The organism is Micromonospora sp. NPDC047187, assembly GCF_040643355.1.
GTDB lineage: Bacteria > Actinomycetota > Actinomycetes > Mycobacteriales > Micromonosporaceae > Micromonospora > Micromonospora salmantinae.
In genome coordinates, this window is the sequence record NZ_JBEYUF010000007.1 from 1 (window position 1) to 163023 (window position 163023).

Here is a 163023-nt window from a genome sequence, read left to right on the forward strand (position 1 = left end):
TCATAGAGTTACGGCGGTCATGGCGGAGGGGAAACGCCCGGTTACATTCCGAACCCGGAAGCTAAGCCCTCCAGCGCCGATGGTACTGCACTCGTGAGGGTGTGGGAGAGTAGGACGCCGCCGGACAATCTTCCAGATTAGGCCACCCCCACCGGGGGTGGCCTAATCTGCGTTTCCCCCTGGGGTCTGCCCCGCGCTCCATCTCACCCCCGCGATCTTGCAGTTTCTGCGGCGACAAACCGGCTCAGAGTTCGCGTTACGACGACCGAAAGTGCAAGATCGCGGCGGTTCAGGGCTCGGTCTGGCGCTCGGGGCTAGGCTCGGCCTCGGGAGACGCGCACGGTCCCGATGCCACCGCAGGGCGGCAAGCGCAATGGACACGGCGGCAACACCGGTGACCTGACGCCGGACCTGAGCTGACCCCAGACCCTGAGCTGGACCCGGAGCAGGGCGGCCTCAGGGAAGGATCGACCCGGAACGGTTGGATCCTCAGGGCGTCTTCGGCCCGCAGACGTAGCGGGGCTCCGCGTCGTAGCGCCAGGAGAACTTCTCCCGCTTGACCACCACGCCGCCCTTCTTGATGACCCGGAAGGCGTCCTGGGTGAAGCCGTTGATGCCGTTGGTCTCGATGCAGGAGGGGCCGGGAGCCAGATGGATCTGCTTCGGCGTCGTGATGTTGCGGCGCGGCCCGTACTCGGTCTTCACGCTGTCGTAGATCTTCGTGCTCCAGATCGACACGGTGATCGTGCTGGAGGTGTACGACGTGTCGATGAGCACGCCGTACTCGGTGTTGTTGCGGAACTTGAAGTCCAGGTTCGGCCAGAAGATCGTCGACTCGATGACCGCCGGGTACCTGTCGAACCAGTACGAGTGCGGCTTGTGCTCGACGTCTTCCAAGCCGGCGTAGTAGGTCGCGTTGAACAGCGTGGTGGTGAACTGCGAGGTGCCGCCGCCGACGCCCGGCACCAGTTTGCCATCGAGGATGACAGGTGCGTCCCGGTAGCCCTGGGCGTAGCCGCGCTCGCCGGTGTGCCCGTTGAGCGAGAACGTCTTCCCAGGTAGTACGACGGTGCCGTCCACCTTCCTCGCGATGGTCGCGATGTTCTGACTGCGCGACGAGGCCATGCCGCCGGTGAACCGGGTGGTGAAGGTCGACACCCGCTCCTTGATGCCCAGGCCGGCGAGCTTCTCCGCGGTCAGCTGCGGCGGCGTCGGCTTCAACTCGCCGGTCACCTCGCGGCCGTCCGCCTTCGGTAGCACGGCCAGCAGGTCTCGACCGAGGGCTGCCGTGTCCAGCTGCTGCCCGGATCGCCCCTCCTTGGCGGTGGGCCGGCCACCGGAAATCGTCATGGTGGCGTCCTTCGGCGGCACCTCGATGGCGGCCAGTTTGTCGCCGAGCGCCGCTCGCAGCCGCTTGACGTCCACCGAGGGAGTGAGCTTGCCGGTCTTGTCGGCGCCGAACCGGAGGCTCTTCGCGATGGCGGCGGGCGGGATCGACACCTGACCCTTGCTGGTGCGCAGGGTGACCGGCGCGGCGACCGCCGGCTTCGCCAGCTCGCTGACCATCCGGTCCAACTCCTCCGGAGTGGTGGCCGGGTGGGTCTCCACCAGGGGCACGGTGACCGGGGCGCCGGCCAGCCAGCCGGCGCGGACCACCTCGGCGGAACGCTCCGGGTTCAGAGCCAGCCCAGGTTTGGGCTGTACGACCTTCGGCGTGGTGCCCTGATAGGTGATCGCCGGCATCGTCATGCCCTGGGCCTGGTTGCCGAGCACCTTACGGAGCGCGTCGTCCAATCGGCCCACGTCGACGGTCACCACCGGCTCGACGGTGCGGGAGCCGACCAGCCGGCTGACCGGGTGGGCGTCGGCCTCAGCGGCTGCCGCGACGGTCGCCGGGACGTCGACGGTCAGCCCCACGTCGGCGGGGTTGATCTCGGCGGTGCGTCCGTCGACGGTGACCTTCAGCGGCGTGGCGAGGGTTGCCGCCCGGCGGTCCAGTTCCGCCCGCAACTCCCGGTCGGCGTCCGCGCGGCTCCGGCCGCCCAGTTCGGTGCCGAGCACGGTGGTGCCACGGGGAACGTCACCGGCGTACGCCCAGGCGCCGGCACCCGCCACGGCGGCGAGGACGCCACCGGTGATGCCGGCGGCGAGCAGCATGCGCACCCGACGCGTCCGGCGCGGGCCGCCGTCCGGCTCGCCGGGAGCGGCTGTGGTGACCGGCTCAGCTCCGTCGTCCGGCCAGGTGACCGCGGTGACCTGCACCGTGGGCCGGTCGTCGGCGGGTGGACTGTTTTCGCCGTACAGCGTCACTGCAACCTCGATCGCCAGGGTGCCGCAGGAGGTCCTCCCTCCCGGAGGCACCTACGGTAACGAATGCCCGGCCGTCCTCGTCGGCTACGCCCACCAGGCGCTGCTACCGCGTGTCGTTCGGCGTGTCGCACCGGTCCGGGGGCGGTGCCGACGACCCACCGCCGACGTGGCACGGTGACCGGGTGGACACTGCGGAGCGGGTGTTGGCGTACGGGGGCGGATCGCTGGACCGGGCGGGACCGTTGCGCACCGATCCGACGCGGTTGGGCGTGCTGCTCACCGAGGCGACCAGCGTGCTGCTGCCGATGTGGCGGGACCGTTGTCTCGTGGACGGGCACGGGCCGGTTCGGCTCAGCGCGGAGCGCGCGGCGCTGGTCCGGTCCGCCGCCGGCGAGACCGTCTTCCTGGGGCTCGATGGGGAGGCCGCCGTGTTCACCGCGGACCTCTCCGCGCTCCCCGAGCGGTCCGCCGTCGAGATGGCCGGTGCGGTGCGGTCCGTCGACGTGCGGGCACTGGTCGGGCGGCTCGAACCCGGCGACGCGTCCGTCCTGGCGTACGCCAGGGGTTTGTTGCACTGGCACCGGCAGCAGCGATTCTGCGGGACGTGCGGCGCGCCGGCCGTCGCCGGCGGCGGCGGGCACCTGCGGACCTGCACCGGCATGGAGTGCGGACGTCTGCTGTTCCCCCGGATCGAGCCGGCCGTCATCGTGTTGGTCGAGGCGCCCGCCCGGTCGGGGCGCTGTCTGCTGGCCCGGCACGCGGGCGCGGCCGAGGACGCGTACTCGACGCTGGCCGGCTTCGTCGAGATCGGCGAGAGCCTGGAGGACGCGGTCCGCCGGGAGATGGGCGAGGAGGCGGGCGTGACAGTCACCGACGTGACCTACCAGGGGTCACAGGCGTGGCCGTTCCCCGCCGGCCTGATGGTGGGCTTCCGGGCCACCGCGACCTCCGACGAGGTACGCGTGGACGGCGAGGAGTTGTTGGAGGCGCGCTGGTTCACCCGGGCGGAGCTGCGGGGCCGGGTGGCCTCGGGTCGTCCGCTCGGTCGGGTGGACTCGATCGACCACCGACTGCTGACGGACTGGCTCGCGGAGGGCTAGTCGGCTGGGCCGCCGGAACCGGCGCGGGCCGACGGGCCGTCACCGCCATCAGCGCGGTGGTGACGATGGCAGTGCCCACCGCCGCGAGGAGGAGACCGGGGACGGTGTGTGGCCGGAGGGTCGCGGTGACGGCCACCAGGCCGGCCACACCCACCCACAGCGGTGCCGCTGCCCAGCGTGCGCCGGCCGCGAGGCGGTCGTTGAGCAGCACGAACGTCACCGCGTAGAGCGCACCGACCGCCGCGAAGACTGGCGCGTACCGGCCCAGGTGGTCGTAGTCGGGCCCACCGGCGAGGCGGAACGCGAGCCCTCCGGCGAGCGTCGAGGCGAGGACCAGCACCACGCCACACCCGCCTGTCACCGCGAGCGCAACCGTTCGGCTGCGCCGGTCACCGCGGGCCAGCCTAGGTAGGGCGAGGACGGCGGCGACCTGCGGTGCCCAGAGCGCACCCTTGCTCAGGACGGTGCCGACTGAGTACGCCCCGGAATCCGACGGGGACAGCAGTTGCCGGGACAGCAGCAGGTCGGCGTAGGAGACGACGAGCATCGCCAGCGTCGCACCGCAGCCGGCAACGACCTGAGCGACGGTCAGCCGTGGGGCGGTGGACGACCGTTGGGGCTCGCGGGCGAGTCGGGCCAGCACCGCAGGGGTGAGGACAGCGGTCAACGCGCCGACCGCCAGCGCGCCGGTCGGTCCCGCGCCGAGCAGCAATCCGGCGAGCACGCCGCCGTAGCGGCCGGCGGCGAGCACGGCCATCCCGACGGCGAGTCGTACGAAGCGTTGGCCACCCTGCAACTCTCCGAGGGACCGGGAGGAGAGCACGATCGCCGCGGCGGTGACCGCCAGCAGCGCGGGCATCTCTACCGGGAGATCCAGGGCGGTGACCAGCAGTGGTGTCGCCGCGACGAGGGTCCCCGCGCACACTGCCGCGGTGACAGCGGTGAGCCGCCGAGTGTCGGAGGCGCCGTGCCGGGCGCGGTGCACGGCGACGGCCAGTTGCAGGCCGAGCCCGGGCACACCGACGATGGCCACCAGACCGAGGGCGGTGGCGAGCGCGCTGAGGTCGGCCGGGTCGAGCCGCCGGGCGGCCAGCACCGGCACCAGGTACGCCAGGCCGTTGACCAGGACCCCGGCCACTGTGACGCTGACCCCGGCAGCGCCGAGGCCCGTACTCCATCCGCGTGTCAGCTCCGTCTGGGCCGTCCTCTCCCGACGGGCGGGTCGTCGGAAGCTCACGTGATCTCGGAGAAGGTCGGGAGCTGCCCGTCGGCTGGTCCAGCCGACTGGCCGGGCCCCGCCGGCTCGGTGGCGTCCGGCTCGGCCGGGTACGGCTTCGGTCCCTCCGCGAGCAGCGCAGCCGCCGCAACCGCTGGGGTCGCGGCGGTCGGCCTGGCCCGGCGTACGGGCCGTCGTCGGGCGGCGGTGGAGAGCCAGAGGGCACCCAGGGCGACGACGATGGTGAGTTGCACGAGCGCGTCGGTGTTCCGTCGTGTCGAGTCGAGGTAGAGCAACCCGGCGAGCAGGACGAGCGCGCCGGGGAGCCAGGTCTCGACGGCCCGGCTGATCGTCCTGGCCCGGCGTGGGTCGGCCGGCCAGGGCAGGCGGCGTGGGCCGGGTACCGCCAGCATGAATCCGGCCGCGACCAGCAGGCCGCCGATGAGGCCGCTCCACAGCACCAGCGCGGCGGCCCCGACGGCAAGCAGCGGCAGCGAGCGGGTGACCCGACGTCGGCCGCGCGGTGGGACGGTCGCCGAGGTTCGCCCGGTGGGCTGTCGGGCGGGCACCACAGCGAGCAGGACCACCACGGCGAGCAGAACGCCGCCGAGGAGAAGCCCCACCCGGTACGGCGTGTCCGGTGCGAAACGCAACAGCACCTCTCCGGACGCGCCGGCGGGAAGGATCCAGCCCTGCTGCCATCCGTCCACCACCAGTGGTTTCAGCGTCCGTCCGCCGATGGTTGCCTGCCAGCCGGTGTTGGTGTTCTCCCGTACGGCGAGCACCCGGTCGACGGGGTGACCGGCCACCCGCACCCGTCGCTCGGTGGCCGCCCAGGATTCGATCTCGGTGCCGCTGGCGGTCGCCGAGGTCGGGGTGGTCGTCTTCGGTACCAGGGCGACCCTGGTGGGCGAGGCCAGCTGGCTCGGGGTGGCGACGATCCGGTGCTCCCCGCGGCCCAGGTCAAGCTGCCGGGGCGTGGCCCGGCCGCACGGCGTCACCGGCATCTCGCGCATTTCCAGCAGGTCGCGGAGCGTGCCGCGCAGCGTGGTGGTGACCCGCGCCGCGCCGATCTGGAGCGTCGGCCCCGATCCGCAGGCCAGCGCCAGTGGTGCGTCGGAACGCGGTCCGACGGTGGGCGCTCCGGGTAACACTGTCACCTCGCCGACCGCGATCGGCAACCGCTCCGGCAACCGCAGCTTGTACGGGTCGGTGCTGGTGGCGGACGGTTTGTCGAGGAACTGGATGGTGATCTCGTCGGTCCGCATCGGCGGGTCCAGGCGGAGCAGCCCGTCGTCGCCGAGCAGGCTGCTGCGGAAGCCGTCGTCGCCGACCACCCGCACACTGCCGAGACGGGTGGCGGGTGTCTTGTCGTCGACGGAGAAGCGGAGCCCGGTGATGGTCTGCGGCTTGAGCCACTTGAGTCGCAGGATCGGTGCCTCGTCGTCGATCGCCGGTGACCAACTGGTGGCCGGGTTTCCGTCGAGTGCCGCCCCGGCCCGGCCGGTCGGGTCGGGCACTGCCGTCGAGGAGGCGCTGATCTGCGCCGCGAGCCGCAGCGGTTGCGCGTCGGTCACCAACTTGTCGAGGGCGTTGTCCAGGTCGGGGCCGGCCGTGGGCCGCGCCCACAGCTTGGCGTCGTACGCGCCGGCCGCCGGCAGGGTCAGGGTCCGGTCGATGGTGGACCCGTCCTCGGAACCACGGATGGCGTCGGTGGAGCAGCGCGGGTACCCGTCGACGGAGAAGCAGGCCGGCGTGGTGGGTGCCGCGGACACGACGACGGTCGCCGGTCGGTCGGTGACCGGTGCGGCGGGCAGGACCAGGGTGCGGCTGGTCTGGATGCCCGGAATCTTGATCTCGGCGATGCCGACCGAGCCGTTTCCGAACGGGCGCAGGTCGTACGCGCTGTCGACCGAGACCCGGACCTCGCGGGTGGCGTGGACACCGGGCAGTTCGAACACCATGTGGTCGCTGAACTGTTCGACGGTGCTGCTCTCGTACCCGGCGCTGACGGTCACTGTCGTGGGCAGGGCATCGGCCTTCAGGTCGAACCACACCTCGACCCGGGTGACAGTCGTCGGGTTGGCGAGGCCCACCTCGATCCACTGTTGGTCGCTGGGCGAGTACGGCGCGGACTGCCAGGAGGTCGCCGGGTTGCCGTCCATCGCCGCGTACGGCTGGTGCTCGGGGCGGGCACCGCCGGGGGAGCCCACCTGGGAACGGGCGGTGGAGGTGCGGATCGCGTTGATGCCCTCGAAACGGGCGACGGTGGAGTGCTCTGCGCCCCACTCGGGCAGGTAGTCGTGGGCGGGCGCGGTGACCTCGAAGGTGTCGTCGGCGGTCAACGTCTGGGAGGTGTTGTCCCGCAGTCCGCCGAACGACACGTCCCGCCTGCGCAGACCATCGGTCATCGCCACCGGTCCGGCGACGTCGGCGGTCGACGCGTCGCCGGCCAGGACGGTGGGCGCCGGGCCGAGCTGCCCCGCCGCGGCGAGGTCGAGCAGTGATTCGGGGCCGCCGACAACAGTGGTCACGTCGGTTCTGTCGTAGGCGACCACCGGCTCGACGGGCCGGTCGACCCGGTAGACCTCCAGCGCCCGGACGGGCACGTCGAGCCCGTGGTCGCGGAACTCGTCGGGGGACGAGGGCCCGCCGCGCAGGGGGCCGAAGGACGTGACGCGGGTCAACCCGGGTGAGCGCTCCAGCGCCTGCCGGACCACCGCTGGGCGGGCCGTGTCGGAGCGGCCGTGGTCGAGGTCGGCGCGGAACAGGACGTGGCTGATTCCGGATCGGGCCAGCAGGTCCGCCAGGCCGGTCGATCCGGCGCCGGTGGCGAGCGTCGCCTCGATCACGTCCAGCAGTCGGATCGTGGTCGGTGGGGTGAAGGGGATGGCGTTGCGTACCGCCCACCGACTGTTGAGCAGCGGCTGGGTGATCTCGTCGGTGGTGTTGCCCCAGTCGTACGACGGAAAACGCGCCCCGGGTACGACGAGCACCCGCCCGAGCCCCGTGTTCGCGTCGAGCCAGTCGGTGGCGTCGTGCCAGTAGCCGGGCACCTCCTTCACGCTGCCCGGGGTGGCGAGACCGCCCGCGAGGGCGGGTGTGGCGACCGCCGTGACGGCGACGATGGCGGTGCCGGCGGTCAGCCAGGCGCGTGCGACGGTTCGCCGACGGTGCCGCGCGGGCGCGGTGCGCGCCGCCCGGACGGCCAACCCGATCAGGTGCGCCATGCCCAGGCACAGGGGTAGGCGGAGCAGGACGTCGAACTTGTGCACGTTGCGCAGGGGTGCGCCGACGCCGTCGAGGAACTCCCGCTGTGGCCCGGCGAGGATGTTCGGCAGGTCGCCGACATGCCCGAGGCCGACGAGCGCGACGCCGAGCACCAGACCGGTGATGAGGAACCGGCGGTGCGGCATCCCCCGTCGGGACAGCCCGAGCACACCGAGGGCGGCGACCGCCAGGGTGGCGGCGACCAGCACCGCCTCGTTGGCGAGTCGCGCACCGGACGGGATGGTCGGTCCGAACGGGGAGGCCAGGTAGGCGACCCAGTAGGAGGCGCCGCGCAGGGTTGTCACCCCGTCGGTGACGCTCGTGGTGTTTCGGGCGGTCTCGATGTAGTCCAGGAAGGGTGGGCTGTACCGCCCGAGGACCAGCAGCGGAACCAACCACCACGCGGTGGCCAGGGCCACCGCGCCACACCAGGCGGCGATGGCGGTGACCCGGCGGCGTACGGGCTGGACGGTGGCGAGCCAGAGCAGGGCCAGTGGCACCACAGCGAACACGGCAGTGGCGTTGACGCCACCGGCGCAGGCGACGGCGATGGCTGACGCGGCGACGGCGCGTCGCAGTCGCGTGCCGGCGGCGAGACCGACGAGTGGAATGAGCACCCAGGGGGCGACGGCGCTGGGCCAGGCTTCCACCGAGGACCAGCCGAGCTGGGTGAGGATGCGCGGTGACAGCGCGAAGGCGACGCCGGCGATCATGCGCCCGGCGGGCGTTCCGATGTTGAGCCGGCCCGCCAGGCGCACGGCCCCCAGGTAGGCGACACAGAAGAGCAGTGCCCACCACAGCCGCTGCACCACCCACGGCGCGAGGCCGGACTCCGACCCGAGCAGGAAGAACGGGCCCATCGGCCAGAGATAGCCGTACGCCTGGTTCTGTAGTTGGCCGAACGTGCCGGTGGGGTCCCACAGGTGCAGCGAGCGGAGCAGCCACCCGGCCGGGTTGACGAACAGGTCGACCTTGGTGTCCGGGACGACCTGGCCCGGGGCCTGCTGGAAGGCGAGGGCGGTGAGAGCGATGCAGATGACCAGGTGCCGGAACCGTCGGGCCGTGTGCCGGCTCCGGCTGGACCCCGGAGCGGCGCCACTGGCCACCTCTGCACGCATTTCGGCTCCTGTCTTCACCGGCCGGACGCGCACCTGCAGCCGACGACTGTCGCGCGACGTTATCCGGACCGGGCACGGACGGGCGACCAGGGGCGCTGCGGTGGCGTTATCGGGAGAACGGCCGTCCCCACGGCGTGTAAGCGTGTGGCAGGCTGCCGACCATGTCAATGCCAGAAGCTGAGGCCGAGACGCATCCGGAACGCGTCTCGTCCGACGGCGACGGGCCCGGGCCGATCGGCCGATGGCTCCGCGCCGACCCTGTCCGCGCCGTGGCGATCGCCCTCATCGCGGTGTCCGTCGCCTGGCGCGCCGGCCTCGCCACCCGTGGTTGGTTCTCGCAGGACGAGTTCGTCATCGCCGCCCAGGTCCTCGACACCGGGCTGGACGCGGACTATCTCCTGCGTACGTTCAACAACCACCTCATGCCCGGCGGCCTGTTTGTGGCGTGGGCGATGGTGCGGGCGGCGGGCTTCGCCACCTGGCCGTGGGTGTTGCTGCTGGCGGTTGGCCAGGCGGCGACCGGGATCGCTGTGTACCGGCTGCTGCGCGATCTGCTCCGGCCAAGCTGGGGCCTGCTCATTCCGTTGTGCCTGTTCGTGTTCTGCCCACTGACGCTCGAGGTCTCCTCGCTGTGGTTGGTCGGGCTGCTCGTGCTGCCGATGCAGTTGGCCCTGGTCATGGCGGTGGCAGCCCAGGTCCGGTACGTGCGGACAGGTCGCCTGCGGCACCTCGTGGCGGTCGCGCTGTGGCTGGTGTTCGGCCTGCTCTTCGACACCAAGTCCCTGCTGATCGTGCCGTTGCTGTTCCTGCTGACCGTCTTCCTCTTCACCTCCGGTGGAGTGTGGCGCAGTCTCGCCACGGCGGTCCGCCGGCACTGGCCGGCCTGGCTGATGCTCAGCGCGCTGTCGGGGGGATACCTGGCGTTCTACCTGACCCGTCCCGCCGCCCGCCAACTGGACGAACCCGCGTCCGTCGGTCCGGTCTTCAACTTCCTCGGTGACCTGGTCGGCGAGACAGTGGTGCCGGGTCTGCTCGGAGGTCCCTGGCGTTGGACCTACGCCGGTGACGGCCCCCCGCTCGTCGACCCGTACGACATCGCCAAGTGGTTGTCGTGGGCGGTGCTGGCGACGCTCGTCGTGGTCACCGTCCGGCGGCGTCCGTCGGCCGGCCGGGCCTGGCTGCTGCTCACCTCCTATCTCGGCCTGGTCGCCGCGCTCTTCGCCGTCACCCGGCTGGGCGGGCCGCTCGGCCCACTGGTCGGCGTCGTCCCCCGGTACGTCGCCGACGTGGTGCTGGTCGCCGCGATCTGTGTGGGCGCGGCCCTGCTGGGGATCAAGGACACCGACGAGGACGAGGTGTCGGCGTGGCCGGTGCCGACGGTCCTGCGGGAGCCGGGCGCGTTCGCTGTCGGCCTGGTCTCGATGATCGTCGTCCTGGCGACCATCGGCGTGGGCACCCTGTGGAGCACTGCCCGTTTCGGGGACAACTGGAGTACGAAGTACGGGCGGGACTATCTCGCGACGACGCAGGCCGAGCTCGCCGCAGCGCCGCCGGGCACGGTCTTCTTCGACACCGCCGTCCCGGACCGGGTGATCGCCGGCTACTTCTGGCCGGACAATCTCCAGTCGCACTTCTTCCGCCCGGCCGAGCGTCGACCCACCTTCGTGACGGAGGCCGCGCGACCGTCGACGTTCGACGATCTCGGCCGGATCCGTCCGGTAGTGGTCCAGGGACGGAAGATCGTGCCCGGCCCGGTGGACGGTTGCGGGCACCTGGCCCAGGGCGGCCGACCCACTCGGATCCCGTTGGACGGGTACCTGGTGGAGTGGCCGTACGCGGTGCATTTCGGCTACCTCAGCTCGGGTGACTCGACAGCGCTGTTCCGGCTCGGCGACGCCACCCGCGAGATCACCCTGCGACGCGGGCTGAACGACCTGTTCTTCCTGTTGGAGGGTGCGGGGGACGCCGTCGAGGTCACCGTCCAGACGCCAGGGGTCGGGGTGTGCACCGAGCTGATCACCGTCGGCCGGGCGGTGCCGGCATCGTGAATGGTTGAGCCGACCGACGGCGTCGAGGCCGCACCGGTTCGGCGGGCGCGGGACACGCTGTCGCTGTACGCGGTCGCGGCGGCCGTCACTGTGGTGGTGCTGGCCCCGCTGGCGACGCCCGGCTACGCGTTGCTGTACGACATGGTGTTCGTACCCCGGCAGCCGTTGACCTGGGATCTCGTGGCCCCGGCGCAGAGTCTGCCCCGGGCGGTGCCGATGGACGCGCTGGTCTCGCTGGTCACCCAGCTCGTGCCGGGCTGGTTGGTGCAGCGGCTGGCGCTCGCCGGGGCGGTATTCCTCGCGGCGGTCGGCGCCGGCCGGTTGGTGCCGACCGAACGGCGCGCGGTCCGGCTGTTCGCCGCGTTGGCGTACGCGTGGTCGCCGTACCTCGCCGAGCGGTTGCTGATCGGGCAGTGGGGGCTGCTGCTCGCGTACGCCGCGCTGCCCTGGCTGGTGCGGGCGGTGCTGGACCTGCGGGCCGGGCGCGACGGCGCGCTCGCCCGGGTGGTGCTCGCCGCCGCTCCCGCCGCCATCACGCCGACCGGCGGTCTGATCGCGCTGGGCACGGTGCTGGTGCTGACGTCGGACCGGATGCGCGCGCCCCGGTCGCTGCTGGTGTCGCAGCGAATGCATCCGCACCGGTCCCGGCAGGCGTTGGCCGCGGTCGGAGTGCTCAACGCCCCCTGGGTGGTCGCGGCCCTGGTCACCGGTGCCGGGGGTTCCTCGGACCCGGCGGGGGTGGCGGCGTTCGCGGCACGTTCGGAGAACTGGGCCGGTCCGCTGGTGGCGCTGGCCGGCACCGGTGGCATCTGGAGCGCACAGGCCACCCCCGCCAGTCGCGCGGTGCCACTGGTGCCGGTGGCGACCCTCGTGCTGCTGATCCTGGCCGGTGTCGGTGCGGGCCTGCTGCGGCGCCGGCTACCCCCGGGTGGGGTGGCGCGCCTGGCGGTGCTCGCCGGGACCGGTTTCCTGCTCGCCGCCTTCGGGCTGCTCCCCGGCGGGGATGCCGCGCTTCGGTGGGCGGTGGTGCACCTGCCCGGCGCGGGGCTGCTGCGAGATGGGCAGAAGTTCCTGGCGCCGTACGCCCTGCTGCTGGTGGTGTGCGCGGCGTTGGGGGCCGAGCGGCTGGTGGCCCGGATCGACCGGGAGGTGGCCGGGGTGGTCCTGGTCGGGCTGCTGTTCCTGCCGGTGGCGGTCCTGCCGGACCTGGCGTTCGGCGGTGTCGGTCGGCTTCGTCCGGTGAGCTATCCGGCGGAGTGGCAGCGGGTGGCCGAGCACATCGAGGAGGAGCCGGGGGAGATCCTCGCGTTGCCGCTGAGCGCCTACCGGGCGTACCCGTGGAACCCTGGTCGGGTCGTGCTGGACCCGGCGCCCCGCTACCTGCCGGGGACGGTCCTGACCGACGACACGCTCCGGGTCGGCGACGTCGCCGTGGCCGGCGAGAACCCGCGCGTCCGTGAGATGCGCCGGGCGCTGGCCGAGGGCCGGCAGGTCTGGACCACTGGGGTGCGCTGGGTCCTGGTGCAGCACGAGGTCTCCGGCGAGGTCGACTCTCAGGTGCTCGGCGGCCTGGAGCGCGTCCACGACGGACCGTTCCTGACGCTGTACCGCAACCCGGCGACGGTGCGGGAATCGGGCGGGTCGGGGCCGGCCCGACTGGCGGTGGTGGCGGCCCTCAGCGCTGCCCTTCTGGTGGTCATCGCTGCCGCCGTTTCGGCCCTACACCGGCGAGCTACCGCGTGGTAACGTCCGCTCGCACGTCTCGCCATTGGAGGATTGGCATGCGTAGAGCTCTGACCCTGGTCGTGTCTGGCCTGGTGGCGGCGTTGCTGGGGATCCTGGCTCTCGGCGGGATCTCGGCCGCCGCGACCGCCACCGACGAGGAGGCCGCGAGTGAGGCCAAGCTCGTCTCGGAGGCCGCCAAGCGGGCCGGTAAGAAGGACCCGTACGCCCCAGCGGTTTACGGCGACAGGTAGGACGGTTCGCCCCGCTGCTGCATTGGGCGGGGCGACTCCACACCCTTCAGGATCGCCTCGAAGCGCCCACCCGCGGCCTGCCAGGTGAAGCTGGCCGCGTGCTCCCGGGCCTGAGCGCCCATCTCCCGCCGCAGTTCATCCTGGTGCAGGAGCGTGCGCACCTTCATCAGGTAGTCGTCGATGTCGTCGGCCAGCAGGCCGGTACGCCCGTCGACTACCGCTTCGGTGACTCCGCCCGCTCCTCGGAACGCCACAGTCGGGGTGCCCGCCGAACCCGCCTCCACGATCGTGAGCCCCCAGCCCTCCTTGAGGGACGGGGTCAGGGCCACCCAGGCCGAGGCGAGCAGGGCGGCTTTCTCCTCCTCGGTCACGAAGCCCCGGAAGTCCACCCGTTCGGTGATGTCCAGCTCAGCGGCGAGTTCACGCAGGTGCGACTCCCACCAGCCCTGGCCGGCGACGACCAGGCGTAGTTGGGGCAGCTCGTCGGCGAGGGCCGCGACGGCCCGCAGTGCCACCTCCACCCGCTTGTGGGGCACCAGCCGGTTCAGCGTCACGAGCAGCGGGAACGTCGCCCGTTCGGCGTCGGTGTGGGGCAGCGTCGGGGTGCCGTTGTGCACCACGGAGACCTGCTCCGGCGGCACGCCGAGCACTGCCAACTCTCGGCGGGTCGCCTCGGAGACGGTGACGTACCGGCACCGCTGGTAGACGCGTACGGCGAGCGACGATTCGATCCACCAGCCGAACCGGGCAGCCCACTGTGGAAGCACCACTGGCCACTGCTCGCGGTGCACGTGGTGGATCAGCTTGACCACCGGGCGTCGTGCCCACAGCGGGGCGAGGAACGGCAACCCGTTGCAGACGTCGACAAGGACGTCGGGCCGCCCGCCGCGGCGGGCCGCCAGCGGGCCGATGCCCAGCGCGCCCGCGACGTAACAGAGTGCCGCCCAGAGGTAGACGCTGTGTCTGCCACCGCGCCGCACCAGCCGTACGCCCGCCTCGTTGACCTCGTCGGCGGGAGCCTGGCTGTGGGCGGCGCAGAAGAGAGTGGCGCGGAATCCGCGCGCCACCAGTTCGGCGGCGATCCGTTCGACGTACACCTCGGAACCGCCGCCCTCGGGGTTGCGGGTGTCTCGCCAGTTGAGGAACAACACGTTTCCGGGCATGCCGAAGCGACGCTCCACGCGAACCCTACTCTCAAGTAATTTAGCGACCCGCGTCACATTAGGGGCTGGTGTGCCGGCCGGCAATGCCCCGATGGGCCAGCGCTGGGCGCTACCCGCCGACAGTGGGCACCGGAGTGCCAGCCGCGACGGTCGGCGGCGTGGTGGCCGGTGCGGCCACGTCGGTGGCGGAGGTCCCGGACGTCCGCCCACGCCCGGTGGATCGGCGCCGACCCTGCGACCCGAGCAGTTGCAGGGGCCGCTCGACGCCGTAGTAGCTGACCGCTGCGTACACCAGACCGAAGGCCATGGTGAGGGCGAAGGTGTTGAGCAGCCCGCCGGTGAACAGCTGTCGATCGTCGACCAGGTAGATGAGTTCGATGACCATGGGGTGCCACAGGAACAGCCCGTACGAGACCGCGCCGAGCCACCGGGCGGACGAGCTGCCGAAGATCTCCTTGGCCCGGCTCGGCCCGCCGAAGGCCACCGGGATCAGGATCAGTGCCGCGATCACGAGGTAGAGGGCCAGCTTGACGCCGAACTCGGCGGCCGTCGGCTCGGTGAGGTCGCGGGGGCCGGCGACGGGCGTCGTCGCGATCGCCATCAGGCCGACGGCGGCGGCCCAGCAGGTGACCGGTGCCGAGGCCAGGTCGTCCAGGACCCGGAAGGCCGCGGGCGCGGTCCCGGTGCGCAGGGCGACGTGCGCCGCCGCCAGTGCCATGCCGGTGCCGAACCAGGCGGCGTACGAGGGGAACCACATGGTGTGCAGGGCGGCGTCGAGCCAGCCGAGCCCCATCAGGGTGAGCCATCCAGCGGTCAGCAGCGCACTTCCGCTGACGATCACGATGGTCCGGACCGGACGCCAGGACCGGCCGACGGCGAGCACGGCGACCAGCGGCAGGATCAGGTAGAACACGACCTCGGTGGCGAGACTCCAGGTCTGGCTGAGCCCGGCGCGCAACTGCCCGGCCTGGTAGATCTGGGTGAAGGTGAGGTGGCGGATCCAGTCGCCGACGGACGCCTGCCCGTTCTGCGGCAGGACGATCAGGCAGACCACGATCGCCAACCAGTAGGCGGGCAGAATGCGCAGGGCTCGCCGCCACAGGTAGCGCTTGGCGCGGGGTCGGGCCCGTCCCGTCGCGGCGTTGAGCGCCCACGGCCGAAACAGCAGAAACCCGGACAGTACGAAGAAGATGGCGACGCCGACGTCCAGTCGAGCCAGCCAGCCGCCCCAGGGGGTGTTCATGGTGACGGCGGTCTGGAACCCGACGTGGTGACCGACGACCGCCACCGCGCCGATTGCTCGCAGCGCGTCGAGGGCGGGAAGTCGGCCGGTTACCGAAGGCTCCGAAACTGTTGGCGCGGCGGCTGTGGACATCTGGACATCCAGGGGGTCGCTTTGAAGGTGACCGGGGAGTAACCTCCCGCCATGTTAAGGATCGGGTGCCCCGGACAACAGGTCGTAGGGCGGCAGGTTACAGGAGGATGAGTGAAGCTTCGCGTGGGCGCCGCGCTCTTCGGGCTTGGCGTCTTATTGCTGGTCTTCGCGGCCGGGCTGCCGTTTTATGTGGCCCCCGCCGTGACCAAGCTCCCCTACGATCTTGAGCCAACGACGTCCGTCGCCGAGGCGAAGAACGCCAGGTTCCTGAAGATCACGGCCACCGGCAGCTCGGTGAGCATCGAGGTTCCGCAGGGCGACCTGGTGTCCAACGTGGAGGTCATTCCACAGCCCGACGACACCAAGGATCGGCTGCCCGAGGACCTCAAGGGCGACGCGGTGATCTGGGACGTCTACCAGACGGTCCGGCGCACCGACAACCAGGACGTGGTCAGCCAGTACAGCACCGAACTCGCTCTCTACCGGATCTCCGGTGCGGCCGCCTCGTGGAAGGACCAGTGGCTCAACGAGACCGGGGCGGACGGGACTCCGGTCGGCAACGTGAAGTACACCGGCCAGATCTACAAGTTCCCGTTCGGCACCGCCAAGCGCGACTACCAGGTCTTCGACCGTGACCTGAAGCGGGCTGTCCCGGCCAAGTTCGTCGGCACCGAGAAGATCAAGGGCATCGAGGCGTACCGCTTCGAGCAGCGGATCGAGAACGAGGTGCTGGCCACCCCGGAGAGCAGCATCCAGACGCTGGTCGGCAAGTTCGCGCCCGGCGCCACCAGCGGCCAGGTCGTCTACAGCAACATCCGTACGCTCTGGGTGGACCCGGTCACCGGCTCCTACGTGAACGTGCGGGAGCAGCAGCACAAGGAGTTGCGCCCCAACACCGGCACCCCCACGGTGTTGTTGGACGCGGACTTCAACTACACCGACGACACTGTCAGCCGCAGTGTCGAGACGGTCAAGGACAACCGCTTCAAGATCGGCCTGATCAGTTTCTGGGGCCCGATCGTCGCTGGTGTCCTCGGTCTGATCGCTGTCGTCTTCGGTGTGTGGCTGGTGATCCGACCCGAGGGTGGGACGGCCCGGCACCGCGCCGAGCCGGCGGTCGACGATCCGACGCCGACCCGGGTGGACCAGGAACCGGTACGCGACACGGACACCGTCGAGCAGCCCAGGCCGCAGCCGGTCGGCGGGCCACTGAGCGACGAGATCCCGCCGGCTACGACCAACTGGAAGTCGGAGGACCCGACTGTGCCGACCCAGCGACCGGCTCCGGGCGAGGTGGAGCAGCGCTGACGCGCGTACGACCGGACGTACGACCGAGGGGTGGGCCGCGACGCGGTCCGCCCCTCGGCCATGTGGCAACCCGTACGACCTGCGTGCTTTACATTTGTTATTCGATTGTAATTAGTCAATGTAGTGTCACGTTGCGCTGATCCCGCCACCACCCTGCGCCCGTCTTGTGGTCATACAAGAGGGTTGCGAGGCCGAATTCGTTCACTTTCGGTGATGCCCCACCTCCTCCTGGTCGCCTCACTGTTACCGCCCGGTAATCAGGGGGTTGTGACCTGCGCCGCAACGGGTGCACCATCAAGCCCGATGGTTACCAGCCGGTAACAGAACGCGGGCTCCCAGTGCGGGCCGCCCGCTCGGGACCGGCCACTCGCGCGCATCGACCCGAGGAGGAACCCCGTGCAGGATCGGTTGGACAGTCAGGGTCGTACCCGATGGTGGCGTTTCGCCGCCATGATGGTGCCCGCCACGGCGGCTGCCGGTGCCATCCTCTTCGGAATGTCGACCGGCGCGATCGCGTCCGACATCACGGTCTCCGGGCAGACATTCAAGATCGGCGCCGACCGCCTGGAGGGCGACGGCTTCAAGCAGTACGGCGGCATCGTCCGCGAGAAGGGCAAGGACGGGAAGTCCGGGCAGGTCCACCCGATCGCGCTCTCCGAGATCAGCAGCGCCGAGTTGTACAGCCTCTGCCAGTCCGTCCGCGCCGACCTGCCGGGCCTGCCGGTGGTGCTCACCATCAACGCCGGCGAGGGCAAGGAACCCGCCCGCGCCAAGGACCTGCTGATAGCGATGGACTCGTTGAACGGCAACGCGACCTTCACCAACATCAGGATTGGTCGGGACGCCACCGACCTGAACCCGACGGCGCAGGCCGGCTCGTTCGGCCAGAACTCCGACCACGTCACCATCACCAACCTGCAACAGGTGTCCCGCTACACCACGGCGGCCACCTTCAACCTGGTCGGACTCCGACTCAAGGTCAACGTGGGTGACGACGCGAAGGGCAAGGAGTGCTTCTGAGCTGAGCCGAGGCCCGCGGTGGTCGACACCCCGGGCCCATGCCCCCGTCCCCGCTCGGTCCCGTCCCCGCTCGGCCAGGAGGAGTACGTGACAACCGCGAACCCGTCCCACGCCCGGCCCGGTGGTCCGGCTCAGGTGTGGCGGCTCTTCCGCCGCTGGCAGCGCAGCCGGCCGTTCTGGGGCGGGTTGCTCATCGCCCTGGCCGGGCTGGAGATGTTCGCCTCCACCCGGATGACCCTCAACGGTCTCAGCTTCCACAGCGGCGCGACCGGCCTGCTCTCGCTGCTGATCCCGATCATCCTGGTGACCTGTGGCCTGCTGCTCTGGTTCACCCCGGCACAGCGGCTGTTCTACTCGGTCGTCGCGGCGGTCACCGCTGTGTACTCGCTGATCGGGCTCAACCTGGGCGGCTTCTTCGTCGGTCTGCTGCTCGGCATCGTCGGCAGCGCGCTCGCCTTCGCCTGGACCCCGATCCACCCCGCACCACCCACCCCGCAGCCGGCCGGGATCGAGCAGAACGGCGACGACCTGGGCGTGGCCGGCGTCGGTCTGGCCGGCGTCGGCCTGGCTGGTGTTGACAGCGACAGATCCGACAGCGGCGGCGCCGAGCAGGACGGTGTCGTGCCTGTCGATCATTCGGGGGACGGAGCGTCCGACGAGGGTGCGCCGCCCGAACGGCCGGGACGTTCCGCTGATCCGCGAGCCTTCGCCGTCGCTCTCGTGGTGCTCGGCCTGGCGGCCGTCGGCCTGGCCAGCCAGCCCCGAGCGGTCCAGGCCGCACCGAACCGACCGGCCTCGACCGGCTGTCCCACCCCGCCCCGGGCCGTCACCCCGTCGCCCAGTCGCAGCGCGGCCACGCCGACGCCCACCCCGAGCCCGGCGCGGGGCGGCAACGTGATCACCGACATCCTGGACGGGATCGGCGATCTGCTCGGCATTGGGGGCCAAGAGGACCCGGCGCCCCCGGTGCCTCCCACCGCCACGCCGACACCCCGACCGACCAGCACGGCGACGCCCCGCCCGGGCCCCACCGACTGCCCGTCGCAGCCCCCGGGCAAGCCGACCCCGGGCAAACCCGCAACGCCGGCACCCGGCAGGCCGGAAACGGTGCAGCCGGGCAAGCTCCTGCCACGGATCGCCGCCGATCCGGGCCAGCCGACGGTGGCCCAGACGCCGTCGAAGCTCACCGGGTCGTCGGTGCGGATGACCGGGCTGCGGTTCGACGGGGTCACGGACCTGCACACGGTGAAGGGCGACCTCAAGGTGCTGAAGTTCAGCATGCGGGAGGCGGTGACCACCGACTTCCTGCTGCGGGCCGACGGCCCCGCAGGGCGCAACCAGCGGTACGCGACCAACCAGTTGACAGTGCGGGGAGACGTGGCCTTCTACGCGACCCGGTTCGTCGGCCGGCTGCTCGGCATCAAGATCACGCTGACTCCGGATCTGCCGCTACCGGACGGCCTTCCGATCACCTCGCCGATCCCGATCACGTTCACCGACCCCGCCATCGACCTGGCGTACGTCACCAGCGACACGCTGACCGCCCGCCCGGCGTTGGCACTCACCCTCGGCTGAGCGCACCGCCACAGAGCGGCCTCGGGGTGGAGCAGTCGGCCGCGCGAGCGGCCTCGGCTCGGGCGTGGCCGCGCGCGGCGACGGACTCGTCGTACCGTCGGCGCGCGCAGCCACCGCCCGGTCAGAGCCGGGCCAGCGCCCGGCGCAGCGGGTCGAGACCCAGCGCACCCAGGTCCAACGCCTGCCGGTGGAACTCCCGCAGGTCGAAATCGGCGCCCTTGCGGGCCTTGGCGTCCTCGCGGGCCTGGAGCCAGATCCGCTCACCCACCTTGTACGACGGCGCCTGCCCCGGCCAACCCAGGTAGCGGTTCAGCTCGAAGCGCAGGTTCTCGTCCGGAACCCGGCAGTGCGCGCGCATGAACTCCCAGCCCAGCTCGGGCGTCCATCGTTCGCCCGGGTGGAAACCGAACGGATTGTCCTTCGGGATCTCCAGCTCCAGGTGCATGCCGATGTCCACGATCACCCGTGCCGCGCGCATCGCCTGGCCGTCGAGCATGCCCAGCTTGTCGCCCGGATCCTCCAGGTAGCCCAGCTCGTCCATCAGCCGCTCCGAGTAGAGCGCCCAGCCCTCACCGTGCCCGGAGACCCAGCAGAGCAGCCGCTGCCAACGGTTGAGCAGGTCGGCCCGGACGGCGGTCTGCGCCACCTGGAGATGGTGACCCGGCACGCCCTCGTGGTAGACCGTTGTCACCTCCCGCCAGGTGGAGAAGTCGCTGATGCCCTGCGGCACCGCCCACCACATCCGACCGGGGCGGGAGAAGTCCTCACTCGGGCCGGTGTAGTAGATGGCGCCGTCGCTGGTCGGTGCGAGGCAGCACTCGATGCGGCGGACCTGCTCCGGGATGTCGAAGTGGGTGCCGTGCAGCTCGGTGATCGCCTTGTCGGCCAGCGCCTGCATCCAGTCCCGGAATGCCTCCTTGCCCTGGATGGTCCGGGCCGGGTCGGCGTCCAACGTGGTGACGGCCTCGTCGACTGTGGCACCGGAGCCGGCGATGCGCCCCGCCACGACCCGCATCTCCGCCTCCAGGCGGGCCAGCTCCGCGAAGCCCCAGGCGTACGTCTCGTCCAGGTCGACCTTGGCGCCGAGGAAGTACTGCGAGGCGAGTTCGTAGCGCTCCCGGCCGGCGGCCTGCTTGTCCCGCCCGTGCGGGGCCAGCTCGGTACGCAGGAACTGGCCGAACTCGGCTGTCGCCGCGGTCGCCGCCGCCGCACCTCGACGCAGTTCCGAGCCGAGCGTGCCCTCCGCCCCGAGCCGCTCGACCAGCCCGTGGAAGAAGTTGTCACCGGTCGGGTCGACCCAGATGTCGCACTGCTTGGCCACCTCGACCAGCTGCACCTTCGAGCTGACCTCACCGGCGGCGAGAGCCTCACGCAGCGTGGTCTTGTAGCCCTCCAGTGCGGCGCCGAAGCCGTTGAGCCGGGCGGCGATGTTGGCCTGGTCGTCGCTGGTCGCGGTGGGCATCAGGTCGAACACCATGCGGATCTCGTGCAGCCCGCTGGTGATCACGCTGACCTCGCTGGTCACCTCGCCGGCGTCGTACCGGGCGAGGTCCAGGCCGAGCCGTTCCTGCATGGCCTCCTTGGCGGTCCGTTCCGATTCGGTCTCCGGCTCGGTCACCTCCAGCTCGGCGAGGGTCCGGCGGGTGAGGTCCGCGCGCGCGCCGTAGCCGTCGGGCGAGAGGTCGTCGAGCTGGTCGTCATGGCCGGCGATGCCGACGAAGGTGGCGCCGGTGGGGCTCAACGGCGCCCACTCGGCCACGTAGCGGTTGGCGAGTTCATCAATTCGTCCCACGCTGCGACCCTACGTGACCACCCCACCCCCATGTCGCCGGCGTTTGTCGTGTTCGAGCTGCGGGTTCAGGTGCGGCGTGACGGCCGAAAGGCGCGCGACTTTGTCGCACGGTTGCGGCAGAGTGTCAGGGGTGACCACCGATACCACTCCTGACAAAGCGCCGGTCCGCGCCTGGCTGCCCGGCTTTGTCGCCCTCGCCGCGATCTGGGGTTCCAGCTTTCTCTTCATCAAGGTCGGGGTGGCCGAGCTGCACCCTGTGCAACTCACCCTCTACCGGGTCGTCGCCGGCGCGTTGACACTGCTGGTGGTCCTCGCCGTGCTGCGCGACCGGCTGCCCCGCGAGCCCCGGGTCTGGGCACACCTGACAGTCGTCGCCGCCTTCGGCGTGGCAGTGCCGTTCACCCTCTTCGGCTACGGCGAGCAGCGGGTCGAGTCGATGTTGGCCGGCATCTGGAACGCCACCACGCCGTTGATCGTGCTGCCGATGGCGGTGCTGGTCTTCCGCACCGAGCGGCTCACAGTGCGCCGTGCGGTCGGGCTCGGGCTGGGCTTCGTCGGGGTGCTGGTGGTCCTCGGGGTCTGGGAGGGCATCGGCGGGGCGCACTTCACCGGGCAGCTCATGTGCTTCGGTGCGGCGGCCTGCTACGGCGTGTCCATCCCGTACCAGAAGCGGTTCGTCGCCGGCAGCGCGTACTCGGGTCTGTCGCTCTCCACCGCTCAACTGCTGCTCGCGGCCGCGCAGCTGGCCATCGTCACCCCCTTCGTCGCCGGCCTGCCGCCGCTGCCCACCGAACTGTCGGCGGGGGTGGTGGCAAGCGTGCTGACCCTCGGCGCGCTCGGCACCGGGCTCGCGTTCGTGATCAACATGCGCAACATCCGGGTGGCCGGTGCGAGCACCGCGTCCACAGTCACGTACCTGATTCCGATCTTCGCGGTGTTGATCGGTGCTCTGGCGCTCGACGAACGCCTCAACTGGCACCAACCGGTCGGCGCGCTGATCGTGCTGCTCGGGGTCGCGGTCTCGCAGGGAATGTTCGGTCGCCGCCGGAGCAGCCCGGTCGTCGGCGTCGGCGCTCCCGCCACACCCGCCGCCGAACCCGCCCGCCGCTGACACACCACCGCCCGACCAGCGCCGGACTGGTCAGGTGCGGTCGTGCGTCCAGGCCACCAGTTGCTCCGCCGACCAGGTGTTGATCACCCGGTCGGCGGGGACGCCGCAGAGGGCGGCGCGTTCACAACCGAATCGTTGCCAGTCGAGTTGGCCGGGCGCGTGCGCGTCGGTGTTGATGGCGAACCGGCAGCCGGCCTCCAGGGCGCGGCGGATCAGGCGTTTCGGCGGGTCCTGCCGCTCCGGCCGAGAGTTGATCTCGACGGCGGTGTCGTGCTCGGCGCAGGCGGCGAAGACGGCGTCCGCGTCGAAGTCGCTCTCCGCCCGGGTACGCGCGCGGTGCCCCCGATCGCCCGGACCGGTCACCCCGGCCGGGCGGGACGACACCATCCGGCCGGTGACATGACCGAGGATGTCCAGGTGCGGGTTGGCGACCGCCTTCAGCATGCGCCGGGTCATCTTCGACCGCTCGTCCTTCAGGCCGCTGTGCACCGACCCGACCACCACGTCGAGCCGCGCCAGCAGGTCGTCGTCCTGGTCCAGGGAGCCGTCGGCGAGGATGTCCACCTCGATCCCGGTGAGGATCCGGAAACCCTCGGGCAGCGCAGCGTTGACCTGCGCCACGTGGTCGAGCTGCCGGCGCAGCCGCTCCGCGGTCAGCCCCCGGGCCACCGTCAGCCGGGGCGAGTGGTCGGTCAGCACCAGGTACTCGTGGCCCAACTCCACAGCGGCCAGCGCCATCTCCTCGATCGGTGAGCCGCCGTCGGACCAGTCCGAGTGGGTGTGACAGTCGCCGCGCAGGGCGGCGCGCAGCGCCGTGGCCTCGGCGTCCAGGTCGCTGCCCTCGGTCGCCACCAGCCGGCGGAGGTAGACCGGTTCCTCACCGGCGAGGGACTCCGCCACGCAGCGGGCCGTGACGTCACCGACACCGGCCAGTTCGGTGAGCGTGCCGTTGCCGGCCCGTTCGGTCAGCTCGGCCGCAGGCAGCCCGGCCAGCGCCTTCGCCGCCGACCGGAACGCGCGTACCCGGTAGGTGGCCTCGTTCGCCCGTTCCAACAGGAACGCGATCCGGCGCAGGTCGGCGATGGGATCTCTCGCGCGAGCCATGTCAGGGCGCCTTCGGGCAGCCGTGCCTGCGTTGCCACGCGGTGACCTCGGCGGCCGGCTCGCGGTTGCCGCCGCGCCGCCACGAGTCCAGGTAACGCGCCGGCCAGATCACCCCGCGCCGGATCCACCAGCCGTCCTTGCCGGCGCACGCCGGCGAGATGCCGAAGTGCACATGACACACGTTGTTCGCGTTGCCGGTGCGGCCCACCTTGCCGAGCTGCTGCCCGGCGCGGACCCGCACCCCGGCCTCGACTCCGCTGGTCACGACACTCAGGTGCGAGCCGTAGTAGCGCACCCCGTCGTCGCCGAGCAGGGCGACCGACAGGCCGCCGTTGTTCGGGCCCTGTGGCCCACGCTTGCGGTACCGGTCCACGCGGCTCACCTCCAGCACCGTCCCGTCGGTCACCGCCACGAACGGTTCGCCGCAGTCGGCGAAGAGATCCGTCCCCGGGTACGCCCCGTGCGTCGGGTGGTAGTCGACGTTGTCGGCGCGTACCGGAAAGACGTGCTTGAGCCCGGTGCGGGGTGCAGTCGTCGACGGCCTGGCCGACGACGGCGCCGGGGAGCTCGGGTCGGTCGCCGCCGGCGTGGGCGGCTGCGACGCCGGCTGGTCGGCGGTCGCCCAGACCGAAGGTGGCGTCGGCGCGGCACCGTCGGGCACCCCCGGCCGGGTGGTCGCACAGCCGGCGGCCAGCACCGGGGCGAGCAGCAGCAGGATCGGGTACGCCGGACGAGCGCGGCGGCTGATCGTCGGCGAGGACATCCGGTCATCCTGGCAGAGCCGGTACGGTGGGCACGAGCGGCACGCGTGAGGGAGGGCAGCGACGGTGACCATTGCCCGACCCGAGCCTGGCCCGGATTTCGGTGCCGTCCGCCCGGTGCCGCGTACCCCGTCGGGTCTCTTCCCCTCCGGCCCACCGATGCGGCCCACCTACCGCGAGCCGCACCCGGTCACCGGCGGTGGTGTCGCAGCCGGTGGCGGTGCGGCGGCCGGTTGGCTGCTGCTGTTCGGCCTGCTCGGCACCGACGTGGCCAGCTACGGGTGGTGGACTGTGTTCGCCGGCCTGCTGGCCTGGGTCACCGCCCTGGTGCTGGTCCGATACGGCGACCGAGGGGTGGCCACCGGGGTCGCCATCGTCACGGCGGGTGGTTGGAGCATCGCCGCCGCCGTGGTGGCGGTCCGCTGGGCAACCAGTGGTGACTGGCCGCTGTGGTGACCGGCACGGACGGGCCCCGAAACGGCGCTCGGTGACTGCACCGTGTGCCCGGTTGGCTGCGTAGCGAACGCCGTCTTGACGTGGCCGCCGAGACTCGGCACGCTCGGGACCATGGCCTGGACCACTCCCCGGCAGGATCCCGATCGCAACCGCCGTCGACTGCAGTTGCTGGCCGAGTTGGCGGGCGCCCGGGCGGTCCGCCAGCGCAGCCGACCGCAGCGGCAGCGCACCGAGCGTCTGCGCCAGCTCATCGCCACCCGCCGTCGAGTCGTCGGCTGATCCGACTTTGTCAGGAATGACCCGCCCTTCGGGGCGTTGACGGGTCGCCTGCCGACCCGACCGGCTAACGTGCACGCGTAACGAGTCGACGCTGTGTCGAGGGCTATTGGGGGGACCGTGTCGTACTTCGCTGCGGCCGTGGTGCGCGACGACAGTGGCTGGACCGCCGCCGAGGTCAGCCTGCGTGGCGCCACCGACATCGACGAGGTTGCCGACCGGCTGCGTGACGTCGACCAGGAGGCCGACGTGTCGCTGCTCTTCGTCGAGGCCGACGACGCGTATCTGGTGATCCTGCGCCTCGACGAGGGCGAGGACCTGCGGGTGTTCGGTTCGGACTCCGCGTACGCCGAGGAGTCGCAGCTCGGGTCGCTGCTGGTCGGTGACCTGAAGACGTCGGTCACCGGGCTCGACGGTGACGACGAGCCACGCCCGGTGAGCACCGGTGACGAGGAGAGCGAACAGCCCGTCGTCGACCCGGAGGCCGACCCGGTCGGTGACGCCGACCTGCTGGCCAACCTGGGCATCTCCGCGCAGAAGCTGCTGACCCTCTGCACCCACGAGGGGATGATGCCGGCGGACGTCACCGCCGAGATCTGCCAGGTGCTCGGCTGCGCCGACGAGGTCGAGGAGCTGCGTGAGGTCTGAGCCGGCCGACGCCACCGATCCGTCGCTGGAGTCGATCCGACCGGGCCAGCCGACCCCCGGCGCTGTGGGCCGTGCCGGGCCCGGCGCCCACGAGGGCCTGGCCGACCTGGGCGAGGTCGGCCGACGACAGCGGCACGAGCTGTGGATGCGCCGCGCCCTGGAGATCGCCGTCGCCGGTCCACCCGTCGACGACACGGTCACCGACGTCGACGACGTACCGGTGGGGGCGGTCCTCTACGGGCCGGACGGCACCGAGTTGGCCACCGGACGCAACGAGCGCGAGCTGACCGGCGACCCCACCGCCCACGCCGAGGTGCTGGCCCTGCGCCGGGGCGCCGAGCGCACCGGCCGGTGGCGGCTGGACGGCTGCACCCTGGTGGTCACCCTCGAACCGTGCACCATGTGCGCCGGGGCGCTGGTGCTGGCCCGGGTCTCCACAGTCGTGTTCGGCGCGTGGGAGCCCAAGACCGGCGCGGCCGGATCGCTCTGGGACGTGCTGCGGGACCGTCGGCTCAACCACCGCCCCGAGGTCTACGGCGGGGTGCTGGAGGCCGAGACCGCCACCGTCCTGCGCGCGTTCTTCCGCTGAAGCGGGCCGCCGGTCAGGCCGGCGGCAGGGTGACAGTGACGATCAGACCGCCGTCCGGGCGGGGCTGCGCCTCGGCGGTGCCGCCGTGGGCCCGGGCCACCGCGCGGACGATGGACAGCCCCAGCCCGAAGCCCCGCGCGCCCACGACCCGCTCCCGCGACAGCCGTCGGAAGGGCTGGAACATCGTCTCGACGTCGTAGCCGGGGATGACCGGGCCGGTGTTTGTCACAGTGAGGGTGGGCCGGCCGTCGACCAGCCCGGTGCGCACCTCCACCCAACCGTCGGCGGGCAGGTTGTGGCGCAACGCGTTCTCCACCAGGTTGAACGTGAGCCGCTCCAACAGCACCGGGTCGCCGCTGGTCAGCGCCGGAGCCAGGGCCCGCCGAACCCGCACGTCGGGCGCCTGCTTCCCGGCCTGGTCGGTCGTGTGCGCGCAGACCTCGGCCAAGTCGACCGGCGTACGCTCGGTCAGTTCGTTCTCCGAGTCGGCCAGGGTCAGCAGACCGTCGATCAGCCGCTCGTGGCGTTCGTTGACCGCCAGTAGCGACTCGCCCAGTCGCCGGGTCTCCGCCGAGGCGTCCGGGCGGGTGACAGCCAACTCCACCAGGGCGCGGTTGAGCGCCAGCGGCGTACGCAGCTCGTGCGAGGCGTTCGCCACGAACCGGCGCTGCCCGTCGAAGGAACGGTCCAGCCGTTCCAGCATCTCGTCGAAGGTGTCGGCGAGTTCGCGTACCTCGTCGGGAGGGCCGGTGAGCGCGATCCGCTCGTGCAGACCACGGCCGGCGGTGTCCGCGCCGGCGATCCGGCGGGCGGTGCCGGTGATCTGGAGCAGGGGCTGCAACGCCCGACCGGCGAGCAACCAGCCGAACGCGATCGCCACCGTCGACACCACGATCAACGCGATACCGCCCTGGGTCAGCAGCGACTCCAGGGCGTTGCGCTTCGCCTCGTCCTGCAACTCCTGCAACAGGGTGCGCAGGTTGTCGACGTTCTGCCCGCTGGGCGTCGTGGGGGCGGTCTTCGGCAGGTCGCTCAGCTTCACCCCGAACGGCTGCGGCATCCGCTGATCCACCAGCACGTACGTGACGGCGAGCAGAACCACGCCGGCCAACAGGAAGAGCCCGCCGTAGATGAGGGTGAGCCGGGCGCGGATCGTGAGGCGTTTCATCGGATCTGGTACCCCGCCCCGGGGACCGTCTCGATCACCGGTGGGTCGCCGAGTTTGCGGCGCAGCTTCATGACCGTCACCCGGACCACGTTGGTGAACGGGTCGATGTGCTCGTCCCAGGCGCGTTCCAGCAGGTCCTCGGCGGAGACCACAGCGCCGTCGGCGCGCAGCAGCTCGGCCAGCACCGCGAACTCCTTGCGGGACAGCGCCACGTGCCGGTCGTCCCGGCGTACCTCGTGTCGGGCCGGGTCGAGCTGGATGCCGGCGCGACGCAGCGTCGGCGGCGCCGCCGGGCGGGACCGGCGGGTCAGCGCGTGCACCCGGGCCGACAGCTCGACCAGGGCGAACGGCTTGGTCAGGTAGTCGTCGGCACCGAGCGCCAACCCCGCCACCCGTTCCCGGACCGCCGCCGACGCGGTCAACATCAGCACCCGGGTCTCCCCGCCCGCGTCCACGATCGCCCGGCACACGTCGTCGCCGTGCACCACCGGCAGGTCCCGGTCCAGGACCACCACTGCGTACTCGTTGACGCCGAGCCGTTCCAACGCGGCGTCCCCGTCGTACGCCACGTCGACAGCGAACGACTCCCGACGCAGCCACTCGGCGATGGCGTCCGCCAGCACGTTCTCGTCCTCGACCACCAGCACTCTCACCCCTCCATGGTGCTCGGGGTGCGGTAACGCCGGCGTAACCGCCGACGGTAACGCCGGGGATACGCCCACTGCCGTGCACTGGTGTCACGTTCGGCGAACCGCGCCGGACCTGAGCGGAAGCGGACACCATGCGACGACAGATGCTTGCGATCCCCGTCCTGCTCGCCCTGGCGCTGTCCGGGTGCGGCGCGGGAGGCGACGACGGCGGCGGGGTCGCGACCGCCGGTGGCGCGAAGGCCGAGGCCACGGTGAGCGGCACGCCGGTCAGTGACTCGGAGCGGCAACTCGCCTTCGCCCGGTGCATGCGGGAGAACGGGGTGGACATGCCCGACCCGGAGCCGGGTGGCCGTCCCGGCTTCCGGTTCGGCGCGGACGTGGATCAGCAGAAGGTCCAGGCGGCCATGGAGAAGTGCCAGGACAAGCTGCCCAACGGCGGGCAGGGACCGCAGCTCAACCCCGAGCAGGCCGAGCAGATGCGCACGCTGGCCAAGTGCATGCGGGAGAACGGGGTGCCGGACTTCCCGGACCCGGACGCCGACGGGCGGGTCCGCATCGGGACGGGGGGCAACGCGATCAACATCGGCGACCCGGCCATGAAGGCCGCGCTGGAGAAGTGCCGGCAGCACGCGCCGCAGTTCGGGGCCGGCCGGTGACGGGCGCCATCCGACGCTCGCGGCTGCGCGCCGCCGTCACCGGCGGCGTCATCCTGCTGGTCGCCGCCGTGGGCGTGGTCGCCGCGGTGGGCTTCGGCGGCGGCTCCGACGGGGGCCGCGCCCAGGCCGGCAGCGCGCCACCCGCCACCGCCACTGTCACCCGGCAGACCCTCGCCGACTCGGAGACCGCTGACGGTGAGCTGGGGTACGGCGTGACGCGTACCGCCACGGCGAAGCTCAACGGCACCGTCACCGCGCTGGCGGCCACCGGGTCGACGGTACGGCGGGGCAAGGCGCTCTACCTGGTCGACAACGAGGAGGTGGTGCTGCTCTACGGCGGGTTGCCCGCGTACCGGACCCTCGCCCCCGGGGTGGAGGGGCCCGACGTCGCGCAGTTCGAGCGGAACCTCGAAGCGCTGGGCTACACCGGCTTCACTGTCGACGACGAGTACACCGGCGCCACCGCGGACGCCGTCCGGGACTGGCAGGAGGACCTGGGCCTGACCGAGACCGGTCGGGTCGAGCCGGGACGGGTCGTGTACGCCGACCGGGAGGTCCGGGTGGAGGGCCACCAGGTCGACGTCGGCGATCTCACCCAGCCCGGCCAGGCGGTGCTGACGTACACCGGCACCAGCCGGGTCGTCACCGTCGAGTTGGACGTGGACGACCAGCGGTTGGCCAAGCGCGACGCGAAGGTCACCGTGCGGTTGCCGGACGGCCGGTCGGTGGCGGGCACGATCAGCACTGTCGAGACGGTCGTCCAGGCCGGCGCGGCCGGTGCCAACGGGCAGGCCGCCGACGCCGAGACGAAGATCGAGGTGACAGTCGCGGTGACCGACCCGAAGGCCCTCACCGGCTTCGACCAGGCCAGCGCGGACGTCACGTTCACCGTCTCGGAGCGCCGCGACGTGCTCACCGTGCCGGTGGCGGCGCTGTTGGCGCTGGCCGAGGGCGGCTACGGCGTCCAGGTCGCCGAGGGCGACGCGAGCCGGGTCCTCGCGGTGACCACCGGGTTGTTCGCCGACGGCCGGGTGGAGGTCACCGGTACGGGCCTCACCGAGGGTACGACGGTGGTGGTGCCGACGTGAGCGGCGAGGTGATCGTGCTCGACCGGGTCAGCAAGCGGTACGCCGGCGGCGTCGTCGCGTTGGACGACGTGTCGCTGCGAATCGGTCACGGCGAGTTGGTAGCGATCGTCGGTCCGTCCGGATCGGGTAAGTCGACAATGCTGCACCTGATCGGCACCCTGGACCGGCCGTCGTCGGGCAGCGTGCTCATCGACGGGTACGACGCGGCGAAGCTGACCGACCGGGAGTTGTCCGCGCTGCGGGCCACCCGGATCGGCTTCGTCTTCCAGCAGTTCCACCTCGCCCCCGGCGTCCCGGTCGTGGACAACGTGGCCGACGGGTTGCTCTACTCCGGCGTACCGCTGCGGCGGCGGCGCGAACGGGCGGAGGCCGCGTTGGTCCGGGTCGGCCTGGGCCACCGGTTGGGGCACCGGCCGCACGAGCTGTCCGGCGGGGAACGGCAGCGGGTGGCAGTGGCCCGCGCGGTGGTCGGCGAGCCGGCGGTGCTGCTCGCCGACGAGCCGACCGGCAACCTGGACTCCCAGTCCGGTGCCGGGGTGTTGGAGTTGCTGCACGATCTGCACCGGGCCGGAACCACAGTCGTGGTGATCACGCATGACCGGGAGATCGCGGGAAGCCTGCCCCGACAGGTGCGGATGCGTGACGGCGCGGTGCGGCACGACTCGGCCCTCGCGTCGGGCGGTGTCGGCTGATGGCGACGCTGACCCCGGCCCGACTGCGGCCGGCGGACGTCGTGCGCGTCGGTGGGGTGGGGCTGCGGACCCGTCCGCTGCGGGCGTTCCTCTCCGCGTTGGGCATCGCGATCGGCATCGCCGCGATGATCGCGGTGGTCGGTATCTCCTCGTCGTCCCGAGCCGAGCTGGACCGGGCGCTCGACGCGCTCGGCACCAACCTGCTCACCGTCGAGCCGGGCAGCACCCTGTTCGGCGCGGACGCGCAACTGCCCGAGGAGTCGATCGCGATGATCGGGCGGATCGGTCCGGTGACCGAGGTGTCCGCGACCGGGCAGGTGCCCGACGCGAAGGTGTACCGCTCGGATCGGATCCCGGCGGCGGAGACCGGTGGCATCGCCACCCGGGCGGCCCGACTGGACCTGCTCGGCACCGTGGGAGCCGAGGTGACCACCGGCACCTGGCTCAACGAGGCGACCGCCCGCTACCCCGCGGTCGTGCTCGGCGCCACCGCCGCGCAGCGGCTCGGGATCACCTCGGCGGACCCGCAGGTGCAGGTGTGGCTGGGTGGACGGCCGTTCACAGTGGTCGGCACCCTCGCCGCCGCACCGCTCGCCCCGGAGTTGGACACGTCGGCGTTGGTCGGCTGGGCGGCGGCGGCCGAGTACCTGGGCTTCGACGGTCACCCGACGACCGTCTACACCCGGGCGCAGGAGTCGCAGGTCGAGGCGGTCCGGTCGGTGCTCGGCGCGACCACCAACCCGGAGGCCCCGAACGAGGTCGAGGTGTCCCGGCCCTCGGACGCACTGGCCGCCGCCGAGGCGACCGACGACGCGTTCACCGGCCTGTTGCTGGGCCTGGGCGCGGTCGCCCTGCTGGTCGGTGGGGTCGGCGTGGCGAACACCATGGTGATCTCGGTGCTGGAACGACGAGCCGAGATCGGCCTGCGCCGGTCACTGGGCGCCACCCGCGGTCAGGTACGGGCCCAGTTCCTCACCGAGTCGCTGCTGCTCTCCGCGCTCGGCGGAATCGGTGGGGTGGTGCTGGGCATCCTGGTCACAGCGGGCTACGCGCTGTCGCAGGACTGGCCGACAGTGGTGCCGGCCTGGGCGATGCTCGGCGGGGTGGGCGCGACAGTGGTCATCGGCGGTCTCGCCGGCCTCTACCCGGCGGTGCGCGCCGCCCGCCTTGCGCCGACGGAGGCGCTGGCCGCCGTGTGACCGGCGTGGCTCGGTTGGGCCGCGTGATGCGACAGAGCGTGATGACTGTGCGGCATATTTATGCCTCACAGTCATCACGCTCGTCGCGGTGACGCCGCCCGGACGGGTCAGGCGATGATCGTGTCGAGGGCGATCTCGACCATCTGGCTGAAGGTCTGCTCGCGCTCCTCCGAGGTGGTCTTCTCGCCGGTCTTGATGTGGTCGCTGACGGTCAACACGGTCAGTGCGCGGGCCTTGAACCGGGCCGCGATCGTGTAGAGCGCCGCCGACTCCATCTCCACCGCCAGCACGCCGTAGTCGGCGAGGGTGTCGTACAGGTCCGGGCGGTCGGTGTAGAAGGCGTCCGCCGCCAGGATCGGCCCCACGTGCATGGTGATGCCGCGTCGCTCGGCCACCTCGACCGACGTACGCAGCAGCCCGAAGTCGGCCACCGGGGCGTAGTCGATCAGCCCGTCGAAGCGCATCCGGTTCATGTTCGAGTCGGTGGACGACCCGATCGCGGCCACCACGTCCCGCAGTTGCAGGTCGGTGCTGAGGGCGCCACAGGAGCCGACCCGGATCAGCGTCTTCACGCCGTACTCGTTGATCAATTCGTGGGCGTAGATGGAGGCCGACGGCATGCCCATGCCGGAGCCCTGGACGGAAACCTCGACGCCGTTCCAGCGGCCGGTGAAGCCCAGCATGCCCCGAACCGTCGAGTAGCAGGTGGCGCCCTCGAGGTAGGTCTCCGCGATCCACTTGGCCCGCAGGGGGTCACCCGGCATCAGGACCCGCTCGGCGATCTCGCCCGGCTTCGCGCCGATGTGCGTACTCATGGCAAAGATCCTGCCAGGCCGGCTCGGGCGATACCGGTTCGGCGTCGGAACCGGCGGTCCTGTACCCTCGTCGGCGGTGGCGTGTCCGAGCGGCCTAAGGAGCACGCCTCGAAAGCGTGTGAGGGTTAACGCCCTCCGAGGGTTCAAATCCCTCCGCCACCGCTCTGTAGTGCAGAAACGCCCGGTCGATCCGCGAGGGTCGACCGGGCGTTTTCGCGTCAGAGCTGCTGCTCGCCGCCGTCGACGAACAGCTCGCCGCCGGTCATGAAGCTGCTCTGGTCGGAGGCGAGGAAGAGCGCCGCGTTGGCGATCTCGTCCGGGTGTGCCATGCGCTGCATGGGCACGCCCGAGGCGATGGTCTTCAGCAACCCGGGTGCCTCGGCGGGGCTGGGCGCGAGACCGGCGAGACCGGGGGTCTCGGTCGAGCCGGGCACCAGGGTGTTGACCCGGATCTTCCGGCCGATCAGCTCGGCGGCCCAGGTGCGGCCGAACGAGCGGATGGCCGCCTTGGACGCCGCGTAGACGCTGAACGCCGGGGTGCCGTTGCTGGCGGCAGTCGAGCCGGTGAGCACGATCGACGCGCCCTCGTTGAGCAGGGGCAGGGCCTTCTGCACTGTGAAGATGGTGCCGTAGATGTTGGTGTCGAAGGTGTTGGCCACGTGCTCGACCGTGATCGAGTCGAGCGAACGGAACTCCCCACCGCCGGCGTTGGCGAACACCACGTCCAGCCCAGCGCCCCGCTCCTCGATCGCCCGCATCACCCGGTCCAGGTCGTCGAGCTTGCTGACGTCGCTGGCGATGCCTGTGACGTTCGCGCCGATGCTGGCGACGGCCTCGTCCACTGGGCCCTTGCGGCGGCCGGTGACGAAGACGTACGCGCCTTCGGCGGCGAAGCGGCGGGCGGCGGCCAGGCCGATGCCCGTGGTGCCCCCGGTGACGAGGGCTGTCTTGCCGTCGAGCTGTCCCACGATGGATCTCCTCTGTCGGGGTGGTCGTGTCCGGCCGGCCGGGCCACAAGCGAATTCTGTACCGGTCGGTACGTATCCGAACGTGGCGGTAGGAGGAGTTGTTCCGCAAGGCCGTGGCCCGCTACGCCGAAGGGGACACGGGGTACGCGCGGGACGCCTTCGCCCAGCCGACCGCGTACGGAGGTGGGTGGTCACCCTGCTCCGCGAGAACGTGATCTCCGTGATCCGGCCGGACCGACCGCTCGGTCCGTGCCTGGAGCGACTTCGCCCGGACCGGTCGGGCCGACCCGTCCGGTCAGCCCGTAGGTTGTCGGCTCAGCACGGGCCCGCACCCTCGTTGAAGAGGCGGCGGGCCCAGTCCGCGTACCCGGCGATGGTTTTTCGGACAGTGCGCCCGTCGTGCAGGAACAGGTACGCGCGGTCGCCGCTGCGAGCGAGTAAACCGTCGAGCCGATGTGTCCCCTGTGGAGCCCGCAGCCGGCTGACCTGCGGGTAGCGGTCCCAGACCTCGTCGACGGGCGAGCCTGCCGTAATGCCCTCCGGTGTCCGCATCGGGTCGCCGACCCAGAGCAGCACGAGTTTGTCCTCCACGAAGACCGGGCTGACCGTGTCGTGGCCGGCGAGCATCGGCCCGCAGGCTTCCAGGCTGGTCCGCAGGATGCCGCGTCGGGTCAGCTCGTCCTCGGTGGCACCGAACTCGATGTTGCGCAGGCCGTTCAGGTCGATGATCCCCACGTTGCCGGCGGGCCGGCCGTTAGGAATCGACCCGGTTGGCGGTACGCCGCTGCCCGCGATCGAGGCAGCCGTCATCAGCGTGGCGATAAACGCAAATTGTCGCAATTTCATGGAATCCCCCAGTCCCCAACGGAACGGGAGCGTTCAGGTTGCTGCCGAACGCTGGATTCCTGGTTTTCCCACTGCTCGACCAGCTCGTCCCAGTAGTCGGCGCTGAGTCGACGCCGCCCGTGCGCCAGCCAACCCTCGGTGCTCCGCTCCAGGTGCAACCCCACTTCGGCGAACCTGTCGATCCAGGTGCCGGGCTCCACGCCGAGCTGACTGAGCGCACAGTTGATCGGCCACTGCTCGCGCGGCGCGCTCAACTCGTCGTCGAAGCGCGGGCCCCAGGACAGCCCTCCGCCCAACCACACCGCTGCCGACTGGTAGCCGACGCCGCCACCGAACTCCGCCTCCACATAGGCCACCGGAGCCGACTGTGACCAGCGGGTCAGCACCTCGACCAGCGCCGTCGACAACACCAGGCCGAACGGGCCCGCGGCGCTGCGCTCGTCAGTGGCGAAATCCGGCAACGACCCGGTCAGCTCGATCACCAACTGCGGGGTGACCGGCAGCAGCGCGAAGTCCTGGCGCAGCTCGCCGAGGACCGCGTGATCCAGCTCGGCGGTCTGCTCGCGGAGCAGTTCGACGTCCGCGACCACCGCGCTGAGCTGGTAAGCCACGGAACCTCCGGTCGTCCACAGCCTGTGGATAGAACATGTGTACGACGGTCTCCCCGTCGTCGCTGCCTGGCACGGTACCGGCCAGAGAGTGGACGTGCCGGGCCCTGCTCGACGAGTGGGCGTCGGCGAGCAGGCGACGGTTGTACGGTCCTGGCCATGGCCAATCAACTGAGCGTTCCCGGTGTGCCGTTCCCGCTCGTGCCCTCGTCCGCCGAGCTGTGGCGGGTCGACGAGGCGGCCGGCACCGTGGCGGTCGAGGCGCAGCCGCACACTGACATCTTCATCGACCCCAGCACCGGCTCCGCCGAGACCACCACTGTCAGTGCCGAGTCGACGCTCAACGCGGCGACACTGCTCGGGGACCTGCCGACCGGGGACTTCCAGTTCAGCGCCCGGGTCACAGTGGGCTTCGCCGCCACCTTCGACGCCGGGGTGCTGCTGCTGTGGCTAGACGAGCGGCGCTGGGCGAAGCTGTGCTTCGAGTTCTCCCCAGCAGGCGATCCCATGATCGTGTCGGTCATCTGCCGGGGCGTCGCCGACGACGCGAACGCCTTCGTCGTACCCGACCGGTCGGTGTGGCTGCGGGTCTCCCGGGTCGACGGGGTCTACGCGTACCACGCCTCGGTCGACGGTGAGACCTGGCAGCTGATCCGCGTCTTCCTCCTCGACCCCGACACGTCTCGCGACCGGATCGGCTTCGCGGGCCAGTCCCCGACCGGTGAGGGGTGCGGCGTGACCTTCGACGAGATCACGTTCCGGGCGGAACGTCTGGGCGATCTCCGCGACGGCTCCTGACCTGCCTGTGTGACCGGGCGCCGGTCAGGCGCGTCGGGTGAGCTGGGTGACGAACGCACGCCAGGCCGTGGGCGCGAAGGCGAGCGCCGGGCCGGTCGGGTCCTTTGAATCCCGTACGCCGACGACGCCGGGCAGGTTGTCGGCGACCTCGACGCAGGCGCCGCCGTTGCCGCTGCTGCGGCTGCTCTTGCGCCACCGGGCGCCGTTCAGCTCCATGACTCCGCCACTTCCTGGATGATTTCGACAGACTGCCAGTGGGACAACGCCTCGCCGCGCACGTTCTCCCATGCCGCCATCATGGCCGCGATGTCCTCGGGGTCGCTAGCGACTTGTCCCTGAAGTTGGTTGTCGAGGTAGCCGGCGACCCGGTGGTCGTGGCTGTGCGCGATCACGAAAGGTCCGTTGAGGCCGGCATAGGCGCCGACCGCGCTGGGCACGACGTGCACCCGGATGTGCGGCTCGACGCACGCCGCCGCCACGGCCAGCAGTTGCTCGCGCATCGTCGACCGGCCGCCCACCGGACGGCGGATGACCGCCTCGTCCACGACCGCCGTGAACTGCGGCGGGTCGTCCCGCCTGAGGATGCCCTGCCGGCCGAGTCGGACCGTGAGATGCCGCTCGATCTCCCCCCGGGGGATCAGGCCCGCGTCGCCCAACACCGCGCGGGCGTACGCCTCGGTCTGGAGCAACCCCGGCAGGACGGTCGACTCGAACCAGCGAAGCGACACCGCCTCGCGCTCGATCTCCTGCCACGGACGAAACCAAATGGGGTCACGACGTCTTGAAGTGTCCGGCCAGATGTCCGACACGTCCTTGTGCAGCGCCTCCGCTGCCGCCAGTCGGTGGCGTGGATGCGGGATGCGGTCCTCGGTCAACCAGCGCCCCACGGTCTTCGGGTCGACGCCGACGGTCTCGGCGAGGGATTCGGTGGTGTGCCCGGTGTCGCTGAGCGCCACCCGAAGCGCGTCGTTCACGGCTCCTCCATCGGATGTCCTAGATATCTGGAAACCATATAGCTACGCGGTGTATCTGTCTCGTAACTCTCCCGAGGGTGGTCCACAGAAGACGGCGTGGCCGGTGGAGGCGCAGGAGCCCGGCGGTCTGCGTCAGTCCGGGGTCGCCCCGACGGGGAGGCGGGGCGGCCCCCGTCCACTGCGAAGGAGATCCGGCCATGCCCCGCCGCCGCTACCGGAACCACCTGCCGACCCGACCGACCTGGCGCTGTGCCGCGTGCGGCATCGCCTGGCCCTGCTCGGCGGCGAAGCTGCGGCTGCTCGGCGAATACCGGCACGACCGGCTCGCGTTGACCGTCTACCTGGCGACGCTGCAGACAGAGGCCGGCGAACACCTCACCGACGTCGACCCGGCCCGCCTGACCGACCGCTTCCTCTCCTGGGCCCGCGCCCGCGCCTGACCTCGTCAGCGCACGTCAAGTTCCGGATCGGGGCCGAGGTCGAAGTGGGACGGCAAGGTGGTGGGGTGACGCCACCGCACAGACGACTCAGGGCCGGTCCCCGTGGGGCCGGCCCTGTCGTTCGTGCTGCTCAGGCGAGCGGAGGATACGAGATTCGAACTCGTGAGGGTGTAAACCCAACACGCTTTCCAAGCGTGCGCCCTAGGCCTCTAGGCGAATCCTCCGCGAGCCAGGATACAGGCCCCTGTCGGCCGGGTCACCCCACCACCCCCTGAAGATCGACGGGCGGTCGGGTAGGCTGGGCGGCACCTCCCGTGCGGCGGTATCTCGTGAACCTCCCCAGGGCCGGAAGGCAGCAAGGATAAGCGAGCTCTGCCGGGTGCACGGGAGGCCTTTTTGTCTGTGGGCCGGTTGATCCACTCGGCGTCCGTGATGTCGCGGTGTCCCGGCCACGCGGACACCGCGGTTTCCAGGAAGCCGAGTCGATCAAGCCCTGGTGGCCCGGTCGATCAAGCCCGAAGGCCCAGGCGCCCGGGGTGGTGGGTGGTCACCCGCGCCCGACCGGCGCAGAATGGCTCGGTCGAGAGGAGGCGGGACGAGTGACGCTGGCGCTCTACCGCAAGTACCGGCCGCGTACCTTCGCTGAGGTCATCGGCCAGGAGCACGTGACCGAGCCGCTGTCGCAGGCGCTGCGCAGCGGACGGCTCAACCACGCCTACCTCTTCTCCGGCCCTCGTGGCTGCGGCAAGACCACCAGCGCCCGGATCATGGCCCGCTCGCTCAACTGTGAGCAGGGCCCCACTCCCGAGCCGTGCGGCAAGTGTGACTCCTGCCGCTCGCTGGCCGCCGACGGTGCCGGCTCGATCGACGTGATCGAGATCGACGCGGCCAGCCACGGCGGTGTCGACGACGCCCGCGAACTGCGCGAGCGCGCCTTCTTCGCGCCGGCCAGCAGCCGCTTCAAGATCTACATCATCGACGAGGCGCACATGGTCTCGACCCAGGGCTTCAACGCCCTGCTCAAGCTGGTCGAGGAGCCCCCGGAGTACGTCAAGTTCATCTTCGCCACCACCGAGCCGGAGAAGGTCCTCGGCACGATCCGGTCGAGGACCCACCACTACCCGTTCCGGCTGTTCCCGCCGAAGGTGGTCCGCCCGTACCTGGAGCAGCTCACCCAGGCCGAGGGCGTCGCCGTCGAGCCGGCGGTCTTTCCGCTGGTGGTCCGCGCCGGTGGCGGCAGCATGCGGGACAGCCTCTCGGTGCTCGACCAGCTCATCGCCGGCGCCGGCGCGGAGGGGGTCAGCTACGCACGGGCCGTCGCGCTGCTCGGGGTCACCGACTCGGCGCTGATCGACGAGATGTGCGACGCGCTGGCCGCCGGTGACGGCGCCGCCGCGTACGCCACCGTCGACCGGGTCGCCGAGGCCGGGCACGACATGCGTCGGTTCGCCTCCGACCTGCTGGAACGGCTGCGCGACCTGATCGTGATCCAGCAGGTGCCGGACGCCGCAGCGAAGGGTCTGATCGACGGCCCGGCCGACCAGATAGAGCGGATGGCAGCCCAGGCTTCGCAGCTCGGCTCGGCCACGCTGTCCCGCTGCGCCGACATCGTGCACAACGGGCTGGTCGAGATGCGCGGCACTACCGCGCCCCGCCTGCTGCTGGAGCTGATCTGCGCCCGGATGCTGCTGCCCGGCGCGGACGACTCCACCGGCGGCCTGCTCCAGCGCCTGGAGCGAATGGAACGCCGGCTCACAGTGGGCGGCACCGACGCGCCGTCGGCCGCCGCCGGCTCCGCGCCAACCAACCACCCAGGGGTACGCCCACAGCAAGCAACCCCCGTCCCGGCTGCCGCCACCCCGACACCAGTGAACGCCCCGACCTCCGCACCGCCGTGGGCTGTCGACCCGGCGGCGTCCCCGGCCCAGGGCGCTCCCGCCCCGGCTGCTTCGGTCACCGGGGCACCCGCTCCGACCTCCGGTGCGCCGGCCTCGTACGCCTCGGCGGCCGACTCGCCGATCCCGGCCTCCCCGGGCGCGTCGACCGGGTCGGCAACCGCTGACCAGGCCGTACCCGTCTCGCCCGCCGGGCCGGCCCCGCGTCGCGTGGTGCCACCGTCGGCGGTGCTTCCCGACCCGGCGACGCCCGCGCCGCCTCGACCCGGAGCACCGGCCGCCGCGCTGGACGCGGTAGCGGTTCGCCGCGTCTGGCCCGACGTGGTCGGCAAGGTCAACCGGACCAACAAGCGGATCGCCGCCCTGATGCGGGACGCGGTCGTCCGCGAACTCGACGGCGACATGCTGGTGCTGACGGTGAAGTCCACAGTGCTGGCCAAGATGATGGCCGACCACGCGGCGGTGCTCACCGACGCGCTGTACGAGGAGTTGGGCGGGCGCTGGCAGATCCGGTGCGAGGTGGCCGGCGAGCGCGGTGGCGTGTCGCTGTCCGGTTCACCGCGCGCGCAGCAGACCGCACCGGCCCGACCCGCCGCGCCGCCAGCCACGCCCGCCGCCGCGACGAACGCCGCGACCCCGACTGCCGCCGGCCCGACGAGCGCGCCGCCGGCCGGGCCAAGCACGAATCCCACGCCTGGCTCGAACCCCACGCCTGGCTCGAGCGCGGCGCCTGGCTCGAACCCCACGCCTGGCTCGAACGGCGGGCCTGGCTCGAACGGCGGGCCTGGCTCGAGCGCGGCGCCGAGTGCGAGCGCGGCGCCTGGCTTCAGCGCTGCGGCTGGCTCGAATGCCGGGCCAAGCACGAACCCCGCGCCGGGTTCGAACGCGCCTGGCTCGAACGCGGCGCCACGTGCGAACGCCGCCGGGCCGGGGACAGTGGGCCCCAACGCCCCGACCGCCGCCGGTCCGACGAACGCCTCGCCGACCGCCGCGAACCCGAGCGGCGCTGCCGGCTCGGCTTCGCGCGGCGGTGTCGGTGCGGGTTCCGCTGGGCACGGTGCTGGCGGGCAGGGCACAGCGCCCTCCACCCCGGCGGCGGACGACGACGGCGACTGGCCGGCGGCGGCCCGCCCCGGCGGCGGCGCCCTCGCCGCCGAGGCTACGGATGACGAGGACTGGCCGGAGGCCGCCCGACCCGGCGGCGCGTCGGCCGGAAACGAGTCGAGCCCCTACTCTGCACCGGCGTCGACCGGCGCGAACGGCAGCACCGGGAACGGGAACGGCAGCACCGGGAACGGTACCAACGGCAGCGGCACCAACGGCGGTGGCGGGAACGGCACCGGGCCGGGCGGTTCGGGCGGTTCCGGGTCAGCGGCCGGTGGCGGTAAACCGGGCGGGCGGGGTAACCCGACACCGGCGGCCCGGCAGCCGGCGGCAGCCGGTGGTGCGCCGGTGAGCAGCGCCATCGCCGCGGCTCGCGCGGCGGCGGCGGGGCGCGGTGCGCGTACCGGAGCGGCAGCCCGGCCCGTCGCGGACGCGGAATGGGCGGGCGAGCCGCCCTACGACCCGGACTTCGACGGCCCGGCGCGGGCCGGTCGACCCGGCGGCGCGGCACCGGCCGCGGCCCCGGCCCTTGAGGGGTTCGACCCGGGCGACGAGCCGTTGGACGAGATCATCGACGAGAAGACCGCACGGGAGTCCAGCGAGGAGCAGGCGGTACGGCTGCTCCGGGAGACCTTCGGCGCCGAGAAGATCAACGAGATCGACGCCCGCTAGCGGCCCCACCCACCCCGGCTCGGCGATCTTGCAGTTTCGGTTGTCGTCTTGCGCCGAATGCCCCTTTATGTCGCAGCAGGAAGTGCAAGATCGCGTAGGGGAGGGGTTTCGGCCAGTAGGACAGCTAGGGCGCAGGCCCACAAGGGGAACGGTAGGACGGCTACTCGTTCCATGCCGCCTACCCCGATGGCCAGGCCCTGTTGGGCGGCGAACAGTGTTGTTCCGGCCAGCGCGATCAGCCCGGCGGTGAGGGTGAGTCGTCGCCATCGGCCGAGCGTCGTGTTTCGTGGTGCGAAGCCGGCCAGGAGCAGGCCGATGTTGCCCATCCCCATGATCAGGACTGCGCCGAGGACGTGCAGGTTCTCGTCGATGTCGGCCGGGTAGAGGGCCGCGAGGGCGTAACCGCCGGTGGCCAGCAGCAGGAGTGTCTGGACCGTGCGCACCACCGGGCCGCGGCCGAGGATTCGCCAGGTCAACAGGAGCCCGGCGGCGAGCAGTACGGCGGTGGCCAGTGTCGCGGTGTTCATCAGTGGGTGCCATGGTGAGCAGACGTAGCGGGGGCGGGTGGTGTCCCAGACGCCGCAGTGGGCGTTGCCGAGGTCGCTGATGTTGTGGGTGGCCCAGCTGTAGGCCGGCTCGCGCCACCGCAGCCCGGTGATCAGGCTGGCGACGAGGAAGATGGGCGCGGCCGCGAGCCAGCACAGTGTGCCGACCCGGCCGGTGCGGTTGAGGTTCATGCCACGAGCAGACCAGTGCGGCGGCTGCGGGCGCACTACCAGCAGATGGCCGGTTCGGGGTAGGGGTAGCCGTACCCGGAGGCTCGGCGTGGGCGGACGCACCGGGCGGGGCGAGGTCGGTCCCAGCGGATAGGCTGAGCGGCGGTCGAGCAGACGAGTGCGAGAAGGAGCCATCCCGTGCGCCCAGGTGGACAGCCGAACATGCAGCAGATGCTGAAGCAGGCGCAGAAGATGCAGCAGCAGATCGCCGCCGCCCAGGCCGAGCTGGCCGAGGCCGAGCTGACCGGCACCGCCGGCGGCGGGTTGGTCACCGCGACCGTCTCCGGCTCCGGTGAACTCAAGGCCATCAAGATCGACCCGAAGGCCGTCGACCCGGACGACGTGGAGACGCTGGAGGATCTGGTCGTCGCGGCAGTGCACAACGCCGCCGAGGCGGCCCGGGAGCTGACCGAGCGCAAGATGGGCCCGGTCGCCGGCGGCATGGGCGGCCTCGGCCTGCCCGGTTTCTGAGCCGGCAGATGTACGAAGGTGCCATCCAGGATCTGATCGACGAGCTGGGTCGGCTGCCGGGCGTGGGTCCGAAGAGCGCTCAGCGGATCGCGTTCCACGTCCTCTCGGCGGATCCGGCCGACGTCAACCGGCTGGCCGGCGCGCTGCGCAAGGTCAAGGAGCTGGTGCGGTTCTGCACCACCTGCTACAACGTGGCCGAGTCCGAGCAGTGCCGGATCTGCCGCGACCAGCGTCGCACCGAAGAGGTGCTGTGCGTGGTGGAGGAGCCCAAGGACGTGGTGGCCATCGAGCGGACCGGTGAGTTCCGCGGTCGCTACCACGTGCTGGGTGGCGCGATCAATCCGCTGGAGGGGATCGGCCCGGACAATCTCCGCATCCGGGAGTTGATGATCCGGCTCGGCGGTGGCGGGGTGCGGGAGTTGATCCTGGCCACGGATCCGAACACCGAGGGCGAGGCGACCGCCACCTATCTGGCGTTGATGGTGAAGCCGATGGGCATCTCGGTGACCCGGCTGGCCAGCGGGCTGCCGGTCGGCGGCGATCTGGAGTACGCCGACGAGATCACCCTTGGTCGGGCCTTCGAGGGGCGCCGCGCGGTCTGACCTCCCTGACGTACGGCCGGTGGCCGGCACCCGTGTGGGTGCCGGCCACCGCTGTGTCTCTGCCCGGAAATGATCTGACACCTGTGCCCTCATCGGGGCTGTTCGACGTAACAGTTTGGCATCGCGGGTGCTGATTGATCGGTTTTTGCCGCTGTTTACCTAAGAATCGAATGTCAAGCGGCGGTTGAGGCACGATCCGATACCAACCGTCCACTCAGCGGTTTCCGGGTGGACGCATCGGGAGCTATGGTCACCGCCATCGGTGACCCCTGTCACCACGTTGTCCGTACCCCCAAGGACGAGGTGAAGCACACATGCGTGCACCCAGGCCGAAGGCCGCGATCGCGGCCATCGCGGTCGCGGCCCTCGCGGTAGCAGGCTGCGCCGAGAGCAACCGCGACGACAATTCCGGCGGTAGCAAGAAGGACACCCTCGTCTTCGGCGTCGCCGGAGACCCGAAGGTGCTCGACCCGAGCTTCGCCAGCGACGGTGAGTCGCTGCGCGTGGCGCGTCAGGTCTTCGAGACCCTGGTCCGACCGGAGGAGGGTGGCACGAAGGTCACCCCCGGCCTGGCCGAGTCCTGGACCCCGGACGCCACCGGCACCACCTGGACCTTCAAGCTCCGCTCGGGCGTGAAGTTCCACGACGGCACCGACTTCAACGCCGAGGCCGTCTGCGTCAACTTCAACCGCTGGTACAACGCCAAGGGCCTCATGCAGAGCCCGGACGTGACCGCGTACTGGCAGGACGTCATGGGCGGCTTCGCCAAGAACGAGAACGCGGATCTCCCGCCGAGTCTCTTCAAGTCCTGCGCCGCCAAGGACGCCACCACTGTGGATCTGGCCTTCACCCGGGTCTCCAGCAAGATCCCGGCCGCGCTGATGCTCCCCTCGTTCTCCATCCACAGCCCGAAGGCGCTGCAGGAGTTCGACGCGAGCAACGTCGCGGGCACCGCCGAGGACATCAAGTACCCGTCGTACGCGACGGAGCACCCGACCGGCACCGGACCGTTCAAGTTCAAGACCTGGGACGTCGCGAACAAGACGCTGACCCTGGAGCGCAACGAGGACTACTCGGGCGCCAAGGCCAAGCTGAAGACCCTCATCTTCAAGACGATCTCGGATGAGAACGCCCGCAAGCAGGCGCTGCGCTCCGGTGACATCCAGGGCTACGACCTGGTTGGCCCGGCCGACGTCGAGCCGCTGAAGAGCGAGGGCTTCAACATGCTCACGCGCCCGGCGTTCAACGTGCTCTACCTGGCGATGAACCAGAAGGGCAACCCGAAGCTCGCCGACATCCGCGTCCGGCAGGCCATCGCGTACGCCCTGAACCGTCAGCAGCTGGTCACCTCCAAGCTGCCGCCGGGTGCCAAGGTCGCCGACAACTTCATGCCGGACACCGTCGAGGGCTGGAACGGTGACGTCACGAAGTACACCTACGACCCGGCCAAGGCGAAGGCGCTGCTGGCCGAGGCCGGCGCGTCGAACCTGACGCTGAAGTTCCACTACCCGACCGAGGTCACCCGGCCGTACATGCCGAACCCGAAGGACATCTTCGAGTTGCTCTCGGCGGACCTGAAGGCCGTTGGCATCACCGTCGAGGCGATCCCGCTGAAGTGGAGCCCGGACTACCTGAACGCCACCACCTCGGGTAGCAAGCACGACATCCACTTCCTGGGCTGGACCGGTGACTACGGCGATGCCTACAACTTCATCGGCACCTTCTTCGACCGGCCGAAGGACGAGTGGGGCTTCAACAACAAGGCCCTGTTCGACCAGTTCAAGGACGCGGACGGCACCGCCGACATCGCGGCCCGGACCGAGAAGTACAAGGCCCTGAACAAGTCCGTGATGGACTTCCTGCCCGGTGTGCCGATCTCGCACTCGCCGCCGGCGATCGTGTTCGGCAAGGACGTGACCGGCGTCAAGGCGAGCCCGCTCACCGACGAGCGGTACGCGACCGCCGAGTTCAAGTAAGTCCTGATCTGACGCAGCAAGGAACGCGGGCGGGCGCTGTCGCACAGCGCCCGCCCGCAACCCTCCGCACCCCTTCGAGGCCGCCGTGTTCCGGTTCATCGTCAGGCGCCTGCTTCAGCTGATACCCACGCTGTTCGGGCTCTCCCTCCTGCTCTTCATCTGGCTCCGCCGACTTCCCGGCGGCCCCGAGACCGCCATCCTCGGCGAGCGCGGCACCCCCGAGATGCGGGCCGCGATCCGTCGCAACATGGGGCTCGACGAGCCCATCCTGGTGCAGTACGGCCGTTTCGTACGGCGGATGATCAAGCTCGATCTGGGCACCTCGACCTCCACCAAGCGGGCGGTCACCACGGAGTTCATCGAGCGCTTCCCCGGCACCGTCGAGCTGACCATCACCGCGATGATCATCGCGATCGGCGTCGGCATCCCGCTGGGCTACCTGGCAGCCCGGCGTCGCGGCCGTTTCCTTGACCACGCGTCAGTGGGCGGCTCGCTGATCGGCATCTGCATCCCGGTCTTCTTCCTGGGCTATGTGCTCAAAGCGATCTTCTCGGAGAACCTGCACTGGTTCCCGTCCAGCGGCCGGCAGGACCCGACGCTCGGGGCGACCCGGGTCACCAACTTCTTCGTCCTCGACGGGTTGATGACCCGTGAGTGGGACGCCGCCGCCGACGCCCTCTGGCATCTGGTGTTGCCCAGCATCGCGCTGGCCAGCATCCCGCTGGCGATCATCGTCCGGATCACCCGGGCGAGCGTGCTGGAGGTGCTGAACGAGGACTTCGTACGGACCGCCGAGGCGAAGGGCCTGACCGAGCAGACGGTTCGTCGCCGGCACGTCCTGCGCAACGCCATGCTGCCGGTCGCCACCTCGATCGGTCTGCTCGCTGGCGGCCTGCTGTCCGGCGCGGTGCTGACCGAGACCGTCTTCGCCTTCAGCGGCATCGGAGCGTTCGTCGCCGAGGCCATCGGCCAACGCGACTATCCGGTGCTGATGGGCTTCATCCTGATCATCGCGGTGGTGTACGTGCTGGTGAACCTCCTGGTCGATCTCTCCTACAGCTTCATCGACCCGAGGGTGAGGGTGCGATGACACTCAGCCCAGGCAAGAAGCGCGAAAAGATCGACAGGCTCGCCGAGCTGGCAGCCCGTGACGACGAGCGGGGCGTCAGCCTCTGGCAGGAGGCGTTCCGCCGGCTGCGCGGTAACCCGGCCGCGATCGTCGGTGCGGTCATCCTGGCGCTCTTCGTGCTGGTCGCTGTGGTCGGCCCGTTCCTCGTGCCGTACGCGGCGACTGACACGATCGGCATCCGGGAAGGGCTGATCAAGCCGGGTGTCATTCCCGGCCCGACCGGCGATCACTGGTTCGGTTACGACCACCAGGGCCGGGACGAGTTCAGCCGGATGATCGTGGGGGCCCGTCAGACCCTGCTGGTCGGCGTGGTCTCCACCCTGATCGGTCTGGCGGTGGGCGCGCTGATCGGTGGCGTCTCCGGTGCCGCCGCCGGCCTCGGTGGCCGGTGGGGGCGGTGGATCGACACCACCCTGATGCGCTTCATCGACATGCTGCTGGCGATGCCGAGCCTGCTGCTGGCGGTGAGCATCGCCGCTCTGCTCGGGGCCAGCCTGACCACCGTGATGATCGCTGTCGGTGTGGTCTCGGTGCCGGTGTTCGCCCGGCTGCTGCGCGGCTCGATGATCTCCCAGGCCAACAGCGACTACGTGCTGGCGGCGACCTCGCTCGGCGTCAAGAAGTCGAAGATCGCGCTGACCCACGTGGTGCCGAACTCGCTCGCCCCGGTGATCGTGCAGGCCACGCTGACCCTGGCCACCGCGATCATCGAGGCTGCGGCGCTCTCCTTCCTCGGCCTCGGCAACCCGGACACCGCCGTACCGGAGTGGGGGGTCATGCTCGCCGACGCGCAGCAGTACCTCGGCATCCGGCCGTCACTGGCGATCTACCCGGCCGTCGCGATCATCATCACCGCGCTCGGCTTCACCCTGCTGGGTGAGGCGATGCGTGAGGCCCTCGACCCGAAGCTGCGGAAGTAGGCCCGGCATGTGTGAAGCGCGAGGAGTGAGCTTGCGAGCCCCGCAGTCGCGAACGGAGGGCCAGTAATGGCACTGCTCGAAGTTGAAGATCTCTCCGTCACGTTCGCCCGCCGTGGTCAACGGGCCGTGCACGCGGTCGACGGGGTGTCCTTCTCGGTCGACGCCGGTGAGGTGGTCGGCCTGGTCGGCGAGTCCGGCTGCGGCAAGAGCGTCACCTCGCTCGCGATCATGGGCCTGTTGCCCAAGCAGCCCGGCCTGCGGGTCGGCGGCAAGGCCGTCTTCGACGGCACCGACCTGCTCCAGCTCGACGACCGGTCGCGGCGGGACATCCGGGGCCGGGACATCGCGATGATCTTCCAGGACCCGCTCTCCTCGCTGAACCCGGTGATCCCGATCGGGTTGCAGGTGACCGAGGTGCTCACCCGGCACCGGGGGATGAAGGGCGAGGCCGCGGCGAAGGAGGCGGCGGCGCTGCTGGACCGGGTCGGCATCCCGGACCCGAAGCGGCGGCTCAAGGAGTACCCGCACCAGCTCTCCGGTGGGATGCGCCAGCGTGCGCTCATCGCGATGGCGGTGGCCTGCCAGCCTCGGTTGCTGATCGCCGACGAGCCGACCACCGCGCTGGACGTCACCATCCAGGCCCAGATCCTGGAGCTGCTCAAGGAGCTGGTCCGGGACTCCGGCACAGCACTGTTGATGATCACGCACGATCTGGGTGTGGTGGCCGGCATGTGCGACACCGTCAACGTGCTCTACGGCGGCCGGGTGGTGGAGACGGCCCGCCGTCGTCCGCTGTTCCGTCAGCCGCGTCACCCGTACACGGTGGGTCTGCTCGGCTCGGTGCCGCGCCTGGACGCCGGGCGGGGCGAGAAGCTCAACCCGATTCCCGGTTCGGTCCGGGACCTGCTGCCCTGGCCGGAAGGATGCGCCTTCGCCCCGCGCTGCGCCCGCCGGATCGACGAGTGTGTGGGTGAGCCGCCGGAGCTGGTGCACGCGCACGACGGACGGAGCTACCGGTGCGTCAATCCGGAGCCGCTGCCGGGCATGGTGCCCGCCCCGCGCGAGGAGGAATCAGCGTGAGTGACAACGACATCCTCGTCGAGGTGCGTGACCTGAAGGTGCACTTCCCGATCAAACGGGGGGTGCTCTTCGACCGGGTGGTCGGCCAGGTGAAGGCCGTCGACGGTGTCGACCTGAGCATCGTGAGGGGCAAGACGTACGGACTGGTGGGTGAGTCCGGCTGCGGCAAGTCCACGTTGGGTCGGGCGCTGCTGCAGCTCACCCCGCCGACCGCCGGTGAGGTCAGCTTCGACGGCGTCGAGCTGACGACGCTGCCGTCCGGCAAGCTGCGCAGCATGCGTCGCCGGATGCAGATGATCTTCCAGGACCCGATGTCCAGCCTCGACCCCCGGCAGAACGTCGAGTCGATCCTGACCGAGGGCCTGCAGACCCACGGGATCGGCACCGACCGCACCGACCGTCGACGGATCATCGGCGAGACCCTGGACGCGGTCGGGCTGCCGCGCTGGGCGCTGTCCCGCTACCCGCACGAGTTCTCCGGCGGGCAGCGGCAGCGCATCGGCATCGCCCGCGCGCTGGTGCTCGGGCCGGAGCTGATCGTCGCCGACGAGCCGGTCTCGGCGCTCGACGTGTCGATCCAGGCCCAGGTGGTCAACCTGCTGGACGAACTCCAGGACAGCCTGGGGCTGACCTACCTGGTGATCGCGCACGACCTCGCTGTGGTCCGGCACATCTCCGACACTGTCGGTGTCATGTACCTGGGCGCGCTGGTCGAGGAGGCGCCGAGCGACCGGCTCTACACCGAGCCGCTGCACCCGTACACCCGGGCGCTGATGTCGGCGGTGCCGGTGCCGGATCCGGACGTGGAGGACCGCCGGGAGCGGATCCTGCTCGCCGGTGACCTGCCGTCGCCGGCCAACCCGCCGTCCGGCTGCCGTTTCCACACCCGCTGCCCGTGGGCGCAGCCCACCCGCTGTGCCGACGAGCGACCGGTGCTGCGGGACATCGGCGCCAGCCGGGTGGCCTGCCACTGGGCCGAGCAGATCGCCAGCGGCGAACTGCGCCCGCACGGGGTCAGCGCGCAGATCGTCCGACCCGAGGGCGAGGGGGACGCGCCGGGCGTGGTCTCCGCGCCCACCGAGCCGGGCTCGTACGTCTGAGACTGGACGCGGTGCCGGCGCTCGTCAGCCTTCGGGGCGGTTGAGCAGCCCCACCGCGACGCCGTGCACCGCGTCCAGCCCAGCCGGGTCGGCCAGCGTGACCGACGTGCCGGTCACCGTGTACCACTCGTCCGCGTCCTTGTACTGCACCCGCACCGTGACGGTGCCGTCCGCGTACTCGGTGCGCAGCGTCAGGTCACCGGTGACGACGCCGACCTCGTCGGTCATCACGCCGCCGGGGCCGGGCACGATGTCGGTGGTGCGGGCCTGCGGGGCGGCCGCCCCGCCCGAGTCCGCGACCATGCCGGCACCCGGCACGGCGGCGGGGGTCTCGGCGGTGCCGTCCGCTGTCATGCCGGCGGCGGCCGGGCCGCTCTCCCCGGCGGCGGTCACGAATCGCTCCCCACTGAACAGCCCTCCAACATGTCGGTCAGGGCGGCCTTCTCGGCGCTGGTCACCGTCAGCTTCCAGTAGTGCTTGACCGTCACCCAGTCCTGAGCGTATTTGCACCAGTAGGACCGGCTTGCCGGTTTCCACTGGGACGGGTCCTGGTCACCCTTTGCCCGGTTCGACGAGGCGGAAACCGCGAAAAGCTGCGGACGGGTGGTGTCGTTGGCGAAATCGCCGCGCTTCGCGTTGTCCCACTCGTCGGCACCCGAGCGCCACGCGTTGGCCAACGGCACCATGTGGTCGATGTCCACGTCGGAGGGATCCGAGAAGCTGCGACCGTCGTACACGCTCTCCCAGCGCCCACCGACCACGTTGCAGCCGGAGAGCTTCACGTCCTTGCCGTCGCGCTGGAGGATGCTGTCCCGGACATCGCAGTTCTTGCCGGTGTCCCGCCAGTGCGGGAAACGCTCCCGGCTGTAGCCCTTCATCGAGCCGGCGGTAGCGACGGTGAGCTGGCTCAGTTGCTCCGCGGCGTTGCCGCCGTCGCTCGACGGCGGTGTGGTCGGCTCATCCTGCGGGACGCAACCGGCCACGCCGAGCGCCAGCGCCGCGGCAAGCGCGGCCACCGCCGCTCGCGGTCCTGATCTGGTACGCACAGACGACACCTCTCCAGCTTGGGGGCTCCCGGCGATTGCGCACAGTACCCGGGCACGGTTTCGGCGTTTCGTGGCGTCTCCCACATGATGCAAGGCACATTGGTGGGATGACCGCACCCGTACCGGCGACCGCCCTCCGGATGGGCACCACCGCCGGCCGGGGCACGCTGCTCGCCGCCGTACTCGCCTCTGGAATGGTCTTCCTCGACAGCACCGTCGTCAACGTGGCGCTGCCGAAACTCGGGCAGGACCTCGGCGCGAACGTGGCCGATCTCCAGTGGACCATCAACGGCTATCTGCTGATGCTGGCGGCGTTCGTGCTGCTCGGTGGCGCGCTCGGGGACCGCTTCGGCCGGCGACGCATCTTCCTCATCGGCGTGCTCTGGTTCACCGCCGCCTCAGTGCTCTGCGGGCTGGCCCAGGACACCGGCATGCTGATCGCGGCCCGGTTCCTCCAGGGCGCCGGTGGCGCGCTGCTCACCCCCGGGTCGCTGTCGGTGCTCCAGGCGAGCTTCCATCCCGACGACCGGGGCCGGGCGATCGGTGCCTGGGCCGGGCTGTCCGGGGTGTCCACCGCGCTGGGCCCGTTCATCGGGGGCTGGCTGATCGACGCGCTCTCCTGGCGCTGGATCTTCTTCCTCAACCTGCCGATCGCCGTGCTGGTGCTGCTGGCCGCCCTGCGCTGGGTGCCGGAGAGCCGCGACGAGAGCGCCTCCCGCACCGAACGGCGGGGCCGGACCCGACGGCGGTTCGACGTCGCCGGAGCCCTGCTCGGAGCGCTCGCGCTCGCCGGCGTCACCTACGCCCTGATCGACGCGCCGGCCCGCGGGTTCGACTCCGCCGAGGTGCTGATCGCAGCCCTCGTCGGGGTGCTCTCCGCGGTGGCCTTCGTCCTGCTGGAACGGCGGCGCGGCGACGCCGCGATGCTGCCCACCGGGCTGTTCAGCAGCCGACTCTTCTCGGTGCTGAACATCTTCACCGTTGTCGTCTACGCGGCGCTCGGCGGCTTCACCTTCTTCTTCGCCGTCTATCTCCAGAACGTGGTCGGGTGGTCGGCCTTCCGCACCGGCATCGCGTTGCTGCCGATGACAGTGCTGCTGTTGGTCGGCTCCGCGCGCGCCGGTGCACTGTCCGCGCGGATCGGCCCACGGCTGCCGCTGGCCATCGGACCGGTGGTCGCCGCGGTCGGCCTGCTGCTGCTGCGCGGCGTCGGACCGGGCGCGTCGTACTGGCGGGACGTGCTGCCCGGGGTGCTGCTCTTCGGCATCGGGCTGACCCTGGTGGTGGCACCGCTGACCGCGTCGGTGCTGGCCGCCGTGCAGGACCGGTTCTCCGGGGTGGCCAGCGGGTTCAACAACGCCGCGTCCCGCGCCGGCGGCCTGCTCGCGGTGGCGGCGCTGCCGCTGCTCGTCGGGCTCTCCGGCGGCGGGTACGAGCAGAAGGCCGAGCTGACCGACGCGTTCCGGGCCGCGATGGAGTGGTGTGCGGGGCTGCTCGTGGCCGGCGCGCTGCTGGCCCTCGTGCTGGTCCACCGACCGCCCCGGGAAGCCCCGCCGTCCCAGCCCTGCCATTCGCTGCCCGCCGCGACACCCCCGAAGTAGCAAGCCACTCCGGGGGTGTCGCGCTCAGATCAGCGGCGGGCGCGGTTGACGGCGCTGGTGACCGCCTTGATCGACGCGGTCACGATGTTGGCGTCGGTGCCGACACCCCACACCGTCCTGCCGTCCACCTCACACTCCACGTACGCGGCGGCCTGCGCGTCACCACCGGAGGAGAGCGCGTGCTCGTGGTAGTCGAGCACCCGTACGCCCACCCCGACCGACTGGAGCGCGTTGACGTACGCGTCGATCGGGCCGTTGCCGACCGCGGCGAGGGACCGCTGCTCGCCGCCCACACCGACCTGGGCCTCGATCTCGACCTTGCCGTCCACAGTGCCGATCGTGTAGCCGGCCAGCCGAACCGTCGGGTCGGGCTGGTGATCGAGCAGGTAGTGCGTCGCGAAGATCTCCCACATGGCGGCCGGGTCGACCTCGCCGCCGTCGTGATCGGTGACCTGTTGCACCACACCGGAGAACTCGATCTGGAGCCGACGCGGCAGGTCCAGTTGGTGCTCGCTCTTCATGATGTACGCCACGCCGCCCTTGCCGGACTGCGAGTTGACCCGGATGACCGCCTCGTAGGTGCGGCCCAGGTCCTTCGGGTCGATCGGCAGGTACGGCACCGCCCAGGTGTGCTCGTCCACCGGTACGCCGGCCGCCTTCGCGTCGGCGGCGAGAGCGTCGAAGCCCTTCTTGATCGCGTCCTGGTGGGAGCCGGAGAAGGCGGTGTAGACCAGGTCGCCCGCGTACGGGTGGCGCTCGTGCACAGGCAGCTGGTTGCAGTACTCGACGGCTCGCCGGATCTCGTCGATGTTCGAGAAGTCGATCATCGGGTCGATGCCCTGGGAGAAGATGTTGAGCCCCAGGGTCACCAGGTCGACGTTGCCGGTGCGCTCACCGTTGCCGAACAGGCAGCCCTCGATGCGGTCCGCGCCGGCCAGCAGGCCCAGCTCGGCGGCGGCCACGCCGGTGCCCCGGTCGTTGTGCGGGTGCAGGCTCAGCACCACGCTGTCCCGGCGCGGCAGGTGCCTGTGCATCCACTCGATCGAGTCGGCGTACACGTTGGGGGTGGCCATCTCGACGGTGGCCGGCAGGTTGATGATCAGCGGCCGGTCCGGGGTCGGGTCGATCACGTCGATCACCCGGGAGCAGACCTCCAGCGCGTACTCCAGCTCGGTGCCCGTGTACGACTCCGGCGAGTACTCGTAGAAGATCTCCGTGTCCGGGGTGTGGATCTCCGCGTACTTCTGGCAGAGCCGCGCCCCGGTGGTGGCGATGTCGGCGATGCCGTCCCGGTCCAGGCCGAAGACCACCCGCCGCTGGAGGGTGGAGGTCGAGTTGTAGAAGTGCACGATGGCCCGCTTCGCGCCGCGCAGCGACTCGAACGTCCGGTCGATCAGGTGCTCCCGGCACTGCGTGAGCACCTGGATGGTGACGTCGTCCGGGATCATGTCGTCTTCGATGAGCTGCCGGACGAAGTCGAAGTCGGTCTGGCTGGCCGACGGGAAGCCGACCTCGATCTCCTTGTAGCCCATCTGGACCAGCAGCTGGAACATCCGGCGCTTGCGCTCGGGCGACATCGGGTCGATCAGGGCCTGGTTGCCGTCGCGGAGATCCACGGCGCACCAGCGGGGGGCGGCCTCGACGGTGCGGGTGGGCCAGGTGCGGTCCGGCAGTTCGACCCGGAACTGCTCCCGGTACGGCTGGTAGCGGTGGTACGGCATCCGGCTCGGCCGTTGCCGGGCGATCGGATCGGTTTCGGCGTCGGTGACAGGTTGAGCCATCTCAGAGTGCTCCCTGGAACATGTGGCGTCAGCAGATCGGAAGGTGTCGGCGAGATGCCGGGCGACGGTGCGCGGCGGTGCCGAGAAGAAACTCGGATGTGCTGGACGGCGCGATGCGACTCCGCGACGAGGTGCCGGCCGGTCAGGCCTCGTCGCGGCGGCTAAGGAGGAGCAGCGCCTGCCACATGACCAGGTCACCCTACGTGATGGAACGGGGGGTGGAAAGACAGGTCCGGACTATGGGACCGGGGTCATGGCCGGCTCTGCGGCCTCGGCACCCAGCCTCGGCGTCCGTTGCGCCCAGGCCACCGCGGGCACGATCGCCACCGCCACCAGCACGAAGATCGCTGCCGTCGGTAACCAACCCCACCCGCCGGTGGTCACCCCGAGCGCGGTCAGCCCCGCCGGCGCGATCAGGTACTGGACCTGCACGCCGAGTCCGAGCGCCCCCACGTACGCACCGCGCTGGTCGGCCGGCGGCAGGGTGGCGGTGAGCCCCCAGGCGCCCGCCGACTCGATCAGCTCGGCCAGGATCAGCAGCAACGCGGCGGCTACCAGCACCACGACTGTGAGCGTGCCCCGAGTGACGCCGGAAATCGGCAGGACCAGGCAGAACAGGGCGATCAGCAGTCCACCCCGACGGGAGGCCCGAGCCGCGCCCGCAGCGGTGTCCGCGCCCCGGCTGACGCGCACCTGGAGCAGCACGATCAGGATCGTGTTGAGCAGCACCAGCCCGGCGATCACCGTCTTCGGGGCGTCGGTGTGGGTGAGGATCCACAGCGGCAGGACCGTCAGGTAGAGCACCCCGTGCGCGGTGAGCAGCCCGGACACCACTGACACCGCCATGAACGGCCGGTCCCGGAGCACGGCGAGCCGACTCATCGGCTCCGCCGGTCGGGTCACCTGCGGCAGCCGGGGCAGTCGCCGCACGAAGAGGGCCGTCACGAGGAAGACCGTCGAGATGAACCAGACCATCCCCCGGTACGCCGTGATCGTGTCCACCGCCAGCACCAGGCCGCTGATCACCGCGCCGAGCCCGAAGCCGACGTTCAGCGACGAGCGCTGGTACGCCATCGCCGTGACCCGTTCGGCCGGCGGGAGCGCGTTGATCGAGTAGACCTGCCGGGCCACGCCGACAGCGGCGTCCACCGCGGCCAGCGCCACCACCACGGCGAGGAACCCCACGAAGCCGCCCACGAACGGGTAGGTCGCGAACAGCACCGCGTTCAGCACCAGCCCCACCACCCACACCCGCTGCGGCCCGTACCGGTCGGTGAGCCCACCCAGCGGCACGGTGCCCAACAGCGAGACCCCCGCCGCGATGGACAGCCCCAACCCGACCTGGGCGGCGCTGAGCCCGAGCGCCCGGGTGAAGAAGACGGCGCTACCGGCGTGGAACAGGCCGCTGCCGACGGCGTAGACCATGGCCTGCACGGCCAGGGCGCGGGTCAGCCCGGCCGGCGGTACGACGTCTCGAACGGCGGTGCGGATGGTTTCTCTGGTCCCCATGTCCGGGGAGTGAATCGGGTCCCCATGACCTCGGTCGAATCTTTTAGGCTGGACCGAATCCTGCTCCTGGGGGGCGTGTGTCCGAGTTGCGGTTCAGCCTGGCCGACGTTGCGGGAGTGCGGCTCGCCGTGTCGCCCGCCAACGAGACGGTCATGAGCATGTGGGCGCTGGCCAACCCGGTCCGCTACGCGGTGCACCTGCCCTGGATCGACCGGGCCCGGGTGACGTTGCGTCGTCCCGAGGTGGCCGACCGGGTCCGACCTCTGGTGGGGTTGGTAGTGCCGGGTCGCTGGCTGCCCGACTTCCTCACCCCGGCGGCCCGACCGAACGTGGAGATGGCCGAGCAGCTCGACCAGATCGCCGCGACACCGCCGGCCGTGGTGGTCCAGGACCTGCTGGCGACCACCTGGCAAAAACCGCTGAGCCCGTTCGGGCGGGCGCTGCTCGCCGACCCCGGCGGGCTGCTGCCGCAGGTCGTCGACGCGGTGCGGGTCTGGTACGACGAGGCGATCGCCCCGGACTGGCAGCGGATGCGGGCCCTGCTCGACGCCGACGTGGCGTACCGGGCCGCCCAGCTCGCCGAAAGCGGCGCCGGGCAGTTCTTCGAGCAGCTCCACCCGAGCCTGCGTTGGCACGGCGACCGGGTGATCAGCGACGACACGTTCGAGCGGGACTTCGACCTCCGCGGTCGTGGGCTGGCGCTGAACCCGACGGTGTTCACCGAGCAGCACGTGCTGTGGAACCTGCTGGAGGATTCGCTGCCGGTCGGCGCGTACCCGGTCCGTGCCGTCGGGACGCTCTGGGAGACGACCGCGCCGCCGCCCGGCGACCCACTGGCACGGGTGATCGGGCCGGGCCGCGCCGCGCTGCTGCACCTGCTCGAGACGGCGCTGACCACCACCGACCTGGCCCGACTCACCGGGATGTCCGCCGGAAACGTCTCCCAGCACCTGGCCGCGCTGCACGGCGCCGGCCTGGTGTCCCGGTCCCGCGAGGGCCGGCACGTGCGCTATCGCAACACCGATGCCGCGGCGGTCCTCCTCCGGGCCAGCCGGGGCGGGTGACCCGCGCTCGATCAGCGCAGCAGAAGCTCGGCGACCGGGCGGCGGTGCCGCAGGCCGGTCTCGCGGGCGTGCAGGTCGGCCGGGAGGGCGAACGGGTCCCCGAGCCGGCCGACGGCGGCGACCACCAACGGGCGGACGCCGCCGGGCAGGTCGAGTTCGGTGGAGAGGCCGACCCGGTCGAACCGGGTGAGCTGGTGCACGTGCAGGCCGAGCGCTGTGGCCTGCACTGTCAGGTGGGCTATCGCCTGCCCCAGGTCGTAGGCGGCCCGCTCGGCGTCGAGGCCGGTGTGGGCGCCGACCACCAGGGTCGCGGCGTGCCGGATCCAGATCTGGTCGTCGACCGGAAGGCTGATCAGGATCCGTTTCCAGGTCTCGTCGTCGCGGTGGCCGAGGGCGAACCGCCAGGGCTGCCCGTTCTCGGCCGACGGGGCCCAGCGCGCGGCCTCAAGCAGCGAGGCGGACTCCTCCGGGGTCAGCTCGGCGTTCGGGTCGAAGGCTCGTGGACTCCAGCGGTAGGCGAGCAGCGGGGTGAGGTCGGCCATACACCGGATCGTCCTGTATGGGTGATTCGCCCCTCAGGATGGGGTGGCTGAATGTGGGCAAGAGCACCCGTAACGGGACGAAGATCAGGGCGTTCCCGCGCCCGGGCTCTCCGACGGGTCCGGGGTCGGCGGCGCCGCGGTGTCGAGCGGCTCCCGGTCGATCACCACCGGGCCGGCCAGCTGCACGGTGGCCGGTGCCGGGCCGGGTGCAGCGGCCAGCCGCAGCGTTCCGGCCCCGGTCCGGACGCCGGTCGGCGTGCCGTCCTGGTCGTAGCAGTAGATGCCCACATCCAGCGGGGCGTTGAGCGACGCCGAGGTGGAATCCACCGAGTAGCAGGTGCCGGTGAGTCCCTCGGGCGCGTCGGCCGGGGCGACCGCCAACGGCGCGCGTCGGTCGGTGAGCACGTCCAGCCAGTCGGTGAGCAGGTGCTGGACCCGGGGGTCCGACCGGCGTGGGATCGCGTCGTCGCGATCACCCAGGCGTACGCAACTCGCCGACTCGGTGTGACCGGCCGACGGCAGGGCGCACTGGAACAGCCCGTCGGCAGTGCTGGCCATCGAGACGTCGGCTGCGCCACCCAGGGCGCCCCCCGGCACGTCCACCCGCCAGGTGCCGTCGTTCGCGCTGGTGAACACGATGGTGCGGTCCGGTTGACCCGCCTGGCTGTAGACGTACTGGGCCACCAGGTGACGGTCCTGAGCCGCCGCGGCAAGCGCGGCCAGCTCATCCCGTGCGGCCTCCACCTCGACCGGCCCCGGATCCACGGGCGGCGGAGTCGGAGGCTGCGCACTGGTGCAGGCGACCAGGAGGGCCGGCAGGGCGAGGGCGAGCGGCCCGAGCACACGGCCGGCCGAGCGGATGAGGACGGGCACCGGCCCATTCTGGTGGGTGCGGGCGGTCGGCGGGTGCCGGCCGCGTACCGGGCTCGTCCCGGCGTGTCGGGCGAGGCGTTCCGGCGTACCCGTCCGACCTGGTGGGACCGGTCTCGCCGGTCCCGGCCGGGCCGGATGGTGGGATCACCTGACCCGGCTTCGTTATCCGCCGGATACCCTCATGGGGTCTGACACGCGCCGCCGGCCCCGGTTCCGGCGGCGTCGGCACGCTCAGGGTCGCTGGGAGGGAGTGCACCGTCGTGGCACTCGTGGTGCAGAAGTACGGCGGGTCCTCCGTCGCCAACGCCGAGCGGATCAAGCGGGTGGCAGAGCGCATCGTCGCCGCCCGCAAGGCCGGCGACGACGTGGTGGTGGTGGTCTCCGCGATGGGCGACACCACCGACGAACTGCTCGACCTGGCCAACCAGGTCAGCCCGCTGCCGCCGGGCCGCGAGCTGGACATGCTGCTCACCGCCGGGGAGCGGATCTCCATGGCCCTGCTGGCCATGGCCATTCACAACCTGGGGTACGAAGCCCGCTCGTTCACCGGTTCGCAGGCCGGCGTGATCACCACCTCGGTGCACGGCCGCGCCCGGATCATCGACGTCACCCCCGGGCGGCTCAAGGGCGCGCTCGACGAGGGTTCCGTGGTCATCGTGGCCGGCTTCCAGGGTGTCTCGCAGGACACCAAGGACGTCACCACGCTGGGCCGCGGTGGTTCGGACACCACCGCCGTGGCGCTCGCCGCCGCCCTGCACGCCGACGTCTGCGAGATCTACACCGACGTCGACGGCATCTTCACCGCCGACCCGCGGATCGTGCCCAACGCCCGACACATCCAGCACATCACCTACGAGGAGATGTTGGAGCTTGCCGCGTGCGGCGCGAAGGTGCTGCACCTGCGTAGCGTGGAGTACGCCCGGCGGGCGGGGTTGCCGATCCACGTCCGTTCGTCATACTCGACCAACACCGGCACGATGGTCACCGGATCGATGGAGGACCTTTCCGTGGAGCAGGCACTGATCACCGGGGTCGCGCACGACCGCAGCGAGGCCAAGATCACGATCGTCGGGGTGCCCGACGAGCCGGGTGCCGCCGCGCGGATCTTCGACACCGTCGCCGGCGCCGAGATCAACATCGACATGATCGTGCAGAACGTCTCCACCGAGGGCACCGGCCGGACGGACATCTCGTTCACCCTGCCCAAGGCCGACGGCCCCACCGCGATGGCAGCGCTCAGCAAGATCCAGGAGCCGGTCAAGTTCAAGGGCCTGCTCTACGACGACCACGTCGGCAAGGTCTCACTGATCGGCGCCGGCATGCGCTCGCACCCGGGGGTGGCGGCCGGCTTCTTCGCCGCGCTCGGCGCGGCCGGGGTCAACATCGAGATGATCTCCACCTCCGAGATCCGGGTCTCCGTGGTCTGCCGGGACACCGACCTCGACGCCGCCGTCCGCGCCATTCACGACGCGTTCGAGTTGGGCGGCGACACCGAAGCCGTGGTCTACGCGGGGACGGGTAGGTAGCGCCGATGACGGCGCTGCCCACCCTCGCCGTGGTCGGAGCGACAGGTGCCGTCGGCACCGTGATGTGTGAGCTACTCACCGGGCGACGCAACGTCTGGGGTGAGATCCGGCTGCTCGCCTCCGAGCGCTCCGTCGGGCGCCGGGTGCGCTGCCGGGGCGAGGAGCTCGTCGTCCAGGCGCTGACCCCCGAGGCGTTCGACGGGGTCCAGGTGGCCATGTTCGACGTGCCCGACGAGGTCTCCGCCGAGTGGGCGCCGATCGCCGTCGCCCGCGGCGCGATCGCTGTCGACAACTCCGGCGCGTTCCGGATGGACCGCGACGTCCCGCTGGTCGTTCCGGAGATCAACCCCGAGCAGGTCCGCAACCGCCCCCGGGGCATCATCGCCAACGCCAACTGCACCACCCTCGCGATGATCGTCGCCGTCGCGCCGCTGCACAGCGAGTACGGCCTACGAGAGCTGGTGCTCGCCTCCTACCAGGCGGTCTCCGGAGCCGGTCAGTCCGGCGTCGACATCCTGCACGACCAGCTCACCAAGGTCGCCGGCGATCGGGCGCTCGGCTCGCGCACCGGCGACGTACGCCAGGCTGTCGGCGACGACCTGGGCCCGTTCCCGGCACCCATGGCGCTCAACGTGGTCCCCTGGGCCGGCTCCCCGGCGGACAGCGGCTGGTCATCGGAAGAGATGAAGATCCGCAACGAGTCGCGGAAGATCCTCGGCCTCCCCGACCTCAAGGTCTCCGCCACCTGCGTCCGCGTGCCGGTGGTCACCGCCCACTCGGTCGCCGTGCACGCGGTCTTCGCCACCGAGGTCGACGCCGAGGGCGCCCGTGAGGCGCTGCGCAACGCACCCGGGGTGATCCTGGTCGACGACCCCGCGGCCGGGGAGTTCCCGATGCCGATCGACGCCGTCGGCACCGACCCCTCCTGGGTCGGCCGGATCCGCCGCGCCCTGGACGACCCCCGCGCCCTCGACTTCTTCGTCACCGGCGACAACCTCCGCAAGGGCGCGGCCCTCAACACCGCCCAGATCGCCGAACTCCTGGCCAAAGAACTCCGCACCCCCTGACCCCGCACCGCGCTGCCCCCGTACCCCCCGCTGCGGCGATCTTGCAGTTTCTGTGCCGGCATAAGGGGCTAGGACGACAAAACGACAACCGAAAGTGCAAGATCGGCGGGACGTGGGGACGTGGGGCGGGCGCGGTTACGCGGCGGAGAGTAGGACGCCGTCTCGGCCTTGGCGTTTTACCGCGTAGAGGGCCTGGTCGGCTCTCTTCAGGGTGCGGTCGGGGGTTTCGCCGGGGCGGGGTAGTGCGACGCCAACGCTGATCGTGCGGCCGATGCGCCGGGCCGCCTCGGTGAGCCGTTCGGCGATCCGGACCGCCTCCTCCGGGCGGCTCACCTCGATCACCGCGACGAACTCGTCGCCGCCGATCCGGTACAACTCGTCGCCGTGCCGAAGCGCCCCCTCCAGCGCCCGGGCCAACCCGACCAGCACCCGGTCGCCGGCCTGGTGGCCGTACGTGTCGTTCACGGTCTTGAAGCCGTCCACGTCGATCGCCAGCAGGGCCGTACGCCCGGGGGTGGCCGCAGCGATCCGTTGCCCGAACGGGCCGGTGTGCCGCAACCCGGTCAGCGGGTCGGAGCTGGCCTGCTCCCGCAGTCGGGCCAGCGTGCGCAGCCGGTCCACGCTCGTCCAGGCCTGCCCGGCGAGCAACTCCATCAGGCTGACAGTGGTCGGGTCCGGGCGCAGCGCGCGTTCGTCGGCGACCAGCAGCACCCCGGCGGCGTCCGTCGGCCCGACCGGCACGGCGACCAGCGTGCGGACCCCCGCCCGGGTCAACGGACGGTAGTCCTCGGTCGGGGGATGCCCGGCCTCGCCCAGCGTGTACCCGGCGCCGTACCGGTGCGCCCGCTCGACCATCCGGTCCAGGGCGGCCGGACCCGCCGCGGCCAGCTCGCCGCGGATCCGGGTCTCCAGGTCGCTCGGCGTCGCCGGGGACGGGCCGAGCTGGCCGCCGATCAGCAGTAGTGCGGTGGAGAGGGTGGAGACCTCCCGGGCGGCGCGGGCGGCCGCCCCCATCACCTCTCCCTCGGTCGGCGCGGAAGAGAGCGCGGCCGCGTGCCGGAGCAGCTTCTCGCTGCGGCTCTCCGCCGGTGGGCCACCGAGGGCGGCGATCCGCGCACCGAGCCCGTCGGCCAGCCGCTGCGCGGTCTCCCGCCACGGCTCCAGGTCGGTCGGCTCAATCCACTGCAGGTCGAGTACGCCGATCGCCCGGCCCGTCGGGTCCAGCACCGGTACGCACAGCTCGGCTGTCACATCCGGGCGCACCGGCAGGTAGTCCGGGTCGACGGTGACGTCCGGGACGACGGCGGGAGCGCCGGTCGCGTACACCCGGCCGACGATGCCTGTCCGCGCCGGCACGGTGGCGAAGACCTGCCAGGCCCCGGTCGCGGCGACGCAGCGCAGGCGGTCGTGGACCGCGAGCAGCACGGAGATGGTCGCCGGGGTGTGGCGGGACAGCGCGGTGACCGTCCACCGACACGCCTCCGGCGTGCTGGACGCCATCGGCAGGCGGACGGTGACGTCACGGATGACTCGCTGATGATCCACTCGCACGTCGTTCCAGGTAGGGGAGGGGCCCGGCCGACGCCGAACCGCTCGATCAAGCGTACTCACGGTGGCGGGGACCGGTCGGGCTTCGTACACACGTGCTATCCACAGGCTGTGGACGCAGCCTGTGGACGCATGCCCCCGGGACGCCGCGCCTGCCGATAGCGTGAAGCCTCCCGGCGCCGAGGAGGCGAGCCCATGCTCATCGCCCAGCTCAGTGACCCGCACCTGACCACCGGCCTGCTCGCCGCCGAACCGGCCGCCGGGTTGCACCGTGCGCTTGGCCGGGTGCTGGCGTTGCGACCCCGACCGGACTGCGTGGTGATCAGCGGCGACCTGACCGACCACGGCCAGCCCGACGAGTACGCGGCGCTGCGCGAGGTGATCGGCCGCTTCCCGCTGCCGGTGCACCTGACCACCGGCAACCATGACGACCGGGAGTCCCTGCTCGACGCGTTCGGCGGCACACCGTGGCTCGGCGGCGGCTTCTCGGCCTACTACCACGTCGACCACGAGGCGGCGTCCGTCGTGGTGCTCGACTCGCTCGTCCCCGGCAGCGACGGCGGCCAACTCGGCGAGGAACAGCTCGGCTGGCTCGACGGGGTGCTGGCCGGGCGGCCCGAGGTGCCCGCCGTGATCTTCCTGCACCATCCGCCGGTCGCGGTCGGCATCCCCGTCGCGGACTCCATCCGGCTGGCCGACGGTGACGCGCTCGCCGAGGTGATCGGCCGGCACCGGCACGTGGTGCGGGTCGGCGCCGGCCACCTGCACCGCCCGGTCACCTCGGCGTACGCGGGCACTGTCCTCACCGTGGCGCCCAGCACGTGGAAGCAGAGCACGCTCACCATGAGCGCCGACGAGCAGATCGGTTGGGTCAACGAGCCCACCGCCTTCCTGCTGCACTCGGTCGAGGCCGGCGGCTGTGTGACCCACACCGTGCAGGTGAGCCACTCCGCCGGGCAGACCTGCGGCTTCTGAGGGTCGTCGTGCTGGCCTGGTACGTCTCGTACGGATCGAACATGCACGCCGCCCGGCTGGGCTGGTACATCGCTGGCGGCTGCCCACCCGGCGGGAAGCGGACATACCCGGGCTGCCGCGACCGGCGTCCACCCAGCCGATCGATGCCCGTGTCGCTGCCCGGCGGCATCTACTTCGCCGGCGAGTCCGGTGCCTGGACCGGCGGCATGGCCTTCTACGACCCGCACCTGCCGGGCGAGGCCGCGGCCCGCGCCTACCTGGTCACCCTGGAGCAGTTCACCGACATCGCGGCGCAGGAGATGTACCGCCCGCCGGCCGACACGACCGAGCTGATCCCGGCGACCGGCGCGGCCATCGACGCCGCCGTCGCCGACGGACGGGCCACGCTCGGCCCGGGGCGGTACGAGACGCTGATCTGCCCGGGCAGCCGCGACGGTGTTCCGATGCTCACCTTCACCGCCCCGGAGGGGGCGTCAGCCGTGCCGTGCCGACCTCCCGCGCCGGTCTACCTCGGCATGATCGCCCGAGGGCTGCGCGAGTCGCACGGCTGGCCCGCCGAGCGGATCGCCACCTACCTGGCGGCCCGGCCCGGCGTGGCGGGCGCCTGGCCACCGGACGCCGTCGCTGCCCTGGTCGACAAGGCGCTGGCCGCCGGCTGACCCGTTGGCTCGCACCCCGTCGGCCGCTGGTGCGGTCAACCGAGCAGGAACTCGCGCAGCGCGGGGGCCAGCGTCGTCGGCGGCACGTCGTGGTAACCGCCGTCGAGGCTCACGGACCGTCCGCCCGGCACGGCCTCGGCCGCCGCCCGACTCGCGTCCCGCAACCACTGTGGACTGCCGGTGCTGTCCACCGCGAGCGTGGGCGCGGTGATGGCCGCCAGCCGCTCGACGGGGAGGCGCCCTCCGGCGGTGACGATCGCGTCGTACACCAGGGTGTGCGCGACCGCCGTCAGCCCACCCCACATCGGTTGCGACCGCATCCCGGTGATCTGCTCGGCCGGCAGCCCCACCGAGGCGCTGAGGAAGGTCTCCACCGCGCCGTCCCGGTCGTCGGCGGCGATCAGCTCGATGAGCTGCGGGGTGATGTCCTTGCGGACGCCCACGTGCGGGCCGACCTGGAACGGTGGCTCGAACATGACCAACTTGGTGACCGGCAGACCCTGTGCGGTGGCGAGGGCGGACAGGACAGCCCCGGAGGAGATGCCGTAGACGGCGGCGGAACCACCCGCCGCCGCGATCAGGGCGGCCAGGTCGTCAATCTCGCGGCCGATCTCGTACGGCGCGGTGTCGCCGCTGTAGCCCCGACCGCGACGGTCATAGCTGAAGGTGGTGAAATCCGGCGCCAGTGCCGCACCCAGGTCGCGGGTCGCGTTGCGATCGCTGAACGCGCCGCCGACGAGGACGACCGCCGGCCCGGCACCGGACCGCTCGAACGCGATGGGTGTGCCGTCGACCGACCGCACCTGCTCCGCCACGGGTGTCGTTCCGCTCACGATGCCGCCCCCATTCCTCGTAGGCTGTCCCGTCCTTTCTAGACCCTGGGTCCGACGTTGTCCGGCAGACCGCGTTAAACGATGATCGATAGCGGCCTCGGCGTACGCGCTGCTCCGATGCGCTGCCCGGGTCGACCGGTGGGCGTCCGGATGAGAGGCTGTCGGGGCGGGGGCCATGCTCAACCACCGTCATCCGCGACCCCTTCGACGGCGTCCGTCGGCGGCCCCGGTCGACCCAGAGGCCGGGCACCGTACGCGCCGATTCTCACAAGGAGATCCATGTTCATACCCGGGATGCGTCGGGCCGCTGTTGCCCTGACCGCGCTCGCGGTGGCCGCTTTCGGCGCGGTCGCCACCAGCCCTGAGCAAGCCGACGCGCGGCCGAAGCCGGTCGACGTCACCCTGCTCGCCCTCAACGACTTCCACGGCAACCTCGAACCGCCGAGCGGGTCCAGCGGCACCATCGCCGGGCAGACCGCGGGTGGCGTCGAGTTCCTGGCCACCCACCTTGCCGAGCTGCGCGCCGCAGCCAAGAAGAAGAACACCATCACCGTCGCCGCCGGTGACCTGATCGGTGCGTCCCCGCTGCTCTCGGCCGCGTTCCACGACGAGCCGACCATCGAGGCGCTGAGCATGGCCGGGCTGGACTACGCCAGCGTCGGCAACCACGAGTTCGACGAAGGCGCCGCCGAGCTGCTGCGAATCCAGAACGGCGGCTGCCACCCGGTGGACGGCTGCATCGACGGCACCCCGTACCGGGGGGCCGGCTTCCAGTACCTGTCCGCGAACGCGTTCAAGACCGCGACCGGCAAGCCGCTGATGGCGCCGTACGCGATCCACAAGGTGGAGGGCGTCAAGGTCGGCTTCATCGGCATGACCCTGGAAGGCACCCCCCAGATCGTCAGCCAGCAGGGCGTCGCCGGCCTCAGCTTCGCCGACGAGGCGGACACCGCCAACCGGTACGCGCGCGAGCTGCGCCGCAAGGGCGTACAGGCGATCGTCGTCCTGCTGCACGAGGGTGGCACCCAGGCCGCGACCGGCGGGATCAACGACTGCGTCGGCATGAACGGCCCCATCGTGGACATCACCAACCGGATGGACCCGTCGATCGACGTGGTGGTCAGCGGGCACACCCACCAGGCGTACAACTGCGACATCAACGGCAAGCTGGTCACCAGCGCCAGCTCGTTCGGTCGCCTGGTCACCGACATCGACCTGAAGATCGATCGCCGGAGCGGGGACGTGATCTCCGCCGCCGCGAACAATGTCGTGGTCACCCGCGACGTCGCCAAGGACCCGAGGCAGACCGCGCTGATCAACCGGTACAAGACCGTGCTCGGCCCGGTCGCCGGACGCCAGGTCGGCGTGACCAACGAGGCGATCACCCGGAGCCAGGAAACCCTATTCGGTACGAGCCTGGGCGAATCGCCACTGGGCAACCTGATCGCCGACGCGCAGCTCGCCGCCACCGACGACGAACAGAACGCCGTCGCCGCCCTCATGAACCCGGGCGGGGTCCGGGCCGACCTCGACGCCGGCCCGGTCACCTACGAGGAGGCGTTCACGGTCCAGCCGTTCGCCAACAACCTGGTGACACTGGACCTCACCGGCGCGCAGCTCTACTGCGTCCTGGAGCAGCAGTTCGTCACCGGCCGGACGCTCTACCCGTCGGCCTCAGTGGGCTACGTCGTCGACCCGAACGGCACCACCGGTACGGTCGCCGACCCGTGCGCCGGCACCCGCGTGGTCAGGGGCAGCCTCAGCCTCGGCGGCACCACCGTCGACACCGCCGCCACCTACCGGGTGACGGTGAACAACTTCCTGGCCGGCGGAGGCGACGGCTTCAGCGCCCTCACCGGCGGCACGAACCTGGTCACCGGCCAGATCGACCTGGACGCCTTCGTCGACTACCTGACCGCCCAGTCGCCGGTCTCCGCACCGACGCTGGACCGGATCCGCACCACCGCCGAGGTCCCCGCCGCCTGACGGCCGACCCCCGCGACATCGGGCCCCGGAGCACCAGCTCCGGGGCCCGACCCGTCCCAGACCCCGCCTGCCCGCGCCGTGCCTGCCCGCTCGCGCCCCTCCGGGCAAGATCAATGGCGAGGCCAATGAGGAAGATCCGCGCAACTTCCCCGATGTTGCTGGCTCCCGCGTGCCCGAGGCACCAACTTCCGGGAAGTTGCGCGGGGTGCGGGGTGCGGGGTGGCGTGCTTGGTGAGGCGCCGGATGCGTGCAAGTCGCGGGCGGTGCGGCGGGGTCTTCGAGGTCAGGCGGGGGCGGGCGTGGGGGTGGGAGATGCCGGGGTGGTCGTCGCGAGGCCGTCCTGCTCCGTGGTGAGCAGCCGGCGCAGGGACAGCGCGACCAGCGAGGCGACCAGGCAGCCGCCGACCACCGTCGCCACCCAGACCATGCCGTTGGCGGCGCCGATGAGTGGGCCGGCGGTCACTGGGCCGATCACACCGCTGATTCCGAAGATCATCGAACTCATCGCGTTGTACCGGCCGCGCAGTTCGTCGGTGGCCAGCGCGTTGGTCAGTGCGGGCATCACCGGGGACAGCATCGTCTCGCCGAAACCGAAGATCGCCGAGCAGAGCACCACGCACAGGGCGGCCAGCACGGCGCTCTCAGCCTTGACCAGGCCGGCCGCGCCGAGGACCAGCCAGGCGGCGGCAAACACCGCTCCCACCACCGCCAACGCCCGGGTGCGGCTGCGCCCCTCGATCCGGCGGATCACCAGCAGTTGCGCGAGCACGATCATCACGGTGTTGGCAGCTAGTGCCCAGGCCACGACCCGGGGGTTCACCTCGGCCACCCGCACCGCGTACGCGGCGAAGCCCACCTCCACCTGCGCGTAGCCGCAGGTGGTGAGGATCAGCCCGAAGATCACCAGCCGCCGGAACGGGCGGTCGCGGAGCACCGTCAGGTAGCCACCGGGCGACGGCTCGTCGACGCCTCGACGTTTGCCGAGTCGGTGGCCCACGCCGGGCAGGGTGAGCAGGATCAGCGCCGGCATCAGGTAGGTCACCGCGTCCAGCAGGTAGATCGCCTGGAAGGTGCCGGGCCGGGCGGTGTCGACGATCGCGCCGGAGGTCATGCCACCGATGCCGATGCCGAGGTTGAGCAGGGCGAAGTTCAACCCGAAGACGCGTTGCCGCTCATCGTCGTCGGTCAGCGACGCGAGGATGGTGTTCTGCCCGGACCAGATCGCCGAGCTGCCGATGGCGACCACCGTCATCACCAGCAGGGCCGAGCCCGTCGAGTGGACCAGCGCCAACGAGCCGGTGCCGATCGCCTCGATCAGCAGGCAGGGCACCACCACCCGGCGGGCGCCGATCCGGTCGATCAGCGTCCCGCCCAGCGGCGACAGGGCCAGGGTGACCACGCCGTACCAGCCGATGACGAGCCCGGCGCGGGTGTCGGTGAGCCCGCGTACGTCGGTCAGGTAGATGAACAGGAACGGCAGGGTCAGACCCCGCCCGATCGCCGACAGCAGTGTGCCGAGGAGGATCCGGCGAGCTTCCGAACGGCGGGGCAGGGCACGACGCAGCATGCCGGCATTGTGTTCGGTGGGTCTGACGCAGCGCGAACCGTTTTGGCCACGCCTCACGGTCACCGGGACCGACTGGTGACCAATCCCACGTTGATCCACTCGCTCTGATCGCGGTCGGTCGGTGTCCGCCGGGTCTGCGATGCTGGCGCGATGACCGGCACCTGGCGACATCTGCCCGCTACCGCCCGCGCCATCGCGTTGACCGCAACGACGGCCGTCGCCGCTGCCCAGGCACGCGACGGTCAGGCGTACGACGAGGCGGTCGGCGGTCTCGCCGCGGACGAGCGTTCCGGCCTGGTGCTCGGCGCGGTGGTCCGGTTGCTGCTGGAGGAGAGCCATCCGGACGGGTTGACCGGCGACGACATCCGCCAGGTGTTGACCCACTGCGTGCAGGAGTCGACTCGGTGGCGAACGGATGTCGACCCGCACGTGGTGCTCGTCCTGCTGGCCGGCGCGTTGGGTGTGTACGACCCCGACGGCGACGAGTCACCGCCGGACGCGTCGGTGCTGGCCCGACACGCTCCGCTGCTGGTGGCCGACCTGTTGGCGGCGACCGGCGTGCCGTTGGACGACTACCTTGCCGCCGCGTTCGCGGAGATCGAGCGCACCGAGCGGCAGGACTGAGGTCGCGCGCACCGAGCGGCAGGACTGACCGGCCCGCGCCACCTCGAACGGGGTGGCGCGGACGGGCGTCAGGCCGGGTCGGGGGTCCGCCGCGCCACGACCTCCAGGTACTCCGCCGGGATGCGGACCGTGGCGTCGGTGGCACGGTTGTGGGTGCGGGCCAGCTCCACCAGATCGGCGTGCAGGGCCGGGCGTCGCTCCTCGGGCAGCGCCTCGAACGCCTTCAACGTCGGCCCGTAGTTGACCCGGAAGAAGTCGGCGAACTCCTCCGGTGTGCCGAAGCGGAAGACGAACTCCCGGCGTACCGCCCGCAGTTCACCCACGGCCGCGCCGAGCAGTTCGCGGACCCGGTCCTCGTCGCCCCACTCGACCGGCGGGCGTAACCCCGCCGGTGGTGGCACATGCCGCCCCACAGTGCGGAACAGGTCGCCGATGAAGCCCTGCGGCGTCCACGACGCCAGCGCCACAGTGCCGCCGGGCCGGCAGACCCGGACCAGCTCGGCCGCCGCCCGCTCCTGGTCCGGCGCGAACATCACCCCGACGACGGAGAGGACCGCGTCGAAGGACCCGTCGGCGTACGCCAGCCGTTCCGCGTCGCCGGTCACGAACGTGACCGGGAGTCGTTCCGCGGCGGCGCGGGCCTGGCCGCGTTCCAACAGTTCGGGTACGTAGTCGACGCCGGTCACGACGCACCCGCAGCGGGCTGCGGCGATGGCGGCGTTGCCGGACCCGGTCGCCACGTCGAGTACGCGGGCGCCGGCCGACAGGTCGGCGGCGGTCACCAGAAGCTCGGAGATCGGGTGGATGAGCGCGGCGACCGCGCCGTAGTCACCGCTGGCCCACGTCACCTGCTGGCGTGCCTTCACGGCGATGAGATCGGGTGCGATGGTCATCGGTGGTCTCCCTCGGACAGTGTGGTGTGCCACTGACGCTAGGGGCGGCAGCCACTCGAGGGATCGGTAGAAACACCTATACCAGCAGGTGAAGGCTGTCAGGGCGGTGTCCGAAAGGCGTCACGTGCCGGCGGCCGTCGCGGGGCAGTCACTCCTCGTTCCAGGTGTCGGTCTCGGTTGTCCGTTGTGCACCCTGCTTGGACACCTGACCGCTGGCAATCGTCCCGCCGGATGCGTCGAGCGCCTCCACGACAAGGCCCGCGGTGGGGCGGGGCACCTGCATGGCCGTCCCGGAGCCGCTGACGGCGCTCCTCGCCACCTGCTGCCCGTCGCGCAGGACGCGCACGGTGGTGGCGGCTGCCGGCGTCACCACGAGCAGGATCTGCTGGCCCTCGCTGCCGCCGGTGTCATCGTCGATGGACACGGCCAGCACGCCACCGGGATCGGTCGGGTCGGCGGTAGCGGTGAAGGAGGTGCCAGTGCTGAGCACGCCGTCGGACCGTGGCTGATCGGGGGCGATCGACACCTCGCCGACCCAATCGCCGCCCACAGCGGGAGCAGCCAGGACCGTCACCTGGGCGTCCTCCACCGACGGCTCTGTCGCGCTGGGCGACCCGTCGGCCGGGCTGATAGGGAGGCCAGCGAGGTGCCCGCCCCACACCACGCTCGGAAGGGCGGTCAGGCGGTAACCTTCCGACTGTGCCCACTGGTACACCAAATCCCGGGCACGTTGCTGCTCGACACTGCCGCGTACGCGGGACATCGCCGTCGCGAGTTGAGCGTCGGTGATCGGCGTGGAGGCCAGCGAACCTGGACCGGGCGTTATCTTGCGAGTCACCCCGCCGCAGTCGACCCGCCACCACTCGGGCCGCTGGGCCCGCGCGGTACGGACCAGGTAGGACCCGGTCGGCTCCGGGGCCCACCTGAAGGTGTCGCCGTCGGGCAGCGGTGAGCTGAGGAAAACGCAGCCGGCCGGGGCGATCGCCACGTGTGCCGCCTTCGGACCGTCCACGGACAGGCTCTCGTAGGGTTCCAGAGCGTCGCTTACCCCCCTGACGGAGGCGGTGCTGGCCAGTTCCTGGGCACTGGCACCCTCGTCGGCGACCAGCCACACCGCGGCGCTCGGCCAGCCGGTGACCGGATCGGGCTGGTTACGGACGAAGGCGGCGAGGGCGATACGGTGGCCGTCCACGTCGTCGGCGAAGAGGACTTTCACCCCGCTCACCGGCACCGTCAGGCGGGAGAACTCTCCTCGGCGTTGGGCGGCCAACAACTGTTCAGAGAGCTGACGCACGTAGCTGTCGTCCCCGGCGACGGCACCGCGCGGCGGCGACTGGAGGAGTCGGTCCGACCACGCCAGCACGGGTGCGATGGACTCGGACGGGTCGGCCGGTAGCTGCGTGGTCCGGCCCGGGCTGGCGATGGCGAAGGCCGTGCTCCCAACGGAGACTGCGAGGACCAGAACCAGGCCGCCGAGGCGTCGCTGCCGGCTCCGTCGGTATCGCGCCGTCGCTCGGCCGTACGGGTCTGGCTGCGGGGTCAGTGTCCGGCTCAACTCGGCCAGGGCCCGGCTCAGCTCATCGTCGACCGTCATTGTGCTACCCCCGTCATCTTCGTCGTCCCGGTCGGTGCTGGATCAGCTGCCAGCGCCAGACGCAGGCGAGCCAATCCTCGTGATGCGCGGCTCTTGACCGACCCGACCGAGCAGCCGAGAGTGGCCGCTACCTCCGCCTCCGGCAGATCGACCACGTACCGGAGCACGATCACCGCACGGGTACGAGGTGTCAGCTCCTGCATCGCCTCGTAGAGAGCGCGCCGTTCGGCAACCGTCTCGGTCATGTCCCGGGTGGGCCGCTCGGGAAAGAAGAACGTCAGCACCTCGTGCATCCGGTGGCGACGCCAGACGCTGATGTGGTGGTTGATCATGACTCGTCGCAGGTAGGCCATCGGATCGTCGACCCGCCGCCACCGACGCATCACCTTCACCAGCGCGGCCTGCACCAGATCCTCTGCATCCTGGGTCGAGCCGGTGAGGTGGTACGCCACGCGCAAGAGATCCACGTAGCGCGTCTCGACGAACTTTCGAAAATGCTCGTCGTCAACTGCCATGAGCCCCCGCCTTGATTGGTTACCTCTCACGACTCTGGCGAGGGTCAGAAGGTTGAAGGCGAGAGCCGGTTGCTACGAATCGGTACTCGCGGTCGTTGACACCCAGATCAGGAACACGATCGTCGCGACGACTCCGGTGACCGCGACCAGACCGGCCGCCAGGGCCGCACGAGGCGAGTTGCGCCCGCGCAACTCGAAAGCAGCGGTGATGGTGAACAGCAACGCGAACACTTCACCTGCGGCGAGACCCAGCAGTCCGATAAAGCTCAGCAGACCCTCGACCATGTCCCGGCCAAGGAAGATCAGCCGGGCGCTGTACGCCGCTCCCGCCCAACACACCGTCGCCAGGCCCGCCAACACGTACACGGCCAGAAAGGAGACGGGGGTGGCGCGGCTGGCCTGCGGGGTCGCAAGGGGCGCCCCTGCCGGGCCGTCGGGCGGGATCCACGGCGCAGGCGTCTGAGGGTGGGTCATACAGGCGGACGCTAGCCACGCAGCCGTCGCACGGGAATCGGTCGACAGGGCTTGCCGGGGCAAACAAAAAGGCCAGGTGAGAGAAGATCTCACCTGGCCTTTTACCTCTGGTCGGGGTGGCCGGATTCGAACCGACGACCTCTTCGTCCCGAACGAAGCGCGCTACCAAGCTGCGCCACACCCCGAGGCGTGCCGACAAATAGTAGCCCACCCGCTCCGATGGTCAAACTCGGTACCCCCGCCGCCCCGGCCCCGCCCAGGGTGGCCAAGATCCGCACAACTTCCGGGATGTTGCTGCCTCACGACACGCCGAGGCAGCAACATCCCTGATGGTGCGCGAATCGTGAAGCGGCCGGCCGGGCAGCGGGACGGTCAGCGGGGGATGAGGGTCAGGATGCTGGCCTCCGGGGGGCAGGCGAAGCGGATCGGGGCGGTCGGGTGGGTGCCGAGGCCGGCGGAGACGTGCAGCCAGGAGTCCGAGCCCGGCCACCGGTGCAGGCCGCGCGCCATCGAGCGGGGCAGGCCGCAGTTGGTCACCAGCGCCCCGAAGCCCGGTACGCAGACCTGACCACCGTGGGTGTGCCCGGCCAGCAGCAGCCCGAAGCCGTCCGCCGCCATCTGGTCGAGCACCCGTGGCTCGGGTGAGTGCGTCAGCGCGATGGAGAGGTCCGCCGAGGACGACACCGCGCCGGCGACGGAGGGGTAGTCGTCCCGGTCGATGTGCGGGTCGTCGACGCCGACCAGGTCGAGTTGTCGCCCGCCAGCCTTCAGCGTGGTCCGGGCGTTGTTGAGGTCTGCCCAGCCGGAGCCGGTGAAGACCTGACGCAACTCCTCGTAGGGCAGCTCGACGCCCTCGGTGTACTCCCGGTCGGGCAGGAAGTAGGTGAAGGGGTTCTTCAGCACCGGCCCGGTGTAGTCGTTCGAGCCGAACACGAACGCGCCCGGGTAGTCCAGCAGTGGTTGCAGGGCCCGCAGCACCCCGGGCACCGCGCCCGGGTGCGCCATGTTGTCGCCGGTGACCACCACCAGGTCGGGGTCGAGGGCGGCCAGCGATGCCACCCAACGCTGCTTGCGCGCCTGGTCGGGCATCATGTGCAGGTCCGACAGGTGCAGCACGCGCAGCGGCTCCGCGTCGGCCGGAAGCACCGGCACGTCGTACCGCCGGAGGGTGAACATGTTGCGCTCGACGAGCGACGCGTACGCGAGGGTGGCCGCGCCGATCGTGGCGGTTCCGGCGGCGAGCCGGAATAGTGTGCGCTTTCGCATGGCGTTCAGGGTAGTTTGACCGTCCATGAGCACGCTGAAGGACCGCCTCACTGCCGACATGCGTACCGCGCTCAAGGCGCGTGACGAGCTGACCACCTCCACGCTGCGGATGGCCCTGGCCGCCGTCGGCACCGCCGAGGTCGCCGGCAAGGCCAAGCGCGAGCTCACCGATGACGAGGTGCTCGCGGTGCTGACCAAGGAAGCCAAGAAGCGTCGGGAGGCGGCCACCGCCTTCGCCGACGCCGGGCGCGCCGAACAGGCAGCGAAGGAGAGCGCCGAGGGTGAGGTGTTGGACCGCTACCTGCCCAAGCAGCTCTCGGACGCCGACCTGACCGAGCTGGTGTCGGGGGCGCTCGCCGCCGGCGGCTTCACCGGCAAGGCCCAGATGGGCCCGGCGATGAAGGCGGCCCAGGCCGCGGTGGCGGGCCAGGCCGAGGGTGGCCGGGTGGCCGCCGAGGTACGCCGACAGCTCGGTCTCTGACCCGGCGGGGTCAGCGGGGCGGCATGACGTTGTCGTAGCCGCTCCTGGTCCGGACAGAAGAAACGGGCGGGCACCCGAGGAGGGTGCCCGCCCGTTTCGTCCTACTGGTCGGCTCAGCCGTTCGGACGGCCGTTGCCGGGTCGTCCGGGTTGGTTGCCGGGTTGGCCGCCCGGAGTGCCGTCGGTGTTGCCCGGCGTACCGCCGCCCCCACTGCTGACCTGGATGGTGACCACACCACCCTTGATCGTGCGTCCGTCCGGGCTGGTGCCGGCCGCGTCGCCCGCCTTGCAGGAGGACGGCACCTTCGCGCTGGAGACGACCGGCTCGAAGCCGGCGCCCTTGAGCCGGGACTTTGCCTGATCCACCGAAACGCACTTCACGTCGGGGATGCTGCGCTGGTCACCCTCGGAGATCTTCTGGCCCGGCGGCTCGAACTTGATCCGCGGTTTGCCCTTCATGGCATCCCGCAGCGTCTCGTACACCGGCGGGTTGATGCCGTCCTTCTGGGCGTGCTTCATCTTGACATTGGTCTGCGGCCAGTCCGGGTCGGCCATGATGCCGGCCACCGAGTACTGCTTGGTCATGGCGACCAGGGCGGCCGTCTTCTCCGAGTCGGTGGTGCCGGACTTACCGGCCACCGGCGCGTCGACGATGCTCTTCACGACGCCGGCCGTGCGGCTGCCACCGCACTTGCTGGTGCTGGAGTTGTCGCCGACCGGGCAGCGGGCGGCATCCACGGCGGCGCGGGCCACCTCGGTGCTGAACCGCTTCTCGCAGCGCGGGTTGGCGATGTCCAGCTTGTTGCCCTCCGGGTCCCGGATTTCCTGCACCGGGATCGGCTCGCAGTACTTGCCGTCCGCCGCGAGAGTCGCGTACGCGTTGGCCAGGTCGAGCGGGGTGGTGGAGGACACACCCAGGGTGAAGGCGCCCCACTGGTGGGCGGCTTCCTTGGTGGCGGCGAACTTGGCGTCGTTGCTCGCCCGGAACTGGATGCCGGCCCGCCGGGCGGCGTCGACCACGTTCTCCGCGCCGACCTGCTGTTGCAGCGGGACGAAGTAGGTGTTGATCGACGCGCTGAAGGCGCTCCACATGTTCTGTACACCGCCGGCCTTGAGGCCGGAGTTGGTCGGGCAGTAGAAGTGGGTGCCCTTGCAGGCCGCCGGGCTGCTGCTGTCGATGATGTATTCCGACTTGAACTGCTGCGGCGCGTTCATCGTGTAGCCGAGCGGGATGCCCTTCTCCAGCGCGGCGACGATGCTGAAGATCTTGAAGGTCGAGCCGGCCTGGTAGCCGGTGATGCCGTTGCCGCCGGTGAGCAGCGGGTTGACCGTCGCCGGGTAGTTGCCCCGGATCTTCTTCTTGCTCTTCGCGGGGTCGCTGGAGAGCTTGTTCTTCGGGTTCTTCGGGTCGTCGAGCTTGAACTGCCGGTTGACCGCGAGCGCCCGAACCCGGCCGGTGCCCGGCTCGACGACCGCGACCATTGCCGCTTCCTTGCTGTTCACGCTCTTGGCCTTACGGACCGCCTTGTCCGCGCCCCGCTGCGCCTGAACGTCGATCGAGGTCACGACGGTGTAACCGCCGCTCTTCAGTCGGCGCTCCCGGTCGTACGTGGTCGAGCCGAACGTCTCCTGATCCATCCACCAGCGGTAGAAGTAGTCGCAGAAGAAGCCCCACTCGTTGACGTTGGCGGCGACGCAGCCGTTCGGAGTGCGCTTGTCCTTCACGACCAGCTTGGTCGCCTTGGCGGCGTCGGCCTCCTGCTGGGTGATGGCCTTGATGTCGACCATGTTCTGGATGACGTAGTTGCGTCGATCCAGCGCGAGCGGGTAACCGGCCTCGGTGGTCGGGTCGTTCGTCGTCGGCGCCTTGACCATGCCGGCCAGCAACGCCGCTTCCTCGATCTTCAGCTTGCTCGGCGGCTTACCGAAGTAGACCTGGCTGGCGGCGTAGATGCCGTACGCGCCGTTGCCGAACGAGGCGAGGTTGAGGTAGCGGGTGAGGATCTCGTCCTTGGAGAATTCCTTGTCGACCTGGAGGGCCAGCCGCATCTCGCGCAGCTTGCGGGCGCTGGTGTCCTCGGTCGCCGCGACGACGTCCGCCGGGTGGGTGGCCGAGTAGGCGATGGCCAGTCGGACGTACTGCATGGTCAGCGTCGACGCGCCCTGCCGACCCGAGCCTTCGCTCTGGTTGTTGACGAACGCGCGGGCGACACCGTTGATGTCGACGCCGTTGTGCTTGTAGAACTCATGGTCCTCGGCCGCGATGATGGCCTTCTGCATGGCCGGCGAGATGTCGGGGAGCTTGACGTCCCGTCGGTTCTCGTCGTACATCGTCGCCAGCGGTGTCTTGCCGTCCGATGCCAGCAGGTAGCTGATCTGTGGCGCGCGGGCCACCGTCAGCTCCGTGGGCAGGGCACCGAATGTCTCGGCGCCGGCCTTCGCGGCCAAGCCGGACATCGCTACCGCGGGGAAGGCCGCCGCAGCGACCACCACGCCGGCCAGCAGGCCACACACGGCTAGCGATGCGGCGTTGGTCAGCACATTGTGGTCACGTTTCCGCATCCAGGTCACCTCGACAGGGTACGCGAGTAGGGAACGAGGGGCGCTGGGGCGTTCTTTCCCCATTTCCTGCGCGCGCTGCCCTCGTTGTGCTAAACGCACGACCCCCGGTGCTTGGTTGCGTGTGACCTGGCGTGAGTCTCCTCCGATTCAGTGAGGTGGCGCAGCGTTATCGCTGACCTCGGCGGGGTAACCGGCGGTAGAAGGCCCGGGAAGCCGGGAGTGTCCGGAATGATGGATTTCGTCGACAACGTTGCGTAATCAGTCGACTACAGAGCATGATGGGGGCGGCGACAGCGCCACATGTCGTCCGCGCCGCCTTGGGGAAGGCAGGCCGGGCGATCGGGGGGAATTGCCGGCTGACGTGCATCGACGAGGTCGGTAGGTACTGCAAGGGGGGACGTGTACACATGGGCATGATCACTGACTGGCCGTCGCTGGCGGCATGTCAGAACGGGGACCCGGACGCGTTGTTCGTACAGGGCGCCGAACAGAACGTGGCGAAGCGGATCTGCCGGAGCTGCCCAGTTCGGTACGAGTGCCTGGCCGACGCGCTGGACAACCGGATCGAGTTCGGTGTGTGGGGCGGCATGACCGAACGCGAACGGCGCGCGCTACTGCGTCGTCACCCCCAGGTGACGAGCTGGCGCAAGATGTTCGAGGCCGCGATGAAGAAGAACAGCAAGGACAAGACCGGCAAGGACAAGATTCTCGTCAGCGCGGCCAACTGACGCCGGTCACGGCCGGCTGATCGCCGCGCCGATCGTCCGTAGCCCGTCGACGTCGTGCACGTCGGCGGGCTGCGCCGTGACCGAAACTGCCGGCACGGCCGGGAACGCCTCGGTGAAGCGCGCGGCGACCTGCTGCTCGCGTACCGCCTGACGAGCCAACGCCGCGTGCGCCCGCAGCACGTCGGCGGTGGCCTCATGCCCACCCAGCTGGGTCAGCCGCTCGGCGGCGACCCGGCTCTGCTCGGCGTCCAGCTCCGGGACCGTCGGGCGGTGCACCCGGTTGAGCACCAGGCCGGCCAGCGGCATCCGCTCGTCCCGCAACCGGCCCGCGAAGTAGGCGGCCTCCCGGACCGCGTCCGGCTCCGGCGTCGCGACCAGCAGAAAGGCCGTCTCCCGCGCCTGCAGGATGCGGTACGTCTGCTCGGCGCGCTGCCGGAAACCACCGAACATCGAATCCAGTGCCGCCACGAAGCCGGACAGGTCGGTGAGCAGTTGCGCGCCGAGCACCTTCTGCACCACCTTCGAGAACATCCCGAACGAGGCCGTGACCAGGCTGAACATGCTCCGCCCGCCGCTGCGCGCCGGGGCCAGCAGCAGTCGCAGCATCCGGCCGTCGAGGAAACGGGAGAGCCGAGCCGGCGCATCCAGGAAGTCCAGTGCCGAGCGGGACGGTGGAGTGTCCACCACGATCAGGTCCCACTCGCCCCGGGCGTGCAACTGACCCAGCTTCTCCATCGCCATGTATTCCTGTGTGCCGGCGAAGGTCGAGCTCATCGCCTGGTAGAACGGGTTCGCGAAGATCTCCGCGGCCTTCGTCGGGTCGGTGTGCTGCAACACCACGTCGTCGAAGGTGCGCTTCATGTCCAGCATCATGGCGTGCAACTCGCCGCCGCTGCTCTCGACGTCGATCCCCTTGACCTGGCGAGGGGTGTTGTCCAGCTCGGTCAGGCCCAGCGACTGGGCCAACCGGCGAGCCGGGTCGATGGTGAGCACCACAGTGCGTCGGCCGTGATGCTCGGCCGCCCGCAGCGCCAGCGCCGCGGCCGTGGTCGTCTTTCCCACTCCGCCGGCACCGCAGCACACGACGATCCGCACGCCTGGGTCGGCGAGGATCTGGTCGACGTCCAGCTGCGGCGCCGCGTCTTCGGAAGGCACCAATCGAGCGTATCGGGCCGGTGGGTCCGCGCGCCCGTGCTGCGCTCAGGTGTGAGTCATTCGGCGCGGACGAGGGCCTGGGCCAGCGTCGCGAGCCCCGCCCGATCAACCCCGTCGGGCAGCAACGGCAGCTCGATCATCGGCAGCCCCAACTCCACCAGGTCGGCGCGGAGCGAATCTTCCAGTTCGCGCCGGATGAGCTGGTCACGCGCCTCATCGTGCAACCCGGCCACGATGTCCCGATCGGCCGGCAGCCCGGCGGCGACCAGCCCGCGCTTCAACTCCGCGGCGGTGACCGCCGCTCCGGCGGGCACCGGCGGTCGGACTCCGTTGACGAGCACCTTCCCGACGCCGAAGCCGAGGGCGGTCAGATCGGCGATCGCGTCGACAGTCTCCTGGATCGGCATCTCCTCCAGCAGCGTGACCACGTGCACCGCCGTCATCGGGGACCGCAGCAACGCGGCGACCCCCTCGCTCTGGGTCTTGATCGGGCCCACCTTGGCCAGCCGGGCGGTCTCCGCCGTCACGTTGAGGAACCGGCCGATCCGCCCGGTCGGCGGGGCGTCCAGCACCACCGCGTCGTACGCGCGCCGCTGCCCGGTGGTGCGGGTGGTGGCCTCCTTCACCTTGCCGGTGAGCAGGACGTCCCGCAGGCCGGGCGCGATGGTGGTGGCGAAGTCGATGGCGCCGAGCTTGCGTAGTGCCCGGCCCGCCGCGCCCAGTTTGTAGAACATGTCGAGGTACTCGAGCAGCGCCTCCTCGGCGTCCACCGCGAGTGCGCGCACCTCACCGCCGTCCGGCGCGTCGGCGAGGTGCCGCTCCTCGTAGGGCAGCGGCTCGATGCCGAACAGTTGGGCGATGCCCTGCCGCCCCTCGACCTCGACCAGCAGGGTGCGCCGGCCGCCGGCGGCCAGCGCGAGGGCCAGCGCCGCCGCCACGCTGGTCTTACCGGTGCCGCCCTTGCCGGTCACCACGTGGAGACGGGCGGGCCATCCGGTACCGGCCGGGTCGATCGGACGCTCAGCTGCACACACCCGTCGAGCCTATCCAGGCTGGGCGGTCAGGCGACCTCGCAGACCCACCAACCCGTCTTCTGCACCACAGTGAAGCGCAACTCCTGGTCGGCCACCTTCTCGTCGGCGGTGGTCATGGTGAGCCGGGTGGAGACGGTGGCCCGTTCCCCGGTCTGGTTGTCAACCTTCGGGGTGGTCCAGCGGAAGCGCGGGTTCTGGTAGGTGGCGGCGTACTTCTCCACCTCGGCAACCTTCGCGGCGATCTTGTCGTCGTCGCGGGAAGCGGCGCAGACGTGACCGGCCGCCTTCGTCGCGTCGCGATCCTTGTAGACAGCGGTGAGGAACTCGTCGACGGCGACCGCCGGCTCCTTGGCACCCTCGCCGGTCTCGACGTCGCGCAGGGTCAGGAAGGCCACCACGCCACCCCCCACGCAGAGCACCATGATCACGACCAGGGCGATGGCCGCGATCAGCAGACCGCGCTTCTTCTTCGGCCCGGCCGTGCCGTGGTAGGGCGGATAGGCGGGCGGGGCCGGGGGGATCGATGAGGAGTTCGGGGCACCCGGCTGCGTGGGTGCGGCGGCCGAGGTGGGGCCGCCAGGCCCTGTCGGCTGGCTGGGGCCGCCAGGCTGCCCCGGGAAGGCCGGCTGGCCGGGGCCGCTGTGCTGCCCCGGGAAGGCCGGTGAGGTGGGGCCGGCGGAGAGTGCCGGCTGGGCGGGGGCGGCGGGGAGAGCGAGCTGCCCGGGCGGCGTAGCGGGGGTCGACTGGCTGGGTATGGTCGGCGCGCCGGGCTGACCGGCGGGATCCGGGTGGTGGACCGGCGGGTGAGCGGGTGTGCCGGCCTGGTCGCCGCTGGGCGGGTGGGTCATGTCGTTCCCCCAGGGGTGCGGCGCCCGCCGCCACCCCTGGCGCCGAGCGTGATCGAGCGGGCGGCCGGGCGCAGCGCGACCGTCCGACCGGAAGGGTAGCGGTCGATGAGCGGATCGGTGTCGCCCCTGCCTGCCGAGCGGGCCAGCGATCCGGTGAGCGGTACCCGCGTCGGTTTCGGTGTCGGGCCCCCGACCTGCGGTGTGTCGCATATGTGACTGTTGGTGACCTCTTGTGCGCGTCCTGTTGGCGGGACCGTTGCCACAGACCTACCTTCGTCCCGGTGCGGGGGCCGGAACGGACGAATGGGTCCGGACCGGAAGCATGGTCCGAGAGGTACGACCGGAGGCAGTACATGCGCGACGCGGACAACATCCCTCGCACCCAGTTCCCGACGAACGACCGGCCTCGCCGGCCCGGGTCCGTGGTCGAGGCCGGCGGGCAGGTCACCAACCAGCCGATCAACGAACGGTCGTACCGCCGGATGCCGGAGCAGGCGGAGACGGCCCGGGTGCCGAGCCAGCCCGCCGAGCGGACCCGCGAGGACGACGAGCCGGGCTTCGTCATCCACCTGCCGATCCGGGTGCCGAACCTGGCGGCGGCGACCGTGCTGGCCGGCCGGGTCGCGGTGTCCCTGGGTTTCCTGCCCGAGTTGGACGCCGGCGAGACGACCGTCTCCAACGCCGACGATCAGAACAACCGGCACCGGGTCTTCTGTGACCTGTTGCTGCCCGACCGGTCCCGCTGCCCTCAGGGGTACGAGCACGAAGGGCGCTGCGGGGAGCTGCCGGCCGCGCCGGAGCAGCGTCCCGTACCTCGTCCGGCCAGCGGACCGTAGGCTGTCCCTCGAACAATTCCGCACCGAGAGGGAGCCCTTCAGCGATGCAGAAGTGGGAATACTCCACGGTCCCGCTGCTGGTCCACGCGACCAAGCAGATCCTCGACAACTGGGGCGAGGACGGGTGGGAGCTCGTCGCCGTGGTCCCCGGCCCGAATCCGGACCAGCTGGTCGCCTACCTGAAGCGGCCCAAGGCGTGAGCAACGGTCCGCACGCGAAGCTCGCCGAGCTGGGTCTCGACCTGCCCGAGGTCGTGCCGCCGGTGGCCAGTTACGTCCCGGCCGTGCAGTCCGGGCAGCACGTGTACGTTTCCGGCCAGTTGCCGATGGCCGAGGGCAAGTTGCTGGCGACCGGCAAGGTCGGCGCCGGGATCTCCGCCGAGCAGGCGAAGGATCTGGCCCAGCGGTGCGCGCTCAACGCGCTGGCCGCTGTCGATTCGCTGGTCGGCCTGGAGAACGTGGTCAAGGTGGTCAAGGTGACCGGTTTCGTGGCCTCCGCGCCCGGCTTCACCGGTCAGCCCGCCGTGATCAACGGTGCCTCGGATCTCTTCGGCACCGTCTTCGGGGAGGCCGGCCGGCACGCGCGCAGCGCGGTGGGTGTGGCCGAGTTGCCACTGGACGCCCCGGTGGAGATCGAGCTGATCGTCGAGGTCGCCTGACACGTCCCCATCGCCCCCCGATCTTGCACTTCCTGCTCGGACGAAAGCCCTGAACCGGGATGAATCAGGGGCCGCAAGTGCAAGATCGTGGGGTGTGGCGGGCGGGGTCGTACGATCGCAGCCATGAGCGGGCACGTGACGGGGGCGGTGGCGGCGCTTGCCGACGAGTTGCCCCGCTGGGTTTCACTGCTGCGTGCGCCGAACCCGGGGCCGATGACCCTCGACGGCACCAACACCTGGGTGCTGCGCGCCCCGGCGGCCGAGTCCGGCATCGTGGTCGACCCGGGGCCGGCGGACGAGGGGCACCTGACCCGGATCGCCGAACACGGTCCGGTCGGGCTGATCCTGATCACCCACGGCCACCCCGACCACACCGAGGGCGCGGCCCGGCTGAGTGAGCTGCTCGGCGGCGTGCACGTGCTCGCCGTCGACCCGGCGCACACCATCGGCGGCGAGCCGCTGACCGAGCCGGGCGAGCACTTCGGCGGCTTCGGTCTGCAGATCAGTCTGTTGGAGACGCCAGGGCACACCGCCGACTCGGTCTGCTTCCTGGTCGAGCACGGCGACGAGCGGGTGGTGCTCACCGGTGACACCATCCTCGGCCGGGGCACCACCGTGGTCGCCCATCCCGACGGTCACCTCGGTGACTATCTGAGCAGCCTGGAGCTGCTTTCGGCGTACCGGGGGATCCCGGCGCTGCCTGGACACGGCCCGGCACTGGCCGACTGCGCCGCCGCGGCCGACTTCTACCTCGCCCACCGCCGGGCCCGGCTCGACCAGGTCCGGGCGGCGGTCGCCGCTGGCGCCCACACCCCCGCCGACGTGGTGGCGACCGTCTACGCGGACGTGGACCGCTCACTCTGGTGGGCAGCCGAATGGTCGGTCCGGGCGCAGCTGGAGTACCTGGGCGTCGACACCGGGGAATCCGCGCCCGGGGTCAGTGGGTTGGAGCACATGTGACCTGCCCCGTGTGTGGAACCGTTGCCGTTCCCGGCGCGCGGTTCTGCCACAACTGTGGCGCCGCGCTGCCGGCCGCCGCCACGTTGCCGGCGGCCGAGCGCCGGGTGGTGACAGTGCTCTTCGGCGACCTCTCCGAGTTCACCTCCTGGTCGGAGGATCTCGACCCGGAACGCGTCGGCGCGGTCACCGACCGGGTGCTCGCCGCCCTCGCCGGTGCGGTGAAGACGTTCGGCGGGCACGTCGACAAGCTGACCGGTGACGGCATCATGGCGGTCTTCGGCGCCCCGGTGGCGCACGAGGACGACGCCGAACGTGCCGTCCGGGCCGCACTGTCCATGCAACGGGCCGTCCGCCGGGTGCTCGACGACGAGCGGGGCGGCGGCGCGCCGCTCGGGCTGCGAGTCGGGCTGAACACCGGCGACGTCATCGCGGGCATCCAGGCCGCCATTGAATACACGGTCATCGGCGACACGGTGAACACCGCGGCCCGGCTCGCCGACGCCGCCGCCGTCGGGGCCGTCTACGCAGGTGGTCGTACCGCCGCGGCCACCAGACACGTCTCCTCCTGGCGGGCGCTGCGCCCGCTGCGGCTCAAGGGAAAGCGTGAGCCGGTCGAGGCGTACGAGCTGCTGGGTCTGCTGGACGCGCCGGGCACCCGCTCGGGGCTGGGCGACGAGGCGCCGTACGTCGGCCGGGAGACGGAGATCGGTCGGGTCGCCGGCCGGCTCGCCGAGGTGATCGACCAGGGCGACCCGCGGGTGCTGCTGATGACCGCCGAGGCGGGCATCGGCAAGTCCCGGTTCGCCGCCGAGGTGGAGCGCCTCGCCGCCGGGTACGACGTCGGTGCTGGCCGGTACGCGGCGCACACCGGGGCCCGGGTGCTCTCGGTGCGCTGTGCCGCGTTCGGTGAGCGGCGACGGCTCGCGCCCCTGGCCGATCTGGTGCGGGCCGCCGTCGGTCTGCCCAGCGACGCGTCCACAGCGCTGACCCGCCCGGCGGTCGAGGAGCGGCTGCGCCGGCTCGGGCAGCGGCTCGCCCGCTCCGGTGCGGAGACACCGCCGATCTCCACGGAGCAACTGCTGGCCCTGCTCGGCTACGCCGAACTCCCGGCGCACGGTGGCAGCGACAGCGGTGAGTGGGGTGGATCGGGCACCCCGGCCGCGGACGCCGAGGTGGTGCCGAACGCTGTCGCCGACCTGCTCAGTGGGCTCGCCTCGGAGGCGCCGCTGGTGATCGTGGTGGACGACCTGCACGATGCCACCGCCGAGACGATCAAGGCCCTCGGGTTGACCCTGTCCAGGCTCACCGGCCCGGTGCTGGTGCTGCTGCTCGGCCGGCCCGAGTTGGTGCGTACCGCTGGCGCGCTGACCCGGGTCGCGGACGCCGAGGTGCACTCGCTGCCGCCGCTGCGCGGTGCCGACGCGGCCCGGCTGCTCACGACTTACCTCGGCGGCGGCAAGCTGCCGCAGGCCGACACCGACAGGTTGCTCGCCACCGCGCAGGGCAATCCGTTCTACCTGGCTGAGCTGGTCACGCTGCTTATCGAACGGGGCGCGCTCACCACGGAATCAGTGCGCGGCGCCGCCTCGACGCGGGGTGCCACGGTGGATCGGTCCGGCTCCGGCGAGCGGGAGCAGAGCGGGTCGACCGGCTGGCGGCTGGTACCGGGCTCGCTGGGCAGTCGACTGCTCTCCCGGGACCTCGCCGCCGTGCTCGCGGCCCGGATCGACGCGTTGCCGCCGGACGCCCGGTCGGTGCTGCGCGACGCCGCGGTCACCGGTGACACGGTGCCGACCGGCGCGCTGGAGGCGATGCGGGAGCAGCGTGGCGGTCGCGACGGCCGGCCGTCGGCAGTGGTCGCGGTCGAGCTCGACCGGGCGGTCGAGGAGTTGCTGCAACGCCGCATGCTGCACCGCTCGCGGGCCGGCTACTCGTTCGCCACACCGCTCATGCGCGAGGCCGCGTACGCCGGGGTGAGCAAGGCCGAGTTGGCCGAGCGACACGCGGCGCTGGCCCGCTGGGCGGCTCCGGCGGACGAGACCACTGCCAGCACTGTGGGCGGGTTCACCGACGAGGCCCGGGACGACTTCGTGGCGACGCACGTCGAGCGGGCCGCCACGCTCGCCGACGCCGTGAAGCTACGTCCGGACGCGCCGGCCCGGGCGGTGGTTCCGCTCGGCGTGGCCGCGCTCGGCCGGGCCGCCCGCCGGTCGCTCTCCGCCGGTGAGCCGGCAATGGCCGTCGAGTACGCCGAGCGCGCCACCGAACTGGCCCGCGACGGGGTGCCGGCAGCCGATCGGGTGGTGCACGCCCGAGCGTTGCTCCAGGTCGGCCGGGTCACCGATGCGTTGGCGTACGCCGAGAAGATCGCCGCGAACGCGGGGGACGAGGTCACCCGGGTCAGTGCGCTGCTGTTGGCGGGGCAGGCCCAGGAGACCCTCGGCGATCAGGGCCGGGCGGTGACCGCCTGGCAGGAGGCGTTGCAGGTGGCCACCGAGGGGCGGCTGCCCACGCAGCGGGCCACAGCGATGCGCCGGCTCGGCATGGCCGACTTCGTGGCGGGGCGGCTGAGTCAGGCGAGCAGCCGGTTGGCGGCCGCGTACCAGGTCAGCCTCGGTGCGCAGGACCGACGTGGGCAGGCGTGGTCCCTGCAGAACCTGGCCTGGGTGACCACCACCCGGGGTGACTTCGCCGGGACCGACGCGGTGCTCGGCCGGGCCGCCCGGCTCTTCGCCGAGCTGAAGGACCCGTACGGGCGGGCCTGGCTGCGTGGCACCACGGCGTTCGCCCGGCTGCTCGCCGGTCGACTGCGCGAGGCGTGTCGGATGGCGCAGGTGTTCCTGCCGTTCGGCGAGCGGGTCGGTGAGGCGTGGGCGGTGGGCACGTTGCGGGCGGTGGCGGCGTTCGCCACGGCCGAGCTGGGTGACCTGGCCGAGGCGGACCGGGAGGCCCGGCGGGCGTACCGGGAGTTCGCCGCCGCGTCCGACGACTGGGGGCGTGGGTTCGCCCTGGTGGTCCGGGCGGTGGTGGCGCGTGGCCTGGGCGAGCCGGAGCACGCTGCGGACCTGCTCACCGACGCCCTGGCGTACGCGGAGCGCACCTCGCATCCGCTGCTCACCGGGATGGCCGGCACACTGCGCGGCTTCGTCGCGTTGGACATGGGCGACTGCGAGACGGCCGAGCGGGTGGCCCGCGCGGTGCTGACCGCAGTGGAGCCGCACAACCCGCAGGCGCCGGCGCAGGTGGCGCCCCGGGTGTTGCTGGCGACGGCCCGTCTCGCGGCCGGCGACTCGGCGACAGCGGTCGGGCTGCTGGCCCCGGTGGCCACGGCCGCCGCGAACGCCCCGTCGCTGCTCTTCTCCCGCCGTCAGACGATGGCCCAGTACGCTGCGGCGCTGCTCGCTCACGGTCAGCGGGAGCAGGCGTTGGACTGGGCGCGCCGGGCGGTCACCGCGCCGGCCGAGGACGTGCGCAGCCAGGTGATCGCGGCGAGTGTGCTGGCCGAGGCGTTGGCCGCCTGCGGTCGCCCGGCGGAGGCGCTGTCGTGTGCGCAGGAGGCGGTCCGCCTGGCGTACGCCACCGAGCAGCGCAGCGAACGAGCCGCAGCCGACGCCCTCCACACCCGCCTAACAACCGCCCAGCTCTAACCCCCTAACCCCCTGCCCCCTCACCCTCCGCTGTTGATCAAGAGGTTTGGGTCAGAATTCGGGCCGCCGATGACCGAAAGCTCTTGATCAACGCGACCCTGGGGGTGGGGGTGCAGGGTTTTGCCGGTTCCGGGGATGTGGTGGTCGGGGGGAGCGGCTAGCGTGTCACCACCGCGTACGGGTCCACAGTGGTGACCGTCGCCGTGCCTGGGGAGGCCCTTCATGAAGCTGCCGCGATCCATCGCGGGCTGGACCATCGCGGTCTTCGGCGTGTTGGCGCTGGTGATGGGCGCGGTTGGGCTGCTCTGGCCGGAGGCGCAGCTGCGCATGCTCGGGTTCGAGGTGCCGGCGACGCGGGCCGTCGGTGATCACACCGGGACGTTCCTGCTGGCGTCCTCGATGGCGGCCTTCAACATGGGCGTCTACTACCTGCTCGCCACGGTGACCGAGTGGCGGGCGTTCTACCGGTTCACAGTGGTCTTCCGGCTGGTCACGTTCACCGTGTTCACCATCGCGGTGCTGGCCGACATCGCTCCCGAGCGGTTCTTCGGGGTGGCGGCGTGGGAAGGGCTGGGCGCCGTGGCCACCGCCATCGGTCTGCGTCTGGACGCCCGGCGGGGCATCCCGGCCGGCGGGGTCGGATCGTCCGAGGGTGCCGGGACGACTGCGGTCGCCGAGGAGGGTACCGGTCCCACCGGTGCGGCTCCGGCGGACGCGGTGCGCTGAGCCATCGGTCGGGTTGGGTATTTTCGAGCGGTGACCGACACCCCGACCGGCGGCCTGCCAGTGCCGATCGTGCCCGGCCTGACCGATTTGCGGGTCTTTGCCCGGGGCGGGTACGCGACCGTCTACCAGGCCACCCAGATCTCGGTGGGTCGCGAGGTCGCCGTCAAGGTGGAGAACCGGACGCTGGACAGCGAGCGCGATCAGGCCCGCTTCCTGCGCGAGGCGCGGGCGGCCGGCCGGATGTCGTCACACCCGCACGTGGTGGACCTCTTCGACGTGGGGGTCACAGTCGATCAGCACCCCTACCTGATCATGGAGCTCTGCGACGGCTCGTACGCCGAACGGATGCGCACCTCGCCGCTCGGCCCGGTGGAGGCCCGTGACCTCGGCATCAAGATCGCGGACGCGCTGGCCCACTCGCACGCCGCCGGGGTGCTGCACCGCGACGTGAAACCAGCGAACATCCTCTACTCGCACTTCAACTCGGCGGTGCTCGCCGACTTCGGGCTCGCCGTCCTCGCCGAGCACCGGGACGCCTCGGTCACCCTGGAGGTGCTCACCCCGGCGTACGCGCCGCCGGAGATGTTCAGCCACAGCCCGCCGTCGCCGGCCGTCGACGTGTACGCCCTCTGCGCCACCCTCTACGCGGTGATGCACGGCCGGCCACCGCGCTGGCAGTCCGAGCGCAACCCGAGCCTGGTCACCGTGCTGGAGATGTTCAACCAGCCGCTCCCCGCCCTGCCCGGGGTCCCGGACGAGCTGATCGACGTGCTGCGCGTCGGCATGGCCAACGACCCGGGCGAGCGTCCCTCCGCCCTGGAGTTGCACGACCTGCTCAGCAACCTGCCACTCGGCTCACCAGCGGCACCGGTCAGCGGCGCTCCGGTCGGCGGCGCCGTCACGCTCTCCGGCCCGTACGCGGCCAGCCAGCCGGTGCCCCGACCGCCCATCGAGGACACTCAGCGAAGCGACCCCGCCGGTCGACGGTGGCGGCGCTGGCTCTTCGGCGGCGCCGGGGTGCTCGCGCTCGCCGCCTCCGCGACCGCCGGGGCCTGGGTCGCCGACCGGGCGCCACCAACCCCCCCATACCCGTCGGCCACGCAGATCGCCGCACCGGCGACCGGGCCGTTGCCCGGCTGCGCGACCGGCACCGGTGCGCCCACCGCCCTGCCCGAGGGTGCCCGGTGCCTGCCCGAGTTGGAGTGCTTCGGCCCGATGCGGATACGCGGCAGCCGCGCCGAGGCGGCTCGGCTGTCCTGCGCCGGCCGGCACACCTGGGAGACGTACGCCGAGGGCATCCTGCCGGTGTCGCTGGTCGGCGCCGACTACGACGAGGTGGCCGCCGCTGAGCCGGTGCGGCAGGTGTGCAGCGCCAGGACGTTCCGGTTGACCACCGGGATCGCCGAGGCGACCGGCTGGCACCTGGAGGTCCTACCGCCGGTCGACGGCAGCATCGACCGGACCTACCGGTGTCTGGCGGGGCGCGGCGTGGACGCGCTCTCCGCGCCCACGCTCACCGGCCGCTGAGCCCGTTCGACCCGCGTCGGCGGTCACGCACCGCACGCAACGCGTCCCTGGGGTCCAGAGCGTCGAGGGTGTCCGCGTCGATTCCGTACGGCATCAGCTCGGGCGGCCCGACGACTGCCGACCGGTCCGCCGGCTCCGGATCGTCGACCTGACGGGCGGCGGAGACCGCGACCCCGGCGACCATGGTCATTAGCACGCAGAGCAGCGCGAGAACCACGCCGAGGAGGTCCTGTCGGCGCCACACGACCAGCATGACCAGCGGCGCTAGGGCCCCAAGCGCCGCGAGCACCGCCACCGTGCGCGCATCGGGTCTGGACAATCGGCTCACCCGTCCAGCATGTCGCGACTGGGCCGGCTGTCAACCGCAGAGCCCGACCGCCGCGCCGATCGACGTCGATCCGAGCCACCCGCTCGACAGGGTCCACCGCGCCCACACGGATTGGACAAGAACGGCTACTCTCGGTGTTCCGCAGGCCCTTCCGGTAGCGAGGTCGCCCATGAACTCAGGCAGTTCGCAGTCCCGGCTCCGCTCGATCGCGTCGACGCTGGCGGTCGCTCTCACTCTCGTGCTCGCCGCCGCGGCCGGTTGCGACAGCCGGAAGGAACCGGACCTGCCCTCCGTGCAGGAAAAGATGCGCGAGACGCACATCTACGGTCAGTCGAAGCTCCGGATCGGTGTCGCCACCAACGAGCCGCTGATGGGTGAGTTGCGGAACGGCCAGCACGTCGGGTTCGACGTCGAGATCGCCCGGTACGTCGCGGCCTCCCTCGGCTACGAGGGGGAACAGCGGCTGGAGTTCGTGTCGGTCGCCACCGAGGACCGCATCCCGTCGCTGCAGGGTGGCACCGTCGACCTGGTGGTCTCCAGCTTCTCCATGACGGAAGACCGCAAGCAGTTGGTCAGCTTCGCCGGGCCGTACTTCGTCACCACGCAGGAGGTGATGGTGCCGGTTCGACTCAAGGACAAGATCCGCACCATTGAGGATCTGCGCGACCCGGCGTACAAGGTCTGTACCAGCGGCGGCTCCACCACCGAGGCCGAGTTGGAGAAGCACCAGGTCAAGACGTTCGTGGTCAAGGACGTCGGCGACTGCGTCGATGGCATCCGCAAGGGCCGGTACGACGCGGTCAGCTCCGACGAGTCGATCCTCGCCGGTTTCCTGGCCAGCTTCCCCAAGGAGTTCGAGATCGTGGACATGCCGTTCGGCACCAGCGAGTTGCTGGGCGTCGGCGTGCCGATCGGTGATCCCGCGCTGCGCGACCTGGTCGCGTTCTTCCTGCAGAAGAGCTACGTGCAGGGCCGCGACGGAGATGCCAGCCCGTGGCAGACCGCGTACAACCGGACCCTGGGCCCCTGGCTGAAGGCCGAGAAGCGCCAGCCGCAGCCGCTGGAGGTGCCGAAGCTTGTCGACTTCGACGACAAGGCGCCCGCGAAGTGAGCGCGGCACCGACCGCCACCAGCGGCGACGGCCCGGTCCCGCCGCCCCGCACGTCAGTGCCCCACGGCGACGAGGCGCCGGCGATCGACGGTACGGCCGCAGCACCGCCAGCCGTCGATCGGCCAGCGACCGGCGCGGAAGGTGACATTGCCTGGCCGGCCGGAGTGCCGGTCGCCGAACCGGCCGACCCGATCGTCGCCGACGTCGAGCCGGGACGGGTCCGCTGGGATCCGGCGGAGCGGCGCGCCCGCGCCAGCCAGTCGTTCTGGACGGCCGTGGTGGGCGTACCAGCGATCTTCTCGGTGCTCCGCCTCGGCGTGGAGGCCGGCGGTGAGCTGCAGACCACGCTGCTGCTCGTGGCCAACGTCGGGCCGGTCAACCTGCTCGCCGGTTTCCTGACCACCGCGGCCCGGCTGCTCTCCACCGGGCTGGTCGCGGTCTTCGCGCTCGGCGCGGTGCTGGCCGTCAGCGCGGATCGACTTCCGCCGGGCACCCGCCGCCGCCCGCTCTTCGCTCGCTGGGCCGACATCACGCCGGCCTGGGTGGTGCTGGCCAGCTTCCTGCTCGCCCTGATCACCTGGCCGTTGCTCTATCTGCCGTTGCTGTTGCCGGCGTTCGTGGCCGCGTTCCAACTGCGTCCGGCGCGGCTGCACGAACGGGTAGTGCCTCGGGTGCTGCTGATGGGCGCGCTGCTCGCCGGGTACGGCTGGCTGATGCTGCCCACGATGCGCGACGCGATGCGGCAGGGCGACGAGTGGCTGGTGCTGGCGCTCATCGTGGTGCCCCCGCTGCTGGCGCTGTTCGTCGCGGGGCCGTTGCCGGGCATGGTGATCCGACCGCTGGCGTCGGTGACCGAGGTGGCGGTGCTGGCCACCCTGATCTGGGCCGCCGTGCCGGTGATCACCACACCGGTGTTGCCGCTGACCGTCACCACGGTGGGCCCGGAGAGCGGGCCCACCGAGGACGTACGCGGGCACGTGGTCACCACCGACGACGTCAACATGGTGATTCTTCAGGAACGGGGCGGCGTCCGGTACGTCCCGGTCGGTCTGGTCCGCGCCCAGGTGCTCTGCCCGAGCGAGGAGGAGTTGCCCCGCCACCAACTGCGCATTCACGACTTCCACGTCGAGGATTCACTGTTGGAGGGCATGGGCCGTCGGGTTCGCCCGGTCCACCGCATCGACGCCGCCTGCCGTACCCCGGCCTGACGGCCCCACCGGCGTCGGCCCGTGGCTGATCGACTCGGTTCTCAGGAAGTCGGGGCATCGCTGGTCCTCGGACACCGCGAGTTCAAGAAAACCGAGTCGATCACGCAACGCCGGGCGCGGGGCGGGCAGCCGGGGCGGGCGTCAGTACGACTTGTCCTGGCCGAGGACGTGTTGGGCCACGAAGTTGAGGATCATCTCGCGGCTGACCGGGGCGATCCGGCCGGCCCGGACGGCGCCGAGCAGGGTCGCCACCCCGTACTCGGTGGTCATGCCGGCCCCGCCGAGCACCTGCACGGCGGTGTCCACGGCGAGCGCGGCGGCCTCCCCGGAGGCGTACTTGGCCATGTTGCCGGCCACCCCGGCCTCCAGATCGCGACCGGCGTCGTACAGGGTGGCCGCCTTCTGGATCATGAGGCGGGCCAGTTCCACCTGCACCGCCGCGTGTGCCAGCGGATGCGACACCCCCTGGTGGGAGCCGATGCTCCGACCACCCCAGACCTTGCGGGTGGCGGTGTACTCACTGGCCCGCTCGATGGCGTACCGGCCGGTGCCGGCGCCCATCGCGGCCACAGTGATCCGCTCCGGGTTGAGCCCGGCGAAGAGCGCCGGCAGCCCGGCGTCCAGCGATTCACCGAGCAGCGCGTCGGCGGGCACCCGCACGTCGTCCAGGTAGAGCAGGAACTGGTTCTCCGGGGACACGATCTCCATGTCCAGCTTGGACCGGGTCAGCCCGGCCGCGTCGGTCGGCACCAGGAACAGCGCCGGCTTGAGCTTCTGCGGAGACGCATCCGCTGAACCGGCTGGGCCGTCATCGACGGCGACACGGGCCACCACCAGCACGTGACCGGCCTCGTCGACTCCGGAGATGTAGCACTTGCGGCCGTTCAGCAGCCAGCCGTCGCCGTCGCGGCGAGCCACAGTGCCGAGTCGATGGAAATTGGAACCGGCCTCCGGCTCGGTGATCGCGAAAACGATCTTCTGGGAGCCGTCGGCGAGGCCCGGCAGGTGTCGCTTGCGCTGCTCCTCGGTGCCGTGCCGACTGAGCACTGTCGCCGCGATGGCGGGGGAGACCACCAGCAGCAGCAGCGGGCAGCCCGCCGCCGCCAACTCCTCGCAGACGATGGCCAGCTCGGTTATGCCGCCGCCCCCGCCGCCGTACTCGGTGGGGATGTTGACCCCCAGGTAGCCGAGCCGTCCGGCCTCCGCCCACAGTTCGGTGGTGTGTTCGCCGGCCCTCGCCTTCTCGACGAAGTAGGAGTGACCGTACCGGCGGCCGAGCGCCCGTACGGCGTCGCGCAGTTGGTCCTGCTCGGGGGTGAGGTCGAAGGTCATCGGGGGTCCTTTTCGTCGACAACGGCCAACACGGCGCCCGTCTGCACCTGACCGCCGGTCGGCACCGGCAGCTCGGCGACCACGCCGTCGATCGGGGCGAGCACTGGATGTTCCAGCTTCATCGCTTCCAGCGTGAGCAGCGGATCGCCGGCCGCGACCCGTTGGCCGACCTGGACGTGCACCCGGGTCACCACGCCGGGCAGCGGCGCGAGCAGCGACCCGGCCGCCACCGCCGCGGTGGGCAGCGGGAGACGCGGCAGCTCGGCCAGGCTCGCCGCCCCGTCCGGCCCGTCCACGAAGACAGCCGACCCCACCCGGTGTACGCGGTACGCGCGCCGAACCCCGTCGACGTCGAGCACCACCCGGTCCGGGGTGGCCTCGACCAGCGCCACTGTGGGTGCCGTCGGCCGCTCGGCGGACTCCTCGGGCGCCGACGTGCGGGACCAGTCGGCGAGCCGGCCGGTCCGGTCCAACCGGTAGCGGATCTCGATCTCGTCGCCGTCCGGCCCGACGAAGCCTGTGGTCTGGGGAACGGCGGGCACGTTGCGCCAACCGGAGGGGAGCCCGCCCAGCACCGGTGCGGTCGCCCTGCGGTGCGCGGCACCCGCCAGCGTGGCGGCGAGAGCGGTGATCGGCAGCCGGTCGGCGGGGAGCAGCGGGGCGAAGACCTCCAGGTGCCGGTCCAGGAAACCCGTGTCGATCTCCACGGCGGCGAACGCGGGGCTGCGCAGCACCTGGACCAGCAGGTCCCGGTTGGTGGTCACCCCGTGCAGCTCGGCCCGGGCCAGCGCGCCGGCCAACAACCGGGTCGCCTCCGCGCGGGTACGACCCCAGGCGATCAGCTTCGCGAGCATCGAGTCGTAGTGCACCCCGACCACCGAGCCGGCCACCACACCCGAGTCGAGCCGCAGACCCGGCCCGGCCAGCCCACCGAACTCGGCCGCCACCGCGCCAACGCTGAACCGGTGCAGGGTCCCGGTGGCCGGCCGCCAACCCGCCGCCGCGTCCTCGGCGCAGAGTCGTACCTCGACCGCGTGCCCGGTGCTCGCCGGCAGGACCGCCGGTAGCGGCTCACCCTCGGCGACGAGCAGTTGCAACCCCACCAGGTCCAGCCCGGTGCACAGCTCGGTGACCGGATGCTCGACCTGAAGTCGGGTGTTCATCTCCAGGAAGAAGACCTCACCGCCCGGGGCGAGCAGGAACTCCACAGTGCCCGCGCCCAGGTAGTCGACAGCACGTCCGGCGGCCACCGCGGCCTCGTGCAACGCCGCCCGCACCCGCTCCGGAACGACCGCCGGTGCCTCCTCGACGATCTTCTGGTGCCGGCGCTGGATCGAGCACTCCCGGTCACCGAGGGCCACCACTCGACCGTGGGCGTCACCGAAGATCTGCACCTCGACGTGCCGGCCGCGTTCGACGTACCGCTCGATGAAGACAGTGCCGTCGCCGAACGCGGCGGCCGCCTCGCGGCGTGCGGAGGCGACGGCCTCGGCCAGTTCGTCGGCGGTCCGGACGATCCGCATGCCCCGGCCACCACCGCCGGCGGACGCCTTCACCAGCACGGGGAAGTCCGCGATCTCGTCGGTGTCGGTCCAACTCGGCAGCATCGGCACGCCCGCCTCGGCGAGCAGCGCCTTCGCCGCCAGCTTGTCGCCCATCGCGGCGATCACCTTGGCCGGCGGGCCGACCCAGGTCAGACCGGCGTCGGTCACCGCCGCCGCGAACTCGGCGTTCTCCGCGAGGAACCCGTAGCCGGGGTGGACGGCGTCCGCGCCGCTGCGCCGGGCCGCGTCCAGGATCAGGTCGACCCGCAGGTACGTCTCGGCCGGCGAACTTCCCGGTAGGCGTACGGCCTGGTCGGCCTCGGTCACGAACGGCGCGTCGGCGTCCGCGTCCGAGTGCACGGCGACCGTCTCCACGCCCATCGCGCGGCAGGTGGCGAAGACCCGACGGGCGATCTCGCCCCGGTTGGCCACGAGCAGTCTGTTGATCATGAGTGGCCCCTCTACATCCGAAAGACGCCGAAGCCGTCGGCGCCCTTCACCGGTCCGTTGTGGATCGCCGAGAGGCAGAGCCCGAGGACGGTCCGGGTGTCCCGGGGGTCGATCACCCCGTCGTCGTAGAGCCGGCCGGAGAGGAAGAGCGCGCCGGACTGCGACTCGATCTGCTGCTCGACCATCAGACGCATCGCCGCGTCGGAGTCCTCGTCGTAGTCGCGCCCCCGTGCGGCAGCCGCCTGTCGGGCCACGATCGACAGCACCCCGGCGAGCTGAGCCGGGCCCATCACCGCCGACTTGGCGTTCGGCCAGGTGAACAGGAACCTCGGCTCGTACGCCCGGCCGCACATGCCGTAGTTGCCCGCCCCGTAGGAGGCGCCCAGGTTCACAGTCAGGTGCGGCACCGTCGAGTTCGACACCGCGTTGATCATCAGGGCGCCGTGCTTGATGATGCCGCGCTGCTCGTACTCGGTGCCCACCATGTAGCCGGTGGTGTTCTGCAAGAAGATCAACGGGGTGTCCGAGGCGTTCGCGAGCTGGATGAACTGGGCCGCCTTCTGCGCCTCCGCGCTGAACAGCACCCCTCGGGCGTTCGCCAGCACCCCCACCGGGTACCCGTGCAACTCGCCCCAACCGGTGACCAGCGCGTCCCCGTACGCCGGCTTGAACTCGTCGAAGTCGCTACCGTCCAGGATCCGGGCCAGCACCTCCCGTGGGTCGAACGGCACCTTCAGGTCGGCGCTGGTGATGCCGAGCAACTCCTCCGGGTCGTACTTCGGTGGCTGCGGCACCGCCGTCCGCGGCGACGGGCCCTGCTTGCGCCAGTTCAACCGGCGGACGCACTGCCGGGCCAGCCGGATGCCGTCCCGCTCGTCGGCGGCCAGATAGTCGGCCAGCCCGGACGTGCCGGCGTGCATCGCCGCGCCACCCAGCGACTCGTCGTCGGTGACCTCGCCGGTCGCCATCTTCACCAGCGGCGGACCGGCCAGGTAGACCTGTGACCGGTCCCGAATCATGATCACGTGGTCGGACATCCCCGGCACGTACGCGCCACCGGCCGTGGCGTTGCCGAAGACCACGCTGACAGTGGGGATGCCGGCCGCCGAGAGCCGGGTGAGATCACGGAACACCCGACCACCGGGGATGAAGATCTCCGCCTGGGTGGGCAGGTCCGCCCCGGCGGACTCCACCAGATTGACCATGGGCAGCCGGTTGGCCAGGGCGGTCTCGCCGGCCCGCCGGGTCTTGGCGAGCGACCACGGGTTGACAGCGCCGCCGCGTACCGTCGGGTCGTTGGCGACGATCAGGCACTCCACGCCCTCGACCACACCGATGCCGGTGACCACGCTGGCCCCGACCGGGAAGTCCGAGCCGTACGCGGCGACCGGCGACAACTCCAGAAACGGGCTGTCGGCGTCCACCAGCAGTTCGATCCGCTCCCGGGGGAGCAGCTTGCCGCGCGCGTGGTGCCGGGTCACGTACTTCTCGCCACCACCCGCCCGCGCCTGGTCCAGCGCGGCGTCCAACTCGGTCAACCGCTCCAGCAACGCCGCCCGGTTCGCCAGGTACGAGGGTGCGGCCGGGTCGACCGTGCTGTCCAGTGTGGTCATAGGCCCATGCCCTTCGCGATGATCTCGTTCATGATCTCGGTGGTGCCGCCGCCGATGCCGAGGATCCGCGCGTCGCGGTAGTGCCGCTCCACCTCGGCGTCGCGCAGGTAGCCGAACCCGCCGTGCAGCTGCAACGCCTGGTCGACGACGTGGTCGCAGGCGGCCACCGCCACGTTCTTCGCCATCGCCACCTCGGTCACCACCGGCTCGCCGGCGACCACCCGACCCGCGACCCCGTGCACGTACGACCGGGCCGCCTCGGCCCGGGTGTGCATCTCGGCCAACCGGTGTCGGACGAGCTGCCGGCTGGCCAGCGGACGCCCGAACGTCTCCCGGTTCCGGCACCAGCGCACCGCCAACTCGACGCAGCGCTGCGCGGTCGCGTACGCCTGGGTCGCCAGGGACAGTCGTTCCGCCGCGAAGTGCTGCATGATCGCCAGGAAGCCGGTGTTCTCCGCGCCGATCCGGTTGGCGACCGGCACCCGCACGTCCGCGAAGGACAGCTCGGCGGTGTCCGAGCAGTGCCAGCCCAGCTTCTCCAACCGGCGTCCGACTGTGAACCCGGGCGACCCCTTGTCGATGACCAGCAGGGTGAGTTCACCGCTGCCGGGGAAGTCGGTACACACCGCAGTGGTCACGAAGTCGGCCCGGTGCCCGCTGGTGATGTACGTCTTCGACCCGTTCACCACGTAGTGGTCGCCGTCGCGGCGGGCGGTCGTACGGATGCCGGCCACGTCCGAACCGCCGTCCGGCTCGGTGATGGCCAGCGCGCCGATCATCGTGCCGGACAGCGTGGGCCGCACGTACCGCTCGATCAGACTGTCGTCGCCCGGGGACGAGACGCCACCGAGCCGACCGCCCAACGAGCCACCGGTACGGGCGCCGGCCGCCGCGACCATGTGCGGCAACGCGATTCCATGCGTGAACAGGGCCGCCACCAGCCCGGACGAGCCGCCGGAGCGGATCAGCTCCTCGGTCACGATGATCGAGTCGAGCAGGTCACCGCCGCTGCCACCGACCGACTCCGGGAAGCCGATGCCGAGCAGGCCGAGCTTCGCGGCGGTCGCGTGCAGCGCCCGGGGCACCTCGCCGGCCCGCTCCCAGTCGTCCAGGTGCGGCAACACCTCCCGGGTCACGAACGCCCGGGTCAGCTCGCGTAGTTGCCGGCGCTCCGGGGTGTCCACGATGCTCACCGCGCCACTCCTGCCGGCAGGTCGACGATCCGGGCGCGCAGCAGCTCGCCGAGCGCCTTGGCCTGCGGGTCGAACCGGGTGGAAGCGGCCACCCCGGCGCCGAGCAGGCCCTCGATCACGAAGTTGACAGCACGCAGGTTCGACAACTCGTAGCGCCGCACCGGCAGCGGCGCGGTTTCCGGCACCAGCTCGGCCAGCCGCTCGACTGTCAACCAGGTCCGCAGCCACGCGTACCCGGCGTCGGAACGCGCCCAGACACCGAGGTTGGCGTCCCCGCCCTTGTCCCCGGAGCGTGCGCCGACCACCTCGCCGAGCGCCCCGCGCCGGGTCGGGCCGTCGATCGCCGCGTCGCCACCCGGGGCCGACTCGTCCTGCGAGGTGGGGGCGGTGCGGATCGGCGGGGCGATCGGCACCCGCTCGCCACCGGGTAGCACCGCGACGTGCGCCACCGCGTCCTGCGGCACCGCGTCGGCGGTGAAGACGCCGTACGGTGTCGCGTCACCGGGCAGTGTGGTCAGCGTGCAGCCCGGGTACGAGGCCAGGGCCAACTCCACAGCGGCGGCCGAGAACGCCCGCCCGGCCCGCGCCTTGTCGCCGTCGCGCAGGTGTACGTGCAGCAGGGCGCTGGCCGTCTCGGTGTCGACGGCGTCCAGATGGTCGGTCCGGGCCAGCGTGAACTCCAGCCCGTCCTTGCCCACCGCCTCCTCGACCTGCCCCCGGACCAGTGCCGCCTTCGCCTCGATGTCCAGCCCGCACAGGACGAACGTCATCGAGTTGCGGAAGCCGCCGAGGTTGTTGACGCCCACCTTCAGCGTGGACGGTGGCGGCGTGCCCCGCACACCGGAGACCCGGACCCGGTCCGCCCCGTCGGGGCGCAGAGTCACCGTGTCCAGTCGGGTGACCACGTCCGGCCCGAGGTACGCGGGCCCGCCGATCTCGTAGAGCAGTTGGGCGGTGACCGTCTCCACCGTGACAGCGCCGCCGGTGCCCTGATGCTTGGTGACCACCGAGGAACCGTCGGGGTGCACCTCGACGATCGGGAACCCGGGCCGATGACCGCCGTCGGGCAGCTCGGTGAAGAAGCTGAAGTTGCCGCCGGTGACCTGCGCGCCGCACTCGACGAGGTGCCCCGCGACGGTGGCCCCGGCCAGCTCGTCGAGGTCGTCGCGGCCCCACCCGTACCGGCAGATGGCCGGACCGACCACCAGCGACGCGTCGGTGACCCGCCCGGTGACCACCACCTGCGCGCCGGCGTCGAGGCAGGCGGCGATCCCGAACGCGCCGAGGTAGGCGTTCGCGCTCAACGCGTCCGGTCGCTGGACCGTGTCGCCCTCGACATACCCGACCTGGGTCGGCAGGCCGAGCCGGTTGGCGAGCTTCTCGATGGCGGCGGCCAGGCCGGCCGGGTTCAACCCGCCGGCGTTCGTCACGATCCGCACCCCTCGGTCGAGGGCGGTGCCGAGGCAGGTCTCCAGTTGCCGCAGGAACGTCTTCGCGTAGCCCAGGTCGGGGTCGCGCATACGGTCCCGGGCAAGGATCAGCATGGTCAACTCGGCGAGGTAGTCGCCGGTCAGCACGTCCAGCTCACCACCGTCGAGCATCTCCCGCCAGGCGGTGAACCGGTCGCCGTAGAAGCCGGAGGCGTTGCCGATGCGGATCATGCCCGTACCCCGATCCGGCCGGCCGGCTGCCGGCCGTCACCCGGCGGCCCGGCGAAGGCCTGCGCCACGTCGAGCCACTCGTCGGCGACTGACCCGGTGGCGACCAGGGCGAGGTCCGCGCGGTGTCGGCGCTGGGTGACCAGCAGGCAGAAGTCCCGAGCCGGGCCGGTGACCCGGTCGGCGGCGTCCGCCGGACCCCAGCTCCAGGCACCCCCGCCCGGCCCGACCAGCTCGACCCGCACCGGCGCCGTCGGTGCCTCCCGGCCGTGCGCGGTGAAACCGTGCCCGAGGGTACGCACGCCCAGGTGCGCCACGTGCCGGAGTCGGTCGCTGTCGGGGCGGACCACGTCGAGGGCGTCGGCCACGTCCGCGCCGTGCGCCCAGGTCTCCATGATCCGGGCGGTGGCCATCGAGGTGGCCGACATCCGGGTGCCGTACCAGGGCAGTTTGCCGCCGGCCGGAACGGCGGCCAGCGCGTCGACGAGCGCGGTGCGCCCGGACCGCCAGCGGGCGAGCAGCTCGGCCGGCGGGGCGAGGAACTCCTCGGCGCCGACGTCGACGAGTCGGGTCACGTCCGGCGCGGCGGTGACAGTCGCGTAGAACGCCTCGGGGTCGGTCGCGGCCAACAGCGCGACGTGGTCGGTCCAGGCGAGGTGGGCGATCTGATGCCCGACGCTCCAGCCCGGCGCGGGGGTCGGGCTCGCCCAGTCGGCCACGGGCAGGGGCGCCACCAGGGCGTCCAATTGGGCGGACTCGTCGGCCAGGTCCGTGAGCAGGTCGCTGAGGTCGACCATGGTGCCTCCGGTCGGTGGTGGCCGGTGCGGCCGGCGGTCAGGGCGTGAGCAGGGTGGCGAGCTGGCGCTTCCAGGTGGTCAACAGGGCGGCCCGACGGGCGGAGTCGTCGCTGAGCAGGTTGGCCACCCCGAGTCCACGGAGCAGATCGAGCGTGGCCTGCACCGCTTCGCGGACACCGGGTCGACGCTCGTCGACACCGAGCAGGGCGACGGTGAGCCGGTGCATCTCCCGCCCGACAGTCGCCTCCAGCGGCACCAGGGCGTCCCGCAGCTCCCGATCGGTGCGGGCGGCGACCCAGAGCTCCAGCGCGGCCACGAACAGCGGCCCGGTGAACGCCACGGCGAGCAGGTCGACGACCCGGTCCAACCGCTGCGGGCCGGCCGGCAGCGCCTCGGCCTCGGTGCGCAACTCGTCGGCCCGGCGCTCGGCCAGATGGGCCACGGCGGCCGTCACCAGCGCCGCCTTCGTCGGGTAGTGGTGCAGCTGTGCCCCCCGCGAAACACCGGCCCGCGCCGCGACGACTGTTGTCGTGGTGCCGGACCAGCCGTGCTCGATCAGACAGTCGACGGTCGCCTCCAGCAGCCGGGCCTGGGTGGCGCGGCTGCGTTCCTGCTGAGGGACACGCGTCGATGAGGTGGGCACGGAGACAGCCTGCTGCCTACGAAACAAACAGTCAAGACTGACTTTTTCCGAGCCCGCGACGCTCGGGTGGACACGGGTGGGCTTACGACTGCTCGCTCAGCGCCCGTCGCGGGGGCCGAAGGCGGTCAGCGCGTCGACGTCGCTGTGCTGGGAGCGCAGGTACTCGTCGGCCCAGGCGGCGGCGTCGGGGAAGGCCGACTCGGCCGCCACCCGGGCGCAGGCCGCGTCCACGTCGAAGGCGGTGCGGCGCAGTTGGACGCCCGGCCCGAGCAGCGCCCACCATGCGCCCGCGCCCCCGTACGGCATGCCGATGCTGCCCGGGTTGACCACCAGACGCCGGTCGACCAGCCGGGTGAAGGGCATGTGCGTGTGGCCGCAGACCACCGTGGTGACCTCGGTGGGCAGACCGTCGAACACCTCCGCCCAGCGCGCCATCCGGGAGTCGACGAGCACCACCTCCTCGTCATCGCGGGGCGTGGCGTGACAGAACACCGTCGGCCCGAGGCCGTCGATCTCCAGCGTCGCCGTCGCCGGCAACGCGGCGAGCCGGGCCACCTGGTCGCCGCGCAGCTGCCCGGCGGCCCAGTTCGACACCTCGATCGACGCCGGGCGGCCGGCCCGCGCCTCGACCAGCTCGCGGTCGGCATTGCCGCCTACCCAGCACACCCGGTCGCCCAGGCCGGCGAGCACGTCCAGCACCTCGACCGGCTGCGGGCCCGCGGCGATGTCACCGGTGAGCACGATCAGATCGGCGGCGGCGACGTCCGGCTCGGCCAGTACGGCCTCCAGCGCCGGCAGGACACCGTGGATGTCGGAGAGCACCGCCACTCGGTTCACCATGGGCCCCACCCTCACCGCTGGCACCACCTCCAGGCCAGCGATTCTGCGTCAGGCAGACGGCAAACGTCCCCGCCCACCGTCGGTGACGGCGGGCGGGGACGTTCGGGTGCTGCTCAGACGCGGGCGCGACGGGCCAGGCGCTCCGGGTCCAGGATGATGATGCTCTTGCCGTCCAACCGCAACCAGCCGCGCGAGGCGAAGTCGGCCAGCGCCTTGTTGACGGTCTCCCGGGAGGCACCGACGAGCTGGGCGATCTCCTCCTGGGTGAGGTCGTGGGTCACCCGCAGAACGCCGCCGTCGCGGGTGCCGAAGCGGCCCGCCATCTGGAGCAGGTTCTTGGCGACCCGGCCCGGCACGTCCGTGAAGATCAGGTCGGCGAGCGAGTCGTTGGTCCGGCGCAGCCGCCGGGCGAGCACCCGCAGCAACTGCTCGGCGATCTCCGGGCGGTTGTTGAGCCACGGCCGCAGCGCCTGCTTACGCAGCCGCACCAGCCGGGTGTCGGTCACCGCGGTGGCTGTCGCCGTACGCGGACCCGGGTCGAAGAGCGACAGCTCACCGACCATGTCCGACGGCCCCATCACCGCGATCAGGTTCTGTCGGCCGTCCGCTGCGCGGCGACCAACCTTGATCTTCCCGGACAGCAGGATGTAGAGGCTGTCACCGGGCTCGCCCTCATTGAAAACGATCTCGCCCTTGCGGACCTCGATCGTCTCCATCTCCTTGGCGAGCGCCTCGGCAGCTTCCGGGTCAACACCCTGGAAGATCCCGCTGCGGGCCAGTACCTCGTCCATTGCGCACCTCCGGTTGCGCGTGCCGTCCGTCGGCCGGGGCCGCCGTCCGCTGATCCCCTCGCGCGCCGCCAAGTCTAGGCGCACGTGAGCATGAATCAGAGGTCGCCCCTGGAATCTTGATCGGTGGGCGTAACCTGCCCGACGTGCTAAGCGAGCCGACTCTGACCAGCCGCGCCGAGGACGGGCGGCACGTCCCGCTGCTCGTCTGGCGCGCGGACGTGCCTCTGCGGGCGGTCAGCAGTGCCCCGCTGGGCGGTGGCATCGGGGTCCGGCGGTGGGTGTTGAACGCGACAGTGCCGATGTCGTACGACCGGGAGGACCCCGCGGCCCACCTGGCCTCGCTCGCCGCCGAGCTGGCCCTCGACGGGCCCGGAATTGGTCTGCTGACCGGCGTCGATGTGGCCGAGGTGGTGGCGCGAACCGACGCCGGGGTGCGGGCCTGGGCGACGGTCGGGCTCGGCACGCCGGTGCCCGCGGCCGCTCCGACGCCGGCCGCGCTCACCCCACGCGTCGGCACCGTCAACATCGTTGTTTACGTGCCGGCCCGGCTCGCCGACTCGGCGCTGGTCAACGCTGTGGCCACCGCGACCGAGGCGAAGACCCAGGCGATCACCGAGCTGGGAATGCCGGGGACCGGCACACCCACCGACGCGGTCACAGTGCTCTGCCCGGTGGACGGACCCGAGGCCGCGTACGGCGGGCCGCGTTCCACCTGGGGTGCCCCCCTCGCCCGAGCGGTGCACGCGGCGGTGCTCGCCGGTGGTTCCCGGCCGGTCGTGCCGTGGTCCGACCAGCTCAGCGGCGCAAAGTCCAACCGATCGGCTGTCGTCGGCGCGTTTAACGACCGGTAGGGTCGCGGGCGATGTACGCTCCCGCCCCCCTCGCGTCCCGCCCGCGCCGCCGCGTCGCCCTCGGCCTCGCCGCGCTGCTGGCCGCCCTCCTCGTGGCCGGCTGCGCCGACCCCGGTGGTGAGGCACCCGTCTGGCAGCCCGGCGCGGGAGGTGGTGGCACCGGCGCGCCGGTCTCCACGGCCGGCCCGAAGGCCACCGGGCCCGCATCGTCCGGTCAGGGTGACGCGATCTCGCTCTCCGCCACCGGCGACATCATCATGGGCAACGCGCCCAGTCGGCTGCCCACAGCCGGCGGGAAGGGCTTCTTCAACTCGGTCACCGAGGCGCTCAAGGCCGACCTGGTGATGGGCAACCTGGAGGAGCCGCTGACCGTCGACACCGGCACCGGCAAGTGCGGGGCGAACTCCACCCGCTGCTTCCAGTTCCGCGCCCCGCCGGAGTACGCCGCCCACCTGCGCGACGCGGGCTTCGACCTGCTCAACCAGGCCAACAACCATGGCTACGACTACGGGCCCAAGGGCTACGAGAACACCCAGAAGGCGCTGAAGAAGTACGACCTGGAGCACACCGGCGCACCGAACGAGATCACAGTGGTCGACGTCAAGGGCGTCAAGGTCGCCGTCGCCGGCTTCTCGTCGTACGTCTGGTCCAACAGCCTCGTCGACATCGACAAGGCGAAGGCGGTGGTCGCCAAGGCCGCCACCATGGCCGACCTGGTAGTGGTGCAGGTGCACATGGGTGGCGAGGGCGCCGACAAGACCCGGGTGAAGCCGGGCACCGAGATGTTCCTGGGCGAGAACCGGGGCGACCCGGTGAAGTTCTCGCACGCCATGATCGACGCTGGCGCCGACCTGATCGTCGGGCACGGCCCGCACGTGTTGCGCGGGATGGAGTTCTACAAGGGGCGCCTGATCGCGTACAGCCTGGGCAACTTCGCCGGCGGCGGCAACTCGCTGAGCAACGACGGCCGCCTCGGCTGGGGCGGGGTGCTGAAGGTGTCGCTCAAGCCGGACGGCAGCTGGGCCGGCGGCTCGTTCACCTCCACGTACATGAACTCCGCCGGCAAGCCGACCATGGACCCGGACGACCGGGGTCTGGGCCTGGTCACCGAGTTGAGCCGCACCGACTTCCCGAAGGGCGGTGCTCGCCTCGACGGGCAGGGAAAGATCTCGCCGCCGACCGCCGGCTGACCCGACGGGGAGCGTCCGGGGTGCGACGTAGGCTGACCGTCGTGACCAGTAGCCCTCCCGGTGCCAGCGAGACCGATCTCGGGCGCAAACGCCGTGCCCGCAAGATCGGCCGGGTGCTGGCCGAGACGCATCCCGACGCGCATTGTGAGCTGGACCACTCCAACGCTCTGGAGCTGGCCGTCGCCACGATCCTGTCCGCGCAGTGCACGGACAAGAAGGTCAACGAGGTCACCCCGAAGCTCTTCGCCCGCTACCCGAGCGCTGCCGCGTACGCCGGCGCCGACCGGGGCGAGATGGAGGAGCTGATCCGGCCCACCGGCTTCTACCGCAACAAGACCGACTCACTGCTCAAGCTCGGTCAGGCCCTCCTCGACCGGTACGACGGCGCGGTCCCGGGCAAGCTCGTCGACCTGGTGACGCTCCCCGGCATCGGCCGCAAGACCGCCAACGTGATCCTCGGCAACGCCTTCGACGTCCCGGGCATCACAGTCGACACGCACTTTCAGCGACTGGTCCACCGGTGGCGGCTGACCACCGAGACCGACCCGGTCAAGATCGAGCACGCGATCGGCGCGCTGTACGACAAGCGCGACTGGACCATGCTCTCGCACCGGATCATCTTCCACGGGCGACGGGTCTGCCACGCCCGCAAGCCGGCCTGCGGCGCCTGCACGCTCGCCAAGCTCTGCCCTTCGTACGGCACCGGCCCGACCGAGCCGGCGGCCGCCGTCAAGCTGCTCAAGGGCCCTCGGGCGCGCGACCTCGCGGTGGCTGCCGGGGTCGACCCGGAGTTGGTGCCGGCGCAGGCGATCACGGCGGAGGTGCCGTGAACCGCCGCCTCGCCCTCGCCGTCCTGCCGCTGCTGCTGGCGGTCACCGGTTGCACCAGCGGCACGGCCGACGACGAGCCGGCTCCCCGCCCGGCCGCCGCCGAGCGACCATCCCCGTTCCGCGACTGCGCCACGCTGAGCACGGCGCCCACGGCAACGTCGCCCGGCTCCGGCACGGCGACCCCCGCAACGGCGACTCCCGCGTCGCCCGGCTCGGGCCCGACGGCCTCCGGAACGTCCGGCTCGACGGCCCGCGCCGCCGGCGGGTCGGCGCTGCCGGAGCTGACGCTCTCCTGCTTCACCGGCGGTGCACCCGTCGTGCTACGGGAGGTGGCCGGGCCGGCGGTGATCAACGTGTGGGCTTCCTGGTGCCCGCCGTGCCGCAAGGAGCTGCCCGCCTTCCAGCGCCTCAGCGAGCGGGCCGCCGGTCAGCTCCAGGTGGTCGGGGTCAACAGTCGGGACAGCCGGGGCGGTGCCCAGTCCATCGGTGAGGACTTCGGCGTCCGGTTCCCGATCCTGGTGGACCAGGGCGAGGCGCTGCAGCGCGAGCTGAAGCGCAACGCCATTCCGCTGACCATTTTCGTCGACGCCGACGGTCAGGTCCGGCACATCGACGCCAGCGGCGCTCTCGACGACACCAAGCTCGCCAAGCTGGTCCGCCAGCACCTCGGTCTGGCGGTGCCGGCGTGACCCGTCGGCCCCCCGAATGGATCGAGCCGTTGCTGACCCGGCTGGGCACCGCCCGCGCCGAGGACTTCACCCGGCTGACCACGCCGGCCGAGGGTGGTCGGGAGAGCGCCGTGCTGGTCCTGCTCGGCGAGCAGCCCGGCGCGGGTCCCGACGTGCTGGTCCTGCAACGCGCCGCCACCCTGCGCAACCACGCCGGCCAGCCCGCCTTTCCCGGGGGTGCGGCAGACCCGGAGGACGCCGACGTCCGCGCCACCGCCCTGCGCGAGGCGAACGAAGAGGTGGGCCTCGACCCGGCCAGCGTGACAGTGCTGGCCGAGCTGCCGAAACTGTGGATCCCGGTCAGCGACTTCGTGGTCACGCCGGTGCTGGCCTGGTGGCACGACCCGCACCCGGTGCACCCACGGGAGCCGGCCGAGGTGGCACACGTCGCCCGCCTGCCGGTCAGCGAGCTGGTCGATCCGGCCAACCGACTGCGGGTCCGGCACCCGAGCGGCTGGATCGGGCCGGCGTTCTCGGCTCGCGGGATGCTCGTCTGGGGCTTCACCGCCGGGGTGCTCGCCACCCTGCTCGAGATGGGCGGCTGGGCCCGTCCGTGGCCGCGCGGCCGGGTGGTGGAGCTTCCGCCGACCGGGGCGACACCGGCCCCGTCCGCCGGCACCGACGAGGCAGACGAGAACGCCCTGCGCTGAACGCACGGTCACCATCCGCAAGCGATGGTCATCCGGTGGGCACACTGCCCGTACGCTTGACCCGTGTCCGTCGTGGATCTCGTCCTGCTGCTGCTCATGCTCGTGTTCGCGATCAGCGGATACCGCCAGGGTTTCGTCATCGGCGTCACGTCGTTGTCCGGCTTCTTCCTGGGGCTGCTGCTGGGTCTCCAGCTCGGGCCGCTGTTCGCCAGACAGTTCGTGGACGCCGGCACCCGTGTGTTGATCTCGCTGGTGGCCATCTTCGGGCTGGCGGTGGTCGGGCAGGCACTCGCCGGTTGGCTCGGCTCGCACCTGCGTAAGACGATCACCAGCGACGTGGGCAAACGGGCAGACGACGTCGGTGGGGCGCTCGTCTCGCTGTTCGCGGTGCTCCTGCTCGCCTGGCTGGTCGCGGTGCCGCTCGGCTCGTCCTCGGTGCCCTGGCTCGCCGCCTCGGTCCGCAACAGCGCGTTGATCACGGTGGTCAACCAGGTCCTGCCGGAGCGGGCCCAACAGCTTTCCACGGCGCTGGAGGACACCGTCGACACCGACGGGTTCCCGGACGTCTTCGGTGACCTCGCGCCCACCCGGGCCCGGCAGGTCGACCCACCGGACCCGGCACTGGCCGGCTCGCAGGTGGTGGTCAACGGTCAGCAGTCGGTCGTGAAGGTGCTCGGCTCCGCGCCCAGCTGCTCACGCCGGATCGAGGGTTCCGGCTTCGTGTACGCGGACGACCGGGTGATGACCAACGCGCACGTCGTCGCCGGCACCCGCTCGGTAGCCGTGGAGCTGGGCGGTGAGCGGTACGACGGCAAGGTGGTGGTCTACGACCCGAACCGGGATCTCGCGGTGCTGCTCGTGCCCGGGCTGCCCGGGCCGTCCCTGCGGTTCGCCGCCGGCAACGCGGGCAGTGGCTCCGACGCCATCGTGCTCGGCTTCCCGCTCGACGGCCCGTACAACGCGCAGTCGGCGCGGGTCCGGGACGTCGACCGGATCAAGGGCCCGGACATCTACTCGTCCACCGAGGTGACCCGGGAGATCTACACGATCCGGGCGCTGGTGCGCAGCGGCAACTCGGGAGGTCCGCTGCTCTCCGCCAACGGCCTGGTGCTCGGCGTGATCTTCGCGGCGGCGTCCGACGACCCGAACACCGGCTTCGCCGTGACGGCGGCCGAGGCCCGCCCGGTGGCGTTGGCCGGTGCCGAACGCAACCGGCAGGTCGCCACCGGCGAGTGCACCTGAGCGTCGCCGCAGGGTCGGCTCAGCTCCTCAGGCCGCTCCCGGCTGCCGCTCGACCTCGGGAGCGACGCCGTCGCGGGTCGGCCGGACCGGCCGCAGACCGGTGTGTGCCCGCCAACTGGTCAACGCGGCGGTGGTGGCCGCGACCACTGCCACACCGAGCAACCATCCACCCACCACGTCGCTGGTGAAGTGCACGCCGAGGGCCACCCTGCTCAGCCCGGTCACCACTGTGAGCAGGACCGCCGCCACCCAGAGCGCGGCCCGCGCCGCCCCCCGCCCGGTGTACGGCAGGAGCACCAGCAGCAGCACCCCGGCGGCCAGGGTGGCGTTCAGCGCGTGCCCGGAGGGGAACGAGTAACCGGCGGCCCGGGCCACCGGGTCCAGCAACTCCGGCCGGTCCCGGCCGACCAGCAACTTGAGCAGCGGACCTAGCAACCCGCCGACGACCATGGTGGTGGTCGCCCAGAGGGCCAGCCGGCGGGCTCCCCGGCGCAGCAGCCAGACCACCAGGAGCAGGGCGACCGCGCGCAGTGGCATCGGTGCGAACACCTCGGTCCAGACCCGCATCAGCACGACCCACGCCGGGTGATCCTGGGCGTAGCGGTGCAGCGCGTCGGTGACCGCCGTGTCCAGCCGGTGCAGCGGTGCCCAGGCGCCGAGCACCAGCAGTGTGAGCAGCGCGAACGGCACCAGCACCAGGAACGCCGCCGTCGCGGCGAGAGTGAGCCGCAGACCCAGCGCATGGTCCGGGTCGAATCGGCGGTGCCGCCAGGACGGCTGGCCGGTGGGGGCGAGGGTGGGCGCCTGGTGCGTACTCATGGGTCCGTTCTACCCGGCTGGGCAGCCGGTCAGGCCTGGCGGCCGGTCGCGATCAACGGGTCCGCTGACGCAGCCGGCGCACCATCAGGGCCGCACCGCCGACCAGAGCGACGAGGAGCACGACAACGGTCCACAGTTGCTCCGGCGCGGAGGTGTCCTGACCGCCGGCCGCCCGAGCCGTCCAACGGCTCTGCTGACCGGATGCGGCGAGACCGAGTGGATCGCTACCGGCACCGGCCACCGGATCGTCGTCGACCGAGCCGGGTGCCGGACCGAAACCGGTCACGCCCGGCGACGTCTGGTCGTCCAGCGGGTTGGCGGTCACCGGCGGCACCTGAGCGGTCAACGCGGCCACCGGGTCGACCACCCCGTACCCGAAGCGGTCGTCCCGCCCGGTCGGGCCCAGGTCCCGGGCGGTGGCCAACAACCGGTTGACCACCTCGCCCGCGGGCATCTGCGGATAGCGGGACCGGACCAGCGCGGCGGTCGCCGCCACCAGTGGCGCGGCGAAGCTGGTGCCCTGCACCCGCCAGTACCCGCCGGGAGGCTTGGCGCCGACCAGCCCGCTGGCGGGAGCGGTGAGCACCGTCGCGCGGCCGGTGATCGAGCCGGACCACAGGTTGTCGCTGCTGCGTTCGAGACCCGACACCGCGATCACACCCGGCTCACGAGCCGGGTACCAGACCTTGGTGCTGGTGGAGGTGGCCAGGTTGCCGGTGCAGGCGATCACGACCACGTCCCGGACGAACGCGTAGTCCAGGGCCGCGGCCAGGGCCGGGCTGTCGCCGCTGCCGCCCAGCGACAGGTTGATCACGCGGGCGCCGTTGTCGACAGCCCAGCGGACCCCCTGGGCGACGATCAGCGCGTCGTCGTAACGGTTCTCCTCGTCCAGCACGCGGACCGGCAGGATCCGGGCGTCCGGTGCCAGGCCGACCACGCCCCGCTTGTCGTCGCTGCGCCCGGCGATCAGGCCGGCGACAGTGGTGCCGTGACCCACCGGATCCGGGCCCGGGGCGCCACCGGGGCCGACCAGGTCCTTGCCGGGCAGCACCTGGCCGACCAGGTCGGGATGGTTGCCGTCCACTCCGGAGTCGACCACCGCCACTGTTACGCCCCGGCCGGTCGAGCTGCGCCACGCCGTCTCGGCCTGCAACTCGTCGAGCTGCCACTGCTCGTCGCGGACCTGATCGGTGCGGGCGACGGCGTCACCGGGGGCGAACGCCATCGGCGCGCCGGCGAGCTGTCCACCGTTCGTGGGCGCGGCGACGGGCACGGCTGCCGCGGTCGGGGCCACGACGGCAAGCGCCGCGGCCACGCCGAGCAGCGCCCGGCCGGTCGCTCGTCGGGCCGCTGACGGACCGCTGTACCGCACCCCAGTCACATCCTCAGCCATTCATCCCGACGGAACCATGACGATCGGAGATTACCGGTTTCCCCACCCGTCACGGGAAGAACCGGCGAGTCAGCTCATTGCGGCGGCAGTTGTGCCAACTGAACAAGGCGTACGCCCTCCCGCCGGGTGACCAGTCGACCACGCCCCGGCGGCAGCGGCCCGGGTCGCACCGGCCCGACGAGTGCGCCCTCCTCAGGGCTGCCCGCCATCACCAGGCCGGCCGTGGACAGCTCCCGCAGGCGCTGCACGATCGGCTCGTACTGGGCCCGGCTCGCCCCGCCGGAGCGGCGGGCCAGCACCAGGTGCAGCCCGATGTCCCGGGCGTGCGGCAGGTGCTCCTCCAGTGCGCGCAACGGGTTCGCCGGCCCCGCCGCCACCAGGTCGTAGTCGTCCACCAGCACGAACAGCTCCGGCCCGGACCACCAGGACCGGTCCCGCAGCTGCTGCGGGGTGACCTCCGGCCCGGGAGCCCGCCGCTCCAGGTAACCGGCGGCCGACTCGACCAGGTCGGCGGTGTGTGCCGCAGCGGTGCCGTACCCGATCAGGTGTGGCGTCTCGATGGCGCCGAGCAGGCTGCGCCGGTAGTCGACGAGGATCACCCGGGCCTGCTCGGGAGTGAACCGGGTGATGATCGACGTGGCCAGCGCGCGCAGGAACGACGACTTGCCGCACTCCGAGTCCCCGAAGACCACGAAGTGCGGCTCGGTGGCGAAATCGAGCAGGACCGGACGCAGGTCCGCCTCCGCGATCCCGATCGGCAGCCGCAGCCCGGTCGTCGAGGTGAGGTCCAGATCGGCGTACGGCAGCACCGGCGGGAGCAGCCGCACCCGGGGCGCCGGAGCACCCGCCCACCCGTCGGCGGCCCTCTTGACCAGGCCGGCGGTGTCTCCACCGGCGGTACCGAGCTGGGGCAGCGCGGTCAGGAAGTGCAGGCCCTCCGCGGTCACCCCTCGGCCGGAGCGCTCCGGCACGTTCGCGGCCGCACGCCGGGCCACCAACGAGTCGGCCGGGTCACCGAGGCGCAGCTCCAGCCGGGAGCCGAACAGGTCCCGGATCGCCGGGCGGAAATCCAGCCAGCGCAGCCCGGTGGCGACCACGTGCAGCCCGTACGACAGACCCCGGGTGGCCAGGTCGGTGACGAGTGGCTCCAGGTCGTCGTACTCGCCGCGGATGGTGGTCCACCCGTCGATCACCAGGAACACGTCGCCGTACGGGTCGGTGCCCGGCTGGCCCACCGTCCCCGCTGCCGCCCGCCGCTGGCGGTACGCGGCCATCGACTCCACGCCCAACTCGGCGAAGCGGCGTTCCCGGTCGACCAGCAGGGTGGTCATCTCGCCGACGGTGCGTCGTACGGCGGTCGGGTCGGCGCGGCCGGTCACCCCGCCGACGTGCGGGAGGTCGCGCAGCGCGGCCAACCCGCCGCCGCCGAAGTCGAGGCAGTAGACCTGCACCTCGGCCGGTGTGTGGGTGAGTGCCAGCGCGCAGATCAGCGTGCGCAGGGCGGTGGACTTGCCGCTCTGCGGCGCACCGACCACCGCGACGTGCCCGGCAGCGCCGTCCAGCGCCAGCCAGAGCAGGTCCCGGCGCTGCTCCAACGGTTTGTCCACCACCGCCATCGGCACGCCGAGTGCCCCGTGCAGCTCCGGGTTGCCCACTGTCAGCCCGCGTTTCGGGTGCACCTCGACCGGACCGAGCAGCTCGTCCAGGGCCGGCGGTTGGCCGAGCGGCGGGAGCCAGACCTGGTGCGCCGGCGGGCCCTGCCCGACGAGCCGGTCCACCAGCAGGTCGAGCAGCGTCCTGGTGCCCTCCTCCTCCGCCACGACGGGCACGACCGGGGCCGCCGGCTCGGGCACCGGTACGACGTGGGTGGTGAAGGTCAGCAGCCGCGCGCCCCCCTCGGCGGCGACGCCACCCGGCGCGGCCCGACGGCGGACGGCACCGGAGACGTACGCGGCCTTGAACCGGGCCAGCGGGTCGGTGCCGGCACGCAGGTAGCCGTGGCCCGGTGAGCGGGGCAGCTCGTGCGCGTCCGCCACGCCGAGCACCGTCCGGGACTCCAGCGCCGAGAAGGTGCGCAACCCGATCCGGTACGAGAGGTGGGTGTCCAACCCGCGGAGTCGGCCCTCCTCCAGGCGCTGGCTGGCGAGCAGCAGGTGCACGCCGAGCGACCGGCCCAGCCGGCCGATCTGCACGAACAGGTCGATGAAGTCGGGCTTGGCGGACAGCAGCTCCGAGAACTCGTCGCAGATCAGCAGCAACGACGGCAGCGGGGCGAGGGGGCTGCCGGCCGCCCTGGCCCGCTCGTAGTCGCGCACGCTGGCGAAGTTGCCGGCCCGCCGCAGCAGCTCCTGGCGGCGGACCAACTCCCCGTTGATCGCGTCCACCATGCGATCGACCAGGGGCAACGCGTCGGCCAGGTTGGTGATCACGGCCGCGGTGTGCGGCAGCCGGTCGAACGAGGTGAAGGTGGCGCCACCCTTGAAGTCGACGAGCACGAAGTTGAGCTGCTCGGAGCTGTGCGTGGCGGCGAGCCCCAGCACCAGCGTGCGGAGCAGCTCGGACTTGCCGGAGCCGGTCGCCCCGATGAGCAGGCCGTGCGGGCCCATGCCGTCCTGGGCGGACTCCTTGAGGTCCAGCTCGATGGCGCCGCCGTCCGCACCCACCCCGATCGGCACCCGCAACCGGTCCCGTGCCGAGCGCGGCAACCAGCCCTGTTCCGCAGTGAAGCTCTCCGGGTCACCGAGACCGAGCAGCTCGGGGAGGCCCAGGTCGGCCTGGAGCGGGGCGTCCGGCCCTCTGGCCGCGCCGGCGAGCCGCAGCGGCGCCAACCGTCGGGCGACCGCCTCGGCGTCGGCCAGGTCCAACTGGTCGGCGGTGCCCACCTCGGCGTACCCGTCGGACGACCGCGAGTGCAGCCGCCGGCCGTGCAACTCCAGCAGCAGCGCGTACCGGTCCAGCAGTCGGGGCGGAGGGGTGTCCAGGTCCAGCACTGTGACCGCGTCGATGCCGCCGTCGCCGGTCAGGTCACTGGCACCGGTCAGGTCGCCGCCGTCGAGGACCACCACCACGTGTGGGCCGTCGGTGGCCGGGCCGGCCGGGCTGAACCGGGACCGGGTGGCCAGCACGTCGGCCAGCAGCGACTCCAACTCGGCGGCCGAGCTGGTGACCAGGCGTACCGGGCCGAGCGCGTCGGTGCGACCGGGGTGGTGAGCGTGCGGGAGCCACTTCACCCACTCCCAGCAGGCGCGGCGCTCGGGCCCGGCGCAGACCGCGACGAGCAGCTCGTCGGGGGCGTGGAAGACCGCGAGCTGGGTCAGCACGGCCCGGACCAGGGCCTGCGCCGCCGGGTCGCCGGTGGGTGGCCCACCGGTGGTCGGGGTGGTCGCCCTGCCGCGGCCGGCGGGTCGCACGTGCACCCGGGCGAAGCTGCGCAGCGACAGCGCCACCGGCAGGTCCGGCACCACGGAGTACGCGTCCAGGAAGCGGCGAAGCGCGCCGGCGGTCATCGGCTCGAGCTCCTCCAGCGGCCGGGTGACCGGTGGGATCAGTGGGGTGGCCAGTGTCTGCGGCCCGACGGCGACCCGCACCACGGCGAAATCGGGGTCGGCGGGGCGCCGCTCCCAGACCCGGTGGCTGTCCACCGTCGACCAGAGCCGGCCCGGATCCGGGTGCCGGTAGTAGAGCCCGGCCCGTTGCTGGCCCGCGGTCCGCCGGACCCGCCGCCGCAGCGTGGCCAGGTGGCGTAGGTACTCCCTGCGGGCGGCCATCATCTCGGACTTCTTAGGGGTGCCGGAGGCGCTGCCCCAGGACGTCACGAGCATCGCCAACGAGGAGAGCCCGAACATGCCGCCCACCACGTACGAGTAGGCCCCGCCGCCCCGGCCGAACATCATCGCCATCGCGACCGTGCCGCCGAGCATGGGCAGCAGCATGAGCAGCTGCTGCCACCGCCCGCCGGTCACCACGGGGATCTCCGGCGGTGCGTCGACCGACAGCTCACCGGCGGGAATCTCCGGCGCTGGTCGGCGCGGTGGGCGCTTGATGACGACGGTGGACACTCGGCCTCCTGACAGCGCTGGGTAACCCGAGCCTGGCTCATGGTAGGTAAAGTCCTGTCGTCCGCGCAGCCTCCGATCCCAGTCGATATGGAGACCAGTCGATGACTACCGGGCTGGCACGCGTCACCATCAGCGCGCCGCAACGACGGGTGGACGTCGCCCTGCCGGAGCAGGTGCCCCTGGCCGAGCTGCTGCCCGACGTGCTCCGGCACGCCGGTGTCGGGCTCGCCGACGACGGCGAGCAGCACGGCGGTTGGGTGCTCCGCCGCACCGACGGGGCGTTGCTGGTGACCGCACAGGCGCTGCTGCCGCAGGGGGTCCGCGACGGCGAGGTGCTGCACCTCGTGCCGGCCCGCGCGCACTGGCCCGAGTTGGAGTACGACGACGTCATCGAGGCGATCGCCGACGGCGCTCGCCGCCGGGGCGGCGCCTGGTCGCCCACCGCCACCCGGGCAGCCGGTCTGGCCGGTGCCGCCGTACCGCTCGCGGTCGGGCTGCTCGCCCTGCTCTCCGGTGGCCCGACGCAGCGGGCCGGTTGGCTGGCGGCCGTCGCGGTGGCGCTGGTGCTCACCGTGGCCGCCACTGTCGCCTCCCGTGCCAACGGCGACGGCGCCGCCGGGGCGACGCTCGGCGGCTACGCGCTGCCCTACGCGTTCACTGCCGGTGCCCTGGCCGTCGGCTCCGGCGACCCGGTCGGACCGTTCGGGCCGGCCCGTTGGGTGGGCGCTCCCGAACTGCTGGCCGGTTCGGTCGCGCTGCTGCTGGCGGCGTTGATCGGTCTCCTCGGGGTGGCCAGTCGGCTGCGGGTCTTCGTGGCCGGTGTCACTGTCGGCCTGATCGGTGCGGGGGCCGCGCTCGGTGGGCTGCTGATGACCACGGCCGGGACGGCGGCGGTGCTGCTCAGCGCACTGGTCTTCGCCGTCGGCGTGATCCCGCTGCTGGCCATCCGGCTGGGCAAGCTACCCCTGCCGCCGATCACCCTGCCGGCCGCCACCTCCGCGGAGGAGCCGGAGCGGGTCCGGGACCTGCCGGACCGGGGCCGGGTGCACGCCGCGGTGATCCGCACCGAGGAGATGCTCACCGGAATGCTGATCGGCCACGCGCTGCTCGTGGTGGCCACCGCTGTCGTACTCGTGGCCGCCGGTGGCACGGCCGGTCGGGTGCTGGTGGCGGTCACCTCGGCCGTGCTGCTGCTGAGGTCGCGGCTGTTCGTGGCGCTGCGACACCGGGTGCCGACGGTGCTCGCCGGGCTGGCCGGCTACGCGGCGCTGGGTGCGGTGCTGGTCGGTCGGGCCGACGAGACGGGGCGGCTGGTGCTGGTCCTGGGCGGGGCGGCGCTGGCCCTGGTGGCGGTCGCCAGCGGCACCGGGTACGCCCGCCGGCCGGTCTCGCCGTACCTCGGGAGGATCGCTGACCTCACCGACACGGCCCTGGTGGTCGCCGTGGTGCCGATCGCCTGCGCGGTGCTCGACCTGTACGACCGGGCCCGAGGGCTGCTCGGTTGAGCGGCCCTCGGGCCCGGTGCGTCAGCGGTCGTCAGTGAGTGGATTCGCCGCGCGCCTCGGCGTCGCGGGCCCGCTGGTAGGAGGCGTGGATCTCGGCCTCGGCCTCGGTGCGGCCGACCCAGGTCGCGCCCTCCACCGACTTGCCGGGCTCCAGGTCCTTGTACACCTCGAAGAAGTGCTGGATCTCCAGGCGGTCGAACTCGCCCAGGTGGTGGATGTCGCGCAGGTGCTCCTGGCGGGGGTCCTCGTAGGGCACGCAGAGGACCTTGTCGTCCCCGCCCTTCTCGTCGGTCATCCGGAACATGCCGATGGTGCGGCAGCGGATCAGACAACCCGGGAAGGTCGGCTCGGGGACCAGCACGAGGGCGTCCAGAGGGTCGCCGTCCTCGCCCAGCGTGCCCTCGATGAACCCGTAGTCGGCCGGGTACTGGGTGGAGGTGAAGAGGGTGCGGTCCAACCGGATCCGGCCGGTCTTGTGGTCCACCTCGTACTTGTTCCGGTGACCTTTGGGGATCTCAACCGTCACGTCGAAATCCATCTGCACGCTCCCTCGTCTGCCCACGCTGGCTAACGGAACCAATGGCGGCCCTCCGGACAGGTGAATGCCCACCCGCCGACTCCGGCCGCCGCATAGTCTTCGGACCGAAGTAGTGTCACCCAAGCCGATTTTCGCTGGGGGAGGAGGGGGTCGTGGGGAGGGAAGATTCACACTACCGCCCGGACGGGGGCTCCGCGCACGGTACCGGACGATCCGGCTCCGGCAGTGCCAAGGGGCGGGTCCCGGTGCCGGAGGCGCACCTTCCACGGGCTCCCGACGCACCGACCCCGGCACCGGAGACGGTGCCCGAGCGACCCCCGCCGCTGCCCTGGCGCCCGCCGGCCGGGCCGGCGTCGCCCGCTCCGAACGCGGGTCACTTCCCGGTAGCCGGCGGTGAGCAACCGGTGAGCGGCCCGCCACGCGGCAGTGCCACGGTCCCGGTCAGCCCTGCGCCGCTCAGCCCGTCGTTCGATCCCGGGCCGACCGGCCCCGGCGGCGTCCCCCCGGTGGGCCCGCCGATCTCCGCGTTGCCGGCACCCGCCGACGCCGCGCCCGCGCCCGCAGTCGCCGCGTCGCGCCGCCGGAGACGGCTGCCGGTGGTGCTGGCCGCCGTGCTCCTGCTGGTGCTCGCCAGCGTCGGAGTCGTGATCACCCGTCCCGGCCCGGTCGCCGGATGGCTGGGCGACGACGCCGGGTCCGGGCCGAACGCTGTCGGCGTGACTCCGGAACCCGCCCCGTCGGACGTGCTGGGCGGCCCGGACTCGAACGCCCCGGTGCCCACCCCGGACGGGGTTCGGGCCGTGCTCGATCCACTGGTCGGCGTCGCCGCCCTGGGCGACCGGGTGAACGTCTCGGTCGCCGACGTGATCACCGGTCAGACGCTGTTCGCCAAGGGAGCGGACGACGGCACCGTGCCCGCCTCGGTGACGAAGCTGGCTACCGCTGTGACAGTGCTGGCGGCCCGGGGGCCCGGCTACCGGATTCCCACCCGTGCCGTGGCCGGCGCGAAGGCCGGCGAGGTGGTGATCGTCGGGGGCGGCGACCCGACCCTCGCGATCAACAAGAAGGGTTACTACCCGGGGGCGGCGCGCCTCGACGACCTGGCCGCCCAGGTGCGTACCGCGCTCGGCGGCACGCCCCCGACCAGTGTCACAGTCGACGGTTCGGTCTACTCCGGCCCGGTCTACGGCCCCGGCTGGGACGACGACATCCCCACCGGCGGTTCGGGCGGCGCGGTGACCGCGTTGATGACCGACGGCGCGCGTACCGACCCGGGTGTCGAGCACGGGTCCGCCCCGCGGTTCGCCGAGCCGGACCTGGCCGCCGGCAAGGCGTTCGCCCGGTTGCTCGGGGTGCCGACCGACTCCGTGAAGCGGGGTGCGGCCCCGCCTCAGGCGGCGGCCGGTGCCAGCCCGGCACCGGGTACCGAACTCGGCGTGGTGCAGTCTCCGCCGCTGATCCGGCTGGTCGACGTCATGATCAGCGAGAGCGACAACCTGGTGGCCGAGGCGCTCGCCCGGCAGGTCGCGTTGGCCCGCGGTCAGCCCGCCTCGTTCGACGGCGGCGCCGCCGCCATGGACGCCGAGGTGGCGGAGCTGGGCCTGCCCGCCGACGAGATCAGCGTCTCCGACGGCAGCGGCCTGTCCCGGCTCAACCGGATCAGCCCGTCGCTGCTGACCGATCTGATCCGCTTGGCCGCCAGCCCGGACCATCCGGAGTTGGCCGGCGTCTTCGGTGGTCTGCCGGTGGGCGGCTGGTCCGGGACCCTGAACGAGCGCTACCGCAACACCGCGGGCACCGCCGCGGGCGCGGGCAGCGTCCGGGCCAAGACCGGCACCCTGACCGGCGTGCACTCCGTCGCGGGCCTGGTCACCACCGCCGATGGGCGGCTGTTGACCTTCGCGGTGCTCACCGACAAGGTGCCGGGGGACCGGGACACCGCCCAGCCGGCACTGGACCGGATCGCCGCCGCGCTGGCCGGTTGCGGCTGCGGCTGACCGTCGCCGGTCCGGGGGGCGACGCGGTCGCCATCGGCGTCGATCGAGGGCGCGAGCCCGGGCCGGGGTGTCGCGGCGCGGGTACGGTGGGTTCATGGCGCAGTTCGTGGACTGGGATCTGGCCGCCGCCACCGCGGGGGCGTTGAGCAAGTCTGGCCCCCGCGTGTCGTACGCGGAAGCCACCGACGTGGTCGGCGACCTGCGTCGGCTGACGGACGAGGCGGCCGGGCACGTGGCCGACTACACGGGGTTGCGGGCGCAGGTGTCGCATCCGCCGGTCCGGGTGGTCGATCGCCGCGACTGGGCCGCGACAAACATCGCCGGTCTCCGCGAGGTGATCACACCGCTGGTGAGTCGGCTCTCCGGCGACAAGCAACCGGGCGCGTTGACCGAGGCGATCGGGTCCCGGCTCACCGGGGTGCAGGCGGGGACGGTGCTGGCCTACCTCTCCGGCCGGGTGCTCGGCCAGTACGAGGTCTTCTCGGCCGACCCGGGCCAGCTGCTGCTTGTCGCACCGAACATCGTCGAGGTGGAGCGCAAGCTCGGCGCCGACCCTCGGGACTTCCGGCTCTGGGTGTGTCTGCACGAGGTCACCCACCGCACCCAGTTCACGGCCGTGCCGTGGATGCGGGCCTACTTCCTCAGCGAGGTGCAGGCGTTCGTCGACGCCTCGTCCAGCGGAAGTGAGCACCTGGTCGAGCGGTTGCGGCGCGGGGTGGCCACGTTGTCCGACGCGGTCCGTGACCCGGAGAGCCGCACCAGCGTGCTGGACATCGTGCAGACCCCGGCACAGCGGGCCGTACTGGACCGGCTCACCGCGTTGATGACCCTGCTGGAGGGGCACGCCGAGTTCGTGATGGACGGCGTCGGCCCGCAGGTGATCCCGAGCGTGGAGCGGATCCGGGCGTCGTTCAACCGACGCCGGGAGGCCGGCAACCCGCTGGAGAAGGCGATCCGCCGGCTGCTGGGGGTGGACGTCAAGATGCGCCAGTACGCCGAGGGACGCAAGTTCGTGCACGGGGTGGTGGAACGCGTCGGCATGGACGGGTTCAATTCGATCTTCAACTCGCCGCTGACCCTGCCTCGACTGTCGGAGTTGGGTGACCCGGACGCCTGGGTCGCCCGGGTGCACGGCCCGGCCGGCACCATCCCGGCCGCTGGCTGACCACCCGCCGGTGGCCGCGCTCGCTCCGTCGGTGGCCGCGATCCGGGTGGCGGTCCGCCGCGCCCTGACCGGTCTGCCGTCCGGCGGTCCGGTGCTGGTCGCCTGCTCCGGTGGTGCCGACTCGCTCGCGCTCGCGGCGGCCACCGCCTTCGTGGCGCCGCGGCTGGGCCGCGACGCGACGCTCGTCACCGTCGACCACGGCTTGCAGGACGGTTCCGCGGAGCGCGCCGAGGCGGTGGCCACCTGGGGGCGAGGTGTCGGGTTCGGGTCGGCGACTGTGGTCCGGGTGGAGGTGGCCGGGCGCCCCGGCGGGCCGGAGGCGGCTGCCCGTGAGGCCCGCTACCAGGCGCTGACCGAGGCGGCCCGGCAGCAGAACGCCGTCGCGGTGCTCACCGGGCACACCCGGGACGACCAGGCGGAGACGGTGCTGCTCGCGCTCGCCCGGGGCGCCGGCCCACGAGGGCTGGCCGGGATGCCCGCCCGACGCGATCTGGGCGGGGTGCCACTGCTGCGCCCGCTGCTGGAGATCGGTCGGGAGCAGACGCGCGCCGCCTGCGCCGTGCTCGGGCTGAGCCCGTGGCAGGACCCGCACAACAGCGACCCGTCGTACGCCCGGTCGAGGGTGCGGGGCGACCTGCTGCCGGCGCTGGTGCGGGCGCTCGGGCCGGGCGTGGTGGACAACCTGGCGCGTACCGCCCGGCTGGTGGCCGCCGACAACGCGGCGCTCGACGAGTTGGCGGGGACGGCGCTGGCGGCGGCCCGGTGCCCCGACGGAGGGCTGTCCGTGCCGGCGCTGCTCGGCCTGGTTCCCGCCGTACGCGGCCGGGTGCTGCACTCCTGGGCCCGCGAGTTGGGCGCGCTGCCCGCTGCCCTGTCGCACCGGCACGTCGCCGCCCTGGACGCCCTGGTGACCGATTGGCACGGTCAGGGCCCGGCCGACCTGCCCGGCGGTGTCCGGGTGCTGCGCCGAGACGGCCGACTGGATTCGGTGCGCCCCACCTGACCTGCCCGGCCGGTCTCAGCCGCTGTGCGCCCGGTCCCGGAAGGTGGTCCGGTAGCTGTGCGGGGTGGCACCGACCCGGCGACTGAAGTGGTGGCGCAAGGCGGCCGCGTCGCCGAAGCCGGACTGGTCGGCGACCGCCTCCACGCTCAACGGGGTCTCCTCCAGCAGCCGCCGGGCGAGCAGCACCCGCTGGTTGGTGAGCCAGTCGTGCGGGGTGGTGCCGGTCTCGGCGCGGAACCGGCGGGCGAACGTGCGGGGCGCCATGCCGGCGCGGGCGGCCAACTCCTCCACGGTGATCGTCCGGTCCAGGTGACCCATCAGCCACTCGAGCACCGGTTCGAGGGTGGGTGCCTCGGGCGCCTTCGGGATGGGCGCCTCGACGTACTGGGACTGACCGCCGTCGCGGTGCGGTGGGACCACCATCCGCCGGGCCAGCCGGGTCGCGGTGGCCGAGCCGTGCTCCTGGCGGATCAGGTGCAGGCACGCGTCGATGCCGGCCGCCGTGCCGGCGCTGGTGAGCAACCGGCCGTCCTGGACGTAGAGCGAGTTGCACCGCACCCGGGCGCGCGGGTGTCGGCGTTGCAGCTCGTCCACGTACCGCCAGTGGGTAGTGCACTCGCGGTCGTCGAGCAGCCCGGCCTCGCCGAGCAGGAAGGCTCCGGAGCAGACGCTGAACAGGTGCGCTCCGCGGGCGTCGGCCCGGCGGAGCGCGTCGAGCACCGGGCCGGGGACTGTGGTGCCCTGGCTGTGCGCGGGGATGGCCACCAGGTCGGCCTCGTCGACCGGGCCGAGGTCGGCGTGCGGGGTGAGGTGGAAGCCGGACGAGGTGCGCACGGGAGCGCCGTCCGGGCTGCACACCTGGAAGCGGTAGGCGGGGAAACCGTCGGCTGTCCGGTCGGTGCCGAACACCTCGGCGAGCACGCCGAGCTCGAAGGGAGCGACCTGGTCGAGGGCGAGGACGGCAACGGACCGCAGCATGTGACGAGGGTAACCCGACAGGTGGCAGTAAATCGATGACCGATGGCATTCCTGCCACTGTCCGGTCGCTTCGTGAGGTCGCAGACTGGTCTCAGTCCGGTGCGCACCGGCGGCGAAACCGACAGCAATCATGCGAAAGCGAGCGCCGCCATGGAGTTCCTGTTCATCCTCCTGTTCCTCGTCCTCCTCGCCGCCGCCTCGGCGGCCGGCCTCACCGTCGACAGCCACGATTCGGCCGACTGGAAGCCGAGCGACGATGGCCGCCGCTGGCGGTCACGCACCAACTGATGTCTTTAGCGTTATTTGCCCGGAAAATCCTCGGCGGGACCGCGCCAAAAGGTGCGGCCCCGCCGACGGAGGCCATCCGACGTACGGCAGGCTAGGAGTCATGGCTGACGGCTCCTGGTACGACGCCGACATCGACCACGTGATCATTTCCGAGGCGCAGATCCGCGAGAAGACGGCGGAGCTGGCCAAGCAGGTTTCCGCCGACTACTCCCACGTCGGCGACGGGCTGCTGCTGGTGTGCGTACTCAAGGGCGCGGTGATGTTCATGGCGGACTTCGCCCGGGCGCTGGGCCGCAACGGCCCGCCGGCGGAGCTCGACTTCATGGCCATCTCGTCCTACGGCCAGGGCACCACCTCCTCCGGGGTGGTCCGCATCCTCAAGGATCTGGACCGGGACATCGCCGGTCGGCACGTGGTCGTCGTCGAGGACATCGTCGACTCCGGGCTCACGCTCTCCTGGCTGCTGCGCTACCTCGAGTCGCGCTCGGCGGCCAGCGTCGAGGTGGTCGCCCTGTTCCGCAAGCCGGACGCGGTGAAGGTGCCGGTCCCGGTGAAGTACGTCGGCTTCGACATCCCCACCGAGTTCGTGGTCGGGTACGGCCTCGACTTCGCCGAGCGCTACCGGGAGCTGCCGTACGTCGGGGTGCTCAAGCCCGAGGTCTACGCCCGCTCCTGACGTCGGGCCCGACCCGGCACGGTGGCCCACCGGTCGACATGAGCCCTACTTGCATCGGCATCCATCAAGCCGACGTTCAGCGCGCTCTCAGCTGATGCGGTTACCGTGTAGCACGGTGGCCCGGAGGTTTCTCCGCGCTCGACCCTCTCGATCGCGTGACCGGGCGCTCGGGTGGCCGAGCCGGACTCCCCGCCACGCCGGCTTCCACCCGTACGCGGTCTTTGATGGTGCACGACTGCGGGGCTCGCAAGCTCACTCCTCGCGTGCACGGTGTACCGTCGAATGACCGCGGCGCGGTAGTTTTCGCGCCTCGGGGTCGAGGCTGGCCCGCACGGCGGCCCCGGCCGCCGCTCAACGCGGCGACACCATCAGACGGTCAGGACGTCGATCAGGAGGATGCGGGCGCCCCGGCGCTCGACAACAGTATGGAACGTACGCGTTTCTTCCGCCGACCGGTGGTCTGGATCATCCTGGTCATCCTCGGCGCCGTTGTGCTCAGTCAGCTGTTCACCAGTGGTCCCAGCTACCACCGCGTGGACACTTCCGTTGCGCTCGATCAACTGCACACCGCCAAGATCAACAAGGTGGTCTTCCAGGACAAGGAGCAGACGCTCCAGCTGGACCTGGCCCAGAAGACCAAGTTCGGCAAGACCGAGACCAACAAGATCGAGGCCCAGTTCCCGTACCAGGTCGGCGACGAGATCTGGAACGAGGTGCTGGACGCCAAGGCGAACAACCGGGTCACCGGCCCGGCCGACGCCAAGGTCTCCTCGGACAGCATCTGGGTGAGCCTGCTGGTCAACCTGCTGCCGATCGCGCTGCTCGTGCTCCTGCTGCTGTTCTTCATGTCGCAGATGCAGGGCGGCGGCTCCCGGGTGCTCAACTTCGGCAAGTCCAAGGCCAAGATGATCACCAAGGACACTCCGAAGACGACCTTCGCGGACGTCGCGGGTGCCGAGGAGGCCGTCGAAGAGCTGTACGAGATCAAGGACTTCCTGCAGAACCCGGCCAAGTACCAGGCCCTGGGCGCCAAGATCCCGAAGGGCGTGCTGCTGTTCGGCCCGCCCGGCACCGGCAAGACGCTGCTGGCCCGCGCGGTCGCCGGCGAGGCCGGCGTGCCCTTCTACTCCATCTCCGGCTCCGACTTCGTGGAGATGTTCGTCGGCGTCGGCGCCAGCCGGGTCCGTGACCTGTTCGAGCAGGCCAAGACCAACGCCCCGGCGATCGTCTTCGTCGACGAGATCGACGCCGTCGGCCGGCACCGTGGCGCCGGCATGGGCGGCGGCCACGACGAGCGGGAGCAGACGCTCAACCAGCTGCTCGTCGAGATGGACGGCTTCGACACCAAGGGCGGAGTCATCCTGATCGCGGCCACCAACCGGCCGGACATCCTCGACCCGGCGCTGCTGCGCCCGGGCCGGTTCGACCGGCAGATCCCGGTGGACGCCCCCGACATGGAGGGCCGCAAGGCCATCCTGCGGGTGCACGCCAAGGGCAAGCCGTTCACGCCCGACGTCGACCTCGACGCGGTGGCCCGCCGTACGCCGGGCTTCAGCGGCGCCGACCTGGCCAATGTGATCAACGAGTCGGCCCTGCTCACCGCTCGCAAGGAGCAGCGGGCGATCAGCAACGACTCGCTGGAAGAGTCGATCGACCGGGTGGTCGCCGGTCCGCAGCGGCGGACCCGCGTCATGAGCGACAACGAAAAGAAGATCACCGCGTACCACGAGGGTGGTCACGCTCTGGTCGCCTGGGCGCTGCCGCACGCCGCGCCGGTGCACAAGGTGACGATCCTGTCCCGTGGCCGCTCGCTGGGCCACACCCTGGTGCTCCCGACCGAAGACAAGTACACCCAGACCCGCGCCGAAATGATCGACACCCTGGCGTACGCGCTGGGCGGTCGCGCCGCCGAGGAACTGGTCTTCCACGAGCCGACCACCGGCGCCGGCAACGACATCGAGAAGGCCACCCAACTGGCCCGCGCGATGATCACCCAGTACGGCATGAGCTCCAAGCTCGGCGCGATCAAGTACGGCACCAGCGGGGACGAGCCGTTCCTCGGCCGCAACATGGGCCACGAGCGGGACTACTCGGACTCGGTGGCCGCCGAGATCGACGGCGAGATGCGGGCACTGGTCGAGCTGGCGCACGACGAGGCATGGGAGATCCTGGTGGAATACCGGGACGTCCTGGACAACATCGTGCTCGAGCTGATGGAGAAGGAAACCCTCTCCACGGCCGACATGGCGCGGATCTGCTCCCGGGTGGTCAAGCGCCCGCCGCTGGCGCCGTACAACGGCTTCGGCAAGCGCCAGCCCTCCACCGAGCCGCCCGTGCTCACCCCTGCGGAGAAGGACAAGCTCAAGGCGCAGGCCCAGGCCGACGGCGCGCAGGCGTCGGTCGGCGGCGTCGCGCCGTCCAACAACTCGGACGGCACGCACTGAGCAACGACCCGACGGCCAGCTCCCCACACCGGGAGCTGGCCGTCTCCGCGACCGAACCCGACGGCGACGACGAGCTGGACTACGTGGCCGCGCGGCTGATCAGCGGCAAACTGACCGGCCGCCCCGTCGAGGACGCGGTCGACCTCGGCCGGATCGAGAAAGCCGTCCGCGAGATCCTGATCGCGGTCGGCGAGGACCCGGACCGCGACGGACTCCAGCAGACCCCGGCCCGGGTCGCCCGTGCGTACGCCGAACTCTTCGCCGGCCTGCGGGTCGACCCGGCCCAGGTGCTCAGCACCACCTTCGAGGCCAACCACGAAGAGCTGGTCATCGTCCGGGACATCGACGTGATGAGCCTCTGTGAGCACCACCTGCTGCCCTTCCGGGGCAGCGCGCACATCGGCTACATCCCGGGCCCCGACGGGCGGATCACCGGCCTGTCCAAGTTGGCCCGACTCGTCGAGGTCTTCGCCCGTCGTCCGCAGGTGCAGGAACGGCTCACGTCGCAGGTCGCCGACCTGCTGATGAGCAAACTCGCACCACGCGGCGTCGTCGTCGTGCTCGAATGCGAACACATGTGCATGGCGATGCGCGGCATCCAGAAATCCGGTGCCAAGACCATCACGTCGGCCGTACGCGGCATCCTGCAGTCGGACTCCAAGTCGCGGGCCGAGGCGATGGCGCTGATCATCCCCCGCTGACACCCCGACGCACCACGGCCGGCCGACACCCATCCGGGACGGCCGGCCGTTGCGTTTCCCCCACCCGCCCGGCGTCGTTCCGGCCGGGCGGCCTTCCGGCCCGACGGGTCAGCCGGCGAGCAGCGCCAACAGCAGGCCGGCCGTGGCCAGCACCGCCGGCACCAGGCACACCAGCGCGCCGAAACGCACCGTACGGTCGAGCCGCTCGGTGGGGCTGACCCGGAACAACCGGCCAATGCCGATCCAACCGGCGACGAACGCGACCGCCGGCATCGGCAGCCCGCAGATCAACGCCGCCACAGTGGCCGGTCCCACCCCCGTCGTCGCCAGAACCACGACCTGGATCAGTGGCACCAGCAGCGCGAACGGCCCGTACACCAGGAGGTTGCGCGCCCGCGCGGGCCAGGACCCGGGCCGGAACCGGCGGCGCGCGGCCAGCGCAGCGTCCGCCGCCTCGGCCCAACCACGCGCCGTCCGCAGCGCCGCCAAAACGGCCGCCGGGCCACCCGCCATCGACCGGGCCGCCTCGGTCAGCTCCGGCGGCGACGGCACCAGGGAGATCGCCGGTATGGCCAACTCGCGCAGCCGTTCCTGCTGACTCGCCAGCCCGGTACGGACCACCGTCAACTCCTCCCGGGCGGCCTCCGCCGACCGGGCCTGCTCACCGGCAGCTGTAGCCGCGCCCCGGCGTACCCCGTCCAACTGGCGGGCGGCCGCAAGATACTCCGTCCAGGCAGCGCTGGGCTCGACCGCCCGTGGCGTCGCGTCTCCGGTCGCCGCAGCTGCCCGCTGCCGCCCCGGCCCGGTCACCGTCGCGATCGGATCCACCCCGACACCCTCCACCCGCGCCACCCGATCAGCCGGCCTCGTCGGCGAACGGCACCAGGACGGTGCCCCGCTCGTCCGGGCCGTCCCAGAGCACCGCCCGGTCGGGGCGCACCTGCCACTCGACCTGCCGACCGAAGACCGCAGTGAGCTGCGCGACCGGCACGTCCAGCACGGCCACCGCCGCCAGCTTGTCGACCTCGCCCGCCGGCTCGAACAACGCGGCGAACGGCGGCACCGCACGCCACCAGCCCAACAGATGCCGCCCCGCCGGCGGCCCGTCCCGCAGGATCGACCGCAGCCGGTCCACCGGAAGCTCCCGAGGACCCGGCCGGTCCAACCCGAAGACCACAAGGTACGTCGGCAGGTCCTCGGCCGCGTCCGCGAGCAGCCTCGGCAGATCCACCAACTCGGCCGAATGCCGGGTCGCCAGATCGGCCGTCAACGCCTCCGCCAAGGCCCGGGCGCCCGGATCCGGTGCCGACACCAGGAAGCGGGCACTGCCCGGAGTGTGGTGAGCCGACGTGCTCCGCGCCGCCGTCGCCAACAGCCCGCCCGCCGCGGCGCCCGACCCCAGCACCGCGAGGTTGCGCCCGGCCGCCGGCCCCAACGGCACGGCCACCGTCGAGCGGGCCACATCCACCGCCCGGCCCAACAGGGCGGCCGGTCCGTGCGCCTGTCCCGCCAGGGCCGCCCGGTGGCGCGGATCGTTGGCCAGCATCGGCCGGGCGTAACCCGCGAAGACCACCGGCGGCACCGACCCGGCCGGACGGGCTTCCCACAACTCGTGCCGCAGCTTCTCCACGACCTCCGGATGATCCTGCGGGTCCGGGTGACGAATCAACCGTTCGTGACCCCGGATCGCACCCCGTGGGCCGCCGAGCCCGCCGGCCGTGTTCACCACCGCACTGCCCACCGGTAGACCGGCGGCCGAGTCGTTCGTCGGCTCCAACACCGGACTGCCACCCGGCAGCGCCACCCGTACCGGAAACTGCCCAAGCACCGAATCCCGATGACCAGCATCCGCGCGCGCACTCAGCCCCAACTCGCCCGCCCCCGCCAGGACCAGGTGCACGCCGTACGCCCGACCCGCCCGGGCCAGCCCGTCCAACTGCGCGGCCACCTCGGCGGCCAGCCGGTCCCGCTCGGCGAAGAGCAGCGGCACATTGTCCACCACACAGACGATCCGGGGCAGCGGCTGGTGCTGACGCAGCTCCGCGAAGCGTTGCCCCCCGGCCCGAACGCCCGCCTCCGTGCGGCGCTGGACCTCGGCCGTCAACTCGTCCAGCAGATCCCGGACGTACTCCCGGTCGGCGGCCATCGCTGCCGCGCGCACCTGCGGAACCCACGACCGGTCCCGCTCGGTCTGCAAGAACTCCACGAAGGACTCGCCGTCGCCGAGATCCGTTAGGTAGAACGCCAGGTCGTCCGGGCCGTACCGGGCGGCCAGGCCGAGTAGCGCGGTGGTCAGGAACGCCGCCCGGCCGGCCGCAGACCGGCCACTCACCAGCCAGTGCGGGGTCAACTCGGTGAAGCCCAGCGGCACCGACCGGCCCCCGGCGTCGCCGACGGTAGTGGTCAGCCCGTCGGCCGAATCCGATTCCCACAGTCGCTCGCCCGTCGGCGGCAGCAGAGCACCCAACGCCAACCGGGAGCCCGCCTCCACCTGCTCGGCGAGCCGCCGACAGACCGCGTCGACCAGCTCGGCCGGCGGGTCCGACTCGACGAAGACCGGCGAGTTCAACCCGCCCGGCGGATCGGCACCCGGCCCCGCGAACGACGCCCCCGGCGGATCGCCGAGCAGCGCGTACGCATTCCGCAGCGCCAGCGAAGTGGTGTGCGGCAGTGGTGCCCGGGCCGAGTACGGGCCGGCGGGCGGCCAACCCGCCACCACCAGGTGCAGCCCAGCGGCCGGCCCCTGCTCGGCCAACGTCTCGATGCGCGCCAGATCGGTCGGGCCGGTCGACTCCGGCAGCGCGGCCACCACCAGCAGCAGCGTCCGATCGTGACGGCGTCGCCCACTCGCCCCCGGCGTCACCCACTGCTCCGCCTCGGTCAGCACCGCGCGCAGACCCGCCACGTCCACCGCCGGCGGCGGCAACAGGCCAGCATCCGCCAGCGCCCCGAACGGCGTCAGCACCGCGCCGGTGGCGTCCACCGCGCGAATCAGCAGGGCACCCGCCGGTGCCGCACCCAACAACCGCAAAAGTACGGCCCGGAGCAAACCCGCCACCCGCGGCTCCCGCGCGTCAGCGTCCACGCTCAGGTGACCGGTGCCGACAAGTGGCACCAACGCGGGGAAACGAGCGTCGTCCAACGGCGCCGCAGTACCGACCCGAACGAACGGCGGCGGACCATCACCCGCCGGCGAGTCCACGGTGAGCGAGTTCAGTGCCGCGCCCGACCAGCCCGGTGCCAGCAGGGCCGCAGCCGTCCGTAACCGATCGGCCACCTCGTACTGGCGGCGCTGATCGGCCGGAGCCGGCCGCGTCTCGTCCAGGATGCCGGCAGCCGCCGTCGCGACGGCCGCCGCCCGACGGTGCAGGGCTGCGGCGCGGTTCGTGCGAGCCTTCGGACCGGCCACCGCGTCCACCCCCTCTACCCGAGGTTGGCAACCCCTCCCCAAGCAGAGACGGTATCCCAGCCGACGGTCCTCCTCCGGGAGGTGCCTCGGCGCTGCGACGGTGTTGTCGTGGATCTCACCGGTGGGGAGGGGTCCGTCACGATCCGCTGGATCTGAGGCATTGGCTCCGGAGCGTCCAGCCGATAACTTCAGGAGGTGGAATCAGTGCAGCCCCCCGCCGGTTCCCAGGTCTCCCGCGTACCGGCCCAGCGGACACCGTCGGAGCAGCTGCCGCCCGCCCCGGCACCGCCGGCACCGCAGCCGCCACGCCGTCGAATGCGGACGGTGCTCACCGTCGTCGCGGGCGTGCTCGCGCTGCTCTGCCTCGGCGGGGTCGCCACCGCCCTGGTTTGGTACAACCGCGCCTCAACGCCCGACCGCAGCACGCCAGACGTGGTGGTGGACAACTATCTGCGCGCGTTCCTCGTGGATCGCAATGACGTAAGAGCAGACCTCTTCACTTGCGAGAGCGGGTCGCAGTTGGAGGCGTTACACGCTCTGCGAACCGATCTACTCGAACGGGAGCAAGAACTCAGCGTCACCATTCTCGTTAGCTGGGGCAGCCTTGACGTTGATTCCCATGGTGATACCGCCTCCGTTGAGACGGCAATCCGGCGCAGTGCCACTGTGGATGGCGTACCGCAAAGCCTGACGGATAACTGGCGGTTCGACGTTGTAAAGCAGGAGGGCTGGCGCGTTTGTGGCGGCCTGAAGCTAGGCTGATTTTCACTCAATCCATAAAAGGTGAACCGGAACTTCCAAGGTGGTGGGCGACTGGCCGCGCCAGGCCCAGCGGTACCACTCCACCTCGGGTGTGACTCGCACGCAGATGTCGCCTTCGGCGCCCGAGTAGGTCTCGGTGACCGCTCGAAGGTCACGGTGCTCCAGGCCACCCTCGACGTGCACCACCCGCCGACCGGTGACCGCGTCCGCTTCGAAGACCGGTGTGGGGGTCCGGTGTGCCGGGCCGTCCAGCGAGACCAAGCGGATGCCCGTGTCCCGGGCGTCGTCCACTCCCGGACGGCTGCCGACCGTCTCCACCCAGACCCGCTCCACCGGCACCAACGGCGCGAACACCTCGACCTGGTCGGCTTCGGCCCGGTACCACTCGTGCTCGGGGATCACCGGCACGTAGGTCCGGGCACTCTGCACCACCCGGTCGTCCGCGCGCAGGTCCCCGCGCCAACCCATCCCGGGCAGCCCGACCAGCACCCGTCGACCGCGTAGCTCGATCCGCTCCGTCGCGGGGACGATGGTCAGCGGTCTCGGCGGCTGCGGTGCCCAGTCCGGCTGGTCGGCGAACGGGTCGGGTAACGGTCCGGTCATACCCGTGGTGGCCTCACTCAGCGGCGCGCAGCGGGGCACCCCGCTCGCGCATGAACGGGACCGGGTTCACCGCGCCGGAGGCGTTGCGGTCGTTGCGCAGGTGCACCTCGAAATGCAGGTGCGGACCGGAGGAGTTGCCACTGCTGCCGACCTTGCCGATCACCTGACCGGCCGTCACGACCTGATCTTTCTTGACGAAGGGCTGAACCACCATGTGGCAGTACCGGGTGATGTAGCCACCGGCGTGCAGCAGGTCGACGAACCAGCCGCAGCCACCCTTGCCGGGGAAGCCGTCCACGTTGCAGTCCTGTCGGCCGCGGCGGTCCTCGTCGCAGGTGGAGACCAGCACCCGGCCGGTCGCTGCCGCACGGATCTCGGTGCCCTTGGCCGCGCCGATGTCGACTCCGTTGTGGCTGGGTCGGCTGGCGGTGCGGAAACCGGAGCCGACTCCGCCGGGGATCGGTGCGGTCCAGCCGGAGGCAGCGATCTGGCCGCGCTCGGCCGCGTTGCACACCGCCTTGCCGTTGATCTCGACGGTGCGGGCCGCGCCGCCGGCCAGCGCGTCCACGATCCGGCTGGCCACCTCTTCGTGCTTGGCGTACGCGTCCGGGTATGCGCTGACCTGGACCCGCTGCGCGACCACGGTCAGCGGTCGTTGCTGCCAACTCCCGACCTTGACGAGCTTCTCGTAGAACTTGCGGGCCGCGTACGCGGGGTTCAACCGCTCGGCGACGGTGCCCCACCCCGGCCGCTGCTGGAACAGGCCCAGCGAGTCGTGGTCCGCGCCAACGCCCTCGTGCGGCAGAGCCAGGGACTCGGGTACGCCGCTGTTGGCCAGGTTGCGTAGGGCGGACTCCTGCATCGCGGTGGCGAGGGCGACCACCCAACCTCGCGAAGGTACGCCCATGTCCTGGCCGACCTTGATGATGATCGCGGCATTGCGGACCTGGGTGTCGCCGTACTGGGCGAATCGCGGCAGCTTGCCGGCGATGTTTACCGCTCGGACCGGCCCGCACTCCATGCCTGCCATGGTGTCGCCGTTCTCGGCGTCGTCGCCTCCGAGCCCGGTGAGGAAGAACGCCGCGGTGCCGCCGGTGCAGCAGAGCAAAAGCAGCATCCCGGTGAGGACCGAGGCGACCACACCGAGCCGGAGCGGACCCCGGCGGGTTTTGGCGCTACCAACGTCGCTCATGGCCGCTCCCAGTCCAGAACGTCGACCAGCCAACCGTCATCGGAGGTGACCAGCTCCAACCGGAGCCCGCCGGCATCAAGGGGAAGCAGCAACTCGACGAACGTCTCGGTCCGCCCTCGCATGGTTGGAGGACCGGTGACCCTCTCGGCCGGCACGCTCTCGGGTTCGACGCCGGTCAACTTCTCTCTCAGCGTCGGCGTGGAAAGTGGCCGCAGACCAGCCTGCCACTCTTCGGTGGTCATCCCGGGACGGCCCAGCCATGCCTTGGCGAAGCGGTCGGCGGTCTGTTCGGGCGTGCGGGCGCCGGGCGACGTCACGGGTGACGGCGGAGCCGCGCTGTTGAGCAGGCCGTCATCGCCGGCCGTCGGGTCCACGGTGATGATCGGCCCATCCGGACGGCTACTCAACCCATCGGCTGAATCGCCCGGGTTGGAGATCAGCCTGGCCGCCCCGAGTACACCAACGACCACCACCCCGATCACCAGCGCAACGCCCAACCGGGACCGCAGCGCCCGGGTGAAGAGGAATTCCAGCGCCCGTCGCATGACCGTCACCTCGCCTCTGATCGCACCCGAGGTCCGGTGCGATCCGGTACACGCTCGGTTGAGCCCGGGCGGTAGACCACGAACGACGGGTTCTCAGCCGGAACATCCGGCTCGGTCCAGGTCGCTGGCTGTCGGCGTCGAGGCTGCGGAGCGGTTGGGCGGCTCCGACCTCTGTCCTCCTCCGCCAGCGCCTCGTCGGGCCGCTCTCGACCGTCGGGGCGCACCGCGTCTGCGCGCCGGCCCTCGGCCCTAGCGGTCGGAACCGGAGCCGGGTCCTCCCGCCGCGCCTCGGGACGTAGCCGGGTCTGCGTTGCTTCGGGCGACCGTCGACGTCCGCCCACCGGTTCGGCGGTGCCGCCCGGCTCGGCTACGTCCAGCCGTGCGGCGGTCCGCATGTCGCGGAAGAACCGGCGGTGCCAGGACCCGGCCGAACTGACCGCTTCGCTGCTGTCCTTGCCGCCGAGTTGGGTGATCCGCCGGTACGGCCGCAGCAGCAGCCATCCGACCACCCCGCAGAGCCACACCAGCACCACCTGAAGCCAACCCGGCATGGTGGGGGTACCCATGATCAGATCGACGGCGAACAGGTAGATGGCTGCCCCGGTGCCGAAGATGGCGATGTTGAACAGCGCGGCGACCACAGCGTTCGCCAACCGCCGCAGACCGGCGCTGGCCGGCCGCAGTAGACCGATGGTGCCCAGGATGGGTGCCGCGATCACCGCCCACCGGAAGATCAGGAAACCCAGCAGGACCAGTAGCGACGCGGTCAGGTCGAACATCGCAAATAGTAGGGCCGCGAGCACGGCGATGAACCCTGCGCCGACCCGATCCATATCGCGTATGCCCTGGAGATATTCGTACGCCTCTGGATCCTCGGCCTTGATCTGCTGGGCCACCCGCGCCCACTGCTGCTGCTTTGCCTTGATCGTCGCTGGCCGAGTGGCCGGGTTGGCGCGTAGCTTCTCGGCCTCCTCCCAGGAAAGTGCCTTCGCGTCGTAGAGTGCCGGACCGTACTTACGGGCGGTCTCACTGTCGGCCGAGCCGAGCACTCCCCGGAGCCAGTTCCGGTACAGCATTGTCTCGGTAGCGGTGTCGCTTGCTCGGACGGCAGGGGCTCGTAGGTCCTTGCAGCGGTCAGGATCGATGCACCGCCCCGGGTCCGGCTCCTTAGCCTGCGGCCCAACGGCGTCATGCACCACTCCGAGGCTGGTGACAAGTGCCCCGTCGGCGATGTTTGCTGACTTGACCGGCCAAGCGGCCAGTGCCGTGACCGCGACCATCACCAGCAGCGCCCAGCCCGCGGTGGTCATCGCATTGCTCATGTCTGACTGGCGGGACCGCCAGAGTAGGTAGAGCCCCACCACACACAGGGTGACGATGCCGAAGACGCTGAACACCTTCTGGTACACGGCCTTGGTCGCCTGCTCGACAAGCGGGTCAGCCCATCCCCACATCGAACCGGGGTCCCAGGCGCGCTCTCGGAGCGCATTTGATGCGCCGATGATCGCCGTGGCGGCCATGAACTCGCCATTGGCGATCGTCGTGGTGAACTTGTAGTCCGGATGAAGCACGCTTGAGGCGCAGCCACCGTCGACATCATAGGTGTTATAGCTGTAGCCACCGTAGCCATAGAGGCTGTACCGACCAGCTACTCCATTCGCAGCCTCCGTCGGTGGCGCGGCGGCGAACCAGCCGGCGAGCCCGGAGTCAGGCGTACCCGGGGTTGGTGCGTTGCGACAAGTGACCTGGTCGTCGGCGACCGCTTCTAGCTTTGCCACGCAGGCGCGGAAGTCGGCTTGCCATTCGGCGGTCGTGCAGAGGTCGGCGCGGGCCTGGGCGGCGGGCGGTGCGGCGGCTGCGGCCTCTGCACCGATCAGCGGCCAGGTGAGGGTGGCCCCGGCCAGTACGCCAAGGGCGAGCAGGAACGACGCAGTCCTTGCCCAGGCCCTAGCCATGTCACGCCTCCAGATCCGGCAGGGGGATGCTCGGCAGGACTCCGGCCGCCGCGGCGATCGCTGCGGGCGTCGTGTCGAGGTGGTCCAGCAGCCCTTCGACGTACGAGACGTCGACGCGAACCTTCTGCACCCGGCCGTCGACGTCGCGCATCACGAACTCGCGGAAGCCGAGCCGGCTGGACGAGCTGGTGTCGGCGGCGGAGAGCGAGGCGAGGGTGGCTTCGTACCCGTCGTTCACCGGCACCCGCAGCAGCCGTAGCGCTTCGGAGGCGATCTCGGCGTCCTCGGCGATGCGACCGACGAAGACGGTGGAGACGAGGTTCTGCACGTCGAGGCCGAGGATGTCTTTGGGGTTCTGGGAGGCGACCAGTGCGGCCAGGTTCCACTTGCGGGAGTCGCGGGCGAGTCGGACCAGGAAGGAGCGCCCGGACCGCCAGCCTTCCATGAAGTGCGCTTCGTCGAGGCCGACGAGTTTGCGGGACGACATCGAGCCGCCGTAGCAGCGCCGGACGGCGAGCCGGTGCGCGGTGTGCAGCATCGGCAGGGCCAGTGCTTCCTCGGCCGACCAGTACTCGCGTTCGATCTTGAGGTCGGGCAACCGTAGCCCGGCCATGGTGATCACGGTGAGTGCCGCGTCGGCACCGAGCAGCCCATCCGGCGGTCGGCCGAAGAAGAGCATGGCCAGTGGCATCTCGGCGGTGTCCAGCAGGAGGTTGGCCAGTTCCTTGCCGGCGTCGTCGTCGAGCCGCCCGAGGCAGCTCACCACGTCGTCAAGGGTGGAGGTCTCCTCGGCGGGGACCTGGCGGACCGCGTGCCGGAAAAGGGTGGCGGTCGACGCCTCCCTGGCGACCTGCGGCGGGACGAGCATCATGCAGATGTCCTGGACCAGCATCCGCCGCTCGGCTCGGGCGTTGGAGACCGCGATCTCGAATTCCCGGTCGCCGGCGGCCCCGGTGCCGAACTCGGAGCGCAGCGGCGTCGGGATGAGCGAGTAGGGCGCCAGGGTGCCGTGCTCCGAGCCGGTCAGGTTCAACACCCGGGAGTACGGCCGCAGCTCGGGCATCGCGCAGAGGCGGGCCAACGGGCCGGACGGGTCGAGCAGGGTCACCTGGACACCTCGGCGGGCGGCCAGGTAGCCCAGGGCGCCGAGCAGTGTGGACTTGCCACCGCCCGGTTCGGCGACGAAGACCGCGAGCCCGGAGCGTTCCCGGACCTCCATGGGGAAGTGCAGATCGAGGAAGACCGGGCGGCGGCAGGTGCCGGCGGTTCGGCCGATCAGGTCGCCCCGCCGGTCGCCGACGTTGGATGCGGCCTGGGGGAGCGCGGCGGCGAGCAACGGCACCGGCATGCGGCGCACGTAGCCGGTGTTGGCGATCGGCTCGCCGGGGATGAACTCGCGGGCCAGCCAGTCCTGGTTCTTCGGGTGCTGCAGCGAGATGCGTAGCTCTCGGGAGTAGAGCTGGATGAGCCGGCGGGCCCGCTCCAGGCATTCCTCCCTGGTCCGGCCGCCGACCGCGATCCGGTGCCAGCCGTGCGCACGGGCCGAGTCGACCGGCAGGCCGGTGGTCATCTCGTCGCCGATCACCAGGGCGCGCTTGGCCAGTCGCTCCAGCTCCGGGGGCGCGTCGATGCCGTGTTCGGCGTAGTCGAGCTGTTGCGAGCGGATCATCCGCAGCCGGTGTTCGAGATTGCGGAAGGAGTCGCCGGAGCCGAGGATGTCGACGCGGGTGGAGATTTCCATCGGCCACGGCAGTCGCTCGTGGAAGTGCAGCCAGGGCTCGTGTCGTTCCGGGATCTCCAGCGGCTCCATCCGGCCGACCGCGAGCACTGCCACGTGCCGCTCCTCGCCGGTCATCCGGTTGACCAGCTTGACCGTCGAGCCGTACGGGGTGCGGTAGCGCTCGACCTGCTCGGTCATGGCGAGCAGGTCGCCGCGCTCCCAGCGCCCGTCGGTGACGGGGGAGAGGGTGCTCGGCGGCGACATGCACAGCGCCACCGAGCGGTAGAGCAGCCATTCCAGTTCCTGGGCGGTGACCCGCCGGCCGCGCATGCCGAACGCCCCGAGCACCTCGTCGAACTGTTCCACGGTGCGGCCCAGCTTGCGGCGTTCCCCATCGGCGGTGCCCCGGCCGAAGGTGCGCAGCAGCCGCTCGGTGAGGGAGTCGCCGAGGGAACGCCGGGCGAAGGTGACACCCAGGTAGGTCTGGCCCTCGGCGTGGTTGACCGCCATCAGGTGGCGTTGGGCGGCGACCAGGTGGTCGGCCCAGCCGGTGGTGCCGGGGACGTCGGGCAGTGGCGCCGAGGTGTGCGTGTCGATGGTGCGCGCCCACTCGTCGGCGGGGAACGGCCGGGTGGTGCGGCGCAGGTGCAGTCGGAAGCCGGCCAGGCCGGCGTACTGCTCGGAGATCGCCGACAGCAGCGCCTCGCGCTCGGCGTCCGGCCGGAACGCCCAGCGGACCTCGGGCAGCCAGTACCAGGCGGTGACGGTGTTCGGCGTGAAGGTCAGGTGGCCGGCGATCTCGGTGATGGCCAGCTCGACAGACGGATCCCGATCCCCGAATTTGATCTTCGGAGCGCGAACCCGGGTCGGCTTGATCGGTCGGTCCGGTCGGCTCGCCGTGCGCTGTCGGGGTGCGGCGATCTCCTTGCCGGTGGCCGCGGTGCCGGTGCTCCTGGGCCGATCCGCTTCGGTGGCCCGGCGCGCCGTACGTTCGAGAGCTGGCCGATCCGCAGCCGTGATCATGGCCGGCTGCTCCGACGGAGCCGTGGCCCGGCCGGCAGCGACCGCCGGCTGGGGCGGCGCCTGAGCCGCCGGTCGGGCCGGCGACGTCGCTGTGGGGCGGCTGCCCGGCACGGTGTTGGCGGCTCGGCGGACGGAACCGGTGGTCGCCGACGGCGACCCGCCGCCGGTGGCCGGGTAGGGCTCGTCCGGCGGACGCAGCATCGGTCGTCGATCGCCGGCCTGGTGCGGCACCCGGGACTCGCTGGCCGGGTGGCCGCCACCGTGTCGTGGCTCGACGGGTCGGCCACCGTTGCCGGGCGGGTCGGCCGGCGTCCACGGTGGCTCGAGCTCGGGAACCGCGCGGGGTGGTGCCGGGCTGGCGGTGGGTGGCGGCTGATGCGGGATCGCCGGCTGCTCGCGGGTGCTGGGGCCGGCGGTGACGGCTCGTGGCGAGGTGGGTCGCCCCCCGCCGCCGAAGAGGTCCAGGAAGGGGGAGTCGATGTCGGCGTTCTCGCCGGCCGACACGGCGGTGGGCTCGGCCGGTGGCGTCCGGCGAGGGACCGGCCGGGGTGCCTGGAAGACGCCGACGGCACCGTGGCCGGGCGACGTCACCAGCGCGGGGTCGAGGGCAACCTCGTCCTCGTCCTCGGTGTAGTCGAACGAGTGCGCACGGTGACCTGCCGGCGCGCCCGGGCGGCCGGCCGGGGAGCCCGGCGTGGAGGAGCGGCTCATGCGACCGCCTCGGCGAGTGTCGGCAGACCCCTGCCCGCGTCCTGCGAAGGACCGTTCGACGTACGTCCGGTCATGCCAGCTCCTCCCTAATCCTGATCCGGCTGCCGACCAGGCGCGGATCGCGCTGCTCGACCGCCGGCTCCCGGGTGCGTCGCCAGTCGGTCAGCGCGGTGCGGATGACCACCCGCGCCGGCCGATCGGGGTCGACGTGCCGGAAGATGAACGACGTGGTCACGATGGCGAGCGCGATCTCCCAGGCTGGGAAGAGCTCGACCGTCAACGTGAACAGCCAGTGGATGAACATGTAGAGGGGGACCAGCAGCATGAAGAGCCCGTACTGGGCGTAGGGCAGGTGGACCGGAAGGGTGTAACCGGGCGGCCCGAGGTAGACCAGGCGGGCCCGGTAGATGTCGTCGTCGGTGCGCAGCCGCATCTGGTGAAGCGCCTATTCGAAGATCAGGTCGATCAGGTAATCGCCGACGAAGAAGAGTGTTGCCGCGCCCGCGATGAAGGCGAGCCCGACGATGGCGATCGCGGAGCTGGTCAGCACCTTGGAGATCTCGCCTCGGCTGGCACGGCCGATGAAGATGACGCCCAGGACGGCGAGCAGGATCGGCGCGATCTTGCTGGCGAAGAAGGTGACGACACTGTTGGTGTCGATCCCCTTCGGTGCCGGCTCCGCGAGTGGAGCCGACGCCAGGGTGGAGAGCGCGTGGGCGACGCCGGACGACGCCGTCTCCATGAGCTCGAAGGCGATCACTGGAACCTCCCCATAGCGCGGCCGGCGGTGCCGCGGCGGTGCAATAGGCAAGCCTGGCGGGAAAAGTGCTCCACAGGGCATGGCGTTCTTGACCCTGTGTTCGTTACTCACCACGGAGGGTGGCGAGGTTTGGGCGGTTTTCCCCCGCTTCGGCCCCCCCTCCAAGCTTCGCCATCTCGATGCTGGCCAATTCCAAAGCGTACGGGCCGCCCCGGATTGCGACAAGCCGCGAAGGGGCTGCCCGATACTGCCCGGATGACCGATCGTACACCTGTTCTAATCGGCACGTCAGGGGCAGTGGTGCGGGGCCTACCCGGGTCGCTGGGCGCCGCCGCCGCGACCGGTACCGTCTAGTCGTGACCGATCTGGTGCGGGCTTCGGGCCCGGTGGTGATGGGCGTCCTCAACGTCACACCGGACTCCTTCTCCGACGGCGGACGGTACGCCGACCTGGACGCCGCCGTCGGACACGGCGTCCGTCTACGCGACGCCGGTGCGCACCTGGTCGACATCGGTGGCGAGTCGACCCGTCCGGGCGCCGAGCGGATCGACGCCGCGACCGAGGCCGAGCGGGTGTTGCCGGTCATCCGCGAGCTGACCGCCGCCGGCGTGGCGGTCAGCGTCGACACCAGCCGAGCGCGGGTCGCGGAGGCCGCCCTGGCCGCCGGCGCGGCGGTGGTCAACGACGTCTCCGGTGGCCTGGCCGACCCGGACATGGCCCGGGTGGTCCGCGACGCGAACTGCCCCTGGGTGCTGATGCACTGGCGTGGGCACTCCCGTGCCATGCGCGAGTTGGCCACCTACACCGACGTGGTGGCCGACGTCCGGGCCGAGTTGGCCCAACGGATCGACACTGCGCTGGCCGCCGGGGTGGCGGCCGACCGCCTCATCGTCGACCCCGGGCTCGGCTTCGCCAAGACGGCCGCGCACAACTGGGAACTCAGCGCCCGCCTGCCGGAGTTGCTGGATCTCGGCTACCCGCTGCTCTTCGGCGCGAGCCGCAAGTCGTACCTCGGTGGGTTGCTCGCCGCCGCGGACGGCACGCCGCGACCGACCGCCCAGCGGGAGGCGGCCACAGTGGCCACCAGTGTGCTGGCGGTCGCCGCGGGCGCCTGGGGCGTACGCGTGCACGACGTGCAGGCCACCGCCGACGCGCTCGCCGTCTGGGCGGCGACCGGCAGCCCCCGCCTGGCCGTGCCGCTGCACGACAGCAAGCGGACGCAAGACGATCACGAGCAGGGGGTACGGCGATGACGGCGGACCGGATCCAGCTGACCGGCCTGCGGGCGCGCGGTCGGCACGGGGTGTACGACTTCGAGCGCGAACAGGGGCAGGACTTCGTGGTCGACGCCGTCCTGGAGTTGGACCTCGGCCCGGCCGCGGCCAGCGACGACGTCACCGCAACAGTGCACTACGGCGAATTGGCCGAACGCCTGGTGGCGGTGGTGACCGGCGAGCCGGTCAACCTGATCGAGACCCTCGCGGACCGGCTCCTCGCGGTCTGCCTGGCAGACGTTCGGGTCGACGCGGCGACGATCACCGTGCACAAGCCGGAGGCTCCGGTGCCGCACACCTTCACCGACGTGGCCGTCACCATGACCCGGGCGCGTACCCGGTGACCCGGGCGGTCCTCTCGCTCGGCAGCAACCTGGGCGACCGTCTGGAGCACCTGCGCACGGCCGTCGCCACCCTCGGCGACGCGGTGCTCGTGCTCTCCGGGGTGTACGAGACTCCACCGTGGGGCGACACCGATCAGCCCGCGTACCTCAATGCGGTGGTCCTCGTGCAGGACGAGAGCGCGACCCCGCGCGACTGGCTGGAGCGGGCCCGCGACGCGGAGCGCGCGGCCGGCCGGGTCCGCGACCCGCAGCGGCGGTTCGGGCCGCGCACCCTCGACGTGGACGTGATCGCGGTCTGGGGCGACGACGACGAGCCGGTGTTCAGCGACGAGGAGGAGCTGACCCTGCCGCACCCCCGGGCGCACCTGCGCGCCTTCGTGCTGCGTCCGTGGATCGACATCCAGCCGTACGGTCGGCTGCCCGGTCACGGCTGGCTGACCGACCTGCTGACCACCGGCCCGGCGGCGGACGACGCGTTGGAACTGCGTCCCCGGCCGGAGTTGGCGTTAGAGTCGACGGCATGACCGAGCGGAACCGGCCGGCATGACGCAGGCGAAGCCCCCACCCCGCGGGTCGGGCCCGGACGGGTCGCGGATGGGCCCCACCCGGATCTCGACCCTGGTCGTGGCCGGCCTGGCTGCGGCGGCGGTGGCCTGGTTGCTGATCAGCACCCTCTACTACAGCGGCATTCCCCGGCTGCCCTGGCTGCCGGTGGTGACGCTGGCCGGGCTCGCCGTGCTGGAGGCGTACGCCGCCGTCAACACCCGGGGCCGGATCGAGCGCAAGCCGGGTCGGGAGCCGGTCAATCCGCTGTTGGTCGCCCGCTTCGTGGTGTTGGCCAAGGCGTCGGCGCTGGCCGCCGCGATCTTCGCGGGCTTCTACGCGGGGCTCACCGGCTGGCTCTTCGTGGAGACCACCCGTGCCGCCCTGGACGATCGACCGGCCGCCGTCGGGGGCCTGCTCGCCTCGCTGGCGCTGGTCGGCGCCGCGCTCTGGTTGGAACGCTCCTGCCGGGTGCCGGAACGCCCCGACGACGAGCGCGAGCAGGACCCTCGGGAGAACCGCCCCGGCCAGCGCTGAGCAGGGGGTTACGCCCGGCTGCGGTCGCGGGTACGGTGCCTGCGATCGGAGAGCAAGGGCCACCCAGGGTCCGTCCGTGCGCCGGACTGGGGACGGTCGGCCACTGGGGAGGCGGCGTCATGGGGTACGAAGAAGCGGGCCGGGACCGGTCGGCCGAACCCTCGTCGGGGGTGCCGGCCGCTGTCCTGGACAACGTCTTCGACGATCCCACCCACGGTGAGCCCGGCCGGGATCGGATCGGCGTACACCTGGGGTGGGAGCTGCTGCTGCTGGCCGGGCTGGCCGCCGTGAGCTGGCTGCTCTGGCGGGAGGATCCGGCCGCGGTGCGCGACGGCAACCTGCGCACGCTGCTGATCGACGCGGTCGGGCTGGGGTTGCTCGCCCTGGCCGCCGGGCTGAGCCTGCGGACGGCCGCGCCGAACCTGGCAGTCGGCCCGATCGCGGTAGCGGCAGCCCTGCACTACGCCGAGCAGGGTGACCGGGGCCTGCCGGCGTCCCTCGGCCCGGCTGTGGCGGTCGCCGCGGTGGGGGGACTGGCGCTGGCGCTGGCCGTGGTGGTGCTGCACGTGCCGGGCTGGGCCGCCAGCCTGGCCGGCGCCGCCGCCGTGGTGGTGTACATCGAACGTCGATCGGCGCCCGTGCTGGTGCAGGGCGACTACGACCCCACCGGCAGCGCCGGTTACCTCTTCGCCGGCTTCGCCGCGGTGGCCGTCCTGGGTGGGCTGTTCGGCGCGATCCGGGCGATCCGCCGGCTCGTCGGCCGGTACCGACCGATCGCCGACCCGGCCCGTCGGCGGGGCGCGGTGGCCGCCGTGGTGACCGCCGTCGCGTTGGTCGTCTCCACGGTGTTGGCCGCTCTGGCCGGCATCCTGCTCGCCGCCAACGACGCCGGGCCGGTGGCGCCCACCTCGGGGCTGGACTGGACGGTGCTGGCCATCGGCGTGGCAGTGCTCGCCGGCACCAGCGCGTACGGCCGCCGGGGCGGTGTGTTCGGCACGCTGTTGGCGGTCGGCCTGGTCACGGTCTTTCAGGTGTACGCGCCGGAGCGCGGCTGGACGCTGAGCAACTGGGTGGTCGGCGGGGCGGCGCTCGGCGTCGGCCTGCTGGCCACCCGGCTGGTCGAGACGCTCGGGCGGCCCCGAGCGGGCAGCCCTGAGCGGGTCGAGCCGGTCGGCGACGGCACGATCAGCTCGGGCTGGACCACGCCGCAGCCGCAGTCCGTCGACAACTGGCCTCCCACGCTGCCGACGCAGGCCGCGCCGCAACCGATCGACCCGTGGCGGGATCCGCGGTGGGAGGACAGCCCGCGACGGTGGGACACCGACGAGCGGTGAGCCGCGTCGCGTCCGCCGAGCCGGAGCTGATCTCGACCGTTAGGCTCGGCGACATGACCGACTCACCTGCCGCCACCCCGGGCGGAACCTCGTTCGAGGAGCTTGACGCGCTGTCCACCGAGGAGCTGCGGGAGCGGGCGTTCGCCCGGGCCCGGGAGCGTCGGGACGTGGGCTTCTTCTGGTCGGTGCTGCGCCACCTGCCGAACGCGGACGAGGCCACGGTGCTGGATGGCGCCCCGAACTCGATCGGCCCGACGATCGACGAGGCCAACGCGCTGTGGCGGGAGCTGACCGGTCACGGCTACGAGGAGTCGGCGCCGCTGCTGCGGGCCGCATTCATCGACTACCTGATGAAGCACTGAGCCGCTCGGGGCAGCCCAGGTCCGTCCGAGCCACCGGTTCGGGGCCTGGGCGGATCGCGTCGCTCATCCACCGTTCCGGCCCGGTCAGCCGCTACGGCACGGCCGCCGGCACCGGCGCGCTCGCCGTGTTGCTGTTGGTCGGGATCTGCGGCAGTCCGGCGTACACCGGCTGGGCCGTCACGCTGACCGACCCGGAGTCGGGCGGGGCGTTCTACGCGCGCCTGCTCGCCTGGCCAGCCTGGCGGCTCGACGCGGACGGGCAGGCCGGCGGGTTGTTCGCCGCCGACCTGCGAGCCGTGCTGCTGGTGGTCCTCGCGGTGGCGCTGCTCTACCTGTTGCCCGCCGCTCAGGTCGCCCGGGTGCCCGGCCCGGTCAGCCAGTTCTTCTCCGGCTGGGCCGCGTACGTGCTGGCTGGCGGGCTGGCCGCCGTGTTGGCGGCGCTGCTCGGCCCGGCACCGTCACTGCTGGGGGCCCTGCAGGACGCCAGCACCGGTGCCGGTTACGGCTTCCTCACCGGGTGGATCATCGGCATCGCCAGCCTCGGCGGTCGCGCCTGACCCGGCCGGGCGCGACGGTCGTACCTGCCCCGGCCAGGGGGTCAGCTGGTCGGGCGGCCGAGGTCGAGGAGGCGCTGTCGGCTGAGCGCGCCCACCGGCCGGCCGGCGTCGGTCACGAGGAGCCGGTCCCGGCCCGAGGTGAGCAGGACCGCCAACGCGTCGTACGCCGAGCCGTCGACAGCGACGGTGGGCAGGTCCGGTGCGGCGTCCTCGGGCACCGGCTCCAGCGCCTCCCGGTCGAGCGGGGTGACCGCCAACCGGCGGATGCCCCGGTCGGCGCCGACGAACTCGCGTACGAACGCAGTGGCGGGTGCGCCGAGCAGTGCGGCTGGAGTGTCGTACTGCTCCAGGTGCCCGCCCTCGGAGAGGACCGCGATCCGGTCACCGAGCCGAACGGCCTCGTCGAGGTCGTGGGTGACCAGCACGATCGTCTTGCGCACCTCGGCCTGGAGGCGCAGGAACTCCTCCTGCAGGCGGGCCCGGACGATCGGGTCGACGGCCGAGAACGGCTCGTCCATCAACAGCACCACCGGGTCGGCGGCGAGCGCGCGAGCCACCCCGACCCGCTGCCGCTGGCCACCCGACAGCTCGTGCGGGTAGCGCCCGCCGAACTCCGCCGGGTCCAGCCCGACCAGGTCGAGCAGCTCGTCGACCCGGGCCCGGGTCTGGCCCTTGGGCCAGCGGAGCAGGCCCGGCACGGTGGCCACGTTGGCTCGCACGGTCTGGTGTGGAAAGAGACCGACGTTCTGGATCACGTATCCGATTCGACGGCGCAGTCGCACCGGGTCGACGTTCGTGACGTCCTCGTCGCCGAGCGTGATGCGACCGGCGGTCGGTTCGATCAGGCGATTGATCATCCGCAGCACCGTCGACTTGCCGCAGCCGGACGGGCCGATCAGCACCACCAGCTCGCCGGCCCGGACCTCCAGGCTGAGGTCCCGGACAGCTTCGGTGCCGTTCGGGTAGCGCTTCTGGATGCCCTCCAGGAAGATCGACGCCGCGCGAGGGGACTGGGCCACGCTGGCAGCCTCCGGGGTAACGTCCACGTATGTCCTTCCGCCTGAGCTACCGGGCCGACCCGGGTAACCCCTGGTTCTCCTGGCAGTACGTGCGGGACAACTCTGACACGATCCTCGCCGCGGTGCGCGAACACGCCTCCCTCACCGGCCGAGCGGTGTTGATAGCGGTGCTGATCGCCCTGCCGTTGTCAGTGCTGGCGTACTGGGTCCGTCCGCTCGCCGGTCCGATCCTCGCTGTCAGCGGGGTGGTCTACACCATCCCGTCGTTGGCGCTCTTCGCGTTCATCGCCCCCTACCTGGGCACCGGGGCGACCACGGTGCTGGTCGGGCTGGTCCTCTACGCGCTGCTGCTGATCGTGCGCAACGTGGTGGCCGGTCTCAATCAGGTGCCTCCGGAGGTTCGCGAGGCCGCCGAGGGCATGGGTTACGGCCGCTGGAGGCGGCTGTTCCGGATCGACCTGCCGCTGGCGCTGCCGGGCATCGTCACCGGCGTACGGCTGGCGACCGTCTCGACTGTGGCGTTGGTCACGGTCGGGGTGCTGGTCGGGCACGGCGGGCTCGGGCAGTTGATCTTCGCGGGCTTCCAGAACAACCTCTACAAGGCCGAGATCATGACGGCCGCCCTGCTCTGCGTGGCGCTCGCTGTCGTGCTCGACCTGTTGCTCATCCTGGTCGCCCGACTGGTGACTCCCTGGTCCACCCGGAGGGCACGGTGACCGTCGCGGAAAACCCGATCGGGCAGGCCATCACCTGGATCAACGACCCACTGAACTGGACCAACCCCGGCGGCATGCTGGACCGACTCGGCGAGCACCTGACGATCTCCGCCCTGGCGGTGGCGCTCGGCTGCCTGGTGGCCTGGCCGCTCGGGCTCTGGTTGGGGCACCTCGGTCGAGGTGGCGGCCTCGTGGTGCTGATCTCCAACGCGACCCTGGCCATCCCCACCCTGGCGCTGCTGACCATCCTCCCGGTCGTCTTCGCCAGCGGCTTCGGGAAGACACCGGTCGTGGTGGCACTGGCTGTCTTCGCCGTGCCGCCGCTGCTGGCCAACGCGTACACCGGGGTGCGGCAGGTGGACCCGGAGGCCCGCGACGCGGCCCGGGGGATGGGTCTGTCCGGCGGGCAGCTGCTGCGCCGGGTGGAGCTGCCGCTCGCGGTGCCCTACCTGGCGGCCGGCTTCCGCACCGCGGCGGTCCAGGTGATCGCGACCGCGGCGCTGGCCTCCTTCGTCAACGGCGGCGGCCTGGGCCAGATCATCCGGACCGGCTTCGGTATCGGTATCGCGGCCGGCGGCGGGCAGATCGTCGCCGGCGGTGTGCTGGTGGCCGGGCTCGCGTTGCTGGCCGAGGTGGTCCTCGGCGGCGTCGAACGGCTGGTCACCCCCAAGCCGCTGCGGCGCGGGCGGCAGCGCCTCGGGCGGCCCCGGGCCGCCGACGCCACCGGGAGCGCCTGACCCGTCCGGATGAGAGCGCGGCGAGCTGACGACCCACGCCCGTCAAATCGGTGACGATGGGGTGACGAAGTCCATCCCAAGTTGTCGGTCGGTTCCGGAGCATGTTGGGTGGACATTCGCGGGCGGCCGACAGTCAGGATCGCCCGTCGGACACGCGGCCGGCCCGGAACGGGCCGCGCCGGGACACGGAAGGCGGGCACATGCGCGCACGTACACGTCTGGCGATCGGGGCGGTCAGCGCTGTCGCCGGGGCAGCACTCCTCACCGGCTGCGGTGACGCCGGCTCGTCCGGCACCGACGCACCCCAGACGAGCGCCTCCGGCGCCGGGTGCGCCCCGGTTGCCGGCCAGCAGCTCATCGCTCTGCAGGACGACAAGAAGCTCCAGAATTCCGACAACGTCATTCCCGCTGTCAACAGCAAGGCGGCGAATCCGCAGCTGATCGCCGCACTGGACAAGGTCTCCGCCGCGCTCGACACCCCGAAGCTGATCCAGCTCAACAAGGCCGTCAACGAGGACCGCAAGACCCCCAAGGTGGCGGCCGAGGAGTTCGCCAGCGCGAACAACCTCACCGCGGGCATCGCCAAGGGGCCGGGCGGTGACATCACCGTGGGTGCTGGCAACTTCGCCGAGAGTCAGATCCTGGGCGAGCTGTACCGGATCGCGCTCACCGCCGCCGGCTACCAGGTCAAGGTGCAGCAGATCGGCAACCGGGAGCTCTACGCGCCGGCCCTGGAGAAGGGCGAGATCCAGGTCGTCCCGGAGTACGCGGCGACCATGGCCGAGTTCCTCAACACCAAGGCCAACGGCCAGAACGCCCAGCCGATCTCCTCGCCGGACGTCAACACGACGGTGACCGCGCTGAAGGCCGAGGGCGACAAGGCCGGCCTCACCTTCGGCACCCCGGCCGCCGCGCAGGACCAGAACGCCTTCGCGGTGACCCAGGCATTCGCCGACAAGTACGGCGTGCGGACCCTCTCCGAGCTGGCCGCGAAGTGCTCCGGTAGCGCGACAGTGCTGGGTGGCCCGCCGGAGTGCGAGCAGCGTCCGTTCTGCAAGCCGGGCCTGGAGAAGACCTACGGGCTGTCGGTCGGCAAGTTCTCCTCCCTGGACCAGGGCGGGCCGCTGACCAAGAGCGGGCTGCGCGACGGCTCGATCAGCGTGGGTCTGATCTTCTCCTCGGATGGCGCCTTCGCCACCAGCTGAGCCCTTTCCGCACGTGCTGAGGACGCCCCCGCCCCCGACCGGGCGGGGGCGTCCGCACGTCCCGGGGACCCCGTTCCCTCCGGTGGATATCGTGGGTAGGCTGCACATCCATGCCAGCCCCGGCCACCTCTGACGCCCGGCGTCAACCACTGCTGCTGACCATGCTCTTCTGGGCGGGCGTCGCTCTCGCGCCGGTGGCGGCGCTGATCCTGTTGGTGGCCGACGGCAATGGCCCGCTGCGTTTCGCCGCGGTGCTCGCCATCCTCGCGGTGGTGCTGATCGGCCTCTCCATCGCGTTGCGGCCCGACGGCGAGGGCGCCTCGGCGCGGACCGACGAATTGCTGGACGAGATCGAGGAACTGCGTCGGGAGCTGCGCGGCGAGATCGTGGCCGCCGCCCAGCGCGGTAACCAGGCCCTCGACCAGGCGCAACGGGCCCACGAGGGGATCGCCGCGGTGCGCCGCCGTCTCGACGCCAGCGGTGCCGCCCTCGCCGGTGCCGCCCCCACTGTCGAGCCGGCGGGCGCCGGACGGGCGCGGGTGGCTGCCGTCGAGCCGCCGGTGGACGACACGCCGGTGGCCCGTAACCGTGGCGACGCGCCGGCCGGCCGAGCCCGGGTGTCCGGCCCCGACGACGCGCCCCGGTGGGGGCGCCCCGAGCACGCGGACGACGACGAGCCGGCGTACGCCCGGGAGGCCCCCGAGCCGCCGGCCGCCGCCGGGATGTACGGCGGGGAACGGCCGGCCGCCACCGCGTACGGCTCGGCCCGTCCCCGGGAGCACGACCGCCCCGAGGCCGCGCACCGGCCGGGTGGCGTGGTCCGACACACCGAGACCGTGCACGTCACCACCCGGCACACGGTGGTGGACGGTGGCCCGGCCGAGCCGGCCGGGCGCTACGGCGGCGGGTACGCCGGTCAGTGGACCGCACCCGCGCAGGAGTGGACCCGCGGCGACGCCGATCAGCCCCCGCGGCCGTCCGGCCGGGCGAGGAGCGAGCCGGAGCAGCACCCCAGGGCCGGGTACGGCGACGAGCCGGGCTGGACGGGCCGCCGCGACGAACCGGAGTGGACCGATCGGCGTGACGCCTACGCCCAGCCCGACGAGCCCGCCCCGGCGGCCCGGTCACACCGCACCCCGGAGAGACCGGCGGCGGAATCCTGGGACAGCCCTGACGACCGGGGCTGGTCGGAGCAGCGCGACCGGACGGGGGCCGCCGCACCGCAGCCCGGGCCGCCGCTGCGGGCCGACGACACCGGCGAGTACTGGTCGCAGTTGCGGGCCGGTGACCGGTGGGCCGCCGTCCGCGACGACGAGAACGGTCGCGAGTTGCGGGTCGGCGAACGTCGGGCCGAGGTGCACGCCGACGCCACCGGCACCGAGTACCGGGTGGCCGACCGCTGGGCCGCCGTCCGTCACGAGGAGCCGCGCCGTGACGAGGACGCCGCCCGCTACGAGGAACCGCGCCGTCACGAGGAACCGCGCCGTCACGAGGAACCGCGCCGCCACGAGGACGCCGGCCGCTACGAGGAGCCGCGCCGCCACGAGGCCGCCGGCCGGTATGAAGAACCCCGCCGCCACGACGGTGGTCGACGGGTCGAGCCGGGAAGGCCCGCGCTGCCGGTGGGCGGTGTGCCGGTGCCGGACGAGTGGCGCCCACCGCGCCAACGCGGCCACCAGGCGGAACCCGCGCCGGAACGGACCGGCCGGCGGCGGGTCGACGAGCGCTACGGCTACCCGCCGCAGGACGACGTGCCGCGTGCCGGCGGCGCGCCACCCACCGACCGCTGGCGGTGACCGGTCAGGCGGCTCGGGTCACTTGTCGATGTCGCCGACCACGAAGAACATCGAACCGAGGATCGCGATCAGATCCGGGACCAGGCAGCCGGGGAGCAGGGTGGCCAACGCCTGCACGTTCGCGTACGAGGCGGTGCGCAGCTTTAACCGCCACGGCGTCTTCTCGCCCCGCGACACCAGGTAGTAGCCGTTGATGCCGAGCGGGTTCTCCGTCCAGGCGTACGTGTGCCCCTCCGGCGCCTTGAGCACCTTCGGCAGCCGGGTGTTGATCGGCCCGGTCAGCCGGTCCACCCGGTCGAGGCACTGCTCGGCGAGGTCCAGTGACGCGTACACCTGGTCGAGCAGCACCTCGAAACGGGCGTGGCAGTCGCCGGCGGTCTTGGTGACCACCGGCACGTCCAGCTCGTCGTAGGCCAGGTAGGGGTCGTCGCGGCGCAGGTCCAGGTCGAGCCCGGACGCGCGGGCCACCGGGCCGGACGCGCCGAACGCGGCGGCGTCCGCGGCGGACAGCACACCCACGCCGACGGTACGGGCCAGGAAGATCTCGTTACGCCGGATCAGGTGGTCCAGGTCTGGCAACCGGCGGCGTACCTCGCCGATCGCCGCGCGGGCCCGTCCGGTCCACCCGTACGGCACCTCTTCCTTGAGGCCACCCACCCGGTTGAACATGTAGTGGATCCGACCGCCGGAGACCTCCTCCATCACCGCCTGGATGGTCTCGCGTTCCCGGAAGGCGTAGAAGATCGGCGTGATCGCCCCGATCTCCAACGGGTACGAGCCGAGGAACATCAGGTGGTTCAGCACCCGGTTCAGCTCCGCGAGGGCCATCCGCAGCCAGGTGGCCCGCTCCGGCACCTCCATGCCCATCAGGCGTTCCACAGCGAGCACCACACCCAGCTCGTTGGAGAACGCCGAGAGCCAGTCGTGCCGGTTGGCCAGCACGATGATCTGCCGGTAGTCACGCACCTCGAAGAGCTTCTCCGCGCCCCGGTGCATGTAACCGACGATCGGTTCACAGGCGACCACCCGCTCGCCGTCGAGCACCAGCTTCAATCGCAGCACACCATGGGTGGAGGGGTGCTGCGGGCCGATGTTCAGCACCATGTCGGTGCCGAGCTGCTGATCACCGGTGCCGGCGATCAGCCCGGCCCCGGTGCCGACGGTCAGTTCACGGAGGTCCCCGGCGTCGGTGGTCATGCCCGTCATCGTGCCACGGCCGGCCCGAGCGGGATGCCGACCGGCTGGCGCAACCACCAGTGCCCGCCGAGCCCGGCCGGGTCGGTCAGTTCGGCCACCGCCGACGCGGCGGCCAGCGCCCGCACGTAGCCGACCGGGTCGGTGCCGGCCAGGCTGAGCGGTGGTCGCCCGCCGTCGGCCCCGAGCGCCCGCAGCGCCTCCCGCTGCAAGACCAGGGAGTACGCGCACCGGGCGACCGCCGCACCAGCGGAGGCCACCGAATCCATTGCCACGTGCGCGGTGACATCACTCGACCCGTCCGGCACCGGAGGTACCTGCCGCCCACCCCGGTACCCGGTCAACGTTCCGTTCACCGGCCTGCTCTCCCGCAGGTGCCCGTAGTCGACTGCCACTGCCAGCCCTCGGCTGATCTTCCTCACCGCGTCGGCCCAGGCTTCGTCCCTGGTCCGGCCGATCTCGGCTCGTCTGTGGTTGCTGTGGGGGGTTTCGGGGCCGGGCCACCAGGTGGTGAGCCAGTCGAGATCATCGGGGCTGACCAGTTCGCCAACTGATTCGGCACCGCTCTTGGGATCGACGAGCAGGTATCGCCAGCCGTCCTCGGTGTGTGCTGCGACGTCCAGCGGGACGTTGTCCAACCATTCGGTGGCGAGTAGCACTCCGGTGATCCTGTCGGGGATCTCGGCTGTCCAGTTGATCTCCTCGGGCAGGTTCTCGGGGCGGTCCGCGTACTCGACGGCTGTGAAGCGGATCCGTTCCGCCAGCGACGTACGGGGGGCGACCGACGACGGCTCGTCGGGCGACCGACGGACGGAGGCCGTGGGAGTCAGGGTTTCCGGGGAGCCCGCCCGCGCAGGGATCAAGCCTGACCGCCCGGAGCGGGTGGGCTCCCCGGAAACCCCCACCGCAACCCCGACGGCGGGTGCGGAAGCGACGAGCCCCAGCAGGCTTTGCAGCAGTTCCCCACGCCCAGCCCCCACGTCGACCACGTGAAGTCGCGAGGGGTGGCCGAGGGCGGCGTCCACCTCAGTGACGAGGCGCAGCAGGGCGGTGGCGAAGGCCGGGGACGCGTGCACGCTGGTGCGGAAGTGGTCGGCCGGCCCGGTGTCGGCGACGAAGAAGCCGCCCGGCCCGTAGAGGGCCCGGCTCATCGCGTCTCGCCAGGCGATCGACATCAGGTCACTCCAGGTCCAGGGTGCGGCATGCGGTGATCAGGTGATGAAAAGTAGGTCAGAAACGATCCGGGTGCCTATTTTTCATCACTTGATCAAGCTGGTCGCGGGAACGCGCTGGTGGGGGCGCTTCTGCGGTGGTCGGGGACGGTGGCGGAGGGCACTTCCGGGGGTGGTGAAGGTTTTCACACATGCTTGTCCGGGTTCGGTAGGCCGGGCGCATACTTGCGATCGACCGGTACCCCTTCTCGAGGACTGGATCGTCGTCATGAGCGCACCGTTGCGCCCGCGTCCGGCCGGCCCAACCGGGCCCGTCGTCTCGCGGGATAGCGCCGTTCCCGGCGCCCGCGCCACCTCCCGTCTGCTCACCGTCGGTGTCGTTGGCGCCGGTCGGGTCGGCGCCGTGCTGGGCGCCGCGCTCGCCGCCGCCGGGCACCGGGTGGTTGCCGTCTCCGGCAGCTCCGGAGCCAGCCGCGCCCGCCTCGCCCTGCTGTTGCCCGAGGTGCCTCGCCGCCCGGTCACCGCCGTGGCCCACGCCGCCGCCGACCTGCTGCTGATCGCGGTGCCGGACGACAAACTGGCCGGTGTGGTGACCGACCTCGCGGAGCGGGGTGCGCTGCACCCGGGCCAGATCGTCGCGCACACCTCGGGAGCGCACGGCCTGGCCGTGCTGGGGCCGGCCGTCGCGGCCGGCGCCCGGCCGCTCGCCCTGCACCCCGCGATGACCTTCACCGGTACGCCGGACGACCTGGCCCGGCTGGACGGCATCTCGTACGGGGTGACCGCCCCGGCGGAGTTGCGTCCGCTGGCTGCCCGCCTGGTCGCCGACCTCGGTGGCGTGCCCGAGTGGGTGGCCGAGTCGGATCGTCCGCTCTACCACGCCGCGTTGGCCCACGGCGCGAACCACCTGGTGACTCTGGTCAACGAGGCGACCGACCGGTTGCGGGACGCCGGGGTGTCCCGGCCGGAGAAGGTGCTCGCCCCGCTGCTGCGGGCCGCCCTGGAGAACGCGCTGCGGCTCGGCGACGACGCGTTGACCGGCCCGGTCTCCCGCGGCGACGCGGGCACCGTGCAGCGGCACCTGGCCCGGTTGACGGCCACCGCACCGGAGTCCGTTCCCGCATACCTGGCGTTGGCCCGTCGTACCGCCGACCGGGCGATCGCCGCCGGCCGGCTGCGGCCGGTGGACGCACAGTCGCTGCTCGGCGTGTTGGCCGACAGCGGTCGGGAGGTGGCGGCATGACCCAGGTGGTGCATACGCGCGCCGAGTTGGCCGAGGCCCGGGCCGGGCTGAAGGGCACCGTCGGGGTGGTGATGACCATGGGCGCGCTGCACTCCGGGCACGAGACGTTGCTGCGCGCGGCCCGGGAACAGGCCGACCACGTGCTGGTTACGGTCTTCGTGAACCCGTTGCAGTTCGGGCCGAACGAGGACTTCGACCGCTACCCGCGCACCCTCGACGCCGACCTGGAGGTGTGCCGGCGGGCGGGCGCCGATATGGTCTTCGTCCCGTCGGTGGCGGACATGTACCCGGACGGTCAGCCCCGCGTACGCCTCGATCCGGGCCCGCTCGGCGCCGAGCTGGAGGGGGCCAGCCGCCCCGGCTTCTTCCACGGCGTGCTCACTGTGGTGCTGAAGCTGCTCCAGCTCACCCGGCCGGACCTGGCATTCTTCGGCGAGAAGGACTACCAGCAGCTCACCCTGGTCCGGCGGATGACCCGCGACCTGGACGTGCCGGTCGAGGTGGTCGGCGTGCCGACCGTTCGGGAGCCGGACGGGCTGGCGCTCTCCAGCCGCAACCGTTACCTGAGCGAGCCGGAGCGGGCCGCCGCGCTGAGTCTGTCCGCCGCGCTGCGGGCCGGCGCGCAAGCCGCCGACGACGGCCTGGACGCGGGGGCGGTGCTGACCGCCGCGCACGCCGCGTTCGGCGCCGGTACGCCCGGTGCCCGCCTCGACTACCTGGTGCTCACCGATCCCGAGTTGGAACCGGGGCCGGTGACCGGGCCGGCCCGGCTGGTGATCGCCGCCTGGGTGGGCGCCACCCGGTTGATCGACAACGCGGCGATCCGCCTTGCCCCGCGTCCCTGACCCGGCCGTACCACCCTCCACCGATACCGCGAAAGGCCACTCCGATGTTGCGGACCATGCTCAAGTCGAAGATCCACCGAGCCACTGTGACCCAGGCCGACCTGCACTACGTCGGTTCGGTGACTGTGGACGAGGATCTGCTCGACGCCGCCGACCTGCTCCCCGGCGAGCAGGTGGCGATCGTGGACATCACCAATGGCGCCCGGCTGGAGACGTACGTGATCCCGGGCGAGCGGGGCAGCGGCGTGATCGGCATCAACGGTGCCGCCGCGCACCTGGTGCACCCCGGCGACCTGGTCATCCTGATCTCGTACGGGCAGATGGACGATGCCGAGGCCCGGTCCTACCGGCCACGGGTCGTGCACGTCGACGCCGACAACCGCGTGATCGAGTTGGGTACCGATCCGGCTGCGGTGGCGCCTGGGACGGCCGGTAGCCCGGTGCCCAGCCCGTTGGCCGTGTCCGGAGTCTGATCCCGCGTACCGCGATTCCGGTCTGTCACCAGAAGGTCATTTCCGGTTACCCTGGGCACGCTGGCGGAAGCCGGTCGGTGGCTGGGGGAGGCCGCGATGCGCCGTGCCATGACGACCCTGTTCGCCGCTGCCGTGACGGCCGTGCTGCTGGTGGGCTGTGCCGGGTCCGGCGGCCTGGACGGTGATCTGACCGACGACTGGGCGGCGTTGCCGGCACCGTCGGCGTTCACCCCGGCCGCCGGTGTGTGTCACACCGCCGACTTCACCGATCTGGTCAGCCTGGCCAGCTATGAGCCGGTGGACTGCGCCGGGCCGCACCGCCTGGAGACCGTGCACGTCGGGGCGTTCCCGGCCGAGCGGACGGCCGCTCCGGCGGGTGGTTCGGCCGAGTTGCGGGGTGCGTTCGCCGAGTGCGACACCCGGGCGACCGGCTACGTGGGTGACGACTGGCGGTCCGGCCGGCTGCGGCTGTCAGTGGCGCTGCCCAACGGGCCGGGGTGGGCGGCGGGTTCCCGGTGGTTCCGCTGCGACCTCACAGAGCTGACCACTGTCGAGGCGGCAGCCACGGTGGTGGTCCGGTCGGGCAGTCTGCGGGACGCGTTGAAGGGCCCCACCGGGCTGCGCCTCGGTTGCCAGCAGACCCGCGGTGGCGCCGGCCGGGGTGTGCAGACGCTGACCCCGGTGGAGTGCGGCACACAGCACGACGCCGAGTTCGTCGGGGTGTGGCGCGCACCGGACCTGGCGTACCCGACCCGGGACGCCGACTGGCTGCCGCTCTACACGGGTTGTCGTAGCGTCCTGGCCCGGTACGCGGGCGTACCGGACGACACCAAGCTGCGCTTCCGCAGCGGTGTGGTGGTCCGCCCGCCGGGGGCGGGGCGCTGGAAGGTCGGTGATCGCGGCGTCCGCTGCTACCTGTGGCTCAGCGACCGTACGGTTGCCGCCTCGCTGAAGGGCGCGGGCCCGGCTGGTCTGCCGGTCCGGACGAAGTGACCACGGCCTGACGGTCGGCGCGGCGTGGCGCGCGCCGGACGGGGTCGCCCAAAACACTCGTCCCGCCCCCGCAGCCCCGGGCGAGGATGGTTCGGGTTGACTGGGGGGATGGACCTCCCGACCGTCGACCTGCCTGCCCTACCCGCGCTGCTGGCCGCGCCCGCGCCCGGCTGGGTGGAGACCACCGACGTGATCGTGGTGGGTTCCGGCGTGGCCGGGTTGACCGCAGCGCTGCACCTGCGTGAGGCCGGTCTGCACGTCACTGTGGTCACCAAGGTCAACATTGACGACGGCTCGACCCGGTGGGCGCAGGGCGGCATCGCCGCCGTGCTCGACCCGGCCGACACCCCGGCGGCGCATGCCCGGGACACCGAGGTCGCCGGGGTCGGGCTGTGCGACCCGGCGGCGGTCCGGGTGCTGGTCGAGGAGGGTCCGACCCGGCTCCGTGAGCTGATGCGGATCGGCGCCGAGTTCGATCGGCACCCGGACGGCTCGCTGATGCTGACCCGTGAGGGCGGGCACCGGGCGGACCGGATCGTGCACGCCGGCGGCGACGCCACCGGCGCGGAGGTGCAGCGGGCCCTGCACGCCGCTGTGCAGCGCGACCCGTGGATCCGGCTGGTCGAGCACGCCCTCGTGCTGGATCTCCTGCGCGCGCCCGGCGACGGTCCGGACGGGCTCGGCCCGGCCTGCGGGATCACCCTGCACGTGTTGGGTGAGGGCAGCGAGGACGGCGTCGGCGCGCTGCTGGCCCGTGCCGTGGTGCTCGCCACCGGCGGCATGGGGCAGATCTTCTCGGCCACCACCAACCCGGCGGTCTCCACCGGGGACGGGGTGGCGCTGGCGCTGCGGGCCGGCGCGGCCGTGACCGACGTGGAGTTCGTCCAGTTCCACCCGACTGCCCTGATCACCCCGTCCGGCGCGGGGGTGCCCGGGGCGGGGCACGCGCAGCAGCCGCTGGTCTCGGAGGCGTTGCGCGGCGAGGGCGCGTACCTGGTGGACGCGGACGGCAAGAGGTTCATGGTGGGCCAGCACGAGTTGGCTGAGCTGGCACCCCGGGACGTGGTGGCCAAGGGCATCCACCGGGTGCTGCTGGCCACCGGCGCGGACCACGTCTTCCTCGACGCGCGGCACCTGGGCGGCGACTTCCTGGCCGGCCGGTTCCCCACCATCGTGGCGTCCTGCCTGGCGATCGGCGTGGACCCGGCGACCGATCTGATCCCGGTGGCGCCGGCCGCCCACTACGCCTCCGGCGGGGTCCGCACCGATCTGCGCGGCCGTACCTCCATCCCCGGCCTGTACGCCTGCGGCGAGGTCGCCTGCACCGGCGTGCACGGCGCGAACCGGCTGGCCAGCAACTCGCTGCTGGAGGGTCTGGTCTTCTCCCGGCGGATCGCCGAGGACATCGCGGCCGGCCTGCCCGAGCAGGCCCAGCCGGCGGAGACCGGTGCCTGGCGTGGCGGGACGGGCTGGGTGCTGCCCGCGGAGGTGACACCGACCCTGCAACGGGCGATGACCCGGGGGGCCGGGGTGCTCCGATTCGCGGCGACGCTGGCCGGAACGGCCGGGACGTTGACCGAGCTGGGCGTTGCCCGGGGCCGGCCGAGGACCGCCGACTGGGAGGCGACGAACCTGCTCACCGTGGCGTCGACGCTGGTTGCCGCCGCGTACGCCCGTGGTGAGACCCGGGGCTGCCACTGGCGGGAGGACTTCCCGACGGCCGACGAACGGTGGCTGGGCCATCTGGTCGGGGCGGTCGGGGCGCAGGGCCGGGTGACGCAACAGTGGGAGGGGACATCGTCATGACGGAGTCGACGGAGACGGCGTTGCGGGCGGCCGGGTTGGATCCGGCGCACGTACGGCAGGTGATCGAGGGCGCGCTGGTCGAGGATCTGGGCCCGGATTTCCTGGACGTCACGAGCGTGGCCACCATTCCGGCGGAACAGACCGACACCGCCGACCTGGTGGCCCGCGCGGACGGGGTGTTGGCCGGGATGGCGGTGGCCGCCGCCGTGTTCGAGCTGGTGGGCGAGGTGACTGGCTTCGGTCGTACCGTCGAGGTGTCGGTGCTGGCCCGCGACGGTGAGCGGGTGGCCCGCGGCGACGTGCTGGCGACGGTGACCGGCCCGACCCGGCTGCTGCTGACGGCCGAGCGGACGGCACTCAACCTGCTCTGCCGGATGTCCGGGGTGGCCACCCATACCCGAGCCTGGGCGGACGCGCTGGCCGGCTCGAAGGCGATGGTGCTGGACACCCGCAAGACGACGCCGGGCCTGCGGGCGCTGGAGAAGTACGCGGTGCGGGCCGGCGGTGGCACCAACAAGCGGATGGGCCTCTACGACGTGGCCATGATCAAGGACAACCACAAGCTGGCGGCCGGGGGGATCACTGCTGCCTACCGGCGGGTCCGGGAGGCGTTCCCGGAGGTGCCGGTGCAGGTCGAGGTGACCACCGTCGACGAGGCGGTGGAGGCGGTGGAGGCCGGTGCGGACTTCCTGCTCTGCGACAACATGACGCCGGAGGTGCTGGCCGGGGCGGTGGCCGCGGTGGGTGACCGGGCGGAGTTGGAGGCGACCGGCGGGCTGACCCTGGAGGTGGCCGGCCGGTACGCGGCCACCGGCGTGGACTTCCTCTCGGTGGGCGCGCTGACGCACTCGTCGCCGATCCTGGACATCGCGCTGGACCTGCGCACCGACTAGTTGTCTAGGCTGCGTGCGTGCTGCTCTGCATCGACATCGGAAACACCAACACCGTGCTGGCGACCTTCGACGGCGACAAGCTGGTGCACTCCTGGCGGATCAAGACCGATGCCCGCTCGACGGCGGACGAGCTGGGCCTGATGTTCCGGGGTCTGCTCGCCGGGGACAACGTCGAGATCACCGGTGTGGCCGCCTGCTCCACGGTGCCGGCCGCGCTGCGGTCGCTGCGCACCATGCTCAGTCGTTACTACGCCGACCTGCCGAGCGTCGTGGTCGAGCCGGGCGTGCGGACCGGGGTGCAGTTGGCGATCGACAACCCGAAGGAGGTCGGCGCCGACCGGGTGGTGAACACCCTGGCCGCGTACACCCTCTACGGCGGCCCGTCGATCGTGGTGGACTTCGGCACCACCACCAACTTCGACGTGATCAGCGAGCGCGGTGAGTTCCTCGGTGGCGCGTTCGCCCCGGGCATCGAGATCTCCTTCGACGCGCTGGCCGCCCGGGCCGCGCAGCTGCGCAAGGTCGAGGCCACCAAGCCCCGCTCGGTGATCGGCAAGAACACGGTGGAGTGCCTCCAGGCCGGCCTGTACTTCGGCTTCGCCGGGCAGGTGGACCGGATCGTCGAGCGGATGACCGAGGAGTTGGGCGAGGTGCGGGCGGTGATCGCCACCGGCGGCCTCGCCTCCCTGGTGATCAACGAGTGTCGCAGCATCACCCACCACGAGCCGATGATCACGCTGATCGGTCTGCGGATGGTCTACGACCGCAACCTGTGACCCCGGCCGCCGTCGGGGCGGCCTTCGTGCGGGCGTCAGCGCCGTCGGGCGCGCAGCACCAGCGTCCGGTACGGCAGTTCGATGGTGTCTCGGCCAGCCAGGGCAGGGTGGGTGTTCAGGAGTGCTGTCAGTTCGCGCTCGACCCGCCGCTGATCGTCGGTGGAGGCGGTGAGCCAGTACGAGCGGGTGCGGACCATGCCGAGCACCTCGTCCGGCGTGAGCGTGGTGCGGTGCGTGAACTCGCGCTTCTCGACGGCGTCGAACGCGGGGCCGAAGTCGGGGCGCTCGCCGAAGACCTGGCTGGTCGACTTGTCCCCGAAGTGGGCGATGCGACCCAGCTCGGTCACCCAGTCGACGCTGCCGTCCCGGATGTTCCAGATGGGGGCGAAGGTGCCGCCGGGGCGGAGCACCCGGGCGATCTCGGCGTGCGCGGGCTCCCGGTCGAACCAGTGGTACGCCGTCCCGACCAGCACCGTGTCCACCGCCGAGTCGGGCAGCGGCATGGCCTCGGCGCTGCCCGCCAGGGCCGTCGTGCCCGGGGTGCTGGCGGCGAGCTGCGCCCGCATCCCCGGATCGGGCTCGACCGGTACGACAGTGTGACCCAGTGCCAGCACAGCGCGGGTCAGGATGCCGGTGCCCGCCGCGAGGTCGACCACCCGGGCTTCGCTCAGCCCGTCGAGTGCCCAACGGACCGCAGCCTCGGGATAACGTGGCCGAAACCGGTCGTAATCACTCGCGGCGGCACCGAACGACAGGGCGTGAGTGTGATCGGCCATGACGGGCAGGTTATCCCGTAACGACCTCCGGACCGCTTGAGTACGCTCGGGCCTGACCCCCTGTATCTCCGTGACGAGGAAGCGTGCCGTGACCGAGCAGAACCCCGTGCCAGTGGACCCCGCCGATGACCTTCCCGAGCAGATGAAGGTCCGCCGGGAGAAGCGGGACCGGATGCTCGCCGAGGGCGTCGAGCCCTACCCGGTCGGCTTTCCCCGCACCACCACCCTGGCGCAGGTCCGGGCGGCCTACGCCGACCTGCCGACCGACACCGCGACCGGCGACCAGGTAGCGGTCACCGGCCGGGTGATCTTCGTACGCAACACGGGCAAGCTCTGCTTCGCCACCCTCCGGGACGGTGACGGCACCGAGTTGCAGGCGATGCTCTCCCTGGACCGGGTCGGGCCGGAGCGGCTGGAGGCGTGGAAGCGCCTCGTCGACCTCGGCGACCACGTCGGCGTGACCGGTGAGGTGATCACCAGCCGCCGGGGTGAGCTGTCGGTGTTGGCCCAGCAGTGGGAGATGACCGCCAAGGCGCTACGGCCATTGCCGGTGGCCCACAAGCCCCTCTCCGAGGAGGCACGCGTCCGGCAGCGTTACGTCGACCTGATTGTACGGCCGCAGGCACGGGAGATGGTGCGCACCCGGGCCGCCGCGGTACGCAGTCTGCGCGATTCACTGCACGGGCAGGGCTTCATCGAGGTGGAAACGCCGATGTTGCAACTGCTGCATGGCGGCGCGGCGGCCCGACCGTTCGTGACCCACAGCAATGCGTTGAACACCGATCTGTATCTGCGAATCGCTCCGGAACTGTTTCTCAAGCGCGCTGTGGTCGGCGGCGTCGACCGCGTCTTCGAGATCAACCGCAACTTCCGTAATGAGGGTGTCGACTCTTCGCACTCGCCGGAGTTCGCGATGCTGGAGACGTACCAGGCGTACGGCGACTACGACACGATGGCCGAGATGACCCGCAATCTCGTGCAACAGGCGGCGATCGCGGTGAGCGGCTCGACGGTGGTGACCCACGCCGACGGGCGCGAGTTCGACCTGGGCGGCGAGTGGCGGTCCGTGACGTTGTTCGGTGTGCTTTCCGAGGCGCTGGGCGAAGAGGTCACCGTCCGCACCGAACGCTCCCGCCTGGTGGAGTACGCGGACAAGGTGGGATTGGCCGTGGACCCGAAGTGGGGCCCGGGCAAGCTGGCCGAGGAGTTGTTCGAGGAACTGGTCGTTCCCGGCCTGCAGGCGCCCACCTTCGTACGGGACTACCCGGAGGAGACGAGCCCGCTCACCCGGGCGCACCGCAGCGAGCCGGGGCTGGCCGAGAAGTGGGACCTCTACGTGCTCGGCTTCGAGCTGGGCACCGCGTACTCCGAGCTTGTCGACCCGATCGTGCAGCGGGAACGGCTGGTCGCCCAGGCGCAGTTGGCCGCCCGTGGCGACGACGAGGCGATGCGTCTCGACGAGGACTTTCTTCGGGCGATGGAGTATGGAATGCCGCCGGCCGGCGGTATGGGAATGGGAATCGACCGGCTCTTGATGGCCCTGACCGGCCTCGGAATTCGGGAAACGATCCTCTTCCCGTTGGTCCGCCAGGAGTAGTCCCGTCCGGGCGTACGCCGAGCCGTAACCGGGTCCTATTGACGCGACGAGCGGCGCGCGGGTTATTGTGCTCTCGTTAGCAGGAGCACCCTGCTCGAAAGGAATGTGGGACGTGGCCAAGCAGATCATTCACAAGCTGGTCGATGACCTGGACGGCGGGGACGCGGACGAGACCGTCAAGTTCGCCCTCGACGGCGTTCAGTACGAGATCGACCTGTCGAGCGCCAACGCCGCGAAATTGCGCGATGCATTTGCGTCGTACGTGGGCGCCGGCACCAAGGTTGGCCGGGGCGGTGTCGTGATCGGTGGGCGGGCTGCCCGCGGTCGGGGTGGCGCGACCGCCGATCGGGAACAGAACAAGGCGATCCGGGAGTGGGCCAAGAAGGCCGGCAAGGACATCTCGGACCGGGGTCGTATCCCGCAGGAGATCGTGGACGAGTTCCACGCGAAGCGCTGATCCGTCAGCAGCCTGGTGGTCAGCCGCCACCGCAGGCGACACCGACGCCGGGCCGGAGGAGTTCTCCGGGCCGGCGTCGCCATATCCGGGTGGCGTCGCCGTGCCCGTTCATGGCCGGGAAGCATTCCGGGCCGACCGACGTTGTCCACAACCAGTGGAACAGCTATCCACAGCCTGTGGACAACCTTCCCCAGGGGCCGGGCGCGGCACTCGTCGCGACCGCCGGTCCGCCGTCCGGGGCTTCCCGGAGCGCTCCCGGACCCCGGATCGGGCTTCCGTCGAGCCAGTCGGATTTCGCTCTGCGCGTAGCGACAGGGCTACCGGAACACCTCCTGAGCGCGGACGGTTGTTCAAAACGACGTGGAACCGACCCAGAGCAGAGACACACGACCTCAGCTGAGTCGGTCAACGACGATAGAGTAAGGAGGCACGGACGCCCGTCCTGGACGTTCGTGCACCGGCCCCGCCAAGATCTTGACCATCAAGGCGCACGGCACGTGAGGAGCACGAGGGCATGTTCGAGCGGTTCACCGACCGAGCGCGACGGGTTGTCGTCCTGGCCCAAGAAGAGGCCCGGATGCTCAACCACAACTACATCGGTACGGAACACATCCTGCTGGGCCTGATCCACGAAGGTGAAGGCGTCGCGGCAAAGGCCCTGGAGAGCCTCGGCATCTCCCTGGAGGGCGTCCGCCAGCAGGTCGAGGAGATCATCGGCCAGGGCCAGCAGGCGCCGAGCGGGCACATCCCGTTCACGCCGCGGGCCAAGAAGGTGCTGGAGCTGTCGCTGCGCGAGGCGCTGCAGCTCGGCCACAACTACATCGGCACGGAGCACATCCTGCTCGGGCTGATCCGTGAGGGCGAGGGCGTCGCCGCCCAGGTGCTGGTCAAGCTCGGCGCCGACCTCAACCGGGTCCGCCAGCAGGTGATCCAGCTGCTCTCCGGCTACCAGGGCAAGGAGCCTGCCGCGGCGGGCGCCGCGCCGGGTGAGGCCGCGCCGTCGACCAGCCTGGTGCTGGACCAGTTCGGCCGCAACCTGACTCAGGCCGCCCGCGAGGGCAAGCTCGACCCGGTCATCGGGCGCGAGAAGGAAATCGAGCGGGTCATGCAGGTGCTCTCCCGCCGTACCAAGAACAACCCGGTCCTGATCGGTGAGCCCGGCGTCGGCAAGACCGCCGTGGTGGAGGGCCTGTCCCAGAAGATCATCAAGGGCGAGGTGCCCGAGACCCTCAAGGACAAGCAGCTCTACACGCTCGACCTGGGCGCGCTCGTCGCCGGTTCCCGCTACCGCGGCGACTTCGAGGAGCGCCTCAAGAAGGTGCTCAAGGAGATCCGCACCCGCGGCGACATCATCCTGTTCATCGACGAGATCCACACCCTGGTGGGTGCGGGTGCCGCCGAGGGCGCGATCGACGCCGCGAGCATCCTCAAGCCGATGCTGGCCCGTGGTGAGCTGCAGACCATCGGTGCCACCACGCTCGACGAGTACCGCAAGCACCTGGAGAAGGACGCCGCTCTCGAGCGCCGCTTCCAGCCGATCCAGGTGGGTGAGCCGTCGCTGGCCCACACCATCGAGATCCTCAAGGGCCTGCGGGACCGCTACGAGGCTCACCACCGCGTCTCGATCACGGATGCCGCTCTCGTGGCTGCCGCGACCCTGGCCGACCGGTACATCTCCGACCGCTTCCTCCCGGACAAGGCGATCGACCTGATCGACGAGGCCGGTGCCCGGATGCGGATCCGTCGGATGACCGCGCCGCCAGACCTGCGTGACTTCGACGAGCGCATCGCCCAGGTGCGTCGCGACAAGGAGTCCGCGATCGACGCGCAGGACTTCGAGCGCGCCGCCCAGCTGCGCGACAAGGAGAAGCAGCTCCTCGGCCAGAAGGCTCAGCGGGAGAAGGAGTGGAAGGCCGGTGACCTGGACGTCGTCAGCGAGGTTGACGACGAGCAGATCGCCGAGGTGCTCGGCAACTGGACCGGCATCCCGGTCTACAAGCTGACCGAGGAGGAGACCTCGCGCCTGCTGCGCATGGAGGACGAGCTGCACAAGCGCGTCATCGGCCAGGAGGACGCGGTCAAGGCGGTCTCGAAGGCGATCCGGCGTACCCGGGCCGGCCTGAAGGACCCGAAGCGCCCGTCGGGCTCGTTCATCTTCGCCGGGCCGTCCGGTGTCGGTAAGACCGAGCTGTCCAAGGCGCTCGCCGAGTTCCTCTTCGGCAGCGAGGACTCCCTCATCCAGCTGGACATGTCGGAGTTCCACGACCGTTACACGGTCTCCCGGCTCGTGGGTGCCCCTCCCGGCTACGTCGGCTACGACGAGGGTGGGCAGCTGACCGAGAAGGTGCGGCGTCGGCCGTTCTCGGTGGTCCTCTTCGACGAGATCGAGAAGGCCCACCCGGACGTGTTCAACACGCTCCTGCAGATCCTCGAAGACGGTCGGCTCACCGACGGTCAGGGTCGGATCGTGGACTTCAAGAACACGGTCATCATCCTGACCACCAACCTGGGCACCCGTGACGTCGCCAAGGCGGTGTCGCTGGGCTTCCAGCAGTCGGAGGACTCCGAGTCCAACTACGACCGGATGAAGCAGAAGGTCAACGACGAGCTCAAGCAGCACTTCCGGCCTGAGTTCCTCAACCGGATCGACGACACCATCGTCTTCCACCAGCTGCGCCAGACCGAGATCCTCTCGATCGTGGACATCATGATCCAGCGGATCGAGGGCCAGCTGCGGAACAAGGACATGGGTCTGGAGCTGACCGACAACGCCAAGAAGTACCTGGCCGCGAAGGGCTTCGATCCGGTGCTCGGTGCCCGTCCGCTTCGTCGCACGATCCAGCGCGACATCGAGGACAACCTCTCCGAGCGGATCCTGTTCAACGAGCTGACCCCGGGTCAGATCGTCGTGGTGGACTGCGAGGGCGACCCGGACGACATCGACAAGTCCAAGCTCGTTTTCCGGGGCTCGGACAAGCCGGTCGAAGTTCCGGACGCCGTCCCGGCCGATCTCGGTGGCACTGCCGCTGGCACCGCCGCCGCAGGCGTGGACGAGTAACACAACCAGCAAGGGGCGGGGGGGCGGGGGGGGGCGCCCCCCCCGCGCCCCCGCCCGGGGGGGCGGGGGGGGGGGGGGGGGGGGGGGGGGGGGGGGGGGGGGGGCCCCCCCCGTGCTGGCGGACG

Annotated in this window: 143 protein-coding genes, 3 tRNA genes, 1 rRNA gene, 1 other RNA gene and 1 pseudogene; 84 read left to right on the top strand and 65 right to left on the bottom strand. The window is 71.6% G+C overall.

Annotated features, from left to right (window positions below):
- The first annotated feature begins 9 nt into the window (after positions 1 to 9).
- Positions 10 to 126, top strand: a 5S ribosomal RNA gene (gene rrf, locus ABZ794_RS14125).
- A gap of 363 nt (positions 127 to 489) precedes the next feature.
- Here rrf and ABZ794_RS14130 read toward each other — a convergent pair.
- Positions 490 to 2310 carry a VanW family protein gene (locus tag ABZ794_RS14130; RefSeq protein WP_210780721.1) on the bottom strand — a complete coding sequence of 607 codons (1821 nt, stop codon included), beginning with the start codon at positions 2308 to 2310 and terminating at the stop codon, positions 490 to 492.
- Between the two features lie 182 nt (positions 2311 to 2492).
- On the opposite strand from ABZ794_RS14130, the gene nudC reads away from it, so the two are divergent.
- On the top strand, positions 2493 to 3410 hold the full coding sequence (gene nudC, locus ABZ794_RS14135) for an NAD(+) diphosphatase (RefSeq protein ID WP_357515780.1): 918 nt from the start codon (positions 2493 to 2495) through the stop codon (positions 3408 to 3410).
- Here nudC and ABZ794_RS14140 read toward each other — a convergent pair.
- Together ABZ794_RS14140 and ABZ794_RS14145 are read right to left on the bottom strand one after the other, a co-directional pair.
- Positions 3307 to 4599 carry a polysaccharide biosynthesis protein gene (locus ABZ794_RS14140; protein ID WP_238690463.1) on the bottom strand — a complete coding sequence of 431 codons (1293 nt, stop codon included), beginning with the start codon at positions 4597 to 4599 and terminating at the stop codon, positions 3307 to 3309. The two genes, nudC and ABZ794_RS14140, sit on opposite strands and share 104 nt — an antisense overlap.
- 44 nt (positions 4600 to 4643) lie before the next feature.
- Positions 4644 to 9014 carry an alpha-(1->3)-arabinofuranosyltransferase gene (locus ABZ794_RS14145; RefSeq protein WP_357515782.1) on the bottom strand — a complete coding sequence of 1457 codons (4371 nt, stop codon included), beginning with the start codon at positions 9012 to 9014 and terminating at the stop codon, positions 4644 to 4646.
- A 161-nt stretch (positions 9015 to 9175) separates the two neighbouring features.
- Here ABZ794_RS14145 and ABZ794_RS14150 point away from each other — a divergent pair, with 161 nt between their 5' ends.
- From ABZ794_RS14150 to ABZ794_RS14160, 3 genes are read left to right on the top strand one after another with little or no spacing between them, the layout of a single operon-like run.
- Positions 9176 to 11062 (top strand): hypothetical protein, encoded by a 1887-nt coding sequence (locus ABZ794_RS14150; RefSeq protein ID WP_357515784.1) that lies wholly within the window; start codon positions 9176 to 9178, stop codon positions 11060 to 11062.
- Positions 11063 to 12808, top strand: coding sequence for a hypothetical protein (locus tag ABZ794_RS14155; protein WP_357515786.1), 1746 nt, complete (start codon positions 11063 to 11065; stop codon positions 12806 to 12808).
- Between the two features lie 35 nt (positions 12809 to 12843).
- On the top strand, positions 12844 to 13038 hold the full coding sequence (locus ABZ794_RS14160) for a hypothetical protein (RefSeq protein WP_112589285.1): 195 nt from the start codon (positions 12844 to 12846) through the stop codon (positions 13036 to 13038).
- On the opposite strand, the gene ABZ794_RS14165 is transcribed toward ABZ794_RS14160, so the two are convergent.
- Positions 13023 to 14201, bottom strand: coding sequence for a glycosyltransferase family 4 protein (locus ABZ794_RS14165; protein ID WP_357516002.1), 1179 nt, complete (start codon positions 14199 to 14201; stop codon positions 13023 to 13025). The two genes, ABZ794_RS14160 and ABZ794_RS14165, sit on opposite strands and share 16 nt — an antisense overlap.
- 109 nt (positions 14202 to 14310) lie before the next feature.
- On the bottom strand, positions 14311 to 15576 hold the full coding sequence (locus tag ABZ794_RS14170) for an acyltransferase (protein ID WP_357515788.1): 1266 nt from the start codon (positions 15574 to 15576) through the stop codon (positions 14311 to 14313).
- 111 nt (positions 15577 to 15687) lie between these two features.
- Here ABZ794_RS14170 and ABZ794_RS14175 point away from each other — a divergent pair, with 111 nt between their 5' ends.
- The 3 genes from ABZ794_RS14175 to ABZ794_RS14185 all read left to right on the top strand — a co-directional run bounded on the left by ABZ794_RS14175 (position 15688) and on the right by ABZ794_RS14185 (position 19479).
- Complete coding sequence (locus ABZ794_RS14175; protein WP_210780726.1) at positions 15688 to 16884, top strand: DUF3068 domain-containing protein; 1197 nt, start codon at positions 15688 to 15690, stop codon at positions 16882 to 16884.
- Positions 16885 to 17280: 396 nt separating this feature from the next.
- Complete coding sequence (locus ABZ794_RS14180) at positions 17281 to 17904, top strand: DUF6230 family protein (RefSeq protein WP_112700053.1); 624 nt, start codon at positions 17281 to 17283, stop codon at positions 17902 to 17904.
- Between the two features lie 87 nt (positions 17905 to 17991).
- Positions 17992 to 19479 (top strand): DUF6114 domain-containing protein, encoded by a 1488-nt coding sequence (locus ABZ794_RS14185; RefSeq protein ID WP_210780727.1) that lies wholly within the window; start codon positions 17992 to 17994, stop codon positions 19477 to 19479.
- 121 nt (positions 19480 to 19600) lie between these two features.
- Here the strand turns inward: ABZ794_RS14185 and ABZ794_RS14190 are convergent, their stop codons facing one another.
- Positions 19601 to 21271: a DUF885 domain-containing protein gene (locus tag ABZ794_RS14190; RefSeq protein WP_210780728.1), complete on the bottom strand. Its 1671-nt coding sequence runs from the start codon at positions 21269 to 21271 to the stop codon at positions 19601 to 19603.
- Positions 21272 to 21401: 130 nt separating this feature from the next.
- Between ABZ794_RS14190 and ABZ794_RS14195 the strand changes: the two genes are divergently transcribed.
- Positions 21402 to 22382, top strand: a complete 981-nt coding sequence (locus tag ABZ794_RS14195; RefSeq protein WP_210780729.1) for a DMT family transporter — start codon at positions 21402 to 21404, stop codon at positions 22380 to 22382.
- Positions 22383 to 22412: 30 nt separating this feature from the next.
- Here ABZ794_RS14195 and ABZ794_RS14200 read toward each other — a convergent pair whose 3' ends face one another.
- Entirely contained in the window at positions 22413 to 23486 is a 1074-nt protein-coding gene (locus ABZ794_RS14200; protein WP_112639235.1) for a PHP domain-containing protein, read from the bottom strand.
- A 1-nt stretch (position 23487) separates the two neighbouring features.
- A complete protein-coding gene (locus tag ABZ794_RS14205) occupies positions 23488 to 24249 on the bottom strand; it encodes a M23 family metallopeptidase (protein ID WP_210780730.1) in 762 nt (253 codons plus the stop codon).
- A gap of 157 nt (positions 24250 to 24406) precedes the next feature.
- Between ABZ794_RS14205 and ABZ794_RS14210 the strand changes: the two genes are divergently transcribed.
- The 4 genes from ABZ794_RS14210 to ABZ794_RS14225 all read left to right on the top strand — a co-directional run bounded on the left by ABZ794_RS14210 (position 24407) and on the right by ABZ794_RS14225 (position 26216).
- Positions 24407 to 24703 (top strand): hypothetical protein, encoded by a 297-nt coding sequence (locus ABZ794_RS14210; RefSeq protein ID WP_357516004.1) that lies wholly within the window; start codon positions 24407 to 24409, stop codon positions 24701 to 24703.
- Positions 24704 to 24814: 111 nt separating this feature from the next.
- Positions 24815 to 24982, top strand: coding sequence for a hypothetical protein (locus tag ABZ794_RS14215; protein ID WP_167362451.1), 168 nt, complete (start codon positions 24815 to 24817; stop codon positions 24980 to 24982).
- Between the two features lie 117 nt (positions 24983 to 25099).
- The gene (locus tag ABZ794_RS14220; RefSeq protein ID WP_210780732.1) at positions 25100 to 25627 is read left to right on the top strand and encodes a tRNA adenosine deaminase-associated protein; all 528 of its coding nucleotides are present in this window, start codon (positions 25100 to 25102) and stop codon (positions 25625 to 25627) included.
- 145 nt (positions 25628 to 25772) lie between these two features.
- Positions 25773 to 26216 (top strand): nucleoside deaminase, encoded by a 444-nt coding sequence (locus ABZ794_RS14225; RefSeq protein WP_357516006.1) that lies wholly within the window; start codon positions 25773 to 25775, stop codon positions 26214 to 26216.
- Between the two features lie 13 nt (positions 26217 to 26229).
- Here the strand turns inward: ABZ794_RS14225 and ABZ794_RS14230 are convergent, their stop codons facing one another.
- The gene (locus tag ABZ794_RS14230) at positions 26230 to 27384 is read right to left on the bottom strand and encodes a HAMP domain-containing sensor histidine kinase (protein ID WP_238690378.1); all 1155 of its coding nucleotides are present in this window, start codon (positions 27382 to 27384) and stop codon (positions 26230 to 26232) included.
- The gene (locus tag ABZ794_RS14235; RefSeq protein WP_181518658.1) at positions 27381 to 28037 is read right to left on the bottom strand and encodes a response regulator transcription factor; all 657 of its coding nucleotides are present in this window, start codon (positions 28035 to 28037) and stop codon (positions 27381 to 27383) included. The genes ABZ794_RS14230 and ABZ794_RS14235 overlap by 4 nt, the downstream gene beginning before the upstream one ends.
- 140 nt (positions 28038 to 28177) lie before the next feature.
- Here ABZ794_RS14235 and ABZ794_RS14240 point away from each other — a divergent pair, with 140 nt between their 5' ends.
- The 4 genes from ABZ794_RS14240 to ABZ794_RS14255 are packed head-to-tail and all read left to right on the top strand — an operon-like array spanning position 28178 to position 31669.
- Complete coding sequence (locus ABZ794_RS14240) at positions 28178 to 28690, top strand: hypothetical protein (RefSeq protein WP_357515793.1); 513 nt, start codon at positions 28178 to 28180, stop codon at positions 28688 to 28690.
- On the top strand, positions 28687 to 29778 hold the full coding sequence (locus ABZ794_RS14245; RefSeq protein ID WP_357515795.1) for a peptidoglycan-binding domain-containing protein: 1092 nt from the start codon (positions 28687 to 28689) through the stop codon (positions 29776 to 29778). The genes ABZ794_RS14240 and ABZ794_RS14245 overlap by 4 nt, the downstream gene beginning before the upstream one ends.
- 8 nt (positions 29779 to 29786) lie before the next feature.
- Positions 29787 to 30470, top strand: coding sequence for an ABC transporter ATP-binding protein (locus ABZ794_RS14250; RefSeq protein ID WP_210780919.1), 684 nt, complete (start codon positions 29787 to 29789; stop codon positions 30468 to 30470).
- Positions 30470 to 31669: an ABC transporter permease gene (locus ABZ794_RS14255; protein WP_357515796.1), complete on the top strand. Its 1200-nt coding sequence runs from the start codon at positions 30470 to 30472 to the stop codon at positions 31667 to 31669. Before ABZ794_RS14250 ends, ABZ794_RS14255 begins: the two co-directional genes overlap by 1 nt.
- 107 nt (positions 31670 to 31776) lie before the next feature.
- Here the strand turns inward: ABZ794_RS14255 and deoD are convergent, their stop codons facing one another.
- On the bottom strand, positions 31777 to 32484 hold the full coding sequence (gene deoD / locus ABZ794_RS14260; protein ID WP_074315244.1) for a purine-nucleoside phosphorylase: 708 nt from the start codon (positions 32482 to 32484) through the stop codon (positions 31777 to 31779).
- Between the two features lie 75 nt (positions 32485 to 32559).
- Here deoD and ABZ794_RS14265 point away from each other — a divergent pair.
- A tRNA-Ser gene (locus ABZ794_RS14265) sits at positions 32560 to 32646 on the top strand.
- Between the two features lie 56 nt (positions 32647 to 32702).
- On the opposite strand, the gene ABZ794_RS14270 is transcribed toward ABZ794_RS14265, so the two are convergent.
- The 3 genes from ABZ794_RS14270 to ABZ794_RS14280 form a co-directional block, all read right to left on the bottom strand.
- Positions 32703 to 33452, bottom strand: coding sequence for an SDR family oxidoreductase (locus ABZ794_RS14270; protein WP_210780737.1), 750 nt, complete (start codon positions 33450 to 33452; stop codon positions 32703 to 32705).
- A gap of 315 nt (positions 33453 to 33767) precedes the next feature.
- Complete coding sequence (locus ABZ794_RS14275; RefSeq protein WP_357515797.1) at positions 33768 to 34262, bottom strand: hypothetical protein; 495 nt, start codon at positions 34260 to 34262, stop codon at positions 33768 to 33770.
- A gap of 32 nt (positions 34263 to 34294) precedes the next feature.
- Positions 34295 to 34909 carry a hypothetical protein gene (locus ABZ794_RS14280; RefSeq protein WP_210780739.1) on the bottom strand — a complete coding sequence of 205 codons (615 nt, stop codon included), beginning with the start codon at positions 34907 to 34909 and terminating at the stop codon, positions 34295 to 34297.
- 156 nt (positions 34910 to 35065) lie between these two features.
- Between ABZ794_RS14280 and ABZ794_RS14285 the strand changes: the two genes are divergently transcribed.
- Positions 35066 to 35704 (top strand): DUF1349 domain-containing protein, encoded by a 639-nt coding sequence (locus ABZ794_RS14285; RefSeq protein WP_238690382.1) that lies wholly within the window; start codon positions 35066 to 35068, stop codon positions 35702 to 35704.
- Between the two features lie 24 nt (positions 35705 to 35728).
- Here ABZ794_RS14285 and ABZ794_RS14290 read toward each other — a convergent pair whose 3' ends face one another.
- Both ABZ794_RS14290 and ABZ794_RS14295 read right to left on the bottom strand, forming a co-directional pair.
- Positions 35729 to 35920, bottom strand: coding sequence for a DUF397 domain-containing protein (locus tag ABZ794_RS14290; RefSeq protein WP_357515800.1), 192 nt, complete (start codon positions 35918 to 35920; stop codon positions 35729 to 35731).
- On the bottom strand, positions 35911 to 36678 hold the full coding sequence (locus ABZ794_RS14295; RefSeq protein ID WP_357515802.1) for a helix-turn-helix transcriptional regulator: 768 nt from the start codon (positions 36676 to 36678) through the stop codon (positions 35911 to 35913). The genes ABZ794_RS14290 and ABZ794_RS14295 overlap by 10 nt, the downstream gene beginning before the upstream one ends.
- A gap of 197 nt (positions 36679 to 36875) precedes the next feature.
- Here ABZ794_RS14295 and ABZ794_RS14300 point away from each other — a divergent pair, with 197 nt between their 5' ends.
- Positions 36876 to 37118 carry a flavin reductase gene (locus tag ABZ794_RS14300; protein WP_112604744.1) on the top strand — a complete coding sequence of 81 codons (243 nt, stop codon included), beginning with the start codon at positions 36876 to 36878 and terminating at the stop codon, positions 37116 to 37118.
- A gap of 139 nt (positions 37119 to 37257) precedes the next feature.
- Here the strand turns inward: ABZ794_RS14300 and ABZ794_RS14305 are convergent.
- Positions 37258 to 37342, bottom strand: a tRNA-Ser gene (locus tag ABZ794_RS14305).
- Positions 37343 to 37424: 82 nt separating this feature from the next.
- Here ABZ794_RS14305 and ffs point away from each other — a divergent pair.
- Positions 37425 to 37514: signal recognition particle sRNA small type (gene ffs / locus ABZ794_RS14310), an RNA gene on the top strand.
- A 203-nt stretch (positions 37515 to 37717) separates the two neighbouring features.
- The gene (locus ABZ794_RS14315; RefSeq protein WP_357515804.1) at positions 37718 to 40789 is read left to right on the top strand and encodes a DNA polymerase III subunit gamma and tau; all 3072 of its coding nucleotides are present in this window, start codon (positions 37718 to 37720) and stop codon (positions 40787 to 40789) included.
- A gap of 65 nt (positions 40790 to 40854) precedes the next feature.
- Here the strand turns inward: ABZ794_RS14315 and ABZ794_RS14320 are convergent, their stop codons facing one another.
- Positions 40855 to 41526, bottom strand: a complete 672-nt coding sequence (locus ABZ794_RS14320; RefSeq protein WP_210780746.1) for a DUF998 domain-containing protein — start codon at positions 41524 to 41526, stop codon at positions 40855 to 40857.
- Between the two features lie 201 nt (positions 41527 to 41727).
- On the opposite strand from ABZ794_RS14320, the gene ABZ794_RS14325 reads away from it, so the two are divergent.
- The 7 genes from ABZ794_RS14325 to ABZ794_RS14355 all read left to right on the top strand — a co-directional run bounded on the left by ABZ794_RS14325 (position 41728) and on the right by ABZ794_RS14355 (position 48843).
- Complete coding sequence (locus ABZ794_RS14325) at positions 41728 to 42036, top strand: YbaB/EbfC family nucleoid-associated protein (protein ID WP_007466279.1); 309 nt, start codon at positions 41728 to 41730, stop codon at positions 42034 to 42036.
- A gap of 8 nt (positions 42037 to 42044) precedes the next feature.
- On the top strand, positions 42045 to 42638 hold the full coding sequence (gene recR / locus ABZ794_RS14330) for a recombination mediator RecR (protein WP_210780747.1): 594 nt from the start codon (positions 42045 to 42047) through the stop codon (positions 42636 to 42638).
- Positions 42639 to 42952: 314 nt separating this feature from the next.
- Entirely contained in the window at positions 42953 to 44614 is a 1662-nt protein-coding gene (locus tag ABZ794_RS14335; protein ID WP_210780748.1) for an ABC transporter substrate-binding protein, read from the top strand.
- Between the two features lie 85 nt (positions 44615 to 44699).
- Positions 44700 to 45704, top strand: a complete 1005-nt coding sequence (locus ABZ794_RS14340) for an ABC transporter permease (protein WP_124776655.1) — start codon at positions 44700 to 44702, stop codon at positions 45702 to 45704.
- A complete protein-coding gene (locus tag ABZ794_RS14345; RefSeq protein WP_210780749.1) occupies positions 45701 to 46663 on the top strand; it encodes an ABC transporter permease in 963 nt (320 codons plus the stop codon). Before ABZ794_RS14340 ends, ABZ794_RS14345 begins: the two co-directional genes overlap by 4 nt.
- 66 nt (positions 46664 to 46729) lie before the next feature.
- Positions 46730 to 47743, top strand: coding sequence for an ABC transporter ATP-binding protein (locus ABZ794_RS14350; protein ID WP_357515807.1), 1014 nt, complete (start codon positions 46730 to 46732; stop codon positions 47741 to 47743).
- Complete coding sequence (locus ABZ794_RS14355; RefSeq protein ID WP_210780750.1) at positions 47740 to 48843, top strand: oligopeptide/dipeptide ABC transporter ATP-binding protein; 1104 nt, start codon at positions 47740 to 47742, stop codon at positions 48841 to 48843. Before ABZ794_RS14350 ends, ABZ794_RS14355 begins: the two co-directional genes overlap by 4 nt.
- 24 nt (positions 48844 to 48867) lie before the next feature.
- On the opposite strand, the gene ABZ794_RS14360 is transcribed toward ABZ794_RS14355, so the two are convergent.
- Entirely contained in the window at positions 48868 to 49257 is a 390-nt protein-coding gene (locus tag ABZ794_RS14360; RefSeq protein ID WP_357516009.1) for a hypothetical protein, read from the bottom strand.
- Positions 49233 to 49889, bottom strand: coding sequence for an HNH endonuclease family protein (locus ABZ794_RS14365; RefSeq protein WP_357515809.1), 657 nt, complete (start codon positions 49887 to 49889; stop codon positions 49233 to 49235). Before ABZ794_RS14365 ends, ABZ794_RS14360 begins: the two co-directional genes overlap by 25 nt.
- A 107-nt stretch (positions 49890 to 49996) precedes the next feature.
- On the opposite strand from ABZ794_RS14365, the gene ABZ794_RS14370 reads away from it, so the two are divergent.
- Entirely contained in the window at positions 49997 to 51490 is a 1494-nt protein-coding gene (locus ABZ794_RS14370; protein WP_357515811.1) for an MFS transporter, read from the top strand.
- Between the two features lie 29 nt (positions 51491 to 51519).
- On the opposite strand, the gene leuA is transcribed toward ABZ794_RS14370, so the two are convergent.
- Entirely contained in the window at positions 51520 to 53271 is a 1752-nt protein-coding gene (gene leuA, locus ABZ794_RS14375; RefSeq protein WP_238690389.1) for a 2-isopropylmalate synthase, read from the bottom strand.
- Positions 53272 to 53508: 237 nt separating this feature from the next.
- Positions 53509 to 54780 (bottom strand): MFS transporter, encoded by a 1272-nt coding sequence (locus ABZ794_RS14380; RefSeq protein WP_210780754.1) that lies wholly within the window; start codon positions 54778 to 54780, stop codon positions 53509 to 53511.
- Between the two features lie 77 nt (positions 54781 to 54857).
- Here ABZ794_RS14380 and ABZ794_RS14385 point away from each other — a divergent pair, with 77 nt between their 5' ends.
- Positions 54858 to 55844: a DUF5937 family protein gene (locus ABZ794_RS14385; RefSeq protein WP_357515814.1), complete on the top strand. Its 987-nt coding sequence runs from the start codon at positions 54858 to 54860 to the stop codon at positions 55842 to 55844.
- Between the two features lie 11 nt (positions 55845 to 55855).
- Here the strand turns inward: ABZ794_RS14385 and ABZ794_RS14390 are convergent, their stop codons facing one another.
- Positions 55856 to 56386, bottom strand: coding sequence for a nitroreductase family protein (locus ABZ794_RS14390; protein WP_210780756.1), 531 nt, complete (start codon positions 56384 to 56386; stop codon positions 55856 to 55858).
- 84 nt (positions 56387 to 56470) lie between these two features.
- Entirely contained in the window at positions 56471 to 57259 is a 789-nt protein-coding gene (locus tag ABZ794_RS14395) for a hypothetical protein (protein ID WP_238690391.1), read from the bottom strand.
- A gap of 260 nt (positions 57260 to 57519) precedes the next feature.
- Between ABZ794_RS14395 and ABZ794_RS14400 the strand changes: the two genes are divergently transcribed.
- A complete protein-coding gene (locus ABZ794_RS14400) occupies positions 57520 to 58785 on the top strand; it encodes an aspartate kinase (protein WP_030489892.1) in 1266 nt (421 codons plus the stop codon).
- A 5-nt stretch (positions 58786 to 58790) separates the two neighbouring features.
- A complete protein-coding gene (locus tag ABZ794_RS14405) occupies positions 58791 to 59852 on the top strand; it encodes an aspartate-semialdehyde dehydrogenase (RefSeq protein ID WP_210780757.1) in 1062 nt (353 codons plus the stop codon).
- Positions 59853 to 59987: 135 nt separating this feature from the next.
- On the opposite strand, the gene ABZ794_RS14410 is transcribed toward ABZ794_RS14405, so the two are convergent.
- Complete coding sequence (locus ABZ794_RS14410; RefSeq protein ID WP_210780758.1) at positions 59988 to 61397, bottom strand: sensor domain-containing diguanylate cyclase; 1410 nt, start codon at positions 61395 to 61397, stop codon at positions 59988 to 59990.
- Positions 61398 to 61595: 198 nt separating this feature from the next.
- Here ABZ794_RS14410 and ABZ794_RS14415 point away from each other — a divergent pair, with 198 nt between their 5' ends.
- The gene (locus ABZ794_RS14415; protein ID WP_210780759.1) at positions 61596 to 62375 is read left to right on the top strand and encodes a phosphodiesterase; all 780 of its coding nucleotides are present in this window, start codon (positions 61596 to 61598) and stop codon (positions 62373 to 62375) included.
- Positions 62376 to 62518: 143 nt separating this feature from the next.
- Positions 62519 to 63034: a histone deacetylase gene (locus ABZ794_RS14420; protein ID WP_357515817.1), complete on the top strand. Its 516-nt coding sequence runs from the start codon at positions 62519 to 62521 to the stop codon at positions 63032 to 63034.
- A gap of 35 nt (positions 63035 to 63069) precedes the next feature.
- Here the strand turns inward: ABZ794_RS14420 and ABZ794_RS14425 are convergent, their stop codons facing one another.
- A complete protein-coding gene (locus ABZ794_RS14425) occupies positions 63070 to 63867 on the bottom strand; it encodes an alpha/beta hydrolase (protein WP_357515819.1) in 798 nt (265 codons plus the stop codon).
- 279 nt (positions 63868 to 64146) lie between these two features.
- Here ABZ794_RS14425 and ABZ794_RS14430 point away from each other — a divergent pair, with 279 nt between their 5' ends.
- Entirely contained in the window at positions 64147 to 65853 is a 1707-nt protein-coding gene (locus ABZ794_RS14430; protein ID WP_210780762.1) for a bifunctional metallophosphatase/5'-nucleotidase, read from the top strand.
- 283 nt (positions 65854 to 66136) lie between these two features.
- Here ABZ794_RS14430 and ABZ794_RS14435 read toward each other — a convergent pair whose 3' ends face one another.
- Positions 66137 to 67420, bottom strand: coding sequence for an MFS transporter (locus ABZ794_RS14435; RefSeq protein WP_357515821.1), 1284 nt, complete (start codon positions 67418 to 67420; stop codon positions 66137 to 66139).
- 150 nt (positions 67421 to 67570) lie between these two features.
- On the opposite strand from ABZ794_RS14435, the gene ABZ794_RS14440 reads away from it, so the two are divergent.
- Positions 67571 to 68044: a hypothetical protein gene (locus ABZ794_RS14440; RefSeq protein WP_210780764.1), complete on the top strand. Its 474-nt coding sequence runs from the start codon at positions 67571 to 67573 to the stop codon at positions 68042 to 68044.
- Between the two features lie 68 nt (positions 68045 to 68112).
- Here ABZ794_RS14440 and ABZ794_RS14445 read toward each other — a convergent pair whose 3' ends face one another.
- From ABZ794_RS14445 to ABZ794_RS14470, 6 genes are all read right to left on the bottom strand, one after another.
- Positions 68113 to 68937 carry a class I SAM-dependent methyltransferase gene (locus ABZ794_RS14445; RefSeq protein ID WP_210780765.1) on the bottom strand — a complete coding sequence of 275 codons (825 nt, stop codon included), beginning with the start codon at positions 68935 to 68937 and terminating at the stop codon, positions 68113 to 68115.
- A gap of 148 nt (positions 68938 to 69085) precedes the next feature.
- The gene (locus tag ABZ794_RS14450) at positions 69086 to 70531 is read right to left on the bottom strand and encodes a hypothetical protein (RefSeq protein ID WP_357515824.1); all 1446 of its coding nucleotides are present in this window, start codon (positions 70529 to 70531) and stop codon (positions 69086 to 69088) included.
- Positions 70528 to 71046 carry a SigE family RNA polymerase sigma factor gene (locus ABZ794_RS14455; protein WP_357515826.1) on the bottom strand — a complete coding sequence of 173 codons (519 nt, stop codon included), beginning with the start codon at positions 71044 to 71046 and terminating at the stop codon, positions 70528 to 70530. The genes ABZ794_RS14450 and ABZ794_RS14455 overlap by 4 nt, the downstream gene beginning before the upstream one ends.
- A gap of 72 nt (positions 71047 to 71118) precedes the next feature.
- Positions 71119 to 71520, bottom strand: a complete 402-nt coding sequence (locus ABZ794_RS14460; protein ID WP_210780768.1) for a hypothetical protein — start codon at positions 71518 to 71520, stop codon at positions 71119 to 71121.
- Positions 71521 to 71628: 108 nt separating this feature from the next.
- Positions 71629 to 71705, bottom strand: a tRNA-Pro gene (locus ABZ794_RS14465).
- 187 nt (positions 71706 to 71892) lie between these two features.
- Positions 71893 to 72786: a metallophosphoesterase gene (locus ABZ794_RS14470; protein ID WP_238690399.1), complete on the bottom strand. Its 894-nt coding sequence runs from the start codon at positions 72784 to 72786 to the stop codon at positions 71893 to 71895.
- Between the two features lie 25 nt (positions 72787 to 72811).
- Here ABZ794_RS14470 and ABZ794_RS14475 point away from each other — a divergent pair, with 25 nt between their 5' ends.
- On the top strand, positions 72812 to 73267 hold the full coding sequence (locus ABZ794_RS14475; protein ID WP_210780770.1) for a GatB/YqeY domain-containing protein: 456 nt from the start codon (positions 72812 to 72814) through the stop codon (positions 73265 to 73267).
- Positions 73268 to 73380: 113 nt separating this feature from the next.
- On the opposite strand, the gene ABZ794_RS14480 is transcribed toward ABZ794_RS14475, so the two are convergent.
- Positions 73381 to 75828 (bottom strand): transglycosylase domain-containing protein, encoded by a 2448-nt coding sequence (locus tag ABZ794_RS14480; RefSeq protein WP_210780771.1) that lies wholly within the window; start codon positions 75826 to 75828, stop codon positions 73381 to 73383.
- A 407-nt stretch (positions 75829 to 76235) separates the two neighbouring features.
- On the opposite strand from ABZ794_RS14480, the gene ABZ794_RS14485 reads away from it, so the two are divergent.
- Entirely contained in the window at positions 76236 to 76556 is a 321-nt protein-coding gene (locus tag ABZ794_RS14485) for a WhiB family transcriptional regulator (protein WP_210780772.1), read from the top strand.
- Positions 76557 to 76562: 6 nt separating this feature from the next.
- Here ABZ794_RS14485 and ABZ794_RS14490 read toward each other — a convergent pair whose 3' ends face one another.
- The 3 genes and pseudogenes from ABZ794_RS14490 to ABZ794_RS14500 form a co-directional block, all read right to left on the bottom strand.
- Positions 76563 to 77714, bottom strand: a complete 1152-nt coding sequence (locus tag ABZ794_RS14490; protein ID WP_210780773.1) for an ArsA-related P-loop ATPase — start codon at positions 77712 to 77714, stop codon at positions 76563 to 76565.
- A 53-nt stretch (positions 77715 to 77767) separates the two neighbouring features.
- The gene (locus ABZ794_RS14495) at positions 77768 to 78745 is read right to left on the bottom strand and encodes an ArsA family ATPase (protein WP_210780774.1); all 978 of its coding nucleotides are present in this window, start codon (positions 78743 to 78745) and stop codon (positions 77768 to 77770) included.
- 26 nt (positions 78746 to 78771) lie between these two features.
- Positions 78772 to 79224: pseudogene (locus ABZ794_RS14500) on the bottom strand (hypothetical protein); the annotation flags it as partial.
- Positions 79225 to 79946: 722 nt separating this feature from the next.
- On the opposite strand from ABZ794_RS14500, the gene ABZ794_RS14505 reads away from it, so the two are divergent.
- From ABZ794_RS14505 to ABZ794_RS14535, 7 genes are all read left to right on the top strand, one after another.
- Entirely contained in the window at positions 79947 to 80429 is a 483-nt protein-coding gene (locus ABZ794_RS14505; protein WP_210780776.1) for a hypothetical protein, read from the top strand.
- A gap of 44 nt (positions 80430 to 80473) precedes the next feature.
- Positions 80474 to 80629: a DUF4177 domain-containing protein gene (locus tag ABZ794_RS14510; protein ID WP_007466198.1), complete on the top strand. Its 156-nt coding sequence runs from the start codon at positions 80474 to 80476 to the stop codon at positions 80627 to 80629.
- Positions 80626 to 81087, top strand: coding sequence for a RidA family protein (locus ABZ794_RS14515; RefSeq protein ID WP_091403351.1), 462 nt, complete (start codon positions 80626 to 80628; stop codon positions 81085 to 81087). Before ABZ794_RS14510 ends, ABZ794_RS14515 begins: the two co-directional genes overlap by 4 nt.
- Before the next feature lie 123 nt (positions 81088 to 81210).
- Positions 81211 to 82047: an MBL fold metallo-hydrolase gene (locus tag ABZ794_RS14520; protein WP_210780777.1), complete on the top strand. Its 837-nt coding sequence runs from the start codon at positions 81211 to 81213 to the stop codon at positions 82045 to 82047.
- Positions 82044 to 85694: an adenylate/guanylate cyclase domain-containing protein gene (locus tag ABZ794_RS14525; RefSeq protein WP_357515832.1), complete on the top strand. Its 3651-nt coding sequence runs from the start codon at positions 82044 to 82046 to the stop codon at positions 85692 to 85694. Before ABZ794_RS14520 ends, ABZ794_RS14525 begins: the two co-directional genes overlap by 4 nt.
- 222 nt (positions 85695 to 85916) lie before the next feature.
- Positions 85917 to 86420 (top strand): hypothetical protein, encoded by a 504-nt coding sequence (locus ABZ794_RS14530; protein ID WP_210780779.1) that lies wholly within the window; start codon positions 85917 to 85919, stop codon positions 86418 to 86420.
- Between the two features lie 30 nt (positions 86421 to 86450).
- Positions 86451 to 87947 carry a serine/threonine-protein kinase gene (locus ABZ794_RS14535; RefSeq protein ID WP_210780780.1) on the top strand — a complete coding sequence of 499 codons (1497 nt, stop codon included), beginning with the start codon at positions 86451 to 86453 and terminating at the stop codon, positions 87945 to 87947.
- Here ABZ794_RS14535 and ABZ794_RS14540 read toward each other — a convergent pair.
- Positions 87934 to 88275 (bottom strand): hypothetical protein, encoded by a 342-nt coding sequence (locus tag ABZ794_RS14540; protein ID WP_210780781.1) that lies wholly within the window; start codon positions 88273 to 88275, stop codon positions 87934 to 87936. The genes ABZ794_RS14535 and ABZ794_RS14540 overlap by 14 nt on opposite strands.
- Positions 88276 to 88444: 169 nt before the next feature.
- Between ABZ794_RS14540 and ABZ794_RS14545 the strand changes: the two genes are divergently transcribed.
- A complete protein-coding gene (locus tag ABZ794_RS14545) occupies positions 88445 to 89386 on the top strand; it encodes a transporter substrate-binding domain-containing protein (protein WP_210780782.1) in 942 nt (313 codons plus the stop codon).
- Entirely contained in the window at positions 89383 to 90594 is a 1212-nt protein-coding gene (locus tag ABZ794_RS14550; RefSeq protein ID WP_210780783.1) for a hypothetical protein, read from the top strand. The genes ABZ794_RS14545 and ABZ794_RS14550 overlap by 4 nt, the downstream gene beginning before the upstream one ends.
- Before the next feature lie 141 nt (positions 90595 to 90735).
- Here ABZ794_RS14550 and ABZ794_RS14555 read toward each other — a convergent pair whose 3' ends face one another.
- The 9 genes from ABZ794_RS14555 to ABZ794_RS14595 form a co-directional block, all read right to left on the bottom strand.
- Complete coding sequence (locus tag ABZ794_RS14555; protein ID WP_357515836.1) at positions 90736 to 91926, bottom strand: acyl-CoA dehydrogenase; 1191 nt, start codon at positions 91924 to 91926, stop codon at positions 90736 to 90738.
- On the bottom strand, positions 91923 to 93920 hold the full coding sequence (locus tag ABZ794_RS14560; RefSeq protein ID WP_357515838.1) for a biotin carboxylase N-terminal domain-containing protein: 1998 nt from the start codon (positions 93918 to 93920) through the stop codon (positions 91923 to 91925). The genes ABZ794_RS14555 and ABZ794_RS14560 overlap by 4 nt, the downstream gene beginning before the upstream one ends.
- Positions 93921 to 93931: 11 nt before the next feature.
- Positions 93932 to 95533 (bottom strand): carboxyl transferase domain-containing protein, encoded by a 1602-nt coding sequence (locus ABZ794_RS14565; protein WP_357515840.1) that lies wholly within the window; start codon positions 95531 to 95533, stop codon positions 93932 to 93934.
- The gene (locus ABZ794_RS14570; RefSeq protein WP_357515842.1) at positions 95530 to 96726 is read right to left on the bottom strand and encodes an acyl-CoA dehydrogenase family protein; all 1197 of its coding nucleotides are present in this window, start codon (positions 96724 to 96726) and stop codon (positions 95530 to 95532) included. The genes ABZ794_RS14565 and ABZ794_RS14570 overlap by 4 nt, the downstream gene beginning before the upstream one ends.
- Positions 96723 to 98387, bottom strand: coding sequence for an acyclic terpene utilization AtuA family protein (locus ABZ794_RS14575; RefSeq protein WP_357515844.1), 1665 nt, complete (start codon positions 98385 to 98387; stop codon positions 96723 to 96725). The genes ABZ794_RS14570 and ABZ794_RS14575 overlap by 4 nt, the downstream gene beginning before the upstream one ends.
- Entirely contained in the window at positions 98384 to 99181 is a 798-nt protein-coding gene (locus ABZ794_RS14580; RefSeq protein WP_357515846.1) for a TIGR03084 family metal-binding protein, read from the bottom strand. Before ABZ794_RS14580 ends, ABZ794_RS14575 begins: the two co-directional genes overlap by 4 nt.
- Positions 99182 to 99218: 37 nt before the next feature.
- On the bottom strand, positions 99219 to 99824 hold the full coding sequence (locus ABZ794_RS14585) for a TetR/AcrR family transcriptional regulator (RefSeq protein ID WP_210780790.1): 606 nt from the start codon (positions 99822 to 99824) through the stop codon (positions 99219 to 99221).
- Between the two features lie 96 nt (positions 99825 to 99920).
- A complete protein-coding gene (locus ABZ794_RS14590; protein WP_357515848.1) occupies positions 99921 to 100664 on the bottom strand; it encodes a metallophosphoesterase family protein in 744 nt (247 codons plus the stop codon).
- A 113-nt stretch (positions 100665 to 100777) separates the two neighbouring features.
- Positions 100778 to 101455, bottom strand: a complete 678-nt coding sequence (locus tag ABZ794_RS14595) for a Crp/Fnr family transcriptional regulator (RefSeq protein ID WP_007466162.1) — start codon at positions 101453 to 101455, stop codon at positions 100778 to 100780.
- A gap of 143 nt (positions 101456 to 101598) precedes the next feature.
- Here ABZ794_RS14595 and ABZ794_RS14600 point away from each other — a divergent pair, with 143 nt between their 5' ends.
- From ABZ794_RS14600 to ABZ794_RS14625, 6 genes are all read left to right on the top strand, one after another.
- Positions 101599 to 102306, top strand: coding sequence for an adenosylcobinamide amidohydrolase (locus ABZ794_RS14600; RefSeq protein ID WP_210780792.1), 708 nt, complete (start codon positions 101599 to 101601; stop codon positions 102304 to 102306).
- A gap of 11 nt (positions 102307 to 102317) precedes the next feature.
- The gene (locus ABZ794_RS14605; RefSeq protein WP_357515851.1) at positions 102318 to 103496 is read left to right on the top strand and encodes a CapA family protein; all 1179 of its coding nucleotides are present in this window, start codon (positions 102318 to 102320) and stop codon (positions 103494 to 103496) included.
- A 41-nt stretch (positions 103497 to 103537) separates the two neighbouring features.
- The gene (nth, locus tag ABZ794_RS14610) at positions 103538 to 104326 is read left to right on the top strand and encodes an endonuclease III (RefSeq protein WP_357515853.1); all 789 of its coding nucleotides are present in this window, start codon (positions 103538 to 103540) and stop codon (positions 104324 to 104326) included.
- The gene (locus ABZ794_RS14615) at positions 104323 to 105015 is read left to right on the top strand and encodes a TlpA disulfide reductase family protein (RefSeq protein ID WP_357515855.1); all 693 of its coding nucleotides are present in this window, start codon (positions 104323 to 104325) and stop codon (positions 105013 to 105015) included. The genes nth and ABZ794_RS14615 overlap by 4 nt, the downstream gene beginning before the upstream one ends.
- Positions 105012 to 105704, top strand: coding sequence for a CoA pyrophosphatase (locus ABZ794_RS14620; RefSeq protein WP_357515857.1), 693 nt, complete (start codon positions 105012 to 105014; stop codon positions 105702 to 105704). Before ABZ794_RS14615 ends, ABZ794_RS14620 begins: the two co-directional genes overlap by 4 nt.
- 63 nt (positions 105705 to 105767) lie before the next feature.
- Entirely contained in the window at positions 105768 to 106946 is a 1179-nt protein-coding gene (locus ABZ794_RS14625; RefSeq protein WP_210780797.1) for a MarP family serine protease, read from the top strand.
- 27 nt (positions 106947 to 106973) lie between these two features.
- Here ABZ794_RS14625 and ABZ794_RS14630 read toward each other — a convergent pair whose 3' ends face one another.
- The 3 genes from ABZ794_RS14630 to eccCa form a co-directional block, all read right to left on the bottom strand.
- Entirely contained in the window at positions 106974 to 107765 is a 792-nt protein-coding gene (locus tag ABZ794_RS14630) for a phosphatase PAP2 family protein (protein WP_210780798.1), read from the bottom strand.
- A gap of 52 nt (positions 107766 to 107817) precedes the next feature.
- A complete protein-coding gene (gene mycP / locus ABZ794_RS14635; protein ID WP_357515860.1) occupies positions 107818 to 109158 on the bottom strand; it encodes a type VII secretion-associated serine protease mycosin in 1341 nt (446 codons plus the stop codon).
- A 74-nt stretch (positions 109159 to 109232) separates the two neighbouring features.
- Positions 109233 to 113216 (bottom strand): type VII secretion protein EccCa, encoded by a 3984-nt coding sequence (gene eccCa / locus ABZ794_RS14640; protein ID WP_238690416.1) that lies wholly within the window; start codon positions 113214 to 113216, stop codon positions 109233 to 109235.
- 101 nt (positions 113217 to 113317) lie between these two features.
- On the opposite strand from eccCa, the gene eccD reads away from it, so the two are divergent.
- A complete protein-coding gene (gene eccD / locus ABZ794_RS14645) occupies positions 113318 to 114721 on the top strand; it encodes a type VII secretion integral membrane protein EccD (protein WP_238690417.1) in 1404 nt (467 codons plus the stop codon).
- 31 nt (positions 114722 to 114752) lie between these two features.
- Here the strand turns inward: eccD and ABZ794_RS14650 are convergent, their stop codons facing one another.
- Positions 114753 to 115259, bottom strand: a complete 507-nt coding sequence (locus ABZ794_RS14650; RefSeq protein WP_210780802.1) for an inorganic diphosphatase — start codon at positions 115257 to 115259, stop codon at positions 114753 to 114755.
- Between the two features lie 506 nt (positions 115260 to 115765).
- On the opposite strand from ABZ794_RS14650, the gene dacB reads away from it, so the two are divergent.
- The 3 genes from dacB to tilS all read left to right on the top strand — a co-directional run bounded on the left by dacB (position 115766) and on the right by tilS (position 119424).
- Positions 115766 to 117256 (top strand): D-alanyl-D-alanine carboxypeptidase/D-alanyl-D-alanine-endopeptidase, encoded by a 1491-nt coding sequence (gene dacB / locus ABZ794_RS14655; protein ID WP_357516011.1) that lies wholly within the window; start codon positions 115766 to 115768, stop codon positions 117254 to 117256.
- Between the two features lie 94 nt (positions 117257 to 117350).
- Positions 117351 to 118421, top strand: coding sequence for a zinc-dependent metalloprotease (locus ABZ794_RS14660; protein ID WP_091403614.1), 1071 nt, complete (start codon positions 117351 to 117353; stop codon positions 118419 to 118421).
- Between the two features lie 10 nt (positions 118422 to 118431).
- Positions 118432 to 119424, top strand: a complete 993-nt coding sequence (gene tilS, locus ABZ794_RS14665) for a tRNA lysidine(34) synthetase TilS (RefSeq protein ID WP_357515863.1) — start codon at positions 118432 to 118434, stop codon at positions 119422 to 119424.
- A gap of 15 nt (positions 119425 to 119439) precedes the next feature.
- On the opposite strand, the gene ABZ794_RS14670 is transcribed toward tilS, so the two are convergent.
- Positions 119440 to 120402, bottom strand: a complete 963-nt coding sequence (locus ABZ794_RS14670) for a helix-turn-helix domain-containing protein (protein WP_203121473.1) — start codon at positions 120400 to 120402, stop codon at positions 119440 to 119442.
- 42 nt (positions 120403 to 120444) lie between these two features.
- On the opposite strand from ABZ794_RS14670, the gene ABZ794_RS14675 reads away from it, so the two are divergent.
- The 4 genes from ABZ794_RS14675 to folE all read left to right on the top strand — a co-directional run bounded on the left by ABZ794_RS14675 (position 120445) and on the right by folE (position 124511).
- Positions 120445 to 120690: a hypothetical protein gene (locus tag ABZ794_RS14675; RefSeq protein ID WP_238667229.1), complete on the top strand. Its 246-nt coding sequence runs from the start codon at positions 120445 to 120447 to the stop codon at positions 120688 to 120690.
- Positions 120691 to 120790: 100 nt separating this feature from the next.
- A complete protein-coding gene (hpt, locus tag ABZ794_RS14680; protein ID WP_210780804.1) occupies positions 120791 to 121366 on the top strand; it encodes a hypoxanthine phosphoribosyltransferase in 576 nt (191 codons plus the stop codon).
- 425 nt (positions 121367 to 121791) lie between these two features.
- The gene (gene ftsH, locus ABZ794_RS14685) at positions 121792 to 123810 is read left to right on the top strand and encodes an ATP-dependent zinc metalloprotease FtsH (protein WP_210780805.1); all 2019 of its coding nucleotides are present in this window, start codon (positions 121792 to 121794) and stop codon (positions 123808 to 123810) included.
- A gap of 35 nt (positions 123811 to 123845) precedes the next feature.
- Positions 123846 to 124511: a GTP cyclohydrolase I FolE gene (gene folE / locus ABZ794_RS14690; RefSeq protein WP_091403265.1), complete on the top strand. Its 666-nt coding sequence runs from the start codon at positions 123846 to 123848 to the stop codon at positions 124509 to 124511.
- A 108-nt stretch (positions 124512 to 124619) separates the two neighbouring features.
- On the opposite strand, the gene ABZ794_RS14695 is transcribed toward folE, so the two are convergent.
- The gene (locus ABZ794_RS14695) at positions 124620 to 125330 is read right to left on the bottom strand and encodes a hypothetical protein (protein ID WP_357516013.1); all 711 of its coding nucleotides are present in this window, start codon (positions 125328 to 125330) and stop codon (positions 124620 to 124622) included.
- Between the two features lie 37 nt (positions 125331 to 125367).
- Positions 125368 to 127929: an FtsK/SpoIIIE domain-containing protein gene (locus ABZ794_RS14700; RefSeq protein ID WP_357515866.1), complete on the bottom strand. Its 2562-nt coding sequence runs from the start codon at positions 127927 to 127929 to the stop codon at positions 125368 to 125370.
- Positions 127930 to 128124: 195 nt separating this feature from the next.
- Here ABZ794_RS14700 and ABZ794_RS14705 point away from each other — a divergent pair, with 195 nt between their 5' ends.
- A complete protein-coding gene (locus ABZ794_RS14705; protein WP_357516015.1) occupies positions 128125 to 128682 on the top strand; it encodes a hypothetical protein in 558 nt (185 codons plus the stop codon).
- Positions 128683 to 128685: 3 nt separating this feature from the next.
- On the opposite strand, the gene ABZ794_RS14710 is transcribed toward ABZ794_RS14705, so the two are convergent.
- The 7 genes from ABZ794_RS14710 to ABZ794_RS14740 all read right to left on the bottom strand — a co-directional run bounded on the left by ABZ794_RS14710 (position 128686) and on the right by ABZ794_RS14740 (position 137191).
- Positions 128686 to 129285: a hypothetical protein gene (locus tag ABZ794_RS14710; RefSeq protein ID WP_210780808.1), complete on the bottom strand. Its 600-nt coding sequence runs from the start codon at positions 129283 to 129285 to the stop codon at positions 128686 to 128688.
- A 13-nt stretch (positions 129286 to 129298) separates the two neighbouring features.
- Positions 129299 to 130477, bottom strand: a complete 1179-nt coding sequence (locus ABZ794_RS14715) for a M23 family metallopeptidase (RefSeq protein WP_210780809.1) — start codon at positions 130475 to 130477, stop codon at positions 129299 to 129301.
- Entirely contained in the window at positions 130474 to 131031 is a 558-nt protein-coding gene (locus ABZ794_RS14720; protein WP_210780810.1) for a hypothetical protein, read from the bottom strand. Before ABZ794_RS14720 ends, ABZ794_RS14715 begins: the two co-directional genes overlap by 4 nt.
- Positions 131028 to 132977, bottom strand: a complete 1950-nt coding sequence (locus ABZ794_RS14725) for an MFS transporter (RefSeq protein ID WP_210780811.1) — start codon at positions 132975 to 132977, stop codon at positions 131028 to 131030. Before ABZ794_RS14725 ends, ABZ794_RS14720 begins: the two co-directional genes overlap by 4 nt.
- 1 nt (position 132978) lies before the next feature.
- Positions 132979 to 136431, bottom strand: a complete 3453-nt coding sequence (locus ABZ794_RS14730) for an ATP-binding protein (RefSeq protein ID WP_357515870.1) — start codon at positions 136429 to 136431, stop codon at positions 132979 to 132981.
- A 70-nt stretch (positions 136432 to 136501) separates the two neighbouring features.
- Positions 136502 to 136864: a hypothetical protein gene (locus ABZ794_RS14735; RefSeq protein ID WP_053654782.1), complete on the bottom strand. Its 363-nt coding sequence runs from the start codon at positions 136862 to 136864 to the stop codon at positions 136502 to 136504.
- 12 nt (positions 136865 to 136876) lie between these two features.
- The gene (locus ABZ794_RS14740; RefSeq protein ID WP_030327982.1) at positions 136877 to 137191 is read right to left on the bottom strand and encodes a hypothetical protein; all 315 of its coding nucleotides are present in this window, start codon (positions 137189 to 137191) and stop codon (positions 136877 to 136879) included.
- Positions 137192 to 137547: 356 nt separating this feature from the next.
- On the opposite strand from ABZ794_RS14740, the gene folP reads away from it, so the two are divergent.
- The 7 genes from folP to ABZ794_RS14775 all read left to right on the top strand — a co-directional run bounded on the left by folP (position 137548) and on the right by ABZ794_RS14775 (position 142142).
- Positions 137548 to 138444: a dihydropteroate synthase gene (folP, locus tag ABZ794_RS14745; RefSeq protein ID WP_357515872.1), complete on the top strand. Its 897-nt coding sequence runs from the start codon at positions 137548 to 137550 to the stop codon at positions 138442 to 138444.
- Positions 138441 to 138809 (top strand): dihydroneopterin aldolase, encoded by a 369-nt coding sequence (gene folB / locus ABZ794_RS14750; protein ID WP_210780814.1) that lies wholly within the window; start codon positions 138441 to 138443, stop codon positions 138807 to 138809. Before folP ends, folB begins: the two co-directional genes overlap by 4 nt.
- Entirely contained in the window at positions 138806 to 139333 is a 528-nt protein-coding gene (folK, locus tag ABZ794_RS14755) for a 2-amino-4-hydroxy-6-hydroxymethyldihydropteridine diphosphokinase (protein WP_210780815.1), read from the top strand. Before folB ends, folK begins: the two co-directional genes overlap by 4 nt.
- Before the next feature lie 19 nt (positions 139334 to 139352).
- A complete protein-coding gene (locus ABZ794_RS14760; protein WP_238690428.1) occupies positions 139353 to 139889 on the top strand; it encodes a DUF3180 domain-containing protein in 537 nt (178 codons plus the stop codon).
- A gap of 119 nt (positions 139890 to 140008) precedes the next feature.
- Positions 140009 to 141223 (top strand): ABC transporter permease, encoded by a 1215-nt coding sequence (locus ABZ794_RS14765; protein WP_357515876.1) that lies wholly within the window; start codon positions 140009 to 140011, stop codon positions 141221 to 141223.
- A gap of 53 nt (positions 141224 to 141276) precedes the next feature.
- The gene (locus ABZ794_RS14770; RefSeq protein ID WP_357515878.1) at positions 141277 to 141585 is read left to right on the top strand and encodes a hypothetical protein; all 309 of its coding nucleotides are present in this window, start codon (positions 141277 to 141279) and stop codon (positions 141583 to 141585) included.
- A gap of 125 nt (positions 141586 to 141710) precedes the next feature.
- Positions 141711 to 142142: a hypothetical protein gene (locus ABZ794_RS14775; protein WP_307850426.1), complete on the top strand. Its 432-nt coding sequence runs from the start codon at positions 141711 to 141713 to the stop codon at positions 142140 to 142142.
- Between the two features lie 41 nt (positions 142143 to 142183).
- On the opposite strand, the gene ABZ794_RS14780 is transcribed toward ABZ794_RS14775, so the two are convergent.
- Positions 142184 to 143188 (bottom strand): ATP-binding cassette domain-containing protein, encoded by a 1005-nt coding sequence (locus ABZ794_RS14780; RefSeq protein WP_357515880.1) that lies wholly within the window; start codon positions 143186 to 143188, stop codon positions 142184 to 142186.
- Between the two features lie 2 nt (positions 143189 to 143190).
- On the opposite strand from ABZ794_RS14780, the gene ABZ794_RS14785 reads away from it, so the two are divergent.
- The 4 genes from ABZ794_RS14785 (at position 143191) to ABZ794_RS14800 (ending at position 147615) form a co-directional block, all read left to right on the top strand.
- Entirely contained in the window at positions 143191 to 143877 is a 687-nt protein-coding gene (locus ABZ794_RS14785; protein ID WP_091403225.1) for an ABC transporter permease, read from the top strand.
- Positions 143874 to 144614: an ABC transporter permease gene (locus tag ABZ794_RS14790; RefSeq protein ID WP_210780819.1), complete on the top strand. Its 741-nt coding sequence runs from the start codon at positions 143874 to 143876 to the stop codon at positions 144612 to 144614. Before ABZ794_RS14785 ends, ABZ794_RS14790 begins: the two co-directional genes overlap by 4 nt.
- A 200-nt stretch (positions 144615 to 144814) precedes the next feature.
- Positions 144815 to 145819: a glycine betaine ABC transporter substrate-binding protein gene (locus ABZ794_RS14795; RefSeq protein WP_210780820.1), complete on the top strand. Its 1005-nt coding sequence runs from the start codon at positions 144815 to 144817 to the stop codon at positions 145817 to 145819.
- Positions 145820 to 145929: 110 nt separating this feature from the next.
- Positions 145930 to 147615, top strand: coding sequence for a hypothetical protein (locus ABZ794_RS14800; RefSeq protein ID WP_357515883.1), 1686 nt, complete (start codon positions 145930 to 145932; stop codon positions 147613 to 147615).
- 18 nt (positions 147616 to 147633) lie between these two features.
- On the opposite strand, the gene ABZ794_RS14805 is transcribed toward ABZ794_RS14800, so the two are convergent.
- Positions 147634 to 148821 (bottom strand): NADH-quinone oxidoreductase subunit D, encoded by a 1188-nt coding sequence (locus tag ABZ794_RS14805; RefSeq protein WP_181539454.1) that lies wholly within the window; start codon positions 148819 to 148821, stop codon positions 147634 to 147636.
- Positions 148818 to 149984, bottom strand: coding sequence for an SAM-dependent methyltransferase (locus ABZ794_RS14810; protein WP_357515885.1), 1167 nt, complete (start codon positions 149982 to 149984; stop codon positions 148818 to 148820). Before ABZ794_RS14810 ends, ABZ794_RS14805 begins: the two co-directional genes overlap by 4 nt.
- A gap of 265 nt (positions 149985 to 150249) precedes the next feature.
- On the opposite strand from ABZ794_RS14810, the gene ABZ794_RS14815 reads away from it, so the two are divergent.
- The 7 genes from ABZ794_RS14815 to ABZ794_RS14845 all read left to right on the top strand — a co-directional run bounded on the left by ABZ794_RS14815 (position 150250) and on the right by ABZ794_RS14845 (position 157010).
- Positions 150250 to 151224 carry a Rossmann-like and DUF2520 domain-containing protein gene (locus ABZ794_RS14815; protein WP_357515887.1) on the top strand — a complete coding sequence of 325 codons (975 nt, stop codon included), beginning with the start codon at positions 150250 to 150252 and terminating at the stop codon, positions 151222 to 151224.
- The gene (gene panC / locus ABZ794_RS14820; RefSeq protein ID WP_357515889.1) at positions 151221 to 152069 is read left to right on the top strand and encodes a pantoate--beta-alanine ligase; all 849 of its coding nucleotides are present in this window, start codon (positions 151221 to 151223) and stop codon (positions 152067 to 152069) included. The genes ABZ794_RS14815 and panC overlap by 4 nt, the downstream gene beginning before the upstream one ends.
- Before the next feature lie 44 nt (positions 152070 to 152113).
- Positions 152114 to 152542 carry an aspartate 1-decarboxylase gene (gene panD, locus ABZ794_RS14825; protein WP_238690432.1) on the top strand — a complete coding sequence of 143 codons (429 nt, stop codon included), beginning with the start codon at positions 152114 to 152116 and terminating at the stop codon, positions 152540 to 152542.
- Between the two features lie 96 nt (positions 152543 to 152638).
- The gene (locus ABZ794_RS14830) at positions 152639 to 153535 is read left to right on the top strand and encodes a septum formation family protein (RefSeq protein WP_238690433.1); all 897 of its coding nucleotides are present in this window, start codon (positions 152639 to 152641) and stop codon (positions 153533 to 153535) included.
- A gap of 108 nt (positions 153536 to 153643) precedes the next feature.
- Positions 153644 to 155341 carry an L-aspartate oxidase gene (locus ABZ794_RS14835; RefSeq protein WP_357515893.1) on the top strand — a complete coding sequence of 566 codons (1698 nt, stop codon included), beginning with the start codon at positions 153644 to 153646 and terminating at the stop codon, positions 155339 to 155341.
- Entirely contained in the window at positions 155338 to 156234 is an 897-nt protein-coding gene (gene nadC, locus ABZ794_RS14840) for a carboxylating nicotinate-nucleotide diphosphorylase (protein WP_238690434.1), read from the top strand. The genes ABZ794_RS14835 and nadC overlap by 4 nt, the downstream gene beginning before the upstream one ends.
- A 17-nt stretch (positions 156235 to 156251) precedes the next feature.
- On the top strand, positions 156252 to 157010 hold the full coding sequence (locus ABZ794_RS14845; protein ID WP_091403191.1) for a type III pantothenate kinase: 759 nt from the start codon (positions 156252 to 156254) through the stop codon (positions 157008 to 157010).
- A gap of 35 nt (positions 157011 to 157045) precedes the next feature.
- Here ABZ794_RS14845 and ABZ794_RS14850 read toward each other — a convergent pair whose 3' ends face one another.
- The gene (locus tag ABZ794_RS14850) at positions 157046 to 157786 is read right to left on the bottom strand and encodes a class I SAM-dependent methyltransferase (protein WP_357515895.1); all 741 of its coding nucleotides are present in this window, start codon (positions 157784 to 157786) and stop codon (positions 157046 to 157048) included.
- Between the two features lie 88 nt (positions 157787 to 157874).
- Here ABZ794_RS14850 and lysS point away from each other — a divergent pair, with 88 nt between their 5' ends.
- The 3 genes from lysS (at position 157875) to ABZ794_RS14865 (ending at position 162898) form a co-directional block, all read left to right on the top strand.
- Positions 157875 to 159383, top strand: coding sequence for a lysine--tRNA ligase (lysS, locus tag ABZ794_RS14855; protein ID WP_210780829.1), 1509 nt, complete (start codon positions 157875 to 157877; stop codon positions 159381 to 159383).
- Positions 159384 to 159495: 112 nt separating this feature from the next.
- Positions 159496 to 159840, top strand: coding sequence for an Lsr2 family protein (locus tag ABZ794_RS14860; protein WP_036392792.1), 345 nt, complete (start codon positions 159496 to 159498; stop codon positions 159838 to 159840).
- 514 nt (positions 159841 to 160354) lie between these two features.
- Positions 160355 to 162898, top strand: a complete 2544-nt coding sequence (locus tag ABZ794_RS14865) for an ATP-dependent Clp protease ATP-binding subunit (protein WP_203125971.1) — start codon at positions 160355 to 160357, stop codon at positions 162896 to 162898.
- Positions 162899 to 163023 lie beyond the last annotated feature (125 nt).

What these genes read in the sequence shown, in the direction of transcription:
- ABZ794_RS14145 (WP_357515782.1), bottom strand. Translation starts at nt 9,014, where the DNA reads ATGCGTGCAGAGGTGGCCAGTGGCGCCGCTCCGGGGTCCAGCCGGAGC.
- ABZ794_RS14150 (WP_357515784.1), top strand. Translation starts at nt 9,176, where the DNA reads ATGTCAATGCCAGAAGCTGAGGCCGAGACGCATCCGGAACGCGTCTCG.
- ABZ794_RS14155 (WP_357515786.1), top strand. Translation starts at nt 11,063, where the DNA reads ATGGTTGAGCCGACCGACGGCGTCGAGGCCGCACCGGTTCGGCGGGCG.
- ABZ794_RS14160 (WP_112589285.1), top strand. Translation starts at nt 12,844, where the DNA reads ATGCGTAGAGCTCTGACCCTGGTCGTGTCTGGCCTGGTGGCGGCGTTG.
- ABZ794_RS14165 (WP_357516002.1), bottom strand. Translation starts at nt 14,201, where the DNA reads ATGCCCGGAAACGTGTTGTTCCTCAACTGGCGAGACACCCGCAACCCC.
- ABZ794_RS14170 (WP_357515788.1), bottom strand. Translation starts at nt 15,576, where the DNA reads ATGTCCACAGCCGCCGCGCCAACAGTTTCGGAGCCTTCGGTAACCGGC.
- ABZ794_RS14200 (WP_112639235.1), bottom strand. Translation starts at nt 23,486, where the DNA reads ATGGCTCGCGCGAGAGATCCCATCGCCGACCTGCGCCGGATCGCGTTC.
- ABZ794_RS14205 (WP_210780730.1), bottom strand. Translation starts at nt 24,249, where the DNA reads ATGTCCTCGCCGACGATCAGCCGCCGCGCTCGTCCGGCGTACCCGATC.
- ABZ794_RS14210 (WP_357516004.1), top strand. Translation starts at nt 24,407, where the DNA reads ATGCGGCCCACCTACCGCGAGCCGCACCCGGTCACCGGCGGTGGTGTC.
- ABZ794_RS14215 (WP_167362451.1), top strand. Translation starts at nt 24,815, where the DNA reads ATGGCCTGGACCACTCCCCGGCAGGATCCCGATCGCAACCGCCGTCGA.
- ABZ794_RS14225 (WP_357516006.1), top strand. Translation starts at nt 25,773, where the DNA reads ATGCGCCGCGCCCTGGAGATCGCCGTCGCCGGTCCACCCGTCGACGAC.
- ABZ794_RS14230 (WP_238690378.1), bottom strand. Translation starts at nt 27,384, where the DNA reads ATGAAACGCCTCACGATCCGCGCCCGGCTCACCCTCATCTACGGCGGG.
- ABZ794_RS14240 (WP_357515793.1), top strand. Translation starts at nt 28,178, where the DNA reads ATGCTTGCGATCCCCGTCCTGCTCGCCCTGGCGCTGTCCGGGTGCGGC.
- ABZ794_RS14255 (WP_357515796.1), top strand. Translation starts at nt 30,470, where the DNA reads ATGGCGACGCTGACCCCGGCCCGACTGCGGCCGGCGGACGTCGTGCGC.
- deoD (WP_074315244.1), bottom strand. Translation starts at nt 32,484, where the DNA reads ATGAGTACGCACATCGGCGCGAAGCCGGGCGAGATCGCCGAGCGGGTC.
- ABZ794_RS14275 (WP_357515797.1), bottom strand. Translation starts at nt 34,262, where the DNA reads ATGACGGCTGCCTCGATCGCGGGCAGCGGCGTACCGCCAACCGGGTCG.
- ABZ794_RS14285 (WP_238690382.1), top strand. Translation starts at nt 35,066, where the DNA reads ATGGCCAATCAACTGAGCGTTCCCGGTGTGCCGTTCCCGCTCGTGCCC.
- ABZ794_RS14290 (WP_357515800.1), bottom strand. Translation starts at nt 35,920, where the DNA reads ATGGAGCTGAACGGCGCCCGGTGGCGCAAGAGCAGCCGCAGCAGCGGC.
- ABZ794_RS14300 (WP_112604744.1), top strand. Translation starts at nt 36,876, where the DNA reads ATGCCCCGCCGCCGCTACCGGAACCACCTGCCGACCCGACCGACCTGG.
- ABZ794_RS14320 (WP_210780746.1), bottom strand. Translation starts at nt 41,526, where the DNA reads ATGAACCTCAACCGCACCGGCCGGGTCGGCACACTGTGCTGGCTCGCG.
- ABZ794_RS14325 (WP_007466279.1), top strand. Translation starts at nt 41,728, where the DNA reads ATGCAGCAGATGCTGAAGCAGGCGCAGAAGATGCAGCAGCAGATCGCC.
- recR (WP_210780747.1), top strand. Translation starts at nt 42,045, where the DNA reads ATGTACGAAGGTGCCATCCAGGATCTGATCGACGAGCTGGGTCGGCTG.
- ABZ794_RS14335 (WP_210780748.1), top strand. Translation starts at nt 42,953, where the DNA reads ATGCGTGCACCCAGGCCGAAGGCCGCGATCGCGGCCATCGCGGTCGCG.
- ABZ794_RS14345 (WP_210780749.1), top strand. Translation starts at nt 45,701, where the DNA reads ATGACACTCAGCCCAGGCAAGAAGCGCGAAAAGATCGACAGGCTCGCC.
- ABZ794_RS14350 (WP_357515807.1), top strand. Translation starts at nt 46,730, where the DNA reads ATGGCACTGCTCGAAGTTGAAGATCTCTCCGTCACGTTCGCCCGCCGT.
- ABZ794_RS14370 (WP_357515811.1), top strand. Translation starts at nt 49,997, where the DNA reads ATGACCGCACCCGTACCGGCGACCGCCCTCCGGATGGGCACCACCGCC.
- leuA (WP_238690389.1), bottom strand. Translation starts at nt 53,271, where the DNA reads ATGGCTCAACCTGTCACCGACGCCGAAACCGATCCGATCGCCCGGCAA.
- ABZ794_RS14380 (WP_210780754.1), bottom strand. Translation starts at nt 54,780, where the DNA reads ATGGGGACCAGAGAAACCATCCGCACCGCCGTTCGAGACGTCGTACCG.
- ABZ794_RS14390 (WP_210780756.1), bottom strand. Translation starts at nt 56,386, where the DNA reads ATGGCCGACCTCACCCCGCTGCTCGCCTACCGCTGGAGTCCACGAGCC.
- ABZ794_RS14405 (WP_210780757.1), top strand. Translation starts at nt 58,791, where the DNA reads ATGACGGCGCTGCCCACCCTCGCCGTGGTCGGAGCGACAGGTGCCGTC.
- ABZ794_RS14415 (WP_210780759.1), top strand. Translation starts at nt 61,596, where the DNA reads ATGCTCATCGCCCAGCTCAGTGACCCGCACCTGACCACCGGCCTGCTC.
- ABZ794_RS14420 (WP_357515817.1), top strand. Translation starts at nt 62,519, where the DNA reads ATGCCCGTGTCGCTGCCCGGCGGCATCTACTTCGCCGGCGAGTCCGGT.
- ABZ794_RS14430 (WP_210780762.1), top strand. Translation starts at nt 64,147, where the DNA reads ATGTTCATACCCGGGATGCGTCGGGCCGCTGTTGCCCTGACCGCGCTC.
- ABZ794_RS14435 (WP_357515821.1), bottom strand. Translation starts at nt 67,420, where the DNA reads ATGCTGCGTCGTGCCCTGCCCCGCCGTTCGGAAGCTCGCCGGATCCTC.
- ABZ794_RS14440 (WP_210780764.1), top strand. Translation starts at nt 67,571, where the DNA reads ATGACCGGCACCTGGCGACATCTGCCCGCTACCGCCCGCGCCATCGCG.
- ABZ794_RS14445 (WP_210780765.1), bottom strand. Translation starts at nt 68,937, where the DNA reads ATGACCATCGCACCCGATCTCATCGCCGTGAAGGCACGCCAGCAGGTG.
- ABZ794_RS14450 (WP_357515824.1), bottom strand. Translation starts at nt 70,531, where the DNA reads ATGACGGTCGACGATGAGCTGAGCCGGGCCCTGGCCGAGTTGAGCCGG.
- ABZ794_RS14455 (WP_357515826.1), bottom strand. Translation starts at nt 71,046, where the DNA reads ATGGCAGTTGACGACGAGCATTTTCGAAAGTTCGTCGAGACGCGCTAC.
- ABZ794_RS14460 (WP_210780768.1), bottom strand. Translation starts at nt 71,520, where the DNA reads ATGACCCACCCTCAGACGCCTGCGCCGTGGATCCCGCCCGACGGCCCG.
- ABZ794_RS14470 (WP_238690399.1), bottom strand. Translation starts at nt 72,786, where the DNA reads ATGCGAAAGCGCACACTATTCCGGCTCGCCGCCGGAACCGCCACGATC.
- ABZ794_RS14475 (WP_210780770.1), top strand. Translation starts at nt 72,812, where the DNA reads ATGAGCACGCTGAAGGACCGCCTCACTGCCGACATGCGTACCGCGCTC.
- ABZ794_RS14480 (WP_210780771.1), bottom strand. Translation starts at nt 75,828, where the DNA reads ATGCGGAAACGTGACCACAATGTGCTGACCAACGCCGCATCGCTAGCC.
- ABZ794_RS14485 (WP_210780772.1), top strand. Translation starts at nt 76,236, where the DNA reads ATGGGCATGATCACTGACTGGCCGTCGCTGGCGGCATGTCAGAACGGG.
- ABZ794_RS14505 (WP_210780776.1), top strand. Translation starts at nt 79,947, where the DNA reads ATGCGCGACGCGGACAACATCCCTCGCACCCAGTTCCCGACGAACGAC.
- ABZ794_RS14510 (WP_007466198.1), top strand. Translation starts at nt 80,474, where the DNA reads ATGCAGAAGTGGGAATACTCCACGGTCCCGCTGCTGGTCCACGCGACC.
- ABZ794_RS14520 (WP_210780777.1), top strand. Translation starts at nt 81,211, where the DNA reads ATGAGCGGGCACGTGACGGGGGCGGTGGCGGCGCTTGCCGACGAGTTG.
- ABZ794_RS14530 (WP_210780779.1), top strand. Translation starts at nt 85,917, where the DNA reads ATGAAGCTGCCGCGATCCATCGCGGGCTGGACCATCGCGGTCTTCGGC.
- ABZ794_RS14545 (WP_210780782.1), top strand. Translation starts at nt 88,445, where the DNA reads ATGAACTCAGGCAGTTCGCAGTCCCGGCTCCGCTCGATCGCGTCGACG.
- ABZ794_RS14555 (WP_357515836.1), bottom strand. Translation starts at nt 91,926, where the DNA reads ATGACCTTCGACCTCACCCCCGAGCAGGACCAACTGCGCGACGCCGTA.
- ABZ794_RS14560 (WP_357515838.1), bottom strand. Translation starts at nt 93,920, where the DNA reads ATGATCAACAGACTGCTCGTGGCCAACCGGGGCGAGATCGCCCGTCGG.
- ABZ794_RS14565 (WP_357515840.1), bottom strand. Translation starts at nt 95,533, where the DNA reads ATGACCACACTGGACAGCACGGTCGACCCGGCCGCACCCTCGTACCTG.
- ABZ794_RS14575 (WP_357515844.1), bottom strand. Translation starts at nt 98,387, where the DNA reads ATGATCCGCATCGGCAACGCCTCCGGCTTCTACGGCGACCGGTTCACC.
- ABZ794_RS14580 (WP_357515846.1), bottom strand. Translation starts at nt 99,181, where the DNA reads ATGGTCGACCTCAGCGACCTGCTCACGGACCTGGCCGACGAGTCCGCC.
- ABZ794_RS14590 (WP_357515848.1), bottom strand. Translation starts at nt 100,664, where the DNA reads ATGGTGAACCGAGTGGCGGTGCTCTCCGACATCCACGGTGTCCTGCCG.
- ABZ794_RS14595 (WP_007466162.1), bottom strand. Translation starts at nt 101,455, where the DNA reads ATGGACGAGGTACTGGCCCGCAGCGGGATCTTCCAGGGTGTTGACCCG.
- ABZ794_RS14605 (WP_357515851.1), top strand. Translation starts at nt 102,318, where the DNA reads ATGTACGCTCCCGCCCCCCTCGCGTCCCGCCCGCGCCGCCGCGTCGCC.
- ABZ794_RS14630 (WP_210780798.1), bottom strand. Translation starts at nt 107,765, where the DNA reads ATGAGTACGCACCAGGCGCCCACCCTCGCCCCCACCGGCCAGCCGTCC.
- mycP (WP_357515860.1), bottom strand. Translation starts at nt 109,158, where the DNA reads ATGGCTGAGGATGTGACTGGGGTGCGGTACAGCGGTCCGTCAGCGGCC.
- eccD (WP_238690417.1), top strand. Translation starts at nt 113,318, where the DNA reads ATGACTACCGGGCTGGCACGCGTCACCATCAGCGCGCCGCAACGACGG.
- ABZ794_RS14650 (WP_210780802.1), bottom strand. Translation starts at nt 115,259, where the DNA reads ATGGATTTCGACGTGACGGTTGAGATCCCCAAAGGTCACCGGAACAAG.
- ABZ794_RS14660 (WP_091403614.1), top strand. Translation starts at nt 117,351, where the DNA reads ATGGCGCAGTTCGTGGACTGGGATCTGGCCGCCGCCACCGCGGGGGCG.
- ABZ794_RS14670 (WP_203121473.1), bottom strand. Translation starts at nt 120,402, where the DNA reads ATGCTGCGGTCCGTTGCCGTCCTCGCCCTCGACCAGGTCGCTCCCTTC.
- ABZ794_RS14675 (WP_238667229.1), top strand. Translation starts at nt 120,445, where the DNA reads ATGGCATTCCTGCCACTGTCCGGTCGCTTCGTGAGGTCGCAGACTGGT.
- hpt (WP_210780804.1), top strand. Translation starts at nt 120,791, where the DNA reads ATGGCTGACGGCTCCTGGTACGACGCCGACATCGACCACGTGATCATT.
- ftsH (WP_210780805.1), top strand. Translation starts at nt 121,792, where the DNA reads ATGGAACGTACGCGTTTCTTCCGCCGACCGGTGGTCTGGATCATCCTG.
- ABZ794_RS14710 (WP_210780808.1), bottom strand. Translation starts at nt 129,285, where the DNA reads ATGACCGGACCGTTACCCGACCCGTTCGCCGACCAGCCGGACTGGGCA.
- ABZ794_RS14715 (WP_210780809.1), bottom strand. Translation starts at nt 130,477, where the DNA reads ATGAGCGACGTTGGTAGCGCCAAAACCCGCCGGGGTCCGCTCCGGCTC.
- ABZ794_RS14725 (WP_210780811.1), bottom strand. Translation starts at nt 132,977, where the DNA reads ATGGCTAGGGCCTGGGCAAGGACTGCGTCGTTCCTGCTCGCCCTTGGC.
- ABZ794_RS14730 (WP_357515870.1), bottom strand. Translation starts at nt 136,431, where the DNA reads ATGAGCCGCTCCTCCACGCCGGGCTCCCCGGCCGGCCGCCCGGGCGCG.
- ABZ794_RS14735 (WP_053654782.1), bottom strand. Translation starts at nt 136,864, where the DNA reads ATGCGGCTGCGCACCGACGACGACATCTACCGGGCCCGCCTGGTCTAC.
- folB (WP_210780814.1), top strand. Translation starts at nt 138,441, where the DNA reads ATGACGGCGGACCGGATCCAGCTGACCGGCCTGCGGGCGCGCGGTCGG.
- ABZ794_RS14760 (WP_238690428.1), top strand. Translation starts at nt 139,353, where the DNA reads ATGACGCAGGCGAAGCCCCCACCCCGCGGGTCGGGCCCGGACGGGTCG.
- ABZ794_RS14765 (WP_357515876.1), top strand. Translation starts at nt 140,009, where the DNA reads ATGGGGTACGAAGAAGCGGGCCGGGACCGGTCGGCCGAACCCTCGTCG.
- ABZ794_RS14770 (WP_357515878.1), top strand. Translation starts at nt 141,277, where the DNA reads ATGACCGACTCACCTGCCGCCACCCCGGGCGGAACCTCGTTCGAGGAG.
- ABZ794_RS14785 (WP_091403225.1), top strand. Translation starts at nt 143,191, where the DNA reads ATGTCCTTCCGCCTGAGCTACCGGGCCGACCCGGGTAACCCCTGGTTC.
- ABZ794_RS14795 (WP_210780820.1), top strand. Translation starts at nt 144,815, where the DNA reads ATGCGCGCACGTACACGTCTGGCGATCGGGGCGGTCAGCGCTGTCGCC.
- ABZ794_RS14800 (WP_357515883.1), top strand. Translation starts at nt 145,930, where the DNA reads ATGCCAGCCCCGGCCACCTCTGACGCCCGGCGTCAACCACTGCTGCTG.
- ABZ794_RS14805 (WP_181539454.1), bottom strand. Translation starts at nt 148,821, where the DNA reads ATGACGGGCATGACCACCGACGCCGGGGACCTCCGTGAACTGACCGTC.
- ABZ794_RS14810 (WP_357515885.1), bottom strand. Translation starts at nt 149,984, where the DNA reads ATGTCGATCGCCTGGCGAGACGCGATGAGCCGGGCCCTCTACGGGCCG.
- ABZ794_RS14815 (WP_357515887.1), top strand. Translation starts at nt 150,250, where the DNA reads ATGAGCGCACCGTTGCGCCCGCGTCCGGCCGGCCCAACCGGGCCCGTC.
- panC (WP_357515889.1), top strand. Translation starts at nt 151,221, where the DNA reads ATGACCCAGGTGGTGCATACGCGCGCCGAGTTGGCCGAGGCCCGGGCC.
- panD (WP_238690432.1), top strand. Translation starts at nt 152,114, where the DNA reads ATGTTGCGGACCATGCTCAAGTCGAAGATCCACCGAGCCACTGTGACC.
- ABZ794_RS14830 (WP_238690433.1), top strand. Translation starts at nt 152,639, where the DNA reads ATGCGCCGTGCCATGACGACCCTGTTCGCCGCTGCCGTGACGGCCGTG.
- ABZ794_RS14835 (WP_357515893.1), top strand. Translation starts at nt 153,644, where the DNA reads ATGGACCTCCCGACCGTCGACCTGCCTGCCCTACCCGCGCTGCTGGCC.
- nadC (WP_238690434.1), top strand. Translation starts at nt 155,338, where the DNA reads ATGACGGAGTCGACGGAGACGGCGTTGCGGGCGGCCGGGTTGGATCCG.
- ABZ794_RS14850 (WP_357515895.1), bottom strand. Translation starts at nt 157,786, where the DNA reads ATGGCCGATCACACTCACGCCCTGTCGTTCGGTGCCGCCGCGAGTGAT.
- ABZ794_RS14865 (WP_203125971.1), top strand. Translation starts at nt 160,355, where the DNA reads ATGTTCGAGCGGTTCACCGACCGAGCGCGACGGGTTGTCGTCCTGGCC.